General features: G+C 70.1%; 221 protein-coding genes, 4 tRNA genes, 1 pseudogene and 1 riboswitch (2 of these 227 running past the window's edge). Of the genes and pseudogenes, 140 read left to right on the top strand and 86 right to left on the bottom strand.

Annotated features, from left to right (window positions below; all coding sequences use genetic code 11):
* On the bottom strand, positions 1-1,200 hold the 5' portion of the coding sequence (locus R4I43_RS02315) for a solute symporter family protein (protein WP_324263791.1). The gene continues 399 nt to the left of window position 1, outside the view; the window shows 1,200 of its 1,599 coding nt (coding positions 1-1,200); it begins with the start codon at positions 1,198-1,200; its stop codon lies beyond the left edge, outside the window.
* Positions 1,197-1,613 carry a DUF485 domain-containing protein gene (locus R4I43_RS02310; RefSeq protein WP_324263790.1) on the bottom strand — a complete coding sequence of 139 codons (417 nt, stop codon included), beginning with the start codon at positions 1,611-1,613 and terminating at the stop codon, positions 1,197-1,199. The genes R4I43_RS02315 and R4I43_RS02310 overlap by 4 nt, the downstream gene beginning before the upstream one ends.
* A 690-nt stretch (positions 1,614-2,303) precedes the next feature.
* Here R4I43_RS02310 and R4I43_RS02305 point away from each other — a divergent pair.
* The 4 genes from R4I43_RS02305 to R4I43_RS02290 are packed head-to-tail and all read left to right on the top strand — an operon-like array spanning position 2,304 to position 6,963.
* Positions 2,304-5,300 carry a sensor histidine kinase gene (locus tag R4I43_RS02305; RefSeq protein ID WP_324263789.1) on the top strand — a complete coding sequence of 999 codons (2,997 nt, stop codon included), beginning with the start codon at positions 2,304-2,306 and terminating at the stop codon, positions 5,298-5,300.
* A 56-nt stretch (positions 5,301-5,356) separates the two neighbouring features.
* The gene (locus R4I43_RS02300) at positions 5,357-5,794 is read left to right on the top strand and encodes a roadblock/LC7 domain-containing protein (RefSeq protein ID WP_324263788.1); all 438 of its coding nucleotides are present in this window, start codon (positions 5,357-5,359) and stop codon (positions 5,792-5,794) included.
* A gap of 7 nt (positions 5,795-5,801) precedes the next feature.
* Positions 5,802-6,356, top strand: a complete 555-nt coding sequence (locus tag R4I43_RS02295; protein WP_324263787.1) for a DUF742 domain-containing protein — start codon at positions 5,802-5,804, stop codon at positions 6,354-6,356.
* Positions 6,337-6,963, top strand: a complete 627-nt coding sequence (locus tag R4I43_RS02290; protein WP_324263786.1) for a GTP-binding protein — start codon at positions 6,337-6,339, stop codon at positions 6,961-6,963. The genes R4I43_RS02295 and R4I43_RS02290 overlap by 20 nt, the downstream gene beginning before the upstream one ends.
* Before the next feature lie 65 nt (positions 6,964-7,028).
* On the opposite strand, the gene R4I43_RS02285 is transcribed toward R4I43_RS02290, so the two are convergent.
* Positions 7,029-7,844 (bottom strand): SAM-dependent methyltransferase, encoded by an 816-nt coding sequence (locus R4I43_RS02285; protein ID WP_324263785.1) that lies wholly within the window; start codon positions 7,842-7,844, stop codon positions 7,029-7,031.
* A 210-nt stretch (positions 7,845-8,054) separates the two neighbouring features.
* On the opposite strand from R4I43_RS02285, the gene R4I43_RS02280 reads away from it, so the two are divergent.
* Together R4I43_RS02280 and R4I43_RS02275 are read left to right on the top strand one after the other, a co-directional pair.
* A complete protein-coding gene (locus R4I43_RS02280; protein ID WP_324263784.1) occupies positions 8,055-8,798 on the top strand; it encodes an SDR family NAD(P)-dependent oxidoreductase in 744 nt (247 codons plus the stop codon).
* 130 nt (positions 8,799-8,928) lie between these two features.
* Entirely contained in the window at positions 8,929-9,711 is a 783-nt protein-coding gene (locus tag R4I43_RS02275) for an isocitrate lyase/PEP mutase family protein (RefSeq protein WP_324263783.1), read from the top strand.
* Here the strand turns inward: R4I43_RS02275 and R4I43_RS02270 are convergent.
* From R4I43_RS02270 to R4I43_RS02260, 3 genes are all read right to left on the bottom strand, one after another.
* Positions 9,666-10,409, bottom strand: coding sequence for a dienelactone hydrolase family protein (locus R4I43_RS02270; protein WP_324263782.1), 744 nt, complete (start codon positions 10,407-10,409; stop codon positions 9,666-9,668). The genes R4I43_RS02275 and R4I43_RS02270 overlap by 46 nt on opposite strands.
* Before the next feature lie 108 nt (positions 10,410-10,517).
* Entirely contained in the window at positions 10,518-11,528 is a 1,011-nt protein-coding gene (locus R4I43_RS02265; RefSeq protein WP_324263781.1) for a peroxidase-related enzyme, read from the bottom strand.
* Positions 11,529-11,555: 27 nt separating this feature from the next.
* Entirely contained in the window at positions 11,556-11,960 is a 405-nt protein-coding gene (locus tag R4I43_RS02260) for a VOC family protein (protein ID WP_324263780.1), read from the bottom strand.
* Between the two features lie 88 nt (positions 11,961-12,048).
* On the opposite strand from R4I43_RS02260, the gene R4I43_RS02255 reads away from it, so the two are divergent.
* Complete coding sequence (locus tag R4I43_RS02255; protein WP_324263779.1) at positions 12,049-13,020, top strand: nucleoside hydrolase; 972 nt, start codon at positions 12,049-12,051, stop codon at positions 13,018-13,020.
* A gap of 238 nt (positions 13,021-13,258) precedes the next feature.
* Positions 13,259-14,194: a hypothetical protein gene (locus R4I43_RS02250; protein WP_324263778.1), complete on the top strand. Its 936-nt coding sequence runs from the start codon at positions 13,259-13,261 to the stop codon at positions 14,192-14,194.
* A 103-nt stretch (positions 14,195-14,297) separates the two neighbouring features.
* Here the strand turns inward: R4I43_RS02250 and R4I43_RS02245 are convergent, their stop codons facing one another.
* Positions 14,298-14,726, bottom strand: coding sequence for an SAM-dependent methyltransferase (locus tag R4I43_RS02245; protein WP_324263777.1), 429 nt, complete (start codon positions 14,724-14,726; stop codon positions 14,298-14,300).
* Positions 14,727-14,849: 123 nt separating this feature from the next.
* On the opposite strand from R4I43_RS02245, the gene R4I43_RS02240 reads away from it, so the two are divergent.
* Positions 14,850-15,284, top strand: a complete 435-nt coding sequence (locus tag R4I43_RS02240) for a VOC family protein (RefSeq protein WP_324263776.1) — start codon at positions 14,850-14,852, stop codon at positions 15,282-15,284.
* 5 nt (positions 15,285-15,289) lie between these two features.
* On the opposite strand, the gene R4I43_RS02235 is transcribed toward R4I43_RS02240, so the two are convergent.
* From R4I43_RS02235 to R4I43_RS02225, 3 genes are read right to left on the bottom strand one after another with little or no spacing between them, the layout of a single operon-like run.
* The gene (locus R4I43_RS02235) at positions 15,290-15,790 is read right to left on the bottom strand and encodes a putative immunity protein (RefSeq protein ID WP_324263775.1); all 501 of its coding nucleotides are present in this window, start codon (positions 15,788-15,790) and stop codon (positions 15,290-15,292) included.
* Positions 15,787-16,221 carry a helix-turn-helix domain-containing protein gene (locus R4I43_RS02230; RefSeq protein WP_324263774.1) on the bottom strand — a complete coding sequence of 145 codons (435 nt, stop codon included), beginning with the start codon at positions 16,219-16,221 and terminating at the stop codon, positions 15,787-15,789. The genes R4I43_RS02235 and R4I43_RS02230 overlap by 4 nt, the downstream gene beginning before the upstream one ends.
* Before the next feature lie 44 nt (positions 16,222-16,265).
* A complete protein-coding gene (locus tag R4I43_RS02225) occupies positions 16,266-16,859 on the bottom strand; it encodes a TetR/AcrR family transcriptional regulator (protein WP_324263773.1) in 594 nt (197 codons plus the stop codon).
* Positions 16,860-17,038: 179 nt separating this feature from the next.
* Here R4I43_RS02225 and R4I43_RS02220 point away from each other — a divergent pair, with 179 nt between their 5' ends.
* Both R4I43_RS02220 and R4I43_RS02215 read left to right on the top strand, forming a co-directional pair.
* On the top strand, positions 17,039-19,765 hold the full coding sequence (locus R4I43_RS02220) for an MMPL family transporter (RefSeq protein ID WP_324263772.1): 2,727 nt from the start codon (positions 17,039-17,041) through the stop codon (positions 19,763-19,765).
* Positions 19,766-19,770: 5 nt separating this feature from the next.
* Complete coding sequence (locus tag R4I43_RS02215; protein ID WP_324263771.1) at positions 19,771-21,822, top strand: YhgE/Pip domain-containing protein; 2,052 nt, start codon at positions 19,771-19,773, stop codon at positions 21,820-21,822.
* A 157-nt stretch (positions 21,823-21,979) separates the two neighbouring features.
* Here the strand turns inward: R4I43_RS02215 and R4I43_RS02210 are convergent, their stop codons facing one another.
* Together R4I43_RS02210 and R4I43_RS02205 are read right to left on the bottom strand one after the other, a co-directional pair.
* Positions 21,980-23,515, bottom strand: a complete 1,536-nt coding sequence (locus R4I43_RS02210; protein ID WP_324263770.1) for an aldehyde dehydrogenase family protein — start codon at positions 23,513-23,515, stop codon at positions 21,980-21,982.
* 10 nt (positions 23,516-23,525) lie between these two features.
* Entirely contained in the window at positions 23,526-24,752 is a 1,227-nt protein-coding gene (locus R4I43_RS02205) for a cytochrome P450 (protein WP_324263769.1), read from the bottom strand.
* Between the two features lie 133 nt (positions 24,753-24,885).
* On the opposite strand from R4I43_RS02205, the gene R4I43_RS02200 reads away from it, so the two are divergent.
* The 3 genes from R4I43_RS02200 to R4I43_RS02190 all read left to right on the top strand — a co-directional run bounded on the left by R4I43_RS02200 (position 24,886) and on the right by R4I43_RS02190 (position 29,418).
* On the top strand, positions 24,886-25,494 hold the full coding sequence (locus R4I43_RS02200; RefSeq protein WP_324263768.1) for a TetR/AcrR family transcriptional regulator: 609 nt from the start codon (positions 24,886-24,888) through the stop codon (positions 25,492-25,494).
* 58 nt (positions 25,495-25,552) lie between these two features.
* Positions 25,553-27,586, top strand: a complete 2,034-nt coding sequence (locus R4I43_RS02195) for a putative bifunctional diguanylate cyclase/phosphodiesterase (protein ID WP_324263767.1) — start codon at positions 25,553-25,555, stop codon at positions 27,584-27,586.
* Positions 27,587-28,677: 1,091 nt separating this feature from the next.
* On the top strand, positions 28,678-29,418 hold the full coding sequence (locus R4I43_RS02190; RefSeq protein ID WP_324263766.1) for a lysophospholipid acyltransferase family protein: 741 nt from the start codon (positions 28,678-28,680) through the stop codon (positions 29,416-29,418).
* Positions 29,419-29,463: 45 nt separating this feature from the next.
* On the opposite strand, the gene R4I43_RS02185 is transcribed toward R4I43_RS02190, so the two are convergent.
* Positions 29,464-29,862, bottom strand: coding sequence for a hypothetical protein (locus tag R4I43_RS02185; protein WP_324263765.1), 399 nt, complete (start codon positions 29,860-29,862; stop codon positions 29,464-29,466).
* 171 nt (positions 29,863-30,033) lie between these two features.
* Entirely contained in the window at positions 30,034-31,239 is a 1,206-nt protein-coding gene (locus R4I43_RS02180) for a cytochrome P450 (RefSeq protein WP_324263764.1), read from the bottom strand.
* A gap of 89 nt (positions 31,240-31,328) precedes the next feature.
* On the opposite strand from R4I43_RS02180, the gene R4I43_RS02175 reads away from it, so the two are divergent.
* The 5 genes from R4I43_RS02175 (at position 31,329) to R4I43_RS02155 (ending at position 34,360) form a co-directional block, all read left to right on the top strand.
* Positions 31,329-31,964 carry a TetR/AcrR family transcriptional regulator gene (locus R4I43_RS02175; RefSeq protein ID WP_324263763.1) on the top strand — a complete coding sequence of 212 codons (636 nt, stop codon included), beginning with the start codon at positions 31,329-31,331 and terminating at the stop codon, positions 31,962-31,964.
* Between the two features lie 74 nt (positions 31,965-32,038).
* Positions 32,039-32,557 (top strand): SRPBCC family protein, encoded by a 519-nt coding sequence (locus tag R4I43_RS02170; protein WP_324263762.1) that lies wholly within the window; start codon positions 32,039-32,041, stop codon positions 32,555-32,557.
* A gap of 89 nt (positions 32,558-32,646) precedes the next feature.
* Entirely contained in the window at positions 32,647-33,414 is a 768-nt protein-coding gene (locus R4I43_RS02165; RefSeq protein ID WP_324263761.1) for an SDR family oxidoreductase, read from the top strand.
* Positions 33,414-33,563 (top strand): hypothetical protein, encoded by a 150-nt coding sequence (locus R4I43_RS02160; protein WP_324263760.1) that lies wholly within the window; start codon positions 33,414-33,416, stop codon positions 33,561-33,563. The genes R4I43_RS02165 and R4I43_RS02160 overlap by 1 nt, the downstream gene beginning before the upstream one ends.
* A gap of 263 nt (positions 33,564-33,826) precedes the next feature.
* Positions 33,827-34,360, top strand: coding sequence for a hypothetical protein (locus R4I43_RS02155; RefSeq protein ID WP_324263759.1), 534 nt, complete (start codon positions 33,827-33,829; stop codon positions 34,358-34,360).
* A gap of 52 nt (positions 34,361-34,412) precedes the next feature.
* On the opposite strand, the gene R4I43_RS02150 is transcribed toward R4I43_RS02155, so the two are convergent.
* Together R4I43_RS02150 and R4I43_RS02145 are read right to left on the bottom strand one after the other, a co-directional pair.
* Positions 34,413-34,829, bottom strand: a complete 417-nt coding sequence (locus R4I43_RS02150) for a YeeE/YedE thiosulfate transporter family protein (protein ID WP_324263758.1) — start codon at positions 34,827-34,829, stop codon at positions 34,413-34,415.
* A complete protein-coding gene (locus R4I43_RS02145; protein ID WP_324263757.1) occupies positions 34,829-35,452 on the bottom strand; it encodes a YeeE/YedE family protein in 624 nt (207 codons plus the stop codon). Before R4I43_RS02145 ends, R4I43_RS02150 begins: the two co-directional genes overlap by 1 nt.
* 1,134 nt (positions 35,453-36,586) lie before the next feature.
* Here R4I43_RS02145 and R4I43_RS02140 point away from each other — a divergent pair.
* Positions 36,587-36,832, top strand: coding sequence for a hypothetical protein (locus tag R4I43_RS02140; protein ID WP_324263756.1), 246 nt, complete (start codon positions 36,587-36,589; stop codon positions 36,830-36,832).
* A gap of 527 nt (positions 36,833-37,359) precedes the next feature.
* Here R4I43_RS02140 and R4I43_RS02135 read toward each other — a convergent pair.
* Positions 37,360-39,525 (bottom strand): tetratricopeptide repeat protein, encoded by a 2,166-nt coding sequence (locus tag R4I43_RS02135; RefSeq protein ID WP_324263755.1) that lies wholly within the window; start codon positions 39,523-39,525, stop codon positions 37,360-37,362.
* An 18-nt stretch (positions 39,526-39,543) separates the two neighbouring features.
* A complete protein-coding gene (locus tag R4I43_RS02130) occupies positions 39,544-39,906 on the bottom strand; it encodes a hypothetical protein (RefSeq protein WP_324263754.1) in 363 nt (120 codons plus the stop codon).
* A 363-nt stretch (positions 39,907-40,269) separates the two neighbouring features.
* On the opposite strand from R4I43_RS02130, the gene R4I43_RS02125 reads away from it, so the two are divergent.
* Positions 40,270-40,419: a hypothetical protein gene (locus R4I43_RS02125; RefSeq protein ID WP_324263753.1), complete on the top strand. Its 150-nt coding sequence runs from the start codon at positions 40,270-40,272 to the stop codon at positions 40,417-40,419.
* A gap of 588 nt (positions 40,420-41,007) precedes the next feature.
* Here R4I43_RS02125 and R4I43_RS02120 read toward each other — a convergent pair.
* From R4I43_RS02120 to rpmB, 8 genes are all read right to left on the bottom strand, one after another.
* Positions 41,008-41,286, bottom strand: a complete 279-nt coding sequence (locus R4I43_RS02120; RefSeq protein WP_324263752.1) for a hypothetical protein — start codon at positions 41,284-41,286, stop codon at positions 41,008-41,010.
* A gap of 530 nt (positions 41,287-41,816) precedes the next feature.
* Positions 41,817-41,889, bottom strand: a tRNA-Arg gene (locus R4I43_RS02115).
* Positions 41,890-42,032: 143 nt separating this feature from the next.
* The gene (locus R4I43_RS02110; RefSeq protein ID WP_324263751.1) at positions 42,033-43,520 is read right to left on the bottom strand and encodes a GGDEF domain-containing protein; all 1,488 of its coding nucleotides are present in this window, start codon (positions 43,518-43,520) and stop codon (positions 42,033-42,035) included.
* A gap of 57 nt (positions 43,521-43,577) precedes the next feature.
* Positions 43,578-44,258 carry a 5,6-dimethylbenzimidazole synthase gene (bluB, locus tag R4I43_RS02105; protein WP_324263750.1) on the bottom strand — a complete coding sequence of 227 codons (681 nt, stop codon included), beginning with the start codon at positions 44,256-44,258 and terminating at the stop codon, positions 43,578-43,580.
* A 78-nt stretch (positions 44,259-44,336) separates the two neighbouring features.
* Positions 44,337-44,561: a 30S ribosomal protein S18 gene (rpsR, locus tag R4I43_RS02100; protein WP_324263749.1), complete on the bottom strand. Its 225-nt coding sequence runs from the start codon at positions 44,559-44,561 to the stop codon at positions 44,337-44,339.
* Between the two features lie 4 nt (positions 44,562-44,565).
* Positions 44,566-44,871, bottom strand: a complete 306-nt coding sequence (gene rpsN / locus R4I43_RS02095; RefSeq protein WP_324263748.1) for a 30S ribosomal protein S14 — start codon at positions 44,869-44,871, stop codon at positions 44,566-44,568.
* A 160-nt stretch (positions 44,872-45,031) separates the two neighbouring features.
* Positions 45,032-45,199, bottom strand: a complete 168-nt coding sequence (gene rpmG / locus R4I43_RS02090) for a 50S ribosomal protein L33 (protein ID WP_324263747.1) — start codon at positions 45,197-45,199, stop codon at positions 45,032-45,034.
* A complete protein-coding gene (gene rpmB, locus R4I43_RS02085; RefSeq protein ID WP_324263746.1) occupies positions 45,199-45,435 on the bottom strand; it encodes a 50S ribosomal protein L28 in 237 nt (78 codons plus the stop codon). Before rpmB ends, rpmG begins: the two co-directional genes overlap by 1 nt.
* A gap of 79 nt (positions 45,436-45,514) precedes the next feature.
* Between rpmB and mrf the strand changes: the two genes are divergently transcribed.
* From mrf to R4I43_RS02040, 9 genes are all read left to right on the top strand, one after another.
* Positions 45,515-46,759 carry a ribosome hibernation factor-recruiting GTPase MRF gene (gene mrf / locus R4I43_RS02080; protein ID WP_324263745.1) on the top strand — a complete coding sequence of 415 codons (1,245 nt, stop codon included), beginning with the start codon at positions 45,515-45,517 and terminating at the stop codon, positions 46,757-46,759.
* On the top strand, positions 46,756-47,007 hold the full coding sequence (locus tag R4I43_RS02075; RefSeq protein WP_324263744.1) for a type B 50S ribosomal protein L31: 252 nt from the start codon (positions 46,756-46,758) through the stop codon (positions 47,005-47,007). The genes mrf and R4I43_RS02075 overlap by 4 nt, the downstream gene beginning before the upstream one ends.
* A 19-nt stretch (positions 47,008-47,026) precedes the next feature.
* Positions 47,027-47,179 (top strand): 50S ribosomal protein L32, encoded by a 153-nt coding sequence (gene rpmF / locus R4I43_RS02070; RefSeq protein ID WP_324263743.1) that lies wholly within the window; start codon positions 47,027-47,029, stop codon positions 47,177-47,179.
* Between the two features lie 127 nt (positions 47,180-47,306).
* The gene (locus tag R4I43_RS02065) at positions 47,307-48,002 is read left to right on the top strand and encodes a response regulator transcription factor (RefSeq protein ID WP_324263742.1); all 696 of its coding nucleotides are present in this window, start codon (positions 47,307-47,309) and stop codon (positions 48,000-48,002) included.
* Positions 48,003-48,013: 11 nt separating this feature from the next.
* Positions 48,014-49,441, top strand: coding sequence for a sensor histidine kinase (locus R4I43_RS02060; RefSeq protein ID WP_324263741.1), 1,428 nt, complete (start codon positions 48,014-48,016; stop codon positions 49,439-49,441).
* Between the two features lie 117 nt (positions 49,442-49,558).
* Positions 49,559-50,350: a DeoR/GlpR family DNA-binding transcription regulator gene (locus R4I43_RS02055; protein WP_324263740.1), complete on the top strand. Its 792-nt coding sequence runs from the start codon at positions 49,559-49,561 to the stop codon at positions 50,348-50,350.
* Entirely contained in the window at positions 50,347-51,420 is a 1,074-nt protein-coding gene (gene galT, locus R4I43_RS02050) for a galactose-1-phosphate uridylyltransferase (protein WP_324263739.1), read from the top strand. Before R4I43_RS02055 ends, galT begins: the two co-directional genes overlap by 4 nt.
* Positions 51,421-51,617: 197 nt before the next feature.
* Positions 51,618-52,949, top strand: coding sequence for a S1C family serine protease (locus R4I43_RS02045; protein WP_324263738.1), 1,332 nt, complete (start codon positions 51,618-51,620; stop codon positions 52,947-52,949).
* Positions 52,950-53,169: 220 nt separating this feature from the next.
* The gene (locus tag R4I43_RS02040; RefSeq protein ID WP_324263865.1) at positions 53,170-53,670 is read left to right on the top strand and encodes a MogA/MoaB family molybdenum cofactor biosynthesis protein; all 501 of its coding nucleotides are present in this window, start codon (positions 53,170-53,172) and stop codon (positions 53,668-53,670) included.
* 62 nt (positions 53,671-53,732) lie between these two features.
* Here the strand turns inward: R4I43_RS02040 and R4I43_RS02035 are convergent, their stop codons facing one another.
* On the bottom strand, positions 53,733-54,026 hold the full coding sequence (locus tag R4I43_RS02035; protein ID WP_324263737.1) for an antitoxin: 294 nt from the start codon (positions 54,024-54,026) through the stop codon (positions 53,733-53,735).
* A gap of 119 nt (positions 54,027-54,145) precedes the next feature.
* Here R4I43_RS02035 and R4I43_RS02030 point away from each other — a divergent pair, with 119 nt between their 5' ends.
* Positions 54,146-54,322: a hypothetical protein gene (locus tag R4I43_RS02030; protein WP_324263736.1), complete on the top strand. Its 177-nt coding sequence runs from the start codon at positions 54,146-54,148 to the stop codon at positions 54,320-54,322.
* A 2-nt stretch (positions 54,323-54,324) separates the two neighbouring features.
* On the opposite strand, the gene mscL is transcribed toward R4I43_RS02030, so the two are convergent.
* The 4 genes from mscL to R4I43_RS02010 all read right to left on the bottom strand — a co-directional run bounded on the left by mscL (position 54,325) and on the right by R4I43_RS02010 (position 56,384).
* A complete protein-coding gene (gene mscL, locus R4I43_RS02025) occupies positions 54,325-54,798 on the bottom strand; it encodes a large-conductance mechanosensitive channel protein MscL (RefSeq protein ID WP_324263735.1) in 474 nt (157 codons plus the stop codon).
* 144 nt (positions 54,799-54,942) lie between these two features.
* On the bottom strand, positions 54,943-55,134 hold the full coding sequence (locus R4I43_RS02020) for a hypothetical protein (protein WP_324263734.1): 192 nt from the start codon (positions 55,132-55,134) through the stop codon (positions 54,943-54,945).
* Between the two features lie 238 nt (positions 55,135-55,372).
* Positions 55,373-55,693: an FmdB family zinc ribbon protein gene (locus tag R4I43_RS02015; protein WP_324263733.1), complete on the bottom strand. Its 321-nt coding sequence runs from the start codon at positions 55,691-55,693 to the stop codon at positions 55,373-55,375.
* Positions 55,694-55,790: 97 nt separating this feature from the next.
* The gene (locus tag R4I43_RS02010) at positions 55,791-56,384 is read right to left on the bottom strand and encodes a 5-formyltetrahydrofolate cyclo-ligase (RefSeq protein WP_324263732.1); all 594 of its coding nucleotides are present in this window, start codon (positions 56,382-56,384) and stop codon (positions 55,791-55,793) included.
* Between the two features lie 37 nt (positions 56,385-56,421).
* On the opposite strand from R4I43_RS02010, the gene R4I43_RS02005 reads away from it, so the two are divergent.
* The 5 genes from R4I43_RS02005 (at position 56,422) to R4I43_RS01985 (ending at position 60,585) form a co-directional block, all read left to right on the top strand.
* Positions 56,422-57,324: a UTP--glucose-1-phosphate uridylyltransferase gene (locus R4I43_RS02005; RefSeq protein ID WP_324263731.1), complete on the top strand. Its 903-nt coding sequence runs from the start codon at positions 56,422-56,424 to the stop codon at positions 57,322-57,324.
* 60 nt (positions 57,325-57,384) lie between these two features.
* Positions 57,385-58,608: a molybdotransferase-like divisome protein Glp gene (glp, locus tag R4I43_RS02000; protein ID WP_324263730.1), complete on the top strand. Its 1,224-nt coding sequence runs from the start codon at positions 57,385-57,387 to the stop codon at positions 58,606-58,608.
* A 6-nt stretch (positions 58,609-58,614) separates the two neighbouring features.
* Entirely contained in the window at positions 58,615-59,280 is a 666-nt protein-coding gene (locus tag R4I43_RS01995) for a GNAT family N-acetyltransferase (RefSeq protein WP_324263729.1), read from the top strand.
* 265 nt (positions 59,281-59,545) lie between these two features.
* Complete coding sequence (gene sepX / locus R4I43_RS01990) at positions 59,546-60,421, top strand: divisome protein SepX/GlpR (protein WP_324263728.1); 876 nt, start codon at positions 59,546-59,548, stop codon at positions 60,419-60,421.
* Positions 60,422-60,512: 91 nt separating this feature from the next.
* A tRNA-Ala gene (locus tag R4I43_RS01985) sits at positions 60,513-60,585 on the top strand.
* 213 nt (positions 60,586-60,798) lie between these two features.
* Here the strand turns inward: R4I43_RS01985 and R4I43_RS01980 are convergent.
* The gene (locus R4I43_RS01980; RefSeq protein ID WP_324263727.1) at positions 60,799-61,734 is read right to left on the bottom strand and encodes an AraC family transcriptional regulator; all 936 of its coding nucleotides are present in this window, start codon (positions 61,732-61,734) and stop codon (positions 60,799-60,801) included.
* A 192-nt stretch (positions 61,735-61,926) separates the two neighbouring features.
* Here R4I43_RS01980 and R4I43_RS01975 point away from each other — a divergent pair, with 192 nt between their 5' ends.
* The 4 genes from R4I43_RS01975 (at position 61,927) to R4I43_RS01960 (ending at position 66,588) form a co-directional block, all read left to right on the top strand.
* On the top strand, positions 61,927-62,484 hold the full coding sequence (locus tag R4I43_RS01975; protein WP_324263726.1) for a flavin reductase family protein: 558 nt from the start codon (positions 61,927-61,929) through the stop codon (positions 62,482-62,484).
* Between the two features lie 135 nt (positions 62,485-62,619).
* A complete protein-coding gene (locus R4I43_RS01970; protein ID WP_324263864.1) occupies positions 62,620-64,098 on the top strand; it encodes a 4-hydroxyphenylacetate 3-hydroxylase family protein in 1,479 nt (492 codons plus the stop codon).
* Positions 64,099-64,451: 353 nt separating this feature from the next.
* Positions 64,452-65,645, top strand: coding sequence for a glycoside hydrolase family 64 protein (locus R4I43_RS01965; RefSeq protein ID WP_324263725.1), 1,194 nt, complete (start codon positions 64,452-64,454; stop codon positions 65,643-65,645).
* A 97-nt stretch (positions 65,646-65,742) separates the two neighbouring features.
* Positions 65,743-66,588, top strand: coding sequence for an NBR1-Ig-like domain-containing protein (locus R4I43_RS01960; protein ID WP_324263724.1), 846 nt, complete (start codon positions 65,743-65,745; stop codon positions 66,586-66,588).
* 170 nt (positions 66,589-66,758) lie between these two features.
* Here the strand turns inward: R4I43_RS01960 and R4I43_RS01955 are convergent, their stop codons facing one another.
* Positions 66,759-67,754: a helix-turn-helix transcriptional regulator gene (locus tag R4I43_RS01955; RefSeq protein ID WP_324263723.1), complete on the bottom strand. Its 996-nt coding sequence runs from the start codon at positions 67,752-67,754 to the stop codon at positions 66,759-66,761.
* Between R4I43_RS01955 and R4I43_RS01950 the strand changes: the two genes are divergently transcribed.
* Together R4I43_RS01950 and R4I43_RS01945 are read left to right on the top strand one after the other, a co-directional pair.
* Positions 67,748-68,476 carry an SDR family oxidoreductase gene (locus R4I43_RS01950; RefSeq protein ID WP_324263722.1) on the top strand — a complete coding sequence of 243 codons (729 nt, stop codon included), beginning with the start codon at positions 67,748-67,750 and terminating at the stop codon, positions 68,474-68,476. The genes R4I43_RS01955 and R4I43_RS01950 overlap by 7 nt on opposite strands.
* A gap of 173 nt (positions 68,477-68,649) precedes the next feature.
* Positions 68,650-69,657 (top strand): SDR family NAD(P)-dependent oxidoreductase, encoded by a 1,008-nt coding sequence (locus tag R4I43_RS01945; RefSeq protein WP_324263721.1) that lies wholly within the window; start codon positions 68,650-68,652, stop codon positions 69,655-69,657.
* Here the strand turns inward: R4I43_RS01945 and R4I43_RS01940 are convergent, their stop codons facing one another.
* The gene (locus R4I43_RS01940) at positions 69,658-70,200 is read right to left on the bottom strand and encodes a TetR/AcrR family transcriptional regulator (RefSeq protein ID WP_324263720.1); all 543 of its coding nucleotides are present in this window, start codon (positions 70,198-70,200) and stop codon (positions 69,658-69,660) included.
* Between the two features lie 74 nt (positions 70,201-70,274).
* On the opposite strand from R4I43_RS01940, the gene R4I43_RS01935 reads away from it, so the two are divergent.
* Together R4I43_RS01935 and lat are read left to right on the top strand one after the other, a co-directional pair.
* A complete protein-coding gene (locus R4I43_RS01935; RefSeq protein ID WP_324263719.1) occupies positions 70,275-71,054 on the top strand; it encodes an SAM-dependent methyltransferase in 780 nt (259 codons plus the stop codon).
* Positions 71,055-71,217: 163 nt separating this feature from the next.
* Positions 71,218-72,570 carry an L-lysine 6-transaminase gene (gene lat, locus R4I43_RS01930; RefSeq protein ID WP_324263718.1) on the top strand — a complete coding sequence of 451 codons (1,353 nt, stop codon included), beginning with the start codon at positions 71,218-71,220 and terminating at the stop codon, positions 72,568-72,570.
* Positions 72,571-72,660: 90 nt separating this feature from the next.
* Here lat and R4I43_RS01925 read toward each other — a convergent pair whose 3' ends face one another.
* Complete coding sequence (locus tag R4I43_RS01925) at positions 72,661-73,257, bottom strand: response regulator transcription factor (protein WP_324263717.1); 597 nt, start codon at positions 73,255-73,257, stop codon at positions 72,661-72,663.
* Positions 73,254-74,432, bottom strand: coding sequence for a sensor histidine kinase (locus R4I43_RS01920; protein ID WP_324263716.1), 1,179 nt, complete (start codon positions 74,430-74,432; stop codon positions 73,254-73,256). Before R4I43_RS01920 ends, R4I43_RS01925 begins: the two co-directional genes overlap by 4 nt.
* A 145-nt stretch (positions 74,433-74,577) precedes the next feature.
* Between R4I43_RS01920 and R4I43_RS01915 the strand changes: the two genes are divergently transcribed.
* Positions 74,578-75,462: an ABC transporter ATP-binding protein gene (locus R4I43_RS01915; protein ID WP_324263715.1), complete on the top strand. Its 885-nt coding sequence runs from the start codon at positions 74,578-74,580 to the stop codon at positions 75,460-75,462.
* Positions 75,463-75,464: 2 nt separating this feature from the next.
* On the top strand, positions 75,465-76,157 hold the full coding sequence (locus R4I43_RS01910; RefSeq protein ID WP_324263714.1) for an ABC transporter permease: 693 nt from the start codon (positions 75,465-75,467) through the stop codon (positions 76,155-76,157).
* Here R4I43_RS01910 and R4I43_RS01905 read toward each other — a convergent pair whose 3' ends face one another.
* On the bottom strand, positions 76,158-77,612 hold the full coding sequence (locus tag R4I43_RS01905; protein ID WP_324263863.1) for a dolichyl-phosphate-mannose--protein mannosyltransferase: 1,455 nt from the start codon (positions 77,610-77,612) through the stop codon (positions 76,158-76,160).
* A gap of 198 nt (positions 77,613-77,810) precedes the next feature.
* Here R4I43_RS01905 and rsmI point away from each other — a divergent pair, with 198 nt between their 5' ends.
* From rsmI to R4I43_RS01840, 13 genes and pseudogenes are all read left to right on the top strand, one after another.
* On the top strand, positions 77,811-78,647 hold the full coding sequence (gene rsmI / locus R4I43_RS01900) for a 16S rRNA (cytidine(1402)-2'-O)-methyltransferase (protein WP_324263713.1): 837 nt from the start codon (positions 77,811-77,813) through the stop codon (positions 78,645-78,647).
* Between the two features lie 178 nt (positions 78,648-78,825).
* Positions 78,826-80,622 carry a methionine--tRNA ligase gene (gene metG, locus R4I43_RS01895; RefSeq protein WP_324263712.1) on the top strand — a complete coding sequence of 599 codons (1,797 nt, stop codon included), beginning with the start codon at positions 78,826-78,828 and terminating at the stop codon, positions 80,620-80,622.
* Positions 80,622-81,455, top strand: coding sequence for a TatD family hydrolase (locus R4I43_RS01890; RefSeq protein ID WP_324263862.1), 834 nt, complete (start codon positions 80,622-80,624; stop codon positions 81,453-81,455). Before metG ends, R4I43_RS01890 begins: the two co-directional genes overlap by 1 nt.
* A gap of 295 nt (positions 81,456-81,750) precedes the next feature.
* Positions 81,751-82,002, top strand: a pseudogene (locus tag R4I43_RS01885) (transglycosylase family protein); the annotation flags it as partial.
* A 621-nt stretch (positions 82,003-82,623) separates the two neighbouring features.
* A complete protein-coding gene (locus R4I43_RS01880) occupies positions 82,624-84,120 on the top strand; it encodes a transglycosylase family protein (RefSeq protein ID WP_324263711.1) in 1,497 nt (498 codons plus the stop codon).
* Positions 84,121-84,224: 104 nt separating this feature from the next.
* Entirely contained in the window at positions 84,225-85,094 is an 870-nt protein-coding gene (gene rsmA / locus R4I43_RS01875) for a 16S rRNA (adenine(1518)-N(6)/adenine(1519)-N(6))-dimethyltransferase RsmA (protein ID WP_324263710.1), read from the top strand.
* Between the two features lie 174 nt (positions 85,095-85,268).
* Positions 85,269-85,358, top strand: a riboswitch (SAM riboswitch).
* A gap of 4 nt (positions 85,359-85,362) precedes the next feature.
* Complete coding sequence (locus R4I43_RS01870) at positions 85,363-85,506, top strand: hypothetical protein (protein ID WP_324263709.1); 144 nt, start codon at positions 85,363-85,365, stop codon at positions 85,504-85,506.
* 92 nt (positions 85,507-85,598) lie between these two features.
* On the top strand, positions 85,599-86,621 hold the full coding sequence (locus R4I43_RS01865) for a methionine ABC transporter ATP-binding protein (RefSeq protein ID WP_324263708.1): 1,023 nt from the start codon (positions 85,599-85,601) through the stop codon (positions 86,619-86,621).
* A complete protein-coding gene (locus tag R4I43_RS01860; RefSeq protein WP_324263707.1) occupies positions 86,618-87,301 on the top strand; it encodes a methionine ABC transporter permease in 684 nt (227 codons plus the stop codon). The genes R4I43_RS01865 and R4I43_RS01860 overlap by 4 nt, the downstream gene beginning before the upstream one ends.
* Before the next feature lie 103 nt (positions 87,302-87,404).
* Positions 87,405-88,211: a MetQ/NlpA family ABC transporter substrate-binding protein gene (locus R4I43_RS01855; RefSeq protein WP_324263706.1), complete on the top strand. Its 807-nt coding sequence runs from the start codon at positions 87,405-87,407 to the stop codon at positions 88,209-88,211.
* Between the two features lie 296 nt (positions 88,212-88,507).
* Positions 88,508-89,464, top strand: coding sequence for a 4-(cytidine 5'-diphospho)-2-C-methyl-D-erythritol kinase (locus R4I43_RS01850; protein ID WP_324263861.1), 957 nt, complete (start codon positions 88,508-88,510; stop codon positions 89,462-89,464).
* Between the two features lie 19 nt (positions 89,465-89,483).
* A complete protein-coding gene (locus R4I43_RS01845) occupies positions 89,484-91,262 on the top strand; it encodes an ABC-F family ATP-binding cassette domain-containing protein (protein ID WP_324263705.1) in 1,779 nt (592 codons plus the stop codon).
* A 57-nt stretch (positions 91,263-91,319) separates the two neighbouring features.
* Positions 91,320-92,975: a fatty acyl-AMP ligase gene (locus R4I43_RS01840; RefSeq protein ID WP_324263704.1), complete on the top strand. Its 1,656-nt coding sequence runs from the start codon at positions 91,320-91,322 to the stop codon at positions 92,973-92,975.
* Between the two features lie 62 nt (positions 92,976-93,037).
* Here the strand turns inward: R4I43_RS01840 and pth are convergent, their stop codons facing one another.
* Together pth and R4I43_RS01830 are read right to left on the bottom strand one after the other, a co-directional pair.
* Entirely contained in the window at positions 93,038-93,613 is a 576-nt protein-coding gene (gene pth / locus R4I43_RS01835) for an aminoacyl-tRNA hydrolase (RefSeq protein WP_324263703.1), read from the bottom strand.
* 85 nt (positions 93,614-93,698) lie between these two features.
* Entirely contained in the window at positions 93,699-94,313 is a 615-nt protein-coding gene (locus R4I43_RS01830) for a 50S ribosomal protein L25/general stress protein Ctc (RefSeq protein ID WP_324263702.1), read from the bottom strand.
* A 371-nt stretch (positions 94,314-94,684) separates the two neighbouring features.
* Here R4I43_RS01830 and R4I43_RS01825 point away from each other — a divergent pair, with 371 nt between their 5' ends.
* Positions 94,685-95,290: a malonic semialdehyde reductase gene (locus tag R4I43_RS01825; protein WP_324263701.1), complete on the top strand. Its 606-nt coding sequence runs from the start codon at positions 94,685-94,687 to the stop codon at positions 95,288-95,290.
* A gap of 151 nt (positions 95,291-95,441) precedes the next feature.
* Here R4I43_RS01825 and R4I43_RS01820 read toward each other — a convergent pair whose 3' ends face one another.
* The 4 genes from R4I43_RS01820 to R4I43_RS01805 form a co-directional block, all read right to left on the bottom strand.
* Positions 95,442-96,413, bottom strand: coding sequence for a ribose-phosphate diphosphokinase (locus R4I43_RS01820; RefSeq protein WP_324263700.1), 972 nt, complete (start codon positions 96,411-96,413; stop codon positions 95,442-95,444).
* A gap of 11 nt (positions 96,414-96,424) precedes the next feature.
* On the bottom strand, positions 96,425-97,951 hold the full coding sequence (gene glmU, locus R4I43_RS01815; protein WP_324263699.1) for a bifunctional UDP-N-acetylglucosamine diphosphorylase/glucosamine-1-phosphate N-acetyltransferase GlmU: 1,527 nt from the start codon (positions 97,949-97,951) through the stop codon (positions 96,425-96,427).
* A gap of 237 nt (positions 97,952-98,188) precedes the next feature.
* Positions 98,189-99,964, bottom strand: a complete 1,776-nt coding sequence (locus R4I43_RS01810; protein ID WP_407691177.1) for a GGDEF domain-containing protein — start codon at positions 99,962-99,964, stop codon at positions 98,189-98,191.
* 65 nt (positions 99,965-100,029) lie between these two features.
* A tRNA-Gln gene (locus R4I43_RS01805) sits at positions 100,030-100,100 on the bottom strand.
* A 505-nt stretch (positions 100,101-100,605) separates the two neighbouring features.
* On the opposite strand from R4I43_RS01805, the gene R4I43_RS01800 reads away from it, so the two are divergent.
* Both R4I43_RS01800 and R4I43_RS01795 read left to right on the top strand, forming a co-directional pair.
* The gene (locus R4I43_RS01800) at positions 100,606-101,574 is read left to right on the top strand and encodes an acyl-CoA desaturase (RefSeq protein ID WP_324263697.1); all 969 of its coding nucleotides are present in this window, start codon (positions 100,606-100,608) and stop codon (positions 101,572-101,574) included.
* A 181-nt stretch (positions 101,575-101,755) separates the two neighbouring features.
* Positions 101,756-102,349 (top strand): TetR/AcrR family transcriptional regulator, encoded by a 594-nt coding sequence (locus R4I43_RS01795; RefSeq protein WP_324263860.1) that lies wholly within the window; start codon positions 101,756-101,758, stop codon positions 102,347-102,349.
* Between the two features lie 25 nt (positions 102,350-102,374).
* Here the strand turns inward: R4I43_RS01795 and R4I43_RS01790 are convergent, their stop codons facing one another.
* On the bottom strand, positions 102,375-103,523 hold the full coding sequence (locus tag R4I43_RS01790) for a PQQ-dependent sugar dehydrogenase (RefSeq protein ID WP_324263696.1): 1,149 nt from the start codon (positions 103,521-103,523) through the stop codon (positions 102,375-102,377).
* A gap of 151 nt (positions 103,524-103,674) precedes the next feature.
* Here R4I43_RS01790 and mfd point away from each other — a divergent pair, with 151 nt between their 5' ends.
* The 5 genes from mfd (at position 103,675) to R4I43_RS01765 (ending at position 110,959) form a co-directional block, all read left to right on the top strand.
* Entirely contained in the window at positions 103,675-107,259 is a 3,585-nt protein-coding gene (gene mfd, locus R4I43_RS01785; protein WP_324263695.1) for a transcription-repair coupling factor, read from the top strand.
* Between the two features lie 73 nt (positions 107,260-107,332).
* Positions 107,333-108,259 carry a SurA N-terminal domain-containing protein gene (locus R4I43_RS01780; RefSeq protein WP_324263694.1) on the top strand — a complete coding sequence of 309 codons (927 nt, stop codon included), beginning with the start codon at positions 107,333-107,335 and terminating at the stop codon, positions 108,257-108,259.
* 86 nt (positions 108,260-108,345) lie between these two features.
* Positions 108,346-109,335 (top strand): MazG family protein, encoded by a 990-nt coding sequence (locus R4I43_RS01775; protein WP_324263693.1) that lies wholly within the window; start codon positions 108,346-108,348, stop codon positions 109,333-109,335.
* Entirely contained in the window at positions 109,328-110,080 is a 753-nt protein-coding gene (locus R4I43_RS01770; protein WP_324263692.1) for a lytic transglycosylase domain-containing protein, read from the top strand. Before R4I43_RS01775 ends, R4I43_RS01770 begins: the two co-directional genes overlap by 8 nt.
* A 66-nt stretch (positions 110,081-110,146) precedes the next feature.
* A complete protein-coding gene (locus tag R4I43_RS01765) occupies positions 110,147-110,959 on the top strand; it encodes a lytic transglycosylase domain-containing protein (protein WP_324263691.1) in 813 nt (270 codons plus the stop codon).
* Between the two features lie 223 nt (positions 110,960-111,182).
* Here R4I43_RS01765 and R4I43_RS01760 read toward each other — a convergent pair whose 3' ends face one another.
* Positions 111,183-111,560 (bottom strand): tetratricopeptide repeat protein, encoded by a 378-nt coding sequence (locus R4I43_RS01760; protein WP_324263690.1) that lies wholly within the window; start codon positions 111,558-111,560, stop codon positions 111,183-111,185.
* Between the two features lie 304 nt (positions 111,561-111,864).
* Here R4I43_RS01760 and eno point away from each other — a divergent pair, with 304 nt between their 5' ends.
* Genes eno through R4I43_RS01745 form a run of 3 tightly spaced genes read left to right on the top strand, consistent with a single transcriptional unit; the run spans position 111,865 to position 114,188 of the window.
* Positions 111,865-113,151: a phosphopyruvate hydratase gene (gene eno, locus R4I43_RS01755; RefSeq protein ID WP_324263689.1), complete on the top strand. Its 1,287-nt coding sequence runs from the start codon at positions 111,865-111,867 to the stop codon at positions 113,149-113,151.
* Between the two features lie 3 nt (positions 113,152-113,154).
* Positions 113,155-113,691 (top strand): FtsB family cell division protein, encoded by a 537-nt coding sequence (locus tag R4I43_RS01750; RefSeq protein WP_324263688.1) that lies wholly within the window; start codon positions 113,155-113,157, stop codon positions 113,689-113,691.
* Entirely contained in the window at positions 113,685-114,188 is a 504-nt protein-coding gene (locus R4I43_RS01745) for a DUF501 domain-containing protein (protein ID WP_407691181.1), read from the top strand. Before R4I43_RS01750 ends, R4I43_RS01745 begins: the two co-directional genes overlap by 7 nt.
* A 7-nt stretch (positions 114,189-114,195) precedes the next feature.
* Here R4I43_RS01745 and R4I43_RS01740 read toward each other — a convergent pair whose 3' ends face one another.
* Positions 114,196-115,809 (bottom strand): acyl-CoA dehydrogenase family protein, encoded by a 1,614-nt coding sequence (locus R4I43_RS01740; protein WP_324263686.1) that lies wholly within the window; start codon positions 115,807-115,809, stop codon positions 114,196-114,198.
* Between the two features lie 317 nt (positions 115,810-116,126).
* Here R4I43_RS01740 and R4I43_RS01735 point away from each other — a divergent pair, with 317 nt between their 5' ends.
* From R4I43_RS01735 to R4I43_RS01705, 7 genes are all read left to right on the top strand, one after another.
* Positions 116,127-117,785 (top strand): lytic transglycosylase domain-containing protein, encoded by a 1,659-nt coding sequence (locus tag R4I43_RS01735; protein WP_324263685.1) that lies wholly within the window; start codon positions 116,127-116,129, stop codon positions 117,783-117,785.
* A gap of 137 nt (positions 117,786-117,922) precedes the next feature.
* A complete protein-coding gene (locus tag R4I43_RS01730) occupies positions 117,923-118,876 on the top strand; it encodes a Ppx/GppA phosphatase family protein (protein ID WP_324263684.1) in 954 nt (317 codons plus the stop codon).
* 204 nt (positions 118,877-119,080) lie between these two features.
* Positions 119,081-120,712 (top strand): peptide ABC transporter substrate-binding protein, encoded by a 1,632-nt coding sequence (locus R4I43_RS01725; RefSeq protein ID WP_324263683.1) that lies wholly within the window; start codon positions 119,081-119,083, stop codon positions 120,710-120,712.
* Positions 120,713-120,785: 73 nt separating this feature from the next.
* Entirely contained in the window at positions 120,786-121,712 is a 927-nt protein-coding gene (locus R4I43_RS01720) for an ABC transporter permease (RefSeq protein ID WP_324263682.1), read from the top strand.
* Positions 121,705-122,667: an ABC transporter permease gene (locus R4I43_RS01715; protein ID WP_324263681.1), complete on the top strand. Its 963-nt coding sequence runs from the start codon at positions 121,705-121,707 to the stop codon at positions 122,665-122,667. Before R4I43_RS01720 ends, R4I43_RS01715 begins: the two co-directional genes overlap by 8 nt.
* An 11-nt stretch (positions 122,668-122,678) precedes the next feature.
* Positions 122,679-123,689: an ABC transporter ATP-binding protein gene (locus tag R4I43_RS01710; RefSeq protein ID WP_324263680.1), complete on the top strand. Its 1,011-nt coding sequence runs from the start codon at positions 122,679-122,681 to the stop codon at positions 123,687-123,689.
* Positions 123,682-124,680: an ABC transporter ATP-binding protein gene (locus tag R4I43_RS01705; RefSeq protein WP_324263679.1), complete on the top strand. Its 999-nt coding sequence runs from the start codon at positions 123,682-123,684 to the stop codon at positions 124,678-124,680. Before R4I43_RS01710 ends, R4I43_RS01705 begins: the two co-directional genes overlap by 8 nt.
* A gap of 69 nt (positions 124,681-124,749) precedes the next feature.
* On the opposite strand, the gene R4I43_RS01700 is transcribed toward R4I43_RS01705, so the two are convergent.
* Together R4I43_RS01700 and R4I43_RS01695 are read right to left on the bottom strand one after the other, a co-directional pair.
* Positions 124,750-124,995: a cell division protein SepF gene (locus tag R4I43_RS01700; RefSeq protein WP_324263678.1), complete on the bottom strand. Its 246-nt coding sequence runs from the start codon at positions 124,993-124,995 to the stop codon at positions 124,750-124,752.
* Positions 124,996-125,191: 196 nt separating this feature from the next.
* Positions 125,192-126,658: a S10 family peptidase gene (locus R4I43_RS01695; RefSeq protein WP_324263677.1), complete on the bottom strand. Its 1,467-nt coding sequence runs from the start codon at positions 126,656-126,658 to the stop codon at positions 125,192-125,194.
* 70 nt (positions 126,659-126,728) lie between these two features.
* Between R4I43_RS01695 and R4I43_RS01690 the strand changes: the two genes are divergently transcribed.
* The 3 genes from R4I43_RS01690 (at position 126,729) to R4I43_RS01680 (ending at position 128,940) form a co-directional block, all read left to right on the top strand.
* Complete coding sequence (locus R4I43_RS01690) at positions 126,729-127,469, top strand: uracil-DNA glycosylase (RefSeq protein ID WP_324263859.1); 741 nt, start codon at positions 126,729-126,731, stop codon at positions 127,467-127,469.
* Positions 127,470-127,585: 116 nt separating this feature from the next.
* Complete coding sequence (locus R4I43_RS01685) at positions 127,586-128,245, top strand: molybdopterin-dependent oxidoreductase (protein WP_324263676.1); 660 nt, start codon at positions 127,586-127,588, stop codon at positions 128,243-128,245.
* 26 nt (positions 128,246-128,271) lie between these two features.
* Entirely contained in the window at positions 128,272-128,940 is a 669-nt protein-coding gene (locus R4I43_RS01680) for a methyltransferase family protein (protein WP_324263675.1), read from the top strand.
* Positions 128,941-128,950: 10 nt separating this feature from the next.
* Here R4I43_RS01680 and R4I43_RS01675 read toward each other — a convergent pair whose 3' ends face one another.
* Entirely contained in the window at positions 128,951-129,391 is a 441-nt protein-coding gene (locus tag R4I43_RS01675; protein ID WP_324263674.1) for a DUF3224 domain-containing protein, read from the bottom strand.
* Between the two features lie 67 nt (positions 129,392-129,458).
* On the opposite strand from R4I43_RS01675, the gene R4I43_RS01670 reads away from it, so the two are divergent.
* The 10 genes from R4I43_RS01670 (at position 129,459) to R4I43_RS01625 (ending at position 139,747) form a co-directional block, all read left to right on the top strand.
* The gene (locus R4I43_RS01670) at positions 129,459-130,259 is read left to right on the top strand and encodes a helix-turn-helix domain-containing protein (RefSeq protein ID WP_324263673.1); all 801 of its coding nucleotides are present in this window, start codon (positions 129,459-129,461) and stop codon (positions 130,257-130,259) included.
* A 50-nt stretch (positions 130,260-130,309) separates the two neighbouring features.
* Positions 130,310-131,125 carry a GNAT family N-acetyltransferase gene (locus R4I43_RS01665; protein ID WP_324263672.1) on the top strand — a complete coding sequence of 272 codons (816 nt, stop codon included), beginning with the start codon at positions 130,310-130,312 and terminating at the stop codon, positions 131,123-131,125.
* Positions 131,126-131,190: 65 nt separating this feature from the next.
* Positions 131,191-131,772 (top strand): DinB family protein, encoded by a 582-nt coding sequence (locus tag R4I43_RS01660; protein WP_324263671.1) that lies wholly within the window; start codon positions 131,191-131,193, stop codon positions 131,770-131,772.
* 319 nt (positions 131,773-132,091) lie between these two features.
* Positions 132,092-133,414 carry an NAD(P)/FAD-dependent oxidoreductase gene (locus R4I43_RS01655; RefSeq protein WP_324263670.1) on the top strand — a complete coding sequence of 441 codons (1,323 nt, stop codon included), beginning with the start codon at positions 132,092-132,094 and terminating at the stop codon, positions 133,412-133,414.
* Positions 133,415-133,726: 312 nt separating this feature from the next.
* The gene (locus R4I43_RS01650; RefSeq protein ID WP_324263669.1) at positions 133,727-134,857 is read left to right on the top strand and encodes an ATP-grasp domain-containing protein; all 1,131 of its coding nucleotides are present in this window, start codon (positions 133,727-133,729) and stop codon (positions 134,855-134,857) included.
* A 99-nt stretch (positions 134,858-134,956) separates the two neighbouring features.
* A tRNA-Leu gene (locus tag R4I43_RS01645) sits at positions 134,957-135,030 on the top strand.
* Positions 135,031-135,240: 210 nt separating this feature from the next.
* Positions 135,241-136,581: an acetamidase/formamidase family protein gene (locus tag R4I43_RS01640; RefSeq protein WP_324263668.1), complete on the top strand. Its 1,341-nt coding sequence runs from the start codon at positions 135,241-135,243 to the stop codon at positions 136,579-136,581.
* Between the two features lie 146 nt (positions 136,582-136,727).
* A complete protein-coding gene (locus tag R4I43_RS01635; protein WP_324263667.1) occupies positions 136,728-137,513 on the top strand; it encodes a hypothetical protein in 786 nt (261 codons plus the stop codon).
* Between the two features lie 268 nt (positions 137,514-137,781).
* Entirely contained in the window at positions 137,782-138,813 is a 1,032-nt protein-coding gene (yidC, locus tag R4I43_RS01630) for a membrane protein insertase YidC (RefSeq protein ID WP_324263666.1), read from the top strand.
* 142 nt (positions 138,814-138,955) lie between these two features.
* A complete protein-coding gene (locus R4I43_RS01625; protein ID WP_324263665.1) occupies positions 138,956-139,747 on the top strand; it encodes a Bax inhibitor-1/YccA family protein in 792 nt (263 codons plus the stop codon).
* Positions 139,748-140,065: 318 nt separating this feature from the next.
* On the opposite strand, the gene R4I43_RS01620 is transcribed toward R4I43_RS01625, so the two are convergent.
* Together R4I43_RS01620 and R4I43_RS01615 are read right to left on the bottom strand one after the other, a co-directional pair.
* Positions 140,066-141,286, bottom strand: a complete 1,221-nt coding sequence (locus R4I43_RS01620; protein ID WP_324263664.1) for an acetyl-CoA C-acetyltransferase — start codon at positions 141,284-141,286, stop codon at positions 140,066-140,068.
* 222 nt (positions 141,287-141,508) lie between these two features.
* On the bottom strand, positions 141,509-142,447 hold the full coding sequence (locus R4I43_RS01615; protein ID WP_324263663.1) for an SGNH/GDSL hydrolase family protein: 939 nt from the start codon (positions 142,445-142,447) through the stop codon (positions 141,509-141,511).
* Between the two features lie 239 nt (positions 142,448-142,686).
* Between R4I43_RS01615 and R4I43_RS01610 the strand changes: the two genes are divergently transcribed.
* The 3 genes from R4I43_RS01610 to R4I43_RS01600 all read left to right on the top strand — a co-directional run bounded on the left by R4I43_RS01610 (position 142,687) and on the right by R4I43_RS01600 (position 146,566).
* Positions 142,687-144,054, top strand: a complete 1,368-nt coding sequence (locus tag R4I43_RS01610) for a cystathionine beta-synthase (RefSeq protein WP_324263662.1) — start codon at positions 142,687-142,689, stop codon at positions 144,052-144,054.
* Positions 144,055-144,151: 97 nt separating this feature from the next.
* Positions 144,152-145,321, top strand: a complete 1,170-nt coding sequence (locus tag R4I43_RS01605; protein WP_324263661.1) for a hypothetical protein — start codon at positions 144,152-144,154, stop codon at positions 145,319-145,321.
* A 105-nt stretch (positions 145,322-145,426) separates the two neighbouring features.
* On the top strand, positions 145,427-146,566 hold the full coding sequence (locus R4I43_RS01600; RefSeq protein ID WP_324263660.1) for a cystathionine gamma-synthase: 1,140 nt from the start codon (positions 145,427-145,429) through the stop codon (positions 146,564-146,566).
* Positions 146,567-146,647: 81 nt separating this feature from the next.
* Here R4I43_RS01600 and R4I43_RS01595 read toward each other — a convergent pair whose 3' ends face one another.
* The gene (locus R4I43_RS01595) at positions 146,648-146,953 is read right to left on the bottom strand and encodes a hypothetical protein (RefSeq protein WP_324263659.1); all 306 of its coding nucleotides are present in this window, start codon (positions 146,951-146,953) and stop codon (positions 146,648-146,650) included.
* 58 nt (positions 146,954-147,011) lie between these two features.
* On the opposite strand from R4I43_RS01595, the gene ilvA reads away from it, so the two are divergent.
* Both ilvA and R4I43_RS01585 read left to right on the top strand, forming a co-directional pair.
* A complete protein-coding gene (gene ilvA / locus R4I43_RS01590; RefSeq protein WP_324263658.1) occupies positions 147,012-148,223 on the top strand; it encodes a threonine ammonia-lyase in 1,212 nt (403 codons plus the stop codon).
* Positions 148,224-148,237: 14 nt separating this feature from the next.
* Positions 148,238-148,783 (top strand): Lrp/AsnC family transcriptional regulator, encoded by a 546-nt coding sequence (locus tag R4I43_RS01585; protein ID WP_324263657.1) that lies wholly within the window; start codon positions 148,238-148,240, stop codon positions 148,781-148,783.
* A 111-nt stretch (positions 148,784-148,894) separates the two neighbouring features.
* Here the strand turns inward: R4I43_RS01585 and greA are convergent, their stop codons facing one another.
* Entirely contained in the window at positions 148,895-149,383 is a 489-nt protein-coding gene (gene greA / locus R4I43_RS01580) for a transcription elongation factor GreA (protein WP_324263656.1), read from the bottom strand.
* A 190-nt stretch (positions 149,384-149,573) separates the two neighbouring features.
* Entirely contained in the window at positions 149,574-150,014 is a 441-nt protein-coding gene (locus tag R4I43_RS01575; protein WP_324263655.1) for a DUF4307 domain-containing protein, read from the bottom strand.
* 203 nt (positions 150,015-150,217) lie between these two features.
* Here R4I43_RS01575 and mca point away from each other — a divergent pair, with 203 nt between their 5' ends.
* The 3 genes from mca to R4I43_RS01560 all read left to right on the top strand — a co-directional run bounded on the left by mca (position 150,218) and on the right by R4I43_RS01560 (position 153,592).
* Entirely contained in the window at positions 150,218-151,102 is an 885-nt protein-coding gene (gene mca, locus R4I43_RS01570; RefSeq protein WP_324263654.1) for a mycothiol conjugate amidase Mca, read from the top strand.
* On the top strand, positions 151,099-151,419 hold the full coding sequence (locus R4I43_RS01565) for a hypothetical protein (protein WP_324263653.1): 321 nt from the start codon (positions 151,099-151,101) through the stop codon (positions 151,417-151,419). The genes mca and R4I43_RS01565 overlap by 4 nt, the downstream gene beginning before the upstream one ends.
* 160 nt (positions 151,420-151,579) lie before the next feature.
* On the top strand, positions 151,580-153,592 hold the full coding sequence (locus R4I43_RS01560; protein ID WP_324263652.1) for a thioredoxin domain-containing protein: 2,013 nt from the start codon (positions 151,580-151,582) through the stop codon (positions 153,590-153,592).
* On the opposite strand, the gene trhA is transcribed toward R4I43_RS01560, so the two are convergent.
* Entirely contained in the window at positions 153,583-154,263 is a 681-nt protein-coding gene (gene trhA, locus R4I43_RS01555; RefSeq protein WP_324263651.1) for a PAQR family membrane homeostasis protein TrhA, read from the bottom strand. The two genes, R4I43_RS01560 and trhA, sit on opposite strands and share 10 nt — an antisense overlap.
* A gap of 127 nt (positions 154,264-154,390) precedes the next feature.
* Between trhA and R4I43_RS01550 the strand changes: the two genes are divergently transcribed.
* Positions 154,391-155,167, top strand: coding sequence for an isoprenyl transferase (locus tag R4I43_RS01550; RefSeq protein ID WP_324263650.1), 777 nt, complete (start codon positions 154,391-154,393; stop codon positions 155,165-155,167).
* Positions 155,168-155,230: 63 nt separating this feature from the next.
* Here R4I43_RS01550 and R4I43_RS01545 read toward each other — a convergent pair whose 3' ends face one another.
* Together R4I43_RS01545 and R4I43_RS01540 are read right to left on the bottom strand one after the other, a co-directional pair.
* Entirely contained in the window at positions 155,231-155,476 is a 246-nt protein-coding gene (locus tag R4I43_RS01545; protein WP_324263649.1) for a hypothetical protein, read from the bottom strand.
* Positions 155,477-155,728: 252 nt separating this feature from the next.
* On the bottom strand, positions 155,729-155,974 hold the full coding sequence (locus tag R4I43_RS01540; protein ID WP_324263648.1) for a hypothetical protein: 246 nt from the start codon (positions 155,972-155,974) through the stop codon (positions 155,729-155,731).
* Between the two features lie 835 nt (positions 155,975-156,809).
* Between R4I43_RS01540 and R4I43_RS01535 the strand changes: the two genes are divergently transcribed.
* The gene (locus tag R4I43_RS01535; RefSeq protein ID WP_407691176.1) at positions 156,810-158,189 is read left to right on the top strand and encodes a PhoH family protein; all 1,380 of its coding nucleotides are present in this window, start codon (positions 156,810-156,812) and stop codon (positions 158,187-158,189) included.
* Between the two features lie 56 nt (positions 158,190-158,245).
* On the opposite strand, the gene R4I43_RS01530 is transcribed toward R4I43_RS01535, so the two are convergent.
* From R4I43_RS01530 to R4I43_RS01510, 5 genes are all read right to left on the bottom strand, one after another.
* Positions 158,246-159,685, bottom strand: coding sequence for a GuaB1 family IMP dehydrogenase-related protein (locus tag R4I43_RS01530; RefSeq protein ID WP_324263647.1), 1,440 nt, complete (start codon positions 159,683-159,685; stop codon positions 158,246-158,248).
* Positions 159,686-159,714: 29 nt separating this feature from the next.
* Positions 159,715-160,128 carry a DUF4288 domain-containing protein gene (locus R4I43_RS01525; protein ID WP_324263646.1) on the bottom strand — a complete coding sequence of 138 codons (414 nt, stop codon included), beginning with the start codon at positions 160,126-160,128 and terminating at the stop codon, positions 159,715-159,717.
* Between the two features lie 12 nt (positions 160,129-160,140).
* A complete protein-coding gene (locus R4I43_RS01520; protein WP_324263857.1) occupies positions 160,141-161,655 on the bottom strand; it encodes an ATP-dependent DNA ligase in 1,515 nt (504 codons plus the stop codon).
* 41 nt (positions 161,656-161,696) lie between these two features.
* Positions 161,697-163,091, bottom strand: a complete 1,395-nt coding sequence (locus R4I43_RS01515) for a class II fumarate hydratase (RefSeq protein ID WP_324263645.1) — start codon at positions 163,089-163,091, stop codon at positions 161,697-161,699.
* 151 nt (positions 163,092-163,242) lie between these two features.
* On the bottom strand, positions 163,243-164,016 hold the full coding sequence (locus R4I43_RS01510; protein WP_324263644.1) for a S1 family peptidase: 774 nt from the start codon (positions 164,014-164,016) through the stop codon (positions 163,243-163,245).
* A 175-nt stretch (positions 164,017-164,191) separates the two neighbouring features.
* Here R4I43_RS01510 and R4I43_RS01505 point away from each other — a divergent pair, with 175 nt between their 5' ends.
* Positions 164,192-165,172 (top strand): NAD(P)/FAD-dependent oxidoreductase, encoded by a 981-nt coding sequence (locus R4I43_RS01505; protein WP_324263643.1) that lies wholly within the window; start codon positions 164,192-164,194, stop codon positions 165,170-165,172.
* A gap of 76 nt (positions 165,173-165,248) precedes the next feature.
* Here the strand turns inward: R4I43_RS01505 and R4I43_RS01500 are convergent, their stop codons facing one another.
* Together R4I43_RS01500 and glpX are read right to left on the bottom strand one after the other, a co-directional pair.
* Complete coding sequence (locus tag R4I43_RS01500) at positions 165,249-165,995, bottom strand: S1 family peptidase (protein WP_324263642.1); 747 nt, start codon at positions 165,993-165,995, stop codon at positions 165,249-165,251.
* A 196-nt stretch (positions 165,996-166,191) separates the two neighbouring features.
* Positions 166,192-167,202, bottom strand: a complete 1,011-nt coding sequence (glpX, locus tag R4I43_RS01495; protein WP_324263641.1) for a class II fructose-bisphosphatase — start codon at positions 167,200-167,202, stop codon at positions 166,192-166,194.
* A 177-nt stretch (positions 167,203-167,379) separates the two neighbouring features.
* On the opposite strand from glpX, the gene R4I43_RS01490 reads away from it, so the two are divergent.
* Positions 167,380-167,973, top strand: coding sequence for a DUF4245 domain-containing protein (locus R4I43_RS01490; RefSeq protein WP_324263640.1), 594 nt, complete (start codon positions 167,380-167,382; stop codon positions 167,971-167,973).
* A 118-nt stretch (positions 167,974-168,091) separates the two neighbouring features.
* On the opposite strand, the gene R4I43_RS01485 is transcribed toward R4I43_RS01490, so the two are convergent.
* From R4I43_RS01485 to R4I43_RS01470, 4 genes are read right to left on the bottom strand one after another with little or no spacing between them, the layout of a single operon-like run.
* Complete coding sequence (locus R4I43_RS01485; RefSeq protein WP_145742772.1) at positions 168,092-168,346, bottom strand: exodeoxyribonuclease VII small subunit; 255 nt, start codon at positions 168,344-168,346, stop codon at positions 168,092-168,094.
* Complete coding sequence (locus tag R4I43_RS01480; protein WP_324263639.1) at positions 168,343-168,738, bottom strand: hypothetical protein; 396 nt, start codon at positions 168,736-168,738, stop codon at positions 168,343-168,345. The genes R4I43_RS01485 and R4I43_RS01480 overlap by 4 nt, the downstream gene beginning before the upstream one ends.
* A 15-nt stretch (positions 168,739-168,753) precedes the next feature.
* Positions 168,754-169,977, bottom strand: coding sequence for an exodeoxyribonuclease VII large subunit (xseA, locus tag R4I43_RS01475; protein ID WP_324263856.1), 1,224 nt, complete (start codon positions 169,975-169,977; stop codon positions 168,754-168,756).
* 16 nt (positions 169,978-169,993) lie between these two features.
* Complete coding sequence (locus tag R4I43_RS01470) at positions 169,994-170,446, bottom strand: lipid droplet-associated protein (protein WP_324263638.1); 453 nt, start codon at positions 170,444-170,446, stop codon at positions 169,994-169,996.
* A gap of 162 nt (positions 170,447-170,608) precedes the next feature.
* Here R4I43_RS01470 and R4I43_RS01465 point away from each other — a divergent pair, with 162 nt between their 5' ends.
* Positions 170,609-171,637, top strand: coding sequence for a 4-hydroxy-3-methylbut-2-enyl diphosphate reductase (locus tag R4I43_RS01465; protein ID WP_324263637.1), 1,029 nt, complete (start codon positions 170,609-170,611; stop codon positions 171,635-171,637).
* Positions 171,638-171,695: 58 nt separating this feature from the next.
* Here R4I43_RS01465 and R4I43_RS01460 read toward each other — a convergent pair whose 3' ends face one another.
* A complete protein-coding gene (locus tag R4I43_RS01460) occupies positions 171,696-172,556 on the bottom strand; it encodes a DUF6542 domain-containing protein (protein ID WP_324263636.1) in 861 nt (286 codons plus the stop codon).
* 241 nt (positions 172,557-172,797) lie between these two features.
* Between R4I43_RS01460 and R4I43_RS01455 the strand changes: the two genes are divergently transcribed.
* The 4 genes from R4I43_RS01455 to R4I43_RS01440 all read left to right on the top strand — a co-directional run bounded on the left by R4I43_RS01455 (position 172,798) and on the right by R4I43_RS01440 (position 179,239).
* Entirely contained in the window at positions 172,798-174,384 is a 1,587-nt protein-coding gene (locus R4I43_RS01455; protein WP_324263855.1) for a sugar ABC transporter ATP-binding protein, read from the top strand.
* Entirely contained in the window at positions 174,381-175,421 is a 1,041-nt protein-coding gene (locus R4I43_RS01450) for an ABC transporter permease (protein ID WP_407691175.1), read from the top strand. Before R4I43_RS01455 ends, R4I43_RS01450 begins: the two co-directional genes overlap by 4 nt.
* A 24-nt stretch (positions 175,422-175,445) precedes the next feature.
* A complete protein-coding gene (locus R4I43_RS01445) occupies positions 175,446-176,453 on the top strand; it encodes a substrate-binding domain-containing protein (RefSeq protein WP_324263635.1) in 1,008 nt (335 codons plus the stop codon).
* A 440-nt stretch (positions 176,454-176,893) separates the two neighbouring features.
* Positions 176,894-179,239: a glycoside hydrolase family 172 protein gene (locus R4I43_RS01440; protein WP_324263634.1), complete on the top strand. Its 2,346-nt coding sequence runs from the start codon at positions 176,894-176,896 to the stop codon at positions 179,237-179,239.
* Between the two features lie 82 nt (positions 179,240-179,321).
* On the opposite strand, the gene R4I43_RS01435 is transcribed toward R4I43_RS01440, so the two are convergent.
* A complete protein-coding gene (locus R4I43_RS01435) occupies positions 179,322-180,314 on the bottom strand; it encodes a LacI family DNA-binding transcriptional regulator (protein WP_324263633.1) in 993 nt (330 codons plus the stop codon).
* Between the two features lie 192 nt (positions 180,315-180,506).
* On the opposite strand from R4I43_RS01435, the gene R4I43_RS01430 reads away from it, so the two are divergent.
* The 3 genes from R4I43_RS01430 (at position 180,507) to R4I43_RS01420 (ending at position 184,588) form a co-directional block, all read left to right on the top strand.
* Positions 180,507-181,931, top strand: coding sequence for an L-fucose/L-arabinose isomerase family protein (locus R4I43_RS01430; protein WP_324263632.1), 1,425 nt, complete (start codon positions 180,507-180,509; stop codon positions 181,929-181,931).
* On the top strand, positions 181,928-183,460 hold the full coding sequence (locus R4I43_RS01425; protein WP_324263631.1) for an FGGY-family carbohydrate kinase: 1,533 nt from the start codon (positions 181,928-181,930) through the stop codon (positions 183,458-183,460). Before R4I43_RS01430 ends, R4I43_RS01425 begins: the two co-directional genes overlap by 4 nt.
* A 204-nt stretch (positions 183,461-183,664) precedes the next feature.
* Positions 183,665-184,588: an alpha/beta hydrolase gene (locus tag R4I43_RS01420; protein ID WP_324263630.1), complete on the top strand. Its 924-nt coding sequence runs from the start codon at positions 183,665-183,667 to the stop codon at positions 184,586-184,588.
* Between the two features lies 1 nt (position 184,589).
* On the opposite strand, the gene R4I43_RS01415 is transcribed toward R4I43_RS01420, so the two are convergent.
* Positions 184,590-185,474 carry a DNA recombination protein RmuC gene (locus R4I43_RS01415; protein ID WP_407691180.1) on the bottom strand — a complete coding sequence of 295 codons (885 nt, stop codon included), beginning with the start codon at positions 185,472-185,474 and terminating at the stop codon, positions 184,590-184,592.
* Positions 185,475-185,811: 337 nt separating this feature from the next.
* On the opposite strand from R4I43_RS01415, the gene R4I43_RS01410 reads away from it, so the two are divergent.
* Both R4I43_RS01410 and R4I43_RS01405 read left to right on the top strand, forming a co-directional pair.
* Positions 185,812-186,996: an exonuclease SbcCD subunit D gene (locus R4I43_RS01410; protein ID WP_324263628.1), complete on the top strand. Its 1,185-nt coding sequence runs from the start codon at positions 185,812-185,814 to the stop codon at positions 186,994-186,996.
* A complete protein-coding gene (locus R4I43_RS01405; protein ID WP_324263627.1) occupies positions 186,993-189,947 on the top strand; it encodes an SMC family ATPase in 2,955 nt (984 codons plus the stop codon). Before R4I43_RS01410 ends, R4I43_RS01405 begins: the two co-directional genes overlap by 4 nt.
* A 32-nt stretch (positions 189,948-189,979) precedes the next feature.
* Here the strand turns inward: R4I43_RS01405 and R4I43_RS01400 are convergent, their stop codons facing one another.
* Both R4I43_RS01400 and R4I43_RS01395 read right to left on the bottom strand, forming a co-directional pair.
* Positions 189,980-190,483, bottom strand: coding sequence for a methylated-DNA--[protein]-cysteine S-methyltransferase (locus tag R4I43_RS01400; RefSeq protein ID WP_324263853.1), 504 nt, complete (start codon positions 190,481-190,483; stop codon positions 189,980-189,982).
* Positions 190,477-191,982 (bottom strand): AlkA N-terminal domain-containing protein, encoded by a 1,506-nt coding sequence (locus R4I43_RS01395; RefSeq protein WP_324263626.1) that lies wholly within the window; start codon positions 191,980-191,982, stop codon positions 190,477-190,479. The genes R4I43_RS01400 and R4I43_RS01395 overlap by 7 nt, the downstream gene beginning before the upstream one ends.
* A 106-nt stretch (positions 191,983-192,088) precedes the next feature.
* On the opposite strand from R4I43_RS01395, the gene ychF reads away from it, so the two are divergent.
* The 3 genes from ychF to R4I43_RS01380 all read left to right on the top strand — a co-directional run bounded on the left by ychF (position 192,089) and on the right by R4I43_RS01380 (position 194,280).
* Positions 192,089-193,168 carry a redox-regulated ATPase YchF gene (gene ychF / locus R4I43_RS01390; RefSeq protein ID WP_324263625.1) on the top strand — a complete coding sequence of 360 codons (1,080 nt, stop codon included), beginning with the start codon at positions 192,089-192,091 and terminating at the stop codon, positions 193,166-193,168.
* A 31-nt stretch (positions 193,169-193,199) separates the two neighbouring features.
* The gene (locus R4I43_RS01385; RefSeq protein ID WP_324263624.1) at positions 193,200-193,691 is read left to right on the top strand and encodes an SRPBCC family protein; all 492 of its coding nucleotides are present in this window, start codon (positions 193,200-193,202) and stop codon (positions 193,689-193,691) included.
* Positions 193,692-193,929: 238 nt separating this feature from the next.
* The gene (locus R4I43_RS01380; protein WP_324263623.1) at positions 193,930-194,280 is read left to right on the top strand and encodes a DUF1801 domain-containing protein; all 351 of its coding nucleotides are present in this window, start codon (positions 193,930-193,932) and stop codon (positions 194,278-194,280) included.
* A gap of 87 nt (positions 194,281-194,367) precedes the next feature.
* On the opposite strand, the gene R4I43_RS01375 is transcribed toward R4I43_RS01380, so the two are convergent.
* Positions 194,368-194,616 (bottom strand): GntR family transcriptional regulator, encoded by a 249-nt coding sequence (locus R4I43_RS01375; RefSeq protein WP_324263622.1) that lies wholly within the window; start codon positions 194,614-194,616, stop codon positions 194,368-194,370.
* A 149-nt stretch (positions 194,617-194,765) separates the two neighbouring features.
* Here R4I43_RS01375 and R4I43_RS01370 point away from each other — a divergent pair, with 149 nt between their 5' ends.
* Together R4I43_RS01370 and R4I43_RS01365 are read left to right on the top strand one after the other, a co-directional pair.
* The gene (locus R4I43_RS01370; protein WP_324263621.1) at positions 194,766-194,942 is read left to right on the top strand and encodes a hypothetical protein; all 177 of its coding nucleotides are present in this window, start codon (positions 194,766-194,768) and stop codon (positions 194,940-194,942) included.
* Between the two features lie 402 nt (positions 194,943-195,344).
* Positions 195,345-196,094 carry a hypothetical protein gene (locus R4I43_RS01365; RefSeq protein ID WP_324263620.1) on the top strand — a complete coding sequence of 250 codons (750 nt, stop codon included), beginning with the start codon at positions 195,345-195,347 and terminating at the stop codon, positions 196,092-196,094.
* Positions 196,095-196,160: 66 nt separating this feature from the next.
* On the opposite strand, the gene R4I43_RS01360 is transcribed toward R4I43_RS01365, so the two are convergent.
* Complete coding sequence (locus R4I43_RS01360; RefSeq protein WP_324263619.1) at positions 196,161-196,367, bottom strand: hypothetical protein; 207 nt, start codon at positions 196,365-196,367, stop codon at positions 196,161-196,163.
* 145 nt (positions 196,368-196,512) lie between these two features.
* Here R4I43_RS01360 and R4I43_RS01355 point away from each other — a divergent pair, with 145 nt between their 5' ends.
* The 5 genes from R4I43_RS01355 to R4I43_RS01335 all read left to right on the top strand — a co-directional run bounded on the left by R4I43_RS01355 (position 196,513) and on the right by R4I43_RS01335 (position 200,330).
* On the top strand, positions 196,513-196,899 hold the full coding sequence (locus tag R4I43_RS01355; RefSeq protein ID WP_324263618.1) for a VOC family protein: 387 nt from the start codon (positions 196,513-196,515) through the stop codon (positions 196,897-196,899).
* A gap of 75 nt (positions 196,900-196,974) precedes the next feature.
* Positions 196,975-197,487, top strand: a complete 513-nt coding sequence (locus R4I43_RS01350; RefSeq protein ID WP_324263617.1) for a hypothetical protein — start codon at positions 196,975-196,977, stop codon at positions 197,485-197,487.
* Positions 197,488-197,562: 75 nt separating this feature from the next.
* Entirely contained in the window at positions 197,563-198,981 is a 1,419-nt protein-coding gene (locus R4I43_RS01345; protein ID WP_324263616.1) for an ATP-binding protein, read from the top strand.
* A gap of 154 nt (positions 198,982-199,135) precedes the next feature.
* Positions 199,136-199,330, top strand: coding sequence for a hypothetical protein (locus R4I43_RS01340; RefSeq protein WP_324263615.1), 195 nt, complete (start codon positions 199,136-199,138; stop codon positions 199,328-199,330).
* A 52-nt stretch (positions 199,331-199,382) separates the two neighbouring features.
* Positions 199,383-200,330, top strand: coding sequence for an FAD-dependent oxidoreductase (locus R4I43_RS01335; RefSeq protein ID WP_324263614.1), 948 nt, complete (start codon positions 199,383-199,385; stop codon positions 200,328-200,330).
* Here R4I43_RS01335 and R4I43_RS01330 read toward each other — a convergent pair.
* Positions 200,327-200,620 (bottom strand): 4a-hydroxytetrahydrobiopterin dehydratase, encoded by a 294-nt coding sequence (locus R4I43_RS01330; RefSeq protein WP_324263613.1) that lies wholly within the window; start codon positions 200,618-200,620, stop codon positions 200,327-200,329. The genes R4I43_RS01335 and R4I43_RS01330 overlap by 4 nt on opposite strands.
* Before the next feature lie 131 nt (positions 200,621-200,751).
* On the opposite strand from R4I43_RS01330, the gene R4I43_RS01325 reads away from it, so the two are divergent.
* The 4 genes from R4I43_RS01325 to R4I43_RS01310 all read left to right on the top strand — a co-directional run bounded on the left by R4I43_RS01325 (position 200,752) and on the right by R4I43_RS01310 (position 204,173).
* Positions 200,752-201,435, top strand: coding sequence for a response regulator transcription factor (locus tag R4I43_RS01325; RefSeq protein WP_324263612.1), 684 nt, complete (start codon positions 200,752-200,754; stop codon positions 201,433-201,435).
* Complete coding sequence (locus R4I43_RS01320; RefSeq protein WP_324263611.1) at positions 201,432-202,754, top strand: sensor histidine kinase; 1,323 nt, start codon at positions 201,432-201,434, stop codon at positions 202,752-202,754. The genes R4I43_RS01325 and R4I43_RS01320 overlap by 4 nt, the downstream gene beginning before the upstream one ends.
* A gap of 21 nt (positions 202,755-202,775) precedes the next feature.
* Complete coding sequence (locus R4I43_RS01315; protein WP_324263610.1) at positions 202,776-203,609, top strand: NUDIX domain-containing protein; 834 nt, start codon at positions 202,776-202,778, stop codon at positions 203,607-203,609.
* Positions 203,610-203,861: 252 nt separating this feature from the next.
* A complete protein-coding gene (locus tag R4I43_RS01310) occupies positions 203,862-204,173 on the top strand; it encodes a YciI family protein (RefSeq protein WP_324263609.1) in 312 nt (103 codons plus the stop codon).
* 42 nt (positions 204,174-204,215) lie between these two features.
* Here R4I43_RS01310 and R4I43_RS01305 read toward each other — a convergent pair whose 3' ends face one another.
* Positions 204,216-204,386, bottom strand: a complete 171-nt coding sequence (locus tag R4I43_RS01305) for a hypothetical protein (protein WP_324263608.1) — start codon at positions 204,384-204,386, stop codon at positions 204,216-204,218.
* A gap of 350 nt (positions 204,387-204,736) precedes the next feature.
* On the opposite strand from R4I43_RS01305, the gene typA reads away from it, so the two are divergent.
* The 7 genes from typA (at position 204,737) to dapC (ending at position 212,569) form a co-directional block, all read left to right on the top strand.
* Positions 204,737-206,650: a translational GTPase TypA gene (gene typA / locus R4I43_RS01300; RefSeq protein WP_324263607.1), complete on the top strand. Its 1,914-nt coding sequence runs from the start codon at positions 204,737-204,739 to the stop codon at positions 206,648-206,650.
* Between the two features lie 342 nt (positions 206,651-206,992).
* Positions 206,993-208,744, top strand: coding sequence for an ABC transporter family substrate-binding protein (locus tag R4I43_RS01295; RefSeq protein WP_324263606.1), 1,752 nt, complete (start codon positions 206,993-206,995; stop codon positions 208,742-208,744).
* Positions 208,745-208,884: 140 nt separating this feature from the next.
* Positions 208,885-209,796: an N-acetyl-1-D-myo-inositol-2-amino-2-deoxy-alpha-D-glucopyranoside deacetylase gene (mshB, locus tag R4I43_RS01290; protein ID WP_324263605.1), complete on the top strand. Its 912-nt coding sequence runs from the start codon at positions 208,885-208,887 to the stop codon at positions 209,794-209,796.
* Entirely contained in the window at positions 209,793-210,155 is a 363-nt protein-coding gene (locus tag R4I43_RS01285; protein ID WP_324263604.1) for a hypothetical protein, read from the top strand. Before mshB ends, R4I43_RS01285 begins: the two co-directional genes overlap by 4 nt.
* Positions 210,156-210,237: 82 nt before the next feature.
* Positions 210,238-210,996 carry a hypothetical protein gene (locus tag R4I43_RS01280; RefSeq protein ID WP_324263603.1) on the top strand — a complete coding sequence of 253 codons (759 nt, stop codon included), beginning with the start codon at positions 210,238-210,240 and terminating at the stop codon, positions 210,994-210,996.
* Positions 210,997-211,136: 140 nt separating this feature from the next.
* Positions 211,137-211,457 (top strand): ferredoxin, encoded by a 321-nt coding sequence (gene fdxA / locus R4I43_RS01275; protein ID WP_324263602.1) that lies wholly within the window; start codon positions 211,137-211,139, stop codon positions 211,455-211,457.
* On the top strand, positions 211,454-212,569 hold the full coding sequence (dapC, locus tag R4I43_RS01270) for a succinyldiaminopimelate transaminase (protein WP_324263601.1): 1,116 nt from the start codon (positions 211,454-211,456) through the stop codon (positions 212,567-212,569). The genes fdxA and dapC overlap by 4 nt, the downstream gene beginning before the upstream one ends.
* Before the next feature lie 38 nt (positions 212,570-212,607).
* On the opposite strand, the gene R4I43_RS01265 is transcribed toward dapC, so the two are convergent.
* The 7 genes from R4I43_RS01265 to R4I43_RS01235 form a co-directional block, all read right to left on the bottom strand.
* The gene (locus R4I43_RS01265; RefSeq protein ID WP_324263600.1) at positions 212,608-213,531 is read right to left on the bottom strand and encodes a CHAD domain-containing protein; all 924 of its coding nucleotides are present in this window, start codon (positions 213,529-213,531) and stop codon (positions 212,608-212,610) included.
* Between the two features lie 111 nt (positions 213,532-213,642).
* Positions 213,643-214,629 (bottom strand): 2,3,4,5-tetrahydropyridine-2,6-dicarboxylate N-succinyltransferase, encoded by a 987-nt coding sequence (dapD, locus tag R4I43_RS01260; protein ID WP_324263599.1) that lies wholly within the window; start codon positions 214,627-214,629, stop codon positions 213,643-213,645.
* A 44-nt stretch (positions 214,630-214,673) separates the two neighbouring features.
* The gene (locus R4I43_RS01255) at positions 214,674-215,108 is read right to left on the bottom strand and encodes an LppA family lipoprotein (RefSeq protein WP_324263598.1); all 435 of its coding nucleotides are present in this window, start codon (positions 215,106-215,108) and stop codon (positions 214,674-214,676) included.
* A gap of 110 nt (positions 215,109-215,218) precedes the next feature.
* On the bottom strand, positions 215,219-215,554 hold the full coding sequence (locus tag R4I43_RS01250; RefSeq protein WP_324263597.1) for a hypothetical protein: 336 nt from the start codon (positions 215,552-215,554) through the stop codon (positions 215,219-215,221).
* A gap of 5 nt (positions 215,555-215,559) precedes the next feature.
* Complete coding sequence (locus R4I43_RS01245; RefSeq protein WP_324263596.1) at positions 215,560-216,075, bottom strand: LppA family lipoprotein; 516 nt, start codon at positions 216,073-216,075, stop codon at positions 215,560-215,562.
* On the bottom strand, positions 216,072-217,817 hold the full coding sequence (locus R4I43_RS01240; RefSeq protein ID WP_324263595.1) for an alpha/beta hydrolase: 1,746 nt from the start codon (positions 217,815-217,817) through the stop codon (positions 216,072-216,074). The genes R4I43_RS01245 and R4I43_RS01240 overlap by 4 nt, the downstream gene beginning before the upstream one ends.
* Entirely contained in the window at positions 217,814-218,107 is a 294-nt protein-coding gene (locus tag R4I43_RS01235) for a hypothetical protein (RefSeq protein ID WP_324263594.1), read from the bottom strand. The genes R4I43_RS01240 and R4I43_RS01235 overlap by 4 nt, the downstream gene beginning before the upstream one ends.
* Positions 218,108-218,234: 127 nt before the next feature.
* On the opposite strand from R4I43_RS01235, the gene dapE reads away from it, so the two are divergent.
* On the top strand, positions 218,235-219,311 hold the full coding sequence (dapE, locus tag R4I43_RS01230) for a succinyl-diaminopimelate desuccinylase (protein WP_324263593.1): 1,077 nt from the start codon (positions 218,235-218,237) through the stop codon (positions 219,309-219,311).
* Positions 219,312-219,495: 184 nt separating this feature from the next.
* On the opposite strand, the gene R4I43_RS01225 is transcribed toward dapE, so the two are convergent.
* Positions 219,496-220,449 carry a slipin family protein gene (locus R4I43_RS01225; RefSeq protein WP_324263592.1) on the bottom strand — a complete coding sequence of 318 codons (954 nt, stop codon included), beginning with the start codon at positions 220,447-220,449 and terminating at the stop codon, positions 219,496-219,498.
* A gap of 234 nt (positions 220,450-220,683) precedes the next feature.
* Here R4I43_RS01225 and R4I43_RS01220 point away from each other — a divergent pair, with 234 nt between their 5' ends.
* From R4I43_RS01220 to folP, 3 genes are read left to right on the top strand one after another with little or no spacing between them, the layout of a single operon-like run.
* The gene (locus tag R4I43_RS01220; RefSeq protein WP_324263591.1) at positions 220,684-221,469 is read left to right on the top strand and encodes an LOG family protein; all 786 of its coding nucleotides are present in this window, start codon (positions 220,684-220,686) and stop codon (positions 221,467-221,469) included.
* Complete coding sequence (locus R4I43_RS01215) at positions 221,466-222,017, top strand: LOG family protein (RefSeq protein ID WP_324263590.1); 552 nt, start codon at positions 221,466-221,468, stop codon at positions 222,015-222,017. Before R4I43_RS01220 ends, R4I43_RS01215 begins: the two co-directional genes overlap by 4 nt.
* Positions 222,014-222,889, top strand: a complete 876-nt coding sequence (folP, locus tag R4I43_RS01210; RefSeq protein ID WP_324263589.1) for a dihydropteroate synthase — start codon at positions 222,014-222,016, stop codon at positions 222,887-222,889. Before R4I43_RS01215 ends, folP begins: the two co-directional genes overlap by 4 nt.
* Here folP and R4I43_RS01205 read toward each other — a convergent pair whose 3' ends face one another.
* Positions 222,890-223,243, bottom strand: coding sequence for a hypothetical protein (locus tag R4I43_RS01205; protein ID WP_324263588.1), 354 nt, complete (start codon positions 223,241-223,243; stop codon positions 222,890-222,892).
* 230 nt (positions 223,244-223,473) lie between these two features.
* Between R4I43_RS01205 and R4I43_RS01200 the strand changes: the two genes are divergently transcribed.
* The 3 genes in view from R4I43_RS01200 to R4I43_RS01190 are tightly spaced (at most 29 nt apart) and all read left to right on the top strand, a layout consistent with a single transcriptional unit that may run on beyond the window.
* Positions 223,474-223,803: a PadR family transcriptional regulator gene (locus R4I43_RS01200; protein WP_324263587.1), complete on the top strand. Its 330-nt coding sequence runs from the start codon at positions 223,474-223,476 to the stop codon at positions 223,801-223,803.
* A 29-nt stretch (positions 223,804-223,832) separates the two neighbouring features.
* A complete protein-coding gene (locus tag R4I43_RS01195) occupies positions 223,833-224,180 on the top strand; it encodes a DivIVA domain-containing protein (RefSeq protein ID WP_324263586.1) in 348 nt (115 codons plus the stop codon).
* Positions 224,173-224,391, top strand: the beginning of a protein-coding gene (locus tag R4I43_RS01190; protein WP_324263585.1) for a DNA-3-methyladenine glycosylase I. It continues 360 nt past the right edge of the window; only the first 219 of its 579 coding nucleotides appear in the window; it begins with the start codon at positions 224,173-224,175; its stop codon lies beyond the right edge, outside the window. Before R4I43_RS01195 ends, R4I43_RS01190 begins: the two co-directional genes overlap by 8 nt.

The raw sequence follows: 224,391 nt of genomic DNA, 5'->3' as shown, positions 1-224,391 counted from the left end.
CGCGGCACCGATGACCAGCGCCGTCACGCGGGCCACCCACACCACGCGGTCGGAATCGACGTCACCGCCGCGCACCACGCTGGCGTAGACGTCGTGGGCGAACGACGCCGACGCGGTCAGCGTCAGGCCCGCGACCACCGCCAGGATGGTGGCGAAGGCGACCGCCGAGATGATGCCCAGCAGCACGGTGCCGCCGATCTCGTAGGCCAGCAGGGGTGCCGCGGAGTTCTCCGCACCCGGCGCGGCCAGGATCGCCTCGCTGCCCACCAGGGCGCTCGCGCCGTAGCCGATGATCAGCGTGCAGAGGTAGAAGATCGCCATCGTCCAGGTCGCCCACACCACCGAGCGCCGCGCCTCGCGGGCGTTGGGCACGGTGTAGAAGCGCATCAGCACGTGCGGCAGACCGCCGACGCCCAGCACCAGGGCCAGCGACAGCGAGATGAAGTCCAGCTTGGTCAAGTCGGACTTGCCGTACTGCGCGCCGGGCGCGAAGATCGCGCGGCCGTGCGGGTTGTTGTCGGCGGCCGCGTTCAGCAGCTCGGTCATGCTGTAGCTGAACTTGCCGAACAGGAAGATCGTGATCAGCACGGCGGACAGCACGAGCATGGCGGCCTTGATGATCTGCACCCACGTGGTGCCCTTCATGCCGCCGACCAGCACGTAGACCATCATGACGGCGCCGACGCCGACCATCACCAGCATCTGCCCGAAGCGGCCGTGGACGTTGAGCAGCAGCGCGACCAGACCACCGGCACCGGCGATCTGGGCGATCATGTACATGATGGTGATGGCCAGCGTGGAGGTCGCGGCGGCGGCCCGGACCGGGCGCTGCTTCATCCGGAAGCTGAGCACGTCGCCCATCGTGAAGCGGCCGGTGTTGCGGGTGCGTTCGGCCAGCAGCAGCAGGTTGACCAGCCAGGCGACCAGGAAGCCGATGCTGTAGAGGAATCCGTCGTAGCCGTAGATGGCGATCGCGCCGGCGATGCCCAGGAACGACGCGGCCGACAGGTAGTCGCCGGACAGCGCGACGCCGTTCTGCGCACCGCTGAAGGCGCTGCCCGCGACGAAGTAGTCGCTGGTGGTGCCGCGGTTGCTCACGCGGTAGACGATGAACAGCGTGATCAGCACGAACGCGGCGAAGACGCTGACGTTGATGATGACGCTGTCATCGGGGATGACGTTGGTCTGGGCAAGGTTCATCGGTCGAACTCTCCGGCCTGCTCACGGATTTCGTCGACGCGCGGGTCGATGTGGCGACGGGCGAACCGGACGTAGAGGGTGGTCAGCCCGACGGTGGTCACGAACTGCCCGACGCCCAGCAGCAACCCGAGGTTGACCTCGCCGAAGACGGGCTCCGCCAGCTCCTCCGGGAAGTAGGCCGCGGCCACCACGTAGCCGATGTACCAGATCAGGAAAAACGCCGTGGCGGGGAAAACGAACCATTTAAGTCGACGGCGGAGGCTGCGGAATTCGGCGCTCTGCTGGATAGCGGTGAAATCGGGCCGGTCGGCGGTTGTGCGAACCGCGCTCTTCTCGATTCCGCCGAACGCCGCGCGTTGATTTCCGGGCTCGCGGGGGGAACCGCGCAGCGCGGATTGCGTTGCGTTGCTCATGCATCCTTCCTGGACTTCAGGGTGTGCCGGCCGGGGTCGCCAAGCTGGCGGAGGCGGGCAATTCTTACCACTGTTCTACCTCTATCGACACTGTGGGGAGCGACACCTGGGAGTCACCATTTCACCCGTCTGAGCAGGACCGGGGCTGAGGGCCGGTGACAGGAGGGCAACTCTCGGTTACTGACCGGTAAGGCCAGGTCAGGCGCCCGCACTGCCAAGATCGAAAGTCGCTGACCTGGTGTTACAGCCTCTTTCGGGGAAGAGTTCCGACCTCCTTTTAGTCCGAACGGGTGAAATTGCGTGAAGCGCTCCCGAACTGAACGAACACTCGGCGTGATCTCGCCTGATTGGCCTAGCGCATTGCGAAAAAGCCCCCGGTGCTTTCCTCGCGGGTAGGGCATATAGTGCTTGGGCACTGAGAGGTAGTCGTGTGAACGGGAAGGGTCACGGTTCGATACCAGTGTCCGGAATGTGCCGGCCGGGGAAGCCATTGGTGACGCTGAGTATCGACAAGATCTCGAAGTCGTGGAGTCCCGCGTTGGTTCCCCGGCGCCAGGCCCTCCCCGCATGCCTGCCTTTCCCCCCTGACCATCAGCACGACGATTGCGGGACCGCACGCATGCGCCGTTCGCCTACGCATAGTTCGACACGCCTGCTTGACCAGCGCGGAGACGCACCAGGAGCTCGCCCGTGAGCGGGGGCCGGGCCGCCGGCTTCCTGCAGTGGCGCAACTGGTCGCTGCCCACGAAGCTGGCCGCCGTCGTCCTGGTACCCGTCATCTTCGCCGTCACGCTCGGTGTCGGGCAGATCCAGTGGCAGGTCGAGCAGGCCGACGAGTACGGCCGGGTCGCGAAGGTGCTCGACGCTGAGAACCAGCTGGAACCGCTGACCAACGGGCTGCAGCTCGAGCGCAACCGGGCCGTGGAGAACCTGGTCGGTGACGGTCAGATCGCGGCCTTCACCGAGCAGGCCGCCGCCACCGACAAGGCCGCCGAAGACCTGCGCGTCGTCCTCACCGAGAACGACATCTACACCGACGTCGTTCAAGAGCGCTTCGCCGAAACCCGCAGGGCCCTGGACGCGCTCGGGGCGGTGCGCGCCGGCGTGCAGGCGAAGCGGGTCACCGCCGTGCAGGCGATCGGCGCCTACAGCCAGGCCGTGCGCGCCGCGCTCGCGCTGGACCGCGCTCTGACCACCAGCGTCGCCGACCCCCGGATCTCCAACACCGCGACCGCGCTGACCGACATGCTCGGTCTCACCGAAGAGGTCCGGCTGCAGCAGGCCCTGGTGCTGTCGGGCCTGAGCGAGGGCTCGCTGGACGCGGCCACGCTCGACTCGCTGTCCGGGTCCCGCGCCCGGCTGCTGTCCAAGATCAACGACGCCAGCTCCGGCGTGGCCAAGCACTGGCAGCAGCGCCTCCAGCAGCAGCTGCAGGTCCCGGCGATCGTGCAGCGCAACCAGATGCTCGCCATGATCATCATGGAGAGCACCGACGGCAAGTCCAGCGGTGGCTACTCGGTCAACCGCGAAGCCTGGAACGGCACCAGCGACGGCTCGGCGCAGACCATCGAAGGCGGTCGCGGTGAGCTGGCGGCCGAGGTCCGCACCGTCGCCCAGGACCTGGCCGACGACGCCAGCGACCGCGCCGGGTGGGACTCGGTGCTGCTGCTGTCCTCGCTGATCGCCGCCGCGGGCGTGATCATCATGATCAGCCGCCAGCTGCTCGGCTCGCTGCGCGAACTGCGGATCGGTGCGCTCGACGCCGCCGAGTACGACCTGCCCCATGCGGTCACCGCGGTCCGCCAGGGCAAGGGCGCCGAAGCCGACGTGCCGCCGCTGCCGGTCAAGACCACCGAGGAGGTCGGCCAGGTGGCGCGGGCCTTCGACGAGGTCAACCGGCAGGCGCTGCGCCTGGCCGTCGAGCAGGCGGACCTGCGCCGCGGCTACAGCGACGCGTTCGTCAGCGTCTCCCGCCGCAGCCAGGCGCTGCTGGAGCGCCAGCTGCGGCTGTTCGAGGAGCTCGAGCAGGACGAGGAAGACCCCGACCAGCTGTCGCGCCTGTTCCAGCTGGACAACCTCGCGACCCGGATGCGCCGGAACAACGAGAACCTCATGGTGCTCTCCGGCAGCGACCTGGCCCGCCGCTTCACCCAGCCCACCGAGCTCGCCGACGTGCTGCGCTCGGCGGTCTCCGAGATCGAGCAGTACCCGCGGATCGCGGTGCAGCCGACCCCGTCGGTGAAGCTGCGCGGCAACACCGCCAGCGACCTGGTGCGACTGGCCGCCGAGCTGATGGACAACGGCGCGAACTTCTCCGCGCCCGACACCGTCGTGACGGTCTCCAGCTACCAGTCCGGGGACGGCACGGTCGTGCTCGACATCCTGGACAACGGCATCGGCATGGGCGACGACGACCTGGCCGAGGCCAACGAGCGGCTGGCCCGCGTCGCCGAGGACGACATCTCCACCTCGCGGCGGATGGGCCTGTTCGTGGCCGGGCGCCTGGCCGCGCGGCACGGCATCAGCGTCGAGCTGCACGGCGGGCCCGACGTGGAGGGCGTGCGCGCCACAGTGCTGGTCCCGGCCGAGCACGTCGTCTCCGCCCAGCCGGGGCCCTCGCAGATGCCGCCGTCGGCGCAGCCCGCTCAGGTCAACGGCCACTCGCTGCCGGGCCTGCACAACGCGGGCAGTTTCCCGGATGCCGGATCGCCGCTGCCGCGCCGGGTGCCCGAGCAGCACCGGCCGGAGGACAACGGCTGGCAGACCCAGGAGCCGTCCTTCGCGCAGGACTTCGGTTCGCAGGAGTACGACGACTACAACGCCAACGAGCCGACCAGCCTGTTCGAGCCGGTCTTCCCCAACGATCAGGCCGAGCCCTCCGGCCAGTTCGAGGGGACGAGCTTCTTCGAACCGGCGGGTGGCGGTCAGTCCAACGACTTCTTCACCCCCGCCGGTGGCGAGGACGCGCCGACCAACAGCTTCTTCGGCTCCTCGCTCGACTACGACCAGCCCGCGGCCGACGAGGGCGAAGCCGACGAGCCGGAGCCGGTCCGCAACGACCTGGCCGGGCAGTGGTTCATGCCCGCGGCCTCGGACCCGATCTCGGAGACCGGCGAGTTCCACTGGCCCGACACCAAGGACGGCGACTCCGCGCTGTTCACCTCGGGCCCTGGCGACGACGCCGACGAGGAGCCGCAGCTGACCTCCTCGGGACTGCCGCAGCGCAAGCCGCGCAGCAAGTCCGCCTCCGAGGAGGCCCCGAAGGGGCGCAGCGCCGAGGACATCAGCAAGCAGCTCGCGCACAACGGCGTCCAGTTCGGCCAGACCGACCTGGAATCGGCCCACAAGCCGTGGCCGCCGGACCCGTCCGAGCCGGCGCCCGAGCTGCCCCAGGCCGAGCCGTGGATCCCGCAGACCCCTGAGGCCCAGGCCTGGGACTTCGCCGCGGACAAGGCCCGCGAGGCCGCCGAAGCCGCGGCGAACCCGCAGGAGACGTCGTTCACCAGCGCCGGGCTGCCCCGCCGCCAGCCGAAGGCCAACCTGGTGCCGGGGAGCGTGTCCAGCCCGTCTCAGCAGCCGAGTCAGCCGCGACGGTTCCAGCGCGACCCGAACGCGTTGCGCAGCAGGCTGTCCGACTTCCAGGGTGGCGTCAGCCGAGGCCGGCACCGGATGACCGACGAGGACTGAGTGGTGGACACACGCAAGAAGACACGTGATCATCTCGGCAACGAACAGGAGGTTGCATGAGCGCACAGACTATTTCCCGCAGGTTCGGCTGGTTGATCACGGACTTCACCGAACGTGTGCAGGGTGTGGCGCACGCGATCGTGGTCTCGGCCGATGGCCTGGTGCTGACCGCTTCGGCGACGCTGCCCAGGGACCGTGCCGATCAGCTCGCCGCTGTGGCCTCTGGTCTGCTGAGCCTCACGCAGGGGTCGGCGAAGTGCTTCGAGGCCGGCCGGGTCGTGCAGACGATCGTGGAGATGGATCGCGGCACCCTGCTGCAGATGGGCATCAGCGACGGTTCGTGCTTGACCGTGCTGGCCGCTCCCCAGTGCGACATGGGTCTGATCGCCTACGAGATGACGATGCTCGTCGAGCGCGTCGGGCAGATGCTCACGCCGGAGATCCGCACCCAGCTGCAGAACAGCGCCAACGCCGTGTCCGGCCAACTGGTGTGAGGACGCGATGAGCAGACGCTCGGAATACCCGCGCCGGGACCGAAGACGACAGAACTCGGGGGACGACAGCTTCGCCGACGTCGTCAACTCGTTCACGTTCGGCGCCAAGCCCAAGCGCGGCAAGCGCAAGGAGCGCTCGGAACCGGACTCGACGCCGGCCGATGAGCTGGACCAGCGAGCCAGGACGGTGTCGCAGGATCCGGCCGACGCCGTGCCCGAAGCACCCGTTGCCGCCAGCATCCGGTCCTACACCTGGACCGGCGGCCGGACGAAGTCGAATTACGAACTGGCCATCGAGACCCTGGTTTCGGTCGGCGAGAATTACCGACCCGGCGCACCGGTCCGGCTGGAGCACCAGTCGATCGCCGAGTTGTGCCAGCAACCGCGTTCGGTGGCCGAGGTGGGTGCACTGCTGTCGGTGCCGATCGGGGTCGCCCGCGTGCTGCTGGCCGACATGGCCGAACTCGGGTTGATCACCGTGCACAACACGGTGAGCGAAAGCGGTAGCGCACCACACATGCTGTTGATGGAAAGGGTTTTGAGTGGACTCCGTCGGCTATAGCGCACCCCAGCCCGGCACCATGCCGGAGGCTGCCAACCGGGGTGGCACCAGCTCGACGTCGGCGAAGATCGTCGTCGCGGGCGGGTTCGGTGTGGGCAAAACGACGTTCGTCGGTTCGGTCTCGGAAATCGTTCCGCTGACCACCGAAGCGGTCATGACGGAGGCGTCCCAGGGCGTCGACAACCTCGACGCCACTCCGAACAAGACCACCACGACCGTGGCGATGGACTTCGGTCGCATCTCGCTGGCGTCGGACCTGATCCTCTACCTGTTCGGCACGCCCGGGCAGCAGCGGTTCTGGTTCATGTGGGACGACCTGGTGCGCGGTGCCATCGGCGCCGTCGTGCTCGTCGACACCCGCCGGCTGGCCGACTCGTTCTCGGCGATCGACTTCTTCGAGGACCGCGGCCTGCCGTACCTGGTGGGTGTGAACATGTTCGACGGTCAGATGCTGCACTCGCTCGACCAGGTGCGGGAAGCGATGGCGATCGGACCCGAGGTGCCGATCGGTCCGGTGGACGCCCGGGACCGGGAATCCACCAAGCGCACCCTGATCGCGCTCGTCGAACACGCCATGCGGCACTGGACTTCGCGCCAGGCCATGTGATTCTCGGGTGATCGGTGGCAGTTTCAGCGGAAGCTGTCACCCACCACGGCTCTCACCGCCGAGCCTCAGGGCTTGCGGGCGACGCCGCCGAGCAGGTTGTACTCGCCGTCCGAGGGTTCGGTCAGGCGCGGGCCGTCCGGCCACCAGTCGAAGAGGTGGACCAGCCCGGGCTCGATCATCTCCAGGCCGTCGAACAGCGCCTGGATCTCCGCGCGGCTGCGGTAGAAGCAGCTGCCCATCATCGCGTTGAACTGCACCTGCGACTCCTCGGCGAGCTTCGCGCGGGAGCTGCCGTCGGCCGGGTTGTGCAGGTGCGAGATCGCCAGGTACGAGCCGGGAGCCAGCGCGTCGAGGTAGGCGCGCATGATGGCCTTCGGGTTCTCGTCGTTGGTGACGTGGTGCAGCGTGTTGCTGTGGATCAGCCCCACCGGCCGGTCCAGGTCCAGGTACTTGCGGACCGATTCGTGGTTGAGCACCGATTCCGGGTCGCGCAGGTCGGCGACCGCGAAGTGGGTGTACTCGTTCTCCTCCAGCAGCGCCCGCCCGTGCGCGGCCACCGACGGGTCGTTGTCGACGTAGATGACGGTCGCCTCGTGGTTGAGCCGCTGCGCCGCCTGGTGGGTGTTCTCCGCCGTCGGCAGCCCCGACCCGAGGTCGAGGAACTGGTCGACACCGGCGTTTCCGGCCATGAAGCGCACGACGCGGATCAGCCACGCGCGGCACTGCCTGCCCACCTGGACCGCCTCGGGGGCGAGCTGCTGGATCTGCCGAAGCACCTCGCGATCGACCTCGAAGTTGTCCTTGCCGCCGACGAACGCGTCGTAGACCCGCGCGATGCTGGGCCTGGTCGTGTCGATCTGGGGAGGTTGGGCGTCAGCCATGAGAGGGGTCCGCTCGGTTGCTTCGTGGGGAACGATCTCGTACCAACAGTATGCCGGTGGCTGCGGCGGGTGAACAGCCGTACCGGTGCAGTCGGTGGTGAGCTGCGATACCGAGTCCTCTGGGGACAGCGCCCGGGAACCGGAAAACATTGCCCGGCAAGCCACCGGGTCCCGGCAGCTCCGCGCCGGCGGGGTGGCAGACTGCTCCCGATGAGCGGAGCGGTACTGATCCTGGGCGGCCGGAGCGAGATCGGCGTGGCGGTCGCGGACCGCCTGGTGAAGCGCGGGAACGGCAAGGTGATCCTCGCCGCCCGGCGTTCGCAGGACCTCGACGACCAGGAAGCCGCGCTGCGCGGAGCGGGCGCCGCCGAGGTCGTGCGGGTCGAGTTCGACGCCACCGAGCTGGCGACCCACGAGGCGCTGCTGCGCGACATCGCGCGCGAGCACGGGCCGATTGGCACCGCGGTCATCTCCTTCGGCATCCTCGGCGACCAGGAGCGCGCCGAAGCCGATGCCGCGCACGCGGTCGACGTCGTGCACATCGACTACGTCGCGCACGTCAACGTGCTGACCCACCTGGCGAACCTGCTGCGCGAGCAGGGGCACGGCAAGATCGTGGTGTTCTCCTCGGTTGCGGGCGTGCGCGTGCGCCGCGCCAACTACGTCTACGGCTCGGCCAAGGCCGGTCTCGACGGCTTCGCCAACGGGCTTTCGGACGCGCTGGTGGGCAGCGGGGTGTCGCTGCTGATCGTCCGCCCGGGGTTCGTCATCGGCCGCATGACCACCGGGATGGACCCGGCACCCTGGTCGTCGACTCCGGACCAGGTCGCCGACGCGACCGACAAGGCCCTCCACCGGGGTCGCCGCGTCGTCTGGGTCCCGGGCATCCTCCGCTGGGTCTTCGCGGCCATGCACTACGTCCCGCAAGCCATCTGGCGCCGCATGCCCCGCTGAGCCCCGCTTTCGAATTTCGCGCGAAGTTCGACGGGCGAAGTTCGGGCTCGAATTTCGCGCGAAATTCGAATCCTGTCGCCCGGGCGGGTGAGCGTGCGGCGTGTCAGGCCCGACCTCTACGGTGCAACGCATGGACTTCCACGCGCTGCACGTGACGGGTGCGCCGCTGCTGCTGCCCAACGCCTGGGACTTCACCTCCGCGGCCGCGCTGGCCGAGGCCGGCTTCGCCGCGATCGGCACCACGAGCCTCGGCGTCGCGGCGGTGCACGGGGTGCCGGACGGCAGCGGGGCGACCAAGGGCGAGACGCTCGACCTCGCGAAGAAGATCGTCGGGCTGCCGGTCCCGGTGACCGTCGACCTCGAGGCGGGGTTCGGCCTCAGCCCGGCCGAGATCGGCGAGTTCGCCGCGGAACTGGCCGATCTCGGCGTCGCGGGCATCAACGTCGAGGACGAGCTCTGCGACCCGCAGCTCCACGAGCAGCGCATCACTGAGATCCGCGACCGGGCTCCGGAGCTGTTCGTCAACGCCCGCGCCGACACCCACTGGCTCAGCCCGGACCCCTCGCTGCCCGATGCCCTGGAGCGGGCCCGCCGCTACGCCGGAGCGGGAGCCAGCGGCGTGTTCGTCCCCGGCATCAGCGCCGAGAACGACGTGCGGGCGCTCGTCGAGGCGGTCGACGTCCCGGTCAACGTCCTCTACAAGCCCGGTCAGAGCATCGAGGAACTGGCGGCCTGGGGCGTCCACCGCATCAGCACCGGCTCGCTGCTCTACCGCGCGGCCCTGAACGCGGCGATCACGACGGCGCGCGAGATCGGCTCCGGCGGCACCACAGCGATGGACATCCCCGGCTACCAGGCCGTTCAGGACTACATCGTCGGTGGCCGACGACGGGGTTCCGGCGGTTTGAAGTGACCGCCGTCGGGTCCGGTCGGCTTCTCGCGGCCGGCCCCGAGGTAGTGGGAGAACCACCGGCCGGCCAGCTCGGAGACCTTCTCCAACGCCCCGGGTTCCTCGAAGAGGTGCCCGGCGTGCGGCACGATCTCGATCTTGACGTCGGTCAGCGGCAGTGAGGTGAGCAGTTCGGCGGCCTGCCGGTTGAGGTTGAGGACCTCGCGGTCGTCGCCGCCGACGATCAGCAGCGTCGGGGCCTGCACCTCGGCGAGGCCGTTGCCGCCGAGATCGGGACGACCACCGCGCGACACCACGGCGGCGACCCGGTCGGGTCGGCTCGCGGCGGCCCTCATCGCCGCGGCGGCACCGGTGCTGGCGCCGAACAGGCCGACGGGCATGCCGCGCGTGGAGCGCCAGGAGTCGAGCGCGTCGATGGCGGGCGTGAGCCGCTCGGCGAGCAGGTCGATGTCGAAGCGGAACTCGTGCGTGCGCTGGTCGGTTGATGCCTCGTCGGAGGTGAGCATGTCCAGCAGCAGGGTGCCGAAGCCCGCGTTGTGGAGTTGTTCGGCGACCGCGCGGTTGCGCGGGCTGCGCCGCGAGCTGCCGGAACCGTGCGCGAACAAAACCACCGCCCGGGCAGGCGGTGGCATCACGAGGTCCCCTTCGAGGTGTCCGGCAGGGGTTTTGACGATCACTGGCTCGGTCGTGAGTTGAACCATCGGGAGCCTCCCTCGGATTCCGCGCGCAACGACTACCCGGACGGGCCCGTCGCGACACGCCGCAGGTGACCCCACTGTCACCCGGGAGAGGCCGATTCGCAGGTGGATCTACGAGCGCACCGCATTGCCCAAGGTCATGATCAACCGGTTGTCCCAGGCGAACATCGACGCCACGGCGACCAGGTCGTGCACGTCGTCGGCGGCGAGCCCGGCCGCGTGCAGTCGCCGCACGTCGGCGGCGGTGAGCGCGGCGGGCGTGTAGGTGAGGGCCCCGGCGACGTCGACGACGGCCCGCAGCCGCTCGTCGGCGATGGCGGCCGGCCCGGCCTCGGCGAGCACCACGGCGGTCAGCGGGTCACCGGAGAGCTCCACCTGCCGCTTGCCGTGCACGGCGGTGCAGTAGCCGCAGCCGTTGATCAGGGAGGTCGCCAGCGCCGCCAGTTCGCGATCGGCCCGGTCCAGCGCCCCGTGCCCGGTCATGATCGCCTCGCGCAGCAGCGTCTGCGCGGACAGCACCCCGGCGTCGAGCTTGAGGGTGTCCACGAACTCGCCGCCGGGCACGATCCGCGACACCCACCGCATCGACGGGAACGCCTCGTCCGGCGTCGACAGGCGGTGCCCGTCGGCGGCGGCACCGGCCTCGATGGTGAGGCCGGGCTGGGAGGCGGGGCCGTCGCCGGCGTCGGCGGCCAGCCGCAGCCCGCTTTCGAGCCGCACCCGGAAGCTCGCGTAGGCGGCGACCTGCGTGGCTGTGACGACCTGCGCGGGGCTGAAGTGCTGCAGCAGCTCGGCGATCTCGTCGGCACCCACGTCGGCCGGGTCGAGCGCGACCTGCTCGCAGTGCGCCAGCAGCGCCTCCGTGGCCTCGGGCAGCTCACCCCAGCGCTCGACGTCCCGCACGACCTCGGCGTCGTCGAGCGCGGCGGCGATCTGGTCGGCGTAGTCGGAGCCGTTGTTGACCAGCGCGACGCGCAGCGCGATCCGCGCCCGATCGGCCTGGTCCAGCTGGGACTGGTCCGCGGGGCGGAGGACTGCGGTGTCGGCGTTCTCGGCGGCTTCCCGGACGTCCGGTCGAAGCACGGTGAGCGTTTCGGCTGCGCGATCGCTGACGGTCGTCATGCGCAGACCTTAGCGTTGCAAGATCGTTCAGCTGTGCGGGAGGTTGAGCTGCCAGGACACCCCGTAGCGGTCGTTGACCCAGCTGAACTTCCGCGAGAACCCGTAGTCGCCCGGCGGCATCAGCACCCCGCCGTCCTCGGAAAGCGCCTGGTGGAGCCGGTCCTGCTGCGCCTCGTCGACGCAGTCGACGTACAGCGACACCGACGGCGTGAAGTCGAAGCCGTGCGACACCGGCGAGTCGATGCACATGTACTGCCGCTCGCACAAGGTGAACGTGGCGTGCTGCACGCTTCCCTCGACCCCCTGCTCACCGGGGCCGTAACGGCTGATCGCGAGCACTTCGGCGTCGTCGAACAGGCTGATGTAGAAGTTCATCGCCTCCTCGGCCTTGCTGTTCTGGAACATCAGGAACGTCGAGATCTGCGTGGGCACGTCGCCTCCCTGGTGTGCGGGTGATCGCGGGGCGAGTATTGCCGCTACGACCGATATCCGCCCGGAACGGACCGACATGACCACGCCGATGGTGATCGACACGGACACCGCCCAGGACGACTGCATCGCCCTGCTCGTCGGCCTCCTCGACCCCCGCGCGGACCTGCGCGCGATCACCATGGTCGCCGGCAACGTCGGCTTCGACCAGCAGATCCGCAACGCCTTCCTCACCCTCAACGCCGCAGGTCGGCTGGGCCAGGTGCCGGTCCACCTGGGCTGCCGACGCCCCCTGGTGCGCCCGTGGGAGAGCGCCGAGAACGTCCACGGCGACGGAGTAGGCGGCATGACCATGGACATGACCGACTGCGACCCAGACCCCGAGCACGCGGTGGATGCCCTGATCCGCCTCGTCGCGGAGTCCCCGGGCGAGCTCACGATCGTCTGCATCGGTCCCCTCACCAACATCGCCACGGCCACGGCCAAAGACCCGACCTTCGTCGACAACGTGAAGGCGCTGTACGTGATGGGCGGCAGCAACAACGCCCGCGGAAACATCACCGCAGCAGCGGAGTTCAACTTCTACGTCGACCCCGAAGCCGCGAAAACGGTCTTCGCAGCAGGCTTCACCATCACGGTGATCCCCTGGGCCCCACTCACCCTGGAACGAGCGGTGTTCGGGCAGGCACAACTAGACGAGATCGCCGCCCTGGGCACCCCGCTGTCGGACTTCTTCACGCGAGTCTGCGCAGCAACCCTCGACTTCGACCGCAGCGTCGGCATCGACGGAACCACCCACCCGGACTCGCTGACCACAGCGGTCCTGCTGCATCCCGAGCTGATCACCCGCATCGGTCGGTACCACGCCGACGTCGAAACCCAAGGCGAGCTCACCCGCGGCTACGCAGCCATGTCCTGGGGCGTCCACGGCCTGGAACCGAACGCGGCCGTCGTTGAAGACGTCGACGCCAACGCGTTCTACCGCCACATCAAGGCCCTGCTCCAGAACGCGGCAAGCCCTACCCGAGCAGTGACGATCAATGACTTCCAGAGCGCGCAATGAGCCGGCGGCTCATCTCGTAAGACTCCCAGATCACCCTACGGAGGGTCGCTGAAATCGGTGGTCACGGATGGAGGGAATCAAGGCGCCTCGATGAATGCCTGCTGCGGGGGCCTCGTCGAATTGCCCTGAGAGCACCGACTTCTAGGTCCCAGGAGGTTCGCCCTCGCGCCGCGGACCGCGCGACTCGGCTGGTGAATGCGACCACACCTTCAGGTGTCACCAAATAGGGTCTCAATGTGTGGCAGCGCGCAAACGAAACGATGAACCGTGGGATATCGAGCCTGGACAGCACTTGCGGCGCAAGGAGGTGCATGCGAAGTACAAGGGCAGTGCGCAGAGCGGTATCGCCCCGATCAGCAACTCCGTAAACATCCTGATCTTCACGGGGTCCAAGGGGAGCAAGTACGGCTACACCTACGACGAGTGGCAAGCCGACGGCGCGTATCACTACACCGGCGAGGGGCAGCTGGGCCCGCAGAAGATGGAGAGGGGCAACAAGGCCCTTGCTGAGCCAGGCCGAAGGATCCGCCTGTTCGACGAGGTCTCAAAGGGTGTTGTCCGATATGTGGGGGAGTTTCGGCTCGCCGAGGTCGATGAGCCGGTCTATGAGGCGCAAGCCCCTGACATGGCAGGACATCAGCGCACGGTGTTCGTGTTCAAGCTCTGGCCCGTGGATGAGAATCTCGACTTGCCAGCGCGCTCAGAGATCACCGAGCCGCGGGTCCGAGTGGTTCCGGTCGAATCGCACAAGTCCAACGAGTACACGGTGCGGCGTTCTGGGGGCGTCACCGTCGCGGACAAGGCCGAAGCGCAGCTTGTCGAGAGGTACAGGGCCTCTCTTGTGGCCAGAGGCCACCCGGTCAACCGGCGTGCCATTGATATTCCGGGCGAGGAGGACCCCTTCTACGCTGACGTGTTCGACGAGAAGACAGGCGAGTTGATCGAGGCCAAACGGGATAGCGGTCGGGACAACGTTCGGCATGCGCTTGGCCAAGTACTCGACTACGCGCGCTACGTCGAGCACGACAAGTTGGCCGTGCTGGTGCCCAAGTGGCCGGGCACAGATCTCGTGAACCTGCTGACCGCTCATGGCATCAACTGCATCTATGAGGCGCGGCTGGGCGAGTTCCACCGAGTTGACGCGCGGTCGGGTACGGCCTCACCAGCTACGTGACGGCAGAGCCGTCCAGGCAATCTCCGTTGCTGTTTGGAGCGTGATGACCAGTTCTTCGCAGCGGAACTGGCCGTAGCGGCCTGCCGACACGCGTGGGGCGGAGCTAGTCCAGCGGGATTGTGCGGAGTGGGGTTCCGCCGTCGATGTAGAGGTTTGCGCCTGGGTGGAGGGCTTCTCGGATGCGTTGGTGGGCTTTGTGGCCTGCTTGGGGGTGGCGGCCTTCGAAGGCACCCACTCGGATGGCGAAGGCGAGGGCGAAGGGGGTTTCTCCGGGCCGGAGGGTGAAGTCCTCGGCGGCGACGTGGCGGGTGCTGAGGAGGCCGGCTTCGATCTCGGCCGCGGCGTTGCGTTCGGTGAGAGCGATGCCCTTGGCCGAGCGGTCGATGACCAGGATGTGGCCGTCGGGCGCGATGCGTTGGCAGACCTCGCGTGCTGCGGCGCCGGGGGCGCCTCCGATCTCCAGGACTCGCATGCCCGGTTCGAGCGGTAGCGCGTCGACGATGGCGGCCAAGCGCGGTGAGAGTGCCGGCATCGTGCCTCCTCGCAGCGGTGCGTGGTTCGCCGACCATCTCATGGTGCACCGACTGGAACCGACGAGGAGGAGTTCAGGCGGAAAATCGGTTGTCGCAGCGCACAGCATCACTAAGCTGGCGTGATGGGGTCGGTCAAGCAGGTTCAGATCACGTTCGACTGCGCGGAGCCGGAGCGGGTGGCTCGGTTCTGGTGCGAGGTCCTGGGGTACGTCGTGCCACCACCGCCGCCCGGATTCGAATCCTGGGACGAGTTCGACCGGTCGTTGCCTGCTGAGCGGCAGGGGTCGGCCTTCGCCTGCGTCGATCCGAACGGGGTGGGGCCTCGGCTGTTCTTCCAACGGGTTCCCGAGGGCAAGGTCGTCAAGAACCGGGTGCACCTCGACGTGCGGGCCGGGACGGGGCTCGTGGGGGAGGAGCGGCTCGCTGCCCTGGAGGCCGAGTGCGCACGTCTCGAAAAGCTCGGGGCCACCAGGGGAACGCTGCTGGTCGCCGACGGGTTCAACGAGTCCTGCCAGCTGATGCAGGACGTCGAGGGCAACGAGTTCTGCCTGGACTGAACCCGTCAGTCGAAGACCGACCAACAGATCTCGTTGCGCCGCTGCTGGTCGTCCAGGACGAGCGCGCGGATCGGGTCGGGGAGTTGGGCGCGTTGCCAGCGGCATTCCTCGCGCCCTGCCTCCTCGCCCTCGGCCGCGCGGACGGCCTTGATCGCGTAGGCGGCCGCGCCGAGGTCGTGCTCGGCGACGTGCGCCACCACCGCGGCCTGGCCTGCTGCGAACGCCGCGAAGCGCGGTGCTCCGGACAGCGGGCGTGCCGCCGCCATCGCGTGGCCGCCCGCTGAGCGCGAATCCCACATCCGGACCTCTCCGCGGGTCCAGGCGCGGACCTGCTCGATCGCCTGACGCGGTCGTGGATCACCGGGTTCGGCCTGCTCGACGAGGTGCAGGACGTGCTCGGCGCAGTCGGCGGCCCACCGGGCGAGCAGGTGGTGGTCGGAGTCCGTGAGCGTTCCTCCGCGCCGGATGGTGATCAGGCGCGGGTCGCGGACCTTCGGCAGGATCACGGGTTCTCCGTGGTGAACAGGCCGCTCTCGCTGTTGAGGACCGAGTCGAGGAGTTGCAGGACCTCTGCTGTTTCGGCGAGTTCGCCGATGACGATGATCTTGAGGCGGTTGCGTTCCTCGTCGTGGATGGTCTGCACGCGCAGCGTGCGGTCGGCGCCCACGCCGGCGAGGACGAGGGTGCCGAGGCGGTCGGCGGCCGAGCGGTCGACGCCGTCGATCTGGACGATGCTGGAGACCTCCACCGCGCCCGCGGTGTGGGCGGGCTCGGTGGGTCTGCCGGTGAGCTGCTCCAGGTCGGACTTGGAGATCCGGTACTGCTTGCCGATGCGGACGGCGTTGAGCCTGCCCGAGCGGATGTAGCTGCGAACCGTGCGGACGTGCAGGCCGAGGAGAGCCGCGACCTGCTCGACCGAGTACATATCTTCCTGCATCGTTTCTCATCTTAGGTTGTGAAGAGGAACGATGCGTCAGCGCGCTACGCGGGACCTCCGGGTTCGATGAACGACTGCACCATCCTCGGGAAGATCTGCGTGAACAGCGGCGTCGTCGACGATGCGCCGGTGAACGCCGCGTGCTCCAGCTGCGCTTCGTAGACCGAGGTCAGCGCGCGCACGGCGTCCCGGGTGTCGACCGCGAGGCGCAGGTTGAGCCGGTCCAGGGCCTCGTGCAGCAGCTCGGCGATGGAATCTGTCAGGTGCTCCAGGGACTCGCCGGCGCGCTTGCGCAGGTGCGGGTCGCGCAGGGCGTGCGCGCGGAACTCGGTGACCAGCATGTACCAGTTGTGGTCGGCGATCAGCGACTCCGCGCAGGCCGTGCCGACCTTGACGATCGCCTCGTGCAGCGACTCGCGGTCGGCGACGCCCTCGACGAGAACGTCGTTGACGATCGTGCGCGTCTTCTGTATCCGCAGGCTCATCTCCTCCTCGTACACCGCGAGGAACAGGTCCTCCTTGGTGTCGAAGTTCGAGTAGAAGGCGCCCCGGCTGAAGCCGGCCGTCTCGCAGATCAGCTCCACCGGCGTGTCGCGAATGCTGTGCTCGGAGAACACCTCGCGTGCGGCGTCGATCAAGCGTCGACGCGTCTGCGCCCGTCGCCGTGTTTCCCGTTGGCGCGGTTGGTCGGTCATGACCGGAATTCTCCTGCGGTGTTTCGGCTCACAGTTGCCTGCGGCCACGAGCTAGGTGGATCTCGGAAAATATACAGTCTGTATCGCATACACCGTGTATCGAACTAGCGGGAGTGTTCCCCTTGTCTTCGTTGCTTTACCGGCTGGGGCGGGCAGTGGTCCGCGGTCGAGCCTGGGTGCTGGTCGCGTGGTTAGCCCTGCTCGCGGTGCTCGGAACGGGTGCCGCGCTCTTCCAGCAGGGCATGGAGACGGAACTGGCGATCCCCGGCTCCGAGTCGCAGGACACGCTCGACCACCTCAACAACGTCTTCCCCCAGATGAGTGGCTCCAGCGCCCAGCTCGTGGCCACCACACCGCCCGGTGAGCGCATCGACTCCCCGGAGGGACGCGAGGCCATCGACGCCTTGATCCACCGGGTCGAGGGCCAGGAGGGCGTGACGGCGGTGATGAACCCGCTGTCGGACATGGTGAAGAACCAGGTCTCCGCCGACGGCGACACCGCGCTGATCACCGTGCAGCTCAGCTACGCCGCGACCTCGGTGCCGGAGTCGGTGAAGAACAGCCTCCTGTCCGAAGCCGACGCGCTGGAGCGCCAGCTCGGCCCCGGTAGCGAGGTGCACGCCGGCGGCTCGATCTTCGCCGTCAACATGCCCGCCGTCGGCGCCACCGAAGCCGTCGGCGTCGTCGTGGCGCTGCTGGTGCTCATGCTGATGCTGCGATCGCTGGTGGGCGCGGTCATGCCGCTGATCACCGCGCTGATCGGCGTCGGCGTGTCGATGACCATCGTCCTGCTGTCCACCGCGTTCGTCACCGTCTCCTCGGCCGCACCGATGCTGGGCCTGATGCTCGGTCTCGCGGTCGGCATCGACTACTCGCTGTTCATCGTCTCCAGACACCGGGAACAGCTCGGTGAAGGCCTCGACGTCTCCGAATCGATCGCGCGCTCGGTGGCCACCGCCGGATCTGCGGTGATCTTCGCGGGCGTCACCGTGATCATCGCGCTGCTCGCGCTGGCCGTCCCCGGCATCCCGTTCCTGACCGTGATGGGCATCCTCGCCGGTGTTTCGATCGCCGTCGGCGTGGCCGCGTCTCTGACCGTCATCCCGGCGCTGCTCAGCTTCGCCGGAGAACGACTGCGCCCCAAGCGCCCCCGCGCCAAGCGCACCACCCGCCCGCGCACCAAGTTCAGCCTGCGCTGGGTTCGCGCGGTCACCAAGGCGCCGCTGCTGACCATCGTGGTCGTCGTCGCCGGGCTCGGCATCTGCACACTTCCTGCCGCCGACCTGCGGCTTTCGGTTCCCGACGCCGGTGCGCAGGCCGTGGGGACCCCGGCGCGCGACACCTACGACGCCGTCGCCGCGCAGTTCGGCCCCGGCTACAACGCTCCGCTGATCGTCACCACCGACGTCATCGGCACCAAGGACCCGCTCGGCCAGGTCAACGGCATGGCCGACGAGATCCGCGCGCTGCCCGGCGTCGCGGCGGTGCCGATGGCCACCCCGAACGAGACCATCGACACCGGCATCATCCAGGTCATCCCCACCGCCGGCGGTGAGTCGCAGTCCACCGAAGACCTGGTGCACCGGCTGCGCGACCTCAGCCCGCACTTCGAGCAGAAGTACGGCGCGGGCATCGCCGTCACCGGCATGACCGCCATCGGCATCGACCTGTCCGAGAAGCTCAGCGACGCGCTGCTGCCCTTCGGCGTCATCGTCGTCGGGCTGACCCTCGTGCTGCTGGCGATGGTGTTCCGCTCGGTGTGGGTGCCGGTCAAGGCCGCGCTGGGATACCTGCTGTCGGTCGGCGCGACGTTCGGCGCCACGGCGTTCGTGTTCAACCAGGGCCACCTGGCCGAACAGCTCAACATCACCCACGTCGGCGGCGTGATCAGCTTCCTGCCGCTGCTGCTGATGGCGATCCTGTTCGGCCTGGCGATGGACTACGAGGTGTTCCTGGTTTCGCGCATGCGCGAGGACTACACCCACAACCGCGACGCCAAGCGCGCCATCGAAGCGGGGTTCTCCAACGTCTCGCCGGTCGTGGTCGCCGCCGCGGTCATCATGATCTCGGTGTTCGCCGCGTTCGTCCCGCACGGCGACTCCAACATCAAGCCGATCGCCTTCGGGCTCGCCGTCGGCGTGTTCGTCGACGCCTTCATCGTGCGCATGACGCTGGTGCCCGCTGTGATGGCGCTGCTCGGCGACCGCGCCTGGTGGCTGCCGAAGTGGTTGTCGCGCAAGCTGCCCGCACTCGACGTCGAGGGCGAAGCACTCGAGCACGAGCTGCGGCTGGCCAACTGGCCCGGCAACGACGAGGTGGTCAGCGCGCGCGGCTTCGGCGTCCGCGACGACCGCGACGAGCCGATCTTCGAAGGCGTGCGGATCGCGCTGCGACCCGGTGGCGTGCTGGCGGTGCAGGGCGATGACGACGACCTGTCGTCGGCGATGCTGCACGCGCTCGGCGGACGGCTCAGCGGTGTGCAGGGCGACGTGCGCGTGCTGGGCCTGCTGCTGCCGCAGCGCGCCCGCGCCGTCCGCTCCAACACCGCGCTGGTGCGCTGCCGCGACAGCCAAGCCCCGGCCGCCGAGATCGCCTCGGCCCTGTCCGAGGGCGTGCGGCTGGTGCTCATCGACGAGCTCGACGCGGTCGCCGACACCGAGCAGCGCCGCGAGATCTCCCGGCTGCTCGCGCAAGCATCCACATCGGACGGTGACCCGGTGGCCTTCGTGGTCACCCATCAGAACCCGAGCCTGGTCTCCGGTCTGCTGCCGGAGAACCGGCTGAGCACCATGCGGCTTTCCGCGCGGCCGGCCGCCCCCGCGTTCGCCGGCCGCCTCCTGGAGGTTTGAGGGACATGCTGAACCCGTTCACGCACGCGAGCAGGCGCGCAGGCGGCTCGGTCGGCTGGCGCACCTGGACCGGCTTAGTCCTCGTGCCGGTGCTCATCGTCGGAGTGCTGGCCTGGGCGTTCTGGGCGCCGATGTCGCAGCACGGCGCTGCCAAGGTCGCCGTGGTCAACAACGACGAACCCACCACCATCGACGGCCAGATGGCGCCGCTCGGCCGCGAGATGGCCGCGAAGCTGGTCAACAACACCGAGTCCGGCTACTCGTGGGAGATGACCGACACCGACGACGCCGAGTCGGGCCTGAGCGAAGGCCGCTACTCGGCCGCGGTGGTGATCCCGCCGGAGTTCTCCCGCAACACCGCCTCGGCCATGACCGGCGAACCGCTCGACGCCACCCGCGCCGGGATCCAGGTGCGGACCTCGCCGATCGCGGCCCCCGCCGACGCCGCCGCCGTCTCGGCAGCGGCCCGGCAGAGCGTGTCGGTGTTCAACCGGCAGATCCTGGAGCAGCTGCTCGACGGCTTCTACGGCGGCTTCACGCAGATGCACGAGCAGCTCGGCACCGCCGTCGACGGCGCCAACAAGCTCGCCGACGGCAGCGGACAGCTCGCCGACGGTGTCGGTCAGCTCTCCGACGGCGTCGGTCAGCTGACCGGTGGGACCGGGCAGCTCGCCCAAGGCGGCAACCAGCTCGCCGACGGGACCGAGCAGCTCGCGGGCGGGGTCTCGCAGCTCTCCGGGGGTCTGACGCAGCTGCACCAGCAGATCGAGCAGATGCCGGCGCAGACCCAGCAGCTCGCCGACGGCGCCAAGCAGGTCGCGGCCGGGAACCGGCAGATGGCCAACACCTTCACGCCGCTCGCCGACCAGATCCTGACCGTCACCGACCAGATCCCGACCGAGTCCAGCACGCTCGACACCCTGCAGAAGCTGCTCGCCCAGTGCCCGCCGGAAGGCACCACCGTCGACCTGTGCAAGGGGCTGCGCGCCGAGGTCGACCGGCTCAGCCAGCAGGAGGGCGCGCTGGACTCCATCAAGGAGCGGATCCAGAAGCCCGCGCGCGACATGCGCGACGGCATGCAGGGCCTGGCCCACGGTTCCGAGCAGGTCGCGCAGGGCAACCAGATGCTCGCCGACAAGTCCGGTGAGCTCGTCGCCGGCGTCGGCCAGCTCGCCCAGGGCGGGCAGCAGCTCGACGGCGGCGCGCACCAGCTCTCCGGCGGAGCGCGGCAGCTCGCCGACGGGCTCAACCAGTTCAACGGCGCATCGCAGCAGCTCGGCACGGGTGTTCAGGCGCTGGCCGACGGCAGCAGGCAGGTCGCTGACGGCAACCGCCAGTTCGCCGAGCAGATGGCGCCGGCGGGGGAGAAGCTGCCCAGCTACACCGACGCCGAGCGCCAGCACCTCAAGACCGTTGCCGCGAGCCCGGCCGCGCTGGAGTCGAGCCTGCCGGGCTTCGGCAAGTCGCTGATCGCGCTGCTGGTGGCCATCGCGTTCTGGACCGCCGCGCTGGGCGTTTACGCGGTGACCAGGGCTGTTCCGGCCGACGCCGCGACCTCGCGCAAGTCCACCTGGAGGCTGGTGCTCGGCGCGGTGCTGCCGGGCGTTGCCGTCGCCGGGATCGGATCGGTGCTGGTGAGCACGGTTCTGGCGCCGTTCCTGGGACTCGGGCTCGGCGGCTGGGCGGCGTTCACCGGTGTGACGCTGCTGGCCGCGCTGACGTTCGTGGCGGTCAACCAGGCGCTGATCGCGGTGTTCGGCAGCATCGGGCGGATCATCTCGATCGCGGTCCTGGTGCTGGCCGCGGCGACGGGCGTGGTGTCCACGGTGCCCGGGTTCCTCCGCGAGCTCAGCGGAGTCCTGCCGACGCAGGGTGCGGTGCAGGCGCTTTCGGCGATCGTCACCGGCAGCGGTGGCGCCGCGGGCGGGATCCTGCAGCTCATCACCTGGCTGGTCGCGGGAGTTCTGGTCTTCGCCCTGGCGGTGGACCGGGCCCGCGTCGTCCCCTCCCGCCAGTTCCGCCGCCGACCCACCCCGGGACCCCGTCCGGCCTGGTGACCCGCCGGGACGAAGTCCACGGCCCTACCAGGCCTTCCGTCTCGGCGCACCCGGATTACCGCCGTAATCGGTGTTCGGATTACGGCGGTAATCAGGGTGGTCGACGGATTACCGCAGTAATCGGGGACCTGAATACGGCGGTAATCGGGTCGCCCCGTCAGGACAGGAGCTTGCGGAGGAACTTGTTGCCGAAGCCGTACTGGACGAGGCCGTCGAGGTTGCGGATCGTCTTGTCGGTGTAGGGGAACCAGACGCTCTCGGCCTTCGGTGAGCCGCGGGTCAGCAGGATCGGCTGCGGGTGGGTGAAGCCGCGCAGCGAGTCCAGACCGTTGACCTGGCCGACGCCGCTGTTCTTGCGGCCGCCGAAGGGGGCCTCCGGGACGCCGTAGATGACCGCGGCGTCGTTGTGCACGACCGAACCCGTGGTCAGCTGCGCACCGATGCGCTCCGCCTTGGCGGCGTCGCGGGTGAAAACGCTGCCGCCGAGCCCGTACTGGCAGTCGTTGGCCAGCCGGATGGCCTCGTCCTCGTCGCGCACTCGCATCACGGTGGCGATCGGACCGAAGGTCTCCTCGGTCATCAGCTCCATGTCGTGGGTGGCGTTGACCACGACCGTGGGCTGGAAGTACAGCCCGTCGCCGTCCACCCGGGAACCGCCGACCAGCACCTCGGCGCCCTTGCTCCTGGCGTCCTCGACGTGCCCGCTGACCACGTCCATCTGCTTGTCGAAGAACAGCGGCCCGACGTCGCCGTCCACCGAACCGCAGCGCAGCGCGGCGACCTTGTCCTTGAGCAGCCGGATGAACTCGTCGGCGACGGATTCCACGACGTAGATCCGCTCGACGCTCAGGCACACCTGCCCGGAGTTGAACATCGACAGGTACGCCGCGCCCGAGGCGGCCCGCTCCAGGTCGGCGTCGTCGCAGACGATCATCGCGTCCTTGCCGCCCAGCTCCAAGGTGTAGGGCTTGAGCGACTTCGCGCAGGCCGAGGCGATGCTGCGACCGGTGCCGACGCTGCCGGTGAACGAAATCTTGTCGACGTCGCCCTCCACCAGGGCCGCGCCGGTCTCGCCGTCGCCGTGCACGCACTGCACGACGTCGGCCGGCACACCCGCTTCGCGCAGCACGTCCACCGCCAGCTCACCGGAGCGCGGGGTGACCTCGGACGGCTTGAGCACCACCGAGTTGCCCGCGAGCAGCGCTTGCACGACCGGGTTCAGCGACAGCACGAACGGCGCGTTCCACGGGGTGATCACCCCGACCACACCCAGCGGCTGGTACTTGATGCGCAGCTTCTTCATCGGCAGCAGGTACCCGTGCAGCCTGCGCTTCTCGTCGCGCAGGTCCTTCGGTGCGCGCTTGCACCAGAAGTTGACGAAGTCGCAGGCCGGCACGACCTCGATCGTCAGCGCCTCAGCCCGGGGCTTTCCGGTTTCGGCGCGCACCTGCTCGACGATCTCGTCGCGGCGCCGGACCAGCACGTCCACGGCGTTGCGCAGGATCCGGGCGCGCTCGGCGACGGGACGCGCGGCCCACTCGGCCTGGGCGCCGCGGGCGCGTTTGATCGCGGCGTCGACCTCGGCCTTGGTGCTGATCTCCAGGTCGCCGACGTGGTGGCGGTCCACCGGGCTGTCCAGGCGGATCCGGCGCCGTCCGTCCTCAGTGGCCGGTTGCGGCTGCACGATTGCCATGCGGGTTCCTTCACTCGTAGGTGACTTGCCAGTGCTTGATGCCGTTGATGAAGCTGGAGCGCAGCCGCTCCGGCTCGGAGACCTGCCGCAGGTTCGGCAGCACGTCGGCGATCGCGTTGAAGATCAGGTCCAGTTGCAGCCGGGCCAGGTTCGCGCCCACGCAGTAGTGCGCGCCGGTGCCGCCGAAGCCCAAGTGCGGGTTGGGGTCTCGCAGCACGTCGAAGCGGAACGGGTCGTCGAAGACGTCCTCGTCGAAGTTCGCCGAGCTGTAGAACAGCGCCACCCGCTCGCCCTCGCGGATGAGCTGGCCGCCGATCTCGACGTCGGCGGTGGCGGTGCGCTGGAACGAGGTCACCGGGGTGGCCCAGCGGACGATCTCGTCGGGCGCGGTCGACGGCCGCCGCTCCCGGTAGATCTCCCACTGCTCGGGGTGGTCGACGAAGGCCTTCATGCCGTGCGTGGTGGCGTTGCGGGTGGTCTCGTTGCCCGCGACCGACAGCAGGATCACGAAGAACCCGAACTCGTCGGAGCTCAGCGAGTGCCCGTCGACGTCGGCGGTGACCAGCTTGGAGACGATGTCGTCCATCGGGCACGCGCGCTTCTGCTCGGCCATCGTCATCGCGTAGCCGAGCACCTCGGCGGAGGCGGCGACCGGATCGCCGAACTCCGGGTCGTCGAAGTTGAGCATCTGGTTGGACCAGTCGAAGAGGTTCTTGCGGTCCTCCTGCGGCACGCCCAGCAGCTCGGCGATGGCCTGCAGCGGGAGTTCGCAGGCGACCTGCTCGACGAAGTCGCCGCCGCCCTGCTCGCGCGCGTCGCGCACGATCTGCTCGGCCCGTTCGGTCAGCGCCGCGCGCAGGTTCTCCACGGCGCGCGGGGTGAACCCCTTGTTGATGATGCCGCGGATCTTGGTGTGCTTCGGCGGATCCATGTTGATCAGCATCGTGCGGATCGCCTCGAAGGCTTCCGGCGTGGTGTAGCCGGGGAAGCGGATGATCGCGTTGTTGGCCTCGGAGGAGTAGAGCTTCGGGTCGCGGGAGATCGTCCGGATGTCGGCGTGCTTGCTGATCACCCAGAACCCGCCGTCGTCGTAGGGCGCGTCCATGCCGTCGGTCTGCGCGTTCCACCAGACCGGCGCGGTCGCGCGCAGCGAGGTGAACTCCTCGACTGGGGTCCGCTGGGCCCACAGCTCGGGATCGGAGAAGTCGAGTCCGGCCGGGATCGTCGGGTCAGGCACCGTTGCCTCCTCGCGGATCGCGGGGGTTGAGCGCACCCGGCTTGCCGGAGCGCGTCATACAGACATACCGTAGATGTATGATTGTCCGCAGGCAATGGGCTGCGTCCCAGGTCCGCTCGGCCATACTCGAGTCATGAAACGACCGGCGTGGAACGGTGCGCCGCCGCGTGACGGCGAGGAGGCCAAGGCCCGCATCATCGACGCGGCCATGCGGTGCATCGACCGGCACGGGCCGGGCAAGACGAGCCTGTCGGACGTCGCGTCCGAGCTGGGCGTCATCCGCCAGACCGTCTACCGCTACTTCCCGAGCACCGAGGAGCTGTTCATAGCGGTCGGCTTCGCCGCGCTCAACAGCTTCCTGGAGCGGCTGGTCGCCCACCTCGCCGGACGTCGCGATCCCGCCGACGTCGTGGTCGAGGCGATGGCCTACGCCATCGAGGAAGTGCCGAAAGACCCCTACCTGGGCCTCTTCCTGGACCTCGGCCGCCCGGACGCCTTCTCGCGCGGTGCCACCTCGACCCGCGCCTTCGACGCCTGCAGGCTCGCCTTCGCCCGCACCGACGTCGACTGGGACGAGCTCGGCTTCTCCGGCGACGAGCTCACCGAGCTGCTGGAGTTCCTGCTGCGCGTGCTCCTGTCGTTCGCCAACGACCCGCTCCCGGGACGGAACGGTGCCGATCTCCGCGCTTTCCTGCGCCGCTGGGTGACCCCGGCGATCATGGCCCCAACACCGGCCACCTAGCTTGCGGTGACTGGTCTCGGGACCGTACGTTGCGGACACGTCGAGGAACGGACCAGGTATGGACCAGGACAAGCGCGAGCCCTGGGCGGTGCAGGTCGGTGCGCAGAAGATCCTCGCCGCCGAGGACATGCGGGACTACGCGATCTTCGCGTTGGACGCCGAGGGCAACGTGGCCAGCTGGAACCCCGGGGCCGCCAGGCTCGGCGGTTACGACTCGCACGAGGTCATCGGACGCCACTTCTCGGTGTTCTACCCGTCCGAGCAGGTCGATGTCGGCTACCCCGACTGGGAGTTGCGGCAGGCCGCCGACAACGGGTTCTTCATCGACCGCGGCTGGCGGGTTCGCAAGGACGGCAGCCGGTACTGGGCGCACGTGGTGATCGCCGCGCAGCGCACTCCCGACGGTGACCTCGACGGGTTCATCAAGGTGGTGCGCAACGAGAGCGAGTCCTCCGCCCGCGTCGAGCGGACCAAGCGGAGGATGGCCGACCTGTTCGAGATCGCGCCCGCCGGCATCGCGCTGCTCGACGACCACGGCCGGTTCCTCGACGCCAACGGTGCGCTCTGCGACCTGCTCGGCTACCGGCTCGAGGAGCTGATCGGGCTCCGCGACGTCGAGGTCATCGAGCCCACCGACACCGGCGGCGCTCTGATCGGCGGCATCAGCCACTCCACCGGCGACCTGCTCGTCCCGCACCGGGTGCTGGCCCGCTCCGACGGGTCGCCGGTGCCCTGCCAGGTGCACGCCGCCGCGTCGGTCCGCGACGACGGCAGCCGCAGCTGGCTGGTCACCTTCCACGACATCACCGAGCAGCTCGCGCGCGCCATGACCCTGCGCTACCAGGCCACCCACGACGATCTCACCGGGCTGCTGAACCGCCGGGGGTTCCAGGAGCGGCTCGCCGAGCTGTTGCCCCGGGCCAAGCCCGGCGGCCTCGCGGTGCTGTTCTGCGACCTGCACAACTTCAAGCGGGTCAACGACGCGCTCGGCCACGAGGCCGGGGACGAGCTCCTGTCCGCGGTCGCCAAACGGCTGCTCGCCGAACTCCCCACGCGCTGCGAAGCCGCCCGCTTCTACGGCGACGAGTTCGTGATCCTGTGCCGGGACGTCGACGGCGACCGCGACCTGGAGTCGCTCACCAACAGCGTCGCCGAGCTGTTCCAGATGACCGTTCCGCTGCGTCGCAGGCAGGTCCAGGTCAAGGCGTCGATCGGCATCAAGTCGGTCGAGCACGGCGGCACCGATGTGGTGGAGCTGCTGCGCTCCGCGGAGTCGGCGATGCTCGACGCCCGGGTGCGCGGGCAGGCCCGCTCGGGAACCGACCACGACCAGCTCACGCTGGAGCAGCACCTGCGCGAGGCCATCGCCCGCGACGAGGTCGGCGTCCACTACCAGCCGATCATCGACAACCACGGCGACGTGGTGATCGCCGAGGCGCTGCTGCGGTGGCACCACCCCGACCTGGGCCCGCTCACGCCCGACGTGGTGCTCGCGGTCGCCTCGCGCGGCGCCATGCTCGCCGAGCTCGACGCCTGCGTGCTGCGCGCGGCCCTGCGCGAGGCGGTGACCTGGAAGCGCCCCGGCCGCGTCCCGGTGAAGGTGGCGGTGAACCTGTCCGGGCTGCGGCCCGAGCAACCGGGTTTCGCCGATGTGGTGCGCTCGATGATCCGCGAGTCCGGCGCCGAACCGACCGATCTCGTGCTGGAGATGGTGGAGACGGTGTTCGCGCAGCTCGAACCGGAGCAGCGGCAGGAGATGAACGACCTCGTCGCCGACGGGGTGCAGTTCGCCGTCGACGACTTCGGGACGGGTTACTCGTCGCTGGCGGTGCTCAAGGAGCTGCCGACGCAGATCATCAAGCTGGACCGGATGTTCGTCGCGGGCGTCGGTGAAGATCCCGATGACCTCGGGATCGCGCGCGCCATGACCGAACTCGCCCGCACCCTCGGCCGGATGTGCATCGCGGAGGGCGTGGAAACCGCTGCGCAGCACCAACTCCTCCGCGCGGTGTCGGTCGACGCCTACCAGGGCTACTACTTCTCCCGCCCGATCCCGCCGGAGGAGTTCCGCGACTACCTCGCAGGCGGCTGAGGCTGCGCTGAAAGGCGTTGGCGCAGCACGCGGCGCCGATGTCGGACATCCCCATGTCGACACCGGCGCCGCTTCCACCCCCTCAGAGTGGTCCTTCCACCGGACGCGCGTCGGCGCCGGGCATCCCCGTTCCGACGCCGACGCACGTCCTTCCCTCTCGCAGTGGCTCTCCTTCGGCGGTGCGCCGGTGCCGGGAAGCCCCCGTACCGGCACCGGCGCACGCCTTCCCCCTCGCAGTGGTCCGCTCCGAAACACCTTCACTCGGAAGCGTCTCACCCGAAGCTTTCTTCCCAGGCTCCTTCTTCTGTGAAGGTTTCTTCTCTGAATTTTTCTTCTTAGAAAGATATCGACAGGGAAGAATCGTCGCAAGAACCCAACGTGTTGTGTGACTCAGATCACTAAAAGGCCCATGCGACTACGCGGAAAGAGGGGCTGCGCCCTGCGGAAATGCGGAAGGGTAACCGTGCGGATTGGACGCGCCGGCCTGAGCGCGGGAGCCGACCGCTCGCGCCAGGAGGGGGACTGGCGTCCAGCCAGGCTCAGTGGCGGGTGCGCACGTCCCACTGCGCGGTGGGGAGTGGCAGCGGGCGCCCGTCGGCCTGGGGGTCAGGGCTTTTGCGCCGTCGCCGGGCGCGTCCAATCCGCACGGCTCGGTCCTCGGCTGCTAGCGCCGGAGCGCGAGCCGCGGACCGATGGACACCTCCCGGGTACCAGTTGACATCTTGCCAAGAAGAAACTAGCAAACGTAATTCTGGCGGACAAGGTAATTCTTCGTGAGAAACATTCGGAACTCAGCCAACTCCCGTGCCTGACCGCGTGAAAATCCCTGCTCATGGCCGGGATTTCGGGAACACGCGCCACCACTGGAGGCCGGTGTCGTCCCGCTCGCCGTGATCGAGCAACGGGCACCGGCTGCAGCGAGCGGGCGTCTCCTCCGCCCAAGTCGTCCAGTGCTGGGTCACCCGCGGAAGTGGACGACAGCAGCACCCGGAACCCCCGCGAAACCGAACGCCAGACGCCACGAGCTCGGGAAATGTGACTGTGGACGCACGGGTGGGCCGCGCCAACCTACGGGTGCGTAACCTGCTCAAATGGCTGAAATCGTCTATCCGCCCGTCATCTTGGCGGCGAAGGCCATGTTCCGCGTGCTGGACAACCGGCTGCGTGTGACAGGCACCGAGCACATCCCCCGCACCGGAGGCGCGGTGATCGCCTGCAACCACGTCAGCTACCTCGACTTCATCTTCTGCGGGCTGGGCGCGCAGCCCGCCAAGCGGCTCGTGCGCTTCATGGCCAAGAAGGAGGTCTTCGACAACAAGATCGCCGGGCCCTTGATGCGCGGCATGCACCACATCCCGGTGGACCGGGAAGCCGGACGCGACTCCTACGACGAGGCGGTTCGCCGGCTGCGCGCGGGAGAGGTCGTCGGCGTCTTCCCGGAGGCGACCATCAGCCGGTCGTTCACCGTCAAACCCATCAAGTCCGGCGCGGTCCGGATGGCCGCCGAAGCCGGTGTGCCCGTCGTGCCGATGGCGCTGTGGGGCACGCACCGGCTGTGGACCAAGAGCAGGCCGCGCACGCTGACCAAGCGCCACGTGCCGATCGACATCCACGCGGGCGAGCCGTTCTGGCCCACCCCGCAGGACGATCCGGAGGCGCTCACCGAAGACCTCCGCTCCCGCATGTCGAAGATCCTCGACGACCTGCAGGCCGGCTACCCCGAGAAGCCCGCGGACGAGGACGAGCGCTGGTGGCTGCCCGCCCACCTCGGCGGCACCGCCCCCACCCCCGAAGAAGCGGCGATCCTCGACAGCCGCCCCAAGGCGGACTAGCGCTGGAGCCGGTCACCGACGGCTTCGGTGACCGGCCGTCGCGTCTCAGAACGAGTAGTCGACGTTGGCCATGTGGGCGTTGCCGCTGCGGACTCGGACCTCGACCATCGACGCGGTGTTCTTGGGCCACCTGATCTCGCCCATGCCGCGCGTGCCGCACCCCAGCGACTGCCACTTCTCCGGGTTGGAGGCCTTGCCCATCCGAGCCGCGACGCACGCGTACTGGTTGGTGTCGGCCTGCACGTTCCAGGTGATCCGGAGCTTGCCGTCCCAGTCGCTGGCCGGGCTCGTGTAGGAGCACTCCTTCGAAACCGGCCCCCACTTGCCGGGGAACCCGCTCGTCCGGCTCTTGCAGATCGCCGCGGACGCCGGGGCCGCGAAGAAACTCGCCGAGAGCACCGACAACAGCACGGCCATCATCAGCGCGGTGAAGGTCTTCTTCATCTGAGCACACTCGCTTTCGCTGAACGGTCGAGATCGCGCAGCGGCCAGGATCGCCGCCGGTGAACCCGACGTTGTCCAGCGCGGAGAAGACCAGCAACCGAGAACCGATGTCCGCAGCCGAGGAGCTTTGTCCGCGGCCAAAGCAAATGGCTGTCAGGCCAGCTCAGGCCGCTACCAGGTCACCGGCAAGGAGGTGACTCCGCCGGTGATGGTCGGGCGGACCTCCAGGTCGTCCAGTCCCTTGGCCAGGCGCAGGTCGGGAAGGCGCCGGGCCAAAGTTTCGAAGACGATCCGCAGTTCGGTGCGGGCGAGGCTGGCGCCGATGCAGAAGTGCGCGCCGTGCCCGAATCCCAGGTGGGTGCGCTCCGCGCGGTCCGGGTCGAAGGTCTCGGCGTCCGCGTAGGCGGATTCGTCGCGGTTCGCCGAGTTCACCGACAGGATCACCGCCTCGCCGCGCCGGATCGTCACGTCGGCGACCTCGACGTCGGTGTGCGCGTAGCGCAGCAGCCCGAGGTCGCCCGGCGCGCCCAGCCGCATGATCTCCTCGACCGTGCGGTTGACCCGCCCACCCGGGTCGGCGGTCAGCGACTTCCAGTGCTCAGGCCGGGTGAGCAGGAACAGGGTGCCGAGGCCGATCCGGTTGACCGTGGTCTCGTGACCGGCGAAGAGCAGTCCGACGCACAGCCGGATCATCTCCTCGTAGTCGTAGTCCGCGTCGTCGTCCTGGGCGCGCACGAGGTCGGAGATGACGTCTTCGCCCAGGTCCTCGCGCTTGGACTCGGCCAGGCCGGTCATGTAGGCGTTGAACTCGGCCCGCGCCCGGTGCGGGTCGTCGTCGTCCGCCAGCGTCGCCATCCGGGTCGACAGCGAGTGGAACAGCTCGCGGTCGCCCTCCGGGACGCCGAGCAGCTGGCAGATGACCGCGACCGGCAGCGGGAAGGCGAGCCCGGCGTGCAGGTCGACGACGTCACCGGCTTCGCGCTCGGCGATCAGCTGGTCGATGTAGCCGTCGACCAGCTGCTGCACGTGATCGGCGAGCATCCGCATCCGCTTGGCCGAGAACGCCGGCGTCAGCAGCCGGCGCATGCGGGTGTGGTCGGCTTCCTCGGTCTCGTGGTCGCCGGTCGGGCCGTCCTGCACCGCGGCGGTCGACACGCGCGAGGCCCGCTCCGGATCGGGGTGGGAGCGGCCGAGTCGCTTGTCGCTCAACAGCGCCCTGACCTCGTCGAACCGCGTGACGAGCCAGGCCGGGTCGCCTGCCGGGGTGGTGACCGGCGCGACCGGCGCCTCCCTTCGCAGCACCTCGTAGAGCGGAGCGAGATCGAGCACGTTCGGCCTCTCGAAGGGCAGCTGCGGTCGCTCGGCGACAGAACTCATGGCACTCCTTTATTTGGCAGTCACTGCCAATAATGTTGCGCCGACTAAGGTGTGTCAACACGGACCCGGCGAGCCCGAGGGAGGTCGCAGTGGCCGAACGCCCACGCCGTGGCCGCCCTCCGGCGAGCGACCGGCAGAAGCAGCAGCAACGCCTCGACATCTCCCGCCACGCGGTGGCGTTGTTCCGCGAGCACGGGGTGGCAGCGACCTCCGGTGAGCAGATCGCCCGCGCCGCGGGCATCTCCGAGCGCACGTTGTGGCGCTGCTTCCGCAGCAAGGAGGCCTGCGTCGAACCGCTGCTGTCGAAGTCGATCGACGCCTTCCAAGCCGTGCTGCGCAGCTGGCCGCCCGAGCTCGACCTCGCCGAGCACCTGCGCGCCGCCTACACGCCGGTGCTCGACTCGGGTGAGGACATCGAGGCGGTCCTCGCCGTCATCCGCATGACCCACGACGAACCCGCCCTGCGCGCCGCCTACCTCGTGCTGCGGGAACGCGCCGAACCGGCCTTCGCCGAAGTCCTCGCCGACCGCATGGGCATGCCCGCCGACAGCCTCGAAGTCCGCATGCAAGCAGCGGCGACCAGCGCAGCCCTCCGCGAAGCCACCGACGACCTCGTCGCCACGGCCACCGCCGACGGCATCCCCCCAGCGGTCCTCCAGGAGCACCGCGAACACGTCGCAGACGCCCTCCGCCGCCTCACCCACCCACCAGCACCCTCGGTCTAGCGGCCCGATGAGTTCCGCCCCGCCGCGCGGTCTGCACAGGTGAACGCGTCCGCACGAGATCGAGACGAGGTGCCATGAACGCGCACGAGGTGGAACAGGACCAGGTGAGCGCCGCCCTGACCGTCGCGCTGCCCGCCGAGCGAGTGTTCGCGGTGCTGGCGGATCCGACGGCGCATCCGACGATCGACGGCACCGGCTGGGTGCAGCAACCCGTCGATCGGGCACCGCTGACGGAGGTCGGGCAGATCTTCAGGATGGACATGTACCACCCCGACGCCCGAGACGGCGACTACCAGGTGGCCAACGAGGTCCACGTGCTCGACGCACCGCGCGCCATCGGATGGATGACGGGGCACGACCCCGGAGGCGACGGTCGCCTGGAGTTCGGCGGCTGGTTCTGGCGCTACGACCTCTCACCGCTGGGCCCGTCCACGACGAAGATCACGCTCACCTACGACTGGTCCGCGGTGCCCGGCACCATCCGCGAATACCTCCACTTCCCGCCGTTCGCGCCGGACCACCTCGCCAACTCCCTGCACCACCTCGCCGACCTCGCCACCCGGACACCACACGCGCGAACCGACCCCGGCTGAGCGCTCCGGTCGAATCACGCCTCTTGCTGGAGGAATTCCTCCGCGCGTCGGTAGCTTCGCCGCGAAGGACCGATTCGCCGAGGAGCTCGATGATCCTGCTGACCGCGATGGCCGCGTCCCGGAAGCCGGGCGCCGTCCCGACCGCGCCCTCGGTCCGGAGCCTCGTCGGACACCTGCGCCGCCGTGGCGAGGACGTTCGCGTGCTGGTACCGGAATCCGAGGCGCACGGCTGGCCCGATGACGTTCCCGTGCACCTCGGGCCGGTGACCGATCCGGCGGCGTTCGCAGCTGCGGCGTCCGGTGCCGACCGGGTGTTCTTGGCCGGTCTGGTCGGTGAGTCGCTCTCCTCGTTGCGCATGCTCACCGATGCGCTGGTCACGGGCGGGATCCGTCGGGTCGTGGTGCTGGGCTCGCACGGTTCCGATTTCGAGGACGAGATCTCGGAGGAGACCTGGCAGTGGTCGGCTTTCGAGCGCTGCCTGGAGGTTCGCGGGATTGGATGGGTGCGCCTGCGGCCGACTGCGGTGATGGCCAACGCGAGCGTCGGTGGCTACCCGATCCCGGGTTCCGCTGCGGTGGAGGCGGTCAGGTTGCGCGGGGAGGTCCACGAGCACTTCCCGGACTCGCCGTACGCGTTCATCCACGAAGACGATCTCGCCGAGATCGCGGCAACGCTGCTGCTCGACGACGTGCATCGCGGGACGGTCGACGTGAGCGGGACTGCTGTCACCGCGCGCGAGCGACTAGCCGCGCTCAACTCCGCGCTCGGCACGGATGCGCGGATCGTGGAGCTGTCGGCTGAACAGGCCGCGGACAGGTGGCGGCATGAGGGCGGCCCGAGGACACGATCGAGGTGATGCTCTACGCCCTGCCCGCCTTCGCCGCCCAACCCCGCAATCCCACCTTGCTCGAGCAGGAGGAAATGGCCCGCACCCTGCTCGGCCGAGCTCCTCGCACGTTCCGGCAATGGGCGAGCGCGCTCACCGACACGGCTGCGAACGACTAGGCGACTCCAGAGAGCCCCTGCTCGTCTCGCCAAACCGGAGTTGTGGAAGTCGAGGCCTCGCGCCCGCCTTCGGCCCGCGTGCCAGGTGACCGTGGTTCGCGATCCGTACGCCGATCTGCGTACGTCAGGTGCCGCGCTCGTGTGGACGACGCTGCGGGGTTCCGCACCGCATCCTCTTCAGCAACAGATCCGCGGCATCGCCGCCGTGATCGCCGAACCGGTTCGCGGAGCGCTCGGCGAACCCGACCCCTCCGGGAGCGTCCATGACCGCCACCAAGCAGACCCGAACCCGAGGCCGGCTCTCCGCACGCGCGCGGCGCGCCGTGCTCCTGCTGCACGTCGTCGCCGGTGTGGGCTGGTTCGGCATCGCCGCGGTGACGTTCGTGCTCACCGTGGCCGCGCTGACCCGGCCCGACGCCGCGATCGTCGGCTACGAGTTCCACGAACTGCTCATCGGTTCCCTCGCCCGTCCGGCTTCGCTCATCACCTTGGGCACCGGGCTCGTCCTCGCCGTCGGCACCAAGTGGGGGATCGCGAGGTACTACTGGCCGCTGGTCAAGCTGGTCCTGGTCGTCGCCACGATCTCGATCACCGCCAGCCTCACGCCCGGCTGGATCGCCACCGCTTCGCGTCTCCCGGGCAGCCCGTTCACCAGTGAGGTCGCCGACGCGCAGATCAACCTCATCGGCATGGCGGTGTTCCACGTCCTGGCGATCGGCGCTGCCACCTGGCTCTCGATCTACAAACCCGGGGGCCGCACGCGCTGGAGCCCGCGCGCCCGGCGCCTAGCGGTGTAGGGGCCGCCGCTGACCAGCGAGTTCGTGGTCAGCGGCGGCCGTCGACGTGGTGCTACAGACCGCAGGCGCCGCGGTCGAGCTGGAAGTACCGGGAGTTGGCCCAGCGGCACAGCCAGATGCCGACCACGACACCGCCGATCGTGGCCAGTGCCGGGAGGTATCCGCTGGCCACCTGGATGATCGGGATCGCCGGGCAGCCGCCCGAGATCGCCCAGCCGGTGCCGAACAGCACGGCGCCGGGGACGACGCCGCCGTGGATGCGCGTCGGCACCCGTCGGACGCCCACCACGGTGAAGACCACCACGATGATCCCCACGGCTCCCGCGAACGCGTACAGCATGCGCGGGTCCTGGAAGGTGAACATGCGGTTCAGCTCGGCGTAGTCACCGAACCCGATGCTGGTGACGATGAATCCCAGGGCCAGCCCGGTGATGATGTTGGCGACGAGAACAGCGCCTCTGGTGTTCATCAGATCACCTTCCACAGCAGGAACGACACGCCGACGGCAGTGCCGAAGAAGACGGTCGTGGCGACGAGGCTGACCGGGCGCAACCGGCCGCATCCGCTGAGCCCGTGGCCCGAGCTGCAGCCGCCGGCCAGCCGAGTGCCGAAGCCGACGAGGATCCCGCCGGCGAACAGCACGCCGATCATGACGTTGGGATCGGCGGTGACGAGCCGGCTGAAGCCCTCGCCCATGTCGTAGCGGATTTCGAACCGGCCCATGCTGATCGCCGCGAGCCACCCGCCGACGAAGATCGAGAGCAGCAGGGCGGCCTGGGTGATCAGCGGAGCCGGGCGCACGCGCTCGGCCATCGGCGCGGCGTCCTGCTCGTCGTGCGCGGGCGCTGGCGGCAAGGCCGGCCCGGGGTGCGTGCCGAACTCCGCGGCGGTCGCCGCGGCCAACGCTTCCTCGAGGGCCCGGTCGTCGGCGAACTCGGACTCCTGCTTCTCGATGCGGCGTTCGGAGCGCCAGTGCAGGACGCGGTCCCACGCCGAGGACACTCCGAACGACCGATCGGTGATCAGCGTGTAGTTGATGGTGACGAGGGCGAGTCCGATCGCCCCCGCCCACCAGGGCCAGTAGGTGGTCATGAAGGACCTCGCATCCATTCGGCGAGTCGGGTCCACCAGCGGCGTTTGGCGCTCCTCGGCTTCGGGGAGGGAGCGCTGCGCTTCGGGGGAGGGGGGACTCGGCCCGCTTGGTCGGGTTCGTGCCGCTGAGGCGGTGTTCCGCGTGGCCGGGCCGACTCCGGTGCGGGCTCGAACCAGGCCGCGGTCTCCGGTGTCCCGGAGATGAGGGGCGTCGGCGGTGTCGGTTCGGCAGCGGCGGACCGTTCGGCGGCGTCCCGGATGTGCTTCGCGTCCGCTCCGTTGGGCAGCAGCGAGATCGGCACGAGCTGGCCCCTGGACGCCAGCTGGTACCGGGTGCATTCGCGCCAACGCGTCTCACTGTCGCAATAGGACTCGCGCCAGCCACGCAAACTTGCCTTCAGCAGGGGGAAGAGAGGGCATGTCCTGGAGTGGGAGCAGCCCATTTCGCTCCGTTCTGATCGGCGACGCCGCCGGCCGGGAAGGCGGCGTGGCGCGATCGTGCGGTCGTGTCGGTGTCGAACCCGGCGTGTGATCGCGTGGCGTCGCGATGTGCAACGCACCGTGACGCCACGCGTTGGTTCCGGGCGTTAATCCCGCATGTCGCCCAATGCGTTACTCCACGCCGAAAGGCGAATTTCAATCAGGAACGCATCATGACCAGCGCTGTTCCGGGTTCCCCGTGAGGATCAAACCAATTTGACGCCGATATAGTTTCTGAGTGGAGATTCGGAAGTTATCGAATCGATGTGCGTTGATCCTGGCTCGCGCCTCGCTTTGAATTTCGTGATTCCGCGCGCGGTGTGGTTTGCCACTGCGCGTGCGAGTTCGGATGTTCCGATCGTTTCCGCAGGTCAACGAGTTGATGTGATCGGAATTGGTGAGTTACTCACCAGTTGTTATCCACGACGTGGCGCAGTTGGCTTCGCCTCATCGCAATGCTTCTTGCGGCCCGGAAGGCCTTGTGTACCTCTTTGAACACGGAGCGCAATGTTGAGCTGAGCAGCCCTTCGTAACGCTTAGCCCGTGAGGACGATAACGCTGGTGAATCTCAGACGTGGAGTTACGGAAAGTAGCGCCTTGGGTTCCCGTGCGGCCACACGGGCGACCGTTGCGTTTCGAAGCGAAGGAGTGCTGGTGGCCAGCCACGACGACACGGCCCTGACTTACCTCTACGGACGGTTTTCCTTCGCCCGGCAGATGATGACGGACCCGGCGTGCACCCGTGAGAACCGCCGGGACTGGGCGATGCGCGCCGAAGAACTGCGCCAATGCCTTCGGGATCTGGAGCAGTGGCGCTCCGAAAAGGTCGGCGCCCGCTACGAGAACGACGACGTGACGGCGACCGAGATCCTCCCACCCAGAGAATCCACGAACATCTAGCCTTCACGCGTCGCCTGGAGATCAGTCTGGCGGCCAGTCGAGCACGGCCATGCCGGCGACCTCCTGGAGCTCGTCACGACCGGCTCTGCCGGAGGCCTGGACGGCGATGCCGTTCGCGACGGTCATGCTGCAGAAGGCGAGCAGCCCGGGATCGGTGCCCGCGGGGAGACCGCCCTCATCGACGGATCGCTGAAAGCGGTCGCGGACCCCTGAAGACCTTCATCTGACACGCGTCACGCGCACGCAGGGCCCAGGCCGATGCCCTGAGACAAGAAGCGCCCCCGGCAGGATTCGAACCTGCGACACCGGCTTTAGGAGAGCTGGTCGGTGTGCGGGTATTTGCGCAGGTAAGGTCAGTGGCGTGCGTTCCCTATGGCCGTCATTGCCCGTGCATTGCCCGTAGGTCGTGTTGTGAGAGTCGGCCAGTTGCTGAGGGGTCTCCACTGCCCGGCTGTTGGTGCGAAGGTGATCTTCGTGGTCGTCTGCACGTGCACACCCGTCGGCAGTGAGAAGAAGTTGTTAGAGGGCTACTGAAAGTGCCCCCGCCAGTGAGCGAGGCTGTGGCGGGTGATCAGTGTCTCGGGGTGATCGGCGCCGAGCACCCGCAGGAAGTCGGCCAGCAAGTCTTCTAACGCGGCGGTAGCGCCCGCCACATCCCCCGACTCGCCCCGCCAGTGAGCGAGGTTGCGACGGGTTTTCAGCGTGTCGGGGTGATCGGCGCCGAGCACCCGCAGGAAGTCGGCCAGCAAGTCTTCTAACGCGGTGGCAGCGCCCGCCGCATCCTCCACATACCCCCGCCAGCGCGCAAGGTGTCGGCGAACGATCAAGGTTTCTGGATGATCAGCGCCTAATACTCGCTGATCATCGGTCACCAACTCCTCCAAAGCGGTGGCAGCGCCCGTCGCATCCCCCGCGTACCCTCGCCAGCGAGCGAGGTTGCGACGGGTGATCAGTGTCTCGGGGTGATCGGTGCCGAGCACCCGCAGACAATCGGCCACCAAGCCCTCCAAGGCGGCGGCAGCACCCGCCACATCCCCCGACTCACCCCGCCAGTAAGCAAGGTGGCTGCGGGCGGTCAATGTCTCTCGATGATCAGCACCCTGCACCCGCAAAAGGTCGGCTAGTAACTCCTCAAACGCGGCGGCAGCGCCCGCCGCATCCCCCGACCTACCCCGCCAGCGAGCGAGGTTGCTGCGGGCGGTCAATGTGTCCGGGTGATCCTCGCCGAGTTTGTTGGTGCAGCTTGTGGTGAGGGTGCGGTAGTAGTCGGTTGCGGCGGTGACGTTGCCGGTGTCGCCTCGACTGTTTCCGGCACGGAACAGCACGGGGTGTGCCTCGGGTGTGTAGAGCGGATCCGGCGGTGACCAGTGGTGAGTGTGGTGGCGGAGGGCGTCGGTGCTGGCGCGAAGCGCCTGACCCAACGTCGGGTCACGTTCAATGACCGGCCAGACCTCAATCAAGCCGTCCGCGGCCACGCTGCTCATCGGACCCACGTCAGTGAGTTGGTCACGTGTGGCGCGTTGGACGAGCGCATGGACTCGAACGAGTCGCCGGCCGGGTTGGCTGGCCTCTGGGGCAGGCTCCGCGGCGATATCGGCGAGGCTGAGGCGACGCAAGTTCTGCAACGCCGTGTCCACGTCCTCGCCGGACACCACCGACGCATCGGTGCGTTCGGCGAGATAGGCACGTACTGCGTCGGTGGTGAACACCTCGGCGGGGATACCGTTGGGGTCCAGCAACGACGCAAACTCGAGCACCGGGCGCGCGAGTCCGATGGGGTTGAGGTCGTTCGCTTGTTCGATCGAGATCCGCCAGGTCGCGGCCACGGGGTTGCGGTACTGGTCCGGTAACCCGTCCCGCTCGGGATCCGGGAAGTGCTGCGCCAACGCGGCGCCGCTGTCGTGGAGGCGGCGGCGATAGGTTGCGCACGTGATGTCCCGATCGAGGATGGCTGCGGCGGCGTGCGACAACGCCAGCGGCAGATACCCCAGATCCTCTGTTAGTTCGGAGGCCTCGACGAGCTTGGATGCGTCGTGGTCGAGCTTGTCCGACAGATAGGACACGGCGTCCTGCTCGCTGAACAAACCGACCCGCAAAAGCTTTCCGCCCGAGTCGCGGAGTTTGGCGTCTTGGCGACGGGTCGTGACCACCGTCCGCCCTCGCGGCGTCCGAGGCGGCCACAGCTCGTCGAGATCCCTCGGGTGCTGCACGTCATCGAGCACGATCACCCAGCGATACTCCAGCTTTGCCAACCACTCCAGGAACCGCTGACACGCCTGGTTCTCGTCACGAGGACTAGCCGCGTCGGTCAGCTGGAGTTTGAACGCGGCTGAGGCGTAGCCAGAGACGATTTCGTCGCGCGATGTCGCCGTGATCCACACCAACAGGTCGACCTCACGCGAGGCCCATGCTTGCTCGGCGAACTCGCGGGCCAACTGGGTCTTGCCGACCCCACCCAGCCCAGACAACACCTGCGTGAGCACCGATGTGCCACCGGATCCGACCGCCCGCACGAGCTGCTGACTCAGCTCACGGGTTCGAAAACAGTCCGCCGCAGGCGGGACCCGGCCGATCCGACACGGCCACGACACCTCCGCGCGCGGATGAAAGTGCTGCTCGACCTTGCCGATGACATCACGTTGCGCATGGACATCGCGTTGCTCGATGTGATCGCCGAGGTGCTGCTCAGACATCGCTGACTCGGCAAGCCCTCAATTGTCGCCGGATGGGTTCGTGTCCTTGCCGATGACGTCCCGCTCCGCAGTGATGTCGTCCTGGGTGATCTCGTCCTGCGAGTCCTCGGCGGAGACGCGCTTGGCGATGGCATCGCGCCCGGCCCGGATGCCGGACTGTTTGATCGTGTCTCCCACAGGGCCGCCCTTCCTGGTCTTGGCGCGCGTGAGCCAGCCGACCGCAAGCGCTACGAGGCTGATTACCGTCGCAACCCAGCTCGCGAACTCCCAGCCCCGCAACACGATCGCCACCACCACGGCCGCTACCGCCGCCACCCCCGCTACTGCTAACGCCACCCGCGCCACCATGACGATCAGTGTGCCACCGACCACGCCACGCATAGACGAATCCCGTCCCCAGCGACGACCCGCTCGCAAACAGCCCATGAGCAGGCAAGCGCCACTAGACCCGGTTTGTGGGAGCGGCTCCGGCGGAGATCGCGTCGAGGTCGCTGCCTAGTCTGGCGTGGAGAGCCGTCGCCCCCGATGCGCTCGCTTTCAAGATCTGCGGTCACCTGTTCGCCCCTACCGCCACAGTCCGTTGCCGCTGGTCGCGGCGCTGTCCGGACTGCGCTGAACAGCGCCGAATAAGCACGAATGAGACGAGAACTGAGACGGCGGATTAGCGCCGGCTCAGGAGTTTGCTGGCGGTTCTAGCTCGGCACGTGCCCTTTTGTGCATCAACGGCACAGGTTAAAACTAGCCATGACCAGCAGTAATATGGAGCGTCACCCTAGCCAGCCGCCGTCTGGTTCGGTGTGGGCAAGTGTCGTGAAACTCGCACTGGCACTTGTTCAGTTGCTGGTAGTGCTGCACGATCCGTCACTGGCGATCGATGTGACGGTGATGCTCTGAAAGGGCGCCCCCTGTCCGAACTGGGCAGGGGGCGCTGCTGGTCAGCGAGGCTTGACGGCGGCGGCCGGGACGAGCTGAGTCACCACAAGGCCCGGTTTTCTTGAGCGGTTTGTGAGCTCGAACGTCGCGAGTGCCCACCAGTCACCGGTGATGGTTTGGTGCCAGGCCAGCAGGACGCCGGGGACGGTCTTGGCGATGTCGATGCCTGCGGCGCGGACTCGGAGCGGTACGCCGTCTAGACCGCGGGGACGTGGGCTGGGTGGCAGCACGTAGGCGAGCTTGATCCAGATGGGGACCGGGGCGTCTGGTCGTCGCCGCGTGCCCTGCCAGTCCCCGTCCTTGTGTCATGTGTGCCCGCTCTGAGTGCCCGTAGGGCGGGCCGGTCGAAATGGAGTGCAGGTCGACCGGCCCGCATCGAGCCGGGAGATCTTCCCCATCGTCCCGACTCGACTTGCAAGTATCCTAGAACGTGAGTTCGAAAGATCGCCAGTTTGATTGTTCCTTGGGCGCCAACATCGGACGTGGGCTCTAGGGGAACCGTGTGCTATGCGGGCATTTGCGCAGGTGAGCGCAGTGGCAGTAACGGGCTTACAGGAAGACGCCGATGAGGAGATTGACGACAAAACCGAGCGCAGCCACGACGCCAAATATTGCGGCGACCAGCAGCATGCGTCGGTTGTCAGCGCTCGAACGGGGCTTGTGCTTGTACTTCGCTCGATCCAGGTCGAGACGGTCGTCCCACCACGAGATGTCGCCGTAGCGAGCGAGGTCCTGGATTGGAGCCGAACCTTCCGGAACCTGTTTTTGTCCTGAGGTGCCTGCTGTCCCACCCCGGCTATCGAGGCGTTCGATGCCCCCGTCCGGCATTGCCTCAACGGATGTTGACTCTCGAGCCTCAAGTAAGATCTGTTTTGCCTTCTGTTCGCCACGGAGAGCGCTGTGTCGTTGCAGTCGAGACTCGCTGGGCTGCCCAGTCTTACCTGGCAGGGCGAAGTGATCCGAGTGATTATGCGGCTGGTTGGTCCGCTTTTTCTCGGCCTGGCGGTGTTGGCGGTTCGGAATCGCGTTAAGCGCTGATCCTCTATGTGCAGGTGAAGGCGCTGCCCCGCTGTGGCGCGGTCCCGTACGTGGAGCGTGGAGATGAGTACGCAGCGGGACGTAGCCTGTCCTGCTGCTTCGATCACCGAGGCAGCAGGACGGGCGGCGGTGCGCGGCGCTGGCCGCTTAGAAGCAGCCAATGGCTGAACAGGTGATGGAAGGGCGGCGCTTGAGTGCCCGTGAATCGCCCGTAACTGCCAACTACTGACCACCGAAACTGGCAGACAGTGGCGGACCGAGCGAACGACGTCTAGCTGCTTCGCGCCTGGTCAGGGGCCGTTTTCCATGACCACAAGAAGCGCCCCCGGCAGGATTCGAACCTGCGACACCGGCTTTAGGAGAGCCGTGCTCTATCCCCTGAGCTACGGGGGCCTGATCGGAGGGTACCCGGGTGGTGTTCGCGGGTTGGCATGTGGTCGTGGGTGGACGTGGGGTGTGGTTGTCGCCTCCGCTCGTTGCGCGTCTTCCGTCGTCTGGTCGTGGGGAAAACTCCTGGGCGCCAGGTGGTTTCGGGGTCAGCCGGAGCCGGTCTGCTCGCCGTCGGTCTCCACGCGGTTGCGGCCTGCGCGTTTGGCCTTGTAGAGGGCGATGTCGGCGGCGGCGAACAGCTGGTCCAGGTCGTTGGGTCCGGCGGCCACACCGATGCTGACCGTGGGTTTCTTCTCCAGGCGTCCCAGCACGAGGCGCCAGTCGTGGGTGTTGACGGCGGAGCGGATGCGTTCGGCGACGATCGGGCCGGCCTCGCGGGAGTACTCGGCGGCGTCGACCAGCAGCACCACGAACTCGTCTCCCGCCCACCGGCACAGCAGGTCACCGGCGCGGCATTCGCGGCGCAGCAGGTTGGCGACCTCCTGCAGGACGACGTCGCCCGCGGTGTGCCCGGCGAAGTCGTTGACCTCCTTGAACCAGTCGACGTCGAGCAGCACCAGCCACGGGATCCGGCCGGCCGCGTCGGTGCGTTCGAGCAGGACGGGGGCCATGCGTTCCAGGCCGAGCCGGTTGGCCAGGCCGGTCAGCGGATCGCGCAGCGCGGCTTCGCGGGCGGCCATCGCCATCCGCTGCGCCTGGGTAGCGACCCTGCGCTGCTCCAGGGCCTGGCCGAGGCCTTCCTTGAGGATGTCCACTGCGGACACGGCTGCGGTGACCGCGCGGCGCAGGGCTGCGGCCTCGCCGACGGAATCACCGAGGTTCCTGCAGATCTCGGCGAGTTCGCGGGAGAACCGCATCATCAGGATCGACTCGTGGATCGTTTCGGCGCCCTCCAGCGCGCGGCTGGCGAAAGTGCGGGCCTCGGTCATCACTCCCTGGGTGCGCCTGATGTCGGCGAGCGCCCAGTTCGCGATCGCCATCGCGTAGTTGTCGGCGGCGTCGCGGCCGAGGGTGAGCGTTTCCTGCGCGATGCGCTCGGCCGTTTCCAGCTCGTCCGTGCCCGACAGCGCTCGGGCCATGACGGCCAGGGCTGCGCGCTTGACCGGGCCCGGCTTGGCCAGCGACTGCGCTTCCTCGCAGAGCTCGCAGGCGGCGGCGAACTGGTGGGCGGCCTGGTCCGGCTGGCTCGCGGCCCGGAACACCCGGGACAGGCCTTCGCGGAGCAGGCAGTGCGCCAGCGCGGGCTGGTCACCGGAGTCCCGGGCGATCTGCACCGCCAGCGCCATCAGGTCCATCGCCGGGCCGCGGCGCCCGATGCCCTCCAGCAGGAAGCCCAGCATGCTGACGGTGTGCGCGGCGGATCCGCCGCTCGGCGGCTGGGTGTCGAGCTCGGTCCACCCCTCGGTGATCAGCTCCAGCGCGAGGGGGATGCGACCCAGCCGCCAGGCCACCAGCGCGCGCTGCACCAGCACGGTGGAGCGGACCCAGCGGGCGTCGACGAAGTTCGCACCGCCGGCCAGCAGCTCGTCGAAGGCAGCGTCGGCCCTGGTGAAGCGGCCTGCGTCGAGCAGTTGCCTCACCAGCCGGTCCTGGGCCGGGATGTGTCCGGCCAGCGGTTGATCCTCCAGCTGCACCGCGACCTCGTCGTGAGCGCATCGTCGTGGCCGCTCGGCCGCGCGGCCTTTTCGAGGCTACCGGTTGCGGCCGCGTCCGTACGCTTCGTAGTGCAGGACCTCGTCCAGGGGCATCCGCTGCCTCCAGCCGTGCCGCTCCAGGTCAGGCGTGTCGGCGAGCTCGCGAACCGGCCCCACGCACAACCATGCCACCGGCCTGACCTCGCTGGGAACTCCCAGCAGCCTGCGCAGGAATTCCTCGCGGTAGAAGCTGACCCATCCGACGCCGAGGCCTTCGGCGGTCGCGGCCAACCACAGGTTCTGGATCGCCAGGCACACCGAGTACAGCCCGGCGTCGGCGATGGCGTGCCTGCCCAGCACCTGCGGCGCGCCCCGGCGCGGGTCGTAGGTGACGGCGATGCCCAGCGAGGACTCCACGATGCCCTCGACCTTGATCTTGCTGAAGGTGTCGGCCCGCTCGCCGTCGAGCTGGCTGGCGAACACGCTGCGCTCGGCGAGGACGTGCTCGCGGAAGGCGCGGCGGGTGTTCGCGTCGCGGACCAGGATGAAGTCCCACGGCTGGGAGAGCCCCACGCTGGGCGCGGTGTGCGCGGCCGAGAGGACGCGGCGCAGCACCGGCTCGGGCAGTTCGGCGCCGGAGAACTCGCGGCGGACGTCGCGCCTGCGGTTGATCACGTCGTAGAGCTCGGCGGCGGGGGTGGAATCGGTCAGGCTGGGGTTGTGTCCAGGGGTCTTCATCGCGATCAATGCTGCACCGGGATACCGGTCACCCGGGCTCAGGGTGACCGGTATCGCACGGTGTTCGAGCGGATCGCCCTATTTGTGGTGGTACGGCAGCAGCGCCATCTCGCGGGCGTTCTTGATCGCCTTGGCGACCTCGCGCTGCTCCTGCGCGGTTAGCCCGGTGACCCGGCGGGAGCGGATCTTGCCCCGGTCGGAGATGAACTTGCGCAGCAGGGTCACGTCCTTCCAGTCGACGTGGACGACGCCCTCGCGCTGCAGGAGGTTCGGCTTCTTGCGGCGTTCGACGGGTCGGCGCATGCGATCACCAGCTCGACTTCGTCACGCCGGGCAGTTCGCCGTTGTGGGCCATCTCCCGCAAGCGCACCCGGGAGAGGCCGAACTTGCGGAAGTAGCCGCGCGGGCGCCCGTCGACGGCGTCCCGGTTGCGCAGCCGCACCCGGCTGGCGTCCCGGGGCTGGCGCTGCAGCTCGCGCTGCGCCTCGACGCGAGCCTCCGGCTCGGTCTCGGGCGAGGCGATGATCCGCTTCAGCTCCGACCTGCGCTCCGCGTACCGGGCGACGACCTCCTTCCGCTGCTCGTTCCGAGCGATCTTCGACTTCTTGGCCACGATGTCCTCTCAGGTCTCCCGTCGTCGACGGGGTCTTCACGATCTCAATGGAAGTCGGGGGTCCGGATTTCAATGGAAATCGGGAAGTTGATTTCCATTGAAATCGCGTCACCTCCTGGGTGGGGTGATCATTCGGGTGCCCTGACGGGGTGGGGTCGGGTCAGCGCTCTTCGCGGAATTCGACGTGCTTGCGGGCGACCGGGTCGTACTTGCGCAGGCGCATGCGGTCGGGGTTGTTGCGGCGGTTCTTGGTGGTGACGTAGGTGAAGCCGGTGCCCGCGGTGGAGCGCAGCTTGATCACCGGGCGGGTGTCGGTGTTCTTGGCCATCAGATTCGTTCCCCTCGGGCGCGCATGTCGGCGACCACCGCGTCGATGCCGCGCTTCTCGATCGTCTTCATCCCCTTAGTCGACACCCGCAGCCGGATCCACCGGTTCTCGGCGGGCAGCCAGTAGCGCTTGTTCTGCACGTTGGGCAGCCAGCGGCGGCGCGTCTTGTGGTGGGAGTGCGAGACCTGGTTGCCGTAGCCGGGCTTCTTGCCGGTCACCTGGCAGCGGACGGACATGACCTACCTCTCGATAACGACATCCATTTTCATATGGCTTGCCGCCAGGGTAGCGTGTCGGCAGCGAAGATGAAAACCGTTGTCGATTGAGGTGGGGATGTTCACCGATCCGTCCGCGCGGACGCCGCTGCTGCTGGTGGCCGGCCTCCGCGAACCCCAGGTCGCCGAGGCGGCCGAGGCCGCGCGCCGGCGCGACCCGACCGGCACCGCGCTGGTGCACGCCGACTTGCGCTCGGTCGCCGAAGGCGTGGTGCGCCGGCAGGTCAGGCACGGCGACCACGTCGACAGCCACGTCCTCGAACTCGCGCACGGCTGCGTGTCCTGCACGCTGCGCGAGGACCTCCTGCCGCTGCTGCGCAGGCTCGCCGCAGCGCCCGACATCAACCGCATCGTCGTCCAGCTCGACCCGGCGCTGGAGCCTGAGGCGATCTGCTGGGCGCTGCGCCACGTCGAGGTCGACGGCCGCGCGCTGCTCGCCGACGTGGCCATCGAGGCCGTGCTGACCACCGTCGACCTGGAGTCCTGGCTGCCCGACAGCACCGGCGAGGAGGCGCTGGCCGAGCGCGAGCTCGGCGGCAGCGCCGACGACGAGCGCACCGTGGCGCAGGTCGCCGTCGGCCAGGCCGAGTTCGCCGACGCGATCGTGCTCGCCGGAGCCGCCGAAGACCGCTGGCAGCGCGTCCGCACCGAGGCCGTGCTCGCCCGGCTCACCCCCTCGGCGCCGCTGGCCCACCTCGACGACCTGGACGTCTCGGCGCTGCTGGAACGGGTCCCGGCCGATTCCCGGCGCGGCGAGGTCGACGGCCCGCACGGCCGGCTGCTGCGCGGTCAGCCCTCGCTGGACACCGACGCCGGGGTGGCCACGGTCCTGTTCGAGGAACGCCGCCCGTTCCACCCGAAGCGGCTGCACGAGGCCATCGACCTGCTGCTCGACGGCGTCGTGCGCACCCGAGGCAGGTTCTGGGTGGCCAGCCAGCCCGACGACGCGCTGTGGCTGGAATCGGCGGGTGGCGGACTCGCCATCGCCCACGCCGGACCGTGGCTGGCGACCGTCGACGACTGGGGCGGCCTGCCCGACGACCGGCGGCTGCGAGCCGCGCTGACCTGGGACGACTACTACGGCGACCGGATGAACGAGCTCGTCGTCATCTCCTGCGACGCCGACCCGCACGAGATCGTCCGCGCCCTGCGCGACGCCGTGCTCACCGACGACGAACTCGCCGCGGGCGAGCAGGCCTGGGCGCAGTACCCGGACCCCTTCGCCGACTGGCGCGAGGACCACTGCGCCGAACCCGCCGAATCCGAGTTGAAGGGAAACCAGTGAAACCCGACATCCACCCCAGCTACGAGCCGGTGGTCTTCCAGGACCGCACCACCGGCAAGAGCTTCCTCACCCGCTCCACCGCGACGTCGGAGGCGCGCATCGAGTGGGAGGACGGCAACACCTACCCGCTGATCACCATCGACGTGACCGCCTACTCGCACCCGTTCTGGACCGGTAACCAGCGGGTCATGGACACCCAGGGCCGCGTCGAGAAGTTCCGCCGCCGCTACGGCGACCGGAAGCGCTGATCGAAGGAAGGACGACGACATGGCTGTTCCCAAGCGCAAGACCTCGCGGGCCAACACCCGGCACCGCCGCTCGCAGTGGAAGGCGAAGGCGCCGGAGCTGGTGCCGATCGTGGTGGACGGCGAGCGGAAGCTGGTGCCGCGCGCGCTGATCCGGCACTTCCAGGAGAGGTGAACGCGCCCGGCGCGCGTCGTCACCAACGGTGACCGGCGCGCGCCGCGGTCGAGACGACCGTCACCGCGACGCGCGAGGTCGGCGGGGTTCTCAGCTCGTTCTCAGGGCAACCGGTAACACTGTCCGCATGCGCATCCTCGTCGTCGACGACGATCGTGCCGTGCGGGAGTCGCTGCGAAGGTCCCTGCAGTTCAACGGGTACCAGGTGGAGCTCGCCGCGGACGGTCAACAAGCACTGGACCACCTGGCCGACAACCGCCCGGACGCGATGGTCCTCGACGTGATGATGCCCCGCCTCGACGGGCTCGAGGTGGCGCGGCGGCTGCGCAGCACTGGCGACGACCTGCCGATCCTGGTGCTCACCGCCCGCGACGCCGTGTCCGACCGGGTCGCCGGGCTCGACGCCGGCGCCGACGACTACCTGCCCAAGCCCTTCGCGCTGGAGGAGCTCCTCGCCCGGCTGCGCGCCCTGCTGCGCCGCGCCACCCCGCCCGAGGGCGGCCCGGACGAGCACCCGGCCGCGCTGCGCTTCGCCGATCTGGAGCTGGACCCCGGGACCCGCGAGGTCCGCCGGGGCGAGCGCTCGATCAGCCTCACCCGCACCGAGTTCGCGCTGCTCGAACTGCTGATTGCGCACCCCAAGCAGGTGCTGACCCGCAGCAGGCTGCTCGAGGACGTGTGGGGCTACGACTTCCCGACCTCGGGCAACGCCCTGGAGGTCTACATCGGCTACCTGCGCCGCAAGACCGAGGCCGAGGGCGAACCACGCCTGATCCACACCGTGCGCGGTGTCGGCTACGTGCTCCGCGAGACGCCGCCATGATGGGCAATCCGATGACCGTTCCCGCACCGCCGCCACCCGACGTCGACAACCCGCCGCCGCCCAGCAGGCTGCAGCGGGTCTCGCTGCGCAACCGCGTCACCTGGCTGGCCGCGATGTGCGTGGCCGGGGCGGTGGCGCTGGTGTCGGTCGGGGCGTTCGTGACCGTGCGCGACAGCCTCTACCAGCAGCTCGACGACAACCTCACCGAGCGCGCGGTGGAGGCCGCCGAGGGCCCGCTGGTGCGCACCTCCGACCTGCAGCAGGTGCCGGTGGCGTTCTTCGTCGCCACCAACTTCAAGATCAACGTGCTCTCCGCCGACGGCACCGTGTTCGGCCCCGAGCAGCGCCCGCCGATGAGCGTGCTGGAGCTGTCGGTGGCCAAGGGGCAGGCGCAGCGCTCGCTGCGCACCGACAAGCCGAGCAACAGCCGCGTCGTCGCCGTGCCCACCGGGCGCAACGCGGCGCTGGTCATGTCGACCTCGCTGCAACCCACCCAGCAGACGTTGGCGCAGCTCAGCGTGGTCCTGGTGGTGATGGGCGGGGCCGGCATCCTGCTCGCCGCGGCCGCCGGAACCGCGGTGGCGCGGGCCGGTCTGCGGCCGGTGCAGCGGCTGACCGCCGCCGCCGAACGCGTCGCGCTGACCGGTGACCTGCGGCCGATCCCGGTGAGCGGCGACGACGAGCTGGCGCGGCTGACCGCGAGCTTCAACGGTATGCTCACCGCGCTGGCCGAGTCGCAGGAGCGCCAGCGGCGCCTGGTCGCCGACGCCGGCCACGAGCTGCGCACCCCGCTGACGTCGCTGCGCACCAACCTGGAGCTGCTGCTCGCGGCGGCCCGGCCGGACGCGCCGACGCTGTCCGAGCAGGACCGCCAGGAGATGTTCTCCGACGTCCAGGCCCAGGTGGAGGAGCTGTCCGCGCTGGTCGGCGACCTCGTCGAGCTCGCCCGCGAGGACACCCCGCAGGCCGTGCACGAGTCGGTCGACCTGGTCGAGGTCGTCGAGCGGGCGCTGGGCCGGGCCCAGCGGCGCGCGCCGCGCACCGAGTTCGACGTGCGGCTGAGCCCGTGGGTGATGATGGGCGATGCGACCGCGCTGGAGCGGGCGGTGCTGAACCTGCTGGACAACGCCGCGAAGTGGAGTCCGGAGGGCGGCCGCGTGCGGGTCGAGCTGCACCCGGAGGAGGGCACCGGCACGTCGGTGCTGGAGGTCGCCGACAGCGGCCCGGGCATCGCCGAGGCCGACCGGCCCTTCGTCTTCGAGCGCTTCTACCGCTCCTCGGTCGCGCGCACGCTGCCGGGCTCCGGGCTCGGGTTGTCGATCGTCAAGCAGGTCGCCGAGCGCCACGGCGGGTCGGTGCTGGCCGCGCAGGCTCCGGAGGGCGGCGCGCTGCTGCGCATGACGCTGCCGGGCAACTCTCAGCAAAACGAACAGCAATGAACACCCAATTGCAATCCAGGTAGCCAAGTCCCCGGCTGTCGGCCCGGTATCCCGTCAGGTATTGTTGGTTTTTGTTGACTTGACGAACGAAAGCTGGCGCCCGGCCAGGGGGTGGACGTGCTCGCACGACAACGCCAGGAAGTGATCCTCGACGAGGTGCGGCGCACCGGTGCCGTGCAGGTCGGCGACCTGGTCCAACGGCTCGGCGTGTCGGACATGACGATCCGCCGCGACCTCGACGCGCTGGCCCGCCGCGGGCTCGTCGAGAAGGTCTACGGCGGCGCGACCTCCACGATCGGCGCCAGCACCGACGAACCCGGTTTCGAGGCCAAGTCCGTCCGGCAGCTCACCGAGAAGGAAGCCATCGCGAAGCTCGCCGCCGACGAGATCCAGCCCGGCAGCGCGATCGGCCTGTCCGCCGGAACCACGACCTGGACGCTCGCGCGCCAGCTCGACGAGATCCCGGACCTGACCATCGTCACCAACTCGGTCCGCGTCGCCGACGCCCTGCAGCAGCGCGGCCGCGTCGACCGGACCGTGGTGCTCACCGGCGGCGTGCGCACCCCGTCCGACGCGCTCGTCGGGCCCGTCGCCGTGCAGTCGTTGCGCTCGCTGCACCTGGACCTGGTGTTCCTCGGCGTGCACGGGATGGCTCCGCGCGCCGGCTTCACCACGCCGAACCTCAACGAGAGCGAGACCAACCGGGCCTTCGCCGAAGCCGCGGGCCGGTTGGTGGTGGTCGCGGACAGCTCCAAGTGGTCGACCGTCGGGATCTCCACGATCGTCGACTTCGACGAGGTCGACCTGCTGATCAGCGACCAGGGGCTGCCGCCGGACGCGCGCGAGCTGCTGGGCGAGCACGTCGAGCTGCTGCTGGCCGATCAGCAGCCAACGGAGGAGGAAGAGTGAAGCGCACCGCGCGCCGCCTGGCCGATGGCCGGGAGATCATCTACTTCGATGACGAACCGGGCCAGGAGCGCACCGCGGAGGACACCCGCGAGCTGCCGCCCCAGGCCCCGGCGTCGGAGATGCGGCGTGATCCGCTGACCGGTGAGTGGGTGGCCATCGCCGCGCACCGGCAGTCCCGCACCTACAAGCCGCCGGCCGAGATGTGCCCGCTGTGCCCCAGCTCGCCCGGCCGTCCCAGCGAGATCCCCGAAGCCGATTACGACATCGTCGTCTTCGAGAACCAGTTCCCGTCCTTCGCGCAAGGCATTCCGGGCGAGGCGTCCACTGTGGATGGTATGCCGATGGTGCCCGCCGCTCCCGCGCAGGGCCGGTGCGAGGTCGTCTGCTTCACCTCCGACCACAACTCCTCCTTCGGGTCGCTGAGCGCGAAGCGGGTTCGCGGCGTCGTCGACGTCTGGGCCGACCGCACCGCCGCCCTGAGCGAAACCCCCGGTGTCGAGCAGGTCTTCTGCTTCGAGAACCGGGGCGAGGAGATCGGGGTGACGCTGCACCACCCGCACGGGCAGATCTACGGCTACCCGTTCGTCACGCCCAAGACCGCGACCATGCTGCGCGTCGCCGAGCAGTACCGCGCCGAGCACGGCACGCACGTCATGGGCGACGTGCTGGCCGCCGAGCGCGTCAGCGGTGAGCGGGTGCTGGTCGACTCCGAGCACTGGACCGCGTTCGTGCCCGCCGCCGCGCGCTGGCCCGTCGAGGTCCAGATCGTGCCGCACCGCCAGGTTCCCGACATCGCCGCGCTCACCGACGCCGAGCGGGACGACTTCGCGACGACCTACCTGGACGTGCTCGGTCGCCTCGACCGCCTCTACGGCAAGCCGCTGCCCTACATCGCCGCGTGGCACCAGGCGCCGGTCAACTCCGGGCGCGACCTGTCCTGGCTGCACCTGGAGCTGTTCTCGGTGCTGCGCAGCGCGGACAAGCTCAAGTACCTGGCGGGTTCGGAGTCCGGCATGGCGGTCTGGATCAACGACGCCACCCCGGAGCAGATCGCGGCCAAGCTGCGCTGACGGGACTCCCGCTGCCGGGAGCGGCGGCGAGGGGCGGTGCTGGTCGAAACTGCCCGTCGCCAAAGCCGTGCCAGGGAGTCGCGTCCAGGGCTTTTGCCGGATTGGTCGGGGTGGGTGGGAACGATCTTGGGACTTATCATGCGTGCCCACAGTCAGATCTCAGGCACTTCTCAGACGCCCGGAGCACAGTGGGAGCCATGACCGAACACACCCCGGAAGAGCCGAAGCCGAGCGGAGAAGGCCTCGGTGCGGGCGACACCCCTCAATCCGGGGTGCCGTCCCAGCAGCCGAGCGCCCAGCCCGGTCCGTCCAGCCAGCCCACCCAGCCGACCGATCCCGGTGCGCAGGGCGCGTACGCGCAGCAGCCGTACGGGATGTACCAGCAGCCGCAGCAGACCCAGCAGTTCGCGCAGCAGCCCTGGGCCGGGTACCCCTCGGGCCAGGCGCCGCAGCAGAAGAAGACCGGCCGTGGCCTGGCCACCGGTGTGGCCGTGCTCGCGCTGGTGTGTGGCCTGGTCGGAGGCGGTGTCGGCGGTTTCGTCGGGTACCAGCTCGGCGGTGACAGCAGCTCCGGCGTCAGCGCGCTCGACGAGTCCAAGCCCGCCCGCAGCGCCAGCACCGCCCCGCAGGGCTCCGTCCAGCAGGTCGCGCAGAAGGTCCTGCCGAGCGTCGTGCAGATCCAGATCGCCAGCGCGCAGGGATCCGGCGAGGGTTCGGGCATCGTGCTCAGCAGCGACGGCCTGATCCTCACCAACAACCACGTCGCCGAGGGCGGCCAGGCCGGGCGGCTGACCGCGCTGTTCCACGACAACCGCACCGCGCCGCTGCGCGTGGTGGGCACCGATCCCAAGTCCGACCTCGCGGTGGTCAAGGCCGACATCACCGGCCTGACCCCGGCCGAGCTCGGTCGCAGCGACGACCTGGCCGTTGGCTCCCAGGTCGTGGCCATCGGCTCGCCCTTCGGCCTGTCGGGCACGGTGACCAGCGGAATCGTCAGCGCCAAGGACCGCCCGGTGCGCGCCGGCGGCGAGTCGGGCAGCCAGGACACCGTGCTCAACGCGCTGCAGACCGACGCCGCGATCAACCCCGGCAACTCCGGTGGACCGCTGGTGGACATGGACGGCCGTGTGGTCGGCATCAACTCCGCGATCTACAGCCCCGGCTCCGGTCAGGAGCAGGCCGGTTCGGTCGGGCTGGGCTTCGCGATCCCGATCGACCAGGCCCGCCGCATCGCCACCGAGCTCAAGGAATCCGGCTCGGCCACCCAGACCACGCTCGGCGTGATGATCACCAACGCCGGTCAGCCCGGCGCGATGGTCCGCGAGGTCACGCCGAACGGTCCGGCCCAGCAGGGCGGGCTCAAGCCCGGCGATGTGATCACCAAGATGGACGACCGGGCCATCCTCGACCCGGACGCCCTGGTCGCGGCGGTTCGCTCGCACAACCCCGGTGATCGGGTCAAGATCACCATCGGTGGCCCCGGCGGCGAGCGCACGGTCGACGTGACGCTCACCGGCCAGAAGGGCTGACCCCTCTGATCGCGTCGGCCGGGAGTTCCCGCGGCCATGCCCCCTTCCTGCGTCGCGGGAACCCGGCCGACGTGTCCACTCCCAAGTCGGGCTCATTCGAAAGCTGGGGAGGACCATGTCCGACAAGACGCGCACCTTGACCGGCATCACGCCGAATTTGGTGGAGCTCACCGACTCGTATGAACTGACCGAACCCGGCCTTGGCACTACGGTTACCGGCATGGAACGCAGCGCGCAGCGGTTGGGGCGGGCTCTGGTTGTCGTGGTGGACGACCGGGTCGCTCAGGGCGAGCAGGAAGACAACATCGGTCCGCTGGTGACCGAGTTGCTGGAAGAGGCCGGATTCATCGTCGACGGAACCGTCGCGGTGGCCGGTGAAACGGTGGACATCCGCAACGCGCTGAACACCGCGGTGATCGGCGGCGTCGACGTGGTGATCACGGTCGGCGGCACCGGCGTGTCGCCGAGGGACGTCACCCCGGACGCCACCGCAGGCGTCCTGGATCGGCCGATCCCGGGCATCGCGGAGGCGCTCCGGGCCTCCGGGCTGGCCGCGGGCGCGGTCGACGCCGGGGTCTCGCGCGGTCTCGTCGGGGTCTCCGGCAGCACGCTGGTGGTGAACCTGTCCGGTTCGCGGGCTTCGGTCCGCGACGGCATGGCGACCCTGACGCCGCTCGTGGCCCACGTGATCGAGCAGCTCTCGGGACTCGAGACGCCCTGAGCCGGAGACGAGAAGAGCGGTGGCGGCCCCGAGTTGGAGCCGCCACCGCTCGTTTTCGCTGATCAGCTGGGCTTCGAACCGCCCGTGGTGTCGTCCGGTCCCTTGTCCGGCGAACCTCCGGTGCCGGGGTCGTCCTTGGCGGGGCCCCCGTCCCCGGAGTCCCGCTTGAGCACGCCCTCGACCTTGCCGCTCACCGACTCGATCTTGTCGTGGTACTTGCCGCCGGTGGCCTTGTCCAAGCTCGACTTGGCGGCGTCGAGTCCTTTGGCCGCGCTCGGGCCCGCCTTCTCGGCCAGCTCCTCGGCCTTGCCCTTGGCCTGGCCGGCCAGTTCTTTGGCCTTGTCCAGGAAACTCATCGCAGCCTCCCTGCCTCGCTTCCTCCCGCGACGGCGAGATACGCACTCACTGTAACTGATTTCACACTCGGTGAGGCCGGTCGGTGCGAGAACCGCTGCGATCGAGGCAGGATGGACAGGTGACCAGCGAATCCCCTGAGAAGAAGGCCGAGCGCGACAAGCGCCGCAGGCTCGCCGAGATCTTCGGTGACGTGCTGCCGGAGACGACCTCCGACGACCGCCCCGAGCGGTCAACGGTCAGCACGCGCGAGAGCTGGTACCGCGAGAACCGCCCACCGCACCACGACGCCCGCTAGCGTCAGTTCCGCGAGGCCGACCCGTTGCCGTTGCCCGCGGTGGCCTTCTTCTCGTCGGCGGTGGCAAGCCCGTCGATGTGCGGCAGGCCCTGCTCGGCGCGCAGCAGGTCGCGGATCTCCACCAGCAGCTCCACGTCCGTGGGCTCCGACTGGCCCTCTTCCTTGCCCTTCTTGCGGCGCTCGGAAATCTTCTTCATCGGGACGACGAACAGGAAGTAAACGACAGCGGCCGTGATCAAGAATGTGATGACGGCATTGATCACCGCGGCGAAATCGATGGTCGAAGCCACGTTGCCGGGCACGACCTGAATGCTCAGGCCGGAGACGTTGCCGCCGCCGGTGGCGGCGATCAGCGGCTTGATGATGTTGGTGGTGAACGCCGTGACCAGGGCGGTGAAGGCGCTACCGACGACAACCGCGACCGCGAGGTCGATGATGTTGCCGCGCATCAGGAAGTCCTTGAATCCCTTGAGCACGCTGGAACTCCTCTCGAAGGCTATGTGACTCCGGAATCTCCCGGATCGGTGATCGCGCCGTGTTTCGCCGCGAATCGGCGCGGGTTCAGGCACGGGGGGCAGCGTAGCGGGTGGTCATTCCGGGAAAGTCATTGCCGATGCTCATTAGTCACCCGTTCGGGTGATCCCTGTGGCGATGTCCACAGGGGAGTGGTGCGCCGAGATGGCGAGCGCGAGGGCCAGCAGCAGGAGAAGTGCGGCCGCCAGGCGGCGCAGCCAGAGCGCGCCTGACCTGCTTGGCAGCAGTGCGCGTAGCCGGTCGAGCGGTGTGGGATCGAGCCCGGAGTTCGCGGGCATGGCGCCCCCTCGTGCGTTCGGCGTTCGGACGAGTCCGAAGTTAGGGACGCGCCGGAGGCCGGGAAAGGGGAGAGCGGTGATCTGTGGATGAATTCGGTGGTTGTGGACAACGTCGATCATCCTGCCGGATTAGTCCGCGCCCTTGTCGATCACGCAACGTCGACGGAAGTCCGGACTTCTCGGGCGCGCGACGAAGCCGCCGACCACCTTCGGGTGGCCGGCGGCTGGAAGTGCTGGATCAGGAGGCCGCGGCGGTGGTGCTGCTCGACGACGAACCCGAGGACGAGCTCGACGAGGACGAGCTCGTCGCGGCCGAACTCGACGACGAACCCGAGTCCGAGGAGGAGCTCGACGACGAACCGGTCGTGCTCGACGAGGAGGAGGCCCGGTTGTCGGTCCGGTAGAAGCCGCTGCCCTTGAACACGATGCCGACGGCGTTGAACAGCTTGCGGAGTCGGCCGTTGCACTGCGGGCACTCGGTGAGGGAGTCCTCGCTGAACGACTGCACCTGCTCGAATCGATGGTCACATTCGGTGCAGGCGTACTGATATGTGGGCACGGCCGCGAACCTCCGAAATCTGGGCTTGGCACTCAAACTACGGGAGTGCTAACCCGATAATGCTAGATGACGAGTGTCCAGTGCAAACGGCTCTACGTCACACCGGCAGCCGCACGACCCCGCGCGCGGGCGTGATCACGCTGGTCATCCGCACGTCGTGGTCCTCGCCGGGCAGCGATGCGACGAACTCGCCATCGCGCACGATGCCCAGCAGCTCCGCGGCCGGGTCCCGCAACGGCAGCGACCGGTCGTAGTGCCCGGCACCGCGCCCCAACCGGACGCCCTGGTGATCGATGCCCAGCGCCGGGACCAAGATCACGTCCGCTCGGCCGATCGCCTCCGCGCCCAGCCGCTCGCCCGAGGGCTCCAGCAAGCCGAACGTCGCCGGTTCCAGCGAGTCCGGGCCGGTGTACTCGGCCCACTCGAGCGGGCGCTTCCCCGCGACGATCGGCAGCAGCACGCGCAGGCCCGCCTCCCGCAGCACCGAGGGGAGATCGGCGCCCGGCTCCGGGCCGACCGGCACGTAAGCCGCCACCACGCTCAGCTGCCGCTGCGCCAACCAGCCCAGCAGGCTCGACAGAAGTGCCTGGTCGTCGGCCTGGCGGGTCGGTTCGTCCAGCTCGTCGCGCTGGCGCAGCAGTCGGCTCCGCCACTCCGCTTTCGACGTACAGAATTCATCCAGTGAGCTCACGGGTTCACTGTAGGTTTGACCGATAAGCTGCGGCGTCATGAGCAGCCCGACGAGCACGCCGACCGCGTTCCGGACCGCCATCGTGCCGGCAGCAGGACTGGGAACCAGGTTCCTGCCCACCACGAAAGCGGTGCCCAAGGAGTTGCTCCCGGTCGTGGACACCCCCGGGATCGAGCTGGTGGCGGCCGAGGCGGCCGAGGCCGGAGCGCAGCGCCTGATCATCGTCACCTCGCCGGACAAGGGCGCGGTCGCCGACTACTTCCAGCCGAGCCCGGAGCTGGAGCAAACCCTCAAGGCCCGCGGCAAGGACGACCTGCTGGCCAAGGTGCACCGGGCGCCCGAGCTGATCGAGGCCGAGACCGCGCTGCAGGAGAAGGCCCTCGGCCTCGGGCACGCGGTGGGCTGCGCCGAAGGCAGCCTCCGCGACGACGATGAGGCCGTCGCCGTCCTGCTCCCCGACGACCTGGTGCTGCCGACCGGCGTGCTGAAGCGGATGGCCGAGGTCCGCGCCCGCTACGGCGGCAGCGTGCTGTGCGCCTTCGACGTCTCCCGCGAGCACATCTCCTCCTACGGCGTCTTCGACGTCGCCGACACCGACGCCGACGACGTCAAGATCGTCAAGGGCATGGTCGAAAAGCCCGCTCCGGCCGACGCGCCGTCGACCCTGGCCGCCGCAGGCCGATACCTGCTGGACCGGGTCATCTTCGACGCGCTGCGCCGCATCGAGCCCGGCGCCGGTGGCGAACTTCAGCTGACCGATGCCGTAGCGTTGCTGATCTCCGAGGGACACCCGGTTCACGTCGTGGTCCACCACGGTGGGCGACACGACTTGGGAAATCCTGGCGGTTTCCTGAAAGCTGCGGTGGACTTCGCGCTAGCGGATCCCGAGTACGGGCCGGACCTGCGGGACTGGCTCGCCGAGCGGATCGACAGAAGCTGATGCCGAACGCCGGGTAGGCCCACCCCGGCGCCGGTGAGGAGCGGGGAAGAGGCGACAGCCATGAGGTCAGTGGACGAGCAGCTGGCGCGCGTGCTCACGGCCGCCGTCCGGCCCGCCCCTGTTCGGGTGGCGATCTCCGAGGCGCAGGGACTGCTGTGCGCCGAGGAGGTCGTGGCCGAACGGGCGCTGCCCGGATTCGACCAGGCCGCGGTCGACGGCTACGCGGTGCGCAGCGTCGACGTGCAGTCGGCAGCCGAGGAGTCCATCGTGCTGCCGGTGGTCGGCGAGATCCCGGCCGGTTCGCGGCAGCCGCGCAGGCTGCAACCCGGACAAGCGGTGCGCGTCGCCACGGGCGCTCCGCTGCCGACCCTGGCCGACGCCGTCGTGCCGCTGGGCTACACCGACGAGCACCCGGCCAAGATCACCGTGCAGCAGCCGGTCCCGTCAGCCGCGTTCGTCCGCCGCACCGGCGAGGACGTGCAGACCGGCGACGTCGCGGTCCGCCGCGGCGCGCCCATCGGCTCCGCGCAGGTCGGGCTGCTGGCCGCGGTCGGCCGCGACAAGGTGCTGGTGCACCCGCGCCCCCGCGTCTCGATCATCTCCCTGGGCGACGAGCTCGTCGACGTCGACCGCACCCCCGGTCAGGGCCAGGTCTACGACGTCAACTCCTACGCGCTGTCGGCCGCTGCCCGCGACGCCGGAGCCGAGGTCACCCGCGTCGGCATCGCCAGCAACGACCCGCGCAGGCTGCGCGAGGTCGTCGAGGGGCGCCTGCTGCTGTCGGAGATCGTGGTGATCGCCGGCGGCGTCGGCGGAACCGCCGGTGGCGACGTGCGCTCGGCGCTGGCCGACCTCGGTTCGCTCGACGACGACCGGGTCGCGATGCAGCCCGGCTCGGTGCAGAGCTTCGGGCGGCTCGGCCCGGACGAGATCCCGACGTTCGTGCTGCCCGGCAACCCGGTCAGCGCGCTGGTGGTCTTCGAGGTGCTGGTCCGGCCGCTGATCCGCTCGGCGCTGGGCAAGGAGAACCCGCACCGCCGGACCGTTTCCGCCGAACTGCTCTCGCCGATCACCGCCACCAAGAGCCGCCGCGGATTCCTGCGCGGCCAGCTGCTGCGCGACCCCAAGAACGGCTCCTACCTGGTGCAGCCGCTGGGCACCTCCGGTTCGCACCTGCTGGCGTCGCTGGCCGAGGCGAACTGCCTGATCGTCGTGGAAGAGGACGTCACGGAGGTCGCGGCGGGCGAGGACGTGCAGGTGCGGTTCCTCTCGCAGCGTTCGTGAGCGCGGATGCAGCCCACCGACGCTGATGGGTTCCCGATCGGACGCCACCCGGGCTGGCCGGCGAGGCTGGGCCCGCTGACGACCGCGCGCGGCGCGGTCGCGCTGCGCCCACCCCGGTTGCGCGACGCCGGGCTCTGGAGCCGGACCCGCTTGCAGGACCGCGACTACCTGCAGAAGTGGGAGCCGACCGCGCTCGGCGGTTGGCGGGAGCGCAACGCCCCCGCAGCGTGGCCCGCGCAGTGGGCCACCCTGCGCGGCATGGCCCGCCGGGGGCAGGCGCTGCCGTTCGCGATCGTCGTCGGCGGCGAGTTCGTCGGGCAGCTGACCATCGGCAACGTCGTGCGCGGGGCGCTGCGCTCGGCCTGGGTCGGCTACTGGGTGGCCAGCAGGCTCGCCGGAGGGGGCGTGGCCCCGGCCGCGGTCGCGCTGGCCGTCGACCACTGCTTCGGCCCGGTCGGGCTGCACCGGCTGGAGGCCACGGTCCGCCCGGAGAACGAGCGCAGCATCCGCGTGCTGGAGAAGTCGGGCTTCCGCCGCGAAGGGCTCTTCCAGCGCTACCTCGACGTCGCGGGTGCGTGGCGGGACCACTACGTCTACGCGCTGACCACCGAGGAGGTCCCCGACGGCGCGGTCACCCGCCTCATCCGCTCCGGTGGCGCCAGCCGGGGCTGAACCTGAGAGCGATCGCACACCGTGAGCGCTGAGCTGCAGCTCGGCAGCGGAAGTTGGGCCGTTCGGTCGCCCGAATGAGGGCATTCGGCGGCGCAGAAGCCGACACGCCGGTGACGATGTTGCTCGCGACTGCTCTGTACGTGCGGTTCTGTAGTCGGAGGCACAACTGTTGCGCGGCGTGGCTGCGAGACACGAGTGACTGATGTGACTAGCGTGGCGATCGCAGATTTGTGCACTGCCGGTGGCCAGGGGGAGGTGGCGAGGAATGCCGAGCTCATTGATCTTCGCTGCACTGGCGGCGGCCTGGTTGGTCGTCCTGGTGCCCATGTTCGCCCGCCGCCGGCAAGAAGTGTCCAAGACCACCGATTCCGCGCTCGCCGCCCGAGTCGTGCGACGCGGCAGTGATCGGCGACCGGCGAGATCGGGAGCCGCGACAACCGACAGGGTGGAGGTCGGGATGCCTGAACCCGGGCTGGACGTGGACGAGCAGGACGTGGACGAGACCGTCGAGGAGCACGACGAGGACTGGCGCCCCGTCAACAGCGAGGACGTCCGGGCCGGGCGCCGCTACCGGCCGGGCCGGGGAGGCTACGACCCCGAGGCCGCGGCGCTGGTCGCCCGGGCCAAGTACGCGCGCAGGCAGCGCGTCGTCCTCACGATGCTGCTGCTCGCGGTGACCACCGGGATCCTGGCCGGCGTGGCGTGGCCGGTCCTGTGGTGGGGGCACGCGCTCGTCGACCTCTCACTGGTGGGTTACCTCACCTACCTGCGCCGCCAGGTCCGCATCGAGGAGGACATCCGCGCCCGCCGCCTCGCCCGCATCAACGGCGAGCGCGACCTCGACGAGGCCGACGAGGACGAGGCCGACTACGACGAGCACGACGACTACCGCGACGAGCTCGAAGACGACTACGACTACGTCGGCGACCCGGAGTTCGACGAGCTCGGCGAGTTCGTCGAGGACTATGAGGAGGAGGTCGAGGCCGATCGCCGGCCCGAACCGGTCTCCGCCCAGGACCGCGCCGCCGACATCCGCCCTGCCGTCCCCGGCGTCCGAGTCGAGATCGACGACGAGGACCCGGTCTTCGACGAGCTCGACGAGCGCACGTGGGAGCCCTACCGCAGGGCAGCGGGGGAGTAGATCTCCGAACGAGGGGGGTGCCGCGAGACCCCGCAGCGGGGCTTGCTAAGCTCTCCTCACAACAAAGCCGGAGGGCTTGGTTCTCCGGCGAGGGGCTGTAGCGCAGTTGGTAGCGCGTCTCGTTCGCATCGAGAAGGTCAGGGGTTCGATTCCCCTCAGCTCCACTTCGCGATTCACGCCCCCTGCTCAACGCTGGGGGCGTTTTCGCTTTATCGCTTCGTCATGATGTTGGGGGAGCGACTCCCCCAAACCCCCTACGGTGCGGTGGTCGCTCGGGGAGTGCTCCTCGCGTTGCGGGTCGTTCCCGCCTGCTCACTGACCCGCGCTTCGTGCTCGTTCTTCTTCAGCGTTCTTCGGTTTTCGCGGGTTTTCCTCCCTCACGTGTTGCGGAGGGTGTGGGAGGGGGTGACCCCGTAGTGCTTCTTGTACGTTGCTGCGAATCTCCCCAGGTGGGTGAAGCCCCAGCGGTAGGCGGCTTCGGCGACTGAGTCCGCGTGACCTCCGAGCAGGTCCGCGTGAACTCGGCGCAGCCTGATCGCGGTCAGTTCCTGCGTGGGCGTGGTGCCCAGGTAGCAGCGGAAGCCCTGCTGCAGGCGGCGGATTCCGACACCCGCGGTGCGCGCGAGGTCCGAAGCGGTCCAGTCGCGGGCCGGATCTTCCTCCATCGCCGCGACCACTCTGGACACGATCCGCGGACGGATCTCGCCCTGCGTCGGCTCTTCCGGGAAGCACGCCGTCACGAACGCCGCCGACAGGGTCCCCGCCAGTCGGCGGCTCACCCGCGGATCGCGCGCGAGCTCCGGATCGGCGAGCGCCTCCGCGCCGATCGAGGTCAGCAGCGCCATCCAAGCCCGGCCGCCCCCGCTGCGCAGGTCCAGCTGCGCCGGCAGGCGATCGACGTGCAGGCCGACGAGCGCGGTCACCTCGTCGGCGAGGTAGTCGCGATCCACGCGCATGCCGACGATCGAGCAATCCGCCGACCAGCGCGTCATCCGCGTCGGCTGGTCCGGCGGGCACACCGTCGCCTGCCCGTCGAGCGACAGCACGTGCCGACCGCCGACCCGGGCTTCGAGGACTCCGCTGCGCGGCACGTTCACCGCCCACGCCCCGGGGTGATCCGATTGGACCGCCACCTCCGAACCCCAGCCGATGCGGGCCAGCCGGATCGGGCCGAGGTCGACGGCCCGCAGCTCGGCCGGGCCCGCCGCCTGCGCTTTGACCGCCAGGTCGTGGGGGAAGTAGGCGCGCGCGACCGAGGCCGAGAAGCCGTCCAGCTCCTCGGACGAGGCCGTCAGCGTGCCGGTCGTGCTCATACCACTCCTTCGTGACGAGCCAGATCGTACGTGGTCGGGAGTGGCGCGCGTAACAACGCGAAGCGGTCCGATGCGCAATCCGGCTGGTCCCTTCGCCGAGCGGATCGCCGGGAGCACCGGCCGAACCTAGCGTCACCGGGTAGTTCCGGACCGCGCATTTCCGCAGGTCTTGCCACTGCGAAGGAGCAGCACATGGATCCGCGCACCTTGCGATCGACCTTCGGCCGCTTCGCGACCGGGGTCACCGTCATCACCTGCCGGACCCGGGACGGGCGTCACCACGGCGCCACGGTCACGGCCTTCACCCCGATCTCGCTCGAGCCGCCGCTCGTGCAGGTGGCGCTGACGCGCACGGCGAAGGCCGCCGGGCACCTCGAGGGCGCGCCGTTCGCGGTCAACGTGCTGGCCGCCGACCAGGTCGACGTGGCCATGCACTTCGCGGGACGTCCGGGCACCGATCCGCTCCCGTGGCTGGACGGCACGAGCGCACCCACCCTCGCGGGCACCGCCGCGACGATCGTCTGCGACCCGTGGCGCGCTGACGACGGGGGAGATCACGTGCTGTTCCTGGGCGAGTGCGTCGAAGTCCGCGCCACCGACAAAGCGCCGCTGCTGTTCCACGACAGCGCCTTCCACCACCTCGGTCGGCGCACCTCCGAAACCGTCTGGCTCGGTTGCCAGGACGACCCGCACGCCGGCTGGTTCGACGGGACGGCGCAGTTCCAGCCCGCATCCGCGCAGTTCAGCTGAGGCCCCTCGAGATCGAAGGAGAAGCAGATGACCGACACCCTCACGTCCGAGTCGGAGTTCGCGACGAGCGCCCCCGAGGTCAACCCCGCGCAGGACGCTCCGGCCAACCGGCGGAAGAACTTCGCCTCGCGGCCGATGACCGGCGACGAGTACATCGAGAGCCTCCGCGACGGCCGGGAGATCTACCTGCACGGCGAACGGGTCGAGGACGTCACCGCGCACCCCGCCTTCCGCAACCCCGTCCGCATGACCGCGCGCCTGTACGACTCGCTGCACACCGGGCCGCACGTCGACGCGCTCACGGTGCCGACCGACACCGGCAACGGCGGCGTGACGATGCCCTTCTTCAAGACCCCGACCTCCTCGGCCGACCTGATCAAGGAACGCGATGCGATCGCGCAGTGGGCGCGCCTGACCTGGGGCTGGATGGGTCGCAGCCCGGACTACAAGGCGAGCTTCCTCGGCACCTTGCACGCCAACAAGGAGCTGTACGCGCCGTTCCAGGACAACGCCGAGCGGTGGTACCGGGAATCGCAGGAGAAGGTCCTCTACTGGAACCACGCGATCATCAACCCGCCCGTGGACCGGCAACTGCCACCCGACGAGGTGGGCGACGTCTACATGAAGGTGGAGAAGGAAACCGACGCCGGCCTGGTGGTTTCCGGAGCCAAGGTGGTCGCCACCGGTTCGGCGATCACCAACTACAACTTCATCGCGCACTACGGGCTGCCGATCCGCAAGAAGCAGTTCGCGCTGATCTGCACGGTCCCGATGGACGCTCCGGGCATCAAGCTGATCTGCCGGCCCTCCTACACGGAGCAGGCCGCGCGCAACGGCACGCCGTTCGACTACCCGCTGTCGAGCAGGATGGACGAGAACGACACCATCTTCGTCTTCGACAACGTGCTCGTGCCCTGGGAGAACGTGTTCATGTACGGGGACGTCGACCGCGTCAACGCGTTCTTCCCGCAGTCCGGGTTCCTGCCGCGGTTCACGTTCCAGGGCTGCACCCGGCTGGCGGTCAAGCTCGACTTCATCGCCGGTCTGCTGATGAAGGCGCTCGACGCGACCGGTTCCGGGGGGTTCCGCGGTGTGCAGACGCGCGTCGGTGAGGTCATCGGCTGGCGCAACCTGTTCTGGTCGCTGACCGAGTCGATGGCGCGCGATCCCGAACCCTGGGTCGGCGACGCCGTCATCCCGAAGCTCGAGTACGGGTTGACCTACCGGATGTTCATGATCCACGGCTATCCGCGGGTCAAGGAGATCATCGAGCAGGACGTGGCGTCCGGGCTCATCTACCTGCCGTCCGGTGCGGCCGACTTCCAGAGCCCCGAGGTCAGGCCGTACCTCGACAAGTACGTGCGCGGTTCCAACGGGGTCACCGCCGTTGACCGGGTCAAGGTGATGAAGGCGCTGTGGGACGCCATCGGGTCCGAGTTCGGCGGCAGGCACGAGCTCTACGAGCGCAACTACTCGGGCAACCACGAGAACGTGAAGGCCGAGCTCCTGTTCGCCGCGCAGAACCGCGGGGGGGTCGACCAGATGAAGGGCTTCGCGGAGAGCTTCCTCGACGAGTACGACCTCGACGGGTGGAAGGTCCCGGACCTGTTCTGATCGCGGCGCGGTCCGGTGCGGGTGTCGAGCCATCAGCTCGGCCCCGCACCGCTCCCTTTTCGGACCGACCCTTTTCGCAGCGCACGTAAATCGGTAGAGTTCAGTTCACTCGCGAAAATCACGGATTTCATCCGGCCAATTCCGGCTCGTTCACATTTTTCTGTCGATTTGTGGCCCGGGCATTGCGCGAGAAACTGTGAATGTGCGGTTGCTTTGAATAGTGTTCAGATGTGATTACTTCGCTCCTTTTGGGGGTATGGGGGAAGTGGTTTGGACCGGCAGACTTCGGGATCGATCACGAGAGAGGATCGGCTGCCCAACGTGGTGGTCCCGTTGTCTCTGGAGGTATCCACATGGTTTCTCGTCGGCGGTTTCTCGGCTATTCCGCTGCGGCCCTGACGGCGCCGTTCTGGGCTCAGGCGATCAGCGCTCCATTCGCTTCTGCCGCGCCGGAAAGCATGAAGTTCGTGCTGCAGAACAACTCCGGTGGCCCGGCCAACGCCTACATCGCCGGTTTCTCGGACGCCGAGAAGAAGGCCGTGTTCATCAAGAAGGACGGGACGCCGTACTTCCCCGAGGCGGGCGGTCCCGAGCCGGCGCCGATCGGTGACGACGTGGCGATCCCGGTCGACGGCACCGTCGAGGTCACCGTGCCGCGCATGTACGGCGCGCGCGTCTACTACTCGCTCAACGACACCCTGGAGTTCCAGGTCGTCAAGGGCGCCGACGGCACCACCTCGGTCGTGCACCCGAACTTCGTGTCCAGCGAAGACCCGAACTTCGGCAAGGACTGGACGTTCGCGGAGTTCACCCTCAACGCCGAGCAGCTCTACGCCAACATCAGCTACGTCGACTTCGTCGCCGCGCCGATCGGGCTGCACCTGACCACCACCGGAAGCGGTGAGCAGAGCGTTCCCGGCATGCCCACCGGCGGCATGGACAAGGTCGCCGAGAGCCTCAAGGGCATGGGCGGCAACTGGGGCGGCCTGGTGCAGGAGGCCAACGGCAAGGTCGTGCGGGTGCTCAACCCGAACCACCGCGCCGCCGACTTCGAGGGCTACATGGAGCCCTACGTCGACGAGGTCTACACCAAGTACGCCGGCGAGTCGCTGTTCATCGACACCCAGCGCTCCGACCTCGGCATCATCGAGGGCAAGGTCGAGGGCGAGGAGCTGGTGTTCGGCGCGGAGCGCTTCGCCAAGCCGTCCTCGGTGGACATCTGGGGCTGCAACAGCGGTCCGTTCGCCAACAACCCGGAGAGCGACTCGCAGGAGCGCCTGGCGATCGTGCCGCGGCTGGCGGCGGCGTTCAACCGCACCACGCTGCTGATCAACCCCAACCAGCCGCACGAGGAAGACCCGGCGACGTTCTACAAGAACGACATCACCAACCACTACGCGCGGGTCGTGCACGAGAACCTGCCCGACGGCAAGGGCTACGCCTTCGCCTACGACGACGTGAGCTCCAACGCGGGCGAAGACCACAGCGGCAAGGTCAACGCGGGTGACCCCGAGGTGTTCACCCTGACCCTCAACGCCCTCCGCTGAGGTTCGCGCGTCCGGCGGCCGGTCCACGCCGTGGGCCGGCCGCCGCTTCGTCGGCTCGGCTGAGAGCGCCGACGGTGTTTGCGCAAGAATGACCGGCGTGGACGGTTCTGTGATCGGCGATGACGCGGCGCGCAAGCGGGGTCGCAAGCAGCAGCGCCCGGACCCGCAGGAGAGCCCGGTGGCGGAGTTCGCCTGGCGGCTGTGCGAGCTCAAGGCCGCTGCGGGCGACCCGTCCTACGACCGGATGCGCGGCGAGTTCGGCGCGGTGGCGTCGAAGTCGGCGTTGTCGGCGGCGGCGCGCGGCAAGGACCTGCCCTCGTGGGAGACGGCGTGGGAGTTCGTGCGCTGCCTCGCTGTCGGCGTGCTCGGTCAGGACGAGGAAGCCGTGCGTCGCGAGTGGCTGCTGCACTGGGAGTCCGCGCGCACCGCGAAGCAGCCCGAACCGCCGGAGCAGGTCGAGCCCGAATCGGTCGAGCCCGACCCGGTCGAGCCGGTGCGGCGGCGGTGGCTGAAGTGGCTGGTCGCGGGTGCCGCAGCGGTCGCAGTCGTGGCGGGCGCGGTGTGGTTCTGGTGGCCGGAGGCGCGCCCGATCCCGGGTGACGCGTCGCTGATGCTCAGCGAAACCGTTCCCGACGGCACCGAGTTCCCGGTGCGGGAGACGTTCGTCAAGACCTGGGAGGTCCGCAACGTCGGCCGGGAACCGTGGGACGGCCGGTACCTGGCCCAGGTCTTCCGCGAGGGCGATGCGGCGTGCACCGCTCCGCAGCGGGTCTCGGTCGGGGCGGTACCGCCCGGCGAGACCGCCGCGCTCGCCGTGCCGGTGTTCACCGGTGATCGACCGGGCCGTTGCAAGATCGCGTGGAAGATGGTCGACGAGGACGGTCGGCAGTACTTCCCGGAAGACCTCCGTCCCGTCTTCTTCGACATCCAGATCGGGTCCTGACCCCGCGGGACTCCCCGGCACCCCCGGTTGGCCGAGGAGTCCCGCCCGAGTCGACACCCACGTTATTCACTCAAACGAGTGAAGGTTCACCGATCAATGGACGGACCTCGACGGCGAGTCATTGGCCGATGTTTTCCCAGCTCAGAGATTTGGCCAAGCCCGTCTCCCGGTCAAAACCGGGCTGAATCGGCGTCCGGGGCGAGGGCTTGGGTGCCCACCACGCCGAGGAGGTCGAGCTTGTCGGCCGAGTCGGTGCCGACGGCGGGGGTGAACCAGAGGAGGCGCTGGCGGCAGTCCTCGCTGACGAGGTTCAGGCAGTTGACCTCGATGGTGCCCAGCTCCGGGTGCACCAGGCGCTTGCGCTCCTCGCGGCGGATGGCGATGTCGTGGCGGGACCAGAGGGCGGCGAACTCGGGGCTGCGCTGCTGGAGGTCCTCGACGAGCTCGCGGGCCTCCGGATCGTCCGGGCTGCGGCGGGCCACGGCGGCGCGCAGGTCCGCGACGAACGTCCAGGCGTGGTGGGCGTGGTCCTCCTCCGGGTACAGCGCGCGGGAGCTCGGGTCGGTGAACCAGCGGTGGACGAAGCTCGCGCGCATCCCGGTCTCGGGCACCTTCGGCCCCAGCAGCGCTACGGCGAGGTCGTTCTGCACCAGCGTCACGTGCAGATCGGTGATGACCTGAGCGGGCGTGCCGGACAACCGGTCCAGCAGGTCGAGCATCCCCGGGTGCACGTGCGCGGCCGAACCTCCCCGCAGCGGCAGCGGTCGTCCGGCCAGCGCGTAGAGGTGGTCGCGCTCGTCCCGGGTGAGCCGCAGCGCGCGGGACAGCGCGGCCAGCATCTGCTCCGACGGCTGCGCGCCACCGCCCCGCTCCAGCTCGATGTAGTAGTCCACCGAGGCCCCGGTGAGCTGCGCGACCTCCTCGCGGCGCAGCCCGGGGACCCGGCGTCGCGGCCCGGTGGGCAGGCCGACCTCGGAGGGCCGGATGCGGTCGCGCCGCTTCTTGAGGAAATCGCCGAGCTCAGCCAGGTTCACGCCGCCCAGTCTCCGCCCGCTGCGAGCTCCCGAGCCAGGGGATGACATCCCCCGGGTCAGCGGCAACTGGTTGTCCTCGGCACCCGGCCGCAGGCTGGTGCTCGTCACCGAGGAGAGGAACACCCATGACACGCACAGCCATCGTCACCGGCGGTTCGCGCGGCATCGGACGCGACGTCGTCGTCCGGCTCGCCACCGACGGATTCGCGGTCGTCGCGGGGTACGCGGGCAACGAGCAGCTCGCCGAGGACACCGTCCGGGAGGTCGAGGCTGCGGGCGGGCGCGCGATCGCGGTGCAGGCCGACGTCGACGACGAGCTCGCCGTGGCCGCGATGTTCGACGTCGCCGAGTCCGAGTTCGGCGGGGTCGACGTGGTCGCGCACGCGGCCGGGAAGATGGCGTTGTCCACGGTCGCCGACCTCGACCTGGCCGACCTCGACGAGGTGTACCGCACCAACGTCCGGGGCACCTTCGCCGTGGCGCAGCAGGCGGCGCGCCGGCTCCGCGACGGCGGAGCGCTGATCACCTTCTCCAGCTCGGTCGTCGGCCTGGCGTTCCCGACCTACAGCCCCTACACGGCGACGAAGGGGGCCGTGGAGGCGATGACGATGGTGCTGGCCCGCGAGCTGCGCGGCCGGAACATCACCGTCAACACCGTCGCCCCCGGCCCGACGGCCACCGACCTGTTCTTCGAGGGCAAGGACCAGGAGACGATCGACCGCCTCGCCGCCCAGCCCCCGCTGGAACGCCTCGGCACACCCGCCGACATCGCCGCCGTCACGGCCTTCCTCGCAGGCCCCGACGGTCGCTGGGTCAACGGCCAGATCGTCCGCACCAACGGCGGCATCAACTGACACCCCTGAGCGGTGGCGGCCGTTCGCACCCCACCGATTACCGCAGTTTTCGGGTGCCTGATTACGCCGGTATTCGGGGACCTGATTACGGCGGTATTCCGTCCGGGGCAGGTGGGAGCGGGTGACGGGTAGGGTTAAGTCAACAGTGTTGACTTGAGCTCTGGAGGTTCGCGGTGGGTGAGGTGCTGACGGGGAAAAGCACGATCGGGAAGTGGTTGGGGCACCCCGAGGGCGGGCCGCTGATCGAGGAGATGCTGGCGGCGGCGGGGCACGATCCTGGCGCGTTGGCGCCGGTGAGCGGGCTTCCGCTGGAGCAGTTGGTCGAGCTCAGCCAGGGCGCGATGACCCAGGAGGCCGTCGACGACCTGGTGCTGCGGGCCAACGGCGGGGTCATGCCCGAGGTCGACGCCGTCGCCTCCGGCTGGCAGGAGCGGGTCGTGCCCGGCCGGTTCGAGGGCAAGACCGTCATCGTCACCGGTGCCGCTTCCGGCATCGGGCGCGCCACCGCTTCGCGGATCGCGCGGGAGGGCGGCCGGGTCGTGGCCGCCGACGTCAACGCCGGCCCGCTCGGCGAGCTCGAGGCCGAGCTGCCCTGGGTGGTCACCGTCGCCGGGGACATCTCGCGGACCGCCGACGTCGAGCGGATCATCGCCGCCGCCGGGCAGCGCATCGACGGGCTCGCCAACGTCGCCGGGGTGATGGACGACTTCAGCCCGCTGCACGAACTCGACGACGCCACCTGGGAACGCGCCTTCCGGGTCAACGTCGACGGGCTGATGCGGCTGACCCGCGCCGCGCTGCCGTCGATGCTGGCGGTCGGCAGCGGGTCGATCGTCAACGTCGCCTCCGAGGCCTCGCTGCGCGGCAACGCCGCGGGTGTCGCCTACACCGCCTCCAAGCACGCGGTCGTCGGCATCACCCGCAACGCGGCCTTCATGTACGGACCGTCGGGGATCCGGGTCAACGCGGTCGCGCCGGGAGGGGTGGCCACCGGCATCAGCTCGTCGATCGACTCGATGTCGGAGTTCGGCCGGGAGCGCACCGGCGGGTTCCTCGGGCTGATGCCGCCGGTGGCGACGGCGCCGCAGCTCGCCGCCTCGATCACCTTCCTGCTCAGCGACGACGGCGTGAACCTCAACGGCGCGATCCTGCCCTCCGACGGCGGCTGGTCGGTGCAGTGATCACGGCGTGAGCAGCCGCTGCAGCAGCGCCCCGTAGCGTTCGACGAGGTCCGCCCGGTCGGCGGCCAGCCGCTGGTCGCCGACCACCCACAGCGAGTAGAGCAGGCCTCCGACCAGCGCGGCGGCCGAGCGGGCGCGGACCTCGGCGTCGGCGCCGCTCATCCGCACCCGCAGCGGTTGCACGAACGAGGTCTCGTGGGTCTCGCGCAGCCGCGCGGCGATCTGCGGGTTGCCGCTGCCCTGCACCATCGCCAGGTAGATCGCGCGGCTGCGGGTGTCGGAGTCGAGCAGCACCTCGACGAACCGCGTGCCGAGCCGTTCCAGCGGCACGTTCAGCAGCGGTTCGTCGTCGATGCTCAGGTGCATGGTGTCCAGGAACAGCAGTTCCTTGCTGCCGAAGTGCCTGATCACCAGCGCCGGGTCGGTCTCGGCCAGCGCGGCGATGTCGCGGACCGAGGTGTCGACGTAGCCGTGCTCGGTGAACAGCCGGGTCGCGGCGCCGCGGATCGCCTCGCGCGTCTGGGAACCGGACCTCCTGGCCATGTCGCAGAGGATATCGGCAGCCGGGTCGCTCCCGAGTAGCATCGGCGCACCAACGGCGGAGGGAGCAGGGAGCTGTGGAGATCGACGTCAACACGCCCCAGTCGGCGCGGATCTGGAACTACTGGCTCGGCGGCAAGGATCACTACGCGGTCGACCGCGAGGCCGGTGACGCCGTGATCGCGTACATCCCGGACATCCCCGAGGGCGCCCGCGCCGAGCGCGCGTTCCTGGTGCGCGCGGTGCGCCACCTGGTGCAGGTGGAGGGGCTGCGGCAGTTCCTCGACATCGGCACCGGCCTGCCGACCGCCAACAACACCCACGAGGTCGCGCAGCGGCTGGCGCCGGAGAGCCGGATCGTCTACGTCGACAACGACCCGATCGTGCTTACGCACGCCCGCGCGCTGCTGACCAGCTCCGCCGAGGGCACGACCGACTACCTCGAAGCCGACCTGCGGCGACCGCAGGAGATCCTCGACGCCGCCCGGCGCACCTTGGACTTCAGCCAGCCCATCGGGCTGATGCTGCTCGGCGTGGTCAACCACCTGATGGACGACGACGAGGCCTACCCGGTGGTGCGCGAGCTGGTCGACGCCATGCCGCCGGGCAGCTTCCTGGTGCTCACCCACTCCACCGCCGAGGTGCACGGCGAGCCGATGCTGCGCGCGATGCGGGAGACGACCGAGCGCGGTGGCACTCCGATCCGGGCGCGCACGGCCGCCGAGATCGAGGGCCTGTTCGCCGGTGCGACGCTGCTGGAGCCGGGTGTGGTCACCTGCTCGCAGTGGCGGCCGGACGTCACCGGCGAGACGCCGAAGCCCGTCTACCTCTTCGGGGGCGTCGGCCGCATCGGCTGATACCGCGGATCCTCCTGTTCCAGGGGAGCGGTGCACCCAGAGCAGAAGAATATCTTTCGTTCATACGGACGATCTACGGAAGTATCTTGCTCGCACCACGGTCTTCTGTGTAATTCTTGTTGTGTGCGTGAGGCCCGCGCACACGCAGCCGGGAGGCCGAATCATGACCGCTCAGCACGAGACCGTTTCGACCGCAGTCCCTGCCCCGCGTGCGGGCACCGACCCCGTAGCCGCGCTGAAAGCGCAGGTCACAGGTGACCTGATGGACATCGTCGTGGACCTCGACGCCGGTGAAGGCTGCCGGCTCCGCGACGTGCGCGACGGCACCGAGTACCTGGACATGACGATGTTCTTCAGCTCCGCACCGCTCGGGCACGGTCACCCCGGCCTGCGCACGCCGGAGTTCGAGGCAGCGCTGGTGCGGGTCTCCCGCGTCAAGCCCTCCAACCCCGACTTCGCCACCGAGGAGCAGGCCCGGTTCGCCGACACCTTCCAGCGCGTGGTCGGGATCCCCGAACTCCCGCTGCTGTTCTTCATCGACGGCGGGACGCTCGCCGTGGAGAACGCGCTCAAGGTCGCCTTCGACTGGAAGACCAAGGTCAACGCGCGGCGCGGGACCTCCGTGCGCGGCAGCCGGGTGATGCACCTCGAGAAGGCCTTCCACGGGCGCAGCGGGTACACGCTGTCGCTGACCAACACCGATCCGTCGAAGGTCCGCGACTACCCGATGTTCGACTGGCCCCGGATCCCCAGCCCCGCCGTCGAACCCGGCGAGCGGTGGGACTCCGCCGAGCTGCTGCCCGAGGAGGTCCACGCGCTGGAGGTCGCCGAGGCCGCGCTGCGCCGCTACGGCGCCGAGATCGCCTGCTTCGTCTACGAACCCATCCAGGGCGAGGGCGGCGACCGCCACCTGCGGCCGCAGTTCCTGCAGGCCGTGCAGCAGTTGTGCGTCGAGCACGACGTGCTCACCGTCGCCGACGAGGTGCAGACCGGCGCGCTCACCGGCCAGGCGTGGGCCCACCAGGCGCTGGGGCTCGAACCCGACCTGGTCGCCTTCGGCAAGCGGCTGCAGGTCTGCGGCGTGATGGGCGGGCGCCGGGTGCTCGACGTGGCCGACAACGCCTTCCGCGAACCCAGCCGCATCAGCTCCACCTGGGGCGGCTCGTTGACCGACATGGTCCGCGCGACCCGCATCCTGGAGGTCGTCGAGTCCGAGGACCTCTTCGCGCACAGCCGCGCGATGGGCGAACTGCTGCTGGGCGAACTGCGCGACCTCGCGGCGGAATTCCCGGGCCTGATCCACTCGCCGCGCGGCCGGGGTCTGATGTGCGCGATCTCGTTCCGCGATCCCGACCACCGAGCCCGGGCGCTGGCGATCGCCAGGGACGACCACCGCGCTCTGTTCCTCCCGTCCGGCCCCGACTCCCTCCGCGCGCGGCCCCCGCTCTCGGCCCGTCCAGAGGAGATCCTCGATGCCGTCGCAGCCCTCCGGAAGACCCTCACGTCACTCACCTGAGCGACGAGCCTCGAATTTCGCGCGAAGTTCGACCTCCGAATTCGGGAGTCGAATTTCGCGCGAAATTGGAATGCCGCTGCTCGGGTGGGGTCAGATCCAGCCTTCCTGCCAGGCCTTTCGGGCGGCTTCGTGGCGGGTGGTGACGCCGAGCTTGGTCATGGCGGCGGAGAGGTAGTTGCGGACCGTGCCGGAGGCGAGGTGCACCTCGGCGGCGATGTCGGCGACGGTGCCGCCCTTGAGGGTGTGGCGGAGGAGCTCGAGCTCGCGATCGGTCAGCGGGCAGGTGTCGCCGGTCAGGGCCGCCGCCGCGATCTCCGGGTCGATGTAGCGGCCGCCGGAGTGGACGTCGCGGAGGATCTCCGCGAGCTTGGTCGCCGGCGTCGTCTTCGGCACGAACCCGCGAATGCCCGCCGCCAGCGCGCGCTTCAGCACTCCCGGCCGGGCGTGCCGGGTGACCAGCACGATCGGCTGTTCCCCGGGCAGCTGCCGGGCCGCCTCCACCCCGTCGAGCTCGGGCATCTCCAGGTCGAACACGGCGATGTCCGGCTCGTGCAGTCGGACCGCCTCGAGCGCTTGGACGCCGTTGCTGCACTCGGCCACGACTTCCAGGTCGGGTTCCAGCGCGAGCAGCGCCGCCAGCGCGCCCCGGATCAGGTCCTCGTCGTCGGCCAGCACCACCCGGATCACGCCGCCACCCCCGGTTCCTCGGCCGTGCCGGTGAGTTCGAAGTGCTCGCCGTCGTGGCGGGCCTCGACGTGCCCGCTCAACGTGGCGAACCGCTGCCGCAGCCCGTCGATCCCCGAACCTCCTGCTCCGCCAGGCGGATTCGCCCCGTCGTTGCGCAGGACCACGCTGGTGCGCGGGCCGTCGACGGTGATCTCGAGCGCGCAGTGCCGGGCCCGCGAGTGCCGCAGGACGTTCGTCGTGCCCTCGCGCACCAGCGCGCCGAAGAGCGGCTGCAGCGGCGGCGGGACCAGCGTCGCGTCGCCGCGCACCTCGGTTCGCACGCCCGCAGCCTCCAGGATCTCCCGCGCGTTGGCGAGTTCGCCGGTCAGGTTGCTGTGCCGGTAGCCCTGCACGACCGCGCGGGTGTCGCGCAACGCGGTGCGGGCGAGCTCGGCGACCTCCGCCGCTTGTGCGCGGGCCGCCTCGTCGTCGTTGCCGACCAGGCGTTCCGCGAGCTCCGCCTTCAGCGCGATGGCCTGCAGGTGGTGGCCCTGCACGTCGTGCAGGTCGGCGGCGAAGCGCAGCCGCTCGCGGGCGATGGCGAGCTCGCCGCTGACCGACCGGGCGCGATCCAGTTCCAGCACCATGTCCCAGAACCACACCACGCCCACCACCAGCGCGGACACCATCGCCACGATGACCACCGCGTAGAACGCCGCGAACATCCCGATCATCGGGTGCGGACCGCCGAGCGCGGCGGCCACCCACACCGCTGCGGCCGTCACCACCAGCGACGCGATCTCGATCGGCCAGCGCAGTCGCGTCTCGGCCAGCGCCACGTGCACCCCGATGAGCCCGCCGATCGGAACCACCCACACCAGACCGGCCGGATGCGCCTGGATCGCGTAGCCCATCGCCGCCAGCCCCGCGGCGAACACCGCACCGCGCGCCGCGGGATGCCGCGGCCCGTGGCCGAAACCGCGCATGAGCGGCGCCGACAGCAGCGTCCCGTCGACGGCGACCAGCAGCGCGACCAGCGCCAGCACCACGATCTCGGGCGCGGTGTAGGGCCCCGAGACCAGGTCCGCTGCCGGGAACAGCGCGTAGACCGGCATCAACGGGACGATCGACCACCAGGTGTAGCGGCGCAGCCGGGCGAGCCGGCGCGGGTCGAAGTCGGTCGGGTCGTCGTTCACGCACCCAGCATCGTGCATGAACCGCCGCAGGACGCACCGCTTCGCCGAGGTGATGACATCCGTCATCGGATCCGCTGACACCGCGACCCGAGCTCGCTGACGAAGCGCTCTACCCGCGAGACCCGCCGCCGAGCAGGCTGGACGCATGACGACAGTGATCGAGGTGGACGGCCTGAGATGCCGCTACGGGGACTTCGAAGCCGTTCAGGGGGTCGGCTTCGAAGTCCGCCGAGGCGAGCTGTTCGCCCTGCTCGGCACCAACGGTGCGGGCAAGACGACCGTGCTGGAGACCGTCGAGGGCCACCGCGAACCCGCCGCAGGACGAGTCCGCGTGTTCGGCACCGACCCGCTGCGCGACCGCCGCGTGCGCCGTCGAACCGGGATCATGCTGCAGGACAGCGGTTTCGCCGGTGACCTCACGGTGCTCGAAACCGCCGAACTCGCCCGCAGGATGCGCACCGGACCCTCCGATGTGGACGGAATCCTGGCAGCGCTCGGGCTCGACCCGCGCCGCGACGTCCGGGTCCGGCAGCTCTCCGGCGGCGAGAAGCGGCGCCTGGACCTGGCGCTGGCGCTGCTGGGCGAGCCGGAACTGCTGTTCCTCGACGAACCCACCGTCGGCATGGACCCGGAATCCCGCCGCACCACCTGGGAACTCGTCCGCGGCCTGCTCGCCGGAGGTACCACCGTCCTGCTGACCACGCACTACTTGGAAGAGGCCGAACGCCTCGCGCACCGGCTGGCGATCATGCACGAGGGCCGGATCGCCGTCGAGGGACGGCTCGTCGACGTCCTCGCCGACCACCACGCGCGCATCACCTTCACCGCGCCGGAGGCCGAGCTGCCACCGCTCATCGGCACCGCGACCAGGCGGGGACTGCGCGTCGAGATCCGCACGCCACGACTGCAGCAGGACCTGCACACCCTGTTGACCTGGGCCGACGGACGCGTGGACCTCTCCGGCCTGCGCGTGCAACCGGCCTCGCTGGAAGAGATCTTCCAGTCCGTCCGCGAGGAGGCGCAGTCGTAACGATGGTCCTGGCTCTGGCCCGAGCCGAGCTGAAACTCCTGCTGCGCAACAAGACCGTCGCGGTCAGCTCGCTGCTGATGCCGATCCTGGTGGGCCTGTGGTCCGGCCACACCCTGCCCGATGACGCGCCGCCGCAGGCGTGGGCGATCACGCTCTCGATCCAGCTGCTGATGGTCCTCGGCTTCACGGTCTACTTCGCCGCCACCGCCGCGCTGGCCGCGCGCCGCGAGGACCGCTACCTCAAGCGGCTCCGCAGCGGCGAGGCCTCCGACGTGGTGATCCTCGCCGGACTGCTCACCCCGGTGGTGCTGCTCGGAGTGCTGCAGGCAGTGCTGATGCTGATCATCTCGATGAGCGCGGGCGCACCGGCGCCGAGACCGCTGCCGAACCTGGCGGCCCTGGTCCTGGGCATCGGGCTCTGCCTGGCGGCGGGCGTCGCGACCAGCGGCCGCACCTCGTCCTCCGAGCAGGCCCAGATCACCACGCTGCCGCTGTTCCTCGGCCTGATGGGCGGAGTGCTGGTCGCGATCGTCGGCCCGATGTGGTTGCTGCTGCCCGGAGGAGGGGTTGGCGGCCTGCTCCACCACGCTCTGACCGGCGACGGTGACGCGCTCACGTCCTCGGCGTCGCTGCTGGTCTGGATCGCGCTGTTCGCCCTGCTGGCCAAGGCCTGGTTCCGGTGGGAGCCGCGGTGATCAGCGCCAGGACGGCAGCCACAGCTCGGCCTGCCAGTGCTGGTGGGTGATCGGGTCGCCGTTGAGGATCGGCCACAGCCACACGAAGTTGGCCACGACCAGTCCGATGTAGAGCGACACCGCCAGCAGGCCGGTCTTGCGGCGCTCGTAGTGGTCCTCGACGGTGCCCAGCACGTGACCGAGCACCAGCACGATCCCCAGCACCAGGAACGGCACCAGCGGAGTGGCGTAGAAGAAGTACATCTGCCGCGACAGGTTCGTGAACCACGGCAGGTACCCGGCGCCGTAGCCGACCAGGACCGCCGCGTAGCGCCAGTCCAGCCGGAACACCGCGCGCCACACCGACCAGGCCGCGACCGGCAGCGCCAGCCACCACATCGCCGGGGTGCCGATCAGCATCGTGGCCTGCACGCAGCTGTTCCGGCCGCAACCGGGCACCCCGGACTCGTAGTAGTAGAGCATCGGGCGCATGCCCATCGGCCACGCCCACGGCTTCGACTCCCACGGGTGCGGGGTCGACGGCGTGGTCAGGTGGGTGTGGAAGTCCAGCACGTTGAGCTGGTAGTACAGCAGCGATCGCAGCACGTCGGGCAGGCCGTTCATGCCCACGTCGTCGTTGAGCAGCACCGCGTGCCGGTCGGTCGCGGTCTCGCTGGCGAACCAGCCCGACCAGGTCGCGAAGTACACCAGCAGCGGGATGCCCACCAGCGCCCACAACGCCGGGGCCGTGTCGCGCACCAGCGCGGCCCGCCACGGCCGCCGCACCCCGGCCGCGCGCCTGGCCAGCGCGTCCCAGATCACGCTGAGCAGGCCGAACGCCATGATGTAGTAGATGCCGTTCCACTTGACCCCGCAGGCCAGGCCGAGCATCAGACCCGCGCCGAAGCGCCACCAGCGGAAACCCAGCCGCGGTCCCCAGGTCGCCGGGTCCAGCCTGCCGTCCGAGCAGACCTGCCACAGCCGTTCGCGCACCTGATCGCGATCGACCAGCAGGCAGGAGAACGCGGCCAGCAGGAACAGCGCCTGGAAGATGTCGAGCATCCCGACGCGGGCTTGCACGTGGCTGAGCCCGTCGCAGATCAGCAGCACCCCGGCCAGCGCTCCGAGCAGCGTCGAGCGGGTCATCCGCCGGGCGATGCGGATGATCAGCAGCACCATCAGGGTGCCGAACAGGGCGGCCATGATCCGCCAGCCCCACGGCGTGTAGCCCAGCAGCCACTCGCCGATCGCGATCATCTGCTTGCCGACCGGGGGGTGCGCCACCAGCTCGTAGCCGGGGTTGTCCTCGTAGCCGCCGTTGCGCAGCATCTGCCACGCCTGCGGGACGTAGTGCTTCTCGTCGAAGACCGGCGTGCCCTCGTCGGTCGCCCGGCCCAGGTCCCAGAAGCGGACCAGCCCGGCGACCAGCGTGATCACCAGCGTCACCACCCAGCCGCGCCTGCGGTCGGTGGGCATCGAGGTGTCCAGCAGCGGCAGCGGGTCGTTCTCCCCCGGAAGGCGAGCCGCCGGTGCGCGGCCGACCTGGACGAGTTCGTCGGCACCGCCGAACCTGCGGACTGGGGCGCTCACACCGTCGATCGTAAGGGTCGGGTGCGCCCTCCCGTGCCGCACCGCCGGGGTCCGGCCTCTCGACCCGGCCTACGCTGTGCGGTCATGGACTCCGGCACCCTGCTGCTCGCCGCCACCCCGCTCGGCGACGCCCGCGACGCGTCCGCGCGGCTCGTCGAGGCGCTCGGCTCGGCCGAGGTGGTGGCCGCTGAGGACACCCGCCGGGTGCGCAACCTGGCCAGCGCGCTGGGCGTCGCCCCGGCCGGCAAGGTCGTCAGCTACTACGAGGCCGTGGAGTCCGCGCGGGCCCCGATGCTGCTCGACGCGCTGCGCGAGGGCAGGACGGTGCTGCTGGTGACCGACGCGGGCATGCCGAGCGTGTCCGACCCCGGTTACCGGCTGGTCTCGGCGTGCGTGGCCGAAGGGCTGCCGGTGACCTGCCTGCCCGGGCCGTCGGCGGTGACCACCGCGCTCGCGGTGTCCGGCCTGCCGTCGGACCGGTTCTGCTTCGAGGGCTTCCCGCCGCGCAAGACCGGTGATCGGCGGAAGTTCTTCGGTCGGCTGGTCGCCGAGGAGCGCACCAGCGTCTTCTTCGAGGCCCCGCACCGGCTCGCCGACACCCTCGCCGACGCGGTGTCGGTCCTGGGCGAAGCCCGGCCGGCCGCGGTGTGCCGGGAGCTGACCAAGACCTACGAGGAGATCAAGCGCGGTACCCTCGCTGAGCTGGCGGAATGGGCCGCCGAAGGGGTTCGCGGCGAGATCACGGTGGTCCTCGGCGGAGCTGAGCAGGCGGCGCCGACCGACCCCGCAGAGCTCGTCGAGCAGGTCGAGGAGCGCGCCGCGGACGGCGTCCGGCTCAAGGACGCGGTCGCCGAGGTCGCCGAGCTCGCGGGCGTCCGCAAGAAGGACCTCTACGACGCGGTCCTCGCCTCCCGGAAGTGACCCACCTCCCCAGGTGGCGCCCCGTGCGGGAACGTGCGCGCGTTTCCCCAGGCGAGGAGCAGTTCCGGTGGAAACCGTCCGGACGAGCGGGACTTCGGTCGCGGGTGGCGGGGGCAAAAACCGCCCCCGTGCCCCCGCGCCGGATACGAGGATGCGCGGCCGACTACCCTTGAACACCATGAGCGCCTCTGTGTTGACCGCTGTGGCCTGGCCGTATGCCAACGGTCCCCGGCACATCGGTCATGTTTCCGGCTTCGGTGTGCCCTCGGACGTCTTCTCCCGGTACCAGCGAATGGCCGGCAACCAGGTGCTCATGGTCTCCGGCACGGACGAGCACGGGACCCCGATCTCCGTCCAGGCGGAGAAGGAGGGGCTGACCACCCGGCAGCTCGCCGACAAGTACAACCGCGTGATCACCGAGGACCTGCAGGGCCTCGGCCTGTCGTACGACCTGTTCACCCGCACCACCACCGGCAACCACTACAAGGTGGTGCAGGACCTCTTCCTCGCGCTGCACCGCAACGGCTACGTGCTGCCCAAGACCACGACCGGCGCGATCAGCCCGTCCACCGGCCGCACGCTGCCCGACCGCTACATCGAGGGCACCTGCCCGATCTGCGGTTACGACGGCGCGCGCGGCGACCAGTGCGACAACTGCGGCAACCAGCTGGACCCGGCCGAGCTGAAGAACCCGGTCTCGCGGATCAACGGCGAGAAGCCGGAGTTCGTCGAGACCGAGCACCTGTTCTTGGACCTGCCCTCGTTCACCGAGTCGCTGGGCAAGTGGCTGTCCACCCGGGACGGCTGGCGGCCCAACGTGCTCAAGTTCGCGCAGAACCTCGTCGAGGACATGCGCCCCCGCGCGATCAGCCGCGACCTGGACTGGGGCGTGCCGATCCCGCTGGACGGCTGGCGCGACCAGCCCATGAAGCGCTTCTACGTGTGGTTCGACGCCGTCATCGGCTACCTGTCGGCCAGCGTCGAGTGGGCCCGCCGCACCGGCGACCCCGACGCCTGGAAGCAGTGGTGGACCGACCCGGCGGCCCACGGCTACTACTTCATGGGCAAGGACAACATCACCTTCCACGCCCAGATCTGGCCGACGCTGCTCATGGGCCACAACGGCCAGGGCGACAAGGGCGGCGAGCCGGGCCCGTTCGGCGAGCTGAACCTGCCTGACGAGGTCGTCTCCAGCGAGTTCCTCACCATGAGCGGCTCGAAGTTCTCCACCTCGCGCGGCACCGTGATCTACGTGCGCGACTTCCTGCGCGAGTTCGGCCCGGACACCCTGCGCTACTTCATCTCGGTGGCCGGACCGGAGAACCAGGACACCGACTTCACCTGGGACGAGTTCGTCCGCCGCACCAACTTCGAGCTGGCCAACGAGTGGGGCAACCTGGTCAACCGCTCCATCTCGATGGCGGCGAAGAACAACGGCGCCGTTCCCGCGCCGACGTCCCCGGCCCCCGCCGACGAGGAGCTCAAGGCGCAGGCCCGCGCCGCCTTCGACACCGTCGGAGCGCACCTGAAGAGCTCCCGGTTCAAGTTGGCCTCGCAGGAGGCGATGCGGGTGGTCTCGGCGGCCAACAAGTACCTGTCCGACCAGGAGCCGTGGAAGCTCAAGGAGGACCCGGACCGCCGCGACGCGGTGCTGCACACCGCGCTGCAGGTCGTCTCCGACGCCAACACGCTGCTCACGCCGTTCCTGCCGCACTCGGCGCAGAAGGTGCACGAGCTGCTGGGCGGCACCGGGGTCTGGGCGGCGCAGCCGGAGATCCGCGAGGTCGACGACCTCGACGTGCCGGAGACCTCCTACCCGGTGCTGATGGGCGAGTACGCCGCCGAGCAGGCCAAGTGGGAGTCCACCGAGATCGAGGTGGGCCGCCCGCTGAACAAGCCCAAGCCGCTGTTCGCCAAGCTCGACGCCGAGCTCGGCGAGACCGGCCCGGAGTGGGCCCCGATCCAGCCGTCCTGATGGGCAAGAAGGACAAGAGGCAGGAGCTGCCGCCGGTGCCCGAGGCGCTGGCGGCAGCTGCCGTGGACGCCCACACCCACCTCGACGCCTGCGGCGCCAAGACCGCCGAGGACGTCCGCGAGCTGCTCGACCGCGCGCAGAGCGCCGGTGTCGGCCGCGTCGTGACCGTCGCCGACGACATCGACTCCGCTCGCTGGGCCGTCGAGGCCGCGACCTGGGACGAGCGGGTCTTCGCCGCCGTGGCGCTGCACCCGACCCGCACCAAGGACTTCGGCGACGGCGACAAGGCCGTGCTGGAGGAGCTGGCCGCGCACCCGCGCGTGGTGGCCATCGGCGAGACCGGGCTGGACTACTACTGGGACTACTCGCCGCCGGAGCCGCAGCAGGAGGCGTTCCGCTGGCACATCGACCTCGCGAAGCGGACCGGCAAGCCGCTGATGATCCACGACCGCGAGGCGCACGAGGACATCCTGCGCATCCTCGACGAGGAGGGGGCACCGGAGAAGGTGGTCTTCCACTGCTTCTCCGGGGACGCCGAGTTCGCGAAGTCCTGCGTTGCCAAGGGATACGTGCTCTCGTTCGCCGGCACGGCGACGTTCCGCAACGCGAAAAGCCTTCGCGCGGCTGCGGAATCGGTTCCGCTGGAGCAGATGCTGGTGGAGACCGACGCGCCGTTCCTGACCCCGCACCCGTTCCGGGGACGGCCGAACCAGCCGTACTGCGTCAATTACACCCTTCGTGACCTTGCCGAACTCCGCGGCGTGAAGGCCGATGAGCTCGCTGTAGCCACCACGGCCACGGCTGAGCGAGTGTTCGGCCTCGATCAGGGGTAATCACACCCCTGTAGTTCCCTACGCTGCGAGTTCTGGTACGCCGGGTTCGCCGCTGCCCGCTTGCGCTCCGCGCACTGCCTCCTACCGTCCACTGTGGAAGCCGGAACGGGGGGCACCCCGAACTTCGCCGGGAAGTCCCGGCGGAGGTCCTCCAGACCGGAACCATCGGTTGTGAGGATGCACATTGGAGTTCCATAGATTCACCAAGTGGACTGTGGCGGTGGCCATCGCGCTCAGCGGTGGCGCCACGCTCGCGGTGACCCCGAACGCCGCGGCAGCCCCGACCGACGATCGAGCCGCCGTGTGGGACCGGCTCGCTCGGTGCGAATCCGGTGGTAACTGGCGTGCCAACACGGGCAACGGTTACTACGGCGGTTTGCAGTTCAACCGCAGCACCTGGGCCTCCTACGGAGGCGAGCGGTACAACCGCTATCCGCACCGCGCCTCGCGGGAGCAGCAGATCGAGATCGCCGAGAAGGTGCGCGCCGACCGCGGTGGTTACAGCGCCTGGCCGGCTTGCTCGAGGAAGCTCGGTCTGCCGCGATGACGTGAAATCGCCGCAATTCCGCGAATGATCGTCGCGAGGGAACGCGTTTCCCTCGTGCGAGGGGAGGGGAGGTCCGGCCCGGGCGCGCGCAGCGCTCGGGCCGGACCACTGCGCCGGGGCCGTTTCCGCTGGCCCGCGCCCTCGTTTGATCATGGACCCGCTGGTCTCGGCGCCGTGTTATATGTCACGCATGCGGTTCGAGGGGTGGCTAACGAATCCTGTCGGTGCCCCCCGAATGGCCTAATTTTTGCCGATCTTGACTACAGGCCGTGTTGGGTTGCGTGGCATTCAAGCGTAAGCGGCCTCACATGTCCGAATCAGGTGCTTGGCGCCCACTTGTGATCACGGTAGAGTCTCGGCCCCGTAACCGATGACAACCAGTCATGGGGAACGCCCGTTAGTCTCGCCGGTGTACGTCGGGGAAGTTGGCGGTGAGCGCGAGGAGCTCGCTGCCGACTAGGCGGCAATTGGCTTGCGGGAGTCGGATACAGACACGAAGCACGAAGGTTGTGCGCACGCGAGGGACGAGAGGGGTTGTGCGAGGAACATGAACTCGCCCAACGCATCTCACGTTCAGACGGTCGCGGGTGCGACTTTGCGCCTTCGGGAGGTAACGACCCTGTGAACGGACGTGGCGAGCCCAGCCATGCCGGTTTCGCGACCCCGCGGAACGACGGCTACTGGGCCGATTCCTTTGACGCGGCTACTGACTGGTTCACCCCGGTCCAGCCGACCGAGCAGCACACCGCGGTAGGCCTGCTCGACCGCCCGGACCCGCAGTGGTCCGACGAGCACCCGAGCTTCCCGCCGACCGGCTTCTCGATCACTCCGCAGGACGTCTACGACGTGCTCGGCCCCGACGCCGAGGACATGCTCGCGACCGCGGAGATCGACGTCGACGAGGTCATCCGGCTGATCAACGCCGAGACGACCGTCCTGCCGCCGATGGACTTCCTCGAGGCGATGCCCGAGGGCGAGGCGGGCGCTCTCCCGCCGCAGCAGGTCACCACCGAGGCCATGACCGCCTGGAAGCGCCGCTTCCTCAAGGGTGCCGTGGCCGGTGTGCTGCTGTCGTTGACCGGTACCGGCGGCGCCGCCGCCGCGATGGACAAGTCGGTCACGGTCGAGGTGGACGGGCAGGAACGCACCGTCAACACCTACGACAACACCGTCGGGGAGGTCCTGGAGGACCAGGGCATCCGCGTCGGCCCGCACGACGCGCTGAGCCCGTCCCCGCAGGCCGAGGTCGGCCACGGCGAGACCATCACGCTCGACCGCGGGCGGGTGATCAAGCTCAACGTCGACGGCGAGGTCCGCGAGGAGTGGGTCCGCTCGGTGACCGTCGAGCAGGCCCTGCGCCAGCTCGGCGTCAACGCCGACGGCGCCGTCCTCAACGCCGACCGCAACATGCCGGTGCCCGAGCAGGGCATGGAGCTGTCGGTCCGCACCAAGAAGGACATCACCCTCATCGACGGTGGCGGTGCGGCGAAGCAGCTGAGCACCACCGCCGCCAACATCGACGAGCTGGTCAAGGAGCAGAAGCTCCAGCTCGGCCCGGACGACAAGGTCACCCCGGGTTCCGACGCGAAGCTGGTCACCGGCGCCGAGGTGCGCATCGACCGCACGCAGAGCTCCGTGATCAGCGTGACCGTGCCGGTTCCGCCGCCGGTCCGCGAGATCGTCGACAACTCGATGTTCAAGGGCGAGGAGCGGGTCGAGTCTCCCGGCGAGGCCGGCGAGAAGATCCAGTTCACCCGGATCACCAAGCTCAACGGCGAGGAGTCCGACCGCGAGATCGTCGACGAGAAGGTCACCAAGGCGCCGGTCGAGAAGGTCGTCCGCGTCGGCGGCAAGGCCGCGCCGAACAGCGACGTCTGGGACAAGCTCGTCCAGTGCGAGGCCACCGGCAACTGGGCCATGAACAGCGGCAACGGCTACTACGGCGGGCTGCAGTTCGACAAGTCCACCTGGGACGCCTACGGCGGCGACCAGTACGCCCCGTACCCGCACCAGGCCAGCCGCGAGCAGCAGATCGCGGTCGCGGAGAAGGTCCGCGACGCTCGGGGCGGCAGCTACGGCGCCTGGCCGGCGTGCTCGGCCAAGCTCGGCCTGGACTGATCTCGAATTCCACGCAGAAGGGCGTCACCGTTGCGGTGGCGCCCTTCTCGCGTTGTTCGCCCTGGTGAGACGCGGGGCGAGCGGCGCAGGTAGGTTCTTGCACCGTGGACGACCAGCAGGCGACGCTGCTCGGCCCGGCCGACGTGCGTCGGCTGGCCGCCGAGCTGGACATCAAGCCGACCAAGAAGCTCGGCCAGAACTTCGTGCACGACCCCAACACGGTGCGCCGGATCGTGTCCGTCGCCGAGGTCGGTGCCGAGGACGTCGTGCTGGAGGTCGGTCCCGGGCTCGGTTCGCTGACGTTGGCGATCATGCCGGTGGCCGGCGAGGTCGTCGCCGTGGAGATCGACCCCGTGCTGGCCGCCAGGCTGCCCCGGACGGCGCAGGAGTTCGCGCCCGGCCTCGCCGACCGGCTGACCGTGCTGCCCGCCGACGCGCTGCGGGTGCGCGCGGAGGACTTCGCGAAGCCGCCGACCGCGCTGGTCGCCAACCTGCCCTACAACGTCGCGGTGCCCGTGGTGCTGCACCTGCTGGCCGAGCTCCCGACCTTGTGCAAGGGGCTGGTCATGGTGCAGTCCGAGGTCGCCGAGCGGATGGCAGCCGAACCCGGCAGCCGCACTTACGGGGTGCCGAGCGCGAAGGCCGCGTGGTTCGCCGACGTGCGCCGCGCGGGTCCGGTGCCGCGCAAGGTGTTCTGGCCGGTGCCCAACGTGGATTCCGGGCTCGTGTCCTTCCACCGGGTGGATCCGCCGTCGAACGCGGCCCGCGAGGACGTCTTCCGCGTCGTCGACGCGGCGTTCGCGCAGCGGCGCAAGGTCTTGCGGGGCGCGCTGGCCGGCTGGGCCGGCTCGGCGGCTCGGGCTGAGGAGCTGCTGCGCGCGGCGGGCGTCGATCCGACGACGCGCGGCGAGCAGCTCGGGATCGCCGATTTCGCCCGGATCGCGGAGGCCGCGTCATCCGGGTCGACCAGCTGAACCACTCGTCCGGCGGCTTGCGCACACGCGCAGCTACGTCACCGAGGGTGATCAAAACACCACCGTCTGCGGAAAAATTCCCGCTCCACCCGGTATGTGATTTGGCAAACGATTCCCGTCAGTGACCGCTATCAGCTTGCGTCCGGACGTGTCGATGGGGTCTACTATTCGGGAAATCCATCCCGAGCGGCTGAGAGACCTGGCTTGTTGACGCCGCAGCAACCACCCATCGCGGGCAGGTGCTAACGCCAGGATCGATGGAGTAGCTGTGGATTCCAACGCGCGGTTAGCGAACCTGCCTGCCTCCGGCGATGTCCGGTTCGAGGTACGCCACATCAGGGAACTGCTCACGCAGCGGCGGGTCATCGACCACGGACGGCGCACGACCTGCGCCTGTCGTCGCGAGATGTGACCCGGCCTTCCCCTCTTCCATTCCCTTAGAAGTTCCCCATGGCCGCTGCCCGCGCGCGGGCGCGGTCGTCGCGAGCTGATGTGGAGCAGATCGTGATCTCAGTTGAGAACCTGACCAAGTCCTTCCAGCACAACGGCGGTTCCGTCCGCGCCCTCGACGGCGTGTCGATGGAGGTCAACGCCGGTTCGGTGTGCGGCGTGGTCGGCCCGAGCGGAGCGGGGAAGTCGACGCTGGCCCGGTGCATCGCCCTGCTGGAGAAGCCCGACGCCGGTGCCATCCGGGTCGACGGCACCGACCTGGTGTCGCTGGACGGGAAGGCGCTGCGCGCCGCGCGCAGGCAGATCGGCGTCGTCCCGCAGGGAGACTCGCTGCTGCGCCAGCGCACCGCCGCGGGCAACGTGGCGCTGCCGCTGGAGGCCGCCGGCATCGGTGGGCCGCAGCGCCGCAACCGCGTGGGCGAGCTGCTCGACCTGGTGGGCCTGACCGACAAGGCGTCGGTCTACCCCGACCAGCTCTCCGGTGGTCAGCGCCAGCGCATCGCGGTCGCCCGCGCGCTGGCCGCCAAGCCCTCGGTGCTGCTGGCCGACGAGCCGACCTCCGCGCTGGACCCGGCCACCACCGACTCGGTGCTGACCGTCCTGGACCGCGCGCGGGCCGAGCTCGGCGTCACCGTCCTGGTGGTCACCCACGACATGGCGGTGGTGCGCAAGATCGCCGACGACGTCGCGGTGCTCGAAGACGGCCAGGTCGTCGAGCACGGCAAGGTCCTGGACCTCGTCGCAGAACCCGGCAGCAGGATCAGCGGCACCCTGCTGCCCGAAACGGACCAGGCCGATCAGCTCCGCCCGACCTCGGGCCGCCACGACGTGGTCGCCGAGATCGTGCTGGTCGGCTTCGCCGCCGTGGGAGCGCTGCTCCCCGAGGCCTCCAACCGGTTCGCCGTCGATCTGGCGATCCTGGGCGGCGGCCTGACCCGCCTCGGCGACACCCCGGTCGCCAAGTTCAAGATCGGCCTGACCGGTGAGCGCTCCGAGGCGGCGCTGAAGTGGATGATCGAGCGGGACGCGCACGTCCGGCGCGCCCCGGTAAGCGTTGACGGAGTTGCTGCTGCGTGACTGATGTGACCCCCTGGTCGGAGGTCGGCGAACTACTGGGCGAGGCAACGCTTCAAACGCTTTACATGGTGCTGGTGGCGACAGTGCTGGCCGTGGTCGGCGGATTGCCGCTGGGAGTGCTGCTGCACTTGACCTCGCCGGTCGGGCTGAACCCGAAACCGGTGCTGTACAAGGTGCTCGGCGTGATCGTGGACGTGGTGCGCTCGGTGCCCTTCGTGGTGCTGCTGGTGGTGCTGGCATCGTTCACCCGGCTGCTGATCGGGACCTCGATCGGCAGCACGGCGGTGATCGTGCCGCTGACCATCGGCGCGATCCCGTTCTTCGCGCGGCTGACGCAGAACGCGCTGCGCGAGGTCGGGTTCACCGTCGTCGAGGCCGCGATCACGACCGGCTCCAGCAGGTTGCGGATCGTGTGGACGGTGCTGCTCGGGGAGGCCCGGGCGGCGCTGGTCGGAGCCGTCGGCGTCACCGCGGTGGCGCTGATCGGCTACGCCGCGATGGCCGGTGCCATCGGCGGCGGCGGTCTGGGCACCACCGCGATCCAGGACGGCTACCAGGGCTACGACGACCGGATCCTCTTCGGATCGGTCGTGGTGCTGGGCCTGCTGGCCTTCCTGATGCAGCTGATCACCGATCGCACCGCGAAGCTCGTCGATCGCCGGCGCACCGCCGCCGGCTGAAACCTCCCTCCTCGCAAGAGGAATCTCATCCCGCGCCCGTCTCACGAGGACGGTGCGCCACCCCTGCCTGCCTGAGAACAGGCTCGTTGAAAGGACGCACGACATGCGTTTGCGCTTCGCCGCACTGCTCGCTTCGGCCGGAGTGCTGCTGGCCGCCTGCGGTGGTGGATCGGCCGCCGAGGACCCCAACGCGCCGCTGAAGATCGGGGTCAGCCCGACGCCGCACGGCGAGATCCTGCAGTACGTCGACGACAACCTGGCCGAGCAGGCCGGGATCGACATCGAGATCGAGAAATTCGACGACTACAACCGGCCGAACGAGGCCGTCGCCAACGGCGAGCTGGACGCGAACTACTTCCAGCACGTGCCGTACCTGGAGGAGTACCGCAGCCAGCGCGGCGGCGAGTTCGCCTGGGTCGAGCCGGTGCACCTGGAGCCGCTGGCCGTCTACTCCAAGCAGGCCAAGACGCTGGCCGAGCTGCCGGCCGGTGCCGCGGTGACGCTGTCCAACGACCCGGCGAACCAGTTCCGCGGCCTGAAGCTGCTGGAGCAGGGCGGGCTGATCAAGCTCAAGCCGGAGGCGGCCGTGGGCACCCGGCTGGAGGCGGCCATCGCCGAGAACCCGAAGAACATCCAGCTCAAGGACCTGTCCCCGGACCAGCTGCCGCGCTCGGTCGACGACGCGGCCGCTGCGGTGGTCAACGGCAACTACGCGATCAAGGCGAAGCTGTCGAACCCGCTGCTGGTGGAGAACGCGCAGAACAACCCCTACGCCAACGGTCTGGTCACCAGCCCGGCCCTGGCCAAGGACCCGCGGGTGCTCAAGCTCGCGGAGCTCCTGCGCAGCCAGCAGGTCAAGGACTTCATCAACCAGAAGTGGGGCGGCGTCGCCGTCGTCCCGGCCTCCTGAGGCCCGAGTGCTGAACACGAATGCCGGGGCGGTCAAACGACCACCCCGGCATTCACCCATCCGAACACCGCCGTAATCAGGCACCGGATTACGGCGGTAATCGGGGTCCGGATTACGGCGGTAATCGGGGTCCTGAATACCGGCGTAATCCGGGTGTTGAGCACGGGAGTGATCGGGGGCCGGCCGGTGTGGGTTGCGGTGGTCGATCACCGGGGGATTTGTGGCCGGGGTGAGGCTGTGCGCAGGGAAGTGGGCGGTGAGGTTCTTCGGCCACGTAGGCTCTTGGTGTGCTCTCCGTGGTTCCTACACCGATCACCGTCCGAGTTCCGGCGAAGGTGAACCTCCACCTCTCGGTGGGTGACGCGCGCCCGGACGGCTACCACGAGCTGGTCACCGTCTTCCAGGCCCTGTCGCTGACCGACGACGTCACGGTGCTGGCGGCGGACGAGCCGGGCATCGAGGTCAAGGGCGAGGGAGCGGACTCGGTGCCCACCGGATCCGAGAACCTCGCCTGGAAAGCCGTGCGGCTGCTGGCCGAGCACTGCGGCCGCGACCCGGAGAACCCGGGGCTGCGTATCTCGATCAACAAGGGCATCCCGGTCGCCGGCGGCATGGCCGGCGGTAGCGCCGACGCCGCCGCCACGCTGCAGGCGGTCAACCACCTGTGGCGGCTGGAACTCGGCCGCGACGAGCTCAGCGAACTGGCCGCCAAGATCGGCAGCGACGTCCCGTTCTCGCTGCAGGGCGGCACCGCGCTGGGCACCGGTCGCGGTGAGCGGCTCGTCCCGGTGCTGGCCCGGCACACCTTCCACTGGGTCATCGCGCTGGACAAGGAGGGTCTGAGCACTCCCGGCGTCTACGGCGAGCTGGACCGGCTCCGCGCGGAGAACGGCAACGGCCGGATCGGTGAGGTGGAACCCCTGCTGGAGGCCCTGGCCTCCGGTGATCCCCGGCAGCTCGCGTTGCTGCTGGGCAACGACCTGCAGTCCGCGGCGGTCTCGCTGCGCCCTGGCCTGCGCCGCACGCTGCGCGCCGGTGTCCAGGCGGGCGCGCTCGCCGGGATCGTGTCGGGATCCGGCCCGACCTGCGCCTTCCTCTGCACCGACGCCGACGAGGCGGTCCGGGTCGCCGCGGAGCTCTCCGGCGCGGGCGTGTGCCGCACCGTCCGGGTCGCGCACGGTCCGGTGCCGGGGGCGAAGGTCGTCTCCGAGGAGCCGGCCAACCGCCCCACCCCGCCCCAAGTCCACGCGTGATGGAGTAGTCGAACCCTCGATGGTCAACCTGGTCAACCTGGAAACGGTCACCAAGTCCTACGGCGTGCGCCCGCTGCTCGACGGTGCGTCGCTCGGCGTGTCGGAAGGCGAGCGGATCGGTGTCGTCGGCCTCAACGGCGGCGGCAAGACGACGTTGCTGGAGGTCCTCGCCGGGATCGCCGAACCCGACGACGGCCGGGTCTCGCACTCCCGCGACCTGCGGATGGCCGTGGTCACCCAGCGCACCGAGCTGCCCGAGGAAGCCACCGTCCGCAACGCCGTCCTCGACCCGCACGGCTTCACCGCCGAGCACGAGTGGGCCGCCGACCCTCGGGTGCGCTCGGTGCTCGGCGGGCTGGGCATGACCCGCCTCGGCCTGGACACCCCGGTCAAGAACTTCTCCGGCGGGGAGCGCCGCCGCGTGGCGCTGGCCGCCGCGCTGGTGCGCGACCTCGACCTGCTGGTGCTCGACGAGCCCACCAACCACCTCGACGTCGAAGGCGTGCGCTGGCTGGCCGATCACCTGCTGGAGCGCAAGTGCGCGCTGGTGATCGTCACGCACGACCGCTGGTTCCTCGACACCGTGTGCAACCGCACCTGGGAGGTCGTGGACGGCAAGGTCGAGCAGTACGAGGGCGGCTACGCGGACTGGATCTTCGCCCGCGCCGAGCGCGCCCGCATCGCGCAGGCCACCGAGGAGCGGCGGCAGAACCTGGCCCGCAAGGAGCTCGCCTGGTTGCAGCGCGGCGCCAAGGCCCGCACCTCCAAACCGCGCTACCGGGTGGAGGCGGCCGAGGCGCTGATCTCCGACGTCCCGGAACCGCGCGACTCGGTCGAGCTGCTGGCCTTCGCCAAGCGCCGGCTGGGCAAGACCGTGCTGGAGCTGGAGGACGTCGACCTGCGGATCGGCGATCGGGCGCTGCTGGAGAACGTGACGTGGCGGATCGGCCCCGGCGACCGGATCGGTCTGGTCGGCGTCAACGGGTCCGGCAAGACGACGCTGCTCAAGTTGTTGGCGGGCGAGCGCGAGCCGGACGCGGGCAAGCGGATCGAGGGCAAGACGGTGCGCATGGCGCACCTGACCCAGGAGCTGCACGACCTGCCGGGCAACTGGCGGGTGCTGGAGGCGATCGAGAACGTCGCCAAGACGGTCACCCTCGGCAAGTACGAGCTGTCGGCTTCGCAGCTGGGGGAGCGGTTCGGGTTCGGCAAGGGACGGCAGTGGACGCCGGTCGGCGACCTCTCCGGTGGTGAGCGGCGCCGGTTGCAGCTGGCGCGGCTGCTGATGGCAGAGCCGAACGTGCTGATCCTCGACGAGCCGACCAACGACCTGGACATCGACACCCTGCAGCAGCTGGAGGACCTGCTCGACACCTGGCCGGGCACGATGATCGTGGTCTCGCACGACCGGTACCTGGTCGAGCGGGTCTGCGACAGCGTCCACGCGCTGTTCGGCGACGGCAAGCTCACCCACCTGCCCGGCGGGATCGACGAGTACCTGCAGCGGCGGCACTCGCTGCTGGCGGCGGAGAGCAGCGTCGGCAAGCAGGCGACCGACGCGCCCGAGTCGCGGGGGTTGTCGGGAGCCGAGGAGCACGCGGCCCGCAAGGAGCTGGCGCGCTTCGAGCGGCAGCTCGACAAGCTCGCCAAGCGCGAGTCGGACCTGCACGAGAAGTTGGCCGAGGCGGCCACCGAGCCCGAGCGGCTGGCGAAGCTCAACGCCGAGCTGCAGTCCCTCCAGCAGGAGAAGGACGATCTCGAAACCCGCTGGATGGAGCTCGCCGACCAGCTCGGGTAGTCCCCGGTCGAGCGTTGAGGCGTGCCCGGGGGTTTCAGGGATCGTAAGCTGCGTCACATGAGTCGGTTCGTGGAGACCTTGGTGGCGTCAGCTCGGCGGAACTCCGGGGAGGGCGCTCGCGGCCTCACCACCGGGGAACCCGAGGAGGCCCGGTTCCGGACTTGGGCGCAGGTGCACGCCGAGGCGCTGCGGATGGCCGGCGGGCTCGGCGATCAGCTCCGACCCGGTACCGCGGTCGCGATCCTGGCCGCCGATCCCGGCTTGATCGGGCCCGCGGTGCAGGCGGTGTGGCTCGGTGGCGGCAGCGTGACGATGCTGCACCAGCCGACTCCGCGCACCGATCTCGGCCACTGGGCCGAGGACACCCTCAAGGTGCTGAGGATGATCGGCGCGCGGCTGGTGCTGCTCGGCCCGCCGTTCGAGCAGCTCGGCGGGGTGCTGGAGGAGAACGGCATCGCCTACCGGGATCTCGCGGGGCTCGCGGCCACCGACGCCGAACCGCTGCCCGGTCCGGTCGAGGTCGGCGAGGACGAGACCGCGCTGCTGCAGCTGACCAGCGGGTCCACCGCGGATCCGAAGGCCGTCCGGATCACCCACCGCAACCTGAACGCGAACCTGCGGGCGATGGTGACCGCCGCCGAGCTCGACCCGGAGCGCGACGTGGCGGTGTCCTGGCTGCCGCTGTTCCACGACATGGGGATGGTCGGCTGCCTGACCGTGCCGATGGCCATCGGCATGTCCACGGTCAAGGTCACCCCGGCGGACTTCCTGGCCTCACCGCTGCTGTGGCCGAAGCTGATCAGCGAGCACCGGGCGACGGTCACCGCCGCGCCGAACTTCGCCTACGCGGTCGTCGGCCGCCGGATGGCGCGCACCGACGAGGAGTTCGACCTGTCCAGCCTGCGGTTCACGCTCAACGGCGCCGAACCGATCGACCCGGCCGCGGCGCAGGCGTTCACCGATGCCGGGGCGCGGTTCGGGCTTCGCCAGGACTGCATGGTGTGCGCGTTCGGCATGGCCGAGGCGACGCTCGCGGTGTCGTTCGCGCCGCTGCGCAGGGGAGTGGAGACCGATTCGGTCGACGCCGAGGCGCTGGAGAAGCGGCACGTCGCGGAGCCGGTCGATCCCGGCTCGTCGCAGGCCCGCCGGTTCGCGCTGCTGGGCCACCCGCTGCCGGGCCTGGAGGTCGACGTCGTCGACGACCAGGGCGAGGAGCTCGCGGACCGGCAGGTCGGGCGGCTGCGGATTCGCGGCGAGGCCGTGACCCCCGGCTACCTCACGGTGGACGGGCCGCAGGAGGTGCAGGACGCCGACGGCTGGCTCGACACCGGCGACGAGGGCTACCTGGCCGACGGGCAGGTGGTGATCTGCGGGCGCCGCAAGGACGTGATCATCATGGGTGGCCGCAACATCTACCCGGTCGACATCGAGCGCGCGGCCTGCGAGGTGCCCGGTGTGCGGCCGGGCAACGCGGCGGCGGTCCGGCTGGAGGCGGGCAGCCGGCGCGAGCGCTTCGCGGTCGTGCTGGAGTCCAAGCAGGCGGGTGTGGAGGACGCGGAGAAGGCGCTGCGCAAGGAGGTCGTCTCGCGCATCGTCGACGCCGTGGGCGTCCGGCCGACCGAGGTCGTGGTGCTGCCTCCGGGTGCGCTGCCGAAGACGCCTTCGGGCAAGCTCCGCCGAGCGGCGACCGCGGACCTCGTCCCGCCGCGCTAGCCACGTCGATCACGGGCAGTTCTGGCGAGAACCGTCCCCGGCCCGGGAGGCGCTGGCCGCAGTCAGTGGAACTCGTTCTGGGCCGCTTCGAGGCCCTTGGTGACCAGGGATTCCACCGCGTCGGCGCACTGGTCGACGAAGTAGGCGAGCTCCTTGCGCTCCACCGTCGAGAAGTCCTTGAGCACGTAGTCGGCGGGGTCCATCCGGCCGGGCGGGCGGCCGACGCCGAAGCGGACCCGCAGGTAGTCGCGGGTGCCGAGGGACTTGGAGATGGACCGCAGCCCGTTGTGGCCGTTCTCGCCACCGCCCTGCTTGAGCCGGATCGTGCCGTAGGGCAGGTCCAGCTCGTCGTGGATGACGATCAGCGACTCGGGCGCGGTCTTGAAGAACTTCACCGCCCCGGCGACCGGGCCGCCGGAGAGGTTCATGAACGAACGCGGCTTGACCAGCACAGATCGGGCACCGCCGAGGCGTCCTTCGAGGGCGTCGGCACCGGACTTGTGCGACTTGAACTTGCCGCCGATGCGCGCGGCGAGCTCGTCGGCGACGAGGAAGCCGATGTTGTGCCGGTTCCCCTCGTAGCGCGGACCGGGGTTGCCCAGTCCGGCGATCACAGAAACCGCGTCCGCAGTGGTCACGGAAGTAAGTCTCCCTCTGGCCGAGGCACGCCCCGCGCCGCCCCCCGGCTGGGCGGCGGCGCGGGTGCGCCCGACGTCGTCAGGCTCAGGCCTCTTCCGAAGCCTCTTCCTCGGCGGCCTCTTCGCCCTCGGAAGCCGACTCCTCCTCCATCGAGGCCGAGGCCTCGGAGATGTTGACGACCATGGTCTCCGGGTCGGACACCAGGGTCGTGCCCTTGGGCAGCTTCAGGTCGGAGGCGTGCAGCTGGGTGCCGATCTCGGCTCCCTCGATCGACAGCTCGATCTGCTCCGGGATGTGCAGGGCCTCGGCCTCGACCTCGACCTCGGTCAGCTCCTGGCTGACCAGGGCGCCGGAGGCGGCGTCACCGGTCACCACGACCGGGACGTTGACGGTGACCTTCTCGCCGCGCTTGACCAGCAGCAGGTCGACGTGCTCGATGTAGCCCTTGATCGGGTGGGCGGTGATGGTCTTGGTCAGCGCGAGCTCGTCGCCGGAACCCGCGACCTCCAGCGTCAGCACCGCGTTGTGGCCGTTCTCGCGAACGGCGCGGGCGAACTCGACGCTGGGCAGCGACAGGTGCTTCGGGTCAGCGCCGTGGCCGTAGAGGACCGCGGGGATCTTGCCGGCACGACGGGTGCGGCGGGCCGCTCCCTTGCCGAACTCGTTGCGCTGCTCGACTGCGATACGTACCTCGGACACGGTGGTGCACTCCTTGATGACGTCGGGCGGAACGTGAGTTGTTCGCTGGCCTGCGGCGGTGGGGCGCGCTTGCGGGAGTGATCGACGGGCGCCGGTGGAAAAGCGGCACCAGAGGAGTGCGCGACATCAGTGCGCCGGAGGAGAACTCGACCGACCATCACCGTGCCACCGCGCCGATCACGCCGGGCGGACGTCCCGACCTCGCCGAGGCAACCCGAACAGTCTAAACGGTGCTTGCATAGTCGTTTTCGCACGGGTGGATCCGCTCCCGATCGGTGACTCCGCTTACACCCGGCCGAGCGCGGAAATCCTTGAACGTTCACGAATGTTCAGCTGGGGAGAGACCTTCCCGACCGCTCAGGAGTGACTCCATGACCGCGACCCAGTCCGAGCTCGCGCTCGCCGCCGAGGCGCAGGACCTGCTGTTCCGCGAGGCCCGCACCGCCAACACCTTCAGCGACGAGCCGGTCACCGACGAACAGGTCCAGGCGATCTACGAGCTGATCAAGTGGGCGCCGACCTCGATGAACCAGCAGCCGCTGCGGATCGTGCTGCTGCGCTCGACCGAGGCCAAGCAGCGCCTGCTGCCGCACCTGATGGAGGGGAACCGGGCCAAGACCGAGCAGGCTCCGCTGGTCGCGATCCTGGCGGCCGACACCGAGTTCCACGAGAACCTGCCGAAGGTCTTCCCGCACAAGCCCGAGGCGAAGGACATCTTCGCCGACCCCGGTTTCCGGGAGCAGAACGCGAAGCTGAACGCGACGCTGCAGGCCGGCTACTTCTTCCTCGGCGTCCGCGCCGCCGGCCTGGCCGTCGGCCCGATGACCGGCCTCGACGCCGCCGGCATCAACGCCGAGTTCTTCCCCGAAGGAGACCAGCAGACGCTGGTCGTGGCCAACATCGGCAAGCCGGGCGAGAACCCCTGGATGGAACGCCTCCCGCGGCTGTCCTACGACGAGGTCGTCACCACCCTCTGACCTGTCCCCCGCGTCGACGCGATCTCAATGGAAATCGGTGTTGCGAGTTCCATTGAAATCGCGCGAGCGCCGCGGTGGCGGTGCCTCGGGACGACGAAACGGGCCCCGGTTCCAGCGAACCGGGGCCCGTTCTAGTACCTGGGACCGCTCGTCAGGCGCGGCCGTCGAAGAGGCTGGTGACCGAGCCGTCCTCGAAGACCTGGTGGATCGCCTCGGCGACCAGCGGGGCGATCGACAGGACCGTGAGGTTGTCGAACCGGCGCTCCTCCGGGATCGGGAGCGTGTTGGTCAGCACGACCTCCTTGGCGCCGCAGGACGACAGCCGCTCCACGGCCGGGCCCGAGAGCACGGCGTGGGTGGAGGCGATGATGACGTCGCTGGCACCGGCCGCGAGCAGCTGCTCGGTGGCCTTGGTGATCGTGCCGCCGGTGTCGATCATGTCGTCGACCAGCACGCACAGTCGGCCCTCGACGTCACCGACGACGCGGTTGGCGACCACCTGGTTGGGCTTGCTGGGGTCGCGGGTCTTGTGGATGAACGCCAGCGGCGTGCCACCCAGGTCGTCGGCCCACTTCTCAGCGACGCGCACTCGACCGGAGTCCGGGGACACCACGGTGATGTTCTGGTCGGAGTAGGTATCGCTGATGTAGCTGGCCAGCAGCTTCTGCGCCATCAGGTGGTCCACCGGACCGTCGAAGAAGCCCTGGATCTGGTCGGTGTGCAGGTCCACGACCATGATCCGGTCGGCGCCGGCGGTCTTGAACAGGTCCGCCATCAGCCGCGCCGAGATCGGCTCGCGGCCCTTGTGCTTCTTGTCCTGACGGGCGTAGCCGTAGAACGGGATGACCACGGTGATGCGCTTGGCGCTGGCGCGCTTGAGCGCGTCCACCATGATCAGCTGCTCCATGATCGCGTCATTGAGCGGCGTGCAGTGCGACTGGATCACGAAGGCGTCGCAGCCACGAACGGACTCGTCGTAGCGCACGAAGATCTCGCCGTTGGCGAACTGGTACGCGGCCTGGGGCGTGACCGTCACGTCGAGCTGCTTGGCCACCTCCTCGGCAAGTTCCGGGTGGCTGCGGCCGGAGAAGAGCTTCAGGCTCTTCTTCGGGGTCGCAGACATGGCACTCACGGTCATCGTCCCTCCCCGTTCGACGTCTCTGCGTCATCGGTCGGTTCATTGCCCAAAGCCCGCTGTGCGGCCTGGTCGGCGGCGGTGCCCGGGCGGCGCTTGGCCACCCAGCCATCGATGTTTCGTTGCCTCCCGCGGGCTACCGCCATCGCGCCCGGGGGGACATCCTGGGTGATCACCGAGCCGGCGGCGGTGTAGGCACCGTCACCGACCTCCACCGGTGCGACGAACATGTTGTCGGCGCCGGTCCGGGAGTGTGATCCGATCTTCGTGTGGTGCTTCTTCACACCGTCGTAGTTGACGAAGACGGTGGCGGCGCCGATGTTGGACTTCTCGCCGATCGTCGCGTCGCCCACGTAGCTCAGGTGCGGCACCTTGGTGCCGTCGCCGATCTCGGCGTTCTTGGTCTCGACGAAGGTGCCGATCTTGCCCTTCGCGCCCAGCGAGGTGCCGGGACGCAGGAAGGCGAAGGGGCCGACGCTGGCGTTCGGGCCGATCTCCGCGCCCTCGCCGTGGGTGCGCACCACCGACGCGCCGGGGTGGATCGTGCAGCTGGTCAGCGTGGTGTCCGGGCCGACGGTGGCGCCCTCGCCGACGGTGGTGCCCGCGCGCAGCTGCACGCCCGGCTCCAGCGTCACGTCGCGGGCCAGCGTCACGTCGCAGTCCAGCCACACCGTGGAGGGGTCGATGACGGTGACGCCCTCGCGCATCCAGCGGGTGACTAGCCGGCGGTTGAGCTCGGCGCCGAGCCGGGACAGCTGCACCCGGTCGTTGACGCCCTCGACCAGCCACGGGTCCGAGCAGATCAGGGTGCCGACGCTGCGCCCGTCGCCGCGCGCGATGGACAGCACGTCGGTCAGGTAGAGCTCGCCCTGGGCGTTGTCGGTGGACAGCCGCTTGAGCGCGCCGGTGAGCACCTCGGCGTCGAAGGCGTAGACCCCGGAGTTGATCTCGGTGATCGCCGCCTGCTCGGGCGTGGCGTCCTTCTGCTCGACGATGCCGGTGACCTGGCCGTCGGCGTCGCGGGTGATCCGGCCGTAGCCGGTCGGGTCGTCGACGACCGCGGTGAGCACGGTGACGGCGTTGCCGGAACCGGCGTGCTCGTCGAGCATCGCGCGCAGCGTCTCGGCGTCGAGCAGCGGCACGTCGCCGTAGCTGACCAGCACCGTTCCGGTGAGCCCGTCGGGCAGCTCGGACAAGCCGCAGGACACGGCGTGGCCGGTGCCCAGCTGCTCCTCCTGGACGGCGGTGGTGACCGGGCGGTCGAGCGAATCGGAGACCGAGCTCAGGTGCTCGGCGACGGCCTCGCGGCCGTGCCCGAGCACGACGACGAGCTGGTCCGGATCGACTCCGGCGGCGGCGCGGACGGCGTGTTCGACGAGGGGGCGCCCGGCCAGCCGGTGCAGCACCTTCGGTGTCGCCGATCGCATCCTGGTGCCCTCTCCGGCCGCCAGCACCACGGTGCTGACCGGTTCCGGGTGCGCAGCAGCGCGCTGAGAGGAGGGCTGGGCGTTGTCGCCCTGGAGCATCAGCGCTCTCCCTTGATCTCTAGAAGCGGCCTGCCGAGGTGTGCTCTCGGCGCCGACCGACGTGCCTGTTGCGTCCAAGCGGGTGAAGGGTAACCGGACCGGTCGCCACCGACCTCCGGCGCCCCTGCCCTTCCGGCGGCAGCTGCGATGGTACCGCCGTTCGGCCGGACGGTGGCGGAGGAAAGGGCCCCCTAGCTGGGGCAATGTGATCTTCGCCAGCGCCGCTGCCCGGTCGTCTCAGCGCGCGTCCGGCGGGATCCAGACAGCTTGATCGATCTCGGAAGGCCGCTCGACCGGGGGAAGCTCGGCGGGGTCGTTGACTCCGGAGAGTGCGGTGACGCGGTTCCCGCCGTTGCGCTTCGCCTGGTACATCGCGGCATCCGCGCGGGCCAGGACCTGCGCGGCGGACTCCTGCGGGCGCATCGCGACCACGCCGATCGACAACGTCACACCCCGGGACAGCTCCGGCGGCAGGCCGTCGATGGCCTCCACCGTCCGGTGGAGCGCCTGCTCGGCCGCGGTCAGCGTGGCGCCCGGCAGCAGGACCACGAACTCGTCACCGCCGTACCGGGCGACGAAATCGTCCGTTCGCAGCGTGTCGCGCAGGTTGCGCGCGACCGTGCGCAGCACGTCGTCGCCCTCGGCGTGCGAGCAGCGGTCGTTGACGCCCTTGAAGCCGTCCAGGTCGACCAGCGCGACCGCCAGCGGCTGCACTTCCGGGGCGCCGAGCAGGGTTTCCAGCCGGTCGTCGAGCGCGCGCCGGTTGGACAGCCCGGTCAGCGGGTCCTCGCGGGCCTGCCGGGTGATGGCGTCGTGCTTGTGGCTCAGCCGCGAGTTCTCCAAGCGAGTGGCCAAAGTGGACACCCGGACCTCGCGCATCGCCCACAGCTCGGTCTCCAGCTCCAGCGCGTAGTCGCGCAGCGCGTCCCGCGGCCGGTCCGGGGCCAGCTCGGTGATCAGCGCGAACTCCCGGGCCAGCGAGATCCGCAGGGTCGGCTCGGAGGAGTCGTGGTTGAGGCTGGTCAGGGTCTCCGACAGCACCCGGACCGCGTCGTCGCGGTGATCACCGCGCACCAGGCAGCGGGACAGCGCGATCGCCATGATGATCTGCTCGCGCGGGTGCATCGAGCGGTCGAGGTGGCGCATCTCCTCGAGCCGCGTGATGTGGTCGGCCGACGGTGAGGCCAGCGCGTGCGCGGCGCCCAGCACCGGCATCTGCTCGGCGGCGGTGCGGTTGGACACGCGCGGGAACAGCGACTCCCGCCACGGGCCCTCGACGGCCACGGCCAGCGCGGAGGCGGTGGAGAACTGGCTGGCGGCCTCGTCCTGCAGCCCGACGCGTTCCAGCCGCAGGCCCCAGCCCAGCTGCATCCGGCAGCGGTTGATCATGTGCACGGCGATCTCGTGCGGGCCGCCGCTCTCGCGGATGCGCTGGTGGGCTCGCGCCATCACCTCGTCGGCCATCTCGTAGATGCCCAGCTGGGTCAGCACCAGGCCGATGTCGATCAGGGAGGTCGCCAGCAGCCGTTCCCAGGAGCGGCGGCCGAGCGTGCGGTCGGGGGCCAGCTCCTCGTCGAGCATCGCCAGGCCGTGCGCGACCTCGGTCAGCGCGTTGTCCTCGGCGCCGACCAGCAGCGCCCGGCGGCCGCGCAGCGCGTGCGCGTCGGCCTGCAGCACTTCGAGCCCGTGGCGCTTGGTGTGGCTGAGCAGCTCGTCCAGCAGTTCGTCCGCGCTGTCGACCAGTTCGGCGGTGGTCAGGCGCATGGCGGCGCAGTGCCGGAGGAGCTGGGCGACGATGCGCGGTTCACCCCGGCGCTGGGCCTCGGCGAGCAGGTTGTCGGCCTCGCGGATCGTGCTGGACTGGCCGGCCGGGTCGCTGTGCTGGCCGACTGCGTTGAGTTCGCGGGCGCGACCGACCAGCCACGCGTCGGACACCTCGCCCAGCGTGGTCACCGGATCTTCGCGCACGGCGGCAGTGTCGTCGCGCAGCGGCGCACACCCCCTGTTCACCATGTCCCCCGGGCGGCCCGGGCGGTGCGCGTCGCCGCGCACCGCGTCGGGCCCGGGGGAGCTGTTCGCTCCGCCGCCAGGATTCGAACCTGGACCATCGGAACCAAAATCCGAGGTGCTGCCTTTACACCACGGCGGATCGGGCGCATCGGGCCCCCGGAACCGGGCGTTGCGCACCGGCGCCGTTGAGTGAGCTTACCGGTCGGTGACAACGCCGGGTGGAACCGTGCCGAGATCGTCACGCGGCCAGCGGATTCGGGGCGTCGGCGGGGGTTCTGGGAGGGACGCGGGCGGCAGGGCGGGGCGAGCGGTTGCCGGTGTTGCGGACGGGGTGTCGCGGGTAACCGGGGGCTGAGGCTGGGAAGCCCGCACGGCTGGTTCTGGGCAGGCACACCGTGGGGACGGAGATCAACTCCGTCCGGTTGCACCGCGAGGTGCCAACGATCGGGTGAACCCAAAACCCGAAGACGCGCCCGGAATGCAGCGACACGCCGCTTTTTTCTTCTGGGGGGTGACGATTTAGCATCGAAGAACCTACGCTAGCGTAAGTTACGGTCCCGTAGGGTGGAGGTGTTGCGGGACCCGAGACCACCCGGTGCTGACAACCGTTTTCCACCTCCCCAACGCCATTCGAGGTATTGAGCATGACCGCAGCAACCGAGCGCGTCGCCGCTCCGGGCGTCGGCGCTGAAACCGGGCCGAAGCCTCTGACCACTGGGCCGCAGACGGCCGGACGGTCGTCCTTGGTGTACGCATTCCTCCTGATCCCGATGGCCGCGCTGGTGGCCTCCGTCCCCGTCTTGTGGGGCTGGGGCATCGGCCCGGTGGACATCGCCCTGGCCGTGGCGTTCTGGCTGATCAGCGGCCTGGGCGTGACCGTCGGCTTCCACCGGTACTTCACGCACGGGTCCTTCAAGGCCAACCGCGGCGTCAAGATCGCGCTGGCCATCGCGGGGATGATGTCGGTCCAGGGTCCGGTGATCACCTGGGTCGCCGACCACCGGCGGCACCACGCGTTCTCCGACCGCGAGGGCGACCCGCACTCGCCGTGGCTGTTCGGCACCTCCGCCGTGGCCCTGACCAAGGGCTTCTGGCACTCGCACATGGGCTGGATGTTCAGCCGCGAGATGACCAACGAGGACCGGTTCGCCCCGGACCTGCTCAAGGACCGCGACATCGTCTGGGCCAACAAGCTGTTCCCGGTGTGGACGGCGGCCAGCCTCCTGCTGCCGGGGCTGCTCGGTGGCCTCCTCACCTGGTCGTGGTGGGGCGCGCTCACCGGGTTCTTCTGGGCCGGGCTCGTCCGCGTGTCGTTCCTGCACCACATCACGTGGTCGGTGAACTCGATCTGCCACATGATCGGTGAGCGGCCGTTCAAGAGCCGCGACAAGGCGGCGAACTTCTGGCCGCTGGCGATCCTGTCCTTCGGCGAGTCTTGGCACAACTCGCACCACGCCGACCCGACCTGCGCTCGGCACGGCGTGCTGCGCGGCCAGCTGGACATCTCGGCGCGGACGATCTGGATCTTCGAGAAGCTCGGCTGGGCGTGGAAGGTGCGCTGGCCCAACGAGAAGCGCCTCGCGCGCATCGCGGTCACCGACTACAAGGGCTGACCGCTCCGAACCGAGGTGCCCGCGCGGGGATCGCCGCGCGGGCACCTCTTCGTCTCGGGCCTCCACTTCGGGTGCAGGTCCCTCACCTAGGGTGGGTCGAGTGGCAGGACGGAGACGCGGGCGGAACGCGCCCGAACCGGCGGCGCCGACGCGGGCTCCGGCTCGGACGCCGCGCGCGCGGATGACCGGCAAGGAACGACGGCAGCAACTGCTGGACGTGGCTCGCGCGCTGTTCGCGGAGAAGGGCTTCGACGGCACCTCCATCGAGGAGATCGCCCACCGCGCCGGGGTCTCCAAGCCGGTGGTCTACGAGCACTTCGGCGGCAAGGAAGGCGTGTACGCGGTCGTGGTCGACCGCGAGATGCGCGACCTGCTCGACCTGATCGTCTCCGCGCTGGACGCCGGGCACCCCAAGGTGCTGCTGGAGCAGGCCGCGCACGCGCTGGTCGACTACATCGACGAGAACACCGACGGCTTCCGCGTCCTGGTCCGCGACTCGCCGGTGGCCAGCAGCAGCGGCACGTTCTCCAGCCTGCTCAACGACATCGCCAGCCAGGTCGAGCACATCCTCGGCCTGCAGTTCAGCGCCCGCGGCTACGACGCGAAGCTCGCGCCGCTGTACAGCCAGGCACTGGTGGGCATGGTGGCGCTGACCGGCCAGTGGTGGCTGGAAGCGCGCAAGCCCAAGAAGGAAGAGGTCGCCGCGCACCTGGTCAACCTCGCCTGGAACGGCCTGTCCGGGCTGGAGCACAAGCCCAAGCCCACCACCAGGTGACCTCCGGTTCCGCTGCCCGCGCGGTTCAGAGCGTGATGCGGAGCAGCTCGTCGTCGGTGCCGTTCGACGTGGTCACGTAGAGGGCGCCGTCCGGTCCCTGGCGGGCCGCTCGCAGCCGGCCGCGGGTGTCGTCGAGCTCTGCCGGGATGGTCGGGGGAGCGAGGGTGCCGTCGGGGTTGGCGCTGAAGAGCAGGAGCTTGCTGCCCTTCAGGGCGGGCACGGCCAGCGTTCCGTCCAGCTCGCCCCACTGGGGTCCGGTGAGGAACTCCGCGGCGCAGACGGCCTCCGTGGACGGGCCCGAGGACCACGCGGCCGGGACGGCGTCGGGGAAGCGCTGGAGGTCGGTCATCGGGACCGACTCGTCGTACTCGTCGGTGGTGCCGCCCCGGGAGGGGTCCCAGCCGTAGTTGCCGCCGGGCCGCAGGACGTTGACCTCGTCGTCGACGTCGGGGCCGTGCTCGGCGAGGAACACCCGGCCGTCGGGGTTGAGGGCCACGCCCTGCGGGTTGCGGTGGCCGAAGCTGAACACCAGCCGCTCGCGCGGATCGGGCGATCCGATGAACGGGTTGTCCGGCAGCGGGTCGCCGGTGTCGACGTCCATCCGCAGGATCTTGCCGCCGAGCGAGGTGCGGTCCTGCGCGATCGCGGGCTGCGCGGTGTCGCCCGTGCTGACCAGCAGCGATCCGTCGGCGCCGAGCTCCGGGCGGCAACCGGAGTGCCGGCCTGAGGAGTTGATCGGCAGGCCGGTGAGCAGGTCGCCCACGCGGTCCGCGCGGGAGCCGTCCTCGGCCAGCCGCCAGGTCACCAGCCGGACGTCGACCGGGCTTCCGCCCTCCTGGTGGGTCTGGCAGGTGATGAACGAGCGGTTGTTCGCGAAGTCCGGGTGCACGAGCAGCCCCATCAGCCCGCCCTCGCCTTCGGCGTGCACCGAGGCCAGATCGGCTTGCACCTCGCGGGTCTGACCGCCGGTGACCAGCGTGAACCTGCCGGGCCGCTGGCTGATCAAGGAGCTGCCGTCGGGCAGGAACCCGACGTCCCACGCGTGTTCGAGCCCGGAGGCGACCGTCTCGACCTTCAGCTGCGGAGGGGCGGCGGTGGCGGGCGAGGGCGGGGCCGTCGCGCACCCGGTGGCGACCAGGGACAGGACCAGTGCGGCTGTTCTGATGCCCGACATGGCACCCAGTGTGGCACCGATCACGCCCTCTCCCACGGGGCGTCGTGTTTCCGTCATACCGGCGTCGTAGTGTGGATTCGACGCCTCTCCCGGCGCGTTCCCCCGGGGCAGAGGTGTGTCCGCATTCGCTTTCCCGCTGCGAGGTTGCTCCATGAGCCAGGCCGGTCCCCTGCGCGGACTGCTCGACAACGTGCTGCGCGATCCCGCGCTGCGGCGCCTGATCGACGCTGCGGACAGCCCCCGCCTGGTCGTGGAGGGCCCGGCCGCGGCGCGCCCGCTGGCCGCCGCCGCGCTCGCCGCGGGCGCCGACCGCCCGGTGCTGCTGGTCACCGCCACCGGCCGGGAAGCCGAGGAGGCCGCCGCCGCGACCGCCGACCTGCTCGGCCCGGACGGCGTCGAGGTCTTCCCGTCCTGGGAGACGCTGCCGCACGAGCGCCTGTCGCCGCGCGCCGACACCGTCGGCCGCAGGCTGTCGGTGCTGCGCAGGCTCGCCCACCCCGACGAGCACCCGAGCGGGCAGATCCGGGTGCTGGTCACCACGGTCCGCAGCCTCATCCAGCCGATCGCCCCCGGCCTCGGCGAGCTCCGCCCGGTGCGGTTGTCGGTGGGCGACGAGGTCGACTTCCAGGAGACCGTCGAGCACCTGGCCGGGTTGGCCTACGAGCGGGTCGACATGGTGGAGAAGCGCGGCGAGTTCGCCGTGCGCGGCGGCATCGTCGACGTCTTCCCGCCCACCGAGGAGCACCCGCTGCGGGTGGAGTTCTGGGGCGACGAGGTCACCGAGATCCGCCCGTTCTCGGTCGCCGACCAGCGCTCGCTGCCGGAGGCCACCGACACCGACCTGACCGCGCCGGCCTGCCGCGAACTGCTGATCACCGAGCAGGTCGCCGAGCGCGCGAGCAAGCTCGCCGAGCAGCACCAGGCCGACTCGCACCTGGCGGAGATGCTGGACAAGATCGCCGGTGGCGCGCCGGTGGAGGGCATGGAGGCCCTCATCCCGGCGCTGTGCGAGGGCGAGATGCAGCTACTCAGCGACCTCGTCCCGGACGGGACGCACGTGATCCCGGCGGATCCGGAGAAGATCCACGCCCGCGCCGCCGACCTGGTGCGCACCGGCCAGGAGTTCCTCGAAGCGTCCTGGATGGTCGCCGCCGACGGCGGCAAGGCCCCGATCGACCTGGGCGCCTCGGCGTACCGCAGCCTCGCCGAGGTCGCCGAGCACACCCGCGCCGTCGGCCTGCCCTGGTGGCCGCTGACCCAGCTGACCAGCGAGGAGGGCGAGGACGAGGAGGTCGTCCGGCTGACCCTCAAGCAGCCCGAGGCCTACCGGGGCGAGATCGAGCGCGCCTACGCCGACCTGCGCGCACACACCGCCTCGGGCGGTGCGGCGGTGCTGGTGGTGGCCGGTGCCGGTACCGCGCAGCGCGCCGTGCAGCAGCTGCGCGAAGCCGAACTGCCGGCCTCGCTGGCCGAGGACGGTCTCGCCGAGGAACCCGCGACCGGTGTGGTCACGGTCGTGCGCGGCGGTCTCGAGGACGGCTTCGCCGCACCGGAGATCGCGTTGGTCGTGCTCACCGAAGCCGATCTGACCGGCGGCAGGCACGGCACGTCCACCAAGGACATGCGCCGGATGCCCTCGCGGCGCCGCAACGCCGTGGACCCGCTGGCGCTCAAGACCGGCGACTTCGTGGTGCACGACCAGCACGGCATCGGCAAGTACGTCGAGATGGTGCAGCGCACCGTCGGTGGCGCCACCCGCGAGTACCTGGTGCTGGAGTACGCCTCCAGCAAGCGCGGCCAGCCCGGAGACCGGCTGTTCGTGCCGACCGACCAGCTCGACGAGATCACCCGCTACGTGGGTGGCGAGACGCCGACGCTGAACAGGCTCGGCGGCTCGGACTGGAAGAACACCAAGGCCAAGGCGCGCAAGGCGGTCAAGGAGATCGCCGCCGAGCTCGTGCAGCTCTACGCCGCCCGCCAGTCCTCGCCCGGCCACGCCTTCGGCGGCGACACGCCGTGGCAGCGCGAGCTGGAGGACGCCTTCCCCTACACCGAGACCGGTGACCAGCTCGCCGCGATCGACGAGGTCAAGTCCGACATGCAGCGCTCGGTGCCGATGGACCGGGTGATCTGCGGCGACGTCGGCTACGGCAAGACCGAGATCGCGGTGCGCGCGGCGTTCAAGGCCGTGCAGGACGGCAAGCAGGTCGCCGTGCTGGTGCCCACCACGCTGCTCGCGCAGCAGCACCTCAACACCTTCGCCGACCGGATGCGCTCGTTCCCGGTGACCGTCAAGGGCCTGTCCCGGTTCACCGACCCGATGGAGTCCGAGCAGACGATCAAGGGCTTGGCCGACGGCGAGGTCGACATCGTCATCGGCACGCACCGGCTGCTGCAGACCGGGCTCCGCTACAAGGACCTCGGCCTGGTGATCGTCGACGAGGAGCAGCGCTTCGGCGTCGAGCACAAGGAGCACATCAAGGCGCTGCGCACGCACGTCGACGTGCTGACCATGTCGGCCACGCCGATCCCGCGCACGCTGGAGATGAGCATGGCCGGCATCCGCGAGATGTCGACCATCCTGACCCCGCCGGAGGAGCGGCACCCGGTGCTGACCTACGTCGGCGCCTACGACCCGAAGCAGGTGGGCGCGGCGATCCGGCGCGAGCTGCTGCGCGACGGCCAGGTGTTCTTCGTGCACAACCGGGTCAGCGACATCGAGAAGGCGGCCCGCCAGCTGCGCGAGCTTGTCCCGGAGGCGCGGATCGTCACCGCGCACGGGCAGATGAACGAGGAGCGGCTGGAGAAGATCATCCAGGGCTTCTGGGAGCGCGAGCACGACGTGCTGGTGTGCACCACGATCGTCGAGACCGGCCTGGACATCTCCAACGCCAACACGCTGATCGTGGACCGCTCGGACATGCTCGGCCTCGCCCAGCTCCACCAGCTGCGCGGGCGCGTCGGCCGGGCGCGGGAGCGCGGCTACGCGTACTTCCTGTACCCGCCGGAGAAGCCGCTGACCGACACCGCGCACGACCGGCTGGCCACCATCGCGCAGAACTCCGAGCTGGGCGCCGGCATGGCGGTGGCGATGAAGGACCTGGAGATCCGGGGCGCGGGCAACATCCTCGGCGCCGAGCAGTCCGGGCACATCGCCGGTGTCGGCTTCGACCTGTACGTGCGGCTGGTGGGGGAGGCCGTCGACGCGTTCCGCAAGCACGCCGGCGCCGAGCCCGCCGAGGGCGAGGAGGAGCTCACCGACGTGCGGGTGGACCTGCCGATCGACGCGCACATCCCGCACGACTACGTGCCCGGCGAGCGGCTGCGCCTGGAGGCCTACCGGAAGCTGGCCGCCGCGGCCGACCCCGACGACCTGGAGGCGGTGCGCGCCGAGCTCACCGACCGCTACGGGCCGCTGCCGGAGCCGGTGGAGCGGCTGCTCAAGGTCGCCCGGTTCCGCCAGGTGTGCCGCGAGCACGGGGTCCGCGAGGTGACGCTGCAGGGGAGCTCGCTGCGCTTCGCCCCGCTGGAGCTCCCGGACTCCAAGCAGGTCCGGCTCAAGCGCCTGCACCCGAAGGCCGTCTACAAGCCGGCGCTGCGCACGGTCTCCCTGCCGCGCCCCACCGAGGGTGCTGCGGGTGGCCGCATGGGCGCGCCCCAGCTCCGCGACGAGGCGCTGCTCGAGTGGTGCGCCACCTTCCTCGAAACCCTCACCGCCAACCCGGTCCCGGCCTGACCGGCTGGCGAGATGTCGACTTCGGACAGTGTTGTCCCTTCATCTGAGGGTGACTTCGTGAGAAGGTGCCCGCGTGACGATCTCGCTGCGCCGTGGCCGCTTGTTCGCGTCTCTCGCCGTCGCCGGTGTGCTGTTGTCGGGTTGTGGATCCGGGCCTAGCCAGGTCGGGGCCGCTGCGATCGTGGGGGACCAGCGGATCCCGGTGTCCGAGGTGCAGTCCTGGTTCTCCGAGGTGCTGGCCAAGGAGCCGGAGCTGAAACCGCAGCTGCGGCAGCAGGGCCAGTACGACGAGCTCGGGCGGACGCTGGCCGGTCAGCTGGTGCGCGCGGAGCTCGTCGAGCAGGCCGCGCGGGAGAACGGGCTCACCGCCTCCGAGCAGCAGATCAACGACATGATCAACCAGTGGGGCGGTCCGCAGGCCACCGAGGGCAAGATCTTCACGCCGGAGAACCTGCACGAGATGGCGCGCACCGAGGTGCTGGTGACCGAGCTGGGCCGCCGCTACTTCGACGGGCTGGCGGTCACCTTCGACTTCACCCAGGCCACCACCCGCGCGGAGGCCGACCGCAAGGCCCACCAAATGGCGCAGGGCGATGCGGCCGTGCGCGACCTGATCGCGGCCGACGCCAAGGCGGGCGTCCCGGCCGCCGCGGGTCAGCAGCTGCGCGCGGTGGACAGCCCGAAGCTCGCCGCTTCGACGCCGCTGTTCAGCGCCGAGCCGGGCACGGTCCTGGCCTTCGAGCCGGAACCGAACTCCGGTCAGTGGCTGGTCGCGCTCGTCCGCGAGCGCCGCGCCGCGCCCACGCCGAACCCGGCCGGGGGAGCGGACGACCAGACCTTGCAGGGCGTCGGCAGCTTCCTGCTGGGCGCCACCGCCGACCGCGTCGGCGTCACGCTCAGCCCGCGCTACGGCGTCTGGGACCCCATCGGGCTGCAGGCAGCGCCGAACGAGGACGAGACCACGGGCTTCCGCATCGAGCCGCACTCGCGGGGCGCCTGACCGCGTTGCGGGAGTGTCAGTTGACACTCCTGGGGTGTGGGGTACGTCGCTGAACCTCGGTGGTTCCCGGTTGGGACAATCGAGGTATGAGCGAGCTCCGGGTGGCCGAAGGCACTGCGATCGTCCTGGTCGACGACAGGCTCGGCGAGGCGCTTCCCGCTGCCGCGTTGCCTCTGGTCCGCAAGGCTGAGGCGGTCTACGCGGACGCCGGTCTGTCGACCGCGGCCAAGGCCGCGCTGGAGGTTCCGGAGGCGCCGGAGGACCTCCTCGTGCGGGCCACGACCGCGCCGATCGTGCTGATCACGGGCGAGGTCCACGCCACCGCCGAGAGGCTGCGCGCCGCCGGGGCCGTGGTCGTCGGGGCGCCCGCGCCCGCCGGTGTCGAGCTGCTGGACGCGGTCACCGTGATGGACCGGCTGCGCTCACCCGGCGGTTGCCCGTGGGACGCCGAGCAGGATCACGAATCGCTGCGCCAGTACCTCGTCGAGGAGACCTACGAGCTGCTCGACGCGATCGCCGAGAAGGACCGGGAGGCGCTGCGCGAGGAGCTCGGCGACGTGCTGCTGCAGGTCCTGTTCCACGCCCGCGTCGCCGCCGAGGACCCGGACGACCCGTTCGGCATCGACGCCGTCGCGGCGGGCCTGGTCAGCAAGCTCGTCAGCAGGCACCCGCACGTCTTCGCCGACGACACCACCGTGCTCGACACCGAGTCGCAGCACGCGCGCTGGGAAGAGCTCAAGCAGCAGGAGAAGCAGCGCGAGTCCATCGTGGACGGTGTCGCGCTCGGTCAGCCCGCGGTGGCGCTGGCCGCCAAGCTCACCCAGCGGGCCGCTCGCGCCGGGATCCCGCTGGAGGCCATGCCGTCCGGCTCGGACACCGGTTCCGCGCTGTTCGCGCTCGCCGCCGAGGGCAAGCTCGGGGGGGTCGACCCGGAGGACGCGCTGCGCGGCGTGGCCCTGGAGTTCGCCGCGCGGGTCCGCGCCGCCGAGCACCGCGCCCGCGAAGCCGGGAACACCGAGCTCACCTCCGACGACTGGCGCGAGCTGCTCAGCGACCCGGCGCGGTCCGATGCGTGACCGCCGACTGCTGGCGCTGCCGCTGCTGTTAGCCCTCGCCGCCTGTTCGCCGCAGCCCACGACGACCTTCGAACTCCCGTCCGCGTCGGCTCCGCCCGACCCGGGCATCGACCCGCCGCCGGTCGAGCTGCTCGCCGAAGGCGCCCGGTCGCCGGAACGGCCGCAGGCGCAGCTGACCGACTGGTCGGAGCGGATGTCCGACCGGCTCAACATCCCGCGCGCGGCGCTGCAGGCCTACGGCTACGCGCAGCTGACGATGGACGCCGGTGCCGCCGGGTGCGGGTTGAGCTGGACGGTGCTGGCGGGCATCGGCGCGGTGGAGTCCAGCCACGGCAGGCACGGCGGTTCCCGGCTCGACGAGACCGGCAGGCCCAACCCGCGGATCATCGGCCTGCCGCTGGACGGCAGCGCCGGGGTCAAGCAGATCCACGACACCGACGGCGGGGCCCTCGACGGCGACCCGGTGTGGGACCGGGCGGTCGGGCCGCTGCAGTTCATCCCCTCCACCTGGCGCAAGTACCAGTCCGACGCCGACGGCGACGGCGTCGCCGATCCGCAGGACCTCGACGACGCCGCGCTGACCGCCGGGCGCTACCTGTGCGCGGTCGGGCACGACATGCGCGACGGCGACCGGTTCTGGGCTGCGCTGCTGGACTACAACCAGTCCCGCAGCTACGGCCAGGAGGTCCTCGACTACGCCGACCACTACGGCAGGACGAGCCGGTCACTACCCGCCGAAGGGTGACCCCGGAGGGTGCTCGGTGCGCTGAAGTGCTGGAACCTGGGGCCTACCTGCAAGTAGCCTGTGCGGGTGATCAGGACCTCGCCAACGGTGCTCGCGGCCCTCGGACGCCTCGCGCTGGCCGCATCCCTGCTGGCAGCGATGGTCGTCGGCGTCGCCCTGGTCAACGTCCTCGGCACCCCGCCGAAGGCCCCGGTGGCCGCGCCGCCGAGGCCCGAGGACCCCAAGCCCGCGCAGGTCGCGCCCGGCTCGATCGCACCGCCGGTGCAGGTCCCGCAGGTGGAGGTCCAGCCGCAGCCGCAGCCCGGGGTGGACCCGGTGCGCGAGTGGGCCAACCAGGTCTCGGCGGTCGTCGACCTGCCCGCCCGCGCCGTCGTCTCCTACGTCAACGCCGACCTGGTGATGCGGCAGCACCAGCCCGGCTGCCGGATCTCCTGGACCACGCTGGCCGGCATCGGCCGCATCGAGTCCAACCACGGCCGCTTCGGCAACCGGCAGCTGCGCGAGGACGCCCGCCCGTCGGTGCCGATCATCGGCATCAAGCTCGACGGTGGCCCGAACGTCCGGCTGATCCCGGACAGCGACGGGGGAGCCCTCGACGGCGACGTCGAGCACGACCGCGCGGTGGGGCCGATGCAGTTCATCCCGACGACCTGGCGGAAGTGGGCCACCGACGGCAGCGGTGACGGCCGCGGCGACCCGCAGAACCTCGACGACGCCGCCATCGCCGCCGCCCGCTACCTGTGCGCGAACGGCCGCGACATGTCCACCGGCTCGGGCTGGTGGCAGGGCGTCATGTCCTACAACAACTCCGTCGAGTACGCCCAGAAGGTCTTCGGCCTCGCCGAGACCTACGCATCAGCGGGCAACCCCCGCCGCTGACCTGCCCGAACCGCGCTCAACCCGGACCCGGCCACCGCAACCGGACCGTTCCACCGCCCCCACGGGGACGACTGCCGGAGTCTTCAACGTTCCGATTACCGCAGTATTCGGTCTCCCGATTACGGCGGTAATCCGTGTCCGAGTGCCGCCGGAACACGGATTACTGCGGTATTCGGGAGGCAGATTACCGCGGTAATCCGGCCACCCACATGAGTGGGCAGGGTCAGGAGGAGCGGACGGCGATGTGGGCGTTGATCTCGCCCAGGGCCTCTTGGTAGGCCGGGTCCGGGTACATGGTGGCGGCGAGGCGGATCTGGGCGCGGGCCTCGGTGAGGCGGCCTTGGCGTTGCAGGGTGCGGCCCAGGACCAGGCGCGCGTAGTGGTCGGACGGATCGAACTCCAGCACGCGCAGGAAGGCGCGCTCGGCCCGGCGCAGCTGCGCCGTGAAGAAGTACGCCCGCCCCAGCAGCAGCAGCACGCTGGGCTTGTCCTGGGCGACGTCGACTACGGGTTCGAGGACTCGGAGGGCTTCCAGCGGGCGGCGTTGCGCGAGCAGTTCCTCCGCTCGCCGGAACGCTTCGACGGTGCCTTCTGTCGTCATGGCGCGAACAACGTTAATCCGCGATCGGCTGTTCCGAGACGTCCGACCGGATGGTCTTGTGGTGACGGAGAGGTGTCCGGCACCCGGCGCTGCGGTGTCGTGACCTCCGCGAAGACCAACGGCGGGCGAACAGCGGGTGTGGAGATCGAGCGGCGCAGATCACGGCATCGCGAGTCTGCGGCGAGCGCCGCACCGGCCCGGTTAGGCTCGTAGGCGGTTGTCGGGGCGGACAGCCGGTGCGCGGCGTGCGGGAACGTCGTGGCGGTTGCTCCGTCCTATGGATCCAAGCTGGTTAGGAGCACACGTGGCGATCATCGAACAGGTCGGCGCCCGCGAGATCCTCGATTCTCGCGGTAACCCCACCGTCGAGGTCGAAGTGGCATTGGAGGACGGCACGCTCAGTCGCGCGGCGGTCCCCTCGGGCGCCTCGACCGGCGAGCACGAGGCCGTCGAGTTGCGCGACGGTGACGCCGGCCGCTACGGCGGCAAGGGCGTGGAGAACGCCGTCTCGGCCGTGCTGGACGAGATCGGCCCCGAGCTGACCGGCCTGGACGCCACCGAGCAGCGCGTGGTCGACCAGAAGCTGGTGGACCTCGACGGCACCCCGGACAAGTCCCGGCTGGGCGCCAACGCGATCCTCGGCGTCTCGCTGGCGGTGGCCAAGGCCGCCGCGGAGGCATCCGAGCTGGAGCTGTTCCGCTACATCGGTGGCCCGAACGCGCACGTGCTGCCGGTGCCGATGATGAACATCCTCAACGGTGGTGCCCACGCCGACACCGGTGTGGACATCCAGGAGTTCATGATCGCGCCGATCGGCGCGGACACCTTCGCCGACGCGCTGCGGTGGGGCGCGGAGACCTACCACGCGCTGAAGTCGGTGCTGAAGTCCAAGGGCCTGCCGACCGGTCTGGGCGACGAGGGCGGTTTCGCCCCCGACCTGCCCAACAACCGCGAGGCGCTGGACCTGATCGCGACCGCGATCGAGAAGGCCGGCTACAAGCTGGGCCGCGACATCGTGCTCGCCCTGGACGTAGCCGCCACGGAGTTCTTCACCGAGGGCACCTACAACTTCGAGGGCACCAAGCGCACCGCCGACCAGATGGCGGAGTACTACCAGGAGCTCGTCTCCGCCTACCCGCTGGTGTCCATCGAGGACCCGCTGAGCGAGGACGACTGGGACGGCTGGGCCAAGCTGACCAAGCAGGTCGGCGACAAGGTGCAGCTGGTCGGCGACGACCTGTTCGTCACCAACCCGGAGCGCCTGGAGGACGGCATCAACAAGGGTGCCGCCAACGCGCTGCTGGTCAAGGTCAACCAGATCGGCACGCTCTCGGAGACCCTGGACGCGGTCAGCCTCGCCACCTCGTGCGGCTACAAGAGCATGATGAGCCACCGCTCCGGCGAGACCGAGGACACCACGATCGCCGACCTGGCGGTGGCCACGGGCTGCGGCCAGATCAAGACCGGAGCCCCGGCGCGGAGCGAGCGGGTTGCCAAGTACAACCAGCTGCTGCGCATCGAAGAGGGCCTCGGCGACGCCGCCCGCTACGCGGGTGACCTGGCGTTCCCGCGGTTCAACGCGGAGAGCTGAGCCTTGCCGGCCGGGCGCGCATCCGATCCGAGAGGGCGCGGCGAGCGGAACGTTCCGCCGTCGCGCAGGCAGGTGCGCGCCCGCCGGGACTCAGCCCAGCGCAAACCCACCGGCAAGCCGGGTGCCCCGAAGCGGCGTCCGGCGAGCAGGCCGAAGTCCAGCACCGGCGGCGCGTTCAAGCTGTCCTCGACGCGTCGCGCGGCGGTGCTGGCGCTGCTGGTGTGCGTGATGGCGCTGAGCGTGGCGGTGCCGCTGCGCACCTACCTCAGCCAGCGCGACGAGCTCGCCGCGCAGGAAACGCAGCGCGCCGAGCTGGAGATCCAGGTCCGCCAGCTCGAGCAGCGCAAGCAGGAGCTCTCCGACCCGGCACAGGTCGAGGCGGAGGCGCGGGCGCGGCTCGGCTACGTGCGGCCGGGCGAGACGCCCTACATCGTGGAGGTCCCGCAGGCCCCGGCGCCGCCGCCTCCGCTGGCACCCGGTGACGACGGGGTGCCGTGGTACGAGGAGATGTGGAACTCGGTGTTGGGGAAGGAATCGTGACGGTGGAAACGTCGCTGGTCAGCGAGGCGGACCGGGAGTGCGTCCGGCGTCAGCTCGGGCGGCCGCCCCGGGGGCTGCACGCGATCGCGGCGCGCGACGCCTCCGGTGAGCCGACGGTCGTGCAGACCTGGCCCCGGCTGGAGGACGGCACCCCGTTCCCGACGCTGTACTACCTGACGGCTCCCGATCTCACCGCGCACGCGTCCACCTTCGAGGCCGAGGGCTTGATGAAGGAGATGCAGGACCGGCTGGCGACCGACGCCGAGCTCGCCGAGGTCTACCAGCGGGCCCACGAGTCCTACCTCGCCGAGCGCAACGCCCTGGAGTCGCTGGGCACCGACGTGAGCGCGGGCGGCATGCCGGACCGCGTCAAGTGCCTGCACGTCCACATCGCCCACGCCCTGGCCAAGGGTCCGGGGGTGAACCCGTTCGGCGACGAGGCCATCGACCTCATCGCCGAGCGCTGGCCGGAGCACCGCTACCTGATCAACCGCTGAAACAGCCTCACCGACCTGGGGCGATGCGGTCGAAGAGGGCCTTGGGGTTCGCGATCGGTGTGGAGCCGAAGGTGCGGCCGGGCTCGCCCAGCCGAGTCGCGATGAAGGCGTCCGAGACCGACGCCGGGGCGAAGCGCTGCAGCAGCGACGCCTGCAGCGTCAGCGCCAGCGACTCCGCTAGGGCCCGCGCCCGCTCCGGGCGGGGATCGGCGAGCTCCTCGCGCACCCGGCGCACGGCGACGTCGTAGGTCGCGTTCTCGCCGCCGGCCGCGTCCAGCTCGGCGAGGATCGCGTCCCGGCTGCTCGGCTGCTTGCCCAGGGCGCGCAGCAGGTCGAGGGCGGTGACGTTGCCCGAGCCCTCCCAGATCGACATCAGCGGCGCCTCGCGGTAGAGGCGGGGCATGCCCGACTCCTCGACGTAGCCGTTGCCGCCCAGGCACTCCAGCGCCTCGGCCACCACGTACGGCGCGCGCTTGCAGACGAAGAACTTCGTCGCGGGCAGCGCCAGCCGCAGCAGGCCGTGCTCGCCCTGCTCGACGGCGGCGGCCAGCCGCATCGCCAGCGTCGTCGCGGCCTCGGACTCCAGCGCCAGGTCGGCGACGACCTGCTGCATCAGCGGCTGGTCGGCCAGCCGCGCGCCGAACGCGCTGCGCCGCTGCACGTGGTGAGCCGCCTCCGACAGCGCGATGCGGACGTTGGCCGAGGCGCCGAGCACGCAGTCGAGCCTGGTCATCGACACCATCTCGATGATGCAGCGAACCCCGCGCCCCTCCTCGCCGATGAGGTGCCCGATCGCGCCGGTGTACTCGATCTCGGAGGAGGCGTTGGACTTGTTGCCCAGCTTGTCCTTCAGCCGCTGCAGCCGGATCTCGTTGCGGGTGCCGTCGGGCAGCACGCGCGGCACCAGGAAGCAGCTCAGCCCGCCTGCGGTCTGCGCGAGCGTGAGGAACAGGTCGTTCATCGGGGCCGAGGTGAACCACTTGTGCCCGACCAGCCGATACGTGCCGTCGGCCAGCGGCTCGGCCGTGGTGGTGTTGGCGCGGACGTCGGAACCGCCCTGCTTCTCGGTCATCGACATGCCGGCCAGCAGCGCCGACTTCTCCTGCGGCGCGCGCAGCCCGAACTCGTAGCCGGTGGCGGTCAGCTTCGGCTCGTACTCGGCGGCCAGCTCGGGTGACCAGCGCAGCGCGGGCACCGAGGAGTAGGTCATCGAGATCGGGCAGCCGTGGCCCGCCTCGGTCTGCGACCACAGGTAGAACCCGGCGGCCCGGCGCAGGTGCGCGCCCGGTCCCTGGCCCCACGGCGCGGCGTGCAGGCCGTGCGCGATCGCCCGCTCCATCAGCCAGTGCCAGGACGGGTGGTACTCGACCTCGTCGACGCGGTTGCCGTAGCGGTCGTGGGTGCGCAGCTGAGGTGGGTTCTCGTCGGCGAGCCGGCCGTGCTCGCGGGCCTCGGCCGAACCGGCCTCCAGCGCGAGCGGGGTGAGGTCGCCGACGGCGTAGCGGGTCAGCGCCGACCCCAGCGCGGGATCGCAGGCGAGCGGGTCGAACCCGGACAGCGGGGAGGACTGGTTGGCGACCTGGTGAGTGCTGAACGCGCGCAGCTCGTCGATGAGCGTCATGCCCGGAGCGTAGGCACAAACCCCCGGGAGATGAATGCTTCCGCGGTCTTCCGCTCCCCGCCGCGAGCCCAGAGCCGCCACCCCGGGGGCGAAAACCGCAGGATTTGACGGGGCGAAAAACGCGGTCTTTGACACTGCGAGAACTGCGGTTCTCACCCCTGGGGCGGCGCAGGGGTGTTGCGGAGGTTCGGGTTCGGGTCTGGCGGCTCGGTCGGGTGAAGGTGGGGTTTCACCGCTCGGCGAGTCGTTTCGGGGTGGTGTATCCAGGGGGTCGGACTTCGGCGGACGGGCTCGGACTCGGTGTGGGGGTTTGACGGGTGGCGAACCGCAAGTACAAGCTCCGGCGGAACAGGCGGCCGGTGGCGCGGCACCGGGCGAGGAAGTGGCTGGCGGCAACGGCGATGGCTCCGGTGCTGGCGCTTCCGGCCGCGCTGGTCAGCGCCTCGGCGCTGCCTGCCGGAACGGGTCAGCACTCGCCGGACCTGCGGCAGCTGGGCGTGAGCGGACACCTCCCGCAGGTCCCGGTGATCAGCCCCCGGCTGCTCGACGAGGTCGCCGATCCCGCGCAGCTGTCCGCGGTGCCGCAAGCCGCTCCCAGGGTGGAGTTGCCGACCGGCGAGCTCGGCATTCCCGAGCCCGTGCTGGCCGCGTACATGCAGGCCGCTCGCTCGGTGGAGCAGACCCACGCGTGCGGGATGCACTGGTCGGTGCTGGCCTCGATCGGCCGCATCGAGTCCGGCCACGCCCGCAACGGCGACATCGACGTCAACGGCACGACGGCGCACGCGATCCTCGGCCCTCGGCTGTCCGGTGGTCCCGGCATCGCGGCGATCCCGGACACCGACGCCGGTCGCTTCGACGGCGACCCGGTGTGGGACCGGGCGGTCGGGCCGATGCAGTTCATCCCCGCCACCTGGCGGAAGTTCGAGACGGATGGGAACGAGGACGGCGTCGAGAGCCCGCACAACCTGCCCGACGCGGCCGCCGCGGCTGGCACCTACCTCTGCGACGGTGGCGGCGACCTCAACGATCCGCGCGCGCTGGGCGCTGCGGTGTTCCGCTACAACCACTCGGAGAGCTACGTCCGCACGGTGCTGATCTGGGCTGATGCCTACCGGCGCGGAGTCACGCCGACCCCGTCGGAGTTGGCCCCGGAGGCGGGCGACGTGCTGGCGTCCGAGCGCATGCCCGCTCGCCCGGACGCGCTGGCGATCCCGGAACCCGCGCCGCTGACGGTCCCGGAGTTCGACCCGGTCCCGCCGGTGGAGGACCCGCAGCCGCTGGCGCTCGAACCGGTGGCCCCGGCACCGGAAACCCCAGGCGACCAACCCGCGCCGACGTCCGCCGAGCCGACCCCGTCTCCTGCCGAGCCAGCTCCGATCCCTGCCGAACCGACTCCGGTGCCTGCCGAACCGACTCCGATGCCCGCCGAGCCGACTCCGCCCCCCGCCGAGCCAGCTCCGATGCCCGCCGAGCCGACTCCGGAACAACCACCGGTGGTGCCCGCTCCGCCGCAGCTGCCGGGGGAGGAGCCCACGACCAAACCCGCGCCGGACCCGCCGTCGGTCACCCCGGAGCCCCCGTCGGTCGCCCCCGAGCCGCCGTCGTCCGAGCCGGCCCCGCCGAGCTCGTCGACGACCCAGCCGCCGACCAGTTCCGAGCCGCTGCCCCAGCCGAGTTCCGAGCCCCAGCCGAGTTCCGAGCCCCAGCCGAGTTCCGAGCCGCTGCCGAGCGTCCCGGAGATCGCTCCCGTCCCGCCGTCCGGGACGTCGAGCTCCGCGGAGCCGGAGAAGTGCGACACGGCTGCGCTCGACCGCGGTGCGTTCGCCGCGGTCGAGTCGGAAGCGGCCGAGGGCTTGCAGCCGGGCGAGTCCGATCCGCACCTGGCCGTGCCCGGCATGGACGTCTTCACCAGCCCCGACGGCGTGGTGAAGCCCTGCACGGTCCCCGAGGAGTACACCCCCAAGCCGCAGTGACCGCCGGACCCCGGCACCGGGCCGCGTGCGTTCTCCGAAACGCGCGCGGCCCGGCGTTTTCCCGGGGCCGGCCAGCGCCCGATAGCGTTGGGGGAGCGGCCGGAGACGCCGGTGCGCAGCTGGTCGAGGAGGGTGCGATGGCACGGGTTGCGGCGATCGACTGCGGGACGAACTCGATTCGCCTGTTGATCGCGGACGTCACGGTGCACGAGGACGGGCGCAAGGACCTGCGCGACATCTACCGCACGATGCGCATCGTCCGGCTCGGCCAGGGCGTGGACGCCACCGGGCGGCTCGCGCCGGAGGCGATCGAGCGCACCCGCGAAGCGCTGGTCGACTACGCCGCGATGGCCGCGCGCAAGGGCGTCGAGCGGGTCCGGATGGTGGCGACCTCGGCGACCCGGGACGCGGAGAACCGCGAGGACTTCTTCTCGATGGTCCGCGAGACGCTGGGCGTGGACGCCGAGGTGATCACCGGTGACGAGGAGGCCCGGCTGTCGTTCGTCGGCGCCGTCGGCGACCTCGACCCGCTGGACGGCCCGTTCGTGGTCACCGACGTCGGCGGTGGTTCCACGGAGGTCGTGGTCGGCAACTGGGACGGCGCGAACGCCGACATCATCGCCGCCCACTCCGCCGACGTCGGCTGCGTCCGGCTGACCGAGCGGTGCCTGCGCGACGACCCGCCGACCGGCGAAGAGGTCCTCGAAGCCGAGAAGGTCGCACGTCAGATCCTCGACGAGGCGTTCGCCCGGGTCGACGTCAGCGGGGCCAAGACCTGGGTCGGAGTCGCCGGAACGGTCACGACGCTCTCCGCCATCGCGCAGGATTTGCCGGAATACGACCCCCAGGCGATTCACCTTTCCCATATTTCCCAGAACCGCGTCGAACAAATCGCCGAACGACTTCTTTCCATGTCCCATAAAGAGCGCGCGCAGATCGGTTCGATGCACCCGGGTCGCGTGGACGTGATCGGAGGTGGTGCGCTGGTGGTCAAGGTGCTGGCGGAGGAGTTTTCCGAGCGCAGCGGCATCTCGTCGATGACGGCCAGCGAGCACGACATCTTGGACGGCATTGCCCTGTCCATCAGCTAGTTCCCAGATCGTGGACATTTGGTTTCAATTGCAAAGAATGGGAAAGCCGAATCGATTCAGAAAGTGACGGCTTTGTGACACTGCATTGCCGCCGCCTGGTTCTCACTTATGTTTACGCACGTCTGACGCGACGGTGAAGAACCGTCGTGCGTGATGACCCCGGAAAACAAAACCTGGGGCGCGCGTGGAAGCGGGAGGACCTACATGCGAAAGGGACGTTTGGCCGCATTGGTCGCGGCCCCGCTGGCGGTGGCGATGCTCGCCACCGGCTGCGGTGGCGGCGGCAGCGGCTCGGGAGAGGACGGCATCGTCACCCTCGACTGGGGCGAGCCGGAGAACCCTCTTGTCCCGGCTAACACCACCGAGGAAAACGGTGGGTTCATCGTGAACTCCATGTTCACGGGTCTGGTGAACTACCGCGCTAGCGACCTCAAGGTCGAGAACGCGGTCGCCGAGTCGATCCAGACGACGGACAATCAGAACTTCACGATCAAGCTCAAGCCGGGCTGGACCTTCCACGACGGAACGCCGGTCAAGGCGAAGAACTTCGTCGACGCCTGGAACTACTCGGCCTACGGGCCCAACGGTTTCCAGGGCGCGAGCTTCTTCGAGCAGATCGACGGCTACGACCAGCTGCAGTCCGAGGACCCGGACGGCGAAGAGGGCCCGGCACAGGCCCCGACGCCGCCGGCCAAGGAGATGTCCGGTCTCAAGATCGTCGACGACACCACGTTCACGGTGAAGCTGAAGGCGCCGTTCACGATCTTCCCGGTCGTGCTGGGTTACTCCGCCTACATGCCGCTGCCCGACTCGTTCTTCGCCAACCCCAAGGGTTTCGAGGAGCACCCGATCGGCAACGGTCCGTTCAAGTTCCAGGACCGCCAGCCGAACGTCGAGCTGAACCTGACCGCCTACGACCAGTACGCCGGCACCGACAAGCCGACGATCAAGGGCGCCAAGTTCAAGGTCTACGACAACCTCGACACCGCCTACCAGGACCTGGTCTCGGGCAACCTGGACTTCCTGCGCGCCGTTCCGGTCTCCGCGCTGGTCGGCGACAAGTGGAAGCAGGACCTCGGCGAGCGCGCCAAGCAGAAGCCGGGTCTGCTCACCCAGGCGCTGGGCATCCCGACCTACGACGAGAAGTTCAAGAACCCGCTGGTCCGCAAGGCGATCTCGATGTCGATCGACCGCAAGACCATCACCCAGCAGGTGTTCTCGGGCGGTCGTGACCCGGCGGACGGCTTCGCCACCGCGGCGGCCGACGGTTACCGCCCCGGCCAGTGCGGCGAGGCCTGCGAGTTCAACCCGGAGAAGGCCAAGCAGTACCTGGCCCAGGCCGGCGGCTTCCAGGGCACCCTGACCCTGGAGACCAACGCCGACGGTGGGCACAACGAGTGGGTGCAGGCCGTGGCCGCGAGCATCCAGCAGAACCTGGGCATCCCGACCCAGTTCGTGCCGGTGCCGACCTTCGGCGAGTTCCGCCAGAAGGCCAACGCGTTCCAGTTCGACGGTCTGTTCCGGACCGGTTGGAAGGCCGACTACCCGAACATCGAGACGTTCCTGACGCAGCTGTACCGCACGGACGCGTCCTCGAACGACTACAAGTACTCCAACCCGGCGTTCGACGCCGCGCTGGACAAGGCGAACGGGGCTCCCACCGCGGAGGCCGCCACCGCCGCTTACGCCGACGCGGAGAAGCTGCTCGGCGAGGAGCTGCCGGCCATCCCGCTGTGGACCCAGCCGGTGCAGTACGGCTTCTCGGAGCGAGTCGCCGCAGGTGAGGTAAAGGCCTACCGAGAGCTCGATCTGAGCACGGTGCGCCTGAACCCGTAAAACCGAGTGCGCGCCCGGCCCATCGAAACCCGGTGGGCCGGGCCCTGCGCTGCTGTTGATGGAGGAGGCCCGGATGGGTCGCTACGTGTTGCGGCGACTGCTGCAACTGATCCCGGTTTTCATCGGGACGACTTTTATCATCTATCTGCTGGTGTGGGCGATTCCTGGCGACCCGTTCGCGGGCAAGTGCGGTGACCGCGGCTGCCCTCCCGCCTACATCGCGGAGATGCACGAGAAGTACAACCTGGACGATCCGCTGATCATCCAGTACTTCAAGTACCTGGGGAAGCTGCTGACGGGTGATTTCGGGGAGACCTACTCCGGGACCGCGATCTCCGCGCTGCTCGAACAGGCCTATCCGGTCACGGTCCGGCTCGCCATCGTCGCCCTGATCATCGAGGGCGTCATCGGTCTGCTCGCCGGTGTCCTGACCGGCCTGCGCGGGCGCGGTTTCCTGGACAACCTGGTGCTGGTGTCCACCCTGTTCCTGATCGCGCTGCCGGTGTTCGTCACCGGTTTCGTGCTGCAGATCGTGCTCGGCGCCGAGCTGGGCCTGATCAAGACAACGGTCTCCTCCGATCCCACGATCGGCGAACTCCTCGTTCCCGGGTTCGTCCTCGGGTCCTTGTCGATGGCCTACGTCTCCAGGCTGACGCGCACCAGCATGATGGAGAACAAGCACGCCGACTTCGTGCGCACCGCCGTCGCCAAGGGACTCGCGCCCCGCCGCGTCGTCGGCGTGCACATGTTGCGCAACTCCCTGATCCCGGTGGTCACGTTCCTGGGCACCGACCTGGGCGCGCTGATGGGTGGTGCGATCGTCACCGAAGGCGTGTTCAACATCCGCGGCATCGGCGGCCTCGTCTTCAAGGGCATCACCACCCAGGAAGGCACGACGGTGACCGGGATCGTCACAGTCCTGGTGCTCGTCTACCTGCTGATGAACCTGCTGGTGGACGTTCTCTACGCGGTGCTCGACCCGAGGATCCGATATGACTGACCCACGCCCCACCACCAACCTCGCCGCCGTCGCGGCGGCCGAGGGCCTCGAAGCGGACAACGAGGCCGAGAAGGTCAAGAACGAGAAGCCCCGCGGGCTGTGGAGCGACGCCTGGCGCGATCTGCGCAGGCGGCCGCTGTTCCTGATCGCCTCGGCGATCATCCTCGTGCTGCTGGTCATCGCCGCGTTCCCGCAGCTGTTCACGCACGCGGACCCGAACTTCCAGGACCTGACCAAGGCTCGCGACACACCGTCGGCGGAGGCCTGGTTCGGCTACGACAACCTCGGCCGCGACCTCTACGCCCGCACCATCATCGGCGCCCGCGCGTCGATCCTGGTCGGCTTGGCGGCGACGCTGCTGACGGTCCTGCTCGGCGGGTTGATCGGCATCGTCGCCGGCTACTTCGGCGGCATCGTGGACACCCTGATCTCGCGGTTCTCCGAGATCTTCATGGGGCTGCCGTTCGTGCTCGGCGCGATCGTCATCCTGACCACCTTCAACGCCGACATCAAGATCCCCAGCGGATCGCGGATCATCACCCAGGTCGTGGTGACGATCGCGGTGCTGTCCTGGCCGATCTCGATGCGCATCATGCGCTCGGCGGCGATCGCGGCCAAGCAGCAGGACTACGTCAAGGCCGCCCGCGCGCTGGGCGCGAGCCCGAGCCGCATCATCCTGCGGCACGTGCTGCCCAACACCCTGGCACCGGTCATGGTCTACGCGACCATCGCGCTCGGCGGGTTCATCGGCGCCGAGGCGACGCTGTCGTTCCTGGGCATCGGCCTGCGCGAGCCGGTCGTGTCCTGGGGCGTGATGATCGCCGAATCGCGCAACTACATCCAGGCCGCACCGCACCTGCTGTTCTTCCCGGCCGGCTTCCTGGTGCTCACGGTCCTGGCGTTCGTGATGCTCGGTGACGCCGTCCGCGACGCGCTCGACCCGAAGCAGAAGTAGGAGAAACCGCTGTGTCCGCAAACGAACACGAGACCTCGGCGGAACGTCTGCTGGAGGTCGAGGACCTGCACGTCGAGTTCCGCACCCGGGACGGCGTCGCGAAGGTCCTCAACGGCGTGAACTACCACGTCGACGCCGGCGAGACCCTCGCCGTGCTCGGCGAATCCGGTTCCGGCAAGAGCGTCACCGCGCAGACCGTGATGGGCATCCTGGACATCCCGCCGGGGGCGATCACCGGAGGTGCGATCCGCTACCGCGGGGAGGACCTGCTGACCGCCACCGACGAGCGCAGGCGGGAGCTGCGCGGCGACTCGATGGCGATGATCTTCCAGGACGCGCTGTCGGCGCTGAACCCGGTCTACACGGTCGGGTTCCAGATCGCCGAGCAGCTGCGGATGCGTCGCGGCATGTCCCGCAAGGACGCCATGGGCAAGGCCGTGGAGCTGCTGGACCAGGTCAAGATCCCGAACGCCAAGCAGCGCGTGAAGGAGTTCCCGCACCAGTTCTCCGGCGGCATGCGGCAGCGCGCGATGATCGCGATGTCGCTGGCGCTGGACCCGGACCTGCTCATCGCCGACGAGCCGACCACGGCGTTGGACGTCACCGTGCAGGCCCAAATCATGGACCTGCTCGACGAGCTGCGCCGGGAACGCGGGATGGGCCTGATCCTGATCACCCACGACCTGGGCGTGGTCGCCGAGGTCGCGGACCGGATCGTGGTGATGTACGCGGGCCGCATCGTCGAGGCCGCCGACGCGTACTCGCTGTACAAGGCCCCCGGCCACCCCTACACCGACGGCCTGATGCGGTCGATCCCGCGGTTGGACCTCAAGGGCCAGGAGCTGGAGACGATCAAGGGGCTGCCGCCGAACCTGATGGCGGTGCCGCCGGGATGCCCGTTCCACCCGCGCTGCGCGCGGGCCGAGGACAAGTGCCGCACGGAGGTGCCGACCGACCACAACCTCGGGTTGGGCCGGGTCAGCGCCTGCCACTTCGCGGAGGAGATGATGAGCCGTGGCTGAGCCGATCCTCCAGGTGCAGAACCTGGTCAAGCACTTCCCGGTGCGCGCGGGCTTCCCGCGGCGCACCGTCGGGCACGTGCGGGCGGTCGACGGCGTGTCCTTCGACCTGCAGAAGGGCGAAACCCTCGGCGTCGTGGGTGAGTCCGGTTGCGGCAAGTCGACGTTGGCGCAGGTGCTGATGAGGTTGGAGAACCCCACCAGCGGCACTGCGACGTTCGAGGGCCGCGACATCTTCAAGATGCGCGGCGCGGAACTGCGCAAGCTGCGCCGGGACATGCAGATCGTGCTGCAGGACCCGTACACGTCGCTGAACCCGCGGCGCACCGTCGGCGACATCGTCGGCGAGCCCTTCGAGATCCACCCCGAGGTGGCCCCGAAGGGCGAGCGGCGCCGCAAGGTGCAGGAGCTGCTGGACGTCGTCGGTCTCAACCCCGAGCACATCCACCGCTACCCGCACCAGTTCTCCGGCGGTCAGCGGCAGCGCATCGGCATCGCCCGCGCGCTGGCGCTCAAGCCGAAGGTGATCGTCTGCGACGAGCCGGTGTCCGCGCTGGACGTGTCGATCCAGGCGCAGGTGATGAACCTGCTGGGCGACCTGCAGGACGAGTTCGGGCTGTCGTACGTGTTCATCGCCCACGACCTGGGCGTGGTCCGGCACCTGTCGGACCGGGTCGCGGTGATGTACCTCGGCAAGATCGCCGAGATCGGCACCGAGGACGACATCTACGAGCACCCGCAGCACCCGTACACCCAGGCGCTGCTGTCGGCGGTCCCGGTCCCGGACCCGACCCTGCGCGGCAAGCGCGAGGTCATCCGGCTCACCGGCGACGTCCCCAGCCCGGCCAACCCGCCGTCGGGCTGCCGCTTCCGCACCCGATGCTGGAAGGCCCAGGACATCTGCGCCGAGAAGACCCCGGAGCTCGAGGTCCGCCTCGGCACCCACCCCTCGGCGTGCCACTTCGCCGAGGAACACCCCCACGTCATCGCCTGACGACGTGCACCGGGCGCCCTCGCGGGAACTCCTGCGAGGGCGCCCGTTCTTTCGCCCTCTCCGCCGACGTCAGCGCTGGTCGGCGCCTTCGGGGTGGCTGAGGAGGAAGACCTTGGGCGCGACTCGTTGCATGTCGCCACCTCGGGCGACGACCAGGCCCGCCGCGAAGTCGACGAGCTGGGTCGCCTCGGACCCCGGGACGTCGGTGAGGTCCATCAGGACGGCGTTGCCCTGGCGGTAGTAGTCGCCCACGTAGTAGACGTCCTGGTAGTTCTGCGGATGCAGCGTCTTGACCACGTGCTCAGTGTCGCCCACCGCCGTCCGGTGTCAATCGCAAGCGACCGCCGTGGCGCACCGAATTTTCGAGAACCGCCCGGCCCCGACGACGAGGGTTCGAATTTCGCGCGAAGTTCGACCGCTGCGTTCGGGATTCGAATTTCGCGCGAAATTCGAATCCCGGAGCCGGGCGCGCTCCTGAGCTGGGGAGACGCGCCCGGCCGCGGTGGACGGGTCAGGAGCCGGCGATGAAGGTCGCCAGGTCTTCCGACTGCTGGATCCGGGACGGCTCGTGGACGTACATCATGTGGCCCGCCGGGTAGTAGCGGACGTCGATGTTCTCCCGCAGCTCCTCCGGCACGGGAAGCCGCGCCAGGACGTGCTCGGCGGCGAAGTACGGCGTGGCGCCGTCGGTGTAGCCGCAGCCCACGTGCACCCGCAGGTGCGGGTTGGCCTGCATCGCGGCCCCGAGGCGGTCCACGACCGACACCGCCGCGCCTTCGAACTCCTTGTACGACCAGGGCTGCACCCGGCCGGTCAGGGTCTCGTAGGGCAGGTCGCTGCGGTAGTCGAGCTCCTCGCGCAGGTAGTGGTTGATCGCCGCCGAGTAGGCACCCCGGATTCCGGAGATGCTCGGGTCGTCGGTGAAGCGCTCCACCGCGGCGTCCGGTTCCCAGCCGGTGAACCGCCCGTCCATCCGGCCGACGGTCTTGCGCTGGTCGCGCAGCAGCTCGGTGAAGAACCGGATGTGCTCGATGCGCAGGTTGACCCGGTCCACGTAGTCCTCGGACAGCCCGGACAGCTCGGCGACCTTGCGCACCACGTCGGCCCGCTCCTCGGGCGTGAGCCGCGCGCCCCGCGCCAGCGCCCACGGGTAGTCCTCGGCGGCGAACTTCTCGGCCTCGTCGAGGACTTCGCGCAGCGGGCGGTCGCCGTGCTTGCCGTGGTGGTGGGCGATGGCGGCGTAGGTCGGCAGGTACAGCGAGTACGGCAGGTCGTTGCCCTCGGTGAACCGGATCGTGCCCATGTCCAGCACCGACGAGATCAGCAGCAGCCCGTTCGGGTACAGCCCGTGCCGGGACTGAAGGTGGTCGGCCACGGCCGCCGCGCGCAGCGTCCCGTAGGACTCGCCGGCGAGGTACTTCGGCGACATCCACCGGCTGTTGCGCGTCGTCCACAGCCGGATGACCTCGGCGATCGACTCGATGTCGCCTTGGAAACCGTGGAAGTCACCGGGTTTTCCGCCTTCGACGGCCCGCGAGTAGCCGGTGGAGACGGGGTCGATGAACACCAGGTCGCTGTGCTTGAGCAGCGTCTCGGGGTTGTCGGCGAGCCCGTAGGGCGGCGGCGCGAGGTCGCCGGCGTCACCGGAGATCACCCGGCGCGGCCCCAGCACGCCGAGGTGCAGCCACACGCTCGCCGATCCCGGCCCGCCGTTGAACGCGAAGGTCACCGGCCGGTTGCTGTCCGGCGCCGCGTCGACGACGTAGGAGGTCAGGAACACCTCGGCCTTGGCCTTGTGGCCGTCGAACTTGCCGTCGGCGTAGACCTCGTCGCGCAGCACGACGCGGCCCGTGGTCGCGGTGTAGGACAGCTCGGTGCCGTCCGCGGTGATCGCGTGGTGCGTGCTGACCAGATCGTCCACCGGCTCGGCCGGGGTGGTTTCCTGCTGCGTCGCCTCGTCGGCCTTCTCCTCTGCCATGCCGCCCACATTACGTGCCGCCGGAGGCGTTTTCTGTCAGTTTTGCGGTGTGGACACCACCTCGGAGTTGATCAAAGACCCGTCCGGAGAACCCGCCGACGCGGCCCCGGGAGCAGGCGGTTTGGCCGAACTGGACGAACTGGTCGCTCGCTGCACGGCCTGCCCCCGGCTGGTCGAGTGGCGCGAGGAGGTCGCCCGCGTCAAGCGCGCCGCGTTCCGCGACGAGGACTACTGGGGCCGGCCGGTCCCCGGCTACGGCCCGCCCGACGCGGAGATCGCGATCGTCGGCCTCGCCCCGGCCGCCCACGGCGGCAACCGCACCGGCCGCATCTTCACCGGGGACCGCTCCGGCGACGTGCTCTTCCAGGCCCTCTACGACGTCGGCCTGGCCTCCCAACCGGAATCGGTCTCGCTGCACGACGGCCTGAGGTTGCACGGCACCCGCATCACGGCCCCGGTCCACTGCGCCCCGCCCGCGAACAAGCCGACCCCGGCCGAACGCGACACCTGCAGGCCCTGGCTGGTCAGAGAACTCGACCTGCTCCGCCCGACGCTCCGCGTCGTGGTGGTCCTGGGAGCCTTCGGCTGGCAAGCCCTGCTGCCGGTCCTCGCCGACACCGCCTGGCAGGTCCCCCGGCCCAGGCCCAAGTTCGGCCACCTCGCGCACGCCGAACTCCCCGCCACCGACGGAGCCGCACCGCTCCACCTCCTCGGCTGCTACCACGTCAGCCAGCAGAACACCTTCACCGGCAGGCTCACCCCGGAGATGCTCCGCGAGGTCTTCCACCACGCGAAGCAGCTGGCGGCCTGAGGAGTCCGGATCGACCAGCGATGGCGCCTCGGGTTCGGCTGCGGAGCGCTCGGAAAACCCCGGACGCCATTGCGGAACGCCGTGTTCTGGTCGGTTCCGCGTGGGATTCTCGGTTCGTGAGTGGTTTGCCTCCTGGCCAGCGGGCCGCCGAGCTGGAGCGGTTCGGGTTGCCCGAGTTCGCGCGTCGGTTCGGTGCGGTGCCCGAGCGCCCGGTGCTGACCGTGCAGGGCGCCGTGCGGTACCCGGCGCAGTTCGACCTGGCGGAGCTCGTGGACGGTCTCCAGGTGCACGAGCAGCTCAGCGACCTGCACTGCGTGACGACCTGGAGCGCCCTCGACCTGCGCTGGTCGGGCGTGCGATTCAGCGACCTCGCCGCGCGGATCGCCGAGGCGGTGAGTCCGCACCCGCGCGCGAAGTGGCTGGTGGCCACGGGCCTCGACGGCTTCCGGGCCTGCCTGTCCCTCGACGACGCGCTCGCGGACGGAGTCCTCGCGGCCACGCGGTTGAACGGGGATCCGCTCCCGCCCGCGCACGGTGCCCCGGTGCGCCTGGTCTCCGCAGATCAGTACGGCTACAAGAGCGTGAAGCAGCTCGTCGCGCTGGAGTACCGGTTCACCTACGAACGCGGCTCCGCCGGTTTCAAGGAACACCCGCGAGGGCGCGTGGCGCGCGAGGAGCGCAGCCGCTTCCTGCCCGGCCCCGTCTGGCGCCGCATCTGGGCAGCAGCGCTCCCCATCGCCCGTCGGCCGTACCGACGAAAAGCTGGGCACGATTGAGGTGCTCGCGTAGGAGGTCGAGGACTGTGTCGACGGAGGTGCGGGCGTCTGCGCTGACGTTGGTCGGGTTGGTCGTGTTCGGGGTGCTGCTGTTCGGTCCCGCGGGGACGTTCGGGTACTGGCAGGGGTGGGTGTTCCTCGCCGTCGTGATCCTTTCGGCGGCGCTGCCCAGCGTCTACGTGTTCCGCGCGCAGCCAGCGACCCTGGAGCGCCGGATGCAGGTGGGGCAGGAGAACCGCGCGGCGCAGCGGGTCGCCGTCGTGCTGCTGCTGGCGTCGTTCGCGGGAGCGATGGTGCTCGGCGGGTTCGACCACCGCTTCGGCTGGTCATCGGTGCCTGTCGCGGTGGTGCTGCTCGGGGACGTCCTGGTGGCCGTCGGCATGGTGCTGTCGATCGTCGTGGTCGCGCAGAACGAGTACGCGGCCGCCAACGTCACCGTGGAGGGAAGGCAGGAGGTCGTCTCCACCGGGCTCTACGCGATCGTCCGGCATCCGATGTACGCGGTCTCGCTCCTCGCGACCGTCGGGATGCCGCTGGCGCTCGGCTCGTGGTGGGCGATGTGGTTCGTCGTCCCCGCCGCGAGCGCGCTGGTGATCCGCATCCGCGACGAGGAACGACTGCTGCTGCAGGAACTGGCCGGCTACCGCGACTACGTGCACGAGGTCAGGTCCAGGCTGATTCCCTTCGTCTGGTGACCTGCGCGGGTCAGTCCAGCGAGTACCTCAGGGTCAGCTCGTAGCCGTCGTCGCTGTGGCCCGCGATGGCCACTTCCGCTTCGCCGCGGAGGGTTTCGAGGCCGCCGGTGCCCATGCCGGGCACCACCTGGACGTGCGCCGACACCGACGCCTTGTCCTGGCTGCCGACGTGCTGGAAGACGCAGGTGCCTTCGTGACCTGCGATGGAACCTTCGAAGCGTTCGAAGCACAGCACCGGCGCAGCATCGGCCTTGTAGGCGATGAGATACGTCAGGGTGCTCGTCCCCTCGATCTCGCCGGTGTAGGTGTACTGGACCTCGGCTCGCGTGAGGCCGCGGTTCGGGTAGTAGGCGTCGCCCGCGGTGGTGCCTTCGCCGTCGATGTCGGCGACGAGGTGTTCCGACCAGGCGCTGACGGTGAAGCGACCTGCTGCTCCGTGCTCGTGACTCATGCTGGCGAAGCTAGGTCGCCGCCGCTTCGCCGGTCTTGAACAAACGCGACGGGCTTACGCTGAGCCCATGTCGAAAGCCGGGCGCCCCGAGGCGATCGTGCGCCCGAAGGCGGGGGAGCGGGCGTTCGAGGTGGAACGCCTCGCGCCTGATCCGGCGCTGGCCGAGTTCGTCGACTATTACTGGCTCGTCCGCTGGAACGTCGTCGGCGAGCACCGGCAGCAGGTCGTGCCGCAGCCGCGCGTCCACGTCGCCGCCGAGCACGGCAGGCTCCTCGTCCACGGCATCTCGCGCGAACCGTTCTTCCGGACGCTGCGCGGGTCGGGCCACGTGCTCGGCGCCGCGTTCCACCCCGGCGGTTTCCGCGCACTGCTGCGCGGCAGCGTCGGCTGTCTCTCGGGAACGGTCCGACCGGCCGGAGACGTCCTCGGCCACGACGACCGCCCGGCGGCCGAGCAGATCCTCGCGACCAGCGAAACCGCCCGCATCGTCCCGGTCTTCGACGCCTACCTGCTCGCTTGCGAACCCGAACCGGACCCCACCGGCCGCCAGGTGACCGAGCTGGTCGAGGAGGTCCAGCGGAGATCCGACATCGTGCGCGCCGAGCAGCTCGCCCAGCACGCCGGGCTCAGCTTGCGCAGCCTGCAGCGTCTCTTCGCCGACCACGTCGGTGTCGGCCCGAAGTGGGTCGTCCAGCGCTGCCGCATCCTCGACGCCACCGCGGCCGCCCACTCCGGCGAACCGGTCGACTGGTCCGAGCTGGCCGCGCAACTCGGCTTCAGCGACCAAGCGCACCTGACCCGCGCGTTCACCCAGGTCGTCGGCACCTCCCCGGCCACCTACCGCCGCGACCCGGACACCACCGGCTGAGGCGTTGAGGCCGGAAAACGGGTTGAACCGGTGTGCTGCAATCGGTCACCGTGACACCGTTGGACCCTCCGGCCTCGGACGACGCGGAGCTGCTCGTCAGCATGGAGAGCAACCTCGCCGAGCACGCGGCTCACGCGCACCGATCCATGCCAGGCGCGGCCGTGGTCGACGGTGCGGACGTGCTGATCGCCGACAGCGGTCTCGCTGACGACACCTTCAACATCGTCGCCGCTGCCCGCTTCACCAGCAACAACGCCACCGGGCGGATCGGCGAGACCGTGCGGTTCCTCGCGGCGACCGGCAGACCGTTCTCCTGGTGGGTGGGTCCCGCTTCAGAACCGGGGGACCTCGGCGAGCGGCTGTCGGCCGCGGGTGTGGTGGCAGCCGAACGGGAAACGGCGATGTGGGCGGAGCTGCACGACGACCACCCGGTGCAGGAGGTGGGCGAACTCGACATCCAGCTGGTGACCACTCGGGGGCAGCTCGCCGACTACGCCGCCGTCCTCGCCGCGAACTGGATGCCTCCCGCGGACGCGGTTCGCCGGTTCTTCGCCCAGGCCGCGCCGCAGGTGCTGGCCGCGGACTGCCCGGCGCGCTACCTGGTGGGCTACGTGCGAGGACGCCCGGTCTGCTCGGCCGAGGTCTTCCTCCACGCGGGCGTCGCGGGGATCTACAACATCTGCACGCGGTCAGCTCACCGCCGTCGCGGGTACGGCGGAGCGATCACGCTCGCGACGCTGCGCGAGGCCCGTGCGCGAGGCCATCGCGTCGCCGTTCTGCAGGCGTCGTCGGAGGGCGAACCGGTGTACCGCCGACTGGGTTTCCACGTCTGCGGCCACTTCACCGAACACGCCTTCCGCCCATGAGGCCTCGCAGTTCGTGAGGCGTGAGAACGGCGTGCGGTGTCGGTGCCGGGTGGGATTCTGGCGTGGTGACCGGATCTGATGCGAAAGCTGCCCTGCAGCAGTACGTGCGCGAGGGCCGGGAGGCCGTGCTGTGGAAGGTCGAGGGGCTTTCCGAGTACGACCTGCGGCGGCCGATGACGCCGACCGGGACCAACGCGCTGGGCGTGGTCAAGCACCTGGCGACGATGGAGCTCGGGTACTTCGGGGACGTCTTCGGCCGGCCCTCGGGGATCCCGACGCCGTGGATGCGGCCGGACGCCGAGTTCAACGCGGACCTGTGGGCCACCGCCGACGAGTCGAGCGAGTGGGTGCTCGACCTCTACCGCCGCGCGTGCGCCCACGCGGACTCCACGATCGACGCCCTCGAACTCGACTCGCTCGGGTCGGTGCCGTGGTGGCCAACCGGCGGTATCACGCTGCACCGGATCCTGGTGCACATGATCCAGGAGACCGGCAGGCACGCCGGCCACCTCGACATCGTCCGTGAGCTCATCGACGGGGCCGTCGGGCGCGGGCCGCGCAACGACAACATGACCACCGACGACCAGGCCCGGTGGCGGGAGCACCGCGAGTCCCTCGAGCGGATCGCCCGGGAAGCCGGCCGGTAGACTTGATCAACAGCAAGGATTTCTGGGTTGTTGCCGTTCTTTGACAAGTCCGCGCTGGTCGCGGTCAACTTGATCAAGAAATGGTGCGGGCTTGGCCCTTCCCGCCGAAGATTCGGTAGGGTAGGCCCAATCAGACCCCCTGACACCAGAGGCGACGTCTGGTCGACGTCGCCCTCAGCGCTTTTTCGTTACAGAGCGCGTACGCAGCGCGTATGGTCGCCTACCGCGCGTTGATCGTGATCGATGCCACTCGCGACTGGCGTCACATTAAGGGGGGTAGCTGCAGCGCGGTCACGGTATGTGGTGCGACGATAAAGACATGGCTGGTAAATCCGATCCCACGCGGATTCTCATCCTCGGCGGCGGTTACGTCGGCATGTACACGGCACTTCAGCTGCAGAAGAAGCTGGGGCGTCGTGAGGCCTCCGTGACGGTCGTCGATCCTCAGCCGCACATGACCTACCAGCCCTTCCTGCCGGAAGCGGCCGCGGGTTCGGTTGAACCCCGCCACGTGGTAGCGCCACTGCGACGAGTGTTGAAGCGGTGCCATGTGATCACCGCATCTGTCACCGAGATCAAGCACAACGAGAAGCTCGTCACGATCGAGAACCCGCAGAGCGGTACCGAGACGCTCGCCTACGACGTCCTCGTCGTGGCGCTGGGCTCGGTCTCCCGACTGCTGCCGATCCCCGGCCTCGCCGAGGAAGGCATCGGGCTCAAGACCGTGGGCGAGGCGACGTACTTGCGCAACCACGTGCTGGCCAAGATGGACGCCGCGGCCAACACCGACGACGAGGAGCTGCGCAAGCGGCTGCTCACCTTCACCTTCGTCGGTGGCGGGTTCGCGGGCGTCGAGGCGCTGGCCGAGCTGGAGGACATGGCCCGCTACGCGAGCCGTGACTACCAGAACGTGAGCCCGGACGACATGTCCTGGGTGCTCGTCGAAGCCGCCGGCCGGGTGATGCCCGAGGTCAGCGAGAAGATGGGCGTCTACGTCGTCAAGGCCCTCGAAGAGCGCGGCATCAAGGTCTACCTGAACACCTTCCTGAAGTCGGTCGAGGGCGGTCACGCGGTCCTGTCCGACGGCACGGAGTTCGACACCGACACCCTGGTGTGGAACGCGGGTGTGAAGGCCAACCCGGTGGTCAAGAACAGCGACCTGCCGCTGGACGAGCGGGGCCGCGTCAAGGCCTCCGCGCACCTGCAGGTCGAGGGGCTGCCCGGGGTCTGGGCCGCCGGTGACGTCGCCGCCGTGCCGGACCTGTCCAAGACCGACGAGGACCCGGCCGCCACCTGCGCCCCGTCCGCGCAGCACGCGGTCCGCCAGGCCGACCAGCTCGCCAAGAACGTGCTGGCCTCCCTGCGGGACAAGCCGACCAAGGCGTACCGGCACGCCTACGCCGGCTCGGTCGCCGGTCTGGGCCTGTACAAGGGCGTCGCCGACGTCTACGGCTTCAAGGCCAAGGGCTTCGTCGCCTGGTTCATGCACCGCAGCTACCACGTGAGCCGGATGCCCACGTTCAACCGGAAGATGCGGATCGTCATCGACTGGACGTTGGCCTTCCTGTTCAAGCGGGAAGCCGTGTCCATGGGTCAGATCGAGAACCCGCGCGCCGCCTTCGAGCGGGCCGCGGCGAGCTGACGCACCATCGAGCCGATCGCCACCCAGGCCGCGCGTCGACGATGACGCGCGGCCTCCATGTTTTCAAGATCCTCGTCCGAGCGGTGGACAAGGCACCCCGCTATCCTTGACAATCAGTAGCGGGTAAACGAAGACTGAGGTCAAGTCTTCACCTGAAAGTATGCGTCGCACGGGGGAAGGGGTGAATCCCTTGACGCTGAAAGAACTGGCCGCGATCTTGCGCAGTGGGGATGTGCAGGACGGCCCGATCGCCGAATTCGAAGCGGACTACGCCGAAGCGTCGAAGGTGTTCCGGAAGAAGGACGACTGATCATGAGCGCGGCCGAACACCGGCCCGCTGATCTGGGGGAACGGGTCGAGCCTGAGCTCCGCCCGACGCCGGTGCTGCTCCAGGGGCAGGACTACTTCGTCCGCGCGCCGGACACACCGCTGGACTTCCAGGAGCGCATGTACCAGGCGGGGCTCATCGAGGAGGAGCCCGGCGACCCGGTGCCCTGCGTGGTCGTGCTCTCGCGCGCCACGGACATGGAGATGAACGACCTCTCCCTGGCCCTGGCCGACAACGACATCCGCATGGTGCGCATCGACGCCGACCGCTGCCTGGACCTGCCACTGACGGTCTACGCCGATACTCCTCTGATCGAATTCCACCGCTGGCTCTTGCGCCCGGTGCTGATCTGGCGGCGACACTTCGACATGACGGCAGTACCCGTCGATCCCGCAACGGTCTACGGGGCCTATGTTCGGGAGCAGTGGCAGGCGGTCGGCGACTGGCTGACGGCGCGCGACGATTGGGAGCAGGTGAACACGGGGCGGTCCAGCGGACTCGACCGGCTGACGCAGCTGCAAGGAGCGGCGTCGGTCGGCCTGCGCGTGCCGCGCACCGCCGTGACCACCATGCCCGGGCGCAGCCGCCCCGGCGGCGCGCAGTGCATCGTCAAGGCCGCGGGCCACCACATGCTCGAACCCGAACCCGGTGCGCTGCGCGGGCTCTTCCCGCAGCCGCTGGACATCCGCCGCACCGGCGGCGAGGCGCGCGAACCGGCTCCGGTGCTGGTGCAGCAGTACCTCGACGCCGACGAGGAGCTGCGGGTCTTCGTGGTGGGGGAGCGCGCGATCGGGTTCCGGGTGAACAAGCTCGACCCCGCGCAGCTCTGGGTCGACCCGGAGTCCGTCGCGGTGGAGCCGGTCGACGTGCCGGAGGAGCTGACCGAGCGGCTGCTGCGGTTGTGCGAGCGCTGGCAGCTGGACGTGGCGGGGTTCGACCTGCTGCGGGTCGGGGACGAGTGGGCGTTCCTGGAGGTCAACGTCAACTGCGACTGGCGCTGGTTCGAGCAGCGCGCGGACAGCAAGGACGTGTCCGGAGCGGTGCACGACTGGGTGCGCTCGCGGTTCGACGAACTCGCGGTGTCGGCGGCGGTGGGCGAATGGGGCAGCTGGTGACCGGACCACGAATGTGCGGAATCTTCGCGCGCGCGGGAACCTTACGCGATCTCGCCACGTCGTAGTGGCGTACCGGCACGCGTGCCGGTGTGAAGCCTGGCCCCCGTAGCCCAACTGGCAGAGGCAGACGACTTAAAATCGTCAGAGTGTCGGTTCGAACCCGACCGGGGGCACTTTTCCAATCTAACGGGTCAACCGCCCGCACACCGCCTCCATCCGCGCATTTCGGGCGACCCTTTCGGGTGATCTTGACGGTTCTCCTTGTTGCTGAACCTTTTTCGTGCTCGGCAATCTGTTTCGCCGGGTTCACGCGCGTTCACGCAGGTGACATGACCTGGCCACTAGCGTGATCTCGCTCGAACAGGTGAAGAGGGGGAGAGCACGTGGCACGAGACGAAGCCGGGTCCCTGCGGGACGCGCTGGTCGCCGGGATCGGACGGCGCGACTTCCTGCGCGCGGCCACCGCCATCGGCACGGGCGGGGCGGCCGCGACGTCGCTCCCCGCAGCGGCGGCACCCGCGCCGGTGCGGAGGCCGCGCGAAGTCCTGCAACCCGGCACCGGGCCCATCGACGGCCGGCACTACCTGCGCTCGCTGCCCGAAGAGGTCCGCTGGGGGTACGTCCCGGCGCTCGGCAGCGAACCCGTGCTGCGGATGCGCTCCGGCGAGACGGTCACCATCGACACCGTCTCCCACGAAGGCATCCTCGAAGACCAGGGCCGCGATCCGATCGGCTACTTCGCTCAGCACGGGGTCCCGCGCGAGCAGGTGCTCGACGACGCGGTGCTCATCGCGCGCGACTACGACCGCACCAGACGGGATTTCGACGCCGACGGGCCGCACGTGATCACCGGCCCGGTGCACGTCGACGGCGCCGAACCCGGCGACGTGCTCAAGGTCGACATGGTCTCGATGCGGCCGCGCGTGCCCTACGGCGTGATCTCCAGCAGGCACGGGAAGGGCGCGCTGCCAAGCCTTCCCGACGACGGAGTGCCCGCCGGCATCAGCCGTGCGGAGATCATGCCGCCGGTCGGCACCGACGGTCGCGGCACCGGGAACCCGGAGGCCTACGGCAACGTCTCGGTGTTCGCCCCGATCGACGGTGACGTCGGCGTTCTGCCCGCCGGGAAGGGGCAGGTGAGGTTCCCGCTCGAGCCGTTCATGGGGACGATGGGCGTCGCGTTCGCCGAGGCGGGCGAGCTCAACGACCCGGCGCTGAACTCGGTGCCGCCCAACATCGGTGGCGGCAACATCGACATCAACCGGCTCGTCGTGGGCACCAGCTTCTACCTACCGGTGTTCTCCGAAGGCGCGCTGTTCTACGTCGGCGACTCGCACATGGCGATGGGTGGTGGCGAGGTCGCGCTCACCGCGATGGAGGGTTCGCTGCGCGCCACCTTCCGGCTGACGGTGTGCAAGCCGGGTTCCGGCGACGCCCCCTCGGTCGCGTTCCGGTATCCGTTCGGTGAAACCTCGGACGCGTGGATCCCGGTCGGGCTGTCGGATCCGGACGGTTCCCAGCACGGCCAGGGCGGCGATCTCGACGTCGCGATGCGGCGCGCGGTGGTCAACGCCCTCGACTTCCTGGAGCACGACAGGGGCATGGATCGCGCGGTCGCCTACGCCTACCTCTCGGCGGCAGCGGACTTCGAGTTGTCGCAGGTCGTGGACAAGACCGTCGGGGTGCACGCGATGATCCGCAAGGAGCACTTCGACGTCGGCTGATCGCTCTGCCCGGTCTTGCGCCGGGCGTCGCGGGGCCGGGTCCGCGACGCCCGGCGAACCGGTGGTGCCCGTGGTGCGGTTCCGCCGGGGGCGGCTACCCGGTGGGGGTTTCGCGCCGGGTGGGGTAACCGCGACAATGCGCGCTCATGGCCTACGAGCGAGACCCCCGGGCCGGACGGCCGGGACCGGGGCAGCCAGGACCGCAGCAGCCGGGACCGCCCCAGGGCGGGCCTCAGCAGCCCGGGCCGCCTCCCGGCCCGCCGGGACCACCGCCGGGCGGTCAGCCGAGGCCGCCGCAGCACCCGCCCGGACAGGCGCCGCCCGGACCTCCGCCGCAGCAGATGCCGCCGCAGCCGCCGATGGGCGGTCAGCCGCAGCAGCCGATGCCGCCGCAGTACCCGCCGCCGCAGCAGCAGCCGCCCGGCGGGGTTCCCGGCTACCAGCCGCCCGCCAACAACCCGTACCCGGAGACCCGCATCGACCAGCGCGTCGACGGCTACCGGGACGATCCGTACGCCGATCCCTACGGCTACGACTACCGGGACGACCGGTACGACGACCGCTACCGGGAACCCGAGCGCGACCGCTACCGCGACGACTACGACCGCCGCGACCGGGACTACGACCGCCGCGACCGCGATCGGGACCGGTTCCACGGCCCCAGCGCCGACGCCATCGGCCGCACGGTCCAGGTGTTCAGCGCCCTGATCGCGCTGGTGTTCGTGCTGCACATCATCTTCTCGGTGACCGGCGCCAACCAGGACAACGACTTCGTGGCCTTCACCTACGGCACCGCGAAGTTCTTCGTGCTCGGCCTCGGTGACGTGTTCACACCGGGTGACGCGACGATCGGCCTGGTGCTCAACTACGGCCTGGCCGCGCTGATCTACCTCTTCGCCGGCCGGATCATCGCGCGAGCGCTCCGGCGGTGACGCTGGGTTGAACCGGACCCGGGGCGCGCCGGGTCCGGTATCGCGCATGTCACCTGTCCGCGTGACCTGCGCAAACGTTCCGTGGTCGGAGCGCGTGGTGGTGGACTGCCAGGGGGTGGACGCCGTCGCGCGCCCGGGCATGGCACCCTTGAACTGGCCGGACCTGCGTTTCAGGTGGGTTCAGCCGCGCACGCACGGCCCGGGTTGCGCCGGATGGAAACGACGTCGGGCGCTCGCCCTCCAGCGGCCCATGACCAGGAGTAGCTGAGTGGAAAGTTTCTTCTCCTTCATCCTCTACCCGGTATCGGCGATCTTGTGGTTCTGGCACAAGATCTTCGGAACCGTGCTCGGGCCGGACAACGGGTTCTCCTGGGCCCTGGCCGTGTTCTTCCTGGTGTTCACGCTGCGCACGGTGCTGATCAAGCCCGCGCTGAGCCAGATGCGCGCCGGTCGCAAGATGGCCAAGTTCGCGCCGCACATCCAGAAGCTGCGCGAGAAGTACAAGAACGACCGCCAGCGCATGGCGCAGGAGATGCAGAAGCTGCAGTCCGAGCACGGGGTCAACCCGCTCGGCGGCTGCCTGCCCGCGCTGCTGCAGATCCCCGTCTTCCTGAGCCTGTTCCACGTCCTGCGGAACTTCCACCCGGGCGCGGAGAGCAACTTCGTCTTCGACAAGGCCGGGGTGGACTCGTTCATCCAGGCCGACATCTTCGGCGCGAAGCTGTCGAACTGGATCACCCAGCCCGCCCAGGAGCTGGCGCTGTTCGGCACCGACCGGACCTCGATGATGATCGTCGGCATCCCGCTGATGCTGATCGCCTCGGTCGCCACGTTCTTCACCATGCGGCTGTCGGTGAAGAAGCAGACCGACGCCTCGATGGCCAACCCGCAGTCGGCGATGATGGCCAAGTTCATGATGTACATCGCACCGATCGGTGCGATCGTCTCCGGCTGGTTCCTGCCGATCGCCGTGCTGCTGTACTGGCTGGCCAACAACGTCTGGACGCTCGGCCAGCAGCACTTCCTGACCAAGAAGATCGACGCCGAGCAGGAGCGCGAGCGGCAGAAGGAGATCGAGGCCAAGAAGGCCACGCCTCGTCCCAAGCCTGGTCAGAAGCCGGTCCGCGACGCCAAGGGCGAGACCTCCACGGAGGGCGAGGCCACCACGGCCACCGCCACCGAGGCCAAGCCCGCCAAGCCCGCCCCTGGTCAGCGGCCGGGCGGCAAACCGGGCGGCAAGAAGAGCCAGCCGAAGAACCGCCCTGGCAAGCAGGCGTCCAGAGCGAAGAAGCGGCGTTAGATCACTCGCGGGTAAAGGCCGGTGGATCTTGTGTCCACCGGCCTTTCGCGTCAGGTAAAGTCCGGTTTTACCGAACCGGGAACTGATCGGGAACGCCGGTCGTTGGATCTGGTGACGGCGCAAGTACGCCCAGGAGGATGAGTTGCGCACAACGAGCAACCCCGCGTTCCGCAAGCTGCCGGAAATGGCCGGGGGCTACGCGAACTTCAACTACGGCCAGGGGCAGCAGTCGCCCTACGGCCAGGCGCCGGCTGCTCCCCCGCAGACCGCGCGTCCGATGACGATCGACGACGTGGTCACCAAGACTGCGATCACGCTCACGCTGGCGGTGATCACCGCGGCGCTGACCTACCTGGTCGGTCCGCCGGCGGTCGGTCTGGCGCTGCCCGCCGCTCTGGCCGCGCTGGTCATCGCGCTGGTCATCGTCTTCACCAAGAAGGTCCGGCCGGCCCTGGTCGTGGCCTACTCGGCGCTCGAGGGCGTGTTCCTCGGTGGCATCAGCTACGCGTTCGCCGCGATGTTCAACCCGGGCATCATCATGCAGGCGATCGTGGGCACCCTCGGCGTCTTCGCCGCCATGCTGGTCGTCTACAAGACCGGCGCGATCCGGGTGACGCCGAAGCTGACCAAGTGGATCATCGGCGCCATCGCGGGTGCGGCGGTGCTGATGCTGGTCAACCTGGTCGCCGGCTTCTTCACGCAGGGCGGTCTCGGCCTGCGCGAGGCGGGCCCGCTGGGCATCGCCTTCAGCCTGCTGTGCATCGGCATCGCGGCGTTCAGCTTCCTGCTGGACTTCGACGCCGCCGACAAGGCGATCCGCAGCGGTGTGGACGCCAAGTTCGCCTGGTACATCGCCTTCGGCCTGATGACCACCCTGGTCTGGCTGTACCTGGAGATCCTCCGCCTGCTGTCGTACTTCTCCAGCAGCGACTGACGCGGAGCCCGCAACGCGAAGTGGCCCGCCGCCCCTCGGGGTGGCGGGCCACTGTCGTCTCTGCTCCCGGAACCGAACCACGGGGTAACCGGGACCCTGGTTACTGCCGTAATCCGGGTCCTGATTACTGCCGTAATCCGGACCCTGATTACCGCCGTAATCCGGACCCTGATTACCGCCGTAATCCGGGTCCTGGTTACTGCCGTAATCCGGGTCCTGGTTACTGCCGTAATCCGGGTCCTGATTACCGCCGTAATCCGGTCCCCGACGACTGCCGCGACCGGGGACCGGATCACTGGGTGATCGTGAAAGCCCAGGTCAGCTGAGGCGCTCCAGGACCATGGCCATGCCCTGGCCACCGCCGACGCACATCGTCTCCAGGCCGAACTGCTTGTCGTGGAACTGCAGGGAGTTGATGAGCGTGGTGGTGATGCGGGCACCGGTCATGCCGAACGGGTGGCCCACGGCGATGGCGCCGCCGTTGACGTTCAGCTTCTCCAGCGGGATGCCCAGGTCCTGGTAGGAAGGGATGACCTGCGCGGCGAAGGCCTCGTTGATCTCGACCAGGTCGATGTCGTCGATGCTCATGCCCGCGCGCTTGAGGGCCTGCTTGGAGGCCTCCACCGGGCCGAGGCCCATGATCTCCGGCGACAGGCCGGACACGCCGGTCGACACAACCCGGGCCAGCGGGGTCAGGCCGAGCTCCTTGGCCTTGGTGTCGCTCATGATCACCAGGGCGGCGGCGCCGTCGTTGAGCGGGCAGCAGTTGGCGGCGGTGATCCGGCCGTCGGGGCGGAACACCGGCTTGAGACCGGCCACGCCCTCCTTGGTCACGCCCGCGCGCGGGCCGTCGTCGGCGGAGACGACGGTGCCGTCCGGGGTGGTGACCGGGGTGATCTCGCGCGACCAGAAGCCGTTGGCGATGGCCTTCTCGGCGAGGTTCTGCGAGCGGACGCCGAAGTCGTCCATCTCGTCGCGGGTGACGCCCTTGAGCCGCGCCAGGTTCTCGGCGGTCTGGCCCATCGGGATGTAGACGTCCGGGACGACGTCGAGCTCGCGCGGGTCGGTCCAGTTCTCCGCGCCCTGCTCGGCGGTCTGCTGGGTGCGGGCCTCGGCGTCGGCGAAGATCGGGTTGTGGGTGTCGGGCAGCGAGTCCGAGGAGCCCTTGGCGAAGCGGGACACCGTCTCGACACCGGCGCTGATGAACACGTCGCCCTCACCGGCCTTGATGGCGTGCAGGGCCATCCGGGTCGTCTGCAGGCTCGACGAGCAGTAGCGGGTGACGGTGGTGCCGGGCAGCTGGTCGTGGCCGAGCAGCACGGCGACCACGCGGGCCATGTTGAAGCCCTGCTCGCCCCCGGGCAGACCGCAGCCCAGCATCAGGTCGTCGATGTCGGCGGGGTTGAGCTCGGGAACCTTCTCCAGCGCGGCCTTGACGATCTGGGCCGTCAGGTCGTCCGGGCGGATGTCCTTCAGCGATCCCTTGCCGGCGCGGCCGATGGGGGAGCGCGCGGCGGAGACGATGACTGCTTCGGGCATGGGGAACTCCTTCGTTCGCCGGGGCGCGAAAGTGCGGTTACTGACGGGTCACTTTAGAGCCGTTGAACCCATCCTGTCGGTGACGCCACTCACCGACAACCCCCAAACCGACCGGTCGGTACCCGAGGTGCGAGGTTCCAGCACCCCGGGTGCGCGGTTTCAGTGGAAATCAGGGACCCGATTTCAATGGAAATCAGAACCCGGACTTCCATTGAAATCGGATCAGCCCAGGGGGCGTCCTGGGCGGCGGAGGTGGAGGTGGCGGTTGAGGTGGGCGACGATCCTGCTGGTGGGACGGCGGGCTTCGGCCGTTTCCGAGCGGGTGGGAGCCGGCGGCAGCGGCCCTCCCTGCCAGGCGCCGATGGCCATGCACATGACCGGGAGCAGGATCTCGGCGGCCGCTTCGTAGCCCGCGCCGGAGGGGTGGAAGTGGTCCGGGGAGAAGAACTCCGCCGGGCGTGCGAGGAACTCCGGCGAGAGCAGGTCGGCCAGGGGGACGGCGTAGCCGCCGTTGGCCTCCACGACGCGGCGCTGCGCGCGGGCGAGCGCGAGGCTCCAGCGGCTGGCCACCGAGCGCAGCGGCTGCGGGATCGGCCGGATCGATCCGAGGTCGGGGCAGGTGCCCACGACGACCTTCACGTCCGCCTCGACTAACCTGCGGACCTGCTCGCCCAGCAGCTCGGCGCACCGCGACACCGGCAGCTTCGAGGTCACGTCGTTGGCGCCGATGATGATCAGCACCACCTCCGGCGGACGTCGCAACGCCGCGTCCACCTGCGCGTACAGCTCCTGCGTCGTGGCGCCGACGATGGCGTGGGTGGTCAGCCGGACCGGCCCGTCCAGCTCCTCGGCCAGGCCCCGGGCCACCCCGACGCCCGGCAGCTCGCTCGGGAAGTTCGCGCCCAGACCGGCTGCGGAGGAGTCGCCGAGCACCGCGAGCTCCAGCGGCTGGACGCCCTCGGGCACCTCGCTGCGCGGAACCGGCCCGACCCCGGTGGGCAGGTGCACGCCGTCGGCGCGAAGCGGATCGGCGACCGGGGGGCCGATGACCTTCCGCGCGTGCCCGGCCTGACCGTTGAGCAGGCCGTAGGCCGCTCCCGAGAGTCCGCCCGCGGTGCCGGCTGCCAGCAGTGCGAGCCGCAAAGTCCTCGTCACGATCATCTCGGCCCTCCCTCGCAACCACCCCGGGTGGGGAATGCTCACCCATCTGACCAGGCGCGCGCCCGGCGAAACGCCGTGATCCCCTGCTGAGAAGACGCCGCCGGGCCCGAAAAACTTCCCTGAACCGTGTGTCGTCCGGAAGGTCCCGTGGGTTAGCGCCTGACCAGCCGATTACGCTCGGCGTCACACCCGCGCCGGAGACCGCCGCGCGGGACGGAACCGAGGATTTAGGACGAGGCGTGGACTACGTCGAGCACGTCACCGACCTGGTGGGCAACACCCCGCTGGTCAGGCTGAACGCGGTGGCCACCGGCAAGACCCCGGTGCTGGCGAAGGTGGAGTACCTCAACCCCGGCGGCAGCGTGAAGGACCGCATCGCGCTGCGCATGATCGAGGCCGCCGAGGCATCGGGCGAGCTCAAGCCCGGCGGCACCATCGTGGAGCCGACCTCGGGCAACACCGGTGTCGGCCTGGCGATGGTCGCGCAGCGCAAGGGCTACCGCTGCGTGTTCGTCTGCCCGGACAAGGTCAGCGAGGACAAGCGCAACGTCCTCAAGGCCTACGGCGCCGAGGTCGTGGTGTGCCCGACCGCCGTGGAGCCGGAGCACCCGGAGTCCTACTACAGCGTCTCGGACCGGCTGGTCTCCGAGATCGAGGGCGCCTGGAAGCCCAACCAGTACGCCAACCCGCAGAACCCCGAGTCGCACGTGCACTCCACGGGCCCGGAGATCTGGGAGCAGACCGAGGGCAAGGTGACGCACTTCGTCGCCGGCATCGGTACCGGCGGCACGATCTCCGGCACCGGCGAGTACCTGAAGAAGGTCTCCGGCGGCAAGGTCAAGATCGTCGGCGCGGACCCGGAGGGTTCGGTCTACTCCGGTGGCCACGGCCGTCCCTACCTGGTCGAAGGCGTCGGCGAGGACTTCTGGCCGTCCACCTACAACCGGGGCATCAGCGACGAGATCGTGCCGATCTCCGACGCCGAGTCCTTCGAGATGACCCGCCGCCTGGCCAACGAGGAAGCGCTGCTGGTCGGCGGTTCCTGCGGCATGGCCGTGGCCGCGGCCCTCAAGGTCGCCGAGAACGCCGGTCCCGACGACGTGATCGTGGTGCTGCTGCCCGACGGCGGTCGCGGCTACCTCGGCAAGATCTTCAACGACTCCTGGATGGCCTCCTACGGCTTCCTCTCGCCCGACGCCGCCGGCGGCACCGTCGGGGATGTGCTGCGCCGCAAGGACGGCACGGTTCCCGAGCTGGTGCACACCCACCCGAGCGAGACGGTCGCCGAGGCCGTGGCGATCCTGCGCGAGTTCGGCGTCTCGCAGATGCCGGTCGTGCGGGCCGAGCCGCCGATCATGGCGGCCGAGATCGCCGGCGCGGTCAACGAGCGCGACCTGCTCGACGCGCTGTTCGCGGGCCGCGCGCACCTGGCCGACACCGTCGAGCAGCACATGTCACCGCCGCTGCCGACGATCGGTGCCGGCGAGGAGATCAGCTCGGCGATGTCGGCGCTGACCGGTGCGGACGGGGCGATGGTGCTCATCGACGGCAAACCCGCCGGGGTCGTGACCCGTCAAGATGTGCTTGGATTCATCGCCGGTCGATGACGACTTCATCCGGAAGGCCACTACGCTCTGTTCGCATCAGATAGCGTGGGGCCGAAGTATGCCCAGGACTTTGGACGCCGCAAGGGAGTAGTACCCGATGAGCTCTCCGCAGCCGCCGGACGGCGGTCAGCAGGGTTCGGACCCGATTTCGAACCGGATGGACCCCCAGGACGAGAACCAGGCTGGCGGTGACTCGACGCAGGTCGTTCGGCCCGTCCAGTCGCAGGGGCAGCAGCCGCCGTCGGAGTCGACGCAGGTCGTCCGGCCGGCCGGTCAGCCGCAGCAGGGCGGTGACTCCACCCAGGTGGTGCCGCCGTCGATGCAGCCGCCGCAGCCGATGTACCAGCAGCCGGGCCTCGGTGGCCAGCAGCAGGGCGGTGACGCCACCGCGATGGTGCCGCCGTCGATGCAGCCCCCGCAGCCGATGTACCAGCAGCCGGGCACGCAGAGCCAGCCCGGTGGCTTCCCGGCGCAGCCCCCGCAGCAGCCGGGCACTCCCAGCAGCGGCTTCCCGGCCCCGCAGGCCCAGGGCGGTTTCCCGCCTCCGCAGGCCGGCGGCTACCCGGGCCAGAGCGAGCCGGGCAACCCGGGGCTGGCGAAGCTGTGCGCGATCCTGGGCATCGTCTTCGGTGGTCTGGGGATCATCGGCGGGTTCCTGAGCTTCGCAGGTCTCGCGGCGCTGTCGGCGATGTCCTCGCAGGCCGAGGAGCTCGGCGTCGACGTCCCGCCGGTGGGCTTGATGTACGTCTTGGTCGTGGTCAGCATGCTGCTGGCCATCTCCTACGTGGTCGGTGGTGTCCTGCTGCTGAAGCGGCGTGCCCTCGGCGCGCTGATGATCGGTGGCGCCGCCGCCGTGGGCGTCATCGTCGCCGTCATCCAGCTGATCATGATGCCGAGCGGCATCTCCGGTTGGTTGGGTGTCCTGTTCGGCATCGCGCTCGCCGTGCTGGCGTTCCTGCCCGCCGTCCGCGAGTGGGCCAACGCCGGTTCCGGCGCGCAGGCCGCGCAGGTCGGTGGCTACGGCCAGCAGCCGCAGGGCGGCTTCGGCCAGCAGCAGCCGCAGGGCGGCTTCGGCCAGCAGCAGCCGCAGCAGCAGTTCGGCCAGCCCGGTCAGCCGCAGCAGTTCGGCCAGCAGCAGGGCTTCGGCCAGCAGCCGCAGCAGTTCGGCCAGCAGCCCCCGCAGGGCTACCCGCAGCAGGGTGGTTACCCCCAGCAGGGCGGCTACCCGCAGCAGCCCGGCCAGCCGCCGCAGCCGCCGCAGTGGTGAGCTGACGCGAAAACGACCGAGTGCCCCCGGCCTGCCCAGGCCGGGGGCACTTCGCTTCGCGAGCCCGAATCGGCGGATCGGGGCCGGAGTAATACGCTGCTCCACATGAGTGACGGCTTCGCCACCCGCGCGATTCACGCGGGCCAGGAGGCAGACCCGACGACCGGTTCGGTGATCGTGCCCATCCACGCGACCTCGACCTACGCGCAGGACGGCGTCGGGGAGATGCGCTCGGGCTACGAGTACTCCCGCACCGGCAACCCGACCCGGACCGCGCTGGAGCGCTGCCTGGCCGAGCTGGAGAACGGCAGGCACGCGCGCGCCTACGCCTCCGGGATGGCGGCCACCGACGCCGTGCTGCGGTCGGTGCTGCGCCCGGGTGACCACCTGGTGATCCCGGACGACGCCTACGGCGGCACGTTCCGGCTGATCGACAAGGTGCTCACCGGCTGGGGCATCTCCTACACGCCCGCCCCGGTGTCCGACGTGGACGCGGTGCGCGCGGCGATCCAGGACAACACCAAGCTGGTGTGGCTGGAGACGCCCACCAACCCGCTGCTCAACATCGGCGACATCGCCGCGCTGGCGCAGGTTTCGGCCGACGCGGGCGTGAAGCTGGTCGTGGACAACACCTTCGCCTCGCCGTTCCTGCAGCAGCCGCTGGAACTGGGCGCGACCGCGGTGGTCCACTCGACGACCAAGTACCTCGGCGGGCACTCCGACGTCGTCGGCGGCGCGGTGGTCACCTCCGACGACGAGCTGGCCGAGCAGCTGGCGTTCCTGCAGAACGGCGCGGGCGCGGTGCCCGGTCCGTTCGACGCGTTCCTGACCATGCGCGGCCTCAAGACGCTCGCGGTGCGGATGGAGCGGCACAGCGCGAACGCCGAGCGGATCGTCGCAGCGCTCAACGGCCACCCGAAGGTCGCCAAGGTCCTCTACCCGGGCCTGCCGGACCACCCGGGGCACGAGGTCGCGGCCAAGCAGATGAAGCACTTCGGCGGCATGGTCTCGTTCATCCACGCCGACGGCGAGCAGGCCGCCCTGGACGTCTGCGCCCGCACGCGGCTGTTCACCCTCGCCGAATCCCTCGGCGGCGTCGAGTCGCTGATCGAGCACCCGGGCAAGATGACGCACGCCAGCACGGCGGGCTCGATGCTGCAGGTCCCGGCCGACCTGGTCCGGCTCTCGGTCGGCATCGAAGAGGCCGAAGACCTGGTCGAAGACCTGCTGGCCGCCCTCGGCTGACCCGGCCGCACCGCGCAGCCATCGTCGGGGCGAGAACTGCGGTACTCGCCCCGACTGCGGTATTCGCCCCGTGCTGGGGCCTCACCTGGCCAGGGACGGGTCCGTGCTGCCCGGGGCGGGCGTGGCGGCGGGGTCGCGCGGGGAGACCGGCAGGTCGCTGGGCTGCAGGCAGCCGCCGATGAGCTCCACGACCCCGTCGTGCTCGAAGTAGGTGCCCGGGTCGTCGCACCCGGAGCTGAGCACCGCCAGAACAGCCGCACCGGACAGCGCAGCCGCCGTGATCATGCCGGTGAGCAGGGGCACCACGCCGGTGCTCGGCTGCGCCATGAATCCCTCCCGGCAAGTGCTGTCGGCGATCGTCTCGCGCTCGGTGACCGTCGCGCCCACCGAGCGTACCGAACGTTGCCCGCTAGTACCGGTAGATCATCGGTGGCACGATTGCCGCATGCAGCTCGTCGACCTGGAACGAATCCGCGAAGCGGACGCCCTGCTCGCTGAGGTGGCCCGGCGGACCCCGATGGAGCACTCCCGGGTGCTCGGCGAGCAAACCGGCGGCGAGGTGCACCTCAAGTGCGAGAACCTCCAGCGCACCGGCTCGTTCAAGCTCAGGGGCGCCTACGTGCGGCTGATCGGGCTCGACGCGGAGCGGCGCGCGGCCGGTGTGGTGGCGGCCAGCGCGGGCAACCACGCCCAGGGCGTCGCGCTGGCGGCGCAGCTGCTGGGCATCCCGGCCACCGTCTTCATGCCGGAGCGCGTGCCGCTCCCGAAGCTGGCCGCGACCAAGGCCTACGGCGCCGAGGTCAAGCTGCGCGGCGCGGTGCTCGCCGAAACCCTCGCGGCGGCCCGGGAGCACGCCGAGCGGACCGGGGCCGAGTTCATCCACCCCTTCGACCACCCCGACATCGTCGCAGGTCAGGGCACAGTCGGCCTGGAGATCCTGGAGCAGCTGCCCGAGGTGCGCACCATCCTGGTGCCCACCGGCGGAGGAGGGCTGGTCGCGGGCGTGGCCGCCGCGGTCAAGGCCGTGCGCCCCGAGGTGCGGGTGCTGGCGGTGCAGGCAGAGCAGGCCGCCGCCTGGCCCGGGTCGCTGGCCGCCGGCAAGCCCGTGCCGGTCACCGACACGCAGACGATGGCCGACGGCATCGCGGTGGGCGAGCCGGGCGCGGTTCCGTTCGCGCACGTCGCGGAGCTGGCCGATGGGGTCCTCACGGTCAGCGAGGAGTCGTTGTCCCGCGCGCTGCTGCTGTGCCTGGAGCGGGCGAAGCTCGTCGTCGAGCCGGCCGGGGTCGCCGCCGTCGCGGCCCTGCTGGAACACCCCGAGCAGGTCGTCTCGCCGACCGCTGCGGTGCTCTCCGGCGGCAACATCGACCCGCTGCTGCTGCTCCAGCTCATCCAGCACGGCATGACCTCGGCCGGCCGCTACCTGTCGCTGCGCGTGCGGCTGCCCGACCGGCCCGGCTCGCTGGCGGCGCTGCTCGGCAAGCTCGGGGAGATCAACGCCAACGTCATCGACATCGAGCACTCCCGGATCTCCGGCGCCCTCGCCCTCGGCGAGGTCGACGTCGAGGTCTCGCTGGAAACCCGAGGTCTGGAACACCGCGAGTACGTCGTCACCCAGCTCGAAGCCGCCGGGTACACGATCCTCGCCCGCCGCTGAGCAAGGAGCACCGCGTGGCTGCCAACAACGGTCCCGACGAGCTGGACGCCCGGCTGCTTCTGTTGCTCTCCGACGAGCCGCGGCTGGGCGTGCTGGAGTGCTCCCGGCGGCTCGGCGTCGCCCGGGGCACCGTGCAGGCGCGGCTGGATCGGCTGGTCCAGCGGGGTGTGCTGCAGGGTTTCCCGCCGGAGCTGGACCTGGCGGCGATGGGCTACGGGCTGACCGCCTTCGCCGTGCTGGAGATCGCCCAGGGGCATCGCACGGCCGTGTCCGACCAGCTGGCCGCCATCGACGAGGTCTGCGAGGTGCACGCCACCACCGGTCAGGGCGACCTGTTCGTGCGCATGGTCGCCCGGTCCAACGACGACCTGCAGCGCGTCATCGACGAGGTGGTCGGAGTCCCCGGCGTTCGGCGCACTTCGACGTCGATCGCGTTGTCCACACCGGTCCCGCCGAGAGTGCGCCCGCTGCTGCGCCGACTTTCCGGGGAAAAGCGAGCGGGCGCCCCGGAAACCGGAACGCCCGCCGACCGAGCGCATAAGCCCGGAATCGATTCTTAATTGCGGTGAAACCGTTCGGCGGTTTCACCCGCATATGCCAGGTGAAGCCAGATCAACAAAGACGCGCAGCAACTCCAGCGGCTGCACGTGAAAGAAGTCCGGAATGGAAGATCAGCCGTTGAAGGGCTCGGCCTTGACGAGCGTGACCTTCATGTTGCCGCCGTTGGGCAGCTCGTACTCCCGGCTCTCGCCCTCCTTGGCGTCCAGCAGAGCCTTGCCCAGCGGGGAACTGGGGGAGTACACCTCGAGGTCGCCGTGCGCGCCCTCTTCCCGGTTGGCGAGCAGGAACTGCTCGGTCTCGTCCTCGCCGTCGTAGCGGACGGTCAGCACCGAGCCGGGCTTGGCGACACCGGACTCCGTGGGCACGTCGCCGACCTTGGCGGTGCGCAGCAGCTCCTGCAGCTGGCGGATGCGAGACTCGATCTGACCCTGCTCCTCGCGGGCGGCGTGGTACCCGCCGTTCTCCCGCAGGTCGCCCTCCTCGCGGGCTTCGTTGATCTTCGCGGCGATCACCGGGCGGTTGGCCACGAGCTCGTCCAGCTCACCCTTGAGCCGGTCGTAAGCATCCTGGGTCAGCCAGGTCACCTGGGTCTCGCTCACGGTCACCACTCCTCGTCGACTGCGGCCCGCTCTCGACGCGAGCCAAATTGCAATTCCGTCCTTTTCTCAGCCAATGCCAAGTAACGGAAAAACACGGCCCTCAGCGGGGGCCGTGCTGCGCTCGACGATAGCACGAATCAGCACCCGAAGGGGCCGGATTTTCCTCGCGCCCGACGTGCGGCGGAGGGCTTCACCCGGTTGGCCGCGTGTGATTGGACAAATATTCAGGAACGTTGTAAGTGCAGCCGTACACCTCCCCGATGGTCGCTCGGGTGGATGTGCGAAGCACAGTGTCCTGCCGGCTCACGCCGTCCGCCGGGTGGATCAGGACCTCGCGCCTGCCGACCTCCTCGCCGGACACGGCGCGGCCGCGGACCACGCAATCGGCGGGTCGCTGCGGTTCGTCCCGCTGGACCTCGAGGGTGATCCGCACGGAGTGGTCGTCGATCACCTCGAAGGCCACCTGCTTGCCTTCGATCGGAGCGGAGCCGAGGTTGCGGTAGCCGACGATCGCGACGCCCACGAGGGCCACCAGCACGGCCGCGAGCAGCGCCCAGCGCAGCGCAGGACGGGTGCGCGCGTTGCGAGCGCGCGAGCCGTACCGGTCCGGTGGGACCTGCTGCTGCGTCACGGCGGCCTTTCGACGCGGGCGGTGGAACTGCGGCCGGGACCACAAGGGGTCACGGCCGGAATGTCGGCGCCACCGGGAACAATGGAGCACGACATCCACGTTGAGTATCCCTGGGGCGTTCAGCGGACCGACGGCGGGGCCGTCGGCGCGGAGGAGCCGTGCACAGGGCGGATGCTGCTACTAGCGGGAGGAACAAGCGGGCGATGGCGGACAAGCTGCGACTGATGACGGTGCACGCGCACCCGGACGACGAGTCCAGCAAGGGGGCCGCGACCACCGCGCGTTACGCGGCCGAGGGCCACGAGGTGATGGTCGTCACGTGCACGGGAGGTGAAGCGGGCAGCATCCTCAACCCGGCGATGGACCGGCCGGAGGTCGTGGCGAACCTGTCGGAGGTGCGCCGCGAGGAGATGGCCAAGGCGGCCGAGATCCTCGGCGTGCAGCACCGGTGGCTCGGCTTCGTCGACTCCGGCCTGCCGGAGGGCGACCCGCTGCCGCCGCTGCCGGACGGCGTGTTCGCCACGGTGCCGGTCGAGGAGTCCACCCGCGAGCTGGTCAAGGTCGTGCGGGAGTTCCGCCCGCACGTGGTGATCACCTACGACGAGAACGGCGGCTACCCGCACCCGGACCACATCCGGTGCCACGAGATCTCCGTCGCGGCCTTCGACGCCGCAGGCGACCCGGACCTCTACCAGGGCACCGGCGAGCCGTGGCAGCCGCTGAAGCTGTACTACTCGCACGGCTTCTCCCGCAAGCGCATGCAGCTGTTCCACGAGTCGCTGCTGGCCGAGGGCAAGGAATCGCCCTGGACCGACTGGCTCAAGCGCTGGGACGAGCAGAACCGCCCCGACCCGGACGACCGGGTCACCACGCGCGTGCCGTGCGGTGAATACTTCGAGAAGCGGGACGACGCGTTGCGCGCCCACGCGACCCAGATCGACCCGACGAGCCGCTGGTTCGCGGTCTCCTGCGACGTCCAGCGCGAGCTGTGGCCGACCGAGGACTACGAGCTGGTGCGCTCCCTGGTCGACACCACGTTGCCGGAGGACGACCTGTTCGACGGCGTCCAGGAGAAGGTGTGCGCATGAGTGCCCAGGAGACCGTCGCGCTGGTGCTGGCCCAGGCGCCGCCGCCGCAGGACCCGGGCGGGCAGGGCGAGGACTTCGGCAAGTCCTCACCGCTCGGCCTGGTGCTGCTGATCGTGTTCGCCATCGCCGTGGTGTTCCTGATCCGCTCGATGACCAAGCACCTGAAGAAGCTGCCGGTGGTCTTCGACGAGGACAAGGCCAACGCCGCGGCCCCGGCCCACGTCAAGCGGGCTGAAGCCGAAGCCGCGAAGCGCGCGGAGGAGTCCGAGGAACCCGGCGAGGCGCCCAAGACCGACTCAGACGCCAAAGCCGAGTAGAACCCGCACCGAACGGGGCCACCTGGTCTTCCAGGTGGCCCCGTTCTGCTTCCCCCAGACCCGGATTACTCCGGTAATCAGGTACCTGATTACCGGAGTAATCCGGGTCTGGCCTGGCCTCACCGGTGCGTGGTGAAGATCCAAATGGGAGGCTGGGGGCATGGCGAACCGGCTTGCGGACGCGACGAGTCCCTACCTCCTGCAGCACGCCGACAACCCGGTCGAATGGTGGCCGTGGTGTCCGGAGGCGTTCGCCGAGGCGCGCCGCCGCGACGTCCCGGTGCTGCTGTCGATCGGCTACGCCGCGTGCCACTGGTGCCACGTGATGGCGCACGAGTCCTTCGAGGACGACGACACCGCGCGGCTGATGAACGAGCACTTCGTCAACATCAAGGTGGACCGCGAGGAACGCCCGGACATCGACGCCGTCTACATGGAGGCCACCCAGGCCATGACCGGCCAGGGCGGCTGGCCCATGACCTGCTTCCTCACCCCGGCGGGTGAGCCGTTCCACTGCGGCACCTACTACCCGTCCGCGCCGATGCCCGGCATGCCGTCGTTCCAGCAGCTGCTCGCGGCGGTCGCGCAGGCGTGGGAAGGCCGCGGTGACGAGGTGCGCAAGGCCGCGAGCCGCATCGTCGAGCAGCTCAACGAGCAGCGCTCGCCGCTGCCCGAGTCGATCCTCGACGACGAGGTGCTGACCGGCGCCGTCGGTCGCCTGCGCACCGAATCCGACGCCCAGAACGGCGGCTTCGGCGACGCGCCGAAGTTCCCGCCGTCGATGGTGTTGGAGTTCCTGCTGCGCCACCACGAGCGCACCGGCTCCGCGCAGGCGCTGGACCTGGCCACCGGCTGCTGCGCGGCGATGGCGCGCGGCGGCATCTACGACCAGCTGGCCGGCGGGTTCGCGCGCTACAGCGTCGACGCCGCCTGGGTGGTGCCGCACTTCGAGAAGATGCTCTACGACAACGCCCTGCTGCTGCGCGCCTACGCGCACCTGGGCCGGCTCGGCGACGACCTGGGCGCGCGGGTCGCCCGCGAGACCGCCGGGTTCCTGCTGCGCGACCTGCGCACCCCCGAGGGCGGTTTCGCCGCCTCGCTCGACGCCGACACCGAGGGCGTCGAGGGCCTGACCTACGTGTGGACGCCCGACCAGCTGCGCGAGGTGCTGGGGGAATCCGACGGCGACTGGGCGGCGTCGCTGCTGGTCGTGACCCCGGACGGGACCTTCGAGGACGGCGCCTCGACGCTCCAGCTGCCGCGCGACCCCAACGATCCGGCCCGGTGGGCGCGGGTGCGGGAGAGCCTGCTGGCGGCGCGGGAGCAGCGTCCGCAGCCGGGCGAGGACGACAAGGTCGTCACGGCGTGGAACGGCTTGGCCATCACCGCGCTGGTGGAGGCCGCGACCGCCCTGGAGGAGCCGTCCTGGATCGAGGCCGCCGCCGGTGCCGCCGAGCTGCTGCTGGCCAAGCACCTGGTCGACGGCAGGTTGCTGCGGACCTCCCGGAACGGCATCGCGGGCACCGCCGCCGGCGTGCTGGAGGACTACGCCTGCTTCGCCGACGGGCTGCTGTCGCTGCACCAGGCCACCGCCGATCCGCGCTGGCTGACCGCCGCCTGCCAACTCCTCGACGTCGCGCTGGAGCAGTTCGCCGACACCGAGCACCCGGGCATGTTCCACGACACCGCCGCCGACGCCGAGGCGCTGGTGCGCAGGCCCTCGGACCCCACCGACAACGCCAGCCCGTCCGGTGCCGCCGCCCTGACCTCCGCGCTGCTCACCGCGTCGGCGCTGGTCGGGCCGGAGGCCACGAGCCGCTACCGGGCGGCCGCCGAGCAGGCGCTGTCCCGCGCGGGCCTGCTGGCCCAGCGCGCTCCGCGCTTCGCCGGCCACTGGCTGACCGTGGCCGAGGCCCGCGCGCAGGGACCGCTGCAGATCGCCGTCGTGGGCCCGGACGAGGCCTCACGCGCCGAGCTCCTCGCGGTGGCCCACCACCGGGCCCCGGGCGGGACGGTCGTGGTCGGGTCGGCGCCGGAAGCGGCCGGCGTCCCCCTCCTGGCCGACCGCCCCCTGGTCAACGGCGCGGCGGCCGCCTACGTCTGCCACGGCTACGTCTGCGACCGCCCGGTCACCAGCGCTCACGACCTGGTCGAGAACCTCGCTCAGGCGTAGTAGAGCGCGAGCCAGATCGCCACGTGGTGGCAGATGGCGGCCGCGGTCACCGTCGAGTGGAAGAACTCGTGGTAGCCGAAGGTCTTCGGCCACGGGTCCGGCCAGCGGGTGGCGTAGAAGATCGCGCCCGCCGTGTACAGCGCACCGCCGACGATCAGCAGCACCAGCACCGCCACACCAGCGTTGTGCAGCAGGTCCGGCAGCACGAACACGGCCACCCAGCCCAGCGCGATGTAGACGGGGACGCCGACCCAGCGCGGTGCATTCGGCCAGGCCAGCTTCAGGACCACGCCACCGAGCGCACCCGCCCACACCACGGCGAGCACCACCGCACCGGTCGTCGGCTGCATCGCGATCATCGCCAGCGGCGTGTAGGTGCCCGCGATGAACAGGAAGATCATCGAGTGGTCGAGCCGCCGCATCCAGGTGCGCGCGCCGACCGACTTCCAGGTCTTGCGGTGGTAGAGGGCGCTCACCCCGAACAGGCCGAGCACGGTCACCGAGTAGATCGAGGTGCCCAGCGCTGCCTCGGCCGACACCGTCGATGCGGCCAGCGAGATGAGCGTCGTGCCGGCGGCGACGAACGCCAGCAGCGACCAGAAGTGGATCCAGCCGCGCATCCGCGGCTTGACGATCGCGTTCGGAACTCGGGAAGAGAGCGCGTTGGTCACGCCACAAAGGTTACGGGACCGTAGGTTTCGCGCGCTGTGATGTGTGTTGCAGACGGGATGCCGCCGCGGGTTCCGCCGCGTGGGCTCGGCGCTGATGCTCATCCGAGTCCGCGTACTCTCATCTGGCGTGGCGCTCAAGGTTCGGTTGAAAGAACTCATGTACTCGGTCTACGAGCGACGGCTCAGCCGGAAGCTCGATGGGCTGCAGCATCCCCGGCACGTCGGCGTCATCCTGGACGGCAATCGCAGATGGGCCAAAGAAGCCGGTCTGGACGCGGCGCACGGGCACCGGGCGGGCGCGCGCAAGATCGCGGAGATGCTCAGCTGGTGCGAGGAAGCTCAGGTCGAGGTGGCCACCCTGTGGCTGCTGTCCACCGACAACCTCAACCGCAGCGACGAAGAGCTCAACGCCCTGATGGAGATCATCGCCGGGGTCGTCGACGAGCTCACCAGCCCCGGCAAGTCGTGGCGGGTGCGGATCGTGGGCGCGCTGGACGTGCTGCCCACCGAGACCGCCGCCCGGCTGACGGCCGGTGCGCTGCGGACCAAGGGCCGGACCGGGATGCAGGTCAACGTCGCGGTCGGCTACGGCGGCCGGCGCGAGATCGCCGACGCCGTCCGCAAGCTGCTCCAGCAGCACGCCGAGGCCGGTACCACGATCGAGGAGCTCGCCGAGGTGCTCACGGTCGACCACATCGCCGAGCACCTCTACACCTCCGGCCAGCCGGACCCGGACCTGCTCATCCGCACCTCGGGCGAGCAGCGGTTGTCCGGGTTCATGCTCTGGCAGTCGGCGCACTCGGAGTTCTGGTTCACCGAGGCCTACTGGCCGGAGTTCCGCCGGGTCGACTTCCTGCGCGCGCTGCGCGACTACGCGGTCCGGCACCGCCGCATGGGCCGCTGACCCCGAACGCGCGAAGAGGCCAGGTCGTTGCCGACCTGGCCTCTTCGGATGCGATCAGCTCGCTCAGCCGGCGGACGGGTGGTCCACGATCGGGGCGTTGACGCACTCGCTGGCCTGCGGGGACAGCAGCGGCACGACCGCGCCCAGCACGGCGACGTTGTTGCCGCAGGCCTGCACCGGCAGGACGCTGAGGTTGTTGTCGTTGAGCAGGTTCACGCCGTCGTTGTCCGAGCTGTCGGCGTTGGCGACGGGCGCCAGGGCCAGCAGACCGGCGGCGGCACCGGCGACAATCACTGCCTTCTTCAGCACTTGGGTCACTCTCCTTTTGGAATTCCGCGGGATTCGGAGTTCACACCAACGGACTCTGTACAAAGCCCGGATGGGAGACCGAGTGTGGTGTGTTCCGGACGCAAACTACAGCGAACGCGCGGTTGACCAAAATTCCGTAACACCATTGTGTGAAGGCGAATCCACTAATCACTGGTAGGGGCCGGAATTTGCGGGCGCACGAAAAGGAGCGCCGGGTTCCTCCCCGGCGCTCCTCCTCGTGCGGTGCGGACCTCAGCGGCCGAGCGGGTGATCGACGATCGGGGCGTTCACGCACTGGCTGGAGTTGGGCGAGGCGATCGGAACCGTGGCGCCCAGGGCCGCGACGTTGTTGCCGCACAGCTGGATCGGGACGGCGCTGACGTTGTTGTCGTTGAGGACGTTGATGCCGTCGTTGTCCGAGCTGTCGGCGTTGGCCAAGGGTGCCAGGGCCAGCAGGCCGGCGGCAGCACCGGCGACAATCACTGCTTTCTTCAGCACAGCGTTGCTCCTTGTCAGATGAGTTGAGCAAGTGCGTGCTTCTGCCCGGACGAGTGATTTCCGAAGCGAGTGAAGCACCTGGTTCGAAACGTATCCAGGGGCTGCGGAACGCGACACTCGAATACCACCATTGTGTGTATCTTGATCGGAAACCCTCATGTTCTCGCGAGTAACCGCCGAAAAGGCCCAGCACTTTTCGGTGCGACGGAATTCGTGAGAATCGGTCAGCCTCCGGGGTGGCGCCACAGCCGCCGGTGCCGGCTTCCGGGTCGGCCGCCGGCGATCAGCCCGGGCGGCACATCGAGCGCTGATCGTTACCGCCGAAGGCTTGACGAAGTTCCCCTACCAGAGGTCGTCCGCGCGGAGATCGCGGCACGTGCTCACGATCGAAATTCACCCGGAAAGAGCAGCAACGATAACCGGGAGTGTTGAATTCCGTTCGATCCGGTCGGAGTCCCCGGACGTCTCCTGACCTGCTGACGAATCGTCTGGAAACCTTCTATTAACCATCTGACCTGCGAAAACGGGTAGTCGCGCGCGGTGAGCGCGGGAATGGTTCGAATCACCTAAGTGGCTGTCTGCCGAAATGCGATCACGCAGGTAGCGTTCGCGGTGACGGGCCGTTCTCCTGCACGTCCGAACGCGGCCCGTCCGGGAGGCCCTGATCGTGGCTGTTGGCTGGAGGGACGTTCACACGTCCACCTTGGTCGCGGAGGGGGTCGGTGCCCGGCCTTCGCGCGGTGTCGGTGGACCGGACGGTCCAGCCGGAGCTCGACGGGGCAGGCCCGGCCCACCGACGAGCGGGCGTGTTCGGCACGTCCGCGAGGGAGTAGCCGTGACCGCACGACGTTCCCAGCCTCAGGCGCACACCGCCGTCCGCAGCGACGAGCCCGCGCACACCGCCGCACCTGGCGGTGACTACGAGGTCCGCACCTACGTCCTGGACACTTCGGTCCTGCTGTCCGACCCGTGGGCGATGGCCCGTTTCGCCGAGCACGACGTGGTGCTCCCGGTGGTGGTCATCTCCGAGTTGGAGGGGAAGCGCCACCACCCCGAACTCGGCTGGTTCGCCCGCGAGGCCCTGCGCGTGCTCGACGATCTCCGGATCAAGCACGGCAGACTGGACCACCCGGTGCTGGTCAACTCCGAGGGCGGCAACGTCCACGTGGAGCTGAACCACTCCGACCCGTCGGTGCTCCCGCCGGGCTTCCGCACGGACTCCAACGATTCCCGCATCCTGGCCTGCTCGCTGAACCTCTCCGCCGAAGGCCGTGAGGTCGTGCTGGTCACCAAGGACATGCCTCTGCGGGTCAAGGCGGCGTCGGTGAACCTGGCCGCCGAGGAGTACCGCGCTCAGGACGTGGTCTCGTCGGGCTGGAGCGGCATGGCGGACATCGACGTCGGTTCGGAGTCGGTGGACTCGCTGTTCAAGGACGGCATCGCCGACCTGGAGGAGGCCATCGACCTGCCGCCGAACACCGGCGTGCGGATGCTGGCCGGGCAGCAGAGCGCGCTCGGCCGGGTCACCGCCGACAAGCAGGTCAAGCTGGTCCGCGGCGATCGCGAGGTCTTCGGGCTGCACGGGCGTTCCGCGGAGCAGCGGATCGCGCTGGAGCTGCTGATGGATCCCGAGGTCGGGATCATCTCGCTCGGCGGCCGGGCCGGTACCGGCAAGTCGGCGCTGGCGCTGTGCGCGGGCCTGGAATCGGTGCTGGAACGCCAGCAGCACCGCAAGGTCGTGGTGTTCCGGCCGGTCTACGCGGTCGGCGGGCAGGAACTCGGCTACCTGCCGGGCACCGAGGGCGAGAAGATGGCGCCCTGGGCGCAGGCCGTGTTCGACACGCTCGGCGCGCACGCCAGCGAGAACGTGCTCGAGGAGATCATGGATCGCGGCATGCTCGAGGTGCTGCCGCTGACCCACATCCGCGGCCGTTCGCTGCACGACGCCTTCGTCATCGTCGACGAGGCCCAGTCGCTGGAGCGCAACGTGCTGCTGACGGTGCTCTCGCGGCTCGGCGCGAACTCGCGGGTGGTGCTCACCCACGACGTCGCGCAGCGGGACAACCTGAGGGTGGGGCGCCACGACGGCATCGCGGCGGTCATCGAGAAGCTCAAGGGCCACCCGCTGTTCGCCCACGTGACCCTGACCCGATCGGAGCGCAGCCCGATCGCGGCCCTGGTCACCGAGCTCCTGGAGGGCGAGCACACCCCCTGACGTGGGCGCGGGGAGGGCGCCTCCGCCCGAGGCGCCCTCCCCGTCTCACCCGAACGTCACCAGCCGGACGGCAGCGGGCGGCCCTCGGCGAAGCCCGCGGCCGACTGGATGCCGACCAGGGCGCGCTCGTGGAACTCCTCGAGGGTGTGCGCGCCCGCGTAGGTGCAGGAGGAGCGCACGCCCGAGGTGATCTGGTCCAGGAGGTCCTCCACGCCCGGGTTCTGCGGGTCGATCCGCATCCGGGAGCTGGAGATGCCCTCCTCGAACAGGCCCTTGCGCGCCTGGTCGTAGGCGCTGTCGGTGCGGGTCCGGGCCGAGACGGCGCGCTTGGAGGCCATGCCGAAGGACTCCTTGTAGGCGCGGCCGTGCTCGTCGCGCTGCAGGTCGCCGGGGGACTCGTAGGTGCCGGCGAACCACGATCCGACCATCACCGACGAGGCGCCGGCGGCCAGCGCCAGCGCCACGTCGCGCGGGTGGCGGACGCCGCCGTCGGCCCACACGTGCTTGCCGAGCCTGCGGGCCTCGGCCGCGCACTCGGCGACGGCGGAGAACTGCGGGCGGCCGACGCCGGTCATCATCCGCGTCGTGCACATCGCGCCCGGCCCGACACCGACCTTGACCACGTCGGCACCGGCGTCGACCAGGTCGCGCACGCCTTCGGCGGTCACCACGTTGCCGGCGACGACCGGAACGGTCGGGCTCGCGGAGCGGATGGCCTTGAGCGCGGCGACCATCTTCTCCTGGTGGCCGTGCGCGGTGTCCACGACCAGCGTGTCCACCCCGGCCGCGAGCAGCGCGGAGGCCTTGGCGGCGACGTCGCCGTTCACGCCGATCGCGGCGGCCACGCGCAGGCGCCCCGCGTCGTCGAGGGCCGGGGTGTAGATGGCGGCGCGGAGGGCGCCCTTCTTGGTCATGATCCCGGCGAGCAGGCCTTCGGCGTCGACCGCGATCGCCACGCTGCGGCCCTGCTTGTGCAGCTGCTCGAAGACCTCGCGCGAGTCGGTCTCCAGCGGCAGCACGACCGGGTGGGCGTCGGCGACCTCGCCGACCCGCGCGAACCGGTCCACCCCGGTGCAAGCGGCCTCGTCGACGACGCCGAGCGGCTTGTCCTCGTCGTCGACCACCACGAGCGCGCCGTGCGCTCGCTTGGGCAGCAGGTTGAGGGCGTCGGCGACGGCGTCGTCGGCGTGCAAGGCCAGCGGCGTGTCCCACAGCGGGTGCCGGGTCTTCACCCAGGACACGATCTCGGACACGGCGGCCGGGTCGACGTCCTGCGGCAGGACCACCAGGCCACCGCGCCGCGCGACCGTTTCGGCCATCCGCCGGCCGGCCACCGCGGTCATGTTCGCGACCACGATCGGCAGCGTCGCGCCGGTCCCGTCACTGGTCGCCAGGTCGACGTCGAATCGCGACTCGACTCCGGAGCGCCGGGGCGCCAGGAAGACGTCGTCGTAGGTCAGGTCGGTAGAGGGCTGCTGCCCGTTCAAGAACTGCACGTCTCACCACGATACGTGCCGGGTGGCGCTCAGACGTCATCCTCGTCGAGTGGTTTGAGCGATTCGTACGCCTCGTAGTTGCGGAAGAAGCGGCTGTAGAGCTCAGAGCCGTCGTCGAAGGTGGCGTCTTCGAGGGGCTTGACCTCGACGATCTGCTTGAGCTTCCAGGTGACCGGCCGGTGGTTCTCGTCCTCGTAGCTGGTCTCCTGCTGCTTGCCGCACTCCCGCGCCTTCTCGGCCGCCTCCTCCTGGGACTCGGCCGTGAGCAGGACGAACGACTCCTCGTAGAGCGGCGGCTGCCCCTCCGACTCGGCTTCCAGCAGGAGCACCGCGACGTAGTGGTCGAGTTCCACGGAGGCGGCGCGCTGCTGGAATTCGCGCGGGTCGATGGTGCCCGGGCCGATGTCGATCGAACCGACGGGTTCGAGGTCCTCGCTGCTCATGCGCACAGGATCTCACCCGCCGCGGAGCATGCCGCGAACCGCCTCGATGGTGTCGGCCTCGGCTGCCTCCTTGTCCGGCCGGTAGCGCAGCACCCGTGCGAACCGCAGCGCGACACCGCCGGGGTAGCGGCTGCTCGTCTGCACCCCATCGAGCTCGATCTCCACCACCAGTTCCGGCACGACGTGCACGGTCCAGCTGTCCCCGCCGGTGGCGCGCTGCTGGAACTCGGTGGTCTGCCAGGCCAGCAGCTCGTCGGTGAGGCCCTTGAAGGTCTTGCCGACCATGATCGGCGGTCCGCCGTCCGGGTCGCGGGCGCCGAGGTGCAGGTTGGAGAGGTAGCCGCTGCGGCGGCCGTGCCCCCACTCCGCGGCCAGCACCACCAGGTCGAGGGTGTGCTCGGGCTTGACCTTGCGCCACGCCTTGCCGCGCCGGCCCGCCGCGTACGGCGAGGTGAGGTCCTTGACGACCACGCCCTCGTGGCCGTGGGCCAGCGCCTCGTCGAACAGCGCGGCCGCGTTGTCCGGGGTGGGTCGGAGCACGCCGGGGATCCGGTGCTCGCCCGCGACCTGCTCCAGCGCCTTCAGCCGGTCGCGCAGCGGCAGGTCGAGCAGGTCGGTGCCGTCCAGGTGCAGGCAGTCGAAGAAGTACGGGTGCAGCAGTTCGGCGCGCTGCTCCTGGGCGCCGAAGCGGGCCATCGTCTCCTGGAACGGGCGGGGACGTCCGGCGTCGTCGAGCGCCAGGGTCTCGCCGTCGAGCACCACCGAGCGGCAGTCCAGGCCGCGCACCAGCTCCACGAGCTCGCCGACGTTGCGGGTGATCTCGCGCAGCGTGCGGGTGTAGACGTGCACCTCGTCGCCGTCGCGGTGCACCTGGATGCGGGCGCCGTCGAGCTTGTACTCGACGCTGCACCCGTCGGACTCGGACAGCGCGGCGTCGAGCGTTTCGGCTGGTGAGGCCAGCATCGGGCGGATCGGGCGGCCGAGTTCCAGGTGGAACTCGGCGAGCGCGGGCTCGCCGCCGCTCAGCGCCGCCCCGGCGGTCGCCGGGAGCCTCCCGGAGAGCATGAACGCGCGGCGCACCGACTCCGTTCGCACCTCCGCGGCGGAGGCGATGGCCTCGACCATCACGCCTTCCAGCGCGCCCTGCCGGAGCTCGCCGCCGAAGAGGCGCACGAGGAACCACTGCTCGCCCTCGGTGGCCCGGCCCAGCAGCGCGGTGAGCGCTGCAGTCCTGCGCTGACCGGACCCGGAACCGCTGATCGCGCGCAACTCGCCGATCGCCGCGTCCACGTCACCGATACCCAGCGTCGGTTCGGACGCCGGTGCGACCTGCAGCGATGCCAGCGTGGACCAGCCGACTCCGGCGCGCCCGCCGGGGAGCTCCCCGGCCAGCAGGGCGGTCGCGGTCGCGACCTCCTGCGGTTCCAGCCGCCGGAGCAGGCCTGCGAGGGCGGTTGTCTTCGCCTTGCGGGACGACGTCGCCGCGACCTCCGCGGAGACCGCGACGACGTCCGAGAGCAGCACCATGAACCCCATGCTGCGCCCACCCCTGACACTCCGGCGACGTTTCAGCCGCCGTTGGCCATGCGGAGGACGTCGAGGGCCTCGTCGAGCTGCTCGATCGTCAGCTTGCCGTCGTCGACGTGGCCCCGTTCCAGGACGACCTCGCGGATCGTCTTGCGCTCCTTGAGGGCCTGCTTGGCGACCGCTGCGGCCTCCTCGTAGCCGATGTGGCGGTTGAGCGGCGTGACGATCGACGGCGAGCCCTCCGCGTAGGCGCGGGCCTGCTCGGTGTTGACCTGCACGTCGGCGAAGACCTTGTCGGCCAGCAGCCGCGACACCGCCGAGAGCAGCCGCGCCGATTCCAGCACGTTGCGGGCGATGACCGGCAGCATCACGTTGAGCTGGAAGTTGCCCTGCGAACCGGCGAAGGCCACGGCCGCGTCGTTGCCGATGACCTGGGCGACGACCTGCAGCGTCGCCTCCGGGATCACCGGGTTGACCTTGCCGGGCATGATCGACGAGCCCGGCTGCAGGTCCGGCAGCGCCAGCTCGGCCAGGCCGGTGCGCGGGCCGGAGCCCAGCCAGCGCAGGTCGTTGGCGATCTTGGTGAGGCTGACCGCCACGGTGCGCAGGTGGCCGGAGGTCTCCACGACGGAGTCCTGCGCGGCCTGGGCCTCGAAGTGGTCGCGGGCCTCGGTCAGCGGCAGCCCGGTCACCCGAGCCAGCTCTTCGGCGACGGCCTGGCCGAAGCCCTCCGGCGCGTTGAGGCCCGAGCCCACGGCGGTGCCGCCGATGGGCAGCTCGCCCAGCCGAGGCAGACCGGTGCGCAGCCGCTCGACCCCGTAGCGGACCTGCGAGGCCCACGCGCCCGCTTCCTGGGCGAGGGTGATCGGCACGGCGTCCATCAGGTGCGTGCGGCCGGACTTGACGACCTCGGTCCAGTCCTTCGCCCGGTCCTCGATGGTGGTCGCGAGGTGCTCCAGCGCCGGGATCACGTCGGCCAGCACGGCCTCGGTGGCAGCCACGTGAATCGTCGTCGGGAACGTGTCGTTGGACGACTGCGAGGCGTTGACGTGGTCGTTCGGGTGCACGTCGCGGCCGAGCGCGCGGGAGGCCAGGGTCGCGATGACCTCGTTGGCGTTCATGTTCGACGAGGTGCCCGAGCCGGTCTGGAAGACGTCGATCGGGAAGTGGTCGTCGTGCGCGCCCTCGGCGACCTCGTCCGCGGCGCGGGCGATGGCCTCGGCGACGTCGGCGTCGAGCACGCCCAGCCGCCCGTTGACCCGGGCGGTGGCGGCCTTGAGCAGGCCGAGCGCGCGGATCTGCGCGCGCTCCAGGCCGCGGCCGGAGATCGGGAAGTTCTCCACGGCCCGCTGGGTCTGCGCCCGGTAGAGGGCGTCGGCGGGCACCCGAACCTCGCCCATCGTGTCGTGTTCGATCCGGTATTGGGTTTCAGCCATGTTCGAAGTGTCCCGCCGATCAACGGCTCGGGTCAGCGTGGCACGCCCCACTGACCAGGCATCACCCCGGGAAATGGCCGTTCTGGAACGATCTAGGTGGCTGATCTGACAAGGCCCGCTCCCAGTGCTCGGAAGCGGGCCTCGTCGGTGATCAGGCGGTGGTGGAGGCGATCCAGTCCGCGTAGGCGGTGGCGTCGGTGTAGACCGAGGGCGCCGTGCCGCACACCGGGACCGGGCTGCCGAGGCGGCTGGTCACGCCGGTGAGCTTCCAGTCGCCGGGGGTGCCCTCCAGCTGCGGGCCGCCCGAGTCGCCGAAGCAGGCGTTGGCCAGCGGTTCCTGGCTGGCGGTGCAGATCTCGGTGGGCCCGTCGATGGAGCTCAGCGTGCAGTTCGCGTCCGGCGCGACGTTGGTCTCCAGCTCCTGCAGCTGCTCCGGCGGTTCGCCGCAACCGCGCACCGGGCAGGTCATGCCCCAGCCGATGATCCGAGACGGGGTGCCCGCCTCACCGGAGGCGTCGGCGAGCTCGATCGGCGTCTCCGACACCGCCTGGTCCAGCTTGAGCAGCGCGATGTCGCCGTTGGGGTTGTTGGTCTCGTAGTCCGGGTGCACCACGATCTCGGAAACACCGGCCTCGGTGCCGCCGCTGGTCCAGGTCGGGCTGCCAATGCGCAACCCGAGGTCGGCCGGTTTCGCGTCGGCCACGCAGTGCGCGGCCGTGAGCACCCACTGCTCGTCGATCAGCGAGGCCCCGCAGCTGTGCGAGCCGGCTCGCTGCAACGACGCCATCCACTCGTAGGACTCGGTGGCGTCGTGACCGCCGACGATCAGCGCGCCCGGGTTGTCGATGGCCTGCGCGGCCGGCGCGAAACCGGCGCTGAGCGCGAGTGCGGCGATGCCGCTGAGCACTGCGGACGTCTTCTTCACAGAGTTTCCCCTCCCCGACGTGATCCCCTTTCCCGGGAAGTTAGGGGTGGGGTGCAGCGCCAGGTACCGCCGCGCGCTGCAGCGCGATGGGCTGATCGGCGCAGTGGTGGTGAACAGCGGACACATGCGCCGCAGCCGACTAGCCTGAGGTCCGCATCACAGAGCCGGCGACGGGATGGTCGAGATGGCGCACGAGGTCGATCTGCTGGTGGTGGGGGCCGGTCCGACGGGCCTGTTCGCCGCCTACTACGCCGGGTTTCGCGGGATGTCGGTGGCGCTGGTGGACGCGCTGCCCGAACCCGGTGGCCAGGTGACCGCGATGTACCCGGAGAAGATGATCTTCGACGTGGCGGGGTTCCCCGAGGTCCGCGGCCGCGACCTGATCGATTCGCTGGTCAAGCAGGCCGACCAGTACGACCCGCACTACCTGCTGGACCGCCACGCCGTGACCCTGTCCGATGTGGACGGCGGACTGCTGGTCGACGTCGGTGCGGGCGAGCAGGTCCGGGCCGGGGCGGTGCTGGTCACGGCCGGGATCGGCGAGTTCAGCCCCCGGCCGCTGCCCGCAGGTGAGGAGTGGACCGGGCGCGGCGTCGTGCACTTCATTCCGGAGCTGGCCGCGCACGCCGGGCGCGACGTGGTGGTCGTCGGCGGCGGGGACTCGGCGTTCGACTGGGCCCTGGCGCTGCACCCGGTGGCCCGCAGCGTGACGCTGGTGCACCGGCGGAGCAGGTTCCGGGCGCACGCCGGGCTCGTCTCGAAGGTCGAGGAGCTGGGCGTGCCGCTGATCGTCCCCGCCGAGGTGGCCGAGATCCGGGGCGGGGCGGACGGGCTCACCGAGGTCGAGATCGACGTCGAGGGCCGGCGGCGCGTGCTGCCCGCCCAAACCGTGGTCGCGGCACTGGGTTTCACCGCCGACCTCGGACCCATCGAGGGCTGGGGCCTGGAGCTGGAGAAGCGGTCCATCCTGGTCGACACGACGATGCGGACCAGCCGGGAGCGGGTCTACGCGGCCGGCGACGTCGCCGCCTATCCCGGCAAGGTGAAGCTGATCGCCACCGGGTTCGGCGAGGCGGCCACGGCGGTGAACAACATCGCCGTCGAGCTCAACCCCGACGCCCACCTCTTCCCGGGGCACTCCTCGAACCTCAGCTGAGCGGGCGGGACCGCCCCCGGACGTGAAACGGCACCCGGGACGTGGGGGTCGCCGGGTGCCGTGCCGGGGGACGGGATCAGCTGCCGGTGTTGGTGCTGATCCAGTCGGCGAACGCGGTCACGTCGGTGTAGATCGACGGGCCGGTGGCGCAGGTGGAGTCACCGTTGCCGGAGCGGCTGGTCGCGCCGATCAGCTCCCAGTTGCCCTGGGTGCCTTTGATCTGCGGGCCGCCCGAGTCGCCGTAGCAGGCGCCGGCGTTGCCGCCCGGGTTGTCGGTGCAGATCTCGCCCGCGCCGTCGATGCCGGTGCAGCCGGCGTCGTCGACGATGCTGGTGTCGAGCTCCTGCAGGTTCGTCGGCGCCTCGCCGCAGCCGCTCTCCGGGCAGGTCTGGCCCCAGCCGATGATCCGGGTCGGGGTGCCGGTGGCGCCCGACTCGGCGGCGATCTTGACCGGCGCCGCGGACAGCGGCTTGTCCAGCTGCAGCACCGCGAGGTCGGCGGTGTCGTGCACCTGGGTCTTGGTCACGGCGGCTTCCTCGCCGCCGGTGGTGTTGTCGTTGCTGCCGACGCGGACCGTGAAGTCACCGCCGCCCTGAACGCAGTGCGCGGCCGTCACCACCCAGTCCGGCTTGATCAGCGCGCCGCCGCAGAGGTGGCTGCCCTGCTGCTGCAGCGAAACCATGAACGAGTAGGTCTCGGTCGCGTCGTGACCACCGATGATCATCGGGTCGACGTCGTCACCGGCCGCGACGGCGGGCATGCTCAGCGCGCCCACGGCGCTGACCGCGGCGACCGCGGAGATGAGAACCGAACGAATGCGCATGGGTGTCGAATCCTCCGGGGTTCCCCGGCTCCGAAGGCCGGCTGGCCGCTGACGCTAACGGCGCCGCTCAGCCGGGCGTACCGACGAAGGTGGTAGGCCGACCGTGAAAAGGGCGGTGACCAGCGGAATATCCGCAGGTCACCGCCCTGATCAAGACCGGTTCAGGGGGATTTTCCCGGTTTCCCGATCGGGACGACTACTCGCCAGCCGAACCGAGGTCCACGTCGGCGTACTCGCGCAGCTTGGTCAGCTTGTGCGAGGCGTCGACGACGCGCGTCGTGCCCGACTTCGAGCGCATCACGATGGACTGCGTGGTGCACCGGTCGGCGCGGTAGTGCACGCCGCGCAGCAGCGCGCCGTCGGTGATGCCGGTGGCCACGAAGAACATGTTGTCGCCGCGCACCAGGTCCGAAGTGGTCAGCACCTGGTTCGGGTCGTGGCCCGCCTCGCGCAGCTTCGCCCGCTCCTCGTCGTCGCGCGGCCACAACCGGCCCTGGATCTCACCGTCGAGGCACTTCAGCGCGCACGCCGCGATGATGCCCTCCGGGGTGCCGCCGATGCCCAGCAGCATGTCCACGCCGCTGTTCGGGCGGGCCGCCGCGATCGCGCCCGCCACGTCGCCGTCGGAGATGAACTGCACGCGGGCACCGGCCTCGCGCACCTCCTTGACGATCTGCTCGTGGCGCGGCCGGTCCAGCACGCACACCGTGACGTCGGAGACGTCGACCTGCTTGGCCTTGGCCACGCGGCGGACGTTCTCGGCGATCGGGGCGCTGATGTCGATGACGCCCGCGGCCTCCGGGCCGACGGCCATCTTCTCCATGTAGAACACCGCGGACGGGTCGAACATGGTGCCGCGCTCGGACACCGCCAGCACCGCCAGCGCGTTCGGCATGCCCTTGCTGAGCAGCGTCGTTCCATCGATGGGGTCCACGGCGACGTCGACCTCCGGGCCCTCCCCGTTGCCGACCTCCTCGCCGTTGTAGAGCATCGGGGCTTCGTCCTTCTCGCCCTCGCCGATGACCACCACACCGCGCATCGACACCGTGCCGATGAGCTTGCGCATGGCATCCACCGCGGCTCCGTCACCCGCGTTCTTGTCGCCGCGGCCGACCCAGCGGCCACCGGCCATCGCGGCGGCCTCGGTCACGCGGACCAGTTCCATCGCCAGGTTGCGATCGGGTGCTTCCGGGTGTCGTTGCGTCATCGCGCCCTCCCCGTTGTGAGGCATCGTCGGTACCGCCCGAGTCCGGCGGGAAAAGGCCCCGCGCTCAGGCATGTTGGCTGCGATCTTCCCAGATCATCGGGGTTCGGGGATCACTCGCGTGGGGCAGCCCACTCCCTCTGGCCCTACCCGCTGAGCTGCGGTGCTACCGGTGAGAGCATGGGTGCCGTGGCTGAACCCCGCAACCAGCAACCGGCTCCGTCCCGCCCGCCCCGGACGATGTCGGCGATGCTGTTCGCCATCCTGCCGCTGGTGCTGGTCTCGTTCGGCGTCGCCGGTCTCTTCACGCAGTGCTCGTTCACCCCGACCGGCCCGACCGTCGACAGCGGATCGGTGCCGACGGTCAACGTCCCCGCCGAGCTGCACGACGCGGCGGCCGGTGTGGACTTCCCGGTCGTCGAGCCGCAGCTGCCGCCGAGCTGGCGGGCCAACTCCAGCAACAGCACCACGCTGCCCTCGCACACCGAGGTGGTCCGGGTCGGCTGGCTGACAGGGGACGCGCACTACCTGCGGCTGGCGCAGTCCACCGCCGCCGAGGAGGAGCTGGTCACCGGTGAGACGAAGCTGCCGCCGCAAGCCCTGGGCACCGTCGAGGCCGGAGGCCGCCAGTGGGTCCGCTACCAGGGCGTTCGCGACGAGCAGGCGTGGGTGTCCGAGCGCGACGGCGTCCGGCTGCTGATCACCGGAAATGGCGGCGAAGCCGAGTTCAAGACCCTCGCCGAAGCGGCGCTGAGCGCCCCCAAGGTCAGCTGACCCCGCGCCCGCCAAGTCACCCGCCCGGGTGAGGACCTTCGAATTTCGCGCGAAATTCGAGTCGGAACTTCGGGACTCGAACTTCGCGCGAAATTCGAAAAGGCCTGGTGAGGGGGTCTCAGCTGTCGTCTTCGACCGAGGCGAGGGCTCGTTCGACCCGCTCCCGGGCGCCGGCGAGGTGGCGTTCGCAGACCGCGGCCAGGGCTTCGCCCTTCTCCCACAGGGCCAGCGAGTCCTCCAGGGACAACCCGCCCGCCTCCAGCTGCTTGACGACCTCGGCCAGCTGGTCGCGGGCGGCCTCGTACCCGAGCTCGGCGACCTCCGGGTGCTCGGCGACCGGGTCGAAGTGCTCGTCCTGCTGGTTCTCGGTCACGGGGTAGGGCTCTCCACATTCGCTCGCACGGACACCACCGCGGTGGCGATCGCCTGGTCGTAGCCGACGAACGCCTCGGCGAACTCGGCACCGTCGCCTTCGCGCACCGCGTCGTTGATGCGCAACTGCGCCTCCGCGACCCTACGTCGGTGGGCCGACGCCTCCCACCAGGCGGGGCCCACGTACCCGGAGGTCGCGTCGATCAGGGCGCGCAGCCGTCCGGGCAGGTCCTTGCGCTCCGCCGAGTCGCACCCGCCGAGCAGCGCCGCCCACGTGCCCTCGGCCGTGACCTCGGCGGCCTCGGCGCAGCGCCGGACCGCGCCCGCCCGCTCAGCGCTGCGCGCGGCGCCCACGGTGAGGGGGAGAAACGAGGGCTCCTGCTTCGGGTGCACGTGGGAAGTCCTTGGTCAGTCAGGTACGACGGCGTGGACCGCGCCGTCGGCGACCCGCACCCGCAGCCGGGTGCCCGCAGGCGCGTCGTCGACGGAGCGCAGCACGCCGTCGACCTCGTCGGTCTCCTCGATGCGCTGCACGATCGCGTATCCACGAGCCAGAGTGGCCGCAGGGCCCAGGGTCGTCAAGCGTGATCGAGTCGCGCTCAACGCGTGCCCCTCCGCGGTGAGCACCGCGCTCATCGCCCGCCGGGAGCGTTCGCGCAGCATCCCGACCTGCTCGGAGCGCTGCTGCAGCGGCCCGTGCGGGTCGGCCAGCACGGGCCGGCTGCGCAGCTGGTCAAGCAGCCTGCGTTCGCGATCCACCCAGCCGTGCAGCGCTCGCCGCGCCCGGTCGCGCAGCTGCCGGATGCGCTGACCCTCCTCGGCCACGTCGGGCACCACCCGCTTGCCGGCACCGGTGGGTGTGGAACAGCGCACATCGGCGACGTGGTCGAGCAGCGGCGAGTCCGGTTCGTGCCCGATCGCGCTGATCACCGGGGTCTTGCAGGCCGCGACCGCGCGGCACAGCGCCTCGTCGGAGAACGGCAGCAGGTCCTCGACGCTGCCGCCGCCGCGCGCCAGCACGATCACGTCGACCTCGGGCCTCCGGTCGAGCTCCTCCAGCGCGGGCAGGATCTGCGGCACCGCGCTGGTGCCCTGCACGGCGACGTTGCGGATCTCGAACTGCACCGCGGGCCAGCGCAGCTGCGCGTTGGTCAGCACGTCGTGCTCGGCGGCCGAGGCGCGGCCGGTGATCAGCCCGACCCGGTTCGGCAGGAACGGCAGCGGCCGCTTGCGCGCCGGGTCGAACAGGCCCTCGGCCTTGAGTAGCTGGCGGAGCCGTTCGATGCGGGCCAGCAGTTCACCGATGCCGACCGCCCGGATCTCGTCGACCCGCAGGCTCAGCGTGCCGCGACCGACGAAGAACGTCGGCTTGCCGTGCACCACGACCCGGCTGCCGTCGGTCAGCGGCGGGTCCATCTTGCGCAGCAGCGACGACGAGCAGGTCAGGGTCAACGACACGTCCGCGGACGTGTCGCGCAGCGTCAGGAACGCCGTCTGGGCGCCGGACCGCATCGAGATCTGGGTGATCTGCCCTTCTACCCAGATCTGCCCGAGCCGGTTGATCCAGTCGGCGATCTTGCGCGCCACCGTCCGCACCGGCCACGGTTCTTCCGCACTAGTCGGCGAAGTCAGCGTTCCTCCTCGGCTTCTACTGCTCGCGGAGGCGGGTGAGGCGGTTGCGCAGCATCCGGAGGTAGTCCGGGCGCTGGGCGTTGCGCTCCTCGTGGGCGAGCAGTTCGGTGAGATCGTCTTCGGTGTACGAGCGTAGGCGACCGCGCAGCTGGGGCAGGCTCAACTCGTCGTAGTCGGCGAGCAGCGAGCTCTCCTGCGGCTCCGCTTCCGGGACAGGTTCGGGGATGGTGTCCTCGTCGAAGGTCGCCCAGGACGGCTGCTCCTCGGGCGTGCGCAGCACCGACAGCGCCTCGTCGCCCTTGATCGCGAGCTCGGTGATGTGCTGCTGGACGCGCATCGACGCCTGCAGCGTCTGGCTGGCCACGGTCACGGGCAGGCCCAGGAGGGTGGCGGGCAGCGAGCGGGCCTGTTCGACGGCGGTCGCCGCCAGGCCGGCCGCCACCCGCACCGGCAGGGGGAACTCTGACATGCGCCCAGCCTGCCCCAGAAGTGCTCGCCAGGCCATCAGTTCGAGGTCGGAATGTGACCCAGGACCGGCGTCCGGAGGAGCGCGAATGCGCCCCTCGAAGGAGTGACAGCGAGCACCGACCGGAGGCAGAGCGGGCGGGCGCGGATCCGTACCCTTGGTGGCATGACGACCACGCCTGAGGCCCGTGACCGCGAAACCGACCCCGTTGACGACGCCGGCCGGACCAAGCGGGTCCTGCTGGCCAAGCCCCGTGGGTACTGCGCGGGTGTCGACCGCGCTGTCATCACCGTCGAGAAGGCGTTGGAGACCTACGGCCCGCCCGTCTACGTCCGCAAGGAGATCGTGCACAACCGGCACGTGGTGGACACCCTGACCGAGCGCGGCGTGATCTTCGTCGACGAGACCGACGAGGTGCCGGAGGGCGCCCTCGTGGTGTTCTCCGCGCACGGCGTGTCCCCGGCCGTCCACCAGGAGGCCGAGGAGCGCAACCTGCGCACCATCGACGCCACCTGCCCGCTGGTGACGAAGGTGCACAAGGAGGTCAACCGCTTCGCGCGCGACGACTACGACATCCTGCTGATCGGCCACGAGGGCCACGAGGAGGTCGAGGGCACCGCCGGTGAGGCACCCGAGCGGGTGCAGCTGGTGGACAAGCCCGAGGACGTCGACAAGGTGCAGGTCCGCGACCCGAACAAGGTCGTCTGGCTGTCGCAGACCACCCTCAGCGTCGACGAGACGATGGAGCGCGTCGACCAGCTCACCGAGAAGTTCCCGACGCTGCAGGCGCCGCCGAGCGACGACATCTGCTACGCCACCTCCAACCGCCAGCAGGCGGTCAAGGTGATGGCCCCGCAGTGCGACCTGGTGATCGTGGTCGGCTCGCAGAACTCCTCGAACTCCAAGCGCCTGGTCGAGGTGGCGCTGCAGGCCGGTGCCTCCGCCTCGCACCTGATCGACTACGCCTCGCAGATCGACGAGGCCTGGCTGGAGGGCGTGGACACGGTCGGCGTCACCAGCGGCGCCTCGGTCCCGGACGTGCTGGTGCTGCAGGTCCTGGACTACCTCGCCGAGCGCGGCTGGGGTGACGTCGAGGAGGTCACCACGGCCAACGAGAAGGTCACCTTCGCCCTCCCGCGCGAGCTCCGCAAGGACCTCGACGAGAACAAGGACAACCCCAAGTCCGTGCGCTGACGCTTCAAGAAGAAGCCGCCCGGCTCCGAACTCCGGAGCCGGGCGGCTTTTTCGCGTTCTAACGGCCTGGGCGGCGGGGGCGGCCACCCGGTGGCGGTTCCGGCGGCCTGGGCCGTCCTGGGGCGCCCTGGCGCGGCGGACGGGGCCCTCCTGCGCGCGGGTCGTTGGCGGGGCGGGGGCGTCCGGTCGGCGGCACGTCGCGCCGCGGGGCGTCGCCCTTCGGGCGGCCCTGGGCTTCGCGCGGCCCGGTGCCGCGGGGCTGCCTGCCCTCGGCCCGCCGCTCGCCGCCGCGACCGTCGTCGCTGGGCTTGCGCGCGTCACCGCGCGGCTTGCGGTCGCCGGAGGGGCGCTTGCGCGGTTCCTCGTCGCGGGCCGGCTTCTTGCGCGGCGGCGGGACCGGACGCGCCTTCTTGGTCTTGGCGTCCGGGTCGACCCCGAGGTCGAAGTCGTCGTCGGTCTCGGCCTTCTGCGTGACGAACATCCGGAGCAGCCCGATGCCGAGCGCGACCGCGGTGGCCCCGGCCATGATCGGGAAGCTGGTGATCAGCGGACGCGCGACCGACAGCGCCTTGCCGGCCAGGCCCGCGCCCGAGGTGCTGCCCGCGCCGGTGAGCAGCACCAGAACCGGCATCACGATGCCGAGGACTAGCGGTGGCTGCACCATCGGACCGAACACGCTCCGCCGCTGCACCAGCAGGACCGCGGCGAGACAACCGAGGAAGAAGGCCGTCTTGAAGATGAATCCGGGTTGTTTCCAGATCAGCGTGTCCAGCACGGTGCCGATCGCGGTCGGGACGGCAGCCAGCAACACGGCGCCCCACAGCGGCACCCCTTGGGTGCTGAACGCGGAGCGCGCAGCCCACTCGGGCGCGCCATTACCGGTAGTTGAAGCGCTCTGGCTCTCGCGGATCGCGGTCACAATCCCCAACGGTAACGGTCCAGTACCTCAGTGCGAGAGCGGTCTGGTGGAACGGGCTCGTTACTCCACGTCGGGTGATGGGTCGTGCACAACGCGCCGTGATCGCCGCGTGATCTTCGTGCAGCCAAATGGATGCCGTGTGGCCCGGTCGAGCGTGTGAGCCTTGACACAGGGAACGCGGCGACCTTAGCGTCCGAGCAATCGTTTTCTCGCCTGCGTGAGTGACGAGACGGGGGTCGGGATGAACACGGCTCAACCGCTGGTCGACATGGCCGGCATCAGCAAGCGCTACGGCGGTGTGCTCGCCTGCGACGGCGTTGACCTCGTGATTCGCGGCGGCGAGGTGCACGCCCTGCTCGGCGAGAACGGGGCGGGCAAGAGCACCCTGATGAAGGTTCTCTCCGGCGACATCACCGACCACACCGGTCAGATCACCATCGAGGGTCACCCGGTCCAGTTCGGAAAACCGGCGGACGCCCAGCACGCGGGCATCGCGATGATCCACCAGGAGCTCGACCTGGTTCCCGGGCTGAGCGTCGCCGAGAACCTCCATTTGGGACGCGAACCGCGCACCCGGCTGGGCGTGGTCGACCGGCGCGCGATGTCCGAGCGGACCCGGGAGTTGCTGCGGCGCACCGGGATCGACCTCGACCCCAACCGCCCGGTCGGCGAACTGCGGGTCGGCGAGCAGCAGCTGGTCACCATCGCCCGCGCCCTGGCGCTGGACGCCAAGGTGCTGATCATGGACGAGCCGACCTCCGCACTGTCCACAACGGAGGTCGAGCGGCTGTTCGCCGTCATCGGCGAGATGCGTCGCGCCGGCACCGGCATCGTCTACATCTCGCACCGGATGGACGAGATCGGCCAGGTCGCCGACCGCGCCACCGTGCTGCGCAACGGCTGCAAGGTCGCCGAGTTCGACGCCCAGGAGATGACCGCGGAGGAAGCCGCGGAGGCGATGGTGGGCCGCTCGGTGCAGACCCGCTTCCGCTCCCGGACCGCCGACGTCGGCGAAGAACTGCTGCGCGTCAAGGGTTTCGCGGTCCACCCCCACCGCACGCGGGTCGGCAGGCGCGAGCCCGACGGCGTCGACCTGACCGTGCGCAGGGGCGAGATCGTCGGCCTGTGCGGGCTGCTCGGCGCCGGCCGGACCGAGCTGCTGGAGACGCTCTACGGCGACGGATCGCCGGGGACGTGGGAAGGCGAGGTCACCCTGGACGGACGACCGGTGCGGCCGAGGGGTCCGCGCCGTGCGCTGCGTTCGGGGATCGCCTTCGTCCCGGAGGACCGGCGCAGCTCGGGGCTGGTGCTCGGGCACTCGGTCACCGCCAACACGGTGATCTCGGTGCTCGACCGGCTCGGCGTCGCCGGGCTGGTGCGCCGCAAGTCCGAACTCACCGCGACCCAGCGCAGCGTCGAGCAGCTCAAGGTCAAGCTCGACCGCATCTCCGACGCGGTGGGCACCCTTTCCGGTGGCAACCAGCAGAAGGTCGTCTTCGGGCGCATGCTGCTCACCGAGCCCAGACTGCTGCTGCTCGACGATCCGACGCGGGGGGTGGACATCGGCGCGAAGGCCGAGATCTACCAGCTGCTCTCGGAGATCGCCGGTCGCGGAATCGGCGTGCTGCTGGCCTCCTCGGAACTCCCCGAGCTGGTGGGGGTGTGCCACCGGGTGGTCGTGCTACGCGCCGGTCGCAGCGTCGCCGAGTTCGACACCGCGAACGCCGGGGAAGCCGAGCTCCTGGCGGCCGCGATGGGTGAGCGGGACGGGAATCGACCGGGGCCGGCGGTCGGCACCAGGCAGAGCACCGGGGGAGGTGCGAATTGAGCAATCAGACGGAGCAGCGGCCCGTGCCCTCGGACCTGCCCGCGCAGCGTTCCAAGCGGGCCGACACCGTCGAGACCCTGTTCAAGTTCCAGAGTTTCTTCGGCCTGGTCGCGGTGTTCATCGCGGCGGTGATCTTCTCGCCCCGCAACGACGGCCAGATCCTGTTCCTGACCAGCGACAACCTGTTCAACATCGTGCGCGCGGTCTCCGAGATCGGCATCATCGCGATCGGGCTGACCTTCGTGATCCTCATCGGCGGGATCGACCTGTCGGTCGGTTCGGTGCTGGGGCTGGCGGCGGTCGGCTCGGCCGTGCTCATGGTCAACAGCGGTTACGGCGTGTGGGCCACGGTTGCCGTGGTGCTGCTGGCCGGAATCGTCTTCGGGTTCCTGCAGGGCGCCGCCGTGGCGCTGCTGGGGGTGCAGGCCTTCATCGTCACCCTCGCCGGGCTGCAGATCGCGCGCGGACTGGCGCGCATGTGGTCGGGCGGCGAGACCGTGCAGATCTCCTACGGCGACGGCCCGGGTCAGGCCCCGATGCTGTTCTCGCTGCTGGGCGAGCGGACCTTCGGCGGCGTGGTGCCGATCCCGGCGCTGATCTTCGCCGCCGTGGCCGTGCTCGCGATCCTGTTCCTGCGCTCCAGCGCCTACTCCCGGCACCTGTACGCGATCGGCGGAAACGAGAAGGCGGCTCGGCTTTCGGGTGTGCCGGTGAACCGGGTCAAGATCATCGCCTTCGTCATCGCGGGGTTCTGCGCCGCCCTGGCCGGAATCGTGCACGCCGGACAGCTCAACGCGGGCAGTCCCAACGACGGAACCGCCTACGAGCTGGACGGAATCGCCGCGGTGGTCGTCGGTGGCACGAGCCTGGCCGGTGGCCGGGGCTCGGTGATCGGCACCATCGCCGGTGCTCTGCTGCTCGGCATCCTCAACAACATCCTGAGCCTCAACAGCGTCAACACCGATCTGCAACTGCTCATCAAAGGACTGGTGATCGTCGCGGCTGCGGCGCTGCAGCGCCTGCGTCCCACGGCGTGAGGGAGATTCCCCGAAGGGAGCACGATGCGCAAGACAACGAAGTCCTTGGTCGCCATCACGTGCGCCGCGGTCGCGTTCGCCGCCGCCGGTTGCGGGACCACCAGCGAGAACACCGGCCAGGTCCAGCCGCAGAACCCGACGCAGAACTGCAAGGGGCCCAACGGCAAGTACACGATCGGGATGAGCCAGGCGAACCTCGCCGAGCCCTACCGGGTGCGGATGGACGACGACATCCGCAAGGCCGCGCAGAAGGTCCCGCAGTTCGAGGAGGTGCAGTTCTCCGACGCGGCGAAGGACAACTCCAAGCAGGTCACCGACGTCGAGAACTTCATGACCAAGAAGGTCGACCTGCTGATGATCTCGCCGAACGAGGCCGCGCCGCTGACCGACGTGGTCCGCAAGGCCTACAACCAGGGCATCCCGGTGGTGGTGCTGGACCGCAAGGTCGACGGCGACGCCTACACCTCCTACATCGGCGCGGACAACGTCGCCATCGGCAAGCAGGCGGGCGAGTTCTTCAAGAACACGCTGCTGCCGCAGGGCGGCAAGATCGTGCAGATCAAGGGCCTGTCCGGCTCGACCCCGGCGGCTGAGCGGGAAGAGGGCTTCAAGCAGGGCATCGCGGGCTCGAAGATCGAGATCGTGGCCACCGCCGACGGCGAGTGGGAGCGCTCGGTCGGCCAGCAGAAGATGGACGCGCTGCTCAAGGCCCACCCGGACATCCAGGCCGTGTACTCGCAGAACGACCCGATGGCCGAAGGCGCCTGGCTGGCCGCCCAAGCCGCCAACCGCCCGGACCTGAAGTTCGTGGGCATAGACGGGCTCCCGATCCCCTCCGGCGGCATCAAGGCCGTGGAGGAGGGCCGCCTGCAGGCCACCAACCTCTACCCGACCGGGGGCGCGGAAGCGGTCGAGGCGGCCAAGAAGCTGCTCGTCGACTGCCAGGAGGTGCCCAAGTCGCAGACCCTTGGGACCGAACTGATCACGAAGGACAACGCGGCCGAGGTCTACACCCGGCTCAACCAGGGTTAGAGACGCGAAAGCCGGTCTTTTCCCGCTGATCGGAGAGCCCCGCGTTCCACTTCGCTCGAATCCCGCCGCAGCGCTCGTTGTCAGCGCTGCGGCGTTTTCGCGCTGCGCCAATGCTGCGGAACTGGTTCGATCCACCAGCGGATCAGCTGAATTTCACTGCCTGACAACCAAAAACACCTGGTTGGCGGCTGTCGTTACGGTTGCGCACCAGAGATCATCTCATTGAGTGAATTCGCGCATCGAAGACTATTCCGCGTCCGCTTTTGGTTGCCGTCCGGGAGGGCATTTCTTACGCTGCGCTAGATCGCGCTTTGAGATCTTGCCGGGTCCGCGTCGGTTGGAAACCACCTAATTAGAGCGCATCACGTTTCACCGGAACCGGAATCAGCGGCAGCACTGTCTGCTGTGGACAGTGCTGTCCGCACGGGAGGGCGACCACGATGACAGAACGCTCCGCACCGTCGCGCAGCGACGCCCGCCGGCGGTCCCGCCGGCTCACCGCCTACCTGGGTGTCTTCTCGCTCGCCGCTGCCGCGGTGGTCGCCGACGCCGGGTTCGCGAGCGTCCGAGCCCACGCCCAGCAACCGGCACCGCCCAGCAAGGGCCAGGTCGGCTGGGACTCCTTCCGAGACCTCGACGGCATGCCGCGGCTGCGCGGCAACGAGCAATCCCGGCAGTTCTCCAGCTACGACCGGTCCGGCGGGAACAACGACGGCTTCGACGGCACCTACTCGTGCCTGCGCGAATCCGAGCAGGGCTGCGTGATCGCCGAGCACACCGGTCCGGGCGAGATCTCCGGTCTGTGGAGCACCCGCGAGCCGGGGGGTGACGTCACCGCGACCGGCAACATCGTCGTCGAGCTCGACGGCCGCACCGTCCTCGACGCGCCGTTCATCGACGTGGTCAGCGGCAAGCTCGGCGCGCCCTTCGCGTGGCCGCTGGTCGGCAACGCCGACGACGCCGCGGGCGGCGTGGTCAGCAAGGTGCCGATGCCGTTCCGCGAATCGATGCGCGTGACCGTGCGCAACAACCCGCACTTCTACCACGTCAACTACCGGACCTTCCCCGACGCGGAAGGCGTGGAGACCTTCGACCCCGCCGACCCGGCCACCGACGTGCTGTCCAAGCTCCGGGGGTTCGGCGTGGCGGACCCGAAGAACGCCGCCGACGGAACCCCGGTGCGCAGCGACTTCAACGTGGGCCCCGGTGGCGCGCACACCGCCGCCGAGGTGGCCGGGCCCGCCCGGATCAACCGGCTGCGGGTGCGCCTGCCGCAGGTTTCCGCGGCACCGCAGGTCGTCGACGACGGCATGGCCTTCGGGCAGGGCGGCGGCAGCCGGTTCCGGATGCGGGTGGACCCGAACAACCAGGGCGTCCGCGTGATCCGGCGGTTCGACCCGCAGGTCGCCGACCAGGTCGCGAGCTTCGCGGTCAACGGCCAGGTCCTCGGCGAGTGGCGCAGCGGAGCGGCGGCTCCCGGCCAGTGGGGCGTGCAGTCGCACGACGTGCCCGCCGAGCTCACCGCCGGGCAGTCGTCGATCGACGTCGAGAACCGGTTCGTCTCGTCCTCGCTGGACGTCAACGAGTTCCGCTACGACGTGCAGAGCCTGGTCAACGGCGAGTGGGTGCGCACCGACGTGCTCGACCTCGGCCCCGGTCACCCGGGCGAGGAGAGTGCGCACGACTACCAGATCGACAACCCGGTGTTCGAGCGCTCGAAGCTGCTCGGCCGGTACGCGATCCCGCCGGAGCAGGTGGCCGCCTCGGACGCGATGCTGGAGAACGCGCGGCTGCGCATCACCTTCGACGGCAAGACCACAGTGGACGCACCGATCGGGGAGTTCTTCGGCACCGGCCTCGGCGAGCACGACGTGCGCACCATGATGAGCTCGGTCGATCCCGGGCAGGACGGCTGGTACACCTCGTGGTGGCCGATGCCGTTCAACGAGAGCGCCAAGGTGGAGATCGTCAACGCCGGGGGCGCGCCGATCGAGGGCGCCACCGCCGAGGTCATCACCGGGCCCGGCGGAGTCGACGAGGGCAGCGGCCACTTCCACGCCACGCACAAGCGCGGCACGACGGTTCCGGGCCAGGACTGGAACTTCGTGGACACCGGCGGTGCGGGCACGTTCTACGGCGTCTCGCACACCATGCGCGGCCAGATCCCGCTCAACGAGACCAAGGCCAGCGTGCTGCCGCACTCGACACGGCAGGCGGCGTCGAACCCGCGCAACTACCTGGAGGGCGACGAGCGGTTCTACGTCGACGGCGCGCAGGAACCGGCCTGGCACGGCACCGGCACCGAGGACTTCTACGAGTCCGGCTGGTACTTCCGGTTCGGCACCACGTTCTCCATGCCGCAGGCGGGCAACCCCGCTCACGAGGTCAACCAGGACGGTTGCCAGTTCGACTGCACCGGTGCCTACCGGCTGATGGTCGGCGACGGGGTGTCCTTCCGGAACGGACTGGTCGCGGGCATCGAGCACGGCCCCGCCAACGACGAGCCGGGCGACTACAGCTCCACGGCCTACTGGTACGGAGCTCCGGCCGGTCGCAGCCTCCCGACAGGACCGCCGCCGCCGGAGGTCCCGCCGTCGCTGCCACCGGCCCCGTCGCTGCCGCCGGCACCTCCGGCTCCGTCGCAGCCGCCGACGCAACCGGCCCCCACGGCCCCGCAGGACCCGACCCAACCGAGCCCGAGCGAGCCGACGCCGTCACAACCCTCCGAGTCCGAGCAGCAAAGCCCCGAGTCCGAGCAGCAAATCCCCCTGCCGGACTGGAACTGACCGACGACGGCCCCCGGGTTCCCGCGGAACTCCGGGGGCCGTCGTTCGCGCTCAGGGGCGCGAGGCAGGGCAGAACCGCTCTCTAGCGAGTCGAGCTGCCCCGGGCGACCAGGTGCGCCGAGAGGGTCGTGGTGGAGGTTTCCGCGCGGTCGCCGGCGATGCGGTCGAGCAGCAGCCGGGCCGCCAGAGCGCCGATGTCGTAGGCGGGCTGGGCCACCACCGACAGCGGCGGGTCGAGCAAGGTGGTCCAGGGGGCGTCGTCGAAGGCGACCACGCCGACGTCCCGGCCGGGCTTGAGGTGCAGGGCCGCTAACGCCTCGAGCACGCCGACGGCCATCGCGCTGTTGCCGACCAGCAGCGCGTCCGGCGGGTCGTCCTGGGTGAGCATCGAGTGCGCGGCCCGCTGCGCGCCGTCGGCCTTGAACCGCGAGCGCCGCACCAGCGAGGCCGAGCCGGGCAGCTTCGCCGCGCGCATCCCGTCGCGGTAGCCGGCCAGCCGGTCGTCGGCGGTGGGCACGCCGCTGGGACCGGTGAGGCAGCCGATGCGGCCGTAGCCCTGACCGGCCAGGTGCAGCGTCGCGTGCTTGGCGGCCAGCCGGTTGTCCACCAGCACCGTGTCGCTCGCGCGGCCCGGCAGCGGTCGGTCGACCGCCACCACCGGGGTGCTGTGCCTGGCCAGCAGCTCGGCGGTGTCCGGGCTGCCGGTGGGGGAGAGCAGCACCCCGGCGACGCGCTCCTGCAGCGCGACGTCGACGTACTCGCGCTCCTTGGCCGGGGCGTCGTCGGAGTTGCACAGCACCAGCGAGTAACCGGCCTCGTGCGCGACGTCCTCCACGCCGCGGGCGATCGCGGTGAAGAACGGGTTCTCCACGTCGGAGATGATCAGCGCCAGCACGGCGGTTTCCTGTTTCCGCAGGTTGCGGGCCGGTCCGTTGGGCCGGTAGCCGAGTTCTTCGGCGGCGGCGAGCACGCGCGCGGCCAGTTCCGGATCGACCGTCGCCTTGCCGTTGAGGGCCCGGGAGACGGTTGCCGTGGACACTCCCGCGCGGGACGCCACGTCGCTGATGGTCGCCACGACTTCCTCCCTCACCGCTGGGCGAGTGACGGTGGGCCACCCGCCTTGACAGCCCGTATCAGGCAAGAATAGCGTCCGAGAAAACGATTGCTCGCGTCGGTTCGCAAGGTTTTCAAAGGATTCGGCCGGGCGTCTGCGCACCGCCGGTTCTGCAGCAGTCAACGCCGCCTGTGAAGCGAACTTGGAGGAACTGTGGCTCGCATCGGTGTCGTCAGCATCTCGGACGGGCGTGGTCACGTGCACGCCCGCAACGCGGACTTCATCCAGTCCAAACAGGACGCTCTGGTCGCCTCGTTGAGGGAGGCCGGGCACGAGGTCGTCGTCGGCGCCGACCTGGTCGCCACCAACTCCCTGGCCGTCTCCGTTGCCCGCGAGGTCGCGGCCGCCGATGTGGACGTCACCGTCTTCTACTACGCGGTCTGGTCGTTCCCGCACTTCACGATGCTGGCCGCGGACGCCACCCGCAGCCCGCTGGTGCTGGTGGCCAGCACCGACCCCACCGAGCCGGGCCTGGTCGGGATGCTCGCCGCCGGTGGTGCGCTGGACCAGATCGGCCGCCGGCACACCCGCGCCTGGGGCGCGCCGGACGACGCCGAGCTGGCGGCCAAGATCGGCGTGCACGCGCAGGCCTCGGCGGCGGTGAGCTCGCTGCACGGCTCCACCTTCGGCCGCTTCGGCGGACGCCCGATGGGCATGAACACCGCCGTGGCCAACACCGACCAGTGGATGCGCAAGTTCGGCGTCGACGTCGAGGAGATCGACCAGTACGAACTCGTGCTGCGCGCCGAGCAGGCCGACGGCGCCGAGGCGAAGAAGGCCCGCGAGTGGATCGAGCAGCACGCGGCCGGGGTGCACTACGACGGCGACAAGCTGACTCCTGAGCTGCTGGAACGCCAGATCCGCTCCTACCTGGCCATCCGGGACATCATCGACGAGCGCAACCTGGACTTCTCCGGGATCAAGGCGCAGCCCGAGCTCACCGAGAACTTCGCGACGATGGACGTCACCGAGGCGTTCCTCAACGACCCCTACGACTGGAACGGCCCCAAGCAGCCGCACGTGTGCGCCACCGAGGCCGACATGGACGGCGCGCTGACGATGCAGCTGTTCAAGGCGCTCTCCGGCACTCCGGTGCTGTTCGCCGACGTCCGGCACTACCACGCCGACCGCGACATCTGGGACCTGTGCAACTCTGGCCAGCACGCCACCTGGTACGCGGCGCGCAGCGACGACCCGGGGGAGAACCTGTCGAAGGTCAACTTCTACCCGGAGGTGTTCTTCTTCCCGGCCGGTGGCGCCTCGGTGCAGCACATCGCGGCGCCCGGGGAGATGACGCTGGGCCGGTTGACCAGGGAGAACGGCGAGTACCGGCTGCAACTGATGCTCGGCGAGTTCGAGAACTACGACGAGGCGACCAACAAGGTGCTGGTCGACCAGTCCACGCCGGAGTGGCCGCACGCGTTCGCGCGGCTGGACGCGCCGGGAGAGGTGTTCCTGTCGAAGTTCGGCGCCAACCACATCCACGCCGTGCCCGGTGACCACCGGGCAGCGCTGCGGGCCGTGGCCGAGCAGCTGGACATCCGACTGGACGAGTGGAGCCGGGGGTCGGGGTCGTGAGTGCTGGAGCCGGTGCGGACCGGCTTCAGCACTCACGCGCGGTCCTGCTCGGCATCGACATCGGCACCTCGAGCTCCAAGGGCGTGCTGGTGGACGCCTCGGGCAAGATCGTCGCGCGGGCGAGCCGACCGCACCAGACCTCGCACCCGCACCCGGGTTGGGTGGAGCACGACCCGGAATCGGTGTGGTGGGCGGACTTCCTGGAGCTGACTAGGGAACTGCTGCCCGCCGCCGAGGGCTACCAGCTCGCCGGGCTGGGCGTGAGCGGCATCGGTCCGGTGCTGCTGCCCGCCGACGGCAGCGGGAAACCGCTGCGCCCGGCGATCCTCTACGGCGTCGACACCCGAGCGACCGAGGAGATCGACGAGCTCACCGCCGAACTCGGCGCCGAGGAGATCCTGCGGCGCGGCGGTTCGGCGCTGTCCAGCCAGGCGGTCGGGCCGAAGATCCGGTGGCTGGCCAAGCACGAGCCGGAGGTCTACCGGCGCACCGAGATGCTGCTGATGTGCAGCTCCTACCTGGTGCACCGGCTGACCGGGGAGTACGTGCTCGACCACCACTCGGCGAGCCAGTGCGACCCGATCTACGACCTGCAGGCCCGGGACTGGTCCGCGGAGTGGGCCGCGCGCGTCGCGCCCGACCTGCCGCTGCCGGAGCTGGCCTGGCCGACCGAGGTCGTCGGGCGCGTCGGCGCCGAGGCGGCGGCCGAAACCGGCCTGCCGGAAGGACTTCCGGTCACCGCGGGCACGGTCGACGCGTGGGCCGAGGCGACCAGCGTCGGTGTGCGCGGCGCCGGTGACGTGATGCTGATGTACGGGACCACGATGTTCTTCGTCGAGGTCCTCGACGAGGTCACGCCGCACCCGGCGCTGTGGGGCACCTGCGGCGCCTTCCCGGACACCTACACGCTGGCGGCGGGCATGGCGACCTCCGGCGCGGTCACCGACTGGCTGCGCGGGCTCGTCGACGGCGACTTCGCGCAGCTGGTGTCGGAAGCCTCGACGGTTCCGGCGGGGGCGCGGGGGCTGTTGCTGCTGCCGTACTTCGCCGGGGAGCGCACGCCGATCTTCGACCCGTCGGCCCGCGGCGTGCTGGCCGGGCTGACCTTGGAGCACGGTCGTGCCGAGCTGTACCGGGCGGCGCTGGAGGGCATCTCCTTCGGCGTCCGGCACAACCTGGAGGCGATGGGGCAGGCGGGCGGTTCGGCGCGCCGCTTGGTCGCCGTCGGGGGCGGCACGCAGGGCGGGCTGTGGACCCAGATCGTGTCCGACATCACCGGCCAGGATCAGCAGATCCCCGCCGAAACCGTCGGCGCCGCCTACGGCAACGCCCTGCTCGCGGGCATCGGAACGGGCGAGGCGGTCGACCCGGACAACTGGAACCCGATCGTCGACACCGTCCGCCCGACCCCCACCAACACCGATCGCTACGAGGCCTACTACCGCCACTACCGCGACCTCTACGAATCGACCACCCGCATCGCCCACTTCCTCGCAGCCGAACAACACGCAGCCGACCACCGGCCCTGACCCTCCCGCACCGGGACCCTCCCACCCCCGGGACCCGGATTACCGGCGTAATCAGGTCCCCGATTACGCCGGTAATCCGGTCCCCGAAAACTGCGGTAATCCGGGTTCCGATCACCGGAGTTCTCGTGGTTGCCGATGCGGGTCGCACGATCTTGTTAAGCTCACGCTTTCGGGTGACAAGGCGCGGGATCGTGGGAGGTCGCGGTGGCACGGCGTGTTCTCGCGGCCGGGTTGGCGCTGGTGGCGCTGGTGGTGACCGGTTGCTCGCGGTCCGAGGCCGATGTCGTGCCCGCCGCACCGGTCCGGGACCTGGGCGCGCACCAGGTGTTCCGGCACCAGGTCTACGCCCAGCGCGACACCGGGGCGCTGCGCCTGGACCTGTTCCTGCCGCAGCGCCGGGGCGTCGCGACGCCGCTGGTCGTCTACGTGCACGGCGGCGGTTGGGACGCGGGCGTGCGCACGCTCGACGCCGACCGGTCGGCGCCGGAAGCTCAAGCGGCGCAACGGTTGCTGGAACGCGGTTACGCGGTGGCCACCGTGGACTACCGGCTGACCGGGGTCGCGCGGTCACCCGCGCAGGTCGTCGACGTCGCCGACGCGGTGCGCTGGTTGCAGCAGAACTCCGCGCGCTGGGGCCTGGACTCGGACCGGGTCGCGCTCTGGGGAGCGTCGGCGGGCGGGCACCTGGTCTCGCAGCTCGCGGCGGTCGCCGGGGATCCGGCCGAGCCCGGCGGCGGGCTCACCGGCATCAGGGCGGTCGTCGACTGGTTCGGGCCCAGCGACCTCAGCGCCGAGGCGCAGCACGCGCACCCGCAGCTGCAGGACTACGCGCGCCGCGCCATCACCGGGCTGCTCGGCTGCATGCCGGTCGACTGCCCCGACGTCGCCGACGCGGCCAGCCCGGCCCGCAACGTCTCCGGCGACGAACCCCCGTTCTTGATCCAGCAGGGCACCGCGGACTCGCTTGTGCCGCTGGACCAGAGCCTCGACTTCGCCGCCACCCTGCGCAGCCACGGCGTCACCGCCGAGATGCACCCCTACCAGGGCCTCGACCACGGCTTCGGCAACGGTCCGCAGACCGCGCTCATCGTCGACGCCCTCGACGCCTTCGTGCGCGCCCACGTGTGACTCAGTGGTAACTCCCGTTCTGGGCGGGGTCCGCGCCGTTGAGGGAGGCGTCGTCCTCGCGGCGGACCTCGGCGATGTCACCCGACCCCGCGGTCTCGGCGAGGGGCTGGACCGAGTTGCGGAAGGCCTCCAGGGCGTCGAGCTCCCGGCGCCGGGCCGAGACGAAGCGCTGCAGGTGCGTGCTGGAGAGGTTGACCGCGTCGACCGCGTTGGTGGCGGCGCGCTGCGACCGAACCGCCTGGCTGCGGACCCGCTCGATGTCCTCGGCGAGCGTGCGTTCGGTCGAGGCGAACATCGCCGCCGACGCCAGCACCGCGAAACCCGTCGGCCCGCACAGGAAGACCCGCTTGCCGAGCAGCCACGACAGCAGCTGCGGATCGGTGTCCAGGGCAGCGATGACGGCGGCGTCTGAGGGCACGAACATGATCGAGCCGTAGATCGCGTCCGCCCAGCGCTGGTAGCCCTTGCTCGCCAGCTCCGTCGCTCGGGAGCGGATGTTGCGCACGTGCACCCGCAGGGCGTCGGCGCGCTCCTCGGCGTTGTCGGTCTCCATCCCCTCGGCCCACACTGCGAGGCTGGCCTTGGAATCGACCGGGACCTGCCTGCCACCACCGACTTCGAGCACCATGTCCGGTCGCGCGGCACCGCCGCCGGCGAGGTCGGTCTGCAGCGTGAAGTGGATCCCCTCCCGCAGCCCCAGCGACCGCGCGGTCTCCACCAGCACCTGCTCGCCCAGCTCGCCGCGGCCGGTGATCGAGGCGAACGCGACCTCGTAGCGGCGCAGCGCGGCCTGCTGCGCGGTGCTGCGGGCCCGTTCGGCCTCCACCATCCGCAGCGCCTCGTCGGCTCGCCGGGCGCTGTCGCCGTACAGCCGCCACAGCAGCATCAACGCCGCCGCGACCAGCAGGATCAGCACGACGACGAACGCGACCAGCACCCCAGTGCCCACACGACCTCCATCCCGAACCAGCGAACTCCGCAATCATCCAAGACCCGGCCGACAAGATCACCGGAGGCGCGCAGGGCGTTCAATTTCGCGCGAAGTTCGAGCCTGAACTTTCCCAGTCGAACTTCGCGCGAAATTCGAATACCTCACTCCGGCGGGTGAGATTCGATCGCTGCTGGTGATCACGGCGTCACACATCGGGGTGGGGGTGTGCGACACGCCGAAGTGGCCTGGGGGGTCGGACCGGCTAGATCGGACCGCCGCTAGCTTTGGGGGCATGCGGGTACTGCACACCTCGGACTGGCACGTGGGGCGGACGTTCCACGGCCGTGACCTGCTCGGAGATCAAGAAGCCGTGCTCGGCGGACTGGCCGAGCTGGTGACCGAGGAGCAGGTGGACGTCGTGGTGGTCGCCGGTGATCTCTACGACCGCGCGGTGCCCTCCGGAGAAGCGGTGCAGACGTGCGTGCGGGTGCTCTCCCGGATCCGCGAGGCCGGCGCGCAGCTGGTGATCACCTCCGGCAACCACGATTCCGCGCCGCGCGTCGGCGCGTTCGCCGACTTCGCCGCAGCGGGCGGCCTGCACCTGCGCACCCGCGTCGACCGGCTGCACGAGCCGGTGCTCATCGACGACGAGCACGGCCCGGTCGCCTTCTACGGCCTCCCCTACCTCGAACCCGACCCAGCCAAGCACGCCCTGCAGGCCAGCGCCGACGTGCCCGGGGCCAACGCCGAGGTCGAAAGTCGCGGTCACACGGCCGTTCTCACCGAGGCGATGAACCGCGTCCGCGCCGACCTCGCCGACCGTCCACGAGGGACTCGGTCGGTGGTGCTCGCGCACGCCTTCGTCACCGGCGGGGAGGGCAGCGAGTCCGAGCGCACCATCGCCGTCGGCGGCGTCGAGCAGGTGCCCGGCTCGGTCTTCGACGGCGCCGACTACGTCGCGCTCGGCCACCTGCACGGCCCGCAGACGCTCGCCGAGCACCTGCGCTACTCCGGGAGTCCGCTGGCCTACTCGTTCTCCGAGGCCAGGCACCGCAAATCGGTGTGGCTGGTCGACCTCGACGCCGACGGGCTCGCCGAGGTGCGGCGCCACGAGCTGCCGGTCCCGCGACAGCTGGCCACCATCGAGGGCGAGCTCGACGACCTGCTGCACGGGCCCGAGCACGCCGAGGCCGAGGACTGCTACGTCTCGGCGACCCTGACCGACGAGGTCCGCCCGCTGGAGGCGATGCGCCGCCTGCAGGAGCGCTTCCCGCACGCGGTGCACCTGGAGTGGAAGCCCGCGACGGGCAAGGCCACCGCTCCGCTGCGCTACGCCGAGATCGTCCGCGGTCGCGACGACAACTCCCTGGCCGCCCGGTTCGTCGAGGACTGCCGGGGCGCCGAACCCAACGACTCCGAACGGGCGCTGCTCGACGAGGCGCTGCACGCGGTCACCGGCGCCGAGGGGGCCGAATGAGGCTGCACAGCCTGGAAGTCACCGCCTTCGGCCCCTACCGCGACCACCAGGTGGTGGACTTCGACCAGCTCGGTGCCGACGGCCTCTTCCTGCTGCACGGCGACACCGGCGCGGGCAAGACCACGCTGCTCGACGCCATCGCCTTCGCCCTCTACGGCGCCGTTCCGGGCGCGCGCAACGACGCCAAGCGGTTGCGCTGCGACACCGCCGACGCCGAGGTCAACACCCGCGCCGTGCTGGAGCTGACGATCCAGGGCCAGCGGTTGCGGCTGGAGCGCAGCCCCGAGTACCAGCGCCCGAAGAAGCGCGGCGAGGGCTACACCACCCAGCAGGCCAAGGCCTCGCTGACCTGGATCGGAACGACCCCCGACGGGCAGTCCCCGGAGGGCCTGACCCGCATCGACGAGGTCGGCCGCACGGTGCAGCGGCTGCTGGGCATGAGCGTCGAGCAGTTCTTCCAGGTCGTGATGCTGCCGCAGGGCGAGTTCGCGAAGTTCCTGCGCGCCGACACCGGCGAGCGCGAGAAGCTGCTGGAGCGGCTGTTCGGCACCGAGCGGTTCGGCGAGGTCGAGCGCTGGTTCGTCGAGCGCCGCCGGGAGCGCTGGCGCGAGGTGGAGGCGCAGTCGCAGCAGGTCCGCGAGCTCAACGCGCGCATCTCGCAGGTCTCCGGCGTCCCGCAGTCCTCCGAGGTCGGCGACGAGAACTGGCTGGAGGACATCCAGAAGCAGGCCCTGCGCGAGCTGGAGAACACCCGCGCCGAGCACACCCGGCTGCGCCGGGAGCGCGACCAGGCCGAGGCGAGGCTGACCGAGCGGCGCGAGCTCGCCGAGAAGGTCCGGCGCGTCCGCCAGGCCAACGCCGCGCTCGCCGAGATCGACGCCAAGCGGGCCGAGCACGAGGCCTGGCGCGCCGAACGCGCCGCCGCCACCAGCGCGATCCCGGTCATCACCGCCCGCCGCGCCGCCGAACGCGCCGAGCAGGAACGCGACCGCGCCCAGGCCGAGGTCGCCACCTGGGCCTCCCGCTGCGAGGTCGATCCCGAGGCGCCGCTGGACGAGTTGCGCTCCCGCGCGGGCGCCGAGCGGGAGCGGGCCGGAGCGCTCGCGCAGCTGATCCCCGAAGCGCAGCAGCAGGAATCCGACCGCCGCAAGCTCGCCGAGCTCATCGCCAAGATCACCGCCGACGAGCGTCGCGAGACCGAACTCGCCGCGCAGCGCGACGGCCTGCCGGACCGCATCACCGCGGCCCGCACCCGCGTCGAGGAGGCCAAGCACGCCGAACTGCGCCTGGACACCGTGCGCACCCGGGGGTCCGAGGTCGCCGCACTGCTGACCACCGCGCGCGAGATCCCCGCTGCGCAGCGGGAACTGGAGACCGCCAAGGGCAACGCGCAGCAGGCCGTCGACGCCCACCAGCAGGCCCGCGACCAGCTGCAGGACCTGCGCGCCCGGCGGCTGGCGGGCATGGCCGCCGAACTCGCCACCAACCTCGGCGACGGCGAGCCCTGCCCGGTGTGCGGCTCGGCCGAGCACCCGGCGCCGAAGCAGCCCGTCGACGACCAGGTGCGCGCCGAGGACGAGGAGCTCGCCCAGACAGCCGAGCAGCGCGCCCAGGCCGCGCGGGAGCGCGCCACCACGGCGGCCCAACAGGCCGAGCAGCAGCTCGCCAACCTGCGCGAACGCCTCGGCGAGCACACCGAACCCGAACTCGCCGACGAGCTGGAGCAGCTGCGCGCCGAGCAGAACCGGCTCAGCGAGACCGCCGCCGACCTCGCCCGGCGCGAGTCCGAGCTCGCCAAGTTGGAGTCGGCGACCGACGAGCTCGGCGAGCAGATCTCCGCGCTGCGCACCGGAATCGCCGCTGCGCGCAGCGAGAACACCGCGCTCACCACGGCGATCGAGGAGCGCGAGGCCCGATTGCGGGACGGGCGAGGCGATTTCGACAGCATCGCCGACCGCCGCGCGCACCTGCTCGACATCGCCGACAGGCTGGAACGGCTCATCGCCGCCCGCACCGCCCGCGACGACGCGCAGCAGCGCCTCGCCGAAACCCGCGCCGGGCTCGCCGAAGCCGCCACCGCAGCGGGTTTCGCCGGTGTCGACGAGGCCATCGCCGCCGAGCGCGACGAGCAGCGCCTCGCCGAGCTGGAGGAGTCCCTCGCCGAGGTCGACCGCCGCGCAGCGGGCGCCCGTGACGCGCTGGCCAGCGCGGACCTGTTCGGCGTGGACCCGGACACCGAGGTCCGGCTGGAGCAGGCGTCGGAGGCGGCGACCACGGCCCGCGAGGCCGCCGAGCGCGCGGCGGCGCTGGCCCACCGCGCCGAGCAGCGGCACACCGAGCTCTCCGACCTCGGCGAACGGCTCCGCGCCGCGTGGGCGCAGCTGGGGCCGGCGATGGCCGAGCACGCCGAGCTGGAGGCGCTGGCCGACGTGGTCAACGGGCGTGGTCAGAACGCGCGCAAGATGTCGCTGCGCGCCTACGTCCTGGCCGCCCGGTTGGAGGAGGTCGCGATCGCGGCCACCCGCCGCCTGCAGCGGATGAGCGACGGCCGCTACTCGTTCGTGCACTCCGACGCCGCGGGCGCGCGCGGCACCCGCGGCGGTCTCGGCTTGGACGTGCTCGACGACTACTCGGGCAAGGTCCGCCCGGCCAAGACCCTCTCCGGTGGCGAGTCGTTCCTGGCGTCGCTGTCACTGGCGCTGGGCCTGGCGGACGTCGTCGCGGCCGAGACTGGTGGCGCGCTGCTGGACACCCTGTTCATCGACGAGGGCTTCGGCACGCTCGACGCCGACGCGTTGGACCTGGTCATGGACACCCTCGACGAGCTCCGCGCCGGTGGTCGCGTCGTCGGCCTGGTCTCCCACGTCGAGGAGATGCGCCAGCGCATCGCCGTCCGCCTCCGGGTCCGCAAGTCCCGCCACGGCTCGAGCCTCGAACTCTCCACCTCCTGACCTCGGGGGGAGTACCGCGGTTTCGCCCCGGTTCAGGAGTGGCGGCGTTCGTGCTCCAGGAGCCACTGCTTGCGGTCGGAGCCCCAGCGGAACTCGCCGACGGAGCCGTCGCTGCGCACGATGCGGTGGCAGGGCACGAACAGCGCCGCCGCGTTGCGGGAGCAGGCCGTGGCCGCGGCGCGGACGGCGCGGGGCTTGCCGGTGAGACCGGCGAATTCGGAGTAGCTGACCAGCTTCCCGGGAGTCACGGTGCGCAGCACCTTCCACGCGTGCTGCAGGTACGGGCCGGACTGCTGGTGCACCGGGATGTCGTCGATCGCCTCCAGATCACCTTCGTGGTAGGCGACGATCGCCTTGGTGACCGGGCCGAGGTCGTCGGCCTCCACCAGGGTTTCGAACATCAGCGACGGCGCCACCTGCGGCAGCAGGTCGTCGGTGAAGGCCGTCCAGCCGGAGGCGAGCACGACGCCGTCGGCGTCGACCACCGCGCAGAACGGGCCCGCGGGAGTTTCCACAGTGGACCACTTGATCACGATTTCTCCAAGAGCTCGAAGGATTCCTGCCGTGTCACGTCGTCGGGCCGCGCAGGTGGCCCGCTGCTCGCGGTCTCCCACAGCAGCACGCCGGCGTAGGAGCGCCACGGGCTCCAGCGCCTGGCGTGCGCCAGCAGGGCGGTGGGTTCTTCCGGGATTCCTAGCAGTCCCGCGCCCCGCCTCAGCGCGAAATCACCGGAAAGCAGCACATCGGGCGCCCCGAGGACGCGCATCACCACGTAGCTCGATGTCCACGGCCCCACGCCCCGGATGCGCTCCAGGTCGTCGCGCAGTTCCGCCTCGTCGCGACCGGGGTGCAGTGCGAGCCGCCCCTCGGCGACCGCGGCCGCCACGTCCCGCACGGTTTCCGCACGTCGGCGGGGGCCCGGCAGGGCCGTGACCGCGTGCTCGGCGAGCACTTCGGCGGTGGGGAACAGCCGGGTCACCCCGCCGTCGGGGTGGGGCAGTTCGGCGCCGAGCTCGGTGACCAGCCGCTCGGTCGTGGCGCGTGCGGCGGCGACGGAGATCTGCTGGCCGACCACCGCCCGCACCACGATCTCCAGCCCGTCCACCGCGCCCGGCACGCGGACGCCGGGGGAGCGCTGGACCGAGGCCCGCAGCAGCGGGTCGGAGCCGAGCGCTTCGCCGATCGCGACCGGGTCGGCGTCGAGGTCCAGCAGCCGCCGCAGCCGGGCCACGGCGCTGCCGAGGTCGCGCAGGTCGGTGAGCCGCAACGTGCAGGAGATGTGCTTGTCCGCAGTTCGCAGCGTCGCGATGCCGGTGCCGTGCGGGAGCCGCAGCGACCGCGAGTACGCCCCGTCGGCGCACTCCTCGATGCCGGCCAGCGCCCTCCGCTGCAGGAACCGCAGCACACCGGCGGTGTCGCAGGGCGTTCGGAACGGCAGCCGCAGCTGCACCGTTCCGGCACCGCTGCGCGCGCCGCGCTTCTGCCCGCGCAGTTCGGTGGGGGTGCGGCCGAAGACCTCGCGCATCGTGTCGTTGAACTGCCGCAGGCTCGCGAACCCGGCCGCGAACGCGACATCGCTGAACGGGATGTCGGTGGTCTCGATCAGCACCCGCGCGGAGTGCGCCCGGTTGGCCCGGGCCAGCCCCAGCGGACCCGCTCCGAGCTCCGCGGTGAGCACCCGGGTCAGGTGCCGCTCCGAGTAGCCGAGCTTGTCGGCCAGTCCCTGCACCCCGCAGCGGTCCACCACTCCGTCGCTGATCAGCCGCATCGCCCGCCCGGCGAGGTCGGCCCGCAGGTCCCACTCGGGGGATCCGGGCACCGCGTCGGGCAGGCAGCGGCGGCACGCCCGGTAGCCGGCGGCCTGCGCTGCGGCGGCCGTCGGGTAGAACTCGCTGTTGCTGCGCTTGGGCGTGCGCGCCGGGCAGGACGGTCGGCAGTAGATGCCGGTCGACCGCACGGCGTGGATGAAGGTGCCGTCGAACCGCGCGTCACGCGCGGCCACGGCCCTGAAGGCGTCCTCTGTTCCCACCAGCACGACCTCGATGCTCCCAGCGCGGGGGTGCGGTTACTAGCGGGAATCGGACATGGCGAGCACCACCGGGCCCGATGAGCTGCGGGCGGAACCCCTAAACTCCCAAGGCGTGAGTCTCACCCTCGGAATCGTCGGTCTGCCCAACGTCGGCAAGTCCACCCTGTTCAACGCGCTGACCAGCAACGACGCGCTCGCGGCGAACTACCCGTTCGCCACCATCGAGCCCAACGTCGGCGTGGTGCCGCTGCCGGACGTCCGGCTGGACAAGCTGGCCGAGGTGTTCGACTCGGCCAAGACGGTGCCCGCGACCGTGTCGTTCGTCGACATCGCGGGCCTGGTCAAGGGCGCCTCCGAGGGGCAGGGCCTGGGCAACAAGTTCCTCGCCAACATCCGCGAGGCCGACGCGATCTGCCAGGTCATCCGCGTCTTCGACGACCCGGACGTGGTGCACGTGGACGGCCGCATCGACCCGTCCAGCGACATCGAGACGATCAACACCGAGCTGATCCTCGCCGACCTGCAGACGCTGGAGAAGGCGCTGCCGCGGCTGGAGAAGGAAGCCCGGACGAACAAGGACAAGCGTCCCGCGCTGGAGGCCGTCAAGAAGGCCCAGACGATCCTGGAGGACGGCAAGACGCTGTTCGCCGCCGGGATCGGCAAGGACGACGCTGACCTGCGCGAACTCAACCTGCTGACGACCAAGCCGTTCCTGTACGTGTTCAACGCGGACGAGGGCGTGCTGGCCGACGAGGCCAAGCAGAAGGAGCTGCGCGAGCTGGTCGCCGCGGCCGACGCGGTGTTCCTGGACGCCAAGGTGGAGGCCGAGCTCAAGGAGCTCGACGAGGAGTCGCAGCGCGAGCTGCTGGAGACCATCGGCCAGGACGAGCCGGGCCTCAACGCCCTCGCCCGCGCCGGGTTCCACACCCTCGGCCTGCAGACCTACCTCACGGCGGGCCCGAAGGAGGCCCGCGCCTGGACGATCCCGCAGGGCGCGACCGCCCCGCAGGCCGCGGGCGTCATCCACACCGACTTCGAGCGCGGCTTCATCAAGGCCGAGATCGTCTCCTACGACGACCTGATGGCCGCCGGCTCCATGTCCGAAGCCAAGTCCGCGGGCAAGGTCCGCATGGAGGGCAAGGACTACATCATGACCGACGGAGACGTCGTGGAGTTCCGCTTCAACGTCTGAGCCGCTTCGGGCGGGGCGAGCTGGAGGTGCCGTGAAGATCACCGACTCCATCGCGATCGCCCTGCCGCGCGAAGAGGTCGTTCAGCTGCTCGCCGACCCCGCGCACCTGCCGAAGTGGTTGCGGGGTCTGGTGCTGCACGAGCCGGTGAGCGGGGTGCACGGGCACGTCGGAACCGTCTCGCGGGTCGTGCTGCGGATGGGGAAGCAGGAGATGGAGTGCACCGAGACCATCACCCGCCGGGAGCCGGCGGACCTGCACCGCATCCCGAATGACGGCGTCGTGCACTACGAGCGCGAGATCGTCGCCCAGGGAATGTGGAGCGCCACCCGCGACCGGTTCACCGAAGCCGGTCCGGGGGCAACGCTCTGGGAGAGCGAGAACGAGTACCGGTTCGACAGCCTGCTGATGCGACTGCTGAGCCCCTTCATGCGGGGTGCCTTCCGCAAGCAGTCACAGCAGCACTTGGAAGACTTCAAGGCCTTCGCCGAGCGCGGTACCGACGTCCGCGCGGTGGAGAGCTGATCTTCGGTGGTCTTCTCCGCTGAAACGCTGGGCGACCTGCGGGCCCGCTGTTCGAGTGCGGGCATTGGTATTCTCGTTCGTGCGGCGGGTTCCGTCGCACGACGCACTTCCAGGTGGTTCGACACCTGAATCATTGCGGAGAGGTCTGATCTACCAGGCCATGTCCCAGTGGGGTGCCGCGCTCTTCGCGCGCAAACCTGCATGCCGATCCCGGATCGGCCGATGAAAGGACATGGCCATGTCTCCCAAGGACGAGAAGAACCTCGAGCAGGTCCTCGGCAAGATCGCCCAGGCGGACGAGCCTCGGCGTTCCGTCATGCAGCGGATGCACGAGGTGATCCTCGAAGCAGCCCCTGACCTCAAACCGCGGATCTGGTACGGCATGCCCGGCTACGCGAAGTCGGCGAGCAGCCCCGTCCTCGTGTTCTTCCGGAACGACGAGCTGATGTCTCTCGGGGTGAGCGAGAAGGCGGCGCTGTCCCCCGCGAGCGGCCGCGGCCTGCTGATCCCGTGCGCCTGGTTCTTCGACGATCTCGATGACGCGACCGAAGTTCGAGTCGCCGAGATCGTGCGAGCGGCCGTCGCCTGACGCACGCACCAGGGCATCCGGCCACGGTCGGATGCCCTGCACCGCGCTTGGGGCACCTGCGTTGCGAGGCCGGCACAGGCCGAGACGCTACTTGCGGACGAAGGTGCCTCGGCCTTGGGTCCTGATCACCAGGCCGTCGGTTTCCAGGGCCTTGACCGCCTTGACCGCGGTCACGGTGGCCACCTGGTAGATGTCCGCGAGTTCGGTGCCGGAGGGGAGTCGGCTGCCGGCGGCGAGCTCGCCGGATTCGATGTCCGCCCGGAGGTCGTCCGCGATCTGCTGCCAGACGGTGACCGGTCCGTCCCGTTCGATCCGATCAGCTCGGCTGTCCCACATGCGGACAACTGTCTTTCACTGCAGTTAAGCCTGCTGGATGACATAAGACCGCAGTAGACTGCCGTAGTCCTCCGCATGGTGGCTCTCGCGATCGGCGGGTGTTCGATCGACTTGGAGGTGGTGTTGTTCGATGATCGAGAGTGGTGGACGTGTCCGGTAGCGGAGAGCGGTGCGGACGAGTCCTGGTGGATTGCGGCGACATGGGCCTCGACGCCATGACGTGTCACGTCGAGATCACCCACCCGCACGTCCTCGCCGCTTGGCGCATCGCCCAACGCATCGGACGCTCACCCCACGCCCCCGAGAGTGCACCCCAGACGGCCTGACCTGCACAACACACCCAACCGCAAGCGGATTCCGCGATTCACCACGAACCCCACTCGGATCCGTGACGGAACCAGAAGATCCAGGACCGCCCCAACCCCGGGGTTGGGGAACGGACTTGAGTCTCAGGCGGTTCGGGTGTGCCTGATTACCGCCGTAATCGGGGGCCGGATTACGGCGGTAATCGGGCACACCCAGCCCTCGGGCTGGGAGCGTCCGAGTGGCTGATCTTGGGGTAAACGCCTGTTTTCGCCGTTGAGTTGTTCTAGCGTCTGCCGAGAACGGCGGTGTGCCGTCGGTTTTGGGTTGGGCGGGAGTGAGGGGCGTTGCCGGAGGACGACAACAACGAGCCGTCGGGTTCGAGAGGTTCGGACACGCCCACATGGGTCGCGATCATCGGAGCCGTGGGTTCGGTGGTCACCCTCCTCAGCTTCCTGGGGTTCGCCAACATCGGGCAGCTGGGCAACGCGCTCGACAACGCTCTGGGCGGCGGCAGCGCCTCCTCGTCCGCCGAGCCGTCGAGAGCCTCGGTGAGCAGCGAGGACGACGAACCCAGCGCCACCTACAGGCCGACGCGCACGTCCACCACCAGGCCGACGAAGACCGCGTCGCCGGACGACTCGGCCACCGACGAAACTCCGTTCACGGCCGATGCGCTGCTGCCCGACGACTTCGAGGACGAGCGCGGCGTCGGCTACACCCGCGTCGCGTCGGGGGTGCACGGCTGCACCGACGCTTCGCACATGTCCGACAACGTTCAGCGCGAGCTGCGCAGCTACGACTGCGATCTGACCGTCACCGGGAACTACCTGAAGTCCGGCGACGTCTCGGAGGACGCCGACGTTCTCGTGTCCGTCCAGGTCATCCGCTTCGACGACATGTCGACGGCGAAGGCGGTCAAGGAGCGCATCGTCGCCGACGGCTCGTGGGACTTCGGCATCTGGTGCCCGAACCGAGGGCGCGGAAGCGACGCCTGCGACGGCTACGAGCGGGCGCGGACCGAGAGCTACGTCAGCTACGACCACCGGTACGTGGTCCACGCCGTCGCCCTGTACGTGAACCTGAGTTCGTCGCCCAGCACCGAGACCGCCACCGACGCGGCCGCGGATGCGGCCGTCACCGAGATCGGCCCGGAGAACTACACCGGCGAGTGAGCCGAGCTCGCTGCCATGCGGGTGCCCGGGCCCAACTCGTCGGGCCCGGGCATTTCCGCAACTCGGTTACTCGGCGAGCTTCGCGATCGACTGCGCCCAGAGGAAGTACTTGTTGGTGCCGAGGTCGCGTACGGTCTTGATGCCGAAGGCCGACTTGAGCTGTTCGGCGTCGGAGTCGCTGACGCCCTTCAGGGCGGCCACCGGTGCGTCAGCCAGCTCCGCGATGGTCTGGCCTTCGTAGGACTTGTCCAGCTTGCCGGCGAGGTCTCCCATGGGAAATGCCCTCCCAAAAGTCGATCGAGCGGACCGGTGGGGACCCTACGAGCAGCAGCGTCCCGGGCAACCTGGGCGAGCGCGGGCAATACGTTCGAGTGTCACCCTTTTCGGGGGCGATCTCGGGCTCGGAGGAGTGGTGAGCATGACCGCCGTGGTTCAGGTCAACCTCGTCGTCGCGGACCTCGAACGCAGCCGGGAGTTCTACGAGCGGCTGGGGATCACCTTCCGCCCCCGCAACAGGCGCGGTGCAGGATCGGCCGAGGCGTGGGTGTCCAGCAACACCGGCATCGCGGTCGGGCTGCACTCGACGGAGTTCGCGTCGTGGTGGGACGAGAGCGCTCCGCAGCCGTCGGCGGGAGGCCCGCAGCTGGACCTCGAACTCGACTCCGCGGACACCCTCGACGCCACGGTCGAGGAGCTCGGCACGAGCGTCGTCAAGCGGCCGGCGGACATGCCGTGGGGTCAGCGCTTCGCCATCGTCCTCGACCCCGACGGCCACCGGATCGGGCTGAAGACACCTGCTCGGTGAGGCCGCAGTTCCGGTTGAAACCGTCATCGCCCCGGGGTGAGATCGGACGTCGACGGGCGTGCGGAGGGAGCGGTGATGACGTCGAAGGCGCAGCTGCGGAAGGCGGCGTTGGGGTTGCCCGAGGTGGAGGAGGGGAGCCGCTCCGGGATGGTGTCGTTCTCGGTGCGCGGCAGGGGTTTCGCGTCGTTGACCGAGGACGGTGTCGTGCAGGTGTGGCTCACCGACGCCGATGCGGAGGCCTTCCTGGCGAAGGTTCCGGGGGAGCGCTTGGCGCGGGCGGGCAAGCCGTTCGGGATCGCGGTGCCCCTGGCGGAGATCAACGGCAAGGACCTCAACGAGCTCATCCGGCTGGCCTGGCGCTGCCGCGCGCCCCAGCGCCTGGTCCGAGCCCGCGAAGCCGAGCCCGCCGACTCGGACCTGCCCACCTCGATCGGCCGACCTGCGACCAGAGCCCTGCGCGCCGCCGGGATCACCCACCTCGCCCAGCTCGCGACCTGGACCGACGACGACCTCCTCGCCCTGCACGGAGTGGGCCCGAAAGCCATCCGCGTCCTCGGCGAAGCCCTCCACGAACGCGGCCCCCGCTGAGGCCGAAACGATCACCGAAGTTACTAACATTGATGATAGTATCATCTGTGATACTAACTTCGAAGGGTGCTGCGGATGGTGGAATTCGTCGGTCGGCGGGACGAGCTCGCCACGTTGGAGCGCGAGCTGCAGAAGGTCTCCGCAGAGGCCGGCGGGGAGCGGCCCGGCAGGTGCGTGATGTTGCGCGGGCGGCGCCGCGTGGGCAAATCACGCCTGGTCGAGCGCTTCGCGGAGCGCTCAGGGGTCCCGTTCTTGTTCTACGCGGCAACTGGAGCCTCCGCTGCGGATGATCTAGCGCGGCTTGCTCAGGATGCTCAGGCATCGAACCTGCCGCTAGCGCGTCTGATGTCGGCCGCGCAGCCGCAGAACTGGGATGCCGCCTTCGACGTGCTCGCCGCAGCGCTGCCGACGGACCAGCCGAGCGTGCTGGTCATCGACGAGGTGCCGTACCTCATGGACGAAGGTGGCGCTTTCGAGGGGATGCTCCAGCGGGCCTGGGACCGAGCTCTGGAAACGAAGCCAGTGCTGCTGATCCTCATCGGCTCGGACCTTTCGATGATGGAGGCGCTCAACAGCTACGGACGGCCCTTCCACCAGCGCGGCCGGGAGATGGTGCTGGGGCCGCTGAACCCAGCCGAGGTTGGGTGCATGTTGGGGCTGGAGGCGGCGGAAGCGTTCGATGCCGCGCTCGTCACCGGAGGGCTGCCGCTGATCTGCGCTGACTGGCCGCGCGGCGCAAGTCTGTGGGACTTCCTCGACGAGGCGCTGAACGATCCCGTCTCGCCACTGCTGGTGTCGGCGGAGCGGTCATTGGCCGCCGAATTCCCGCCGAATGCTCAGCCGCGGAGAGTGCTGGCAGCGATCGGCAGCGGCGAGCGGACCTTCACCAACATCGCCCGAGCAGCTGGAGGGATCGCGGCCACATCGCTGCAGCGGTCCCTGGAGATCCTCGTCGATAAGCGGATCGTCGCCGGTGACGAGCCTCTGTCAACCCGTCCCTCGAAGGAACGTCGATACCGGGTGACGGACTCGTACCTGCGGTTCTGGCTGCACCTCGTCGGCCCGTACATCGGGGAGATCGAGCGGGGGAGAGGAGACCTAACCCTGGCGCGGATCCGGGACGCCTGGACCAGCTGGCGCGGGCGGGCCATCGAGCCCCTCATCCGCGAGGCGCTCGCCCGGATACTGCCCGACGACAAGCTGCCGGAAGCACCAGCAGTGGGCGGGTACTGGACCCGCAGCAACAGCGTCGAGATCGACATCGTCGGGGCGGACCGAGCGCCGATCGCCAAGGAACTGCGCTTCGTCGGCTCCATCAAGTGGCTCGAACGATCTCCCTTCGACCAGCGCGACTTGGCGGCCCTCCACCGCCATCGCGCAGCGCTCACCGATGAACCGGTTCCGCTCCTGGCCGTCTCGCGCAGCGGTGTGGACTGTTCAGGTCTCGATGCCTGCTACGGACCCGCCGATCTGTTGAACGCCTGGCCGCTCTAGGTGGTTCGCGGGTTGGTCCTTCCGGGCTCGGCGGAATTGGGGGAGGGGGCCGGCGTACATCTACTCAGCGCGGAGGCGTTCTTCAACGCTGCTGAAACACCCCTGCTGACCTGCAGCATCGTGGTGCGACCGATGTTGGGGACGGGTGAGGGTGATGATCGAGGAGAACCGGAGGATCGGCCGACCGATGTGCCGATCGGCGAACTTCGCCGTGGTGCTGCGGGAAGCGCAGTGGGAGCTCGACCGGGTGGCGTTCCGGCTGCCCAGGGGCGAGGTCTCCCGAACCGAACGGCACAGACTCGCCGACGTGTTGACCGAACTGGCCGAACAACTCCGCGACTACGAGTGAACCGGGAACTTCTCGGGTTCCGCGCGGCCGCGAGGCTGATAGCGTCGGACGGGTGAGTCCGGTGCTCGTGATCGGTGCGGGAGTGCACGGCCTGACCTGCGGCGTCGTGCTCGCCGAAGCAGGTAGGCAGGTGCTGATCCGCACCGCCGAGCGGCCGCGGGAGACGACCTCGGCGGTCGCCGGGGCGATGTGGGGCCCGGCGCGGCTCAAACCACCCGAACGAGTCCTGTACTGGGCGACCCTCTCGCACGCCGAGTTCACCGCGCTGGCGCGCGACGAGAACACCGGGGTGCACCTGGCCTCCGGCCGGATGGCGGCCCGCTACGACCTCGGCGACGTGGTCCCGCCGGAGACCAAGCTCATCTCCGACCTGCGGCGATGCGGTGAGGACGACCTGCCGGGCGGATTCGTCTGGGGCTACCGGGGAACCGTTCCGCTGATCGACATGCCCCGCTACCTCGACCACCTCGTCGAGCGCTTCCAGGCGGCCGGGGGAGAGATCCAGCTGAGCCCGGTCTCCTCGCTGGCCGACGCCGCAGCTGAGTCCGACACCGTCATCAACTGCACCGGTGTGGGCGCGCACGAGCTCGTCGGCGACCCCGGCGTGTTCCCGGTGCTCGGGCAGCACGTCGTGGTGCGCAACCCCGGGATCGACGAGTACTTCATCGAGCTCAGCGAAGGCGGCGAGTTCACCTCGTGGATGCCGCACGGCGACCGGGTGGTCCTCGGCGGCATCTCCGTGGCGCACGACTGGCGGCGGACACCGCGCGCCGAGGTCAGCGCCGGGATCCGCCGCCGGGTCGCCGAACTCGAACCGCGGCTGGCCGACGCCGAGGTGCTCGAGGAGACCGTCGGGCTGCGGCCGGGCCGCGAGTCGGTGCGAGTCGAGGTCGAGCGCTACGAAGGAGCGCGCATCATCCACGACTACGGCCACGTCGGCTGCGGCATCGGGCTGTCCTGGGGCTGCGCCTTCGAGGTCGCCGACCTCGTCGAGGGCTAGGCGAACTGCTCCACGACGGTGTCGATCTCCTGGGCCAGCGACGTGTCGTTGCCGGTGATGCCGCCCTTGAAGTGCGTGGACAGGGAGAACGTCACCTTCTTGTGGCGGATGTCGATGTCGGGGTGGTGGTTCTCGTTCTCGGCGATCTCGGCGATTCGCGTGACGGCCTGGATGGCCTGCGGGAACCCGGGGAAGTCGACCTCGCGGACGATCTTGTCGCCGTCCCGGTGCCACTCCGGCAGGTGTTCCAGGGCCTCGGAGATCTGCGCGTCGGTGAGGAGTTCGGTCATGCCCACATGGTGCACGAGCCGGCGCGGATCGACCGTCCATTCTGAGACCGAGCTGAGAATCCGGTCGATCACTGTGAGAAGCGCCTGAGACCTGATGCCCGGGCAGGGTGGAGGTCGGCATCCTGGACATCATGTTGCCTCGGGTTCTGGTGGTCGACGACGAGCCGGGAGTGCGTGCCGCGCTGCGCCGCGGACTGACCGCGGAAGGCATGGAGGTCAGCGTCGCCGCGGACGGGCCCGAGGCGTTGCGGCTGGCCATGACCGGTGCCTTCGACGTCGTGCTGCTCGACGTCATGCTGCCCGGCATGTCCGGCTACCGGGTGCTGGAGCGGATGCGCGAGCAGGACGTGGCCACCCCCGTGCTGCTGATTTCGGCCAAGAGCGGAGAGGTCGACCAGGCCGACGGGCTCGACCTCGGAGCCGACGGCTACCTGGTCAAGCCCTTCTCGTTCCTGGTGCTGGTCGCCCAGGTGCGGGCGCTGCTGCGGCGGCGCGACAACGCCGGTCAGCAGGCCTGCCTGCGGGTCGGGGCGCTGGAGATCGACCGCAGCAACCGCGAGGTGCACTGGGACGGTCATCCCGTCACGCTCTCGCCGCGCGAGTTCGGGCTGCTCGTCGCCCTGGCCAGCCACCCCGAATCGGTGGTGCCCAAGGACGACCTGCTGCGCATGGTGTGGGGCGAGGAGCAGTTCGTCACCCGCAACGTCGTCGAGGTCTACGTCGGCTACCTGCGGCGGAAGCTGTCCGCGGTGGGTGCCGGTGAGCTCGTGCAGACCGTGCGCGGGCAGGGCTACAGGGTGTGCGCAGACGCATGATCGGGAGGCTGCGCGGCTGGTGGCAGCGCCGCACCATCCAGTTCCGCACCAGCGTCGTGGCCACCGTCGTCGCGCTGATCGGGCTCGGCGTCGTCGCGCACGCCGGGGCGGGCATCGTCAGCTGGCTGCTGATCGACTCGGTGGACGCCGACCTCAAGCGCATCGCGGGCGGCACCGCGAACCAGGTCGCCGCGGGCGCGCCGATCGTCGGACGGCCGGACGTGCGCGTGCTGGAGGAGCGGACCGGAGCACCGGTGGACGGGCTGCCCAGCGCGAACCTGAGCGAGTGGCAGATCGTCGAGCTGAGCGCGGGCAGCGGAGTCCTCGACTTCGAGGCGCCCGCCGAGCTGCACCGCTGGCGCGGCGTCGCGGTCACCGACCCCGCCGGGCGTCATCTGCTGGTGGCCGCCGAGGCGCGCCTGGTCGGTTTCGCCGACACCGCCGGGCGCACCGGCAAGCTGCTCAGCTTCGGATCGGTGCTGGCGGCGGCCCTGGTCGGCTTCGCGACCTGGCTCGTCGTGCACCGCTCGCTGCGCCCGGTGGACCGGATCCGCAGCGCCGCCGCCGGGCTGCCCGAGGGCGAGCGGCTGCCGGTGCCCGAGGCCGCTGACGAGATCCGAGCGCTGGCCGAAGAGCTCAACAAGATGCTCGCCCGCCGCGACGCCGACACCGAGCGGCTGCGGCGCTTCACCGGCGACGCCGCGCACGAGCTGCGCAACCCCGTCGCCTCGATCCGCGCGCAAGCCGAGGTCGCGGTCATGCACCCCGACCCGGAGATCGCGCACGAGACGCTGCAGGACATCGCCCTCGAAGCGCAGCGGCTGTCCACGCTGGTGGAGAGCCTGCTCGCGCTGGCCCGGGCGGAACGCGAGGTCGAGCCCACCCAGCCGGTGGACCTGGCGGCGGCGGTGCGCGCGGTGGCCGAACGGCTCGGCAGCGACGTGGAATTGGACGTGCCGGGTGAACCGGTGCTCGTGCTCGCCGCTCCCGCCGAGGTCTCGACCGTGCTGGAGAACATCATCGGCAACGCCCTGCGCTACACCCGGACGCTGGTGCGGGCATCGGTGCAGGCCGAGCCGGGGATGGGCGTGCGGCTGGTGGTCGACGACGACGGCCCCGGCATCCCGCCCGAGCACCGGCCGCGCGTGTTCGACCGCTTCTACCGCGTCGAACCCGACCGGGCCCGCAGCACCGGCGGCGCCGGTCTCGGGCTGGCGCTGGCGGCCGAGGCCGTGCGCAGGCGCGGCGGGACCGCGCACGCGGCCGAGTCACCGGCGGGTGGCGCGCGCATCGAGGTCCGCTGGCCGGCCGCGCCCTGACGTCGGGCAAGATTCGTGGGCGTGGCGGTTCTGCGCAGTACCGGTCTGATCGAGGCACCGATGGCCACCGTGGGTGCCGCGCTGCGGCACACCCGCACCGCCGAGACCGGGCTCGCCGCGCTCGGCGTGCGCGGCAGGGCGTTGACCAGCGCCGATTCGCTGCTGGTGCCCGGTGATGAGCTCGCGTTCCGACTCGCCGCGTTCACCCTGACCACCCGGATCGTGCGCGCCGACGCCGACGGGCTGAGCTCGGTCCTGGTCTCGGGTCCGCTGGCCCGGCTGCGGCACGACACCGCCGTGGCGCAGGTCGGGCCGCGCACGCTGCTCACCGACTCCGTGCGGTGGACCAGCCCGTTCGGTCCGCTGGGCAGGATCGGGGATGTCGCGTTGGGCCGCCGGTTGGTGCTCGACGTGCTGGCCGCCCGCATCCGAGCCGTCCGCGAACTGGCCGAGTCCTGGGCGAGCCGGGAGGTCGTCGTGGGCGCCGCGATCGTGCACGGGGGTCGGCTGCTGGCCCAGCAGCGCAGCTACCCGGCCTCGCACGCCGGTCAGTGGGAGCTCCCGGGTGGACGCGTCGAACCCGGCGAGGACGAGTCCGAGGCCGTCGTCCGCGAATGCCGCGAAGAGCTCGACGTCGACGTCCGTCCCACCGGCCGCCTCGGCACCGACGTGCCCCTGGACAACGGCATGCTCCTGCGCATCCACACCGCGGAGCTCAAGGACCCGGCCCAGCGGCCCACGGCGGTCGAGCACCGCGACGTCCGGTGGGTGGGCGCCGCGGAACTGCCCGCCCTCGACTGGCTCGAAACCGACCGAGTGCTCCTGCACACCCTGCGCGAGCTGTTGAGGGACTAGCGCCCCGGCCGCTCAGCGGGGTAGAGCGACAGGCCGGTCTCGAAGGGATCCGCCTGCGTGGAACCCGTCGAGAGGCGGAGCGGGTTCCACCTGTTCCAGGGACCTCCGCGGAGGGGGTTGCGCTGGGCGGGCGAGGGGATTCGGGGGGTGTGTGGCGGGGAGTCTGATTTTCGAATTTCTGATCTTGTGCTGGGTGGAAATGTCGGCTGAACGTGATCGGCAAAGGCGTGGTGGCGGAGTTACATTGAAAGAATGTTTGTAGTGCTGCTGCAATACACCGCACCCGAATCGGATATCGACGCCCAACTGGTAGATCACTACGAATGGGTCACCCAGCATTACGACGCAGGCGACTTCATCGCAGCCGGTCACCGGCACCCGCGCAACGGGGCGGTGATCATCGCCCGGGCGATGTCCCGCGGCAGGCTGGACGCCATCCTGGCGACCGACCCCTTCGCGCTGCACAAACTGGTCCGCTACGAGGTCATCGAGTTCCAGGCGCTGCGCACGATCCCCGAGTTGGCGTCCTACGCCGACCCGTTGACCACGGCGGCGCAGAGCTAGCGGAAGGCCTGGTTCCGCCGCGGTGCGCGCGCCGCGGCGAGGTCACTTCGCGTTCTTCTTCTTCGCCTTCTTCGAAGACTTCTTCTGCGCTTTCTTGACCTCGTCCGCTTTGGCTTCGCGGAGCAGCGACTTGAGCGCCACGATCGGGCAGCTCTTGCACGGTGGTTGCGAATGGCAACATTTTTTCTTGACCTTGATGGTGCCTTTGCCCACTGTGCTTCTCTCTTGCGCGGGTACGGGGGTGTGGCCGAGGGTAGGTGAACCTAACCCGACATGGCGAACTTGATGTTCGCCCGCTGTTCGCTGTTGCGCTGCGCACGTGCGCGCCGGTCCCGGATGTGCTTGCACTACGCTGGAGACGGCCGCGTGTCGACGTAGCGCCCCCGCAAGCCGCGGGGTGCCGCCCGAAATGAGCTCCGCAGCAGCGGCGCAGTGGAGCCGCGGCCGGCGCCTGGAAGTCAGCAGGCGCCGTGCGGGACACCCGCATCCGGTGCCATCGCCCAGCGGTGCATCACATCGACGAACCGCCGCGCCCTTTCCGCGCCGAGCCATGGAGTACCCGCGTGTCCGCCACCAGCGTCGCCGCCCCCACGCGCAGTGATCTGCGCAACGTAGCCATCGTCGCGCACGTCGACCACGGCAAGACCACCCTGGTCGACGCGATGCTGCGCCAGTCCGGGGCCTTCTCCGAACGCGCCGAGCTCGTCGACCGCGTGATGGACTCCAACGACCTGGAGCGTGAGAAGGGCATCACGATCCTGGCCAAGAACACCGCGATCCGTCGCGAGACCGAAGACGGCCCGGTCACCATCAACGTCGTCGACACCCCCGGCCACGCCGACTTCGGCGGCGAGGTCGAGCGCGCGCTGTCGATGGTCGACGGCGTGACCCTGCTGGTCGACGCCAGTGAAGGCCCGCTGCCGCAGACCCGCTTCGTGCTGCGCAAGGCGCTGGCCGCGAAGCTGCCGGTGATCCTGGTCGTCAACAAGGTCGACCGCCCCGACGCGCGCTGCGCCGAGGTCGTCGAAGAGGCCCACGACCTGCTGCTGGAGCTCGCCAGCGAGCTCGACGGCGAGGTCGAGCTGGACATGGAGGCCATCCTCGACCTGCCGGTCGTCTACGCCTCCGCCCGCGCCGGCCGCGCCTCGATGGAGCAGCCCGTCGACGGCGAGCTGCCCGCCGAGGAGAACCTGGACTCGCTGTTCAAGGTCCTGCTCGAGCACGTGCCCGCGCCGATCGCCGACTACGACTCGCCGCTGAGCGCGCTGGTCACCAACCTCGACGCCTCGTCCTTCCTGGGCCGCATCGGCCTGTGCCGGATCCACTCCGGCACCATGCGCAAGGGCCAGACCGTCGGCTGGTGCCGCGAGGACGGCAGCGTCGAGAAGGTCCGCCTCACCGAGCTGCTGATCACCGAGAACCTCGACCGCGTCCCGGCCGAGCAGGCCTCCGCGGGCGACCTGGTCGCCATCGCCGGCGTTCCGGACATCACCATCGGCGACACCCTCACCGACCCGGACAACCCGAAGCCGCTGCCGCGGATCACCGTCGACGACCCGGCGATCTCGATGACCATCGGTGTCAACACCTCGCCGCTGACCGGCCGCAACGGCGGCACCAAGATCACCGCCCGGCAGGTCAAGGCCCGCCTGGACTCCGAACTGATCGGCAACGTCAGCATGAAGGTGCTGCCGACCGAGAAGCCCGACGCCTGGGAGGTCCAGGGCCGCGGTGAGCTGGCGCTGGCGATCCTGGTGGAGAACATGCGCCGCGAGGGCTTCGAGCTGACCGTCGGCAAGCCGCAGGTGGTCACCAAGACCATCGACGGCAAGCTGTGCGAGCCGTTCGAGCGGCTGACCATCGACGCACCCGAGGAGCACCTCGGCGCCGTCACCCAGCTGCTGGCCGGTCGCAAGGGCCGCATGGAGACGATGGACGGGCACGGCACCGGTCGCATCAAGCTGATCTACGTGATCCCCTCGCGCGGCCTGATCGGGTTCCGCACCGAGTTCCTCACCGAGACGCGCGGCACCGGCATCGCCAACCACGTCTTCGAGGGCTACTTCCCGTGGGCGGGCGAACTGCGCACCCGGCACAGCGGCTCGTTGGTCGCCGACCGCTCCGGCCCGGCCACCAACTACGCGCTGCTGCAGCTGGCCGACCGCGGCTCGTTCTTCGTGCAGCCCGGCAGCGAGGTCTACGAGGGCATGGTCGTGGGCGAGAACCCGCGCGCCGAGGACCTCGACGTGAACATCACCAAGGAGAAGAAGCTCACCAACATGCGGTCCTCGACCGCCGATGAGCTGGAGAAGCTGGCCAAGCCGCGCACCCTCTCGCTGGAGGAGGCCCTGGAGTTCTGCTCCGGCGACGAGTGCGTCGAGGTCGGTCCGGAAGCCATCCGCGTCCGCAAGATCACCTTGGACAGCACCACCCGAGGCCGCGAGCGCTCCCGCCAGAAGGCCCGCGACAACGCCTAGAGCTGTCGGTGGTCCCGCCGCTCGGCGGTGCCAGCAGGGGAACCTGAGCGGCGCTGTGGACTCCGCGCGCCACGACTGGTGCATGTCCATGCACGGCGTCGCGGCGTGCTCGCCGCAGCCCCGCTCAGAACCCCCACCGGTGCGAGTTGCTCATGTGGGGTAGAGAGGAAGCGGCTTCGCGCTTGCCTGACGGCACGGGTCGGCGACCCCGGTGACGATCATCGGATCGCTTGCGGAACCATAGGGGGCTCTCGCGCGTCCTGCGTTCGGATGTAGCCGTCCGGACTCGGAATGCCCGCCCCGGGGTGATCCTCCGGCGGCCGATGTGAGGGGAGGTTCGGCGTGTCCCAGGGTCGACGCCGCACACGCGGCGCGGTTCCCCTGCTGGTGGCCATCGTCAGCCTGGTCGCGGGCTGCACCAACGCACCGCCGCCGCAGCTCGTGGAGCCGGCCCCGACGACCAGCCCGCCCACCACCAGCACCCCGGCGCAGCCGATGCCGATCGAGGTCGTCGTCGGCGTCGACGAGCTCGAAGGCGGGTTCAACCCGCACACCCTGGCCGACCTGTCACCGACCAGCTCCGCTCTCGCCGGGCTCATGCTCCCCTCGGTGTTCCGGCCCGGCCCGGACGGCGCGTTGCAGCTGGACGCGAATCTGATGGAGTCCGCCGAGGTCGTCCCGGGCGCGGAGAAGTTCACCGTCCGGTACCGGATCAAGCGGCAGGCCAGCTGGTCCGACGGCGCCCCCATCGCCGCCGAGGACTTCGTCTACCTGTGGGAACAGCTGCGCTCCCAGCCCGGTGTGGCCGACCCGGCCGGTTACCGGCTGATCGAGGACGTCGCCTCCCGGCAGGGCGGCAAGACCGTCGACGTCACCTTCAGCCAGCCCTTCGCCGGCTGGCAGACGCTGTTCAACAACCTGCTGCCCGCGCACCTGCTGCGCGCCGCCCCGCGCGGCTGGGCCACCGTCCTCGACGACGGCTACCCGGCCTCGGGCGGGCCGTTCGCGATCCGGCAGATCGACCTGGACCGCGGCGAGATCATCCTGGAGCGCAACGACCGCTACTGGGGCCCGCCCGCGCAGTCCGAGCGGATCGTGCTGCGCGCGCTCGACAAGCCGCGCCAGGTCGAGGCGCTGCGCAGCGGCGACAGCCACCTGGCGCTGTTCAGCCCCGACGCCGGGACCGTCCAGTCGCTGCACGACCTGGGCGATCAGGTGCAGCTGATGACGGTGCCGCGCCCCGCGACGATGGAGATGCTGCTGCGGCAGGACAGCCGCGCCCTCGCCGACACCAAGGTCCGGCAAGCCGTGCTGGCCGCCCTGGACCGCCCCGCGCTGATCGAGGCCGGAACCGGTGGCGGGCCCGGCGACCAGCTGCAGGCGCACGCGCAGGTCCTCGCGCCGTCCGAGCACGGCTACACCCCGACCGAACCGGCCGGGGCGTTGCCGAAGCAGCCCGACCGAGCGCAGGTCGAGCGGCTGCTGACCGAGGCCGGATACCAGCGCAGCGGCAGCTCGTGGGTCCGGGACGGGCGTCCGCTGAACCTGGTGATCGCCGCGCCGTTCGAGCACGAGGGCTACATCAGCATCGCCGAGGCCGCCGCGAAGCAGCTGCGCGACCAGGGCATCCAGGCCACCGTGGTGACGCCCACCGGGGACCAGCTCTTCGGCGACATGCTCGCCACCGACCCGCACTCGGCCGAGGCCGGGACCTCGGGCACCGTCGACATGGCCGTCGCGCCGCGTCCGGCGGGCGGCGACCCGGCGGCGACGATGGCCTCGTCCTACGGCTGCCCGGGAGTGGACTCCGACAGCGAGCAGCCGCTGCCGTACAACGCGGCCGGGTTCTGCGACGAGCTCCTGCAGCCCACGATCGACGCCGTGCTGAGCGGTCGGCTGTCGTTCCAGCAGGCCTCGGCCAACGTCGAATCGGTGCTGTGGCGGGACGCGATCGCCCTGCCGCTCTACCAGCAGGCCCAGGTCCTGGCGCTGAGCAAGGAGGCCAAGGGGGTCCAACCGGGGCACGGGTTCGCCGGGCCCTTCTCCACGGCGGCCGAGTGGCTCGGAACACCGGCTGAAAACGACGGCTATTAATTGCTGATCTGATCCGTGGTCGTATTGCTTTGCGGTGCCAGTTGCTTGCTCGGGGCAAAGAGAAACCGGCTTCGCCGGTTGCCTGACGGTGGTTCTGGGCCCTTGGCTGTGTGGTGCTGGGTGGCGATTAGGCTGGACCGGTGACGCTGACGGCCCCACCGCGGTTGCTGCTGGTACACGCACACCCAGACGACGAGACCCTTTGGACCGGCGGGACGATCGCCCGCTACGCCGCCCGCGGCGTGCAGGTGTACGTGGTGACCTGCACGCTCGGCGAGGAGGGCGAGGTCATCCCGGAGAGCTTGCAGGGGCTGGTCGCCGACCAGGCCGACCAGCTCGGCGGCTACCGGGTCGGCGAGCTCCGCTCGGCCTGCGCCGCGCTTCGGGTCGCCGACCAGCGGTTCCTGGGCGGCGTCGGCCGGTGGCGCGACTCCGGGATGCTCTGGGAGCAGCCCGGCCAGGCGACCTCCCGCCCCGACGCGCATCCGCGCGCCTTCGCCATCGGAGACCCGGAACCGCAGACCGCGGCGCTGGCGGAGATCCTCGACGAGGTGAAACCGCAGGTCGTCGTGACCTACGCCGAGGACGGCGGCTACGGCCACCCCGACCACGTCCGAGCTCACGAGATCACCCGCGCGGCGGTCGAGCGGGTTCCTGACGTGGACCGGCTGTTCTACGCGGTGCCCTCGCGCGACTCGCTGGCCGCCGGGCTCGCCGACCTCGCGCGCGCCGATGACCTGCCCTTCGAGCTGCCCGAACCGCACGAGCTGGCCAGCGTCGCCGACGAGTCGATCACCACGGTCATCGACATCGCCGAGCACCTCCCGGCCAAGATCAGCGCGCTCCGGGCGCACGGCACCCAGGTCAAGGTCTGGGTCGAGCAGTGGCGCAACGGCGACGGCGTCGCCTCCTACGCGCTGTCCAACGGCGTGGCGCAGCCGGTGCTGAGCACCGAGCACTACGTGCTGGCCACCGGACCGGCCGAGGGCTGCGAGGCGGACCTGTTCGGCGGGCTCGGGGTGAGCGGCACCGAACCGGTGGGGGACCGGTGACGCGAGCCGACGCCACGCTGTTCGGGTTCCTGCTGGTCGACGCGGTTCTGCTGGCGATCCTGGAGCTGCTGTTCCTGCCCCTCTACATCGGGTCGGTGCAGTTCCCGATCACCGCCGCGGTGGCCGCGGTGACGACTCCGCTGCTGGTCGCCGAGGCGGGCCGGATCTCCCGGCGGCGCCGGGTCGCCGGAGCTCCCCTGGTGCTGTGGTTCTTCGTGGTGCTCGTCTTCGGCGTCCTCGGCCCCGGCGGCGACGTCGTCCTCCTCGGCAGCGACTGGCGAACCCTCCTGCTCATCGCGGGCGGCGCCCTCCCCAGCGCCATGATGCTCGGCATCGTCCTCGCCAAACCCGCCCCCTGACCGCGAACAACGCACACCTCCGGAGGGCGAACACCGCGGTTCTCGCCCCGGGAGTTTCGGCAGAATGGGGGTGGGAGGACCGATGGCGGAAGTGTTGACCGATGAGCGGGTCGCCGGGGTGCTGCGGCCGTTCGTGCGGGCCGCGACGCCCGTGCTGGCCGCGCTGCGCGAGGCCGATCCGGTGCGGTTGCGGGGGCGCGAGATCGAGGCCCTGGGCGACGGGGCGGTGAACAAGCTCCTGCGGCAGCTCGACTCGATGCAGCTGCCCGGCAGCTCCACCTGGGACGCGATGAGCGTCGACGAGCGCTGCGACTGGTGGACGCAGCGCGTCGGCCGGTTCCTGGCGCTGGCGGCCGGGTTGCCGCGCTTCGGCGGGGCGATCACCTCCCGGCTGCCGCTGCGCAACGCGCTGGGCATCACCGGGCAGAGCCTGGTGCTGTGCGCGATCGCCGGCGAGCACGAGGTGATCGATCCCGCCGTGAAGGTCCAGCTGATCGCCGAGGTGTTGCTGGGGCGGAAGATCAGCCCTGAGCTGGCCGCCGGGGCCGCCGAGGACGACGCGCGCACGCAGGAGCTCACCGAGGACCTCGACGCCGCCGAGCGCAAGCACGGTAAAGCGACCGTGAAGGCCGTGGTGCGCACGGTGTGGCGCATGGCACGTGCGCTCTGGGAGATCGACTCCGAACTCGACAAGCGGCCCCAGGGACGGCTGCACCACCAGCTCCTCGGGAACGTTCCCGTGGTCGGCGTCGTGGGTGGTTACCTGGGGGAACGCTCGGCGCTCAAGCGCATCGGCCGGAAGGGGGCGGAGTGGTTGCGACGGAATGGTTTACGCTGTTAACTACGGCGACGTAGGCTCGTCGAGCCTCCCGAGCTGTGGGACCAGTTACGCGCTCAGGGGGGTGCGAGAGATACTGTCAGCAGTCGCGCCAGGAGATTCCTGCGCGCGCGTTGGACAACGCTTCGAGCAGGAGTGCAACCGTGACCTACGTGATCGCCGAGCCCTGCGTGGACGTGCTCGACAAGGCATGCATCGAGGAGTGCCCTGTCGACTGCATCTACGAGGGCGGGCGGATGCTCTACATCCACCCCGATGAGTGCGTCGACTGCGGTGCCTGCGAGCCGGTCTGCCCGGTCGAGGCCATCTACTACGAAGACGACGTGCCGGACGAGTGGGCCGCCTACACGAAGGCGAACGTGGACTTCTTCGACGAGCTCGGCTCGCCGGGTGGCGCCGCGATGGTGGGCAAGGTCAACACGGACGTCGAGCCCATCACGAGCCTGCCGCCCCAGGGCGAGTGAGCTCCACGACCGGCCCGGGCGCAGCGGCGCCCGGGCCCCGGCTCCCTGACTTCCCCTGGGACTCGTTGGCACCGCACAAGGCGACCGCCAACGCCCACCCGGACGGCATCGTGGATCTGTCCGTGGGCACCCCGGTCGACCCGGTTCCGGCGCGGCTCCAGGAGGCCCTGTCCGCCGTGGCGGACGTGCCGGGCTACCCGGCCACGCACGGCACCCCCGACCTGCGCGAAGCGGCCGTGGAGTCGCTGCGCAGGCGTTACGGCATCACCGGTCTGGAACCGGACGCGGTGCTGCCGACCATCGGCTCCAAGGAGCTCGTCGCCTGGCTGCCCACGCTGCTGGGCGTGCGGCCCGGCGACGTCGTCGCCATCCCGGACCTGGCGTACCCGACCTACGAGGTCGGGGCGAAGATCGCCGGTGCCGAGGTCGTGCGGCTCGCCCCCGGTGAGCTGCCGCCCGCCGCGACCCGGCTGCTGTGGCTGAACTCGCCGTCCAACCCGACCGGGCGCGTGCTCACCGCCGACGAGCTCGGGCGGATGGTGCGCGCCGCGCAGGACGCGGGCGCGGTGGTGGCCTCCGACGAGTGCTACCTGGCGCTGGGCTGGGACGCCGAACCGGTGTCGGTCCTGCACCCCTCGGTCGGCGCCGCGCGCGACGGCCTGCTGGCGGTGCACTCGCTGTCGAAGTCGTCGAACCTGGCCGGTTACCGCGCCGGGTTCGTCACCGGTGACCCGGTGCTGGTCGCGCGGCTGCTGGAGCTGCGCAAGCACGCCGGCATGATCGTTCCGCGCCCGGTGCAGGAGGCGGTCACCGCCGCGCTGCGCGACGACGAGCACGTGGCTGCTCAGCGCGATCTCTACGCCGCCCGCCGCGCGGTGCTGCGTCCCGCGCTGGAGGCAGCCGGGTTCACCATCGAGCACTCCCAGGCCGGGTTGTACCTGTGGTCGACCCGGGGCGAGGACGCCTGGGCGACGGTGGAATGGCTCGCGCAGCGGGGGATCCTGGCCGCACCGGGCACGTTCTACGGACCCGACGGCTCCCGCCACGTGCGCATCGCGCTGACGGCCACCGACGAGCGCATCGCGGCCGCGGCGAAGCGCCTCGGGGCCTGACCAGGGCAGTTCTCACCAGGATCGCGTGAGAACTGCCCTCACACCTCGCTCGCCGCTGCGCTGAGGGCGGCCCAGGACTCCGGCCAGCGGGCCCGGCGGTCGGCCTTGCGGACCTCTTCGCGCTCCACCAGGCGCCCTGCGGCGAAAGCGATCTCGACCTCCGGGCGCGGCCCGACGGCGTCGAGCAGCGCCCGGAGCCGTTCTTCCGCGACGCAGGCGTCCTGGTGCTCCCCGAGGACGTCCTGGAAGCCCTTGGTGGCCTTGATCAGCCGCTTGACCGGGGCGCCGAGCAGCGGCTCGGCGAGCTCGGCGGTGTAGCGGACCCTCTTGCCGTCGATGCGCAGCGCGTGCAGCTGGGCGTCGGCGGGCTCGTCCGGGAGCCGCTCGACGGCCTTGTGCAGCTTGCCGAACTGGCGGCGGACCAGCCTGCGCAGCTGCGATTCGGCGTCCACATCGGAATCCCGGCCGGACAGCTCCCGCGTGGCCCAGGCCAGCCGGTCCAGCAGGTTCCAGTACCGGTCGCCGTCCAGCGCCGCCAGCATCTCGCCCCTGGCCTGCAGGTATTCGGCGTCGAGGCCGGAGATCAGCCGCTCGGCGGCGTTGCGCTCGGACTCGTTCAGACCGGTGAACTCCGAGCGGAGCCGTTCCAGCAGCACGTCCAGGTCCCGCACCGGGCCCAGCGCCCTCCCCAGCCAGCCGAGTTCGGCGCGCAGCGGCTCGGACTCCTCGCGGATCAGGAACGGCCGGGCCGAGCGCAGCATCGCTCGCATCCGCCGCACCGAAACCCGCATCTGGTGCAGTTCCTCGGGGTCCTCGCCGACGCGCGTCCCAGCCTCGTGCGCCAGCAGCGCCCGCAATCGCGCGTCCAACCCGGCGCGGACGTGAGCCGCGATCGGGGCGCTTCGACCCACCTCGACCGGCTCGGCGGCCAGCACGTCCTGCAGAAGCCGGGAATCAGCCATCCCCCATGCTAAAACGGCCAACTCACACGAACGGTTGCTCCAAACGGATCAACCTCAACGCGAAGGGCCCCTCCCACCTGCGGCGGAAGGGGCCTTGCGGGAACCTGACCTTCAGTCGTTGGCGTGCAGCGCCGCGTTGAGCTCGACCTTGCCGCCGGTCTTGTTCACGACCTCGACCGCGCCGGTGGTGGAGTTGCGGCGGAACAGCAGGCCGTCGTTGCCGGAGACCTCGGAGGCCTTGGTGAGCGTGCCGTCCGGCAGCGTGATCTTGGTGCCGGCCGTGACGTACAGGCCCGCCTCGACGACGCAGTCGTCGCCCAGCGAGATGCCGATGCCGCCGTTGGCGCCGATCAGGCAGCGCTCGCCGATCGAGATGACCTCCTTGCCGCCGCCCGACAGCGTGCCCATGATCGACGCGCCGCCGCCGACGTCGGAGCCGTCGCCGACCACGACACCGGCCGAGATGCGGCCTTCCACCATGCTCGCGCCCAGCGTGCCGGCGTTGAAGTTCACGAAGCCCTCGTGCATCACGGTCGTGCCGCTGGCCAGGTGCGCACCCAGCCGGACCCGGTCGGCGTCGCCGATGCGCACGCCGGAGGGCACCACGTAGTCGACCATGCGCGGGAACTTGTCGATGCTGTAGACCGTCACCGGGCCGCGCGCCCGCAGCCGCAGCCGGGTCGCCTCGAAGCCCTCCACCGGGCACGGTCCGTGGTTGGTCCACACGACGTTGGCCAGCAGCCCGAACTGGCCGTCCAGGCTGACCCCGTGCGGGCGCACCAGGCGGTGCGACAGCAGGTGGAGCCGCAGGTAGACGTCGTGCGCGTCGATCGGGGCGTCGGCCAGCTCGGCGATGTCGACGCGGACCGCGATGACCTCGACGCCCCGGGCGTCATCCCGCCCGAGCAGCGCGACACCGGCCTCGCCGAGGGACTCGGCGGCCTGCTCCGCGGTCAGCTTCGTGGTGCCGGACTCGCCGGACTCGCTCAGCTTGACGGTGGGGAACCAGGTGTCGAGAACCGTGCCGTCGTCGGTCACGGTCGCCAGGCCCACGCCGTGGGCACCCGTGGTCTGCGGGTCGGGGATGTTCGCGCTCATGCCCAAAACGGTAATCGGCAACACCCCACCCGGCCCGCACGGGGTCAGCTCTTCAGGACCCCCGGCAGGTGACATCCGGTGGTGAGGGTGAGGATCGTGTTGCGCGAGGTGCCGAAGGTGTAGACCGCGCCGTAGGAGTCGTTGCCGGTGATCTCGTGGTCCCCGGTGCGGTTGACGATGATCTCCGGCTCGCCGAAGCCGTACTCGGCCGTGATCGACCGCACGATGGACACCGCGCTCGGCCAGTCCACGTCGTCGATCGGCTGCGCGGCTCGCCAGGACTCCAGCACTCGGCTCTCGGCGTCGGCCTCGGCGAACTCGGAGCAGTCCACCGTGCTCTCCGGTGCTGACACCGCCCACTTCAACGGGCCGACCAGGTGGTCGAGCAGATCGCGGAGCCGCTGCTGCATCTGCTCGTACTGCGCGCTGATCTGCTCGATGCTCGGGCGCTGCTGAAGCGCACTTCGCGGGTCCAACACAGCTACCCCCGGTCGCAGTCGGACGTAGACCCGGACTAGAGAAATGATGCCGGACCACCCCACGCGGTCCGGACTCGGCACCCCCCGGGTACCCGTGTGAGCCTCAACACTCAACCGAACAGGTTCAACGTGAGGCTCATCAGCCCGAGGGCGATCAGCGGCCCGGCGACCAGCCCGACCAGCCCCACGACCACCGCCGTGGCGGTCGGGCCCGCACGCCGGACCCGGAACCACAGGAACACCGGCGCCGCCAGCAGCACGAGCACGGACACTGCCGTGGCGACCCCGGCCGGCGTGCAGCCGCCGTGCCCGCCGGAGTGGCAGGGGACGGCCGCGCTCCAGATGCCCACGAACCCGGTGAACGCCACGATCGGCAGCGCCACCACCGTCGCCAGCACGGCGAAGATCACCGCGGCCGTGCGACCGCTGGTGTCGACGTCGGGCACTGAGCTCACCCCTTCGCCGCCTGCGGCAGGTGGCAACCGGTGCGGACGCTGAGCGTGGTGTTCGCCTTGGTGCCGAGCTGCAGCCGGGCTCCGTAGGAGTCGTGCAACTCGATCTTGTGGTCGTTCGGGCGGTCCGTCACGACGTGGAGCTCGGTGAACCCGCGGCTGCCGCCGACCTCGGTGGCGATGCGCAGCGCCTGCGCCCACTTCTCCTCCGGGATGCCGCCCTCCTGCAGCCAGGTGGCCAGGGTGCGCTGCTCGGCCTCGGGCACGTCGGCGAACTCGGGGCACGCCGACTGACCGGTGTTGCCCCTGTCGGCGAACTCGGGCAGGCCGAGTTCGGCCACCAGCCGGGACCGGAGCTCCTGCTGCATCTGGTCGTAGCTCGCGGTGACCTCCTCCAGGCTGGGACGTTGCCGCAGTGCGTTGAGCTGGTCTTCCATGCTTCCCCCGTCGGGCTGTCCGGTCGCGCAGCCGCTCAGCAGCGCGGTGCCGAGGATCAGTGGTGCGAATCGCCTCATGAGAACAGGTCCTTGACGTCTGAGATCCGGTCGCTTCCCCAGTCGGTGACCGCCGAAGCGCCCTCCTGGACCTGGTGCGGGACGTAGGACAGGCCGTCGCCGACCCCGTTGGTCTTGCCCTCCACCGCGTTCTCCGGCACGCCACCGACCACCGAGGCGATGTTGTGCTGGCTGGTGGTGTCGGGCTGGAGGTAGTCGCTGTGGCCGGTGACCTGCACGCCCTCGCCGGACTTCTCGGTCGACAGGTCGGTGAAGCCGTCCATGTGCGACGGATCTCCGCCGAACCGGGCGAAGTCGGCCACCGGGTCGTTCTTGGCCTCGAGCCGGTAGGTGTGGCCTTCCGGGACGTGCAGGTCCTCGATGTCGTTGGTGCCGACGCCGGGGGAGCCGTAGATGATCGCGTCATCCACCCCGTGCCCACCGCCCTGCAGGGCGTAGCCGGTGGTCGTCGAGCCGTACGAGTGACCGATCGCGGTCAGGTGCGGGTCGGTGTCGCGAGAGCTGTTGATGCCCTTGTAGAACTCGTTCAGCTTCTCGCCGCCTGCCTTCGCCGATTCCGAGCTGGCCACGGAATCACCGGTCACATCAGCGGTCTCGGACGACTGCGGGGCCTCGTAGCCCAGCCAGAACACCCCCGCCACCTCGCCGTCCTCACCGGACCGCATCATCTCCCGCTGGGATTCGGCGACCAGTTCCTGGGTTTCGGCGTCGGCGCCCTTGAGGCTGTCCTGGGCGGTGGTGGTGAAACCGGGGGTGAACACCGAGACGTGATCGGCGGTGTCCACGTTGCCCACGGCCACTGCCGTCTTCAACCGCTCGCCGCTCGCGTCCAGCACGAGCAGCTGCCGGTTGTCCCGGGCGATGGTGTCCTCGACCGCGTCGAGCCCCTTGAGCTTGGCGTCGACCTGGTCGGCCTTCTCCTGCTCGTCATCGCTGATCCCGCCCTGCGCCAAGCGGTTTCGCTCGCTGCGCAGCCGGGATCGGGTGTCGTCGAGGTTCACGCGGTTGGCGCTGTCGCGCACGACCGCCGGGATGCCGTCCCGGTTGCCCAACCAGGCGGGCGGGTTCTCCTGCAACGCGGCGCGCTGCTCGTGGGACAGCGACTTCCACCAGGCCGCGTTGGCCTGCGCGGTGTTGTGCGGCGGTTGTCCGGCGGAGGCGGCGAGCGCGCTCAACTCGCCGGTCTTGGCCGCATCCGCCAGCGAGCTGCCCTTGCCGGGCTCGATCTGGTCCTCGTCGGCGGCGTTGAGGGCCTTCGCCAGGGCCGCGTCGGTGCTCTCGGCTTGGTCGAGGATCTTCTCGATCTCCTGGACCAGCTCGTCGCGGACCCGGAGGCGTTGCGCGCGAACCTGTTCCGCCTCACCGGTGGGCACGTCCTCCGGCGGTGTGACGTCGCGGACGCCGCCTTCCTCGGTGATCTGGAAACCGTGGGCCTCGGCCTCGCGGTCGGCCATCTCGACCCGGCGCTTGATCGCGGTGACCTCGTCGGCGGCGGTGGCCACCGCGGCGCGCACCGTGGCGACCTCGGCGACCAGCGAGCGCATCCGGTCCACCAGCTCCCGGTGCTCGGCCGCGGAGCGCTGAGCGGCGTCGCCGGTCCAGCCGTCGGGGTTGCGGGCTCCGTCGAGCTCGTCCTGCAGGTTGACCAGGTCGTCCCGGCGGTTGCCCAGTTCGCCGTGCACGGCGTCGAGCTGCTCGGGCTTCCAACGGCGCACGTCGGCGTAGCTGACCACCTCGCTCACCGCCCTGCCACGTCGATGCCGCGGGCGCCCTCGCGGTCGCCGCGCTCGTACTCGCCCGCCGAGGCGGTCAGCGATTCACCGTGCTTCCGGGCGTCGGCGCCCCACGTCTTGAGCGTGCGCTGCCAGCTCTGCGCGACGCGCTTGGCCGCGCCTCCGCTCTTGCCGCCGGAGAGAGCCTCGGCGATGTCCTCGGCCGCTTCGCCGAGCCGCACCCGCTCGGCTTGTTCGCCGGCCAGCGCCGCCTTGTGCCCCGCCGCGCGCAGTGCCTCCGGTTCTGCCCTGTACCCCATGTCGCCTCCGCGAGCCGCCCAGTTCAACGCGGGAGCCTAGCCCGCTGATCTTGATTCCGATGGTGGTTCCGGTGATCTGGTTCCCGCTGATGCGAGGCGTGCTGGTCAGCGCGGTAGCCTGCCGGGCGTGACCGCTTCGTTGGACCTCACCTCGGACCCCGTCGAGCTGACCGCCGCGCTGGTGGACATCCCCAGCGTCTCCGGCTCGGAGAAGAACATCGCGGACGCGGTGGAGCGAGCGCTGCGCGCCCAGGCCCCGCACCTGGAGGTGGTCCGCAACGGCGAAGCCGTGCTCGCGCGCACCAACCTCGGCCGCGACACCCGCGTCGTGCTCGCCGGGCACCTCGACACCGTGCCGGTCAACGACAACCTGCCGTCCCGGCGCACCGGTTCGGGTGCGGACGAGCTGCTGCACGGCTGCGGCACCACCGACATGAAGAGCGGTGACGCGGTGATGCTCAACCTGGCCGCCACGCTCACCGAACCGAGGTACGACCTGACCTTCGTGTTCTACGACTGCGAGGAGATCGAGGCCGAGCGCAACGGTCTCGGCCGCATCGAGCGGGAACTGCCCGAGTGGCTCGACGGGGACCTGGCGGTGGTGTGCGAGCCGTCCAACGCCGCGATCGAGGCGGGCTGCCAGGGCACCATCCGCGTCGAGGTCCGCACCACCGGCACCCGCGCGCACACCGCGCGCGCGTGGATGGGCGAGAACGCGATCCACGCCGCGCAGCCGATCCTGCAGCGGCTGGTGGAGCACGCGCCGCGCAACCCGGTGATCGACGGCCTCCAGTACCGGGAGGGCCTGCAGGCCGTGAAGATCACCGGCGGGGTCGCGGGCAACGTCGTCCCGGACTCGTGCGTGGTCACCGTCAACCACCGCTTCGCCCCCGACAAGTCCGCCGAGCAGGCCGAAGCCGAACTGCGGGAACTGTTCGCGGGCTACGAGGTCACGGTCACCGACGTCTCCGCCGGCGCCCTGCCGGGCCTGACGTCACCGGCCGCGGCGGAGCTGGTGCGGGCGTCCGAGACCGAGCCAGTCGCCAAGCTCGGCTGGACCGACGTCGCCCGCTTCGCCGCCCGGGGCCTGCCCGCGGTCAACTTCGGCCCCGGCAACCCGACCCTCGCCCACACCCAGCAGGAGCACGTCCGCACCGCCGAGATCCACCACTGCGCAGCAACCCTGCGCCGCTTCCTCTCCTGACCGGGAACCCCACGAATCGACGGATCACGGCCGTCTTCCGAACCCCGATCACGGCGGTATTCCGGCCCCTGATTACGGCGGTATTCCGGACCCCGATCACGGCGGTGTTCCGGATCCCAACCCGGATTACCGCCGTAATCGGGTGACGGATTACCGGAGTAATCGGTCACCCGCCGGGGGCGGGTCAGGCGGTGCCGAGGACCTCGGTGTCGGTGGGTTCTTGGGTGGTGCGTGGTTCTTGCGTGGCTCGTTGCTTGGGCAGGGCCGGGGTGGGGGTGGAGTCCTCCTGGAGTTCGGCGGCTCGGCGTTCGGCTTCGGTGAGTTCGAGCTCCGGGGTTTCGGGCACCTCGGGTTCCTCCGCCGGGGCCTGGGCCTTCTCGCCGCTGGACTGCTGCATCTTGTCGACGAACTGCAGGAGCTCCACCGGGAACGGCAGGACGAGGGTGGAGTTTTTCTCGGCCGCGACCTCCACGACCGTCTCCAGCAGCCGCAGCTGCAGGGCGGCCGGGGTGTCGGACATGACGCGGGCGGCGTCGGAGAGCTTGCGGGAGGCCTGGAACTCGCCGTCGGCGGAGATCACCCGCGACCGGCGCTCCCGCTCGGCCTCGGCCTGGCGGGCGATGGAGCGCTTCATCGACTCCGGCAGCGAGACGTCCTTGATCTCCACCCGGTCGATGTGCACGCCCCAGCCCAGCGCCGGGCTGTCGATCATCAGCTCCAGGCCCTGGTTGAGCCGCTCGCGGTTGGACAGCAGGTCGTCGAGGTCGCTCTTGCCGATGATCGACCGCAGCGAGGTCTGCGCGACCTGGCCCACCGCGAACAGGTAGTCCTCGACGTTGACCACGGCCCGCGCCGCGTCCTGCACCCGGAAGTACACCACCGCGTCCACCCGAACGGTGACGTTGTCGCGGGTGATGCCCTCCTGCGCGGGCACCGGCATCGTGACGATCTGCAGGTTGACCTTCTGCAACCGGTCCACGACGGGAACGATCGTGGTCAGTCCCGGTCCGCGGGTGAGTTCCTGCAGCCGACCGAAGCGGAACACCACGCCCCGCTCGTACTGCTTGACGACCTTGACGCTCGAGGCGACGTAGATGACACCGAGCACGAGGATTGCGATGAGCAGTTCGATGAGCATGACCGGCTCCCGGGCTCGTGGAGGAACGGCCCGACGGCGCTGGAGCGCCTGCGTAGATCGCGGAGCAGATCTGCGTGTCGCGCCCGGCTCGCGTCGCCGGCGCCACTAGATCTTTTCTTCGTATCGTACGCCGCGAGACCGCGCTGTGAATCCCCCGTGAACAGGCATTTCACCTGGACCGCGCAGCGGCGGGGCGGCTCGGAGGAGGATCGGTGCGTGCGTAGGCTCGACGCCATGACAGTCGATGGCCAGTGGGGTGAACCCAACGGTGCGGAGCGTCCGCACGAGAAGCAACGCGGCCCCGTGGTGCTGCGCCGCTCGCGGCTGAGCGAGCCGACCACCACCGACCAGCGCCTGCTGGACTCCAGAGGCCCCTCGGACTGGGTGCACACCGACCCGTGGCGGGTGCTGCGCATCCAGGCCGAGTTCGTCGAGGGCTTCGGCGCGCTGGCCGAGGTGCCGCGCGCGGTCACGGTCTTCGGCTCCGCCCGCACCCCGCGCGAGCACCCGGAGTACGCCACCGGCGTGGCGCTGGGCAGGGCGCTGGCGGGCATCGGCTGCGCGGCCATCACCGGCGGCGGGCCGGGCACGATGGAAGCCGTCAACCGCGGCGCCTCGGAGGCCGGTGGCCTGTCGATCGGCCTGGGCATCGAGCTGCCCTTCGAGCAGGGCCTGAACCCGTGGGTGGACCTGGGGGTCAACTTCCGGTACTTCTTCGTCCGCAAGACGATGTTCATGAAGTACGCGCAGGCGTTCATCTGCCTGCCTGGCGGCTTCGGCACGATGGACGAGCTGTTCGAAGCGCTCACACTGGTGCAGACGAAGAAGGTCACGAAGTTCCCGGTCGTGCTGTTCGGCAAGGACTACTGGCAGGGCCTCTACGACTGGATCCGGGACCACATGCTGGAAAGCGGCAAGATCGGCGAGAAGGACATGGGGCTGCTGCACGTCACCGACGACGTCGATGACGCGGTGTCGATCGTGCAGGAGGCCTACGAGGCGTGGGAGGCGACGCATTGAACACCCCTTCGGCGGACGTGTCGGTCTGCGTCTACTGCGCGTCCGGGCCGGTGCCGCAGCACTACCTGGACCTGGCCGCCGAGGTGGGCCGCAAGATCGCCAAGCGCGGCTGGACGCTGGTCTCCGGCGGCGGCAAGGTCTCGATGATGGGCGAGATCGCCCGCGCGGCCCGCGCCGACGGCGGCCGCACCATCGGTGTCATCCCGCGCGCGCTGGTCGACCGCGAGGTCGGTGACACCGACTCCGACGAGCTGCTGGTCGTCGACACCATGCGCGAGCGCAAGGGTCTGATGGACGCCCACTCCAGCGCCTTCCTGACGCTGCCCGGCGGCATCGGCACCTGCGAGGAACTCTTCGAGATCTGGACCGCCCGCTACCTGGGGATGCACGCCAAACCGGTCGTGCTGCTGGACCCGGACAACCACTTCAAGGGTCTGCTGGACTGGCTCAACGGCATGGTGGAGACCGGTTTCGCCTCGCAGCACTCGCTGGACGTGCTCACCGTGACCGCCGACGTCGACGAGGCGCTGGACGCACTGGTCCCATGAGCGCACGACCACTGCGGTTCCGGGACAAGGAGATGCCCGCGGACCGGCCGCTGGTGATGGGCATCGTCAACCGCACCCGGGACTCGTTCTTCGACCGCGGCCGCACCTTCGCCGCCGAGGCCGCGCTCGCCGCGGTCGACCGGGCGGTGGAGGAGGGGGCCGACATCGTCGACATCGGCGGCGTCCGCGCCGGTGCGCAGGGCGAACGCGTCGACGCCGAGGCCGAGGCGTCCCGGGTGGTGCCGTTCGTGGCCGCCGTGCGGGAACGCCACCCGGGCCTGGTGATCAGCGTCGACACCTGGCGGCACGAGGTCGCCGCCCAGGTCTGCCAGGCCGGTGCCGACCTGCTCAACGACACCTGGGCGGGTGCCGACCCGCGCCTGGCCGAGGTCGCCGCCGAACACGGCGTGGGCGTCGTCTGCTCGCACACCGGCGGGCTCGAACCGCGCACCGACGCCTACCGCTCCCGCTACGCCGACGTGGTCGCCGAGGTGTGCGACGAGCTGGTCGAGCGGGCCGAGCGGATGGTGGCGCTGGGCGTGCCCGCCGAGGGCGTGCTGATCGACCCGACGCACGACTTCGGCAAGAACACCTGGCACGGCCTGGCGCTGCTGCGCCGCGCCGGTGAGCTGGCCGCTACCGGCTGGCCGGTGCTGATGGCGCTGTCGAACAAGGACTTCGTCGGCGAGACGCTCGGCGTCGAGGTCACCGAGCGGTTGGAGGGCACCCTGGCCGCGACCGCGGTGGCGGCCTGGCAGGGAGCCCGGGTCTTCCGCGCGCACCAGGTGCGCGAGACGCGCCGCGTCCTCGACATGGTCGCCACCATCGCCGGGACCCGGCAGCCGGACCAGGTGCGGCGCGGCCTGGCCTGATCAGGCCGCGCCGACCGCGGTGCGGATCAGGTGGGTGAGCGCGGGGATCGGGATGTCCGGCCGGACCTCCTGCAGCACCGGTGCGAGCCGGATCCAGCGGGACTGCACGCGCGGCGGGCTGGGCTGCTCGACGGCCAGCTCGTCGACGAGCTCGGCGAGCCGCCACTGCGACTCGTCCAGGTCCAGGCTCGGCTCCGTGTGCTGGTCGAGGACCTCGACCAGCGAGTTCAGGTAGACGCGGATCTGGTCGAGGGCGGCCAGCCGGTCGGCCTGCCCGGAGCTGGCTCGGGGGTTCGGGGTGGCCCTGTCGAGCAGGCCGGCACCGTTGGTCGTTTCTGCTTCGCGGTCGGGCACGGGTATCGCCTCCTGATCGGGGTCTGCCGGAGGAGAGACGGCCTCCGCTTCTCGATCTCCGAGTGTGCTCGGTTCAGCCGATCAGGAGCGTCCGTTCGGGGCCACGCCACCCGAACGGCCGACTCAAGTTGCTGTGATTCACATCATGGGAGTCCTGATCGCGAAAGGACCTTGGTCCTCTTGTGTGGAGGCGGTGACACTGCCCGGAAATATCCGTAGAGTCACTACCTGTGAAGGCTGATGCGCTCCGCGGCCACCTGGACGCCCTGCTCCTGGCCGCCCTCGACGGCAGGGCGTTGCACGGTTACGCGATCATCGAGGCTTTGCAGGAACGCAGTGGTGGCGCCCTGGACCTGCCGACCGGCACGGTCTACCCGGCGCTGCGCAGACTCGAGCGAGCTGGATTCGTGCAGAGCTCCTGGAGCACCGTTGGCGGACGTCAGCGGCGCACGTACCGGCTCACCCAGGCGGGCACCCAAACCCTCCAGGCGGAACGCCGCGCCTGGCGAGAATTCACCCACGCCATCGAAGGCGTGCTGACGGCCCCCGCCAAGACCTGAGGGTCGGTGGGGCGTGCCACGATTGAGTCGTGGCTAGTGCGCTCATCTACCTGTTCGTGGTGCTGGCGGTCGCGGCCGTCGTGTACCTGCTGGCTTCGCTCGTGTTCGGGCGCGGTGAGCAGCTCGCGCCGCTTCCGCCCGGCTCCACGCCCACCCGGTTGCCGTCGTCCGACGTCGAGGGGTCCGACGTGCGCGCCGTCCGGTTCCAGCAAGTCCTGCGCGGGTACAAGGTCGCCGAGGTGGACTGGGTGCTGGACCGACTGGCCGGTGAGCTCGACGAGCTGCACGGCCGGATCGCGGTCCTGGAACGGCAGCTCGACGTCGCCGGGCAGGAGCTCGACAAGGCTCGCGCTCGAGGCGGTGCCGGGGATGAGTGACGGCACGGCGATCGTCGGCGAGGACGGCCGCGCGCGGTGCCCGTGGGGCGCCGGCCAACCCGACTACGCCGACTACCACGACCAGGAGTGGGGCGTTGCGCTGCGCGGCGTCCCGGAGCTCTACGAGCGGATCACCCTGGAGTCGTTCCAGTCCGGCCTGTCGTGGCTGACGATCCTGCGCAAGCGGCCCGCGTTCCGGGAGGCCTTCGCC

Origin of the sequence: Saccharopolyspora mangrovi, assembly GCF_035320975.1 — a bacterium.
In the GTDB taxonomy this organism is placed as follows: Bacteria; Actinomycetota; Actinomycetes; order Mycobacteriales; family Pseudonocardiaceae; genus Saccharopolyspora; species Saccharopolyspora mangrovi.
The sequence above is the reverse complement of the archived record's forward strand: the minus strand, read 5'-3'. Positions and strand labels throughout refer to the sequence as shown.

What these genes read in the sequence shown, in the direction of transcription:
- R4I43_RS01490 (WP_324263640.1), top strand. Translation starts at nt 167,380, where the DNA reads ATGGGTGCCGTGGCTGAACCCCGCAACCAGCAACCGGCTCCGTCCCGC.
- R4I43_RS01455 (WP_324263855.1), top strand. Translation starts at nt 172,798, where the DNA reads ATGAACACGGCTCAACCGCTGGTCGACATGGCCGGCATCAGCAAGCGC.
- R4I43_RS02040 (WP_324263865.1), top strand. Translation starts at nt 53,170, where the DNA reads ATGGAACGCAGCGCGCAGCGGTTGGGGCGGGCTCTGGTTGTCGTGGTG.
- R4I43_RS01380 (WP_324263623.1), top strand. Translation starts at nt 193,930, where the DNA reads ATGTCTCCCAAGGACGAGAAGAACCTCGAGCAGGTCCTCGGCAAGATC.
- R4I43_RS01520 (WP_324263857.1), bottom strand. Translation starts at nt 161,655, where the DNA reads ATGGTGCTGCTCTCGGACGTCGTCGCGGTCTCCGCGGAGGTCGCGGCG.
- R4I43_RS01905 (WP_324263863.1), bottom strand. Translation starts at nt 77,612, where the DNA reads ATGCCCACCGACCGCAGGCGCGGCTGGGTGGTGACGCTGGTGATCACG.
- R4I43_RS02265 (WP_324263781.1), bottom strand. Translation starts at nt 11,528, where the DNA reads ATGACGACCGTCAGCGATCGCGCAGCCGAAACGCTCACCGTGCTTCGA.
- R4I43_RS01915 (WP_324263715.1), top strand. Translation starts at nt 74,578, where the DNA reads ATGACGACAGTGATCGAGGTGGACGGCCTGAGATGCCGCTACGGGGAC.
- dapD (WP_324263599.1), bottom strand. Translation starts at nt 214,629, where the DNA reads ATGAGCGCGAACATCCCCGACCCGCAGACCACGGGTGCCCACGGCGTG.
- R4I43_RS02210 (WP_324263770.1), bottom strand. Translation starts at nt 23,515, where the DNA reads ATGGCAATCGTGCAGCCGCAACCGGCCACTGAGGACGGACGGCGCCGG.
- R4I43_RS01515 (WP_324263645.1), bottom strand. Translation starts at nt 163,091, where the DNA reads ATGGCTGAAACCCAATACCGGATCGAACACGACACGATGGGCGAGGTT.
- R4I43_RS02245 (WP_324263777.1), bottom strand. Translation starts at nt 14,726, where the DNA reads ATGCCGGCACTCTCACCGCGCTTGGCCGCCATCGTCGACGCGCTACCG.
- R4I43_RS01825 (WP_324263701.1), top strand. Translation starts at nt 94,685, where the DNA reads ATGACCGCGACCCAGTCCGAGCTCGCGCTCGCCGCCGAGGCGCAGGAC.
- R4I43_RS01820 (WP_324263700.1), bottom strand. Translation starts at nt 96,413, where the DNA reads ATGTCTGCGACCCCGAAGAAGAGCCTGAAGCTCTTCTCCGGCCGCAGC.
- bluB (WP_324263750.1), bottom strand. Translation starts at nt 44,258, where the DNA reads ATGAAGACCCCTGGACACAACCCCAGCCTGACCGATTCCACCCCCGCC.
- R4I43_RS02045 (WP_324263738.1), top strand. Translation starts at nt 51,618, where the DNA reads ATGACCGAACACACCCCGGAAGAGCCGAAGCCGAGCGGAGAAGGCCTC.
- R4I43_RS02065 (WP_324263742.1), top strand. Translation starts at nt 47,307, where the DNA reads ATGCGCATCCTCGTCGTCGACGACGATCGTGCCGTGCGGGAGTCGCTG.
- R4I43_RS02300 (WP_324263788.1), top strand. Translation starts at nt 5,357, where the DNA reads ATGAGCGCACAGACTATTTCCCGCAGGTTCGGCTGGTTGATCACGGAC.
- R4I43_RS01940 (WP_324263720.1), bottom strand. Translation starts at nt 70,200, where the DNA reads ATGGCCAGGAGGTCCGGTTCCCAGACGCGCGAGGCGATCCGCGGCGCC.
- lat (WP_324263718.1), top strand. Translation starts at nt 71,218, where the DNA reads ATGACCGCTCAGCACGAGACCGTTTCGACCGCAGTCCCTGCCCCGCGT.
- R4I43_RS01855 (WP_324263706.1), top strand. Translation starts at nt 87,405, where the DNA reads ATGCGTTTGCGCTTCGCCGCACTGCTCGCTTCGGCCGGAGTGCTGCTG.
- R4I43_RS01225 (WP_324263592.1), bottom strand. Translation starts at nt 220,449, where the DNA reads ATGCTCATCGAACTGCTCATCGCAATCCTCGTGCTCGGTGTCATCTAC.
- R4I43_RS01810 (WP_407691177.1), bottom strand. Translation starts at nt 99,964, where the DNA reads ATGGTGAACAGGGGGTGTGCGCCGCTGCGCGACGACACTGCCGCCGTG.
- sepX (WP_324263728.1), top strand. Translation starts at nt 59,546, where the DNA reads ATGCCGAGCTCATTGATCTTCGCTGCACTGGCGGCGGCCTGGTTGGTC.
- R4I43_RS01615 (WP_324263663.1), bottom strand. Translation starts at nt 142,447, where the DNA reads ATGATCGTGACGAGGACTTTGCGGCTCGCACTGCTGGCAGCCGGCACC.
- R4I43_RS01325 (WP_324263612.1), top strand. Translation starts at nt 200,752, where the DNA reads ATGTTGCCTCGGGTTCTGGTGGTCGACGACGAGCCGGGAGTGCGTGCC.
- R4I43_RS01350 (WP_324263617.1), top strand. Translation starts at nt 196,975, where the DNA reads ATGACGTCGAAGGCGCAGCTGCGGAAGGCGGCGTTGGGGTTGCCCGAG.
- R4I43_RS01790 (WP_324263696.1), bottom strand. Translation starts at nt 103,523, where the DNA reads ATGTCGGGCATCAGAACAGCCGCACTGGTCCTGTCCCTGGTCGCCACC.
- R4I43_RS01715 (WP_324263681.1), top strand. Translation starts at nt 121,705, where the DNA reads ATGACTGACCCACGCCCCACCACCAACCTCGCCGCCGTCGCGGCGGCC.
- metG (WP_324263712.1), top strand. Translation starts at nt 78,826, where the DNA reads ATGAGCGCCTCTGTGTTGACCGCTGTGGCCTGGCCGTATGCCAACGGT.
- ilvA (WP_324263658.1), top strand. Translation starts at nt 147,012, where the DNA reads ATGCAGCTCGTCGACCTGGAACGAATCCGCGAAGCGGACGCCCTGCTC.
- R4I43_RS02185 (WP_324263765.1), bottom strand. Translation starts at nt 29,862, where the DNA reads ATGAAGAAGACCTTCACCGCGCTGATGATGGCCGTGCTGTTGTCGGTG.
- R4I43_RS02035 (WP_324263737.1), bottom strand. Translation starts at nt 54,026, where the DNA reads ATGAGTTTCCTGGACAAGGCCAAAGAACTGGCCGGCCAGGCCAAGGGC.
- R4I43_RS01725 (WP_324263683.1), top strand. Translation starts at nt 119,081, where the DNA reads ATGCGAAAGGGACGTTTGGCCGCATTGGTCGCGGCCCCGCTGGCGGTG.
- R4I43_RS02155 (WP_324263759.1), top strand. Translation starts at nt 33,827, where the DNA reads ATGACCGCCACCAAGCAGACCCGAACCCGAGGCCGGCTCTCCGCACGC.
- R4I43_RS01415 (WP_407691180.1), bottom strand. Translation starts at nt 185,474, where the DNA reads ATGCTGCTGTGGCGGCTGTACGGCGACAGCGCCCGGCGAGCCGACGAG.
- R4I43_RS01740 (WP_324263686.1), bottom strand. Translation starts at nt 115,809, where the DNA reads ATGACGCTCATCGACGAGCTGCGCGCGTTCAGCACTCACCAGGTCGCC.
- R4I43_RS02255 (WP_324263779.1), top strand. Translation starts at nt 12,049, where the DNA reads ATGGTGATCGACACGGACACCGCCCAGGACGACTGCATCGCCCTGCTC.
- R4I43_RS01910 (WP_324263714.1), top strand. Translation starts at nt 75,465, where the DNA reads ATGGTCCTGGCTCTGGCCCGAGCCGAGCTGAAACTCCTGCTGCGCAAC.
- R4I43_RS01845 (WP_324263705.1), top strand. Translation starts at nt 89,484, where the DNA reads ATGGTCAACCTGGTCAACCTGGAAACGGTCACCAAGTCCTACGGCGTG.
- R4I43_RS01635 (WP_324263667.1), top strand. Translation starts at nt 136,728, where the DNA reads ATGGCCTACGAGCGAGACCCCCGGGCCGGACGGCCGGGACCGGGGCAG.
- R4I43_RS02270 (WP_324263782.1), bottom strand. Translation starts at nt 10,409, where the DNA reads ATGGTTCAACTCACGACCGAGCCAGTGATCGTCAAAACCCCTGCCGGA.
- R4I43_RS01565 (WP_324263653.1), top strand. Translation starts at nt 151,099, where the DNA reads ATGAGTGCCCAGGAGACCGTCGCGCTGGTGCTGGCCCAGGCGCCGCCG.
- R4I43_RS01965 (WP_324263725.1), top strand. Translation starts at nt 64,452, where the DNA reads ATGGTTTCTCGTCGGCGGTTTCTCGGCTATTCCGCTGCGGCCCTGACG.
- R4I43_RS01405 (WP_324263627.1), top strand. Translation starts at nt 186,993, where the DNA reads ATGAGGCTGCACAGCCTGGAAGTCACCGCCTTCGGCCCCTACCGCGAC.
- R4I43_RS01375 (WP_324263622.1), bottom strand. Translation starts at nt 194,616, where the DNA reads ATGTGGGACAGCCGAGCTGATCGGATCGAACGGGACGGACCGGTCACC.
- rsmI (WP_324263713.1), top strand. Translation starts at nt 77,811, where the DNA reads ATGGACTCCGGCACCCTGCTGCTCGCCGCCACCCCGCTCGGCGACGCC.
- R4I43_RS01410 (WP_324263628.1), top strand. Translation starts at nt 185,812, where the DNA reads ATGCGGGTACTGCACACCTCGGACTGGCACGTGGGGCGGACGTTCCAC.
- R4I43_RS01980 (WP_324263727.1), bottom strand. Translation starts at nt 61,734, where the DNA reads ATGAGCACGACCGGCACGCTGACGGCCTCGTCCGAGGAGCTGGACGGC.
- R4I43_RS01800 (WP_324263697.1), top strand. Translation starts at nt 100,606, where the DNA reads ATGACCGCAGCAACCGAGCGCGTCGCCGCTCCGGGCGTCGGCGCTGAA.
- R4I43_RS01975 (WP_324263726.1), top strand. Translation starts at nt 61,927, where the DNA reads ATGGATCCGCGCACCTTGCGATCGACCTTCGGCCGCTTCGCGACCGGG.
- R4I43_RS01345 (WP_324263616.1), top strand. Translation starts at nt 197,563, where the DNA reads ATGGTGGAATTCGTCGGTCGGCGGGACGAGCTCGCCACGTTGGAGCGC.
- rpsR (WP_324263749.1), bottom strand. Translation starts at nt 44,561, where the DNA reads ATGCGCCGACCCGTCGAACGCCGCAAGAAGCCGAACCTCCTGCAGCGC.
- R4I43_RS02230 (WP_324263774.1), bottom strand. Translation starts at nt 16,221, where the DNA reads ATGCAGGAAGATATGTACTCGGTCGAGCAGGTCGCGGCTCTCCTCGGC.
- R4I43_RS02060 (WP_324263741.1), top strand. Translation starts at nt 48,014, where the DNA reads ATGACCGTTCCCGCACCGCCGCCACCCGACGTCGACAACCCGCCGCCG.
- R4I43_RS01360 (WP_324263619.1), bottom strand. Translation starts at nt 196,367, where the DNA reads ATGGGAGACCTCGCCGGCAAGCTGGACAAGTCCTACGAAGGCCAGACC.
- R4I43_RS01795 (WP_324263860.1), top strand. Translation starts at nt 101,756, where the DNA reads ATGACCGGCAAGGAACGACGGCAGCAACTGCTGGACGTGGCTCGCGCG.
- R4I43_RS01650 (WP_324263669.1), top strand. Translation starts at nt 133,727, where the DNA reads ATGAGCGCGGCCGAACACCGGCCCGCTGATCTGGGGGAACGGGTCGAG.
- R4I43_RS01245 (WP_324263596.1), bottom strand. Translation starts at nt 216,075, where the DNA reads ATGAGGCGATTCGCACCACTGATCCTCGGCACCGCGCTGCTGAGCGGC.
- R4I43_RS02020 (WP_324263734.1), bottom strand. Translation starts at nt 55,134, where the DNA reads ATGCCCGCGAACTCCGGGCTCGATCCCACACCGCTCGACCGGCTACGC.
- R4I43_RS01730 (WP_324263684.1), top strand. Translation starts at nt 117,923, where the DNA reads ATGGCACGGGTTGCGGCGATCGACTGCGGGACGAACTCGATTCGCCTG.
- R4I43_RS02145 (WP_324263757.1), bottom strand. Translation starts at nt 35,452, where the DNA reads ATGACCACCTACTGGCCCTGGTGGGCGGGGGCGATCGGACTCGCCCTC.
- mca (WP_324263654.1), top strand. Translation starts at nt 150,218, where the DNA reads ATGGCGGACAAGCTGCGACTGATGACGGTGCACGCGCACCCGGACGAC.
- R4I43_RS02295 (WP_324263787.1), top strand. Translation starts at nt 5,802, where the DNA reads ATGAGCAGACGCTCGGAATACCCGCGCCGGGACCGAAGACGACAGAAC.
- R4I43_RS01890 (WP_324263862.1), top strand. Translation starts at nt 80,622, where the DNA reads ATGGGCAAGAAGGACAAGAGGCAGGAGCTGCCGCCGGTGCCCGAGGCG.
- R4I43_RS02135 (WP_324263755.1), bottom strand. Translation starts at nt 39,525, where the DNA reads ATGTCTGAGCAGCACCTCGGCGATCACATCGAGCAACGCGATGTCCAT.
- R4I43_RS01265 (WP_324263600.1), bottom strand. Translation starts at nt 213,531, where the DNA reads ATGGCTGATTCCCGGCTTCTGCAGGACGTGCTGGCCGCCGAGCCGGTC.
- R4I43_RS01445 (WP_324263635.1), top strand. Translation starts at nt 175,446, where the DNA reads ATGCGCAAGACAACGAAGTCCTTGGTCGCCATCACGTGCGCCGCGGTC.
- R4I43_RS02165 (WP_324263761.1), top strand. Translation starts at nt 32,647, where the DNA reads ATGATCCTGCTGACCGCGATGGCCGCGTCCCGGAAGCCGGGCGCCGTC.
- R4I43_RS01465 (WP_324263637.1), top strand. Translation starts at nt 170,609, where the DNA reads ATGACGACCACGCCTGAGGCCCGTGACCGCGAAACCGACCCCGTTGAC.
- R4I43_RS02180 (WP_324263764.1), bottom strand. Translation starts at nt 31,239, where the DNA reads ATGAGTTCTGTCGCCGAGCGACCGCAGCTGCCCTTCGAGAGGCCGAAC.
- R4I43_RS01505 (WP_324263643.1), top strand. Translation starts at nt 164,192, where the DNA reads ATGGTCGAGATGGCGCACGAGGTCGATCTGCTGGTGGTGGGGGCCGGT.
- mfd (WP_324263695.1), top strand. Translation starts at nt 103,675, where the DNA reads ATGAGCCAGGCCGGTCCCCTGCGCGGACTGCTCGACAACGTGCTGCGC.
- R4I43_RS02285 (WP_324263785.1), bottom strand. Translation starts at nt 7,844, where the DNA reads ATGGCTGACGCCCAACCTCCCCAGATCGACACGACCAGGCCCAGCATC.
- R4I43_RS01670 (WP_324263673.1), top strand. Translation starts at nt 129,459, where the DNA reads ATGTCGAAAGCCGGGCGCCCCGAGGCGATCGTGCGCCCGAAGGCGGGG.
- R4I43_RS01340 (WP_324263615.1), top strand. Translation starts at nt 199,136, where the DNA reads ATGATCGAGGAGAACCGGAGGATCGGCCGACCGATGTGCCGATCGGCG.
- R4I43_RS02160 (WP_324263760.1), top strand. Translation starts at nt 33,414, where the DNA reads ATGCTCTACGCCCTGCCCGCCTTCGCCGCCCAACCCCGCAATCCCACC.
- R4I43_RS01600 (WP_324263660.1), top strand. Translation starts at nt 145,427, where the DNA reads ATGAGTGACGGCTTCGCCACCCGCGCGATTCACGCGGGCCAGGAGGCA.
- glp (WP_324263730.1), top strand. Translation starts at nt 57,385, where the DNA reads ATGAGGTCAGTGGACGAGCAGCTGGCGCGCGTGCTCACGGCCGCCGTC.
- R4I43_RS02310 (WP_324263790.1), bottom strand. Translation starts at nt 1,613, where the DNA reads ATGAGCAACGCAACGCAATCCGCGCTGCGCGGTTCCCCCCGCGAGCCC.
- R4I43_RS01970 (WP_324263864.1), top strand. Translation starts at nt 62,620, where the DNA reads ATGACCGGCGACGAGTACATCGAGAGCCTCCGCGACGGCCGGGAGATC.
- R4I43_RS01995 (WP_324263729.1), top strand. Translation starts at nt 58,615, where the DNA reads ATGCAGCCCACCGACGCTGATGGGTTCCCGATCGGACGCCACCCGGGC.
- R4I43_RS01950 (WP_324263722.1), top strand. Translation starts at nt 67,748, where the DNA reads ATGACACGCACAGCCATCGTCACCGGCGGTTCGCGCGGCATCGGACGC.
- R4I43_RS02195 (WP_324263767.1), top strand. Translation starts at nt 25,553, where the DNA reads ATGGACCAGGACAAGCGCGAGCCCTGGGCGGTGCAGGTCGGTGCGCAG.
- R4I43_RS02150 (WP_324263758.1), bottom strand. Translation starts at nt 34,829, where the DNA reads ATGAACACCAGAGGCGCTGTTCTCGTCGCCAACATCATCACCGGGCTG.
- R4I43_RS01500 (WP_324263642.1), bottom strand. Translation starts at nt 165,995, where the DNA reads ATGCGCATTCGTTCGGTTCTCATCTCCGCGGTCGCCGCGGTCAGCGCC.
- R4I43_RS01760 (WP_324263690.1), bottom strand. Translation starts at nt 111,560, where the DNA reads ATGACGACAGAAGGCACCGTCGAAGCGTTCCGGCGAGCGGAGGAACTG.
- folP (WP_324263589.1), top strand. Translation starts at nt 222,014, where the DNA reads ATGAGCGCACGACCACTGCGGTTCCGGGACAAGGAGATGCCCGCGGAC.
- R4I43_RS01440 (WP_324263634.1), top strand. Translation starts at nt 176,894, where the DNA reads ATGACAGAACGCTCCGCACCGTCGCGCAGCGACGCCCGCCGGCGGTCC.
- rpmF (WP_324263743.1), top strand. Translation starts at nt 47,027, where the DNA reads ATGGCTGTTCCCAAGCGCAAGACCTCGCGGGCCAACACCCGGCACCGC.
- R4I43_RS01310 (WP_324263609.1), top strand. Translation starts at nt 203,862, where the DNA reads ATGTTTGTAGTGCTGCTGCAATACACCGCACCCGAATCGGATATCGAC.
- R4I43_RS02280 (WP_324263784.1), top strand. Translation starts at nt 8,055, where the DNA reads ATGAGCGGAGCGGTACTGATCCTGGGCGGCCGGAGCGAGATCGGCGTG.
- rpmB (WP_324263746.1), bottom strand. Translation starts at nt 45,435, where the DNA reads ATGTCCGTCCGCTGCCAGGTGACCGGCAAGAAGCCCGGCTACGGCAAC.
- R4I43_RS02275 (WP_324263783.1), top strand. Translation starts at nt 8,929, where the DNA reads ATGGACTTCCACGCGCTGCACGTGACGGGTGCGCCGCTGCTGCTGCCC.
- R4I43_RS01320 (WP_324263611.1), top strand. Translation starts at nt 201,432, where the DNA reads ATGATCGGGAGGCTGCGCGGCTGGTGGCAGCGCCGCACCATCCAGTTC.
- rpmG (WP_324263747.1), bottom strand. Translation starts at nt 45,199, where the DNA reads ATGGCCAAGAACACCGACACCCGCCCGGTGATCAAGCTGCGCTCCACC.
- R4I43_RS01675 (WP_324263674.1), bottom strand. Translation starts at nt 129,391, where the DNA reads ATGAGTCACGAGCACGGAGCAGCAGGTCGCTTCACCGTCAGCGCCTGG.
- R4I43_RS02200 (WP_324263768.1), top strand. Translation starts at nt 24,886, where the DNA reads ATGAAACGACCGGCGTGGAACGGTGCGCCGCCGCGTGACGGCGAGGAG.
- R4I43_RS01470 (WP_324263638.1), bottom strand. Translation starts at nt 170,446, where the DNA reads ATGTCAGAGTTCCCCCTGCCGGTGCGGGTGGCGGCCGGCCTGGCGGCG.
- R4I43_RS02125 (WP_324263753.1), top strand. Translation starts at nt 40,270, where the DNA reads ATGACCAGCAGTAATATGGAGCGTCACCCTAGCCAGCCGCCGTCTGGT.
- R4I43_RS01560 (WP_324263652.1), top strand. Translation starts at nt 151,580, where the DNA reads ATGGCGAACCGGCTTGCGGACGCGACGAGTCCCTACCTCCTGCAGCAC.
- R4I43_RS02190 (WP_324263766.1), top strand. Translation starts at nt 28,678, where the DNA reads ATGGCTGAAATCGTCTATCCGCCCGTCATCTTGGCGGCGAAGGCCATG.
- R4I43_RS01655 (WP_324263670.1), top strand. Translation starts at nt 132,092, where the DNA reads ATGGCTGGTAAATCCGATCCCACGCGGATTCTCATCCTCGGCGGCGGT.
- R4I43_RS01695 (WP_324263677.1), bottom strand. Translation starts at nt 126,658, where the DNA reads ATGGCAGAGGAGAAGGCCGACGAGGCGACGCAGCAGGAAACCACCCCG.
- R4I43_RS01330 (WP_324263613.1), bottom strand. Translation starts at nt 200,620, where the DNA reads ATGACCGAACTCCTCACCGACGCGCAGATCTCCGAGGCCCTGGAACAC.
- R4I43_RS01770 (WP_324263692.1), top strand. Translation starts at nt 109,328, where the DNA reads ATGCGTGACCGCCGACTGCTGGCGCTGCCGCTGCTGTTAGCCCTCGCC.
- R4I43_RS01620 (WP_324263664.1), bottom strand. Translation starts at nt 141,286, where the DNA reads ATGCCCGAAGCAGTCATCGTCTCCGCCGCGCGCTCCCCCATCGGCCGC.
- R4I43_RS01235 (WP_324263594.1), bottom strand. Translation starts at nt 218,107, where the DNA reads ATGGGGTACAGGGCAGAACCGGAGGCACTGCGCGCGGCGGGGCACAAG.
- R4I43_RS01280 (WP_324263603.1), top strand. Translation starts at nt 210,238, where the DNA reads ATGGCGGAAGTGTTGACCGATGAGCGGGTCGCCGGGGTGCTGCGGCCG.
- R4I43_RS01840 (WP_324263704.1), top strand. Translation starts at nt 91,320, where the DNA reads ATGAGTCGGTTCGTGGAGACCTTGGTGGCGTCAGCTCGGCGGAACTCC.
- R4I43_RS02215 (WP_324263771.1), top strand. Translation starts at nt 19,771, where the DNA reads ATGCTGAACCCGTTCACGCACGCGAGCAGGCGCGCAGGCGGCTCGGTC.
- R4I43_RS02130 (WP_324263754.1), bottom strand. Translation starts at nt 39,906, where the DNA reads ATGCGTGGCGTGGTCGGTGGCACACTGATCGTCATGGTGGCGCGGGTG.
- R4I43_RS01605 (WP_324263661.1), top strand. Translation starts at nt 144,152, where the DNA reads ATGAGCTCTCCGCAGCCGCCGGACGGCGGTCAGCAGGGTTCGGACCCG.
- R4I43_RS01220 (WP_324263591.1), top strand. Translation starts at nt 220,684, where the DNA reads ATGACAGTCGATGGCCAGTGGGGTGAACCCAACGGTGCGGAGCGTCCG.
- R4I43_RS02170 (WP_324263762.1), top strand. Translation starts at nt 32,039, where the DNA reads ATGAACGCGCACGAGGTGGAACAGGACCAGGTGAGCGCCGCCCTGACC.
- R4I43_RS01525 (WP_324263646.1), bottom strand. Translation starts at nt 160,128, where the DNA reads ATGAGCAGCGAGGACCTCGAACCCGTCGGTTCGATCGACATCGGCCCG.
- R4I43_RS02240 (WP_324263776.1), top strand. Translation starts at nt 14,850, where the DNA reads ATGGGGTCGGTCAAGCAGGTTCAGATCACGTTCGACTGCGCGGAGCCG.
- R4I43_RS01720 (WP_324263682.1), top strand. Translation starts at nt 120,786, where the DNA reads ATGGGTCGCTACGTGTTGCGGCGACTGCTGCAACTGATCCCGGTTTTC.
- glmU (WP_324263699.1), bottom strand. Translation starts at nt 97,951, where the DNA reads ATGCTCCAGGGCGACAACGCCCAGCCCTCCTCTCAGCGCGCTGCTGCG.
- R4I43_RS02120 (WP_324263752.1), bottom strand. Translation starts at nt 41,286, where the DNA reads ATGCCGGACGGGGGCATCGAACGCCTCGATAGCCGGGGTGGGACAGCA.
- R4I43_RS01355 (WP_324263618.1), top strand. Translation starts at nt 196,513, where the DNA reads ATGACCGCCGTGGTTCAGGTCAACCTCGTCGTCGCGGACCTCGAACGC.
- R4I43_RS01775 (WP_324263693.1), top strand. Translation starts at nt 108,346, where the DNA reads ATGAGCGAGCTCCGGGTGGCCGAAGGCACTGCGATCGTCCTGGTCGAC.
- glpX (WP_324263641.1), bottom strand. Translation starts at nt 167,202, where the DNA reads ATGACGCAACGACACCCGGAAGCACCCGATCGCAACCTGGCGATGGAA.
- R4I43_RS02005 (WP_324263731.1), top strand. Translation starts at nt 56,422, where the DNA reads ATGAGCAGCCCGACGAGCACGCCGACCGCGTTCCGGACCGCCATCGTG.